This window comes from Lentzea sp. HUAS12, assembly GCF_024125735.1.
GTDB lineage: Bacteria > Actinomycetota > Actinomycetes > Mycobacteriales > Pseudonocardiaceae > Lentzea > Lentzea albida.
The window spans coordinates 116,523-345,174 of sequence record NZ_CP099738.1 but is presented as its reverse complement, the minus strand read 5'-3'; the positions used below and the strand labels follow the sequence as shown (position 1 = coordinate 345,174).

Genomic DNA, 228,652 nt, shown 5'->3' with positions numbered 1-228,652 from the left:
CCTTTTCGCCGATGAGAGCACGAGCCGCGTTCAGAATGTCGTCGCGACTGCTCAAACCGGCGGCAGTCGGCGCGGAGCCGGATTCCCTCACCATGAGGCCATATTAAGTGGACCTTGCCGGAGGTCTGTCAACGGGCGACCGGAGTGTCGGCACCGCCGGCCGGCTGCGGCCTGGGCGCGAACGGAACGCAGCCCGGCCACGACTTCCGCCGGACTCTGGATACGATCTTCCCACCGATGTAGAGTGAGCGTTACATACACACGATGGGACCGCACCATGACGAGCACAGTGGATGTCGGAGACGCGGAGCTGGCCTACACCGACACCGGTACGGGTCATCCGGTCGTGTGGTTGCACGGCTCCGGGCCGGGCGCCACCGGGATGAGCAACTTCGGCGGGAACCTGCCCGCGTTCGGGGACTTCCGCAACATCGTGGTCGACCTGCCCGGCTGGGGCGGTTCCAAGCGGCCGGAGACCGACGAGCCGCTGATCTTCCACGCGGCGGACCGGGTCGTCCGCGCGCTGGAGAGCTTCGGGATCGAGCGGACCCACCTGGTCGGCAACTCCTACGGTGGCGCCGTCGCGATGCGGATCGCCATGCGCTACCCCGAACTCGTGGAGCGGATCGTCCTCATGGCGCCGGGCGGGGTGCTGCCGACCGACGCCCCGCCGTGGCCCGTCGGACTGGAGCACCTCTTCGGGTACATGGCCGCGAAGAACCCGTCGCGCGAGGAAATGGCGAAGTTCGTCCGCCTCATGGTCTACGACGAGACGCTGGCGACCGAGGAGCTCATCGACGAGCGGTACGAGTCGAGCCTGCGCGCCCACCCCGAGCTGCCGATCCCGCCGAACTTCGGCGACCTGACGCCGGACCTCCGCCTCATCAGCGCGCCGACGCTGCTGGTGTGGGGACGCGACGACCAGACCGTTCCGCTGGCGTGGGCGCCCAGGATCCTGCACGGCATCCCGAACGCGGAGCTGCGCGTCCTCCCGAACTGCCGCCACTGGGTCCAGTACGAGCGCGCGCCCGAGTTCAACCACATCGTGCGCGAGTTCCTCGAGGGTGGCGTGGCCGCCGCGGCGAAGGGGTGACCTGGTGGGTATCAGAAAGCTGGGCTACGTCGGCCTGAACGTCACCGAGGTCGACGCGTGGACCGATCTGCTGTGGCGCACGCTGGGTGTCGGGGTCTCCGACGCCAAAGCGGGTACGGAGACGATCGCGCTCGCCGAGATGGACGAGTTCAAGTACCGGGTCGCGCTGTATCCCTCCAGCGTGGACTCTCCGCGTGAGATCGGCTGGGTCGTGGACACCCCCGCCGAACTCGACCGCCTCACCACCCGGCTCACCGACGCCGGCTACACCGTCGCCGACGGCACCGACGACGAACGCGACCTGCGGGGTGCCACGCATCTGCGCTGGTTCACCGACCCCGCCGGGTTCCGCGTCGAGCTGGCCATCGGCGAGACCAAGGTCCGCGTCGCCGCCGACCGCCCCACCGGCGGACCCGGCATCACCGGACTCGGCCACCTCGTCCTCGCCACCCCGCATCTGCCCGAACTGCGCGAGCTGTACGAAACCGTGCTCGAGTTCAAGCTCACCGACTACCGCTCACCCGGCCTGTTCTTCTTCCGCTGCAACACCACCCACCACAGCATCGCCCTCGGCACCGCGGACACCGCGTCGATCCACCACCTCGAGTTCGAGCACGCCACCATCGACGACGTCGGCCGCGCCCACGACCGCGCCCACACCAACAACGTCCCCGTCTCCATCAGCCTCGGCCGCCACATGAACGACAAAGCCCTCTCCTTCTACGTCAAGAACCCCAGCGGCTTCCACCTCGAAATCGGCTGCGGCGGCATCACAGTCGACGACGACTGGGTCCCCCACGACTTCGGCCAAGCCAGCGTCTGGGGACACCACCACACCGACACCAACCCCTTCGCCGTCACCGACTCGTAGTCCTCAACCCCAGACCCGCCGCCGCCACACCGCGTCCAGCGGAGTGGCGAGCGGCGGCACCAACAAGGCGTGGTGACGGGAACATGAACCGTGGTAGGTCCCTGCTGAAGCTCAAACGGAACACGGCTCTCCTGCAGCTCAACGAGATCATGCGGGCGGTGCGGTCGGGCACACCCCGGCTGGTGCTGGTCGAGGACCGGCCAGGTCCCGGCCGATCGACCGTGGTCGAGGACTGGCTCGACGCCAGTTCGCCGCTGCCCCTGGTGTTCGGCGCCCGCTGCCTCGCTCCCGGCGCGCGCAGGACCTTCGCCGCGCTGGGCCTGCTGCTGGCCGGCATGCCCCGCCCGCACCTCGACGGCCTGCCGCTGCTGCGGTCCCTGTCACCGCGGTCGGATCCCGCCGGTGTCGCACGACAGCTGTCCGTGCTCGCGAAGCGGCTGACGTCGGCGGGGCCCGTCGTGCTCGTCGTCGACGACGCCCAGTGGGTCGACGTGGCCTCCCTGCGCGCCTTGGGAGTCCTGGTGCGCGAGCTCGGTACCGCACCGGTGATGACCGCGCTGGTCCTGCGCGCCGCCGGCACCGATCCCGCGGTGACGGCCGAACTCGCCTCGCTGCTCGCGGACGTCGAGGGCGCGAGGCTCGAACTCGCTCCCGCGGACGACCGGCCGGTGCCCGTCCGGCACCAGGGCACGGCACCGCGGTCCGCGTACGGGTCGGAGTCCGGTGTGGACGGTGTCCCGGGTTCGCTGGAACTCATGGTGTACCAGCAACTCCTGCGCCTCCCCGCCGACGCGAGGAACCTGGTCGAGGCCGTGGCCGTCGTCGACCGCCGCAGCCCGCTCGACGTGGTCGCGGCCATCGGCGGGGTCGAGGACCCGGTCCGGGCACTGGCGGACCTCGTCCGGGCCGGCCTGGTGGAGTGGTGGCCCTCCGAGAGGTCGACGCCCGTGGCCGTGCGGCACTCCTCGCAGCGCGACGCGGTCCTCGCGATGACCACCCCGGCCCGGCTCCGGGAGCTGCACGCGGCTGCGGCCGGGGTGACCTGCGGCGAGACGTCGTGGCGCCACCAGATCGCCGTGCGCACGCCGGGACCTTCCGAACGGCTGGCGGACGAGGTCGAGCAGGCCGCGCACGTCCACCGGCGGGCGGGACGCCTCGGCCGGGCGAGCACCCTGCTGCTGTGGGCGTCCAAGATCTCCGAGAACCAGTGGAGCAGGGAACGCCGCCTGCTGACCGCGGCCGCCCACAGCATGTGGATCGACGACTTCGCCAAGGTCACCGCCCTGCTGCCGCAGGTGCGCGACTGCGCGCCGGGCCCGTTGAAGGACCTGGTGCTGGGCGCGCACGGCGCGATGAACGGGACCGCGGGCGACGTGGAGGGCCTGCTGTTCCGGGCGATGGCGACCACCGAGGGCGTCGAGGGCCTGGAGTGGGTGTTCATGATGGCCGGCACGTGGCTCGGCCTGGAACTGCTGAACTCCGACTGCGAGCGCGCCTTCCCGGCGCTCGACCGGGTGGTGTCCGGACCGGCCCCCGACCTCTGGCTCACCGCGCGGGCGCAGGCACTGGCCGCCATCGCGGTGGCGTTCTGCGAGGGGCCGCGGGAGGGTCTCGACGCCCTGGCGGGGATGCGGTCGAAGGCCACCGAGGTGCGGGAAAGTCCTTTCCACGCCTACACCACGACGGCTTCCGGCATGCTGCGCGTGTGGGACGGGGACCTGCGGGCCGGCCGGCGCGAGCTCGACTCCGTCCCCGCCGGCCTCGCGCTCGCGTGTTCCTCCGCCGCCTCGTACCTGCTGGGGGACTGGGACACCGCCGTCGACAGCGCGACCCGGTCCATGGCGGCCCTGACGGCGGAGGACAAGTCGTGGGCCGTCTCCTTCTCCTTCGCGGTCGCCTCCTGGGTTCCCGCGGGCAGGGGTGACCACGAGCAGGCGGAGTCGTTGCTGCAGACCGCCGAACGGGCCCTCACCGGGCTGTCCGCGGGCTTCCTGAGGTTCTCGCTGCCGGTCGTGGCGCTGAGCCGGGCGGTGCTCGCCCAGGCCCAGGGGGACCACCAGAAGATGCTGAGGGCGTTGTCCTCGGTGGCGATGCTGCCCGACCGCGGCATGAAGCGGGCCTCGGCCGCGTGGTGGGCACCGCTGCGCGTCGAGGCGCTGATCGGCACCGGTGACCTGGGCACGGCGGCGCAGGCGCTGGCAGAGCTCGAGGACCTCGCCGGGAGGATCGGTTACCTGCGGCCCGTCCACGCGTGGCTGCAGGGACTTCTCCTGGAGGCGGCCGGGGACCTGCCGAAGGCCGTCCTGGCCTACCGGTCCGGTCTCCGGACCGATCCCGGCGCCGAGGACGTGCCGCTGCACCGGGCCCGTCTGGAACACTCCCTCGCCGTCGCACTGGACGCGGCGGGCGACGACCCCGGCCGGTGGCGGCAGTCCGCCTCGGACCGCCTGGGAGCCCTGGGCGCGAACGCCTTCGTCCAGCGGCTCGCCCTGTCCCCCGCCGCGCCGGCCGCCGACACGCTTCCGTTGCGGGGCCGCGAGCACACCATCGCGCTGCTCGTCGGCCGCGGGCGGACGAACCGGGAGATCGCCGCGGAGTTGTTCGTCAGCACCAAGACCGTCGAGTACCACCTGAGCAACATCTACGCCCGCCTGAACCTGCCCAACCGGCGCCACCTGCGCGACTACGTGCAGGAGCACACGCGGGACGCGAACCGCGGCGGGCGGGACTGACAGCGGTCTCCGCGGAGACCGCAACGCCCTTCGACAGTTCGGGAAGTGTCACGATGTCGCTCGACGAGTTCGCCGCCGGTGCCCCGGCGACCGACTTCGACGCCTTCGCCGCGCACCGGCAGCACCCGCACCTGTTCTACGCGGCGGCCAGGGACAGGCCCGTCTCGTTCAGCCCGACCGTCGGCGCGCACCTCGTCGCCCGCCACGCCGATCATCGTGACGCCCAGCAGCAGCGAGACCAGTCCCCCGGCCAGCAGTGCCGCACCGGCCCAGTCGATCCGCTGCCGGCTCTCGGGCCGCGCGTCGGGCAGCACCAGCACCATCGCCAGTCCGGTGAGGACCAGCACGCCGAGCGGGATCCAGTAGATGAACCGGTAGGACAACGCGGCGAGCAACGGGCCGGCGAGCAGGCCGCCCGCGATGGTGCCGAGTCCGGCCATCGCGATGACGAGTCCGACACCGCCCTTGCCCGATCCCGCGCGGAGCCTGCTCAGCGCGGTGATGGACAGGGGCACGAAACCCACCCCGACGCCCTGCAACGACTGGCCGAGCGCGAGCAGCACGATCGAGTCCGCCAGCGCGGCGCACACGACACCGAGGCTCGTGATCACCAGGACACCGAGCAGGACCCGCTTCGGCCCGTACACGTCGGAAAGACGCCCGACCAGCGGCACGGAGACCGTGCCGGTCAGCAACAGACCGGTGAACACCCAGGCGATCGCGGCGGGGGACGCGCCCACGGCCTGCTGCAGGATCGGCAGCGCGGGCGCGACCATGCCCTCGAGGGTGGCGTAGGTCAGCCCTGCGACGCACAGGACCACGACGGCTGCGAGGTTGTTCCTCGTCGTCGGTGTTCTCTCGATTGCCACTTCTGTCGACATGGACTACCTCCGGGCGGAAGAGGAGGCGCCGTCACCGATGGGGAGTGCGACGGTGCTGGGCCGGGTGCCTTGACCGAGAAGCATCGGTCGCGAAAGGCCGTCGCGCTCCTGACAGTTGTCACTCGCTGGGGCGCCGCGACGCGACAGTTGTCACTCGCCGCGCCGGCACCGCCCGCCTAGGTTTCGGGCAAGGCGTGCCGGTTCGGACCTCCTCGGCGGGAGACCGGCTCCACCGCGGTCGGGAGAGTCATGGAAGACGACGTCCGGTACAACGCGACCTGGCGCAGGGTCAGCGAGTTCTTCACGCTGGCACACTCCCCCGGCAGCATCAGGGCGTCCGACTTCACCGAGGTGTCGGGTCGCGCGTCGCGGCAGGACGTGGTCGCCACGGCCACCGTGTGCGACTCGTTCGACGAGCCGTTGCGCCGTGTCGTCGTCCGAATCCGCAACGGGGAGATCTCCCTTGTGAGCGACGGGAAATCCGACGCGCGGGCGGCGAGCTGGTCCGCGGACGGCGCCTGGATCGCCTACCTGGCCGCGAAAGATCCGGACCGCGGGCACCACGTGCTGCACGTCGAGGGCCTGCACGGCCACCAGCAGATCCTGTTGCCGGGCGTGGCCGAGCAGTACGCCTGGGCGCCGTCCGGGCACTCGATCCTGGTGCAGGTCGCCGATCCCGGCGCCGACAAGGCGGGTGCGGAGGGGTCGGGTCAGCGCCCCGGCGGCGCCGGCTCGGTGCGGTGGCTGCCCGCCGTCGACACCGCCACCAGCAAGGCGCCCGGTCGTTCGCTGTGGCTCGTGAACTCCGCGAAGGGCACCTCGCGCCGCGTGCCGACGGACCGCACGGTCTGGGAGGCGGGCTGGGCCGGTCCGAACCGGGCCGTCGTCGTCGAGTCCGACGGCGCCACCGAAAGCGACTGGTACGTCGCGCACCTCTCGGTCGTCGACCTCGTCACCGGTGCCACCACGGAACTCCACCGCGGCGGGCGTCAGCTCGGGCGCCCCGCGGGATCCCCCAACGGCCGCTGGGTCGCCGTCGTCGAGGCGGACTGCTCCGACCGCGACGTCATCGCGGGCGAACTCCTCCTCTTCGACCGCGCAGGCCGGATGCGCGTGGTCGACACGCTGCAGGTGGAAGTCAGCTCCGTCCGGTGGCTCGACGACCGCCGCATCAGCTTCGCCGGCGTGCGTGGGCTGCACAGCGTCGTCGGGGTGCACAACGTCGTGAGCGGCCGGTCCAAGGAGCTCTGGGCGACCGAGTCCGGTCTCGGCGGGGTGCACCGGGCGGACGCCTACGTCCGCCCGGACGAGACGGTCGTCGCCGCGGTCCAGGGTTACCGGCGGCCGCCGTCGATCGTGCGGCGGTCCGCGAGCGGCAACGACGTGCTGGCGACCGCCGCCGACGGCAGGACCGAGGTCCTGCTGGACCGGATCGGGAACTGCGTCCCGATCTCGTGGGAGGCCCGGGACGGCGAACGGATCGAGGGGCTCTACGTGACCCCCGACGGCCCGGGACCGCACCCGCTGGTCGTGTTCCTGCACGGAGGTCCGGTGTTCGGGTTCCGCCCGCGCTGGCTCGGCCACACCCCGCTCGTCGCCCTGCTCGCGAGCCACGGGTACGCGGTGCTGTGCCCCAACCCGCGCGGGTCTTCCGGCCGCGGCGCGAAGTTCACGGCCGCCGTCTTCGAGGACGTGGGCGGCGTCGGCGGCGGCGACGTGCTGGCGGGGGTCGACCACCTCGTCGGCCTGGGCGTGGTGGACCCGGACCGGATCGGCGTGACGGGGAGCTGTTACGGCGGCTATCTGGCTTCGTGGCTCGTGACGCAGGACGACCGCTTCAAGGCCGCGGCCACGATCTCCCCGGTGACGCACTGGCGGACGATCTACTCCTCCAGCAACATCCCGCGGTTCGTCACCAACGTCCTGCGTGCCAAGCCCGGACCGGCGGGCGATCTCTACGACGCCCGCAGCCCGCTCACCCACGTCGCGAGCGTGCGGACGCCGTGCCTGAACATCGCCGGCGCGCTCGACCTGTGCACGCCTGCCTCCGAGGCCCGGCAGTTCCACCGCGCGCTGCTCGACCACGGCGTCGAGTCGGCGCTCGTCGTGTACCCGGCCGAGGGGCACGGGATCCGCGCGTTCCCCGCCGTGATCGACCAGTGCACGCGGGTGCTCGACTGGTTCGGCCGGTTCATGCCGGCCCGGTGAGCCTCCCTCAGCCCATCACCGTTCCCGTGCTCGCGGCGTTCGTGCTGCGGCGCCGGGAGAACGCGCCGAGGTCGATCTCCAGCCCCGTGCGCGGCGCGAGGAACCGCACGGGTTCCGCGTCGTGGTCGGCGCCGTTCTCGACCCGGCCGATCAGCTCGGCCATCACCTGGCCGACGACCGGGGCGTTCTTGAACTGGTTGCCGCTCGTGCCGATCGCGACGTAGAAGCCGTCGAGACCGGTGCGGTCGTAGATCGGCGTCCAGTCGTCGGCGACGTCGTAGACGCCCACGACGCCCCGCGGCCGGTTCGGCACCGGCAGGTGCGGCAGCCGCCGGGCGGCCCGCGTCACCTGCGCCTCGAACACGGCGGCCGTCGGGTGGACGCCGGCCTCGTCCGGGTCGTCCGTCCACTGCAGGGGGTCGCACTCCGGCTCGGTGCCGCCGACGAGCAGCCCGCCGCCGACCTCACCGCGGAAGTACGTGCCGAGGTCCATGTCGGCGACGGCCGGTCCGTCGTACCCCTGCGGGACCTGCACGTGCGCGACCTCCTGCCGCAGCGGACGCACGCGGACCGCGAAGTCGGACCCCACGCCCGCCAGCCGGTTCAGCGCGCCCGACCACGGACCGGCCGCGTTCACGACCACCGCGCAGCCGAGCCGGCCGCCGTCCGCCAGCCGCACCCCGGTCACCCGCCCGCCGGACTCGTCGACGGCCACGACCGTGCTGCGGAACCGGAACTCCGCGCCGTGCGCGGCGGCCGCGGCCGCGAGGTTGACCGCCGCGAGCGCGGGATCGGAGACGTAGCCCGCGTCCGGTGTGAACACACCCCCGAGCGACTGCTCCGAGTCCGCCCAGAACGCCTCGTCGTCGAGCCGTTTCGGCGGCCAGTGACGGCCCACGTCGATCCCGGGCACCCCTTCGGCCAGCATCGCGCTGTCCCACTCCTCGTAGGGGACGCCGATCTCGTCGAACAAGGGCAGCCAGGCCTTCCGCGGGGCGGCGTCGACGTCCAGCATCACCAGGCCGGTCCGGCGGAACGCCGCCAGGTCCCCCACGTCGTGTCCCAGGTGACCGGCCCAGTCGAGCCAGCACCAGTACGACTCCCAGGCCGCGGCGACACCGGCGTGGGTCGAGAAGTTGAACCGGACGACCGCGCTCGACGCCGACGTCGACCCCTGCCCCGCCCCCGGCGCCCGGTCCAGGACGACCACCCGGTGCCCCGCCCGTGCCAGTTCGAGCGCGATCGACGACCCGATCACGCCGGCGCCGATCACGACCGCGTCGGTCTTCATGCGCGTCTCCCTCCGTCAGGCCGCTCGCTCCAGTCTCGTGACGGGGCACGCCGCGCACAGCAGACCGATGTCGCGCGTCCAGGCCGCGGGGGACGACATGTGTTTCGGGCGGGTCAGCCGTAGAGCACGGCCGGATCACCGCCGAGCGCGGCCTTGACGAAGCGGCTGGCGTCGTCGACGAGCACCTCGACCAGACCGTCCCGCACGCCGTCGAGGCTCGCCCGCGCCACCTCGGCCGGGGCGATCTTGGGCACGTCGCTGCCGGCCATCATGTCGGTGTCGGCCGCCCCCAGGTGCACGCCCTGCACGAGGACCTTCCGGCCGGCGAGTTCCACGCGCACGCCGTTGGTCATGTTCCACTCGGCGGCCTTGGCGACCGAGTAGGAGCCCGAGCCCTGGGGCGTGGCGACCCAGGACAGCACCGACAGCAGGTTCACGACCGCTCCCCCGGTCAGGGACGGGGCGAAGGCGCGGATGACGCGCAACGTGCCGAAGAGGTGGGTCTCCAGGTCCCGCCTGATGTCGTCGAGGTCGGCGGTCAGGAGGTCGGCGCCGGTCGCGATGCCCGCGTTGTTCACCAGCAGCGTCACGTCCGGTGCCGCCGCGGCGGCCGCCGCGATCGACTTCTCGTCGAGGAGGTCGAGGTGCAGCGGCGTGATGCGCGGGTCGGTCACCTCGACGAGTTCCGGGCGGCGGGCCGCGGCGTAGACCTTGGCGGCGCCGCGGGCCAAAAGCTCGTCGGTGAAGGCCCTGCCGATGCCCCGGTTGGCACCCGTGACCAGCGCGATCGATCCAGCGATGTCCATGCCCGTTCCCTTCGTGGTGCGGAAGGAGCAGGTCTCCGTCCGGCGTGGCCTACGCTAAAACTTCACGTTGACGTCAAGGGCAAGCCGGAGAGACGAGGACCACGATGCGGATCGGCGAACTGGCCGGGCGGGCCGACGTCAGCACGCGTGCCCTGCGCTACTACGAGGAGCAGGGTCTGCTGGAGTCCGGCCGCACCGTCAGCGGCCAGCGCGTCTACCCGGAGTCGGCCGTCGACCGCGTGCGGCTCATCCAGGAGCTCTACACGGCCGGGCTCAGCAGCCGGCTCATCGTCACGCTGCTGCCGGCCATCGACGCCCGCCGCATCGATCCCGAACTGCTGCGACGCCTGGTCGGCGAACGCGCCGCCATCGAGGCGAAGCTCGCCGGCCTGCAGGCCGCGGCCCGTCGGCTGGACCTGCTCATCGACCTCGCCACGCACCCGGACACGACCTCGTGCCCGGCTTCGCTGGAGCAGGGCGTGGCTCAGCCGGTCTAGGCGGCGGTGCGCGCTGCTCTCGTCAACTCCTCGAGCGGCGGTTCTGGTGCAGCACGCCGAGGAGTGCGAGCTTCTCCGCCTCCGCGGTGCCGGGCTCGGCCGTGTACACCATCAGCACCGGCCCCGGGCCGCCCGGCAGCGGGTACGTGGCCCAGTCCAGGGTGATCTCGCCGATCTCCCGGTGGCGGAACGTCTTCGTGCCCTGCACGGGCGCGCGCACGTCGTAGCGGTCCCAGAGCCGGCGGAACTCCGTGCTGCGGATGCTGAGCTCGCCGACGATCGCCGTGCCGCGCGGGTGTGACGGGTCGGCGGCGACCGTCGCCCGCAGCATGCCGATGTACTCCACGGCGGTGCTTTCCCAGTGGGCGCAACGGAAACGCACCTCGGGGTCGAGGAACAGCGCCATGAGCATGTTGCGTTGCGGGGGCTGGGCGTCCGAGGGGTCGCCGAGCAACGCCTCCGCCATCGTGTTCCACGCCAGCACGTCCAGGTGCCTGCCCAGGACGTACGCGGGCGTGCTGAGGGAGTGCAGCAGGTGGCGGGTGGCGTCCGGGACGACCTCCTCGTCGCCGCGGACCTCCGGCGCGCCCCGGCGCACGGCGTCGGCGAGGGCGAACAGGTGGCGGCGTTCCTCCTCGTCGAGCTTCAGCGCGGTGGCGAGGGCGTCCAGCAGGTCGTCGGAGGGCCGCACCTCCCTGCCCTGCTCCATGCGCTGGTAGTAGTCGGTGCTCAGGCCGGCGAGCAGGGCCAGTTCCTCGCGGCGCAGCCCGGCGACCTTGCGCCTGCCGCTGGGCTCCAGGCCGACGTCCTGCGGGCGCAGCCTGTTGCGCCGGGCTCGCAGGAAGATGCCGAGCTCGCGGGCGTGCAGGCGGTTGCTGGCCATGTCCGCAGTCTGCCAGCGCCTGGCGCGGCGAAGGTAGGACTGGGATTCCCAGGGAGAGGAGTACGACCGAGGTCCGGCGGAGCGTTCCTAGATTCGTCGTCGAAAGTGGACGACACCCCTGAGGAGCACCGCCGTGAAGGACTGGAACGCCGGCCGAATCCCCGGCCAGGACGGCCGCGTCGCCGTCGTGACCGGCGCGAACTCGGGTCTGGGACTGAGCACCGCCACCGAACTGGCCCGGCACGGCGCACGGGTCGTGCTCGCCGTGCGCGATCTGGACGCGGGTGCGCGAGCCGTCGCGGAGATCCGCACATCGGCGCCCCGCGCCGAACTCGAGGTGCGCCGGCTCGATCTGGCTTCACTCGATTCGGTGAAGGAGTTCGCGGGCGACCTGGTCGCCGACCACCCCGTCGTCGACCTCCTCGTCAACAACGCCGGCGTCGTCCTGCTGGGACAGCGCCGCACGACCACCGACGGGTTCGAGCTCCACTTCGGCACGAACGTGCTGGGCCACTTCGCCCTCACCGGCCTGGTGCTCGACGCGCTGGAGCGGGCGGAGGCCGCCAGGGTGGTGAGCCTGAGCTCCCTGTCGCACCAGAACGCCGTTCTCGACTTCGGCGACCTGATGTCCGAGCGGGACTTCGACGCCAGCCGCGCCTACGGCCGGTCGAAGCTCGGCAACACCGTCTTCGGCCTGGAACTGGACCGCCGCCTGCGCACCTGGGAGTCGTCCGTCATCAGTGCGATCGCCCATCCGGGGCTCACCGGCACCAACCTGACCCCGCGGGCGTGGGAGGACCGCGGTCTGCTCGGTCGCGTCATCGCCAGGACCTACCTGCTGCAGACGCAACCGGTCGAGCGCGGGGTCCTCCCCCAGCTCTACGCGGCCACCGCACCCGGCGTCCGGAGTGGACAGTTCTTCGGCCCGTCCGGCAGAGGCGAGAAGCGCGGCCACGTCGCCGAGGTCCGTCCCAGCGCCGAAGCCGCGAACCCCGCCGTCGGGACCCGCCTGTGGGCCGCGGCCCAGGACCTGACCGGTGTCACCTACCTCTGATTTCCCGAGTTGCGAAGGAGTTCCAGTGCTCACCACTCTGCGGAGAACGTTCAGCGCGGCATTGGTGGTGGCCATGGCCGCCACCACCGCGGTGACCGCTGCCGTCGCGGAACCGGTCACGACGCAGATCACGCGCCCGGACGACGACCCGTTCTACGACGTGCCGCCCCGCCTGGACATCAAGCGGGACGGCACGGTCCTGCGCTTCCGCCCGCTGCCCGCGAAGGCGCTGGCCGTCCCGGCGCCCGCACAGGTCTGGCAGCTGCTGTACAAGACCCGCGACAACGCCGGGAAGGCCACCGCCACGGTCGCCACGCTCCTGGTGCCGACGGCGCGCTGGACGGGCCCCGGCGAACGCCCGCTGCTGTCGTACCAGACGCCCGAGGACGGCCTCGACACCACGTGCGCGCCGTCGTACCTGCTGCGTGAGGGATCCGTGACGTTCGACCAGGTCTCCGAGAACCAGGCCCGGTTCGACCGCGGCCAGGTCGCGGACGCGGTCCGGCGCGGCTGGACGGTCGTGGTGCCCGACTACGAGGGCCCGGAGTCGCAGTTCCTCGGCACCTCGGCCGCTGCCCACGGCGTGCTCGACGGCATCCGCGCCGCGCGGTCGTTCCCGCCCGCCCGCGTGGACCGCGACGCGCCCGTCGGGATGTGGGGCTACTCCGGCGGCGGGCTCGCCACCGCCGCGGCCGCGCAGAAGCAGTCCCGGCACGCACCGGAGTTGAGGATCAGCGCCGTCGTCGAGGGCGGCGTGCCCGCCGACGTGAACGCGGCCCTCGGCGCCGTCAGCGGTCAGGTGTTCTCCGGCTGGATCCCCTTCGGGCTCGCCGCCCTGCGCAACGCCGAGCCGCGGTTCGACGTGTACCGGTACGCCAACGAGTCCGCGCGTGCCGCCGCGGACGAGGTCGCACACGGGTGCGCCGGCGCGGCGATCGTCGCCGGCCCGCACTTCGCGGAGGTGGAGGACTTCGAGGCGTGGCCGGGCTCTCTCACGTCCGGCGCGTTCCGCGACTTCGCGCACGGGCTCAGCCCCGTGGGGATGGGCGGCACCCCGACCGCCCCCACGTTGCTGTACCACGGGACCGCCGACGAGCTCCTCCCCCTCGCGGCGGCGCAGGAACTGTTCCGGCAGTACCGCGCTCGCGGTGCTGACGTCGTGATGGTCGAGCACGTGGGCCAGACGCACGGCGGGGAGCAGACGTTCGGTGTCGGCGAGGCGGTTTCGTTCCTGCAGCGGCACTTCGCGGGAGCGGGCCGGGGTTAGCCCGCATCGAGATGGTTGTGCGAGCGGTTGCACTGCGGGGCCGTTCACACGACCGGCGCAACGCCCTCCCGTTCGTTCCTCCACGCGGAACACCTCGTGGCAGCCCGGGATCCCGGCCCGGTACGACTGGTCACCGACACCAGACGACTGGTCACGGATGGACAGTCCGGACCCCGGGATTCGTGGAGTGACGAGTGCACAGGTCATCGTTGCGCGAACGCGCCGCCCCGCACGGGATCGCCTTCGGTTCCGGCCGCGCCCACGCGAAAGCCATCCTGTTCGGCGAACACGCGGTGCTGCACAGCTCCCCCGCTCTCGCGATCCCGGTGCCGGGCCTCGAGGTGACCGCCCACGCCACGCGGTTCGCCGACACCGGGGGGATCTCCTTCCTGCTGGCGACCCCGTCCGGGCCGGTGCCCCACCCGTGCGAAGGGCTGCGGCACGTCGGTGAGGCGCTCGCGGACCCCGAGGACGACCGGCGCGTCGAAGTCCTGCTGCGGTGCGAGATCCCGGCGGGACGCGGGCTCGGTTCCAGTGCCGCGTGCGCCCGCGCCGCCGTGCTCGCGCTGGCCGACCTGTTCCGCCTGCGGCTCGACGAGCACGAGGTCTACGCGCTGGTGCAGATCGCCGAGAACGTCAACCACGGGCGGGCGAGCGGCGTCGACGCGATGACCACCGGTGCCTCCGTTCCGCTGCTGTTCGACAACGGCGCCGGGCAGGAGGTGCGGCTCGGATTCGACGGCTTCTTCGTGCTCGCGGACAGCGGTGTTCCTGGGCAGACCAAGGACGCCGTGCGGCTCGTGGCCGAGGCCTTCGAGGATCGGCCCGGCTACCGCGAGCGGTTCGTGGGCACGGTCACCGAGCTGATCCGGTCGTCCCCTTCGGACTCGATCGGCGCGGAGTCGTTCGGCCGGTCGATGACCGCGTGCCACGAGGAGTTGCGCGCGCTCGGGTTGAGCACTCCCCGGCTCGACGCGATGGCGCACGCCGCGACGTCGGCCGGTGCGGCCGGGGCGAAGCTCAGCGGAGGCGGGCTCGGCGGGTGCGTCGTCGCTCTGGCCGGTACGGCGGAGCTCGCCTGGGCCGTCAGCCGCGCGTTGTGCGACGCGGGCGCCGTGCAGACCTGGACCGTGCCCGTGGGGAGGTTCGAGAAGCCATGACCGGTGACACTCGGGCGACCGCGGTCGCGCACGTCAACGTCGCCCTGGTCAAGTACTGGGGCAAGCGGGACGCGGACCTCGTGATCCCGTGGACCAGCAGCCTCTCGATGACCCTGGACGCCTTCCGCACCACGACGACGGTCCGCTTCCTGGCGGAGGAGGGCGAAGACGAGGTCGTCCTGGACGGCACCGCGGTGACCGGTGTGGCGCGCCGTCGCGTCACCGCGTTCCTCGACCTGGTCCGCTCGCGGGCGGGCCGCACCGGGAAAGCGCTGGTGCACAGCGAGAACGCGGTGCCGACCGGTGCCGGGCTGGCGTCGTCGTCGAGCGGGTTCGCCGCGCTGGCGCTCGCCGCCTCCTCGGCCTGCGGGCTCGGCCTCGACGCGACGGCGTTGTCCCGGCTCGCCCGGCGCGGCTCCGGGTCGGCCTCGCGCAGCGTCTTCGGCGGGTTCGCGCAGTGGCACGCCGGTCACGACGACGAGAGCTCCTACGCGGAACCGGTGGAGTCGGCCGGGTTCGACCCCGTCATGGTGGTCGCGCTGGTCGACACCGCCCACAAGTCGGTGAACAGCCGGGACGCCATGCGCCGCACGGTCGAGACGTCGCCGCTGTTCCGGCCGTGGGCCGATTCCTCCGCGGCCGACCTGAAGGAGATGCGGGCGGCGGTGGAACGCGCCGACCTCGACGCCGTCGGGGAGGTCGCCGAGCGCAACGCGCTGGGGATGCACGCCACGATGCTGGCGGCGCGTCCGGCCGTGCGGTACTTCGCCCCCGCCACGGTCGCCGCGCTCGACGCCGTCCTCGCGCTGCGGCGGGCCGGGATCTCCGCGTACGCCACGATGGACGCCGGGCCGAACGTCAAGGTCCTGTGCCACCGCGCCGACGCGGCCGCGGTGACCGAGGCCGTCCGCGCGTCGGCGGGCTGCCCCACGGCGGTGTCCGGCGTCGGGCCCGCCGCCCGGCTGGTGACGTCGTGACCGGGGCGACGGTCCGCAGCGCGCCGGGGAAGCTGTTCGTCGCGGGCGAGTACGCCGTGCTGGAGCCGGGTTCTCCCGCCGTGCTGGCCGCGGTCGACCGGCAGGTCACCGTCGCCGTCACGCCCGCGGACGACGACCTGGTCGTCGTGTCGGACCTGACGGACCAGGTGGTGCGCCTGTCCCGCACGGCGGGCGGGTTCCCGCAGGACGCCGAGCCACGTCCCGTCGTGTCCGCGGTCGAGGTGGTCGGCGCGCTGCTGGCCGAGTGGGGCCTGTCCCTGCCGGGGGTCGCGCTGTCCATCCGAAGTGGACTGCACAGCGCCGGGACCAAGTTCGGCCTGGGGTCGAGCGGAGCGGTCGCGGTCGCGACGATCGACGCCCTGCTCGCGCACTGCGGGGTGTCGCTGTGCACCGAGGAGCGCTTCCGCCTGGCACTGCTGGCGGCCGCGCGGATCGACCCGCGCGCGTCCGGAGGGGATCTCGCGGCGAGCACCTGGGGCGGCTGGGTCCTCTACCGAGCACCGGACCGCGCCGCGGTGCTCGACCTCGCCCGCCGCAAGGGGATCCGGCACGCGCTGGAGGCGCCCTGGCCCGGCTTCGAGGTCCGCAGACTGCCGCCGCCGCGCGGGCTCGTGGTGTCGGTGGGCTGGACCGGCCGCCCGGCGTCCACTTCGGACCGCGTCGCCGGCGCCCCGGTGCGGACTTGGCGCGGCGGTGACGCGCACCGCGAGTTCGTGCGGTGCAGCGACGCCTGCGTCACCGCGCTGGCGGACGCACTGGAACGCGGCGACGACCTCACGGTGCTCAAGGAGATCCGCTTCGCCCGCCGGCTCCTCGCCCACGTCGACGCCCGGGAACGGCTGGGCGTCTACACCGACGGCCTGACGGCGCTGAGCGACGCGGCCGAGGAGGCCGGGGGAGCCGGGAAACCGTCGGGCGCGGGCGGTGGCGACTGCGGGATCGCCCTGCTCGGCCCGGACGACGACGCCACCGCCCGCATGCGGGACCGCTGGCTCGCCGCGGGGGTCGTCCCGCTGCCGATCCGCACCGCCGTACCGGAAAGGAGCCACGCAGGTGATCGCTGACCGCAAGAACGACCACGTCCGGCTCGCCGCCGAGCAGCACCGGCCTGGTGACGCCAACGAGTTCGACGACGTGACGTTCCTCCACCACGCCCTGGCCGGGATCGACCGGGCGGACGTCTCGCTCGCCACCCGGTTCGCGGGCATCGAGTGGGACGTCCCCCTCTACGTCAACGCGATGACCGGGGGCAGCGCCAGGACCGGTGACATCAACCGGGATCTGGCGATCGTCGCGCGGGAGACCGGCGTTCCCATCGCGAGCGGGTCGATGAGCGCGTTCCTCAAGGACCCGTCGACGGCGAGCACGTTCCGCGTGCTGCGCGACGAGAACCCGAACGGGTTCGTCATGGCGAACGTCAACGCCAACGCGACGGTCGCGCAGGCCCGGCAGGCCGTCGACCTGCTGGAGGCGGACGCGCTGCAGATCCACCTCAACACCGTCCAGGAGATCGTGATGCCCGAGGGCGACCGGTCGTTCCGGGCGTGGGGGCCGCGGATCGAGGAGATCGCCGCGGACGCCGGCGTGCCCGTCTTCGTGAAGGAGGTCGGGTTCGGGCTCAGCCGGGAGACCGTGCTGCACCTGCGCAAGGCGGGTGTCGCGGTCGCGGACGTCGGTGGACGCGGCGGCACGAACTTCGCCCGGATCGAGAACGGCCGGCGCGAGGGCGGTGACTACGCCTTCGTCGACGGCTGGGGCCAGTCCGCGCCCGCCTGCCTGCTGGACGCGGCCGACGTGGGGCTGCCGCTGTTCGCCTCCGGGGGTGTGCGGCACCCGCTCGACGTCGTGCGCGGGCTGGCACTCGGCGCGAGCGCCGTCGGCGTCGCGGGCACGTTCCTCAGGACCGTGCTCGACGGCGGACCGGATGCTCTGATCGCGCAGGTCGGCACGTGGCTCGACCAGATCACGTCGCTGATGACCGTGCTCGGCGCCCGCACGCCCGCCGACCTCGCGCACTGCGAGCTGCGCATCCGCGGCGAGCTGCGCGAGTTCTGCACCGACCGCGGCATCGACGTCCACCGCTTCGCCCGCCCCTTCCCCACTGTGCCGTAGGAACAGGAGAACCAGCAGATGACCGAAGAGCACGCGATCGCCGGAGTTCCGATGAGGTGGGTGGGGCCTCTGCGCGTCACCGGCAACGTCGCCACCGTCGAGACGCAGGTCCCCCTCGCCACCTACGAGTCACCGCTGTGGCCGTCCGTGCGGCGCGGCGCCCGTCTGTCCACATTGGTCCCCGACGGGATCGTGGCGACGCTGGTCGACGAGCGGATGACCCGGTCCGTCCTCGTCGAGGCCACGGACGCGCAGACCGCGCACACCACCGTCCGGCAGATCGACGCGCGGTTCGCCGAGCTGCGCGACATCGTCCGCACGTGCAGCCGTTTCGCCGAACTTGTGGCCATCCGCCACGAGATCACCGCCAACCTGCTGTTCCTGCGGTTCGAGTTCACCACCGGCGACGCCTCCGGGCACAACATGGCGACGCTGGCGGCCGACCGGCTCCTGACGCACCTGCTGGAGACGTTGCCCGGCATCAGCTACGGGTCGATCTCGGCCAACTACTGCACCGACAAGAAGGCGACCGCGATCAACGGCATCCTCGGCCGCGGCAAGAACGTCGTGACCGAGCTGACGCTGCCGCGCGACGTCGTCCGCGACCAGCTGCACACCACCGCGAAGAAGATCGCGGAGCTCAACGTCCGCAAGAACCTGATCGGCACGCTGCTCGCGGGCGGCATCCGGTCGGCGAACGCCCACTACGCCAACATGTTGCTCGCGTTCTACCTCGCGACCGGCCAGGACGCGGCCAACATCATCGAGGGCTCGCAGGGCGTCACCGTCGCGGAGGACCTCGACGGCGACCTCTACTTCTCCTGCACCCTCCCGAACCTCATCGTCGGCACCGTCGGCAACGGCAAGGACCTCCCGTTCGTGGAGACCAACCTGACCCGGCTCGGCTGCCGCGCCGACCGCGCCCCCGGTGAGAACGCCCGCCGGCTCGCCGTGCTGGCCGCGGCGACCGTGCTGTGCGGTGAGCTCTCGCTCCTCGCGGCGCAGACGAACCCCGGCGAGCTGATGCGCGCCCACGTCCACCTCGAACGCTCGACCGAGAAGATCGGGAGCCACTCGTGAACATCGGGATCCACGACCTCTCCTTCGCCACCACCGAGTTCGTGCTGCCGCACACCGAACTCGCCGCGCACACCGGCACCGACGTCGGCAAGTACCACGTGGGCATCGGCCAGCGGTCGATGAGCATCCCCGCGGCGGACGAGGACGTCGTCACCATGGCCGCCGCGGCCGCCGCACCCGTGGTCGAGCGCTGGGGCGCGGACCGCATCAGGACCGTCGTGCTCGCCACCGAGACGTCGATCGACCAGTCCAAGGCGGCGGGCGTCTACGTCCACTCGCTGCTGAACCTGCCGCCGTCGACGAGGGTCGTCGAGCTGAAGCAGGCCTGCTACTCGGGCACCGCGGCGCTGCAGTTCGCCGTCGGTCTCGTGCACCGCGACCCGTCGCAACAGGTCCTCGTGATCGCCACGGACGTCTCGCGCTACGACCTCGACAGCCCCGGCGAGGCCACCCAGGGCGCCGCGGCGGTCGCCATGCTGGTCGGCGCCGACCCCGCGCTGATCCGCCTGGAGGACCCGTCCGGCCTGCACACCGCGGACGTCATGGACTTCTGGCGCCCCAACTACCGCAGCACCGCGCTCGTGGCCGGCCAGGAGTCCGTCGCCGCCTACCTCCAGGCGCTGGAGGGCACGTGGAAGGACTACACCGAGCAGGGCGGCCGCGAACTGCGCGAGTTCGCCGCGTTCTGCTACCACCAGCCGTTCACGAAGATGGCGTTCAAGGCGCACCGGCACCTGTTCAGCACCACCGGGCGCGACGTCGACGAGGAGCGCATGACCGCGATGCTGCGGCAGACCACCGCGTACAACGAGGTGCTGGGCAACTCCTACACCGCCTCGATGTACGTGGCGCTCGCCTCCCTGCTCGACCACGCGGGCGACCTCACCGACCAGCCGATCGCGTTCATGAGCTACGGCTCCGGCTGCGTCGCGGAGTTCTTCTGCGGCACGGTCGTCCCCGGCTACCTCGAACACGTGCGCACCGACGGCCACCGCGCGGTCGTCGACCGGCGCCGGCAGATCGACCTCGCCACCTACCGGGAGCTGCACGGGAGGTCGCTGCCGCAGGACGGAGGGCACCACCTGACACCGCGGCAGACCACCGGTCCGTTCCGCTTCGCGGGCCTGTCCGGGCACAAGCGCCTCTACGAGCACAGCTGACCCCGCTTCGAGAAAGGGCTTCCATGAGCCACCAGATCGGCGTGATCGGCACCGGCAGCTACCTGCCCGCCTGCTCGATCAGCAACGCCGAGGTAGCCGCGCGGACCGGTGTCACCGACGAGTGGATCGTGCGCAAGACCGGCATCCGCTCCCGGCGGCGGGCGGCCCCGCACGAGGCGACGTCCGACCTCGCCGCCGCGGCCGCCCGTGCCGCGCTGGTGCAGGCGGGCGTCGCACCGGAGCGGGTGTCGTTCATCGTCGTGGCGACGTCCACCCCGGACCACCCGCAACCCGCCACCGCGACGATCGTCCAGCACCTCCTCGGCGCCACCAACGCGGCGGCGTTCGACGTGAACTCCGTCTGCAGCGGTTTCGTCTTCGCCCTCTCCGTCGCGAACGGCCTGCTGCGCGACCGCCCCGACGGCCTCGCGCTCGTCATCGGCGCGGACGTCTACTCGCGCATCCTCGACCACACCCACCGCGGCACGGCGATCCTCTTCGGCGACGGGGCCGGCGCCGTGCTGCTGGGCCCGGTCCCGGCAGGCCAGGGCCTGCTCGGCGCGCGGCTCACCACGCGCGGGGACCAGCACTCGTTGATCAGCGTCCCGGCGGGAGGCAGCAGGCACCCGGCGTCCCCGGACACCCTGGCGAACGGCCAGCACCACTTCACGATGAACGGCCGCGGTGTGCGCGAGTTCGTGTCGGACAGCCTCGGCTCCGAGGTCACCGCACTCCTCCGGGACGTCGCGGTGCCCGCCGACGAAGTCCGGCACTTCGTGCCGCACCAGGCGAACGGCGCCATGCTCGGTGACGTGTGGCCGACACTCGGCCTGCCCGGCGCGACCTGCCACCTCGCGCTGGAGAACTACGGCAACACCGGTGCCGCGTCCATCCCGATCACCCTGGACGTGGTGCACCGCAAGCGGTTGCTGGCCGTGGACGACCTCGTGCTGCTGTGCGGGTTCGGCGGCGGCATGTCGGTGGGGTCGACACTGCTGGCCTGGACGCGCACCCGGTACGCCGTGCACGACTCCCGCCCGGCCAGGGTCCCCGCGCTGGCGCAACGGGGATAGGGGGTCTCAGGTCGCGGTGCCAAGGTCGTTCGTAACGAACGTTCTGTACACCTGGACCAGCGAGAACGGACCTCATGGACGACACTCGCCCCGCAGTGCCGGAGGTTCGCCCGATCTCGTCGCTGCTCCAGGACAACGCGCGCCTGCGCGGCGACCGCGCCGCGTACAGCGACCGGAACCGGACGACCACCTGGGCCGAGCTCGCGGCCACCACCGCACAGCTGGCGGCCGCGATGGAGGTGGAGCGCGGCGCGCGGGTGGCGGTGCTCCCCGACGACGGCGTCGACCTGGTGGAGGCGGTGCTGGCCGTCACCAGGGCGGCGGCGGTCGGGGTGCTGCTGAGCCCGCACGCCACCGGTGCGGAGTTGCGACAGCCGCGACCAGCTGGTCGTGCTGGTCACCGAGGTGCCGGCCGAGGGCATCACGGCTCTCGGCGACGACTCGGCGGCCGGGCGGCGGCTCGACGAGTGCCTCGAGTACTTCCGGTTCGCGGAGGCCGAACTGACCTCGCTGATGCAGCGGTGGAGCGCGCACCGGGAGAAGTGGCTGGCCGGGCGTCGCACCGAGACGCAGTGACCACGTCTAGACCGCCACGGCGTCGATGATGCTCGTGCTCGACGACGCCATCGGCAGTACGCGCCGGACGCGGAACCCGGACGCGTCCAGCAGCGCGTCGAACTGCTCGCGCGTGCGCTCCTGCCCGCCGTTGAGCACGAGCATGACCATGTCGAGGATCTTGCTGGGCGCGGGGTCGTCGCCCGGTTCGATCACCGACTCGACGACGAGCAGGGTGCCACCGGCGGGCATCGCCGCGCGCACGCTCTTCAGGATCTCCACGGACTTCTCGTCGCTCCAGTCGTGCAGCACCCACTTGAGCACGTACACGTCCCCGCCGCGGGGCACCGACTCGAAGAAGTCGCCTCCGACGACCTCGGCCCGGTCGGCGAGGCCCGCCGCCCGCAGCACGTCGCCGGTGACCACGTGCGGCTGGTCGAAGACGACACCGCGCAGGCCGGGGTTCGCGGCGAGCACGCCCGCGACGAGCGCGCCCTCCCCGCCGCCGACGTCGACCACGGTGCCGAACGGGCTGAAGTCGTAGGCGGCCACCAGGTCGCCGGTCATGTTCTCGGACTCGCGCGACATCACCTGGTTGATCAGGTCGTTCGCGGCGGGCCGGGTGCCGTGGTACTGCCAGACGGGTTCGCCGAACGCCTTGGTGAACGCCTCCTCGCCAGTGCGGATCGAGTGCGCCATCTCGCCCCACGCCGGGTAGAGGACGCCGAGGGTGTGCAGCACGAAGGGCCGCAGCGAGCCGTCGACGTCCGAGCGCAGCGCGTTCGCCTTCGGGGTCGTGGCGAAGGTGCGCGGCGCGGTCTCGGTGAACAGCCCGACGCTCGCGAGCAGGCGCAGCAACCGGTACAGCGACGGTTCGTGCGTTCCGGTGATCTCGGCGAGCTTCGCGGTGTCGGCGGGACCGTTGCCGAGGTGGTCCGGGATCCCGAGTTCCACGGCCACGTGCAGGGCTCTGGAGGTGAGCAGTTCCAGTGCCATGTCGAACATTCCGGTGCGGTCGATGGGCAGGTCACTCACGGGGTGGCTCCTGGGTCGGGGTGAACGCGCGTGCCAGTTCGGCGCGCAGGAGTGCCGCGAACGCGTGGACGTGCCGCGGGCCGATCATGGTGTAGTGCTCCCCCGGCACGTCGACGTACCGGACGGGCCGCGCGGTGTGCTCGTCCCAGCGCCGCAGCTCGGTGCTGACCCAGTCCGCGCGGGTGCCGCGCAACGGATCGGCGCAGAACACAGTCATCGTCCGCACCTCGCCCGCCGGGTGGTAGGTGCGGCCGAGGGTGGTCAGGCCGTCCGCGAGGTCCGCCCACGCGGTGAGCCCCGGCAGGTCGAGGTCCAGCTCGGCGAGCCTGCCGGGCGGGGCGAGGTCGAGCAGGGCGGCGATCTGCTCGGTCTTCGGCAACGGTGCCAGCCGGGCAGGCAGCAGCTCCGCCTGAACCGGGTCCACGAGTTCCAGGAACATCGCCAGGTTCACGGCGGTCTCGACGAAGCCGAGCTCGTCCATGCGGTACTTGATGTGCGGCGGGAGGTTGAAGCTGGCGAGGAACTCCACCCGTTCGCCGTCGGCCTCCAGCACCTTGGCGATCTCGAACGCGACGGCGGCGCCGAAGGAGTAACCGGCGAGCGCGTACGGCCCGTGCGGCTGCACGCGTCGGATCGCCTCGACGTAGGTGGCGGTCATCTCGGCGAAGCTGCCGAACGGTGTCTCGCCAGGGCCGAAGCCGCGGGCGCGCAGGGCGTGGAACGGCCGTTCGCCCGCGAAGTGCTTGGCGAGGTTGACGAACACCAGCACCTCACCGACACCGGGGTGCACGCAGAACAGCGGCACGCCGTCGCCGTCGGATTGCAGCGTCACCACGGGGTCGTAGCTTTGTTCCGGCGGTGTCCGCACCACCCGCGCCAGCTCCCGCACGGTCGGTGCGCGCAGCACGTCGAGCACCGACAGGCCGGCGCCGAACCGGTCCCGCACGGCCCTCGTCAGCCGCAGCACGTCGAGTGAAGTCCCGCCCAGGTCGAAGAAGCCGGTCGTGGCACCGACCCGGGGAACGTCGAAGAGCTCGGCGCAGATCGCGGCCAGGGCCATCTCGACGGGGCCTTCGGGAGCAACGTGTCGAACGGCCGGCCCGGCACTCAGCGCCTCGTGTTCCGCGTAGGCACCGGACTCCAGCCGGGCGCGCAGCACACCGCGCCGCACCTTGCCCAGGCTGGTCCTCACGAACTCCTCACGCGGCAGGGCGAGCACGACCGCGGGCCGGAAACCCCAGTGCAGCACCACCCTGTCCCGCACTCTCGCGACCACGCGGTGCAGTTCCTCGCCGGCGGCGGTGGCAGCGAAGAGGACCGCGAGCTGCTCGGTGTCGCTTCCCCGCGGCCTGACCGGGAAGGCGGCCGTGAAGGACGGTGCCACGCCGTCGACCTCCGCGAGAACGGCTTCGAGGTCGTGGCTGTAGTGGTTGACACCGTTGACGATGACGCTGTCCTTGTTGCGCCCGACGAGTGTCAGCCGGCCGTCCTCGACCACCCCGAGGTCGCCGGTGCGCAGCCAGCCGTCGGGCGTGACCGCCGCGGCGGTGGCGACGGGATCGCGGTGGTAGCCGCTCGTGACCATCGGGCCGCGCAACCACACCTCCTGGTCGACGACCCGCACCTCCAGCCCTGTCACGGGACGGCCGACGGACGCGAACTCGGCGCGGGCGTCGGCGCCGGGGAACTCGCGGTTGTAGAGCGATCCGGCGCAGGTCTCGGTCATGCCGAACGCGGGCCACAACGCCGTGCGGGCGAGCCCGTGCGGTGCCAGCAGGTCGAGGAACCGCACCCCGGTCGCGACCGGGTTCGCCTCACCGCCGGAGACGATCCTGTCCACAGTGGACAGGTCGATGTCTTCGATGCTGCCGGAGGCCAGTTCGGCGTTGATCAGCCCCAGCAGGAAGTTCGGCGTGAACGTGGCGGTGACGCAGTGGGCGGCCAGCGCGCGGAGGAACACGAGCGGGTCGGCCAGCACCGGCTCCGGGGTGACGTGCAGCTGCGTCGCACCGCTGGCGACCGGCAGCAGGTGGCCCTCCAGCAGTGCCGCGACGTGGTCGTAGGACACCCAGTTGAACGTCACGTCGTCCGGCGTCGCGCGATGGGCCTCGGCCTTCGCCCGCATGGACGCGACCAGGTTGGCGTGCGTGAGCCGCACGGCCTTCGCCGTTCCTGTCGACCCGGACGTCAGCACCAGCAGCGCCAGGTCCTCCGGCCGTACCTGAACGTCCACAAGGGACTGTTCAGCGCTGTCGAGCCCGGCGACGTCGACGACGTCGAGCCCGGCGACCTCGGGCAGGCGGGCGCGCAGCTCCGCCGTGGTGAGCACGAGCGGGCCGTCGAGCAGTTCGGTGACGTGCCGCAGCTGGGCGCCCCACCGCGACGGGTCCTCGCGCAGCGGCTTCACCGGGCACGCCACGAGCCCGCCGAGCAGGCACGCCCACAGCGCGGGCAAGAAGTCGCGCGGGTGTTCGAGCAGCAGCGCCACCGCCCGTCCGGGGTGCGCTCCCCTGTGCCGCAACGCGTGCAGCATCCTGGTCGCCTCCGCGAGCAGCTCCGGGTACGGCATCAGCGACGGCGCGGCCTCGAGGTCGTCCCCGAGGTAGCCGATGCCGTGCTCGGGATGGTGTTCGGCGGCGCGCACCAGGAGGTCCGCCACCGTGGTCATGCGCCCGCTCCCAGGCCGGGCACCAGCACGATGCGGCGGGTGAGCCGTTCCGCGTCTCGCCACGACCGCGCGATGTCGGACAGCGGCCGGACCTCGGCGTCCACGGCCAGTTCACCGGCGGCGACCGGCACGGCCAGCTCGGCCAGTCCGGCGACGACCTCCCCCGTGCCCAGCGACCCCCTGCCGCTGCCGACGAGTTCGATCCGGCACGACCGCAGCGCGGCCGACGGCACCACGGCGTCCGGGCCCGCGACCGAGCCGATCTCGACCCAGGTGAGGGTGCGGCGCGGATCGGTGCGGCGGGCGGCGATGCCCGTCAGGACGGCGGCCGTCGGCGGCCCCCACACGTAGTCGAGCACGACGTCGACGTCCGCGGCCGTGGCGGCGAGCAGGTCGACGTCGTCCAGCGGCACGACGTCCGTCGCTCCGAGCGCGGGCAGTTCCGCGAGCCGGTCCGGATCACGCCCGGCGGCGACCACCCGCCGCGCTCCGAGCAGCGCCGCGATCCGCACGGCCATGCGCCCCGAGTTGCCCGTGGCACCGAGCACGAGCACGTCCCGGCCGCGTTCCACCCGCGTCCGCACGCGCAGCGCGAGCCACGCGGACATCGCGGGGTTCATGGTGGCCGCCACGGCGACCAGGTCCGCGCCGGAGGGCAGCAGCACGGTGTGCCGGGCGTCCACGACGACCTGCTCGGCCATCGCCCCGCCACCCGCGCCGAGGAGCACGAAGTAACGCAGCCCTCCCGCGGCGTCCCGGCCGACACCGTCGATCCCCGGCACGAACGGCAGGGCGCGGGTGCTGGTGTAGTGCGTTCCGCCCGCTTGCGCGCGCACGACCGGGTGCAGGCCTGCGGCGAGGACGTCGAGCAGCAGGTCGTGGTCGTCCACAACGGACGGACCGGGCAGGTCGACGAGCTCGGGAGGCGAGCCGTGCGAGGTGACGGCGACGGCCTTCATCAGATCTCTAGCCTTCGATTCCACGCGAGTTATGTATGTAACGCTCACTCTACGCGAGAATCGGCGTGCCGATTTGTCGACGGCAGGGCCTACCGCACCGAGCGGAGGAAGGCCTCGACGAGCTCGCGGGAGTCGAGACCTCCGCGTCCGCTCGCCACCCAGAAGAAGACCGGCCCGATGAACGACGCGACGACCTGGTCGTCGACGGCTCCCGGCAGGGCGCGTTCGAGCACGAGACGCGCGGTGTCGCCGAGGACGTCCCGGGAGCGGACCAGCTCCGCCACCGCGGCGTCGCTCTGCGCCTCGGTGAGCAGCACGCGGTAGGCGATCCCGGCGGGCGACCGCGCCAGGAAGGCCGCGAGCGCGTCGAGGTACGCGACGAGGTCGGCGCGCGGATCACCGGAAGCCCCGACCGCCAGCTCCTTCGCGGAGTCGAGCGTGCTGGCCTCGAACAGGACCTCCGCCTTCGTGGACCACCACCGGTACACGGTCGCGCGGGACACCTTCGCCCGGTCGGCGATGCTCTTCATGGTCATGGCCGAGTAGCCGACCTCGAGCAGCAGGTCGTCCACCGCGTGCAACACCGCGAGCCGCGCCTCTTCACTGCGCGGCCGCCCGCCCGTGTTCATGCGACCAGCATAACTGGACACCGTGTTTCGTAACCTGCTACGGTTTCGATACATACTGTCCAGAAACCCGGAGACAGCCATGTCCCGAACCGCTCTCGTCGTCGGCGCCTCGCGCACCCTCGGCCTCGCCCTGGCCGCCGAACTGCTGCGCCGCGACTGGCACGTCATCGGCACGGTGCGCGGCGACCAGCGCACCGGCCTGCACGACCTCGCCGACGTCTCGGAGGGCCGGCTGACCGTCGAACACCTCGACATCACCGCGCCGGACCAGATCACCGCCCTGCGCGACCGCCTCACCGGCCACGACCTCGACCTGCTCTTCGTGAACGCGGGCATCGCCCACGCGAACGTCCCGGTCAGCGAGGTCACCACCGAGTCGTTCACCGAGGTCATGGTCACCAACGCACTGAGCCCCCTGCGCGTCGTCGAGGCGCTCGGCCCGCTCGTGACCGAGACCGGCACGATCGCCGTGATGTCGTCCAGGCAGGGCAGCATCACCATGAACACCAACGGCGGCCACGAGGTCTACCGCGCCAGCAAGTCGGCCCTCAACCAGCTCATGCGCGGGTACGCCGCCCGGCACGCCGACGACAAGCGGACCCTGCTGCTGGTCAACCCGGGCTGGGTGCGCACGGGACTGGGCGGGCCGGGCGCGGTGCTGGAGGTCGAGGAGAGCATCCCCGGCGTGGTGGACACGCTGGAGGCGCGCGCGGGTGAGGGAGGGCTGCACTTCGTGGACTACGAGAACCAGCCGCTGCCCTGGTGAGGGAAGGCGGCAAAGGGGGCGGTGCCCAGCCCGTTCCTCCTCCGTGGCCAGCACCACACTCCGAGGAACTGGCTCCCCCACCCCACTCGTGTGACACTTTGTCCAGCTGCTGACACTTTGTCCACGACAGGAGACGTCGTGCCCCACACCAGCACCGCGGACGCGGTGTTCGCCGCCCTCATCCCCGTCGTCGAAGGCCTGGCCGCCACCTTCGGCCGCAGCTGCGAGGTCGTGCTGCACGACTACCGCGACCAGGAGCGGTCCGTCGTCGCGGTCGCGGGCGGCGTCACGGGCCGGCGGGTCGGGGACGCGATGAGCGAGATCGGCCTGCGCGTGCTCGCCGCCGGGGACGACGCCCGCAACGAGGTCGGCTACGTCACCCGCGCGCAGGACGGGAAGGTCCTCAAGTGCACGACGCTGCCGTTGCGGGACGTCGACGGGTCGTTGATCGGGGCGTTGTGCGTCAACGTCGACGTGTCGGCGATCAACCGCGCGACCGGCGTGCTCTCGGACCTGCTCGGGTTGTCCGCGCTGGAGGAGCCGCCCGCCGCCACGACGAACTTCTCCGGCGACCTGGACCAGGTGGTCGAGTCGCTGGTCGAACGCGCCGAGCGGACGCACGCCGTGCCGGTCACGTCGCTCAGCAGGGACGAGCGGCTGGGTCTCGTCCGGTCCCTGCACGAGGCCGGTGTGTTCGCGTTGCGCGGCGCTCCGGGTCGTGTCGCGCAACGGCTCGGGATCTCCCGCGCCGGTCTCTACAACGACCTCGCCGAGCTGAAGAAGGACACACCATGACCGACAGCCCCGTCTTCGTGAGCGAGTCCGAGTCGGCCGCGCTCGTCGACGACGACCTCGCGCTCGCCGCCGCACGGGAGGCGTTCCTCGCCACCGCGCACGGGTCGACCTTCCCGGTGGTGATCGGGAGCTCGTCCACGCCGGGCACCCGGTTCACGCTCAAGTCGGGGTCCGCGGGCGACCTCGTGGGCGTGAAGATCGGCAGCTTCTGGCCGGACAACACCGACCTGCCCCGGCACAGCTCCACGATCGTGCTGCTCGACCCCGCCACGGGCCGGTTGAAGGCCGTGGTCGAGGCGGCGGCCGCCAACGCCTACCGCACGGCCGCCGCCGACACGCTCGCCGTGCGGACGTTGGCCCGCGACGACTCCCGCACGCTGACCGTGATCGGCACCGGGCACCAGGCGCTGCACGAGGCCCGCGCGGTCAGCCGGGTTCGTCCGATCGACCGGGTCCTCGTCGTCGGCAGGCGTGCCGACGCGGCGAGGAGGTTCGCCGCCGACGTCACCGCCGCGACCGGTCTCCCGGCGGAGGCGGTCGACACGCGCACCGGCGTGGCCGAGGCGGACGTGCTCGTCACGGCGACCACGGCCCGTGAGCCGCTGTTCGACGCGAGCTGGGTCCGGCCGGGCACGCACATCTCCGCCATGGGCGTCGACGGGCCGGGCAAGCAGGAGCTCCCGGCCGGGATTTACGACCGCGCGAAGCTCTTCTGCGACCTGCCCGAGCAGTCCACCACCATCGGCGAGTTCCAGCACGCGCCGTCCGCCGCGCCCGTCGCGCTCGGTGCCGTGCTGGCCGGCGCCGCGCCCGGTCGGACCTCGCCGGAGGACGTGACGGTGTTCGACAGCTCCGGCTTCGCCCTGCAAGACCTCACCCTCGCCGCCGCGCTGCTGCACCGCCGCACCGCGCCAGGAGGCACCGAATGACCACTGTGGACACTCCGGGCACGCCGTTCGCCCTGGTCGACGCCGAGAAGCTCGACCGCAACGCCGCACGGCTGCGCGAGCACCTCGACCGGCTCGGCGTGCCGCTGCGCCTGCACGTCAAGACGGCCAAGTCCGTCGAGGTGGCCGACCGCGTCCACGCGGGCGGGCCCATCACGGTGTCGACGCTGGCCGAGGCCGAGCACTTCGCGGCCGCGGGCTACACCGACGTCCTGTACGCCGTCGGCATCGACCCGCACAAGCTGCCGCGCGTCGCCGCCCTGCTGCGCCGGGGCGTGACCCTCACGGTCCTGCTCGACTCCCTCGCGCAGGCCCAGGCGGTGACCCGGTTCGCGCAGGAGGAGGACCTCCGCGTCCCGGCGCTGGTCGAGATCGACTGCGACGGGCACCGGGGTGGCGTCACGCCCGCCGACCCGTCCCTCACCGAGATCGGCCGGGCGCTCGGCGACAACCTCGCGGGCGTGCTCACCCACGCCGGCGAGTCCTACTTCGCTCACACGCCAGAGGCTTTGCACGCGTCCGCGCAGAACGAGCGGGACGTCGCCGTGGCCGCCGCCGAGGTCCTGCGCGCCGCGGGTCTGCCGTGCCCGGTCGTCAGCGTCGGCTCGACGCCCACCGCGCACGCGGCGACGGACCTGTCCGGCGTCACCGAGGTCCGCGCGGGCAACTACGTCTTCTTCGACCTCGTCATGGCGGGCATCGGCGTGTGCTCCACCGACGACCTCGCGCTGTCCGTCGTCGTGACCGTGATCGGCCATCGGTACGAGAAGAACTGGGTGCTCACCGACGGCGGCTGGATGGCGACCTCGCGGGACCGGGGCACGCAGGCGCAGGCCGTCGACCAGGGCTACGGACTCGTCGCCGACGTGCACGGCACCCTGATCCCCGGACTGCTGATGACCGGGGCGAGCCAGGAGCACGGCGTGCTGAGCACCCGCGACGGCAAGCCCGTTCCCGAACTGCCCATCGGCACGCGTCTGCGGATCCTGCCCAACCACGCGTGCGCCACCGCCGCGCAGCACGAGCGCTACCACGTGGTCAGCGGCACGAACCCGTCCGTCGACGCGACCTGGTCCCGCCTGCGCGGCTGGTGACCTGATCGTCAGGCGGGTGGCCAGTTCCGCAGGGCGACATCGGCCACCCGCTGCAGTTCCTCCTCCGTCGCCCCGCCCGTCGCCTGCACGGAGATCCCGTTCGAGATCGTCATCAGGTAGCGGGCGAGGAGGTCCGGGTCGGCACCGGCCGGCAGGTCGCCCTCGTCCACGGCCCGCTGGAACCGGTCGCGCAGATACTCCTGCCCCAGCGCGCGCCACGCGATGAGGGTGTCGCGCGCGACCACTCCGGTCGCCCCCACGGCCAGCGCGCCCTGCACCCCGAGACACCCCGGCGGGCAGCCCGGCCGCGTGTTGGCCCGCACCGCGCCGTCGAGGAAGCGGGTCGCGACCTCGCCTGCGGTCTCCGCCGCCAACGCCTCCAACACGTAGACGGCCTGGATCTCCGTGTAGCGCTGCAACGCCTTGCGGAAGAGCTCCTCCTTGTTGCCGAAGGCCGCGTACATGCTCTTGCGCGAGATGCCCATGCGCTCGGTCAGGTCGGTGAGGCTCGCTCCGTCGAAGCCCTGCTCCCAGAAGACGCGCATCGCCTTCAGGAGCGCCTGCTCGGCGTCGAACTCCCGCGGCCGGCCCACCTGCGCTTTCTCCACGAGCTTCATCCTACCCTTTGCGCACCGATCGGTGCACAAGTGCTACGGTCGAAATATGCACCGATCGGTGCACAACTTCGTGGAGGTCGTAATGCGCAGGCTGGAAGGCAAGACCGCGGTCATCACCGGCGGCGGCACGCGGGGCATCGGCAGGGCGACCGCCGCCCGGCTGGTGGCGGAGGGCGCGCACGTGTTCATCACCGGCCGCCGCAAGAACGAGCTCGACGAGGCCGTGGAGGTGATCGGGCAGAACGTCACCGCGGTGCCGGGTGACATCACGAACCCGGCCGACCTGGACAACCTCTACGAGGTCGTCGCCGCCCGCGGCCAGGGGCTCGACGTGCTGTTCGCCAACTCGGCCACGGCGTCGTTCGCGACCATCGAGACGATCACCGCCGAAGACTTCGACACCGTCTTCGGCGTCAACGTCAAGGGCACGATGCTCACCGTGCAGAAGGCGCTCCCGCTGCTCAACGAGGGCGCCTCGGTGATCATCAACGCGTCCACCGCCGCCGACAGGGGCACCGCGGGCTTCGGGGCGTACTCGGCGTCCAAAGCCGCGCTGCGCACGTTCACGCGGACGTGGGCGAACGAGCTCAAGGGCCGGGGCATCCGCGTGAACGCGATCTCGCCGGGACCGACCGACACCACCGGGATCACCGAGCTCGTCGGTGAGGAGAACGCGGCGGCGTTCAAGGCGGGCGAGGCGGCGCGCATCGCCATCGGCCGCATGGGACACGTCGACGAGGTGGCCGCCGCGGTGGCGTTCCTGGCCTCGCCGGACAGCAGCTTCATGCTGGGCGCCAACGTCTACGTCGACGGTGGCGAGAACCAGATCTGATCAGTCCGCGAACGCGTCCACATAGGACCGGACGCACGCGTCGGGGGTGGCCCGGGCCGTGACGAGGTGCCCGTCCACGGCCAGGGGCGGGTCGAGCGGCACCGACACGTGCCGCTCGCCCCGGTGCCCGGCGACGAGCTCGGCGGGCATCAGCGTCCACGCGTCCGGGTCGCGGCCGACGTCGAACAGCAGGTTGAGCAGGTCGCCCGCGGGCGGCGCCACCGGGACGACGGGCACGGCGGCGAGGATCGCGTCGTACATCGGCGGGTCGACGTCGCGGGCCAGCAGCCGCAGGCCGCGCGGGTCGAGGTCGAGCAGGCTGATCACGGACTTGCCCGCGGCGGCGTGCTCGGCCGACAGCACCACGTGCAAAGGCTCCGACCAGGCGCGTTCCACGGTCAGCGCCTCGTCGGCGACCGCGCCCCGGACCAGGGCCAGGTCCAGCTCGCCGTCGCGGACGGCGGCCAGTCGCTCGGGCACCGGCAGGCTCACCAACTCGGGCACCGCGGGCCGTTCCCCCTCGCGCAGCCGGAGCAACGCGCGGTCGAGGCGGGGCGTCACGCACGACGCCACCCCGATCCGCAGCACGGCGGCGTGTTCTCCCGCCACCACCCGGACCCGTGCCGCCGCGGCCAGCGTTTCGCGCGCCGCGGCCAGCACCCGTTCGCCCGCGGCCGTGAGCCGCACCGTGCGCGAGGTGCGCTCCAGCAACCGCACGCCCAGCTCCCGTTCGAGACGGGCGACCTGCTGGCTCACGGCCGGCTGCACGATCCGCAGCCGTTCGGCGGCGCGCCCGAAGTGGAGCTCCTCCGCGACCGCGACGAAGTACTGCAACGCCCTCAGTTCCACCCGTCCACATCTATCACGACTTGTGATCGCTGCACGTCGGAGTTGGTCGTTGATGGCGTGCGGCGGCCGGGATGGGATGGCGGTGAACCCCAGGAAACGGAGACATCGCAGTGAACACACCCGTTCTCGGCATCATCGGCACCGGCATGGTGGGCGCGGGCTTCGCCCGGCTCGCCACCGACGCCGGACTCGACGTCGTGCTCGGCAACTCGCGCGGCCCGCAGTCGCTGACCGGACTGGTCGCGGCGCTCGGCCGGCACGCGCGTGCCGCCACCCCGGCCGAGACCGCGCGGGCCGCCGACATCGTCGTCGTGGCAGTTCCTCTCGCCGCACACGAGGAACTGCCGCGCGCCGAGCTCGCCGGCAAGGTCGTGGTCGACCCGACCAACTACGTGCCCACGCCGCAGTGGCACTCCCCCGAGCTGGACTCCGACGAGCTGACGTCCAGCGAGCTCGTGCAGCGCCACCTCGCCGAGTCCGCCGTCGTGAAGGCGTTGCACAACGTCGGTCCGCGCCACCTGCTGGACCTGCACCGCCCGGCAGGTGCACCCGACCGCACGGCGTTGCCGGCGCACGGGGACGACGAGGCCGCGAAGAAGGCGGTGGCCGACCTGTTCGACGTGCTCGGGTTCGACACCGTGGACCTCGGCCCGCTGTCCGGGAGCTGGCGCAGCGAGCCGAACACCCCGCTCTACGCGTTCCCGTACGTCGGTGAGCCGCCCGCCGGTCTGTCCGTGCCCGAGCTGGTCGCGTGGGTGCAGAACGCGCAGGGCGTCACCGTGACCGCCGCCCGCGTCAGCGAGCTCGCCGCGGCGGCCGTGCGCGGGCCCGCCGGGTTCCGGTTCTAGTGGCGTGGCTCAGAACGTGGCCGGTGTATTCGTGCTCAGACGGGTGTATCGCGGTGCCGCCCCCACATCCTCGTACTGGTGGTACGGGGGTGTGGGGGCGGTGCCGCGAGGCGCCCCGCTGAGCGCGAGTACGCCGCCCACGTTCTGAGTCACACCGCTAGATTCGGAACAACGCCGATGCGTTGCCGGACTTGAACTTCTCCCGGTCAGCGTCCGACTCGAACTCGTCGAGGAAGGCGCTGATCTGCTCCCGCGAGGGGTGCTGGAACGGGTAGTCGGTGGAGAAGATCAGCCGGTCGGCGGTGGTCACCGACAGGGCGTGCCGCAGCAGCGCGGGGTTGAGCATGCCGGAGGTCGTGATGTGGAAGTTCGACCTCAGGTAGTCGGACACCGACCGCTCCAGCCCGGCGACGCGGGCGAGGCTGTCCGCGCGGTCCACCCAGAACAGCAGCACCTCGCCCCAGTGGCCGAGCACGACCTGCAGGTCCGGGTGGCGGTCGAACGTGCCGCGCAGGATCAACCGCAGCGCGGCGAGACCGGCGTCGACGTGCCAGCCCCAGCCGAACGTAGCGAGGGCCAGGTCGGTCATCGGGTCGAAGCCGCGGTAGGAGGCGTCGCGCAGGGCGTCCGACGGCAGCTGCGGGTGCAGGAAAACGGGCTGCCGCAACGCTTCCGCGGCGGCGAAGAAGCCGTCGTAGACGGGGTCGTCGAGCAGGAGGTCGCCCGAGCGTCCGTAGACCATGGTGCCCACGTGGCCGAGGTCGGCGGCGCGCCTGAGTTCGTCGGCGACCTCGTGCGGCGCCGACATCGGCAACGTCGACAGCGCGCGGAACCTCGCCGGGTGGCGGGTCACGGCCTGCGCGGCGACGTCGTTCGCGAGGCGGCTGAGCCGGACCGCCTCCCCGGCGGGCAACGCCTGCGTGCCCGGCGGGGTCTGCGCGAGCACCGCGAGGTCGATGCCCTGCTCGTCCATGGTGGCGATGCGGCCTTCACCGAGGTCCCGCAGGCGTTCCTGGTGGTCGCCGAGGTCGTTGAACGCGAGGCTGTCGTCGCGCCCTGCCAGCGCCGCGGTGAGCTCGGGCAGGACCCAGTGCTCCTCGATCCCGATCAGCATCGTGGCCTCCCTCAGTTCGAGCCCGCGAGCGAACCGGCGGGCTCGGGAACGACGACATCGTTGTCCTGCTTCGTGATCAGCCGGGACGCGCAGACCGCGATGGTGGCGAGCACGGCGATGATGACCGCCATCGGCAGCGCGGAGTGCTCGCTGCCGACGCTCACGAGCGGCGAGACCGCCGCGCCCAGCCCGAACTGCGAGGAGCCCAGCACGGCCGATCCCGTTCCGGCGGCGCCGGGAACCGCGTCGAGGGCCAGCGCGGTGGCCGGGCCGAGGACGAAGCCGAGCGACGCGACGGCGAAGAAGATCGGCACGATCAGCCAGGCGGCGCTGATCGGCAGCAGGGCGAGGACCAGCAGGACCACGGCCGCCGTGAACAACCAGGCGGTGCCGATCGCGAGGATCCTGCGCGGCTGGCTCCGGCGCAGCAGCCGCGACGCGAGCGCGTTGCTCGTGACGAGCCCCAGCGCGTTGAACGCGAACAGCAGGCCGTAGCCGACCGGGCTCATGCCGATGACCACCTGGTAGAGGAACGGCGACGCCGAGATGTAGGCCATGAGCACCGCGAACGAGAAGACGAACGTGGCCACGGCGGTGAGGTAGGCACGCCTGCCGAGCGCGCGGAAGCCGGTCGTCCTGCTGGCGCCGCGCCGTTCCCGCGGCAGCGTCTCCGGCACGACGGTGGCCGAGCCCGCGAGCATCGCGACCGCCAGGCCGGCCAGGACCAGCAGCACGCCGCGCCACCCGATCCCGTCGACCACCAGGCTGCCGAGCAGCGGCGCGACCACGGGCGCCACCCCGCCCACGATCATCATGAGGCTGAACGCCCGCGCGGCGGCGCGCCCGGTGGCGAGGTCGGCGATGACGGCCCGGCCGATCACCATGCCGGCCGCCGCGGTCAGCCCCTGGACCAGGCGGGCGGCCAGCAGGACCTCGATCGTGGGCGCGAGAGCGGCGAGCACGCTGACGCCCACGAACACCGCCGAGCCCACGAGCAACGGCCCGCGCCGGCCCCACCGGTCCGAGACCGGGCCGAATACGAGCTGCCCCGCGGCCAGGCCCAGCAGGAACATCGTGAGCGTGAGCTGGATGGCCGTGTCACTGGTCTCGAGCTCGGTGGCCATGCGCGGGAACGCGGGCAGGTAGAGGTCGATGCCGAACGGGGCCACGCTCGCCAGCAGCGCGAGCACGAGCAGCAGCGGCACGGGGATGGTGCTGCGGGACGGCGCGTCCACCGCATCTCCTATCGGACGATAGCTATCATCTGACAGGAAAAGTACCATGGTCGCGTGGACGAGGCCCAGAAGTCGCGGTTGTTCGAGCTAGCCGACCTCATCGCGGCGGTCGGCCGCCAGATCCACGCCTCCAAGGAAGGCATGACCACGGAGTCGTGGACGGCCCTCGACATCGCCGTGATGCGGTACATCGACCGCAACCCCGGCACCTCGGCCCGCGCCGCCGCCGACGCCACGCAGCAGATCTCCAGCAACTTCAGCCGAGCGCTGCGAGGCTTGGAGCGCAAGGGTTTCGTGCACCGCGAGACCGACCAGGAGGACGCCCGCCGCGTCCGCCTCTACCCCACCGCCCGCGCCCAGGAGAACCTGCGCCGGCTGCACGACCTGTGGAGCGACCTGCTCGACGGCGTGGTGTCCGACCAGGACGAGGTCGACGCGACGATCGCGACGCTGCGGCGCATGGAGGCGGGACTCGCCGAAAAGGCGCGGAAGTGGCGCGACTCACCCGAAGCAGCACCGCGAAAGGCTTGAATCTGACGTTGGTGTCAAATTCTAGCTTGGAGGAATGAGACACCTGCTCGTCCTCGTGACCGCCCTGCTGGTCCTCTCCACGTCGGTCGCCTCCGCCTCGCCAGACCCCTACGCCCCGGTGAACCGCCCCGGCCCGCGGCTCTCCGTGCCGATCGCCCAACTCGAAGCCACCGTGAAGTGCACACCGTCCGCGTACGGCTCACACCGCGAGGTCGCCCTCTTCGTCCCGGGCACCGGCGTCGAGCCCGACGAGGCGTTCTCCTGGAACTGGTTCCGCGCCCTCGACGCGATCGGCCACCCCTACTGCTCGGTCGCGCTGCCCGCGAGCTCCGTAGGCGACGTCCAGGTCTCCGCCGAGTACGTGGTGCACGCCATCAGGCACACCCGCGCGATCAGCCGCGGCAAGATCGCCGTGATCGGCCACAGCCAGGGCGGCGTCAGCTCGAGGTTCGCGCTGCGGTTCTGGCCGGACACCCGCGCGATGGTCGCCGACCACGTCGGACTGGCCGCCGTCAACCACGGCAGCGACCAGAACGACGCCCTGTACCCCGACGGCAACGGCCCCGCCTTCGCCCTGCAGCTGAAGAGGTCGGCGAAGTTCGTCGAGGCGGTGAACTCCCGGCAGGAGACCTTCCCCGGCATCGCCTACACGTCCCTGTCCACCGTCAACGACCAGTTCGTCACCCCCAAAGGCACGACAGACCTGCGCGGCGCCACCCACATCTCGCTCCAGGACGTCTGCCCGGAGAACAAGAGCGACCACATCACCATCGGCACCAGCGACAACCTCGCGTTCGCCCTCACCATGAACGCCATCACCCGCCGCGGCCCGGCCACCCCGGCGGACCTCCCGGCCTCCGTCTGCGCCCAGGACCTCATGCCTGGCGCCGACCCGGCCACCGTCACCGCCGACCTGACGGCGTTCCTCGAGACCGCCATGAACCGCATCGCCACAGCCCCGGTCTCGGCGGCGGAACCCGCGCTGAAGCCGTACGTGTTCGCCCGCGGCTAGTCTCGGAGGTCCACGATTCGGGGGCGAGCATGCGCATCGGTGACCTGTCGGCACGCACCGGGGCCAGCACCCGTGCCCTGCGGTACTACGAGGACCAGGGCCTGCTGACCAGCACCCGCAGCGCGGGCGGCCACCGCCGCTACACCGAGGCGGACGTCGACCGCGTGCGGTACCTGCAACGGCTCTACCTCGCGGGGCTGAGCAGCCAGACGATCCGCACCCTGCTCCCCTGGTGCCTGAGCGCCCCCACACCCGACAACACCGATGCGGCCTTTGCGCGCATGAGCGAGGAACGGGAGAAGCTCGACGCGCACATCGCCGAGCTTTCCCGCACCCGCGACTCGCTGGACGAACTGATCGCCGGCAACCGCGCGTTCCGCGAGTCGCACATCTGGTGAGCAGACAGCCGACCGTCGCGCAGCTCAGCCGACGAGCTTCGCCAGCTTCGCCGGCGCCAGTTTGCGGTAGCTCTCGGCCAGCAACTCCGCCACCTCCACCCAGTCGACGTCACCCAGCACCTTCATGCCGACGACGTCGTGGCCCCACGCGGCCCGGAAGAACGGCTCGCCGCTGACCAGGGCCTCCAGCTCTTCGGGCTGGGCGCGGAAGGTCATGATCACCGTGGGCTCGGTGAGCTCGGCCGCGCGGCTGTAGGCGCCGTCCTGGCCGGGGTGGGCCGTGAAGACGTGCACGAAGGTGCGGGCGCGGATCCGCCAGCGCGTGCCGACCCACGCCGGTTCCTCCCGGGTTTCCGGGAGGCCGGCGCAGATCTTGCGGAGCTCGCTCAGCACCTCGTCGGGCACGTCGGCACGATCGGACATGGCACTCCTCTGGTCAGCCGTGGACCGTTCGCGCCCCAGCACGATCACACGAACCGCCCAGCGGAAAATCCTATGCGAGCGTGGAAAAAGGACAACTTCGGGTCAGGTCTTTTCTTGACGTCACAACGCTTTCCCGCGCTGCGACACCACAGGCATGGTCCAACAACGCAGACGTGCCGTCCTCTTGGCGGGGTTGTTCGCCCTCATCGCCGGGCTGCTGTGGCCGACACCAGCACAGGCGCTGGGAAACGACTACCCGTGGCCCAACGCGAACATGAACCAACTGTCACCGCTTCGGTTCAACTACAGGAACTGCACCGACTACGCCGCCTGGACGCTCAACGTCCAACTCGGTGGCTCCACGAGCAACATCCGCTTCGACTGGGGCAGCATCCAGGCGAACAACAGCGGGCACGCCCGCGACTGGCGGCAGGGCGCCCTCAACCGCGGCAAGCCCGTCAACGACACCCCTGCACGCGGCGCCGTCGCGTGGTGGGGCGCGAGCCAGGGCGGCGGGTTCGGGCACGTCGCCATCGTCGCCGAGGTGCTCAACGGCGGCGGCAGCGTCGTCGTCCACGAGTACAACCGAGCCAACACAGGTGTCTTCGGCACCCGCACGCTGAGCCGCTCCGCGGGCTGGCCCGAGGCGTTCCTGCACATCGCAGACATACCGGAACCACAGCCGCAGCCTTCCTCGCGCCGCAGCAGCACGAACGTCGTCTTCGGTCCCAGCGGCTTCCTGGAGGTGTACGGCCGCAGCCCTGCCAACGATCTCGTGCACAAGTGGTACGTCCCCGGCACGGGCTGGCAACCGTCCCCGTACGGTGACTTCGAGCACCTCGGCACCGGCCTCGGCGGCGAACCGACCGCGATCCGCCGCCCCAGTGGCGTCCTGGACGTGTTCGCCCGCAGCACCAACGGCGATCTCCTGCACAAGTGGCTGGCCCCCGGCGCGGGCTGGGGCCCGTCCCCGTACGGCGACTTCGAGCGCCTGGGCACCGGCCTCGGCGGCGATCCGATTGCGATCGTCCGCCCCAACGGTCTTCTGGACGTGTTCGCCCGCGGCACCAACGGCGACCTGCTGCACAAGTGGCTGACTCCGGACACCGGCTGGCAACCTTCGCCGTTCGGCGACTTCGAACGGCTCGGCACCGGTCTGGGCGGTGATCCGGTCGCGGTCGTGCAGGCCAACGGCCAGCTGGACGTCTTCGCCCGCGGCAGCAACGGAGACCTGCTGCACAAGTGGGCCACCCCCACCTCGGGCTGGCAGCCCTCACCGTTCGGCGACTTCGAACGGCTCGGCACCGGCCTCGCGAGCGACGTCGCCGCGATCCCCCTGGCGAACGGTCAGCTGCACGTCTTCGGCCGCGGCCCGACGGGCGACCTCATGCACAAGTGGACGTCGGGCACCGGCTGGCAGCCTTCACCGTTCGGAGACTTCGAACGGCTCGGCGGCGGCCTCGCGAGCGAGCCGGTGGTGCTCCAGCAGGCCAACGGCCAGCTCGACGTGTTCGGCCGCGGCACCACGAACGAGCTCTGGCACAAGTGGCTGAGCCTCAGCTCGGGCTGGCAGCCGTCGCCGTTCGGGGAGGCGGAACGGCTCGGCACCGGTCTCGCCGCCGAGCCGTCGCTGATCCAGCAGCCGAACGGCCAGCTCGACGTGTTCGGCCAAGGCACCGGAGGCGACCTCGTGCACAAGTGGGCACCGCCTGGAGCAGGGTGGCAGCCTTCACCGTTCGGCGACTTCGAACACCTCGGCGCCGGATTCTGACCGAATTCTCCCCAGGGCCGTCCGCAGCGCACCGGGCAACAGTGAGGCGGGGTTCCGCAGCCGCGGAACCCCGCCTCACCGCACCGAACTCGTCGCGAACGGCGAGACCGCCCGTACTCCCTAGTCGCGTTCGACCAGGTGCCCGATCACGGTCGGGCCGGGGTGCGCGTGACCCGAACCGTCCCGGCGCGGGTCCACCTCGGGCAGTTCCACCGGCGAGCCCTTGTCGTCCGCGCCCGCCGGGCGGGAACCGATCCACGCGAGCACCAGGTGCGTCTCCCCCTTGAGGAAGCGCTGCGACCGCACACCACCCGTGGCGCGGCCCTTGGCCGGGTACTCGCTGAACGGCGTGACCTTGACGCTCTGCCCGGACGAGGTGACGACCATCGGCTCGCCGTGCTCGTCGTCGTCCGTGCGGATGGCGGCGAAGAAGACCACGTGCGCGTCGCCGCTCAGGTTGATGCCCGCCATGCCACCGCCCTTGAGGCCCTGGGGCCGCACGAGTTTGGCGTCGTAGCGCAGCAGTGACGAGTCGGAGCTGACGAACGCCAGCGTCTCGCTGCCGTCCGTGAGCCAGGTGCAGCCGACGATCTCGTCGCCGTCCTTGAGCGAGATGACCTCGAACTCGTCCGACCGCACCGGCCACTCCGGCACGCACACCTTGACGGTGCCGAGCTTCGTGCCGAGCGCGATTCCGGGCGAGTCCTTCGGGTCGAGCGGCGCGATGCCCACGACCTTCTCGCCCTTCTGCAACGGCACCAGTTCGCTCGCCGCCATGCCGCCGCGCAGCGAGACCGTGCCGCTCTGCTCGGGCAGCACCGGGAGCGGGAGCACGTCCGTCTTGAAGGCGCGGCCGAGGTTCGTGATGAGGACGACCTGGCCCCGCGCCGTGGAGTGCACGGTGGCCAGCACGGCGTCGTGCTTCACCCGGCCCGCACGCCGCTTGCCCTCGCTCACCTCCTCCGACTCCGCCGCGGTGCGCGCGACCAGACCCGTGGCGCTCAGGATCACCTGGCACGGGTCGTCCGCGACCTCCAGCGGGCCGGCGGGCTTGGACGCCGCCAGCACCTCCTTGAGGTCGCCGTCGATGAGGCTCGTCCTGCGCTCGCCGCCGAGCTCCTTGGCCACCGCGGCCAGCTCGGTCGACACGAGCTTCTTGAGCACGGACTCGTCGTCCAGGATCGCGCTCAGCTCGGCGATCTCCTGGCGCAGCCTGTCCTGCTCGTTCTCGAGCTCGAGCTTGTCGTACTTGGTGAGGCGGCGCAGCGGCGTGTCGAGGATGTAGGAGGACTGGATCTCCGACAGCTTGAACTGCTTCATCAGGCCGTCCTTGGCGGCCTGCGCGTTCTCGCTGCCCCGGATCAGCTTGATGACCTTGTCGATGTCCAGCAGGGCCTTCAGCAGACCCTCGACGAGGTGCAGCCGCTCCTCGCGCTTGCGGCGCCGGAACTTCGTGCGCCGCGTGACGACCTCGTAGCGGTGCTGCAGGAAGACCTCCAGCAGCTGCTTGAGGCCGAGCGTCTGCGGCTGCCCGTTCACCAGCACCAGGTTGTTGATGCCGAACGACTGCTCCATCGGCGTCAGCCGGTAGAGGTCCGCGAGCAACGCCTGCGGGTTCACGCCGACCTTGCACTCGATGACGAGCCGGATGCCGTTCTCGCGGTCCGTGAGGTCCTTGACGTCCGCGATGCCCGTGAGGCGCTTGGACTTGTTGACCTCGTCGGTGATCTTCTCGACGATCCGCTCGGACCCCACGCCGTACGGCAGCTCTGTGACCGTGATGGCCTGACGGCCGCGGGAGCCCTCCAGCGGGCCGATCTCGACCTTCGCGCGCATCCTGACAACACCGCGGCCCGTCTCGTAGGCCTTCCGCACCTCGTCGAGGCCGAGCAGCATGCCGCCGGTCGGCAGGTCCGGCCCCGGCACGAACTCCATCAGCTTGTCGAGGTCGGCGTTCGGGTGCGTGATCAGCCACCGCGCCGCGCCCACGACCTCGCGCAGGTTGTGCGGGATCATGTTCGTGGCCATGCCGACCGCGATGCCGGACGTGCCGTTGACCAGCAGGTTCGGGAACGCCGCCGGCAGCACGCTCGGCTCTTCGAGCGAGCCGTCGTAGTTCGGGCGGAAGTCGACCGTGTCTTCGTTCAACTCGCCGACGAGGTGCATCGCCGCATGCGACATGCGCGCTTCGGTGTTGTGGTTGACGAACCCGCCGGCAAGGAACGAGTGATCCTCCGAGACGACGCGAACCGAGTAGACCTCTGCCGGCTCGGCCGCCTCGACCGCGGTCACCGGCTCGAAGCGGTACCCGGAGTCCATGATCGGCAGGATCGTCGCGAGGACCTCCGGGTCCTTGATCCGGTCGATGATCCTCAGGCGCTCGGTCTCCCATCGTTCGATGCGGTCGAAGTTGTGCTGGACCAGCCACTTCCGGCCGCTGCCACGACGGTCGAAGTCGAGCGCGTTCCGCACGTAGTCCGCGACGAACGGCACCGAGTCCTGGCTGAGCCGGTGCGGCCGCAGTGGCGAGTGCCGAAGCAGATCCTTGAGCTTCGCCTGCTTGGTCTTGAGGAAACCGACCCGCTCGGCGAACGCCGTCACGTTGCGCAGCCCCGAAACCACCAGCCGGTGCTCCACCGAACCACTCGGACGCGTGTAGCGCCGGTGCACGGCGATCACACCGAACTCCGCGAGCAGTTCCTGCATCTCAGCGGTGAGCCGCTCGCTGTACGACGTGTACTGAACCGTAAAGCCGTCCTTCGCGACCCGACAGCCCCCATCGCCTTCGAAGGCCGCCATCAGGAATGCGCGCTTGACACCCCAACCACCGCGCCAGACGCACTCCGGAACGAACTTGTCCCGTGCCTGGTGGCCGATGAGCTCCGCCAGGGGACCCGCCCGGAACGCGTCCATGCCACCTGAGCTCTCCTGGACGTCGAGCTCCCAGATCTTCTTCCGGTCCCGGCGCGTCTCACGCTCACCGACATAGCGCTGGCCGCCGACCACCTGGTCATAGGCGTGCAGAACCTCGCGGAAGTAGTGCTCGTCGGTGTTGTTGAACCCAGCCCTGCTCTCGGATGCCCAACCTTCCGAAACCCACGCACCGGCGAGGACCCCGAGCACGTATTCCCGCGCGGTGGGGACGATCTGCGACCACGCGTTCCGGGCTACCGCGACAACCGCGCCCGGCTTGAGCTCGTCCAGGCGCCGCCACTGGAACAAGGGCACGCCCATTGGCGCCTCGAGACACAGCACCAGGTGGTTTTCGCTGCCGCGGACCGAGAAGCCCGACTTGGTGGTCATCCGGAGCGTGGGATGCACGCCGGAGTTGAAGACCTTGTCTACCTGGACAGCCTTGCCGTCCTTGTCGAGCACCTCGAAGTCGGCGTCCGCCTCGGAGTCCGCCGGCAGGTCGACGAGATCGCCGATGCGCACACTGGAACCGTCAGCAAGCCGGATGCGGGTGTCTCCCACCACGCAGTACCGGCTCGCGGCCGGTCCGTCATCTGGTGACCCGAAGTTGCCGTGCCCGTCGATCAGCGGCTCGTTCAGGCTGAAGTCCTGTGCGAGCCGGACCAGTGCGTCGTAGATCGCGGTGTCACCGTGCGGGTGATAGCGGCCCATCGTGTCACCGACCACGCGCGACGACTTCACGTACGGCGACGTTGGCCGCTGCCCGTTGTCGTGCATCGAGTAGAGAATGCGGCGGTGCACCGGCTTGAGGCCGTCGCGCGCGTCCGGCAGCGCCCGCGAGTGGATGACCGAGTACGCGTACTCCAGGTACGAGTCCTCGATCTCCGTCTTCAGCGAGTTGTCGAGCACCTGGGCGCCGGCTCGGTCGAAGGCGGCGGGGTCGACCTTGGTCGTGGGTCCCTTGCGGCGTGCCATGACTGTGTTCCAGCTCTTTCTGTCTGAAGGCTCAGAGGTCGATGGCCGACTGGTCGACCCGTGCGGCGGACTCGACGAGCCAGTTGCGGCGCGGCTCGACCTTCTCGCCCATCAGCAGTTCCAGTGCCTCTTCGGCCGCCTCGACGTCGGTCATCGTGATGCGGCGGACGGAGCGGGTGGACGGGTTCATCGTGGTCTCCCACAGCTCGTCCGCGTCCATCTCGCCGAGGCCCTTGAACCGCGGCACCGGCGTGACGACCTGCTTGCCGGCCTTCTCGAGCCGCGCGACCGTCTGCTCCATCTGGCGCTGGGTGAAGGTGAAGTGCGTCTCGGGGTTGCGGCCGCGGGTCATGACCTTGTGCAACGGGGGCATGGCCGCGTAGAGGCGGCCGTCCTCGATCACCGGGCGCATGTACTTGGCGAACAACGTGATCAGCAACGTGCGGATGTGGCTGCCGTCGACGTCCGCGTCGGCCATCAGGATGACGCGGCCATACCGCATCTGCGACAGCTCGAAGGTGCGGCCGGTGCCGGCGCCGAGGACCTGGACGATCGAGGCGATCTCGGCGTTGCGGAGCGTGTCGGCCAGGGAGGCCTTCTGGACGTTGAGGATCTTGCCGCGCAAGGGGAGCAGCGCCTGGTACTCGGAGACGCGGGCCATTCTGGCCGAGCCGAGGGCGCTGTCGCCTTCCACGAGAAAAAGCTCGCTACGCGAAACACCCGTGGTGCGGCAGTCGACCAGTTTGGCCGGCATCGCCGCGCCCTCGAGAGCCGTCTTCCGGCGCGCCGCGTCCTTCTGCTGCTTCTGCGTGAGCCGGACGCGGGAGGCGTCGACGACCTTCTGGAGGACGGTCTTGGCCTCCACCTTGGTCTTGCGGTCCTCGGTCCACGCGCGGACCTGCGCGTCGACGATGCCCTGCAGGACCTTGGTGATGCCGGCGGTGGAGAGCTCGTCCTTGGTCTGCGAGGTGAACTGCGGTTCGGGGATGCGGACGTGGATGACGGCCGTCATGCCCTCGAGCACGTCGTCCAGGGTCGGCATCTCCTCCTTGGGCTTCAGGAGCCCCCGGGTCTTGGAGATGGCGTCCTGCACGGCCTTCACGACGGCGCGGTCGAAGCCGCGGCGGTGGGTGCCGCCGTGCATGTTGCGGATGGTGTTGGTGAAGCACTCGACGGTGCGCTCGTAGCCGGTGCCCCAGCGCAGGGCCACCTCGACCTCGGCCTGACGCTCCACTTTGGACCGCATGACGCCGTTCTCGTCGGCGGCGTTCTCGAAGTAGGTGCCGGAGCCGGTGATGACCAGCGTGCCGGAGACGGCGCGGTCGCCCGCGGGGGCCAGGAAGTCGACCATGTCGGTGAGGCCGTTGGGGTAGTGGAAGACCTCTTCGGAGATCGAGTCTTCCAGCGCGGTCCGCAGCACGTAGGTGACGCCGGGGACGAGGAACGCCGTGTTGCGCATCTTCTGGCGGACGGTCTCCACGTCCAGTGCGGCGCCGTTCTCGAAGTAGCGGGCGTCGTACCAGTAGCGGGTGGAGGTGCCGGTCGACTCGTTGCGCTTCATCTTGCCGACGACGTTCAGGCCGGCCTGGCGGGTGAACTTCGCCTTGGGGCCGGGGCCGTCGAAGACGCCGGGGACGCCGTGGGCGAACGACATCGAGTGGACCTTGCCGCCGCGGCGGACCGTGACGTCGTAGCGGTGCGAGAGGGCGTTGACGGCGGAGGCGCCGACGCCGTGCAGGCCGCCGGAGGTCTTGTAGCCGGAGCCGCCGAACTTGCCGCCGGCGTGCAGCTTGGTCAGCACGAGTTCCACACCGGACAGACCGGACTTGGCGTGCACGTCGGTCGGGATGCCGCGGCCGTCGTCGTCGACCTGGACGCTGCCGTCGGCGTGCAGCGTGACGACGATCTTGGTCGCGTGGCCGGCGACGCCCTCGTCGGTGGAGTTGTCGACGATCTCGCTGAAGAGGTGGTTGATGCCCCTGCTGTCGGTCGACCCGATGTACATGCCCGGCCGTTTGCGCACGGCCTCGAGACCTTCCAGGTGGGTGAGGTCGTCGGCCCCGTACAGGGTCTCAGCGGTCACGGGTATTGCTCCCTGATTGTGTGCGGACTGCCAGCAGGGTATCTGCACCGACCGACAATTCTTCGCAGGACGCCCGTCATGGAAGTGCGAATCGCCCTGGTTGGTGCGTCACATCCGGTTCCGCAGCCCTGCTGACCTGCGGAATCGGGTGAGTTCGGCCCAAACGGGACCGCGTGCGCCACATCGCGCGCGCGAGCGGGACTCGAGGGCCGGGTACCCGAGCACGTGCGCGGCCAACCCGCAGGCTCGGATCAGCGCGGTTCGACAGTCCTTTGTGGACTCGACCGCTCCAGCCGGGCTGGTCGGGAGCGCGCACGGCGGAGGTTGCGCGCGAGACCGTTCCGAGACCTTCCCGAAACGGACCCGTGAACCGCTGTGAACGGCGGCACGTATGCCCCGGTGTCGGAAACGGACCGAGGGACGGAGTGATCGCGTGCGGCATGGTGTGGACTCGGGTCTCTTCCAGCAGACCGCGCACAGCCCGTCCTACTTCGAGCTGTCGCGAACGGGTGCGGGCGAGCTCGTGGACTTCTGCATCCCGTGCAACCCGTACTTCCCGACCCCGCAGATGTTCGAGGAGCTGTCGAAGAACCTCGAGGCGGTGCTGAAGTTCTACCCGAGCGACTCGACGAAGATCGCGGCGCAGCTGAGCAGCGTGCTGGGGCTCAACCCGGCGACGATCGCGATGTCGAACGGCAGCACCGAGCTCATCACGTGGATGGACCACATGTGGATCCACGAGAGCGTCGCGATCCCGATCCCGACCTTCGGCCGCTGGACCGACCAGCCGATGGAGAGCAACAAGCGCGTCGACATGTTCCTGCTCCAGGAGAGCAACAACTTCGAGCTGGACGTCGACGAGTACATCAAGTTCATCCGCGCCCGCGGCTCCAAGGTGGCCGTGATCTGCAACCCGAACAACCCCGACGGCGGCTACCTGCCGCGCAGGGAGATCGTCCGGTTCATGGACGAGCTGTCGGACCTGGACCTGGTCGTGATCGACGAGTCGTTCATCGACTTCGTCGAGGTCGAGCGCGTTCCGTCGGTCGCGGCCGAGGCGTCCATCCGGCCCAACGTGGTCGTGCTGAAGAGCCTCGGCAAGAACTTCGGCCTGCACGGCATCCGGTTCGGCTACCTGGTCGCGAACCCCGGTCTGGCCGGGAAGATGCGCCAGATCCTGCCGAAGTGGAACCTGAACTCCCTGGCGGAGACCGTCGTGTTCATGCTGGCCGAGCACGAGGCGGAGTACGCCGAGAGCCTGCGTCTGCTGTCACGGGACCGGTACCGGATGGGCATGGAGCTCTCGCGCATCCCGGACCTGACCGTCTACTCCTCGCAGGCCAACTTCCTGCTGGTCAAGCTCGGCGGTGGCATCGACGGCCGCGAGCTGCGGGACCACCTGCTGTCCCGCCACCAGGTCTTCATCCGCGAGTGCGGCAACAAGCTCGGCATGACCAGCAGGTTCGCGCGCCTGGTCGTGCGGCCGGAACACGACGTGGACCGGCTCGTCGAGGGCATCCGCGACTTCACCCAGGCGAGGTGGACGAACGACCACCCGTCGCATTCGAGCCATTCCAGCGAACCGTCGCTGTTGATGCACAGCGCCTGACGATCAGCGCCACACGAGACAGCGACCGAACCACTTCTCCGAAAGGTTGCCCAGAGATGTCATCACCGCACGCCCTCAGCGGTCGGCGCGGCCAGGTGGCTGCGGCCGCGCTGGTGGCCGCCACACTGCTGAACGCGGCCATGTTCGGCGGTACCGGCGCCACGGCGTCCTCGCACCGGGAGGCGCCCCTCATCGCGGGTGACCCGGCCGTGGACAACACGGACCTGTACGCGTTCGTGAGTCCCGACCACAAGGACACCGTGACGCTGGTCGGCAACTGGTCCGGCTTCCAGGAGCCGAACGGCGGCCCGAACTTCTTCCCGTGGGCCGAGGACGCGCAGTACGACTTCAACGTCGACAGCGACGGGGACGCGAAGCCGGACATCACGCTGCGCTTCACGTTCGAGACCGACGACCGGCGCAAGAACAACACGTTCCTGTACGCGAACGGTGTCGTGGACTCGCTCGACGACGAGAACCTGCTGTTCCGGCAGCGCTACGACCTGGAGGCGATCTACCAGAACGGCCAGAAGGTCAGGCTGGTGGACAACGCCCCGGTCGCGCCGTCGCCGAACGGGCCGGCGTCGATGCCGGACTTCAAGAAGCTGCGCGACCAGGCGGTCACGCAGATCGCCGGTGGCGGCAAGGTCTACGTGGGTCCGTCGGAGGACGCGTTCTTCGCCGACCTGCGGGTGTTCGACCTGCTCTACGGCGGCAACCTGAGCGAGGTCGGCCAGGACACGCTGCGCGGCTACAACGTCAACACGATCGCGATCCAGCTGCCCAAGCACGCGCTGGCGTTGCGCAACGACATGCACCGCAACCCGAACATCGGCGTCTGGAGCACCACGCAGCGCCGCACGTTGAAGCTCTCGCCCGGCAAGGCGGAGGCGGTCGGTGACTTCGTGCAGGTCTCGCGCCTGGGCAACCCGCTGGTCAACGAGGTCGTGGCCCCCGCGGGTCTCAAGGACGCGTTCAACGGCCTGCGCCCCGACCAGGACGCCGGCGTGAAGGAGCTGGTCGACCGGGTGGTGAACCCGGAGCTGCCGAAGCTCGTCGAGGCGATCTACAAGATCCCGGCGCCGCAGGGCCAGCGCGACGACCTGGCGGAGATCTTCCTGACGGGCATCACGAAGAAGCTCGGCGCGCAGATCAACGCGGACCTGAACTCGCAGGTGAACAACCAGGACGCGGACGCGCGGAAGTTCCGGCCGAGCGAGATGCTGCGGCTGAACATGATGATCGACCCCAACCCCAGCCCGAACCGCCTGGGTCTGCTCGCCGGTGACACGCAGGGCTTCCCGAACGGCCGCAGGCTCACCGACGACGTGGTGGACATCGCCGTGCAGGCGATGGAGGGTGCGGCGGCGTCGGGCAAGCTCGTCGACGCGCTCGCCACCGGCGACAAGGTCGACGCGAACGACCAGCCGTTCGAGGCGAACTTCCCGTACGTCGGTCTGCCCCGCAACGGCACGGCGGTCAACGCGAGCGGCACCACGGCCGAGGTCGCGGTCAACCCGGTCGGCAAGATCGGGACCATCGACCCGATGGCCATGACGACGGCGGTCGGCTCGGCGATCGTGTTCGGTGGCGGTTTCCTCCTGTGGCGCAAGCGCCAGCAGCAGATCCGCAAGTACGGGTCGCACTCGAAGTGAAGTACCAGCAGAGGCAGGTCGTCGCGGTGGTTCTCCTGGTCACCGCGGCGGTCGCCCACCTAGCCGCCTCCGGTCCTGCCGACAGCAGGGCCGGGGGCGCGCCCCCTGTTCCGGCCGTGGCGCAGCAGAACCAGATGCACAAGGTGGTGCACCAGCTGCAGCAGCGGTTGCACGAGCTGCCGCAGGACAAGGACTCGTGGGCGAGGCTCGGTGCGTCCTATGTGGAGCTGGCACGGGTCACGGCCGACCCGGCGTACTACGCGAAGGCCGAAGGCGCTTTGAAGAACGCGGGGGACACGGCGCTCGCCGCCATCGGCATGGGCACGCTGGCCAACGCCCGCCACGACTTCCACGCGGCCCGCGACTGGGGCCTGAAGGCCGTCGCCGCCCAGCCCGCCTCCGCGGAGGCGCACGGTGTGCTGGCGGACGCGTTGACGCAGCTCGGCGACGACGCGGGCGCGCAGGACGCGGTGCAGAAGATGCTGGACCTCAAACCGAACACGGCGTCGTTCGCCCGTGCTTCCTTCCACTTCGAGCTCCACGGTGACGTCGACGGCGCGCGCGAGGCGATGCAACGCGCGCTGAAGGCCTCGACGACACCCGAGGAGATCGCGTTCTGCCGTTACCGGCTGGGCGAACTCGCGTTCGACCACAACCAGTTGGACGTTGCCGCTGAGCACTACGAGCAGGGACTGGCGGCGAGAGGAGACGACATGACTCTCACTCAAGGCATGGCCAAGGTCGCGGCGGCACGGGGCGACGTCCCGGTGGCGCTCGACTCGTACCGCAGGCTGGTGGCCCGCGCACCCCTGCCGCAGTACCTGCAGGAGTACGCGGAGCTGCTGGAGGCCGGCGGCCGCGGTGACGAGGCCGCGCAGCAGTACGGCGTGCTCACCGAACAGCAGCGACTGATGGAGTCCCAGGGTGCTTCCGACGATCTGGCCGCGGCCCTCCTCGCCGCCGACCGAGGTGATGGCATGCAGGCACTGCGCCGCGCGGAAGCCGAGTGGAGTCGCCGGCAGAGCGTCTTCGTGGCCGACGCGATGGCCTGGGCCCTGCACGTCAACGGACGCGACGCCGAGGCGTTGAGCTACTCCGACCGCGCCGTCTCGCTGGGCTGGCAGAACGCCACGTTCTCCTACCACCGCGGCATGATCCTGGCCGCGCTCGGCCGGGTCGCCGAGGCGCAGGAGGCGCTGGTGCGGGCGCTCACGCTGAACGCGAACTTCTCGCCGCTGCAGGCGTTGAAGGCGGGCCGCAAGCTCGCGGAGCTCCGAGGCGGCAGGTGAGCCTGTCGTCCTGGGTGGTGCGGCCCGTCCTCGTGGTCGCCCTGCTGCTGGCCGGGATCTTCTTCATCACCGGCGAGGCCTCCGCCCACCCGCTGGGCAACTTCAGCGTCAACCACTACCACGGGCTGCACCTGCACCCGGACCGGATCGACCTGAGGTCCGTGGTCGACGTGGCGGAGATCCCGACGCTGCAGGAGAACCTCAAGGCGCGCGACGCGAGGGTGTGGTGCGACGAGGTGTCCCGCACCGACCGCTCCACCGTGGACGGGCGGCGGATCTCCTGGACGCTCGCCGCCTCCACCAAGACCCACCCCGTCGGCCAGGCCGACCTCCCCACGACGCGGCTGGTCTGCGAGTTCACCGCCAGGGTGGACCTGGACCGGCCCGCCAGGCTCGAGTTCTCGGACGAGTCGAACACCGACCGCGTCGGCTGGCGTGAGATCACCGCCGCCGGCACCGGCATCCGGATCGCCGGCTCTGCCGTGCCGACCGAGAGCATCAGCGACGAGCTGCGGACGTACCCCGAGGACCTGCTCAGCAGCCCGCTGGACGTCCGTTCGGTCACGTTCACCGCCGAACCGGGCACCGGGTCGGAGCCGAAGCAGGCCACCGGCTCCCCCGTCCAGTCGTTCAGCGTCACGGCGGCCAGGCTCAACGACATCCTGGGCAGCGACGACCTCACGCCGTGGCTCGGGTTCCTCGCAGTGCTGCTGTCGTTGGTGCTCGGCGCCTCGCACGCGGCGTTGCCCGGTCACGGCAAGACGCTCATCGCGGCCTATCTGGCCGGACGCCAGGGCACGCCGAAGGACGCGTTCATCGTCGGTGCGTCGGTCACGGCCACGCACACCGGTGGCGTGCTGGTCCTCGGCCTGGTCATCAGCGCCTCCAGCGCTCTCGCCGGTGAAGAGGTGCTGCGCTGGCTCGGGCTGGTCAGCGGGGTGCTGATCGCGGTGATCGGCGTGGTGCTGCTGCGCTCGGCCCTGTCGGCGAACCGCGAACCGGCGCTCGCCGGAGCCCTGACGGGACACGGCCATGGTCACGGGCACGGGCACGGGCACGGGCACGGACATGGGCATGGGCACGGGCACGGCCACGGCTACAGCCGCGCGAGCCTCGTGGGCATGGGCGCGGCCAACGGGCTGGTCCCCTCGCCGTCCGCGCTCGTCGTCCTGCTCGGCGCGATGGCGCTGGGCCGGACGTGGTTCGGCGTGCTGCTCGTGTTCGGCTACGGAATCGGCATGGCCGGCACGCTCACCGCGGTCGGACTGCTGCTCGTGAAGGCGCGGGAACGCGTCGAGAAAATCCTGGACGGGCGTGCCACCCGCCTGCTGTCCCATTACGCACCCGTCGGCACAGCCGCGACCGTCATCGTCGTGGGCGCGTGGCTGACATTGCAGGCGCTCTAATTACACCAATGCAAGTCGAAGGGCCCGGATTCGGTCAGAATCCGGGCCCTTCGACTGTTTCCGCCCTTACAGGTTCGCCACCACGAACGTCTTGCCCTCGGCGTTCTCGACCGCGATCGACTTCACCTTGTCGGGCGAGACGCTGACCATGCCCCGCACCTTGGAGCCCTCGGCCGTCTGCTTGTCGGTCGTGGTCCAGGTGAACGCCTCGGTCTTCGTGCCGTCCGTGCCCACCACGACCAGCTTGCACTTCTGGGCGACGGGCAACCCGTTGATGTCCGCCGACACCAGGTAGCGGTCCTGCGACGACGGCGCGATCTCGGCCACCATCCTGATCCCGCCCGCCGTCGCCTCGCCCGTGCGGGTCGAGGCGACGCTGGTACCCGGCGCCTGGTTCTGCAGGAACACCGCGGCACCCCCGAACGCGACCACCGCGGTTACTGCCGCGGCGGCGAGATAGCCCGGCCAGCGCCGGGGCTTGGCGTGCTGCGGTGGGGGGAGGTCCTCCACCGGCGGCGGACTGGCTCTCAGACGGGGGACGGCCTCCCGCTGCTGCGGGATGACCGACTCCTGCCTGATCTGCCGCAGCGTGCGCTGCAGCAGCAGGTCCGACGGCATGGGCAGGTCGTCCTCGAGCTCGTGCAGAAATGCCTCACGAGGCACGTCGTCAAGTGCTGTTCGGATCCGATGGAAGTCGGCGACCTGCGCACGGCAGGACGGACAGCCCCGGAGGTGCTGCTCCACGCCAAAGCTCTCGTTCGCGTCCAGAACGCCGAGCGCGTAGCAGCCAAGGGTGACCGCGTCGTGCGCGCCAGCTGTCATACGACCTCCTCGTCGTCCCGATTCGACCCCCGCGGCGAAACGGTGTCACAAGTGAAAACGGGCAGATAGGAGTGGTCGGTTCAGCCTTCGAACGAGTTCATTCTGATATCGCATAACAATGGCATTACGTGACCGCGCAACTACGGTTCACACCCTGTCTGAGCTGTGCTTTTCACTCGATCGGACGACTCAAGTCGTCTCATATGACTACAAGCACGTAGATCGACGAACTGCCGGTCGCTCCTCGGCTTCCACGAACGCCACGAGACCGTCCAGAACACGCGCGAGACCGAACTCGAACTCGTCCAGCTGGCGTTCGAAGCCGCCCGTGTTCCAGATGTGGGTCATCATCGGCAGCCGGTCCGGCGTGAAGTGCTCCCAGAGCGAGTCGGTGGTGCTCCACCACTCCTCGTCCGACACCCCGGTCTCGCGCTCGGCCTTCACCCGGTCCGCCATGGTCCGGCCGACGCCGTCGACGAAGTGGCTGACCGCGGTCACGACGGCGACGATCTCCTCGGGCGCCAGACCCAGCTCCGAGACCACGGCGAACGCGGCGTCCTGGCGCGTCATGGCCTGCGGGCCCGGCATCCGCCGCGAGGTCGTGAGCTGCAGCATCCACGGGTGCGCCCGGTACATCGCCCACATCTGCCGCGCGAAGAACTCCAGCCCGTCGCGCCACGGCCCCTTCGGCGTGTGCTCGGTCTCGCCCCACGCCGCGTCGACCATCAGGTCGAGCAGCTCGGACTTGCCGGGGACGTGCCGGTAGAGCGACATCGCGGTGCTGCCCAGCGTCTCGGCGACCCTGCGCATGGTGAGCGCGTCCACGCCGTCGGCGTCGGCCACCTTCATCGCCGCCTCGACCACGCGCGACTGGCTCAGCGCGGCCTTCGGTCCCCTGGTCGGCTCGGCCGGCGGCTCCCACAGCAGCCGCACGCTCCGGTCGCGATCGCTCTTCACCCAGCCCCCTCTTTCACACACTCCTTGCCTGTGAATCCTAGAACCGTGTACAACGTACACCTAGTCTACAACGTAAGCAGTTAAGTCACGGGGGGTGAAGTCGTGGGACACGCGGTGCTCGCGGAAGGCCTGCGCAAGAGGTTCGACGAGAAGTGGGCGCTCGACGGGTTCGACCTGGCCGTGCCCGCGGGAACGGTCTGCGGGCTGCTCGGCCCGAACGGCGCCGGCAAGACCACGGCGGTGCGCATCCTGGCCACGTTGCTGCGCCTGGACGGCGGCCGGGCCGAGGTCGCGGGCCACGACGTGGCGCGGGAGGCGCCCGCCGTACGGCGTCAGGTGGCGCTGAACGGCCAGCAGTCGACGGTCGACGACGTGCTGACCGGCAGGGAGAACCTGGTGATGTGGGGCAGGCTCTACCACCTGTCCAGGAGGGAGGCGTCGGCCAGGGCGGACGAGCTGCTCGAGCAGTTCGGGCTCACCGACGCGGCGGACAAGCGGGCCAAGCACTACTCCGGCGGCATGCGGCGGCGGCTGGACCTGGCGTCGAGCTTCATCACGGCGCCGTCCGTGCTGTTCCTGGACGAGCCGACCACGGGCCTCGACCCGCGCAACCGCGGCGAGGTGTGGCGGGAGGTGAAGCGGGTCGTCGCGGACGGGACGACGGTCCTGCTCACGACGCAGTACCTGGACGAGGCCGACCAGCTCGCCGACCAGATCGTCGTGCTGGACACCGGCAGGGTCGCGGCGCAGGGGACGCCGGACCAGCTCAAGTCCCGGCTCGGCGGCGACCGGATCGAGGTCGTCGTCCGCGACGCGGGCGAGCTGCCGGTCGTCGCGGAGGTGCTCGGCGCCGGCGCCGAGGTGGACCACGACGCGTTCCGGGTGAGCGCGGCGGTGGCGGACAGGGTCGCGGCGCTGACGCGGGTGACGTCGGCACTGGCCGCCCGCGGGGTCGAGGCGGAGGACATCGCGTTGCGACGCCCCACGCTGGACGACGCGTTCCTCGCCATCACCGGGCACAAGGCCGTCCCGGGGGTGCGGGCGTGAACGCGGTGCGGTACGCGGCGGTCGACTCGTGGATCGTCGCCAGGCGAGATCTGATCCACTGGGTGCGCGAACCGGTCAGGGTGTTCGCGAACCTCGCCTACCCGATCATCTCGGTGCTGATCTTCGGCCTGGTGTTCGGCAGCGCGATGAACGTCTTCGGCGGTGGTGACTACATCGAGTTCCTGCTGCCGGGCATGTTCGGCCAGACCATCGCGTTCGGGGTCGGCTCCACGCTGCTGATGGTGTCGATGGACGCCGACCGGGGCGTCACGGACCGGTTCCGCGCCTCGCCGATGTCGCAGACCGGTGTGGTGGCCGGGCGCAGCATCGCGGACCTCGTGAACTCGTCGCTGGAACTGCTGGTGCTCGCGCTGTGCGGCCTGGTGATCGGCTGGTCGTTCCACGACGGGCTGTTCAACGCGCTCGTCGCGTTCGCGCTGTTCCTCTGGCTGCGGTTCGCGCTGGTGTGGATCGGCATCTACCTCGGCCTGCTGGTCAAGCCCGAGGCGGCGCAGGCGTCGTGGATGTTCCTGTTCCCGCTGACGATGTTCGCGAACACGTTCGTCTCGCCGGAGCTGATGCCCGGCTGGCTGCGGGTGGTCGCGGAGTGGAACCCGCTGTCGTCCACGGTGGCGGCGGCGCGGGAGCTCTTCGGCAACCCCGGCGTCGGCGGCGACTCGTGGGCCGCGCAGAACTCGCTGCTACTGGCCGTGCTGTGGCCTGCGGTGTTCGTGGCGATCTTCTGGCCGCTCTCGGTGCTGAAGTACCGCGACCTCAGCCGCTAGGTAGTCGGTCCGGAACTGGTCGGCGAGCCACCGTGCGAGCAGCCGCCGCCAGTTCCGGACCCTCGCCAGCTGCTCCGGCCTCAGCGTCGCGTCGGCCTCCCACTCCCGCCAGTCCTCGCTCGCGAGCCAGCCGATGCAGCCCGCGATCCGGTGCACGCGCAGCAGTTCCGGGTCGGGCTTCGCGCCGTACCCGAGCCAGAACGCCTGTGGCAGAACGGTTCCGTGCAGGTAGAGGTGTTCCTCGAACGCCGCGAGCTCGTCGAGCGGGTTGCCCTGGCCGGGGTTGTCCCAGTCGATCAGCGTCGCCTTCCCGCCGCCCACGATGATGTTGTGGAGGTTCACGTCGTTGTGCAGGAGGCCGACGCGGTGGACCCTGCGGAACGCCAGGCCGATGCTGCGCCAGACCTCTTCGGACACCGGCAGCGCGTCCGCGAGCGTGCGGCCCTCCACGTACTCGACGAGCACGTCGCCGCGGCCGTTGTGGGCGAGGACCTCGGGTGCACCGGGGATCACGAACTTCGGCAGGTCGCGCGCGACCTTCGGCCTGCGCAGCACGGCTTTGCGGCCGTCGGCGAGCGTCACGAGGTGCAGGACGTTGGTGAGCCCCTCTCCCTGCAGGGGTTCGACGTGCACGGCGGTCCGCAACTGCGGGAACAACAACACCCACCTCCAAACGGTGTAACACAGGACACTTCGGTCGAGACATGTCGGGGGATGCATTCGGCGGCGATGTACGCATGGAGGCACATCGATGGTTCAACGTCCTCGACGCCTGGCACTGTTCGCGGTCCTGACACTGGTTCTGCCACTCGCCGTGACCGGACAGGCACTCGCTGATCCCAACAACAACTCTCCCGCCAAGCTCACCAAAGCCGTGACGCTGGACGGGGTCCTGCGGCACCTCGACGCGTTCCAGTCCATCGCGGACGCCAACGGTGACCGCGCCGCCGGACGTCCTGGATACCAGGCGTCGGTGAACTACGTGGTCTCGCAACTGAGTGCGGCGGGTTACTCGCCGACCGTGCAGGCGTTCGACTTCCCTTACGTGGAGGACAACTCGCGGCTCGACCGGGTCTCACCGGCTCCGCGCGCGTTCGTGCGCGACACCGACTTCAACCGCCACGGCTTCGACCAGCCGGTCGAGGGAACGGCGACCGGCGCGATCCAGGCCGTCGACGTGGTGCTCCCGCCGACCCCTGTGCCGAACGGCAACAGCAGCGGGTGCGAGGCCGCGGACTTCGCCGGGTTCACGCCGGGCAAGATCGCGGTGTTGCAGCGCGGCACGTGCGGGTTCGCCGTGAAGGCCCTGAACGCGCAGGCCGCCGGCGCGTCGGCGGTGATCCTGTTCAACGAGGGCCAGCCCGGCCGCACCGGCCTGGTCACGCCGATCGGTGACGCGACGGGCCTCACGATCCCCGTCGTGTTCGCGACGTTCGCCGCCGCACAGGACTTGCTCCTCAACACTCCGGGAGCGATCGTCCGCGTGACGGTCGACTTCACGCAGGAGACGCGGCAGGCGTGGAACGTGTTCGCCGAATCCCGTGACGGCAACGCGAACAACGTCGTGATGGCCGGCGCGCACCTCGACAGCGTGCAGGACGGGCCCGGCATCAACGACAACGGCAGCGGCTCGGCGGCGTTGCTCGAGACCGCGATCCAGATGAGGAAGGTCAAGCCCAACGCGAAGGTCCGCTTCGCGTGGTGGGGCGCCGAGGAGGAGGGCCTGCTCGGGTCCGAGCACTACGTCGCCACGCTGCCGCAGGCCGAGCAGGACAAGATCGCGCTGTACCTGAACTTCGACATGGTCGGCTCGCCGAACCACTTCTACGGCATCTACGACGGTGACGACTCGAGCGGCACCGCGCCCGTGCCGATCCCGCCGGGGTCGGCGCAGATCGAGGACGTGTTCGAGAAGTTCTACGCCGACCGCGGCCTGCCGTCGGAGGACACGGACTTCTCCGGGCGGTCGGACTACGGCCCGTTCATCGCGGTGAACATCCCGGCCGGCGGCCTCTTCACCGGCGCCGAGGGGGTCAAGACGGCGCAGCAGGCGGCGTTGTACGGCGGCACCGCGGGCATCGCGTTCGACCCGTGCTACCACCAGCCGTGCGACACCAGGTCGAACCTGAACCTGACCGCCCTGGACGTCAACGCCGACGCGATCGCCACCGCGGTGATCACGTTCGCGTTCGACACCTCGACGGTGAACGGCGTGCGCGCGCCCGGCAGGTCGCACGGACGCGCACCGCAGGGTTCTTCCAGCTAGGGCGTTTCGTCCGGGCCGGGCGGGGACGCCCGGCCCGCGCGACCGGTCAGACGGCGGCGGTCTTGTCGCGGGACAACAACCGTGCCGCCACCGCCGCCGGCAGGTACATCAGCACACCGTACACGGCGGGCGGGATCGCCATCGTCTCGTCGTTCAGCACGGTCAGCGCCAGCGTGATCGCGATGGTGGCGTTGTGGATGCCGATCTCCATGGCGCTCGCGATCGCCTGCTTGCGGTCGATCTTGAACGCCTTCGGCACGTAGTAGCCGATCAGCAGGCTGAAGACGCTCAGCAGCAACGCCACCGGCCCGAGCGTCCCGATGTTGTCGATCAGCTGCTGGTAGGCCTGCGCGATCGCGGCGATGATGACGAGCACGAGCACCACGACGGACGCGATGCGCACGGTGTCGTTCATGCGCAGCGCCCAGGCCTCGAACCTGCGGCGCACCAGCATGCCGATCGCCACCGGCACCAGCACGATCGCGAACACCTGCACGAACTTCGCCGGCTGCAACCCGACCTCCGCGCTGTCGGCCATGAAGTGCGCCATGGACAGACCCACCACCAGCGGGAGCGTGAACACCGCCAGCACCGAGTTGATGGCCGTCAGCGTGATGTTCAGCGCGACGTCGCCACCCGCGAGGTGGCTGAAGAGGTTCGCCGACGTGCCGCCCGGCGACGCGACGAGCAGCATCATGCCGACCGCGAGCACACCCTTGAGCCCGAACGCGAGCACCAGCCCGAGGCAGACCGCGGGCAGCACGACGACCTGGCAGACGAGCGCGATGACCGCGGCCTTCGGGTACTTCGCGACCCTCGCGAAGTCGTCGGTGGTGAGCGTGAGGCCGAGGCCGAACATGACCAGGCCCAGCGCCAGCGGCAGGAAGATCTGTACGACTAGCACGGCGGCCTCCGCGAATGTCCAGCTTGTGCAGTTTGATCTGTTCGGAAGATCCTGGCGTGACGCCCGCGCCGATGGAATCGGCCAGGTGGCGGCACCGAGCGGCCTCCGCGTACTTGGTGGAGGACACTGAACGCCGTGCAGATCGGCGTGTTCACGGCGGGTGACCTCCCGCCGTCGGAGATGGTCGCCCTGGCGGTCGCCGCCGACGAGGCGGGCCTGGACGTCTTCGCCGTCGGCGAGCACCACAACCCGCCGTACACCTCGTCCTCCCCCACGGTCCTGCTCGCCCACATCGCCGCTCAGACGTCGTTGCGACTGTCCACCGCCACGACGCTGATCACCACGAACGACCCGGCGAAGCTCGCCGCCGAGTACGCCACGCTCGCCCTCCTCGCTCCGGATCGGACGGACCTGGTGCTCGGGCGGGGCAACACCGCGAAGGTGTTCGGCTGGTTCGGCAAGGAGATCGAGTACAGCCTTCCGCTCACGATCGAGCACTACGCGGCGTTCAAGGCCCTGTGGCGCGGCACGTACGTCTGGCACGCCTGCACCCGCTCACCCGAGATCGCCGACCTGGCGGCGGAGCACGACGACGGGTTGTTCGTGTTCGCCGGGCAGACCGAGCATGTGCGGAGATATCGCGACCAGGCCGCGCACCCCAGGGTTGGCGTCCTGGCCGGCGACTTCGAAGAGGGCCTCTCCTACGAGCCCGACCGGCTGCTCGTGGAAGTCAGCAGCCCCTCGCAGGTGGAAAAGCTAGGGTCGGCGGTGTGTTCAGCCTTGCCACACCGCCGCTCTTCGCGCGGCTCCGCGACGCCCGCACCGTCCTGATCGCCGGAGCCGGTGGCGGGTTCGACGTGTTCGCCGGGATCCCGCTCGGCGTCGCGTTGCGCGGTGAGGGCAAGCGCGTGCACTACGCCAGTCTCAGCTTCAGCGACCTCGAACGCCTCGACCTCGACGCGTGGCTGGAGCCCGGTCTCGCCGCCGTCGAACCGGAGACCTCCGGTGAGGACGCGTACTTCCCCGAACGCGAGCTCGCGCGGTTCCTCGGCGACACCGTCTACGCGTTCCCGCGCACGGGCGTGCGGCCGTTGCGCAGCGCGTACCGCACGATCATCCAGAAGCACTCCGTCGACGCGGTGGTGCTCGTCGACGGCGGCACGGACATCCTGCTGCGCGGCGACGAGCAGCACCTCGGCACGCCCACCGAGGACATGACGAGCCTCGCCGCCGTGGCGGGGATCCCCGGCGTGACGAAGATCGTGACCAGCCTCGGGTTCGGCATCGACGCGCACCACGGCGTGTGCCACGCGCACGTGCTGGAGAACCTGGCGGCACTGGACAGGCAGGGCGCCTACCTCGGCGCGTTGTCGATCCCGTCGGACAGCCACGAGGCCCGCGCGTACACGACGGCCGTGCAGCAGGCGCAGGAGGCGACGCCGTTGTCGCCGAGCATCGTGAACGGCCAGATCGCGGCCTCGCTGCGGGGCGAGTTCGGGAACGTGCAGTTCACCACGCGCACCGAGGGCAGCGAGCTGTTCGTGAACCCGTTGATGGGCGTGTACTTCAGCGTCGACCTCGACGCGTTGGCACGTGGCGTGCACTACCTGCCCGCGCTGGAGAAGACGCGGACGGCGTTCGACGTGGCGCTCGCGATCGAGGACTACCGCGAGAGCGTGGACGAACGCCGTCCACGACGGCCGCTTCCTCACTGACGTCGCACCACCACCGCGATGGCCAGGACGAACACACCGATGGCGACGGCCGACCCGAGCACCCACAACCCGTAGATCGCGAACGCCACGAACTCCGACCCGATCGCGGCCACGGACGTGACCGTCGCACGGGCGTCGGAGGAGATCCGGTGCTGCAACTCGGTTTCCACGTGCACCAGCACGAAGCGGTACAGGCCGTAGAACAGTCCCAGCAGGACGATCGCGACCGGCACGGCCAGCAGTGCCGCCACGATCAGCAGCACCCCCGAGGCGAACAGCACCCAGCCGCGGAACGGCAACCGGCTGGCCAGGTGCGCACCCGCCGCGCCCATCAGCGGCACGCCGATCGTCGCCATCGGCACCCAGATCGTCGGCACGTGCCAGTCCTGGGCCAGCAGCGTGAAGTACTCCTCGAACGCGTCGATGGCGTACACCAGGGCCACTGCCAGCACGGCGCGTTTGATCGGCACGGACGCCCGCAGCCCGCTCACCAGGGTCGCGAAGTAGCCGGGTTCGTCGTCGTCCCCGGAACCGCGGTCGGGTTCGGGGAACCGCAACGCGATCACCGACGACGCGAGGCACATCGCGACCGAGATCCAGCCTGCCAGCTGGTAGCCGCCGAGCGAGAACAGCGCGGTGGCCACGACCGCGACCGGCACCTGGGCGATCAGCTCGATGGTGTCGACACGGGCGTTGAGCTGCCCGTACTGCTCCTCGTCGCCGTTGGCCGCCAGGCCGTCGTAGAGCAGGGCCTCGAACGCGCCCGACTGCAGCGTGCCGCCGAGTCCCCAGAGCACGAACCCCGCGGCGAAGCCCCAGAACGACGGGAACAGCACCCAGGCCGCGTAGCCGAGAGCTTGCAGCACACCGGAGGCGACGAGCGAACCGCGCCGCGAGAACCGGTCGGCGATGGCGCCCGAGGGCACCTCGAAGACCACCGCGGTGAGCGACCAGACGGCGAGCAGCACCGAGATCTGGGCGTCCGACAGCCCGCTGTCGGCGAAGAGCAACGCGTACAGCGCGTAGATCGGGATGAGGTGCGAACACCACGCCCACGCCGTCGCGGTTCGGGAGAGATCAGTTGAAGATCAATGTCGTCGACGCATGCGACAAGGGTAAGCCGCCAGCGCCACCGATCAAATGACGCTGACGGCTCGTGGTCGTTCAGGTGCTGCCGGTGATCAGAAGCCGGCGGTGATCTTCGTGAAGGCCAGCTCGGTCTGCCCGATGCCGGAGCAGCTCGCCGACACCTGGCCGTCGCAGCCGCCGCGGTCGCGGTTGACCGACCAGAAGGCCAGTCGCCCGAGGCCGTTGGACTTCGACCAGTCGCGGATCGCGGTCCAGTCGTCGACCGTGGTCAGCTCGCGCTGGTCCGACAGGCCGTTCATGCCCGAGATGCCGACGTGCTTGAACGCCTCGGCGTCGCTCCAGCCGAAGGTCGACTTGAGCTTGTTCTTGAGCCCGGTGGCCGCGCCGATGGTGTCGGTGCGGATGTTCGAGCTGCCGAAGTCGAACGGCATGATCGTGAACACGTCGATGTTCGCGTTCAGAGCCTTGGCCTGGTCGATCAGACGGGCGCCGTAGAAGTTCGGGCCGGTGGTGCCGGTGCCGAACGTGACGATCGTCTGGATGCCCGGGTTGTTCTGCTTGACGATCTTCAGCGCGGTCAGGATCCGGTCCTGGACCGTCGTGTTCTCGAACTCGTCGGAGTTCTCGATGTCGATGTCGATCGCCTTGAGCCCGTAGGCGTTGATGACCTGCTGGTACGCGCCGGCCAGCGCCTCGGGGGTCGAGCAGTTCGGGCCCAGCTTGTTGCCGCTCCAGCCACCGAACGACGGCACGATGTCACCACCGGCCGCGCGGATGGCGTTGATCGTCTGCTGGTCGACGCCACCGGTCAGCGGCCGCGAGCTGTCCCACGAGGGAGTGCAGCCGCCGCCGGACAGCACGAACGCCAGCGTGAACCACTTGACGCCGGTCGCGCTCATGACCTGCGTCGCGCTCTGCGGGTTGCCCCAGCCCAGGTACAGGTAGGGCGCGCCGCGGCCGGTGCCGGGCACCGGCGGGTTCGACGTGGTGGTCGTCGTGGTGGTGGTCGTCGTGGTCGTCGGCGGCTGTCCGTTGCCGTCGCACGAACCGCCGTTGACCTTGCAGTTGGAGGGGTTCGCGCCGGAACCCCTCACGGTGAAGCCGAAACTGACGCTGCCGCCGACCGGAACGCTGCCGTTCCAGGTGTTGCGGACGGTGATGTTCTGGCCGTTGGCGGCGTAGCTGCCGTCCCACAGCGACGCGATCGACTGCCCGCTCGGCAGCGTGAACTCGACGGTCCACGACGAGAGCGCGGACGCGCCGCTGTTGGAGATCGTGTACTTGGCCTCGTAGCCGCTGCCCCAGTCCGACGTCTTCGTGAACGCCGCCGTCACGCCCGACGCGCCACTCGCGGGCGCGGCGAGAACGCCTCCGACCACGGTGGCCATCGCCAGACCTGCGGCCAGGATCTGCCAGCGAAACTTCCTCATGGTGCTCCATTCACGTGCAGGGGGTACGTGATGACGGGCACGTTAACTGGTCTAAACCACTGGTTCAAGAGGATGAAACGGACATCGTAACCGCACGTCAGGGCGTCGTGCGAGAACGCTCTCACGCTCAGTCCACTTGACATTGTTGTCAGTTGACCACCGGCGGAAGCCCTGACGTGGGTGAAACCGGTACCGCGACCGGGACGCGTTCTCCTACGCTGCGGGCATATGGATGCTCACGAAATCGCTCGCCTCATGGCGACTTCCAGTCTTGATCCGGACATTCAGGCAACCCAGACCGCCTATCGTGTCCAATTGGCCCGCACGTGGCAGATCCCCGAGGCCGCACGGGTCCTGGAGATCGGGTGCGGCCAGGGCGACATGACCGCGGTGCTCGCCGACCGGGTAGGTCCACGTGGGACGGTCGTCGGCACGGACGTCGCGCCTCCCGGTTACGGCGCACCGATCACCGTCGGCGACTCCGCCCAGCACCTGCTCGACGGGCCTCTCGGTTCCCGCATCAGCATGCGTTTCGAGACGGACGTGCTCACCGACGACGTCGGCGCCGGGTACGACCTCGTCGTGCTCGCCCACTGCTCCTGGTACTTCGCCTCCGCCGGCCTGCTGGAACAGACGCTCGGGAAGGCGCGGGAGCTGGGCTCCCGGCTGTGCTTCGCCGAGTGGGACCCGCAACCCGCGGACCCGAGCCAGATCCCGCACCTGCTCGCCGTGCTCGCTCAAGACCGGATCACCGGGGACACCGACCTCAACGTGCGAGCGCCGATCACCCGCGCGACGCTGCTGGAGGTGCTCGACCGCACGGGCTGGCAGGTCGAGGGCATCGGCGAGGTGGACACCAGCGCGTTGCAGGACGCCGACTGGGAGATCGCCATCGCGCTGCACGAGGCACCGGACGGTCTGGCCAAGGAGCTGCTGCGCCAGACCGCACAGGCACGGGGCAACGTTCCGCTGCCCGCCTACGCCCTCACAGCACGCTAGGCCGTGGTGCGCTCCGCCCGGTCGCGGTCGCGCTCCTCGAGCAACTGCAACAACGCGTAGGTGGTCTGCCGCTGCTCCTCCAGCAGCTTCGTCAGCCACGATCCGAAGTAGAGGAACCCGCCGACCCCGATCAGCCCGACCCCGAGGATCCCGCCGGACACGACGTACGGGACCTGCTCGAACGTGTACCCGGTGTGCGCGACGCCCCACCAGGCGAAGAGGATCGCCGCGATGCCCGCCGTCATGAGCATCGTGCCCACCAACCCGAGTCCGCCGCGCATCCGGGCGCGGCGCCGGTCCTGGATCGTCACGGGTTCACCCTCAGGTCGGGGACACCGGTCGGGTGCCCGGAGGGACAGGGGGCGCCGCCCAGCAGGAACGTGCCGAACGACTTCATGCCGAACGCTCCCGCCGCCGCGACGCCGAGGCCGGTGAGCACCAGCAGCGCCGGTACGCCGGGGAAGTCGAGCAACGAGCGGGGCCGGGTGCGCGCGGAGGCGACCGGTGTGACGGCCTTGGGAGGCGCGACTCCGGCGACCGGTGGCACGGCTCCCAGTGCGGGCGGTGGCGCGTCGCCCGAGGCCGGTGGCACGGGGGCGAGCGGGGCCGGTGCGTCCGGTGGGGTCAGAGGTGCTGAGGCGGAAGCGTTTGCGACCGCCTCGGTGTCGCCGACGATCACGACCATCTTGCGCAGCGGGTTGAGCAGCGGCGCCAGTTCCTTGGGCAGCAACGGGGCCAGAACGCCGTCCAGGATGCCGCCGATGCCGAGCTTGCTGCGCAACGCCAGCACGTCCACGGTCAGGGTGAGGCCGCGACTGGCCGAGGTGGCCTGCGTGCCTTCGACCTTGGTGGACGACGTCGGCCAGGTGAGCGTGATTCCCAGTGGTTCCAACGCCTTCAGCAGCCCGTCCGGTGGTGCGTCCGGCGCCTTGACCGGGAACTTCTGGTTCAGCACGGTGAACTCGGCGACCGAGAACGTGCTCGTGCCGCTGCCCTTGCTGCCATCGCTCACGGCCACGGACTCGAACTTGACGCCCGACAGCACGACCAACCCGGCCAGCAACGAAATCGTTTGCGCGGACGTCACGGCCGTCGACTTCGCCTCAGCCGCGCCGACCGTGCTGACGCTGCTCGACGACAGGCCGTCAGTGGTCAGCAGAAACGGCACCTCTTGTTTGGCGCCCGCGTAGGACTCGGCCTTGGCGGCGCCCGCGGCGGCGCGCATGCCCGGTTGCGACTGGTCGGCGGGGCCACCGGGGTGCGCGGCGTTGGCCTGAACGGGATACGCGAACCCGAGCAGCTGCGGCAGGCCGGTGCCGACGGCCGCGCCGGGCCAGAGCGAACTGGCGAGCGAGCGGCCGATCGGGCCGGAACCCAGTTCGGTCTGGGTGTAGGACAGGTGCGCTTCGCCCTGCGGTTCGGCGGGCACCGGGATCAGGTCGGTGTGCAGCAGCACGGAGACGGGCGCGGCGCGGGCGGACAGCGTGAAGCCGCCGATGTCCGCGGCCCTCGCCGGCGCCGGGGACAGCAGGAGGAGCAGCAGGACGAGCGCGTACCTCATGACGTCCCTCCGAAGTAGACGGTGGCCAGGTCGCCGTCGGCGGCGATCTCGCCGTGCGTCATCACGACGACCTGGTCGGCGACGGCGGAGGCGGTCTCGGCGAACTGCTCCACGATCAGCATCGTGACGCCGGAGCGCGCCAGCTCCGCCACGACCTCGTACAGCTCGGCGACGATCACCGGCGCGAGCCCCATCGACAGCTCGTCGATCACCAGCACGGCCGGATCGGTGATCAACGCGCGCGAGAACGCCAGCATCTGCTGCTCACCACCGGACATCGAGCCGGCGAGCTGCTTCTGCCGTGCTTTGAGCTTGGGGAACCGCGCGTAGACGACCTCGGCGTCCCCGCGCATCAGCCGGAGGTTCTCCGCGACGGTCAGGTTCGGGAAGATCGCGCGGCCCTCCGGGATCGTGCACAGGCCGGCGCGGGCGAGCTCGTCGGGCGCGGAGTCGTTGACGTGCACTCCGCCCAGGTGGACGTGCCCGGAGGTGGCCCTGATCTGTCCACTGAGGACCTTGACCAGCGTCGACTTGCCCGCGCCGTTCGGGCCGAGCAACGCGGTCACGGTCCCGCGCGGCACGTTCAGCGAGACACCGCGCAGCACCTCGATGCGGCCGTAGCCCGCGTGGACGTCCATCAGGTCGATCATCCGAGGTACGCCTCCCGGACTCCTTCGTCGGCGCGGACGACGTCCGGGGTGCCGGAGACCAGCAGCCGCCCCAGGTTCAGCACGTGCACCTGGTCGCAGTAGCCCATGACGAGGTCCATGTCGTGCTCGACCAGCACGACCGAGCGGCCCTCCGCGCTCAGCTGCCGCAACAGTTCGCCGAACGCGTCGGTCTCCGCGCGGTCGAGCCCGGACGACGGTTCGTCGAGCAGCAGCACCACCGGGTCGGTGGCCAGTGCGCGGGCCAGCTCCAGCAGCCGTGCCGCCCCGGTGGGCACGGTGTCGGCCTGGTTGTCCGCGAACTCGGCGATCCCCACCCGGTCCAGGAACTCACGAGCCAGTTTCGCGGGCCGGCGGCGGCTCTCCAATGCCACCACGACGTTCTCCCAGACCGTCAGCGACCCGAAGACCTCCAGCCGCTGGAACGTCCGCGCGACGCCCATCCTGGACCGCTGGTGCGGGCCCTTGGAGGTGATGTCCTCCTCGTCGAGCAGCACCTGCCCCGCGGACGGCCTGCGCAGTCCGCTGATCACGTCGAACAACGTCGTCTTGCCCGCGCCGTTCGGCCCGATCAGCCCCGTGACACCGGGCTTCACGGTGAGCGTCACGTCGTTCACCGCGGTCACCTCGCCGAAGCGGACCGTCACACCCCGCACCCTGAGCGTGCTCATGCGCGCCGCCAGGACCAGGCCCGGAAACCCCAGCTGACCAGTCCGTTCGGGTCACGCGCCAGCCCGGCCGCCGCCACGCCGAGCAGCACGACCGCCACCCCCGCGAACGCCGGGAAACCGCTCTGCAGCACGGGGAGCAGCATCAGCAACACCCCGCCGAGCAACGCGCCGGACACCGACGTGACACCCGCGATCACCGCGAACAGCAGCAACGGCAGGTTGTTGAACAGCTGGAAGTCGCTCGCCGCCACGGTCTCCCGCAGCTGCGCGAACAACCCGCCCGCGAGCCCCGCGATCGCCGCCGACAGCGAGAACACCCACACCCGGATCCAGCGCACGTTGAGCCCCAGGGTCGCGCACGCCGCCGAGCTGTCCTTGACCGCGATCATGCGCCGCCCGAGCCGTCCGCGCCGGATCGCCAGCACCCCGGCCCCGACGAGGACGAAGGTGCCCGCCGCCAGCAACAGCTGCCCGCTCGCCGACTCGATCAGCTTCGGCACCTGCAGGCTCCCCCGCACCCCGAACGCGATCGGTGACTGGAGCACCAGCTTGTCCATGAGCTGCGCGAACCCCAGCGTCGCCAGCGCCAGGTAGAGCCCGCTGACCCGCAACGCCGTCAACGCGATCAACGCCCCGACCGCCGCCGCGACCCCGGCACCGATCAGCAGGGCCACCGGCGAGGCGCTCCCGAGCCGTGCCACCGTCACCGCGCCGACCCCGACGAACGTGAACTGCCCCAGCGACACCACCCCGCCGTACCCGGTGAGCAGCACCATCGACAGCAGCACGATCCCGAACACCAGTGCCAGCGCGAGCTGCCCCGCCACCACCGGGTCCACCAGCAACGCCAGCACGACCGCCGTCGCACCGAACAACCCGGCGGCCACCCAGGTCGTCAGCGTGCTCGGCGTGGCCATCCCGCGCGTCCCCCGGACACCACCGATCCGCAACGGCGACTGCGGCATCACCAGCAGCACGACGAACAGCGACAAGGCCGGGATCGCGGCCCGGAACGAGATCCAGAACGGCGAGGACGGCAGGTACGCCACCGCGTACGACTGCACCAGCCCGAGCCCCAGCGCCCCCGCGAACGTCCACGGCAGACTCTTGAGCCGTCCCACCAGCGCCGCGGTGTACGCGGTGATCACGAGCAACGTCATCGTCACGTAGTCGAGCTGCACCACCGGCGTCAGCAGGATCCCGCCCAGCGCCGCCAACGCCGATCCGATCGCCCAGCTCAACGCCGACAACCGCGTGGGCCGCGTGCCGTACAGCGAGGCGAGCTCCGGCGCGTCCACGCACGCCCGCATCGCGAGCCCCGTCCGCGTCCGGTTCAGCAGCACGTACAACCCGCCCGCGACCAGCACCGCGCACACCAGCGTCACCAGGTCGTGCCCGCTGACGAACGACTGTCCGATGTGGATGCCCAGCTGGTCGAGGAACGGCCGCACCGGCCTTGCCATCGGCGGCCACACCACCTGCGCCACGCCGATGAGCCCGACCAGCACGCCGACGCCCGCCACCAGCGTGATGCCGACCGGTGCGCCGGCCAGGCGTCGCATGACGAACCGTTCGACGACGAGGCCGAACAGCGGCGCGCACACGCCGACCACGAGCAGCAGGGCGAGCCACTGCGGGAGGCCGCGGTTCTCGGCCAGTTCCCAGTAGAGGAAGGCCATGACCATGCCGATGGCGCCGTGGCCGACGTTGAACACCTTGGAGGTGCTGTAGGTGAGGACGAGACCGCCCGCGACGACGGCGTAGGCGCCGCCGGTGACGAGGCCGAAGACCGTGTAGGCGAGGAGGGCGGTCATCCGCCCACCCCCGTGTCGATCAACGACCCGCACGAGTACCCCGACCCCGGCGCCAGCCGCGACCACGCGCCACCCTTCAGCCGCACCAGCGCCATGCACGCCGACGTCCGCTTCCCCCCGACGTCCTGCGGCGCCACCAGGCCCTCGGCCGTGAAGTCGTGCACCCCGCGCACCGCGTCCAGCATCGCCTTGCGCGTGAGCTGCGGCCCCACCTTCGCCGCCGTCGTGACGAACAGCCGCGCCGCCGCCCAGGCGAACATCCCGAAGTACGACGGCGCCGCGCCGGGCGCGACCCGCCCGAGCCACTGCTTGTACAGCGCCATCTGCGCGTTGGGCTCCTCGAACAGCGCGCCGTTCGTGTAGACGACTGTGCCGTCGACCGCCGCGCCGCCCTGCTTCACGTAGGCCGGGTCGTAGGCCGACGGGTCGGTGATGAACGCCTCCGGCGTGTACCCCTGCTGCCGCATGGCCTGCTGCAACCGCACCGCGTACTGGGCCGAGCCGATCCAGTAGACGATCTTGGTGCCGGTCTCCTTCAGCTTCGCCACGTACGGCGCGTAGTTGACGTCCGTGATGTCGATGGCCTGCGAGTACACGAACTTGATCCCGCGCGCCTCGGCAGCCTTCTGCATGCTCTTGGCGTTCTGCGCGCTCGCGTCGGCGTTCAGGTACAGGTACGCCGCGGCACCGACGGCGCCGGGGAAGCTCGACTTGACCAGGTCCGGGCCCGCGGACGAGACGAGGTTCACGACGTTCGACGCCACGCCGAAGCTCACGGGCGTGCGCTGGCGTTGCGCGGTGACGGTCGAGGCGCGCAGGTCGGGGATGCCGCAGCCGGCGGCGGCCGGTCCGCCGCCCTGGTCGAAGGCCGACATCGAGCCCACCAGGGCGAAGGCCTGGTCACAGGCCTGGGAGGTGGCCTGCTGGTCGCCGCCGCTGTCGGTGCGCGAGTCGAACGAGACGAGCTTGAGCTTGCGGCCGCACACCGAACCCTGGGTGGCGTTGAAGTACTCGACGAACGCCTTGGTGGCCTGTTGCGCCGACTGGAAGATGCCGGGCACCGGGCCGCTGATGTCGGAGATGTTGGCGATGGTGATCTCGCCGGCCGTGACGCCCTTGTCCGTGGCGCCGCCGGTGCCCTGGCACCCGCCCGCGATGCTGCCGGGCGGGACCGGTTTCTTGTCGGCCTCCTGCGGGTTCGCGGCGCCCGGCTGCTCGGCGGCGCCCTCGGGCACGGTGCCGTCCTCGCCGGCCACCGCGCCGTCCTGCACGCCCGCCGAGCCGCCCTGGGGCACGACGAGTGCCGCGCGTTGCTCGTCGGTGAGCCTGCTCCCGCACCCGGCGACCAACGCGCAGATCGTCAGGGCGATCAGTGCGGTCCTGGCTCGCATGCGCACCGACGCTAGGGATCTGCATGCATCCAGACCCAAGCGATATCTAGAACGCGTTCTACATGCAAAGAATCACGGCGAAACCCGTCACCGAAACGCGGAACACTCGTTATGGAGGGCCGCAAGGAACACGTTCTACTTCACGACGGCGGCAGCAGCTCCGGGCGGCGCGGCTGGATCACGTCACCGGACGACTCCCCGCGCACCCGCCGCACCACCCACGGCACGACGTGCTCGCGCGCCCACTTCCAGTCCTCCGCGCGCCGGACGCGGCGGTCGACGAGCGGCGCGACGCCGAGCAGGGTCCGCTCCAGCGCGTGCTCGACGCCGAGGCCCTCCAGCACGGAGATGGCGACCTCGGTGTGGCCCAGCGAGTTCAGGTGCAGCCGGTCGTGGGACCACATGCGACGGTCGCGGAGCTGACGCATGTTCCACATGTCGACGAGCACGCACGAGTGCTCCTGAGCGATCGAGCGCACGTGCTCGTTGTAGATGGCGACGCGTCCGCGCATCTTGCGGAACACCGGGTCGTCCGCGCCGTCGACGCCCGTGAAGAGGATTACGCGCGCGCCCGCGTTGACGAGCCGTGCGACGGCCGCGCGGTAGCGGCGCATCAGCCCGTCGATGTCGACCTTCGGCCGCATGAGGTCGTTGCCGCCCGCGTAGAGCGAGACGAGGTCGGGCTTCATCGCGAGGGCGCGGTCGAGCTGCTCGCCCAGCACCTGCGGCATCAGCCGGCCGCGCACGGCGAGGTTGGCGTAGGCGAACTCGGGGTCCGCCGCGCCCAGGACGTCGGCGACGCGATCCGCCCAGCCGCGCACCCCGTTGGGACGACCGGCGTCCTCGTCGCCCACGCCCTCGGTGAACGAGTCCCCCAACGCCACAAAACGCTTGCTCATGCTCACGACCTTATGTCGGGCATTTGCAGCGGATTCCGCCGGGGTTGCGGCCTCCACGATAACGTTTCGATAACGTAGACGTCTCGAACTGAGGCGGCATCCCACTTCTGGCCGTATCCCCGGTCGTGCGACTCCCCATGGACTTGGCGAAGCCGACGCGACTGATGGTCGCGCTGGCCGGCTGTGCGCTGGCGGTGCTCCTGAACACCGGGGAGGCCGTCGGCCAACCCAGCACGACGCCGTCCACGCCCATCTCCACGCCGCCACCCGACAGCGGTGGCAAGGGCGACGAGGTCGTCCAGACGCAGTGGGGTCCGCTCGGACCGGCCGACCGGGACTTCCTGAACCGGGTCAAGCAGGCCGGGCTGTGGGAGAAGCCCGCGGGCGAGAAGGGCAAGGCCAAGCGCGCCGACCAGCCCAAGATCCAAGAGGCCTGCAAGCACCTCATCGAGGGGCACACGCTCCTGGACAACGTGGTGAACAGGGCGGGCGTGCTGCTCGGCCACACGTTGCCCACCGAGGCGTCGGACGAGCAGAAGGGCTGGCTCGCCGAGATGGACGCGGCGACCGGCGACGAGTTCGACGCCGTCTTCGCCAACCGCCTCCGCGCGGCGCACGGCAAGGTCTACGCCTACGCCGCGCAGATCCGGGCGGGCACCAAGAACGAGCTCGTCCGCATCCTCTCCACCCAAGCGATGATCACCGTCTTCGACCACATGAAGGTGCTCGAGGACACGGGTCGCGTCGACTTCGCCGGACTCGAATCGCCGCAGCCGCTCGCGCCTGCACCACCCGCGGACAACTCCGGAGCACCGGACGCGAGTGGTGACCAGGCGGCCGGGCAGACGGCCAACCCGACCGACGGCGTGATCCCCACCGTGCCGGAGGGCACGCGGTTCACCCGCACCGCCGAGCAAGGCGTGTTCGGTGACAACAACGGCGTCTTCTTCGGCGCCATCGCGGTGCTCGCGCTCGCACTGGTCGGGATGAGAATGGTGTCCCGGTCGAAGAAATCGCGGCGGAAATCCCGTTCGTTCTAACCGAAAAAGCACACCCAGGTTCAACCGAAGATAGCGGCAACATACCGCCGTCAGCTTCGCCATGCCGTTTTATCGGACTACCACGAGGTGGCAAATGGCTATTCACCGGAGGAAATCCACGATCTGGCTCACCGCCGCCGCTGCGGCGATGGCCGTGGTCGCGGGCGGTGCCGCGGTGGTGGCCATCAGTTCTTCTGATGGCTCCGCGCTCGCCGACGGTGCGGACAAGAGCTTGTTCGTCGACATCACCAAGGTGAAGCCGAACGTGAAGAAACCAAGGCAGCAGAACAACGCCACCACAGGCACGTTCACCGTGAACTGCGGGCGGAACGAGAACGGGCACTTCAACCCGGACAACTTCATCGCGCAGCCTGGTGTCCGCAACGGTGCCCAGCACCTGCACGACTACGTCGGCAACCTGTCCACCAACGCGGACTCGAACAACCAGTCGCTCCAGGCGGCGGGCACGACCTGCAAGAACGGCGACAAGTCCGCCTACTTCTGGCCCGTCGTGCGCATCATCGACGAGGAGCCGGAGGAGGCCGCGCCGCCCGCCGAGCAGGCCCCGCCCAAGAAGGACGACAAGGCCCAGCAGGACAAGGACAAGGCCGCCAAGGAAGCGGCGCAGCTCGAGTGCCCCGACGTCGCGTCGCTGCTGCCGGAGAACGTCCCGGACGCGGCCCAGGCGGAGATCGACAAGGAACTCGAGAACCTCGAGAACGTGACCGCCGAGGCCGAGAAGAAGGTCGCCACGACCAAGGCCCAGGACCGTGACAACGTGATCGTCGGCCCGACGCGCGAGAAGCGCGCCGCCATCCTCAACCGGATGATGCTGGCGTTCAGCCGCCAGGGCCAGCAGGCCCCGGACCTCAACCCGGCCGCCGCCTGTGCTGTGAAGGACAAGGCGGCCGGCGAGCAGGGCCTCGACAACGGTGGCCAGAACAGTGACGACGCCCAGGCCGAGGGCACCGAGCAGAAGAAGCAGCAGGCCAACCCCGAAGAGGGCGCCGACAACGAGCTCGAGGGCAACGAGGGCAAGATCCAGCGCCCGGCCGTCGTGGACCTCACCTTCCGCGGCTCGCCCGTCGGCAAGGTCACCGCGATGCCCAAGTTCCTGCGCGTGCTCTACGGCGACGCCAAGGCCGGCCAGAACGGCCCGAAGAACGCCAAGGCGTCCTGGACCTGCACGGGCTTCGAGGACAAGGTCCTGATGGACAAGTACCCGATCTGCCCGCAGGGCTCGAAGGTCAAGCGCGTGCACGACTTCCCGAGCTGCTGGGACGGCAAGAACATCGACTCCGCGAACCACCGCGACCACATCGTGTTCCCCGACGCCAACGGCAAGTGCAAGCAGGGCTTCAAGGCCGTGCCGCAGCTGCGCATCTCGCTGACCTACAACATCCCGCTCGACGTCCAGAAGGACGGGCGCTACCTGGTCGACTCCTTCCCGGAGGAGGAGCACAACCCGCTCACCGACCACGACGACTTCGCGAACGTGATGTCGCAGAAGATCATGAACCGCCTGGTCAACTGCGTGAACTCCGGCAAGAAGTGCCGCGAGTGACGCCCTGACCGCGTTGTTCGGTAGACGAAGGGCCCCGGTGCACCTCCCGCGCACCGGGGCCCTTCACCGTCCAAAGCGGGCGTCAGTCCGAGTTGCACCACACGAGGATTCCGGGTCCGTCCGGCGTGACAACAGGGATCCACGCCTCGTCAGCCTCCCGCATCCGGCGCTCGTCCAGCCGCAGGACGGTCAGCTCCTCCTCCGACCCGTCACATGCCCAACAAGCGATCATCGCGACGCCTTCACGGAGTCTCGCCAGCTCGTCGTCCGACCACTCGTGACTCTGGACGCCCGCACCGCGGAAGTGAGTTTCGAACAACTCGCGCAGTGCGTCCAGTCCGTCAGGACCGAACAGCGGCACGAGGAAACCCTCCACCGCGCCGTGCCGACACGCGGTCCCTCCGTACTGCTGCTGGTAGACGACTCCGGTCTTCGCCTCGATCACCACGTACAACCAGTCCTCGCCCATGCTGCCGTCGGGATCGAGGAAGACGAAGTGCCGGCGACCATGAACCACAGCCTTTCGCGCTGCGACACCAGGTTCAAACGCATTTCGGACCGGCCGGATCGTTCAGAAATGCGAATCGGTTCACCACCGTGAACCCTGTTCCGGAATCATTGACCCGATAGGTATAGACCACTAACACTGGCCGCATGGTCACCCGCTCCTGCACGGTGCTGATCGCACTGCTGGCATCCCTTCTGGTCCCGGTCACCGCCCCAGCCCAAGCGGCACCGGCGACGTTCGTCCACCCGGGAGTCGTGGTCTCCCGGCCACAGCTGGACTTCATGCGCACCAAGGTCCTGGCCGGCGCGCAGCCGTGGAAGCTCGCCTACGACCGCATGCTGGCCTCCAAGTACGCCGACCTCAACCGCACGCCGAAGCCGCGCGCCGTCGTGGAGTGCGGACCCGTCAGCAACCCCAACAACGGCTGCACCGACGAGCGCGAGGACGCCCTCGCCGCCTACACCCTCTCCCTCGCCTGGTACGTCACGCGGGACGCCCGGTACGCGACCAAGGCGATCCAGATCATGGACGCCTGGTCGAACACGATCCGCGACCACACCAACTCCAACGCCCCGCTGCAGACGGCGTGGTCGGCCAGCAGCTGGCCGAAGGCCGCCGAGATCATCAAGCACGTGTACGGCAACTGGCCGAACAGCGCGCGGTTCGGCACGATGCTGCGCACCGTCTACCTGCCCGAGATCCAGAACGGCCGTGCGAACACCAACGGCAACTGGGAGCTCAGCATGATGGAGGCGTCGATCGGCATCGCGGTGTTCCTGGAGGACAGGGCCGCCTACGACAAGGCGATCGGCATCTTCCGGACGCGCATCCAGGCGTTCATCTACCTGACCTCGGACGGCGCGCTGCCGAAGACGCCGCCGGGCAGCGGGATCGACACCAGGGCCGAGATCATCTCGTACTGGCACAACCAGTCCACGTTCGTCGACGGCCTGACTCAGGAGACCTGCCGGGACTTCGCGCACACGGCGTACGGGCTGAGCGCCGCCTCGCACCTCGCCGAGACCGCGCACATCCAGGGCCAGGACATCTGGGGTGAGATCAAGGACCGCATGCGGCACGCGTGGGGCCTGCACACGAAGTACCAGAACGGCGAGCCCGTGCCGTCCTGGCTGTGCGGCGGGAGCTACTCCCGCGAGCTCGGGCCGACGCCGGAGGTCAGCTTCAACGCGCTGAACACCCGCCTCGGCATCGCCATGGCGAACACGAAGATCTACACCGAGTCGAACCGTCCACACGCGACCGACAACCTCTTCATCGCCTGGGAGACGCTGACTCACGCGGCAAACCCCTCGTAGGAGCGACTAGCGTGCTCTCATGACCGAGACACCGGACGTGAAGCCACGCAGCCGCGACGTGACCGACGGCCTGGAGCGCACCGCCGCGCGCGGCATGCTCCGGGCCGTCGGCATGGGTGACGAGGACTGGGAGAAGCCGCAGATCGGCGTCGCCTCGTCCTGGAACGAGATCACGCCGTGCAACCTGTCGCTGGACCGCCTCGCGAAGGCGTCCAAGGACGGTGTGCACGCGGCGGGCGGGTATCCGCTGGAGTTCGGCACGATCTCGGTGTCGGACGGCATCTCCATGGGCCACGAGGGCATGCACTTCTCGCTGGTCTCGCGCGAGGTGATCGCGGACAGCGTCGAGACCGTCATGCAGGCCGAGCGCCTCGACGGGTCGGTGCTGCTCGCGGGGTGCGACAAGTCGTTGCCCGGCATGCTGATGGCGGCGGCTCGGCTCGACCTCGCCAGCGTGTTCCTCTACGCCGGCTCGATTCTGCCCGGCCGGGTGACGCTGTCCGACGGCACCGAGAAGGAAGTCACCATCATCGACGCGTTCGAGGCCGTCGGGGCCTGCGCGCGCGGGCTGATGAGCCGTGAGGACGTCGACCTGATCGAACGCGCGATCTGCCCCGGCGAGGGCGCGTGCGGCGGCATGTACACCGCGAACACCATGGCCAGCGCGGCCGAGGCGCTCGGCATGTCGCTGCCGGGCAGTGCCGCTCCCCCGGCCACCGACCGCCGTCGTGACGGGTTCGCGCGCCGGTCCGGCCAGGCCGTCGTCGAGATGCTGCGCAGGGGCATCACCGCGCGGCAGATCATGACGCGCGAGGCGTTCGAGAACGCGATCGCCGTCGTCATGGCGTTCGGCGGCTCCACCAACGCCGTGCTGCACCTGCTCGCCATCGCGCACGAGGCCGGCGTCGAACTGTCGCTGGACGACTTCAGTCGCATCGGCGCGCGCGTGCCGCACCTGGCGGACGTGAAGCCGTTCGGGCGGCACGTCATGACGGACGTCGACCGCATCGGCGGCGTGCCCGTGGTGATGAAGGCGTTGCTGGACGCGGGTCTGCTGCACGGCGACTGCCTCACCGTCACCGGCCGCACCGTCGCGGAGAACCTCGCCGACATCGCCCCGCCCGACCCGGACGGCCTGGTGCTGCGCGCGCTCGACAAGCCCATCCACCACACCGGCGGCATCACGATCCTCAAGGGCTCGCTCGCCCCGGAGGGCGCCGTGGTCAAGTCCGCGGGCTTCGACTCCGACGTCTTCACCGGCACCGCGCGCGTGTTCGACCGCGAGCGCGCCGCGATGGACGCCCTCGAGGACGGCACCATCACCGCAGGCGACGTCGTGGTGATCCGTTACGAGGGCCCCAAGGGCGGGCCGGGCATGCGGGAGATGCTCGCGATCACCGCGGCGATCAAGGGCGCGGGCCTCGGCAAGGACGTCCTGCTGCTCACCGACGGCCGGTTCTCCGGTGGCACCACCGGACTCTGCGTCGGGCACGTGGCGCCCGAGGCAGTGGACGGCGGACCCATCGCGTTCGTGCGGGACGGCGACCGGATCACGCTGAACGTCGCCGAGGGCACGCTGGACGTCGAGGCAGACCTGGACAGCCGTCGAGAAGGCTGGGCGCCGCTGCCGCCGCGCTACGAACGCGGTGTGCTCGCCAAGTACGCCAAGCTGGTCGGCTCCGCCTCACGCGGAGCCGTCTGCGACTAGGAAGCGACGCCTGGCCGCGCGGACCAGCGGCCCGACCGGTGATCCGGGCGGCCAGGCGAGCACCGTCGTGACGTCCGGCGCGTCGACGACCGGCACCGCGACGTGCTCCGGCCACTGCCAGGCGCGGCTCGACGCCGGGATGACGAGCAGAGTCAGGCCGAGCGCCACCAGCTGGGCCAGCTGCGACTGCGTGCGCACCTCGGGGCCCGGCCCCTCCGGGTAGGTGCCGTCCAGGCGGGGCCAGCGGGCGATCGGCAGGCCCGGCACGTCGCTCACCTCGGCCAGCGCGACGCTCTCGCGCGCCGCGAGCGGGTGCGTCGCCGGGACGATCGCCACCTGGCCCTCGACGTGCAGGTCCTGGGTCTCGAAGCCGGCGAGGTCGTCGTACGGGCGGTGCATGACGGCCACGTCGGCCTGCCCGTCGCGCAGCCGGTGCGCCTGCTCCCCCACCTCGCACAGCAGGACCTCGACCGGGGTCTCGGCCGCGTCGAGCAGGTCGCGCAACAGCTCGTGCGACGCCCCGGCCTTCGTCACGAGCACCAACGGCCGCGACGGGTCCGCGGCACGGCGCGTCCGGCGGGCGGCGGCCGCGACGGCGTCGAGGGCCGTGCGGGCCTCCCGCAGCAGCACCTCGCCCGCGCCGGTCAGCGCCGCGCCCCGGCGGTCCCGGTCGAGGAGCTTCACGCCGAGCCGCCGTTCCAGCTGGAGGATCGCCCGCGAGAGCGGCGGTTGCGCGATGCCGAGCCGTTCGGCGGCGCGTCCGAAGTGGAGCTCCTCCGCGACCGCGACGAAGTAGCGGAGCTCGCGGGTCTCGAGGTCGTCCACGCCCGAAGCCTAATACCCGGCGGGTATCAGGGCTTACTGGATCGATCTTGGACAGTGGTGGGCCCACGCGCCGAGCATGGGTCGCGTGAGTGAGAAGAAGACCGCGCTGGTCACCGGCGCGAACAAGGGAATCGGCTTCGCCATCGCCGAGGGGCTCGGAGCACTCGGCTTCACCGTCGCGGTGGGCGCCCGCGACGACGTCCGCCGCAAGGAGGCCGTCGAGCGCCTGCGCGCCAAGGGGGTCGACGCGTTCGGCGTCGCGCTGGACGTCACCTCCGACGACAGCGCCACCGAGGCGGCGGCCACCCTCGACCGGCTCGACGTGCTCGTCAACAACGCCGGCATCAGCGGCTCGTGGCCGCAGGACCCGACGTCGCTCGACCTCGACGTCGTCCGCACGGTGCTCGACACCAACGTGTTCGGCGTCGTGCGCGTGACGAACGCCGTGCTCCCGCTGCTGCGCCGCTCCCCGTCGCCGCGCATCGTCAACGTGTCGAGCAACATGGGCTCGCTGACGTTGCGGACGGGTCCGGTCATGGCCGCGTACGCGCCGTCGAAGACGATGCTCAACAGCCTCACCGCCCAGTACGCACGGGCGCTCGCCGACACGAACGTCATCGTGAACGCCTGCTGCCCCGGCTACGTCGCGACGGACTTCACCGGTCACGCCCCGGACCGGACCCCCGAGCAGGGCGCCGCGATCGCCGTGCGGCTCGCCACTCTCCCGGACGACGGCCCGCGCGGCGGCTTCTTCGACGACGAGGGCGTCGTGCCGTGGTGAGTCCGTCCCCCACTCGGCTGAACTGACAGGCGGCCACGGTCACCCGGTCGGAGGGCACCCGAGATTGCATTCCCGGCGGCGGGTACTTCGCGTCTGCAAGCGACAGCCAACGCGGAGGGACGACGACCATGATCGATCAGACGCACGTTGAGGCTCTGTACGACTGCGACGTGATCGACAACAAGGGCGAGAAGATCGGGTCGGTCAAGCGGGTCTGGCTCGAGGACGGCACCGGCAAGCCGATGTGGGCCGAGGTCCACACCGGACTGTTCGGGATGAAGGAGAGCTTCGTCCCGATCCAGCAGGGCCAGGTGGCGGGCGGCGCGATCACCGTGCCGGTGAGCAAGCAGCAGGTGAAGGACTCGCCGAGCATGCACACCGCGGACGACCACATGACGGACGAGGAGCAGGACGCCCTCTACCGGCACTACGGGATGATCCCGCAGGCCAAGACCGGTGAGCACGACCGCCTCGACGGCAGGCAGGCGGCCGGGCAGCGCCGTCAGGAGGCGGGCGCGCAGCAGGGCCGGCACGAACGCCGCGCGGCGGACGACTCGGCCGAGGTCACGCTCTCGGAGGAGCGGCTCGACGTGGGCACCCGCAACGTCGAGGCGGGCCGCGTCCGGCTGGTCAAGCACACGGTGACCGAGCAGCGCAACATCACCGTGCCGGTCACGCACGAGGAGGTCCGGGTCGTCCGCGAGCCGGTCCAGGGTGACGCGGCACGCACGGGCAAGGCGTTCGCCGACGAGCAGGCCGAGGTGACGCTGCACCGCGAGGAACCGGTCGTGCAGAAGCGCACGGAGGCCACGGAACGGGTCCGGCTCGAGAAGGAGGCCGTCACCGAGCAGAGGGACGTCAAGGGCGAGGTCCGCAAGGAGCGCGTCGAGGTCGAGCGCGACGACGAGCCGCGCAGCCGCCGCTAGTCGCACCACCCAGCGAGCCGCCCACCACTTCCGCCGGTGGGCGGCTCGCTAGTACAGCCCGTCCAGCACGTCCGCGTACCGCTTCTCGATCTCCCGCCGGCGCGGCTTCAGCGACGCGGTCAGCAACCCGTCCTCCACGCTGAAGTCCTTCTCCAGCACGGCGAAGCGCTTGATCGTCTCGTGTCGCGCCAGCTGCGCGTTGACGGACTTGATCGCACTGTCCACTTCGGACTCCGCGTCGGCCAGGCCGGACGCGGTGTCCGGGTCGAGCGTCACCAGCGCCACGCAGTACTTTCGCTTGTCCCCGTGCACGATCACGTTGCTGATGTACGGCGACGCCGCGTTGATCATGCTCTCGATACGGGTCGGCGCCACGTACTTGCCGCCCGAGGTCTTGATGAGCTCCTTCTTGCGGTCGGTGATCTTCAACCGGCCCGCGTCGTCGACCTCGCCGATGTCGCCGGTGTGCAGCCAGCCGTCGACCAGCGTCTCGGCGGTCGCGTCCGGCCGGTTGTGGTAGCCGCGCATGACACCGGGGCCGCGCAGCAGCACCTCGCCGTCCTCGGCGATCCTGACCTGCATGCCGGGGATCGGCGGGCCGACCGTGCCGATCCTGATCATGCCCGGCCGGTTGAAGAACGTCGCCGCGGACGACTCGGTGAGCCCGTAGCCCTCCAGGATCGTGATGCCGGCGCGCTCGAAGAACTCGGCGATCTCCGGCGCGAGCGGCGCGGAGCCCGAGACGAAGTAGCGGATCCGGCCGCCGACCCGGTCGCGCAGCTTGCGGTACACCAACCGGTCCGCCAGCCAGCGCGTCGTGGGACCGTGGTCGCGGTCGGCCCACCGGAAGATCTTCTCGGTGAGCCCACCCTTCTCCCGCGCCCCCGCGACGATCCGGCCGTGGATCTTCTCGAAGATGCGCGGCGCGGCGGCCACGATGGACGGCCGCAGCTCGCCCAGGTTGTCCACGATCCGCTCGACGCTGCCGTCGACGGCGGTCGGCACGCCCGCGGCGATCATCGCCATCGTCAGCACCTTGCCGAACGCGTGCGACAGCGGCAGCCACAGGAAGTGCAGGTCGCTCGGCCGCAGGATGCCCAGCGACGCGATGGCCTCCGACGTCGTCAGCCAGTTCTCGTGCGTGAGCTCGACGCCCTTGGGCGTGCCGGTCGTGCCCGAGGTGTAGATCAACGTGGCCAGGTCGTCCGGCGCGAGGCCGTCGATCAACGCGTCGTAGTCGCCCTGTCCCTGGGGAATCGCACCGAACCGCAGCACCTCGACGCCGTCCGGCACCATCGCGGCGTGCTCGTCGGTCTCCACGACCACGACGGAGCTGCCGGAGTCGCCGATGATGTGCGCGACCTCCGCGGCGGTGCTGTTCGGGTAGATCGTGGTCGTGGCGCCCCCGGCGGCGAGCACGGCGAGGTCGGTGACGATCCACTCGATGCTCGTGCGGCCCATCAACGCCACGCGGTCGCCCTTGCGCAGCCCCTTCTCCGCCAGCCCGAACGCCTCCGCGGCGACCCGTTCCTGCAGCTGCGCCCAGGTCAGCGACACCCAGCCACCGCCGCCGCGGTACCGCACCGCCTCGGCGTCGGGCGTGCGGGCGACCCGGTCGTGCAGCAGGCCGGGAATCGACAGCGCCATTGCTCGTCCTCCTCTAGAGCGTCGCTCCAGAGCGGTACTCTAACCCCCATGGCCGACCGACGACAGTCTCTCCTCGACGCGGCGCTCCGGCTCGTCGAAGAAGGCGGCCTCGACGCCGTCACGATCGCGGCGCTGACCGAACGCTCCGGCATGTCGAACGGCAGCATCTACCACCACTTCGGCAGCCGCGCCGGCGTGTTCGCGCAGCTCTACGCCGACAGCTACGCCCGCTGCATCGCCGCGATGCTCCCCGCGCTCAGCGCCCCCACGGCCGAGGCCGGCGTCCGCGCGCTGACCGTGAACTACCTGGACTGGGTCATCGCGAACCCCAGCCGCGCCCGCTTCCTCTACGCCGCACCGGACCACGCCGACCCCGAGGCGAAGATGGTGGAGTTCGCGCCGGTGCTGGCGTGGTTCCTCGACCGCATGGCGTCCGGAGAGCTGCGCGCGGTGCCGGCGTGGACGCTGGAGCCGGTGGCGATGGGGCCGGCGCACGAGTCGGTGCGCCGGTTCCTGCTCGGGGTGTTCGACCTGGCGGGGGCGCGGGAGATCGTCGCGGACGCGGTGTGGGCCGTGCTGTCGCCCTAGCAACGTGCGCGTTGCTGAGCGCTGATGCGCCGCGCGACCTCCACCTGTCGCCCTAGAACACGTGTTCGATTATGCTGCCGTCCCATGCGCCAGGGATCCCTCTTCGACCTGGCGGCGGAGCCGGAACTGGCCCCGCTCGCCCCACGCCGCACCGAACTCGCGCACGGCGCGTGGATCGACGTCCAGCCGGGCTGGCTCACGGGTGCCGACGCGGTGTTCGACCAGCTCGTCGCCGAGGTCCCGTGGCGGGCCGAACGCCGTCAGATGTACGACACCGTGGTCGACGTGCCGCGCCTGCTCTGCTTCTACGGCGACGCCCTGCCGTTCGACGTCCTCACCACCGCCCGTGACGCGCTGAGCAGGCACTACCTCGCCGAGCTGAACGAGCCGTTCACGACGGCCGGGCTCTGCTACTACCGCGACGGCCGGGACAGCGTGGCCTGGCACGGCGACACGATCGGCCGCGGGCAGACCGAGGACACGATGGTCGCGATCCTGTCCGTCGGCACGCCGCGCGCCCTGCTGCTGCGGCCGCGCGGGGGCGGTGAGACGCACAGGTACGCGCTGGGGCACGGCGACCTGCTCGTCATGGGCGGCTCGTGCCAGCGCACGTGGGAGCACGCGATCCCGAAGACGTCGAAGGTGGTCGGGCCGCGGATCAGCGTCCAGTTCCGCCCGCACGGAGTCCACTAGCGACCATCTCCTCGGAGACCTCCCACACCCGCCGCGCCTCGTCCTCACCGCGCAGGCGGCTGTAGAGCGCCTGCTCGGCGGGCGGCCCGCTGAGGTGGTTGAAGCGCTGGGGGCCGTAGAAGGCGGCAGGTCGAGGGGTCGTCGCCGCGAGCAGGGCCGGGAGCTGGGCCGACTCGACCGTGCCGAGGACGCCGATGGCCGAGGCGACGCGGATCAGGCGCACGCCGAGGGTGTCGCCGGAGCGGCCGATCTCGGGGCGGGCGGCCAGCAGGTTCGTCGGCGCGACGCCTGGGTGCGACAGGTTGCTCGTGATGCCCCAGCCGCCCGCCTCGCTGCGCCGGGCGAGCTCCAGGCCGAAGAGGCCGAAGGCGATCTTGGACTGGCTGTAGGCCTTGCCGCCGCTGTACGAACGCTCCCAGTTGAGGTCGTCCCAGTTGATGGCGCCCTGGTTGGCCGCGATGCTGACCTGCGACGTCACCCTGGCGCGCCCGGCCCTGAGCAACGGCAACAGGCCCGTCACCAGCGCGAAGTGGCCGAGGTGGTTGGTGCCCCACTGCAGCTCGAACCCGTCCGCGGTCGTCTGGCGCTTGGGCGGGGTCATGACGCCGGCGTTGTTGATCAGGATGTGGATCGGCTCGTCCTCCGCCACCAGCGCCTCGGCCAGCGCGGCGACCGACCGCAGCGACGACAGGTCGAGCGAGCGCAGCGACACCCGCGCGTCCGGGGTCCGCCTGCGGATCTCCGCGATCGCGGCCTCGCCCTTGCGCTGGTTGCGGACGGGCATGACGACCTCGGCCCCCGCCGCCGCGAGCCGTCCCGCGATGCCGAGACCGACGCCGTCGCTGGCGCCCGTCACGACGGCGCGCTTCCCGGACAGGTCCGGGACCTCGATGTCGAACTTCTTCCCGCTCATCACGCACTCCCCTGGTCGTCGTGGTCTTCTCATTCCACCTTGGACACACGGCCCGCGCTGATCCAGGACCTCGGAGTCCGTGGCTACGGCGCGGCGGAGGCGTTAGAAACGAGGTAGTACGAGAGGAGTCCGCCGTGATCGACCGACCAGGACTGGCCGCGTTCCTGCGCAGCCGCAGGGAGGCGCTGCAGCCCGAGGACATCGGGCTCCCCCGCGGCGCCCGGCGCCGGACGAGCGGTCTGCGCCGCGAGGAGGTGGCCGCCCGGTGCAACATGTCCACCGACTACTACGCGCGGCTGGAACAGGAGCGCGGCACCCACCCGTCCGCCCAGATGATCGCCGCGATCGCCCAGGGCCTGCACCTGTCGCTCGACGAGCGCGACCACCTGTTCCGCCTCGCCGGGCACCCGCCACCGTCGCGCGGTTCGGTCAGCGAGCACGTCAACCCCGGTCTCGCGCGGATCTTCGACCGCCTGCACGACACCCCGGCCGAGATCGTCACCGAACTGGGCGAGACGCTGCGCCAGACCGCGCTCGGCATCGCCCTGACGGGGGACGCGTCCCGCTACACCGGCCCCGCGAGGAGCCTCGGCTTCCGCTGGTTCAGCGACCCGGGGTCCCGTGCGCTCTACCACCCCGACGACCACGAGTTCCTGTCCCGCATGTTCGCCTCCGGCCTGCGCGAGGCGATGACCCGGCGCGGCCCGCGCTCCCGCGCCGCCCACTACGCCGACCTGCTGCTCGCCCGCAGCGAGGAGTTCCGGACGGTGTGGGACGCGCAGGAGATCGGGCTGCGGCCCAAGGAGTTCAAGCGCTACGTCCACCCGAGCGTCGGCGCGCTGGAGCTGCAGTGCCAGACGTTGCTCGACCCGGACCAGCACCACTTCCTGCTGGTCTACACGGCCACGCCCGGCACCGAGAGCTACGAGAAGCTGCAGCTGCTCTCGGTCATCGGATCCGCTGCGCCAACGGGCTGAGCAGCATCAGCAGCAGGCCGTAGTAGCCGATCAACGGCACCAGCACGAACGCCAGCAGCAGCAACGCCGGCGGCACGGCCGCCCTCAGCACCACGGGCCGCGACAACCCGCCGGCCTCGCGCCCGATCTCGGGATTCGCGTGCACCAGCAGGGTGATCGCGGTCAGCAACAGGCTGCTGATCGTGCCGACGTAGAACAGCCGCACGAACGTGTCCCCGCTGTAGGTGCCGAGGAGCTCCGTGGGGAACGGCAGCACCACGATCGTGAGCAGCCACGCCATGTTCAGCACCATCAACGGCGTCGTGTACCGCCGCACGTCCTCGAACAGCCGGTGGTGGGTGAACCACAGGTGCGCGATCACGGCGAAGCTCAGCAGGAAGCTGAAGATCTGCGGCCAGTGGTGGGAGACCAGCTCGGCCGGGGGCCCTTCGCCCGGTTCCGAGGTGATCTCCACCAGCGGCAGCACCAGCAGAGTGATCGCGATGGCGACCACGGCGTCGGTGAAGAGGACCAGGCGGTCGGGCTCGCGAGTCACGGACACCCGGCCAACCTGGTGGTGCGTCCCAGAAGGTCGGCGAGGTAATCCACACTCAGCAGGGCGCCTCGCGGCCGTCTGACCGCGAATTCCCCCGGCAACCTTCTGCGCCACACCACTAGTCCTCAAAGGACCGACAGAACTCAGATCACGTCGACGAACACCGGGTTGGCGTAGAACCAGAGGTCCTGCCACGGGTCCGAGTTGGCGATCTCGTCGACCACCGGGTCACCCGACGAGGTGAGCCGGTTGCCGTCACTGCCCCGAAGCCGCAGGTAGAACGACCGCTCGACGTTCTTGAACGTGTGCGCGAACCGGATCTTGCCCGTGCGCGGCACCTCGAACGTCTTCGCGACGGTCGTCTCCGGCGCCACGAACACGTCCCGGTCGGCCGACGGCCCGGTCACCGGCCCGGAGATCAGGTCGACCTTGGCGAGCACCGGCTTCGTGCCGGAGAAGTTCGGGCCGACCGCGCGCTCGACCTCGATCGTCACCTCGACGTCGCCGCCGCGGCGCACGAACGTCCGCCCGCCGAGCGTCACGCCCCGCAGGTCGTCACGCGACCGCACGCGCAGCTCCAGGCCGTCGACGAGGCGGCCGTGCACGGTCAGCACCTTGCCGGACTGCAGGCCGCGCATGACGTCCACATAGGACTTGGACCGCGAGCCGACGATGTTGGCGCCGTACTGGCCGGGGAAGAAGTCGCCGTAGCCCGTCTGTTTCACGCCCGAGTCGATCGGCGCGCCCTTCGAGCCCGTGGTGGCGTAGTCCTGCTTGCCGGGCGTGAACGTGTCGGCGAAGACCTGGTGCACGTCCGAGTTCGCGGTGATCCACCACGGGCGTCCCTCGGCGAGCAGCGAGTCCCACAGGCCGCCGACCTTGGCGGTCATCCAGTCGAACCCGCCGTGGGTGCGGTAGGACTCCGGCGGGTAGGCGGGGAACGACTCCGGCAGCGGGGCCGCGGTGTCGTAGTAGCCGCGCGCCCGGCCGGGACCGCCCGCGGACTTCGGGATGCCGGCGGCCTGGTGGCCGGGCGCGCCCTCCATGCCGACCGCGACACCGGGGGCCGCGTCGCGCCAGCCGCGGATCTCGTGCGGGCTGTCCACGCCGCGCCTCGACGGGTGGTTCGCGAACATCAGCGCGATCTCGGTGCGCCCGGAGAGGACCTGCGCCTCCAGGTAGCGCAGCGCGGCCAGGGCGAGCGGCTCGGTGTTGTTCGCGACGCGGCCGTCGTAGGCGAGTTCGAAGGCCTTCAGGATCTCGACGGTGTGCTTGCCGGGCGGCAGGAAGACGGTCGCGTGCTCCGCGCCGGGGATGTTCCACTCCAGGCCCTGGTAGACCAGCACGTCGCGCTGGGAGTGGCGCACGCGCTCGATGTCCGGCGTGACCTGGTCGATCGAGAACTTCTGGTGCGCCGGGCCGCCGTGGTCGGTGATCACGACCCAGTCGAGGCCGAACTCGTGCGCCTTCGCGACCTGCTGCGCGATCGTGTACTGGCCGTCGTCGGAGTACTGGGTGTGGATGTGGTGGTCGCCAGCGAACCAGCGGTCGCCACCGCCCCACGGGTTGACCGGCACGTGCGCCGCGGCGGTGCCCGTGCCGGCGGCGACGGCTCCGACGGCGCCGGCCGCGATGCCCAGGCCCGCCAGGAACCTGCGGCGCTCGACCGACGACGGGCGGTCGTCCTCGGGGTCGAGCCAGCTGCCCTCGACCGGCGCGACCTCGTGGTGCGTGTGATCACCGTGCGGGTGACCGTGGGAGTGGGACATGCGCCGATCTCAGCCGGTGAAGCTGTCGTGGCAAACGAACGCAGGATGAACGCTTGGACCGGGAAATTCGTTCACAGCGGCCGGATCACACGGCCTGGACCGCCAGCAGCGCCAGGTCGTCGTGGTCGTCGTGGTCGAGCCACTTCAGCACGGCGCGCTCGCAGTGCCGCGCGATCTCCTCGGCCGACCGCCCCTTGCACTCCTTCAGCACCGCCCGCAGCCGCTGCTCGCCGAACAGCTCCGTGCGGTCGGTGTGCGCGCGTGCCTCGGTGAAGCCGTCGGAGTAGAGCACCAGCGTGTCCCCCGGCGCGAGCGTCACCTGCTCGCCGGAGAACCGGACGTCCGCCAGGATTCCGACGATCGCGCCCGTCGTGCTCACCTCGTGCACGCTGCCGTCCGCCCGCAGCACCAGCGGCACGGGGTGGCCGCCGGACGCGAGCGACAGCCGCGCTCCCCCGCCGGACAGGGGTACCAGCTCACCGACGACGAGCGTGGTGAAGAGCTTCGAACCGGTGGCGCGCAACGAGGTGTTGAGCAGGTGCAGCAGCCGCACCGGGTTCGTCTCGACCAGCGACAGCGCCTGCAGCGACTGCCGGACACGTCCACTGTGGACCGCGGCCTCCAGGCCGTGGCCGCAGACGTCGCCCAGCACGAACGTCGCCGAGCCGTCCGTGCGCGGGTGCACGTCGTAGAAGTCGCCGCCGACGAGCGCCCGCTGGTGGGCCGGGATGAAGACCGAGGCCATCGTCACGCCGCGCACCTCGGGCAGCGGCAACGGCAGCAGCGCCGAGCGCAGGATCTCGATGGTCCGCTGCTGCTCCGTCAGCTTCGACGACGATTCCAGCGCCACGGCGGCGTGCTTGCCGAACAGCCGCACGCGCTCCACGTCGTTCGGCGCGAACTCGCCCTTGCGCACCACGACCAGCGCGCCACCGACGCCCAGCGGCACGGCGAGCGCGCAGCCGAAGTCCTCCGGCACGCCCCAGCTGCCCTCACCCAAAGAGGTGATCCTCGTCAGGGTCGACGTGCCGGTCAGCACCTCGGAGATCTCCGAGGCGCGGCGGGGCGTGCGCGTGACCGTGGGCTCACCGCCGCCGCAACGCCACCATTCGAGGCGATCGCGTGTGGCGGGCACCACAGCCACGCAGTGCTCCCCCAGCAGTTCCGCCGCGAGCTGCACGATCGTCTTCAGCGTCACCTCGCGCGAGGTCCCGCCGGCGAGCTGCAGGTGGGCGTGGTCGAGCGCGGAGTCGGTGAAGTACCAGGCGCTCCAGCCGTCGCCCAGGTCGTGCTGGCGGCCCGCGACGTGCACGTCGAACTGCCCTCCGACGCCCAGCCGGGGGAACCGGTCGGCGGCCGCGGCGTTCCGCACGCGCACCACGCCGGCGTCGTCGACGACGAAGACGGCTTCGCGGAGCCCGTCCACCAGGCGCTGCCAGCCGTCGAGGTCGATCCCCACGGCGCTGCTCATCCGCTTCGGTCCAGCGCACTCGGCCGAATCATCACGGCCTCCTGCGGGTAGTTGGCGTGCATCGCGGCATCAAGTTACCTCGCTCCCAACCTAACGTGGCAGGCTTGGCTGCGACCACCGAGGCACGGAGGCTTGGAGTGACCACGGCCAACGAAGAGACGGACGCGACCCTCGAACGGGTTCTCTCCGCCATGAGAGACCTGCGTGACGGCAACTTCCGCCGCAGGCTCGTGGTGCCGGGGAGCGGGCCCGTCTCGGCGCTCGCGGACGTGTTCAACGAGATCGCGGAGCGCAACCAGTGGCTCGCCGGTGAGCTGGGCCGGGTCCGCCAGGCGGTGGGCCAGGAGGGCAGGCTCACCGAACGGGTGGCGCCCGCGGGCACCGCCGGGGGCTGGTCGCTGATCGCCGACTCGGTGAACGGCCTGGTCGAGGACCTGATGAGGCCGACGACGGAGCTGAGCCGCGTGCTCGCCGCCGTCGCCGAGGGCGACCTGACCAAGCGCATGTCGGACCAGACGCTGCGCGGTGAGTTCGCGACGCTCGGCTCGACCGTGAACGGCCTGGTCGACCAGCTGTCGAGCTTCGCCGACGAGGTCACCCGCGTCGCCCGCGAGGTCGGCACCGAGGGCCAGCTGGGCGGTCAGGCGAAGGTCCCCGGCGTCGCCGGCACCTGGCGAGACCTCACCGACAACGTCAACTCGATGGCGAACAACCTGACCAACCAGGTCCGCAACATCGCCTCGGTCGCCACCGCCGTCGCGAACGGCGACCTGACGCAGAAGATCACGGTCGACGTCTCCGGCGAGATGCTGGAGCTGAAGAACACGCTGAACACGATGGTCGACCAGCTCTCGTCGTTCGCGGACGAGGTCACGCGTGTCGCCCGCGAGGTCGGCACGGACGGCAAGCTGGGCGGCCAGGCGAAGGTCCCCGGCGTCGCCGGCACCTGGCGCGACCTCACCGACAACGTGAACTTCATGGCGGAGAACCTGACGACCCAGGTCCGCAACATCGCCCAGGTCACGACCGCGGTCGCGCAGGGCGACCTGACCCAGAAGATCACCGTCGACGCGCGCGGCGAGATCCTGGAGCTCAAGTCGACGATCAACACCATGGTCGACCAGCTCAGCGCGTTCGCCGACGAGGTCACCCGCGTGGCCCGCGAGGTCGGCTCGGACGGCCGCCTCGGCGGTCAGGCGCAGGTCCCGGGCGTCGCGGGCACGTGGCGCGACCTCACCGAGTCGGTGAACGTCATGGCGAACAACCTGACGACCCAGGTCCGCAACATCGCCTCGGTGACCACCGCCATCGCGCGCGGCGACCTGACGCAGAAGATCACCATCGACGCGCGCGGCGAGATCCTCGAGCTCAAGACCACGATCAACACGATGGTCGACCAGCTGTCGAGCTTCGCCGACGAGGCCACCCGCGTCGCCCGCGAGGTCGGCACCGAGGGCCGCCTCGGCGGCCAGGCGACGGTGCCGGGCGTCGCCGGCACGTGGCGCGACCTGACCGACAACGTCAACTTCATGGCGAACAACCTGACCAACCAGGTCCGCAACATCGCCCACGTCGCCACCGCCGTCGCGAACGGCGACCTCTCGCAGAAGATCACCGTCGACGCGCGCGGCGAGATCCTCGAGCTGAAGTCCACCCTGAACACGATGGTGGACCAGCTCAGCTCGTTCGCCGAGGAGGTCACCCGCGTCGCCCGCGAGGTCGGCACCGACGGCCGCCTCGGCGGTCAGGCCCGCGTGCAGGGCGTCGCCGGCACGTGGAAGGACCTGACCGACAACGTCAACCTGATGGCGGACAACCTGACCGACCAGGTCCGCAACATCGCCGCCGTCGCCACCGCCGTCGCGAACGGCGACCTGTCGAAGAAGATCACCGTCGAGGCGAAGGGCGAGGTCGCGACCCTCGCCGACACCCTCAACGGCATGGTCGACACGCTGCGCGCGTTCGGTGACGAGGTCACCCGCGTCGCCCGCGAGGTCGGCACCGAGGGCATCCTGGGCGGCCAGGCGCGCGTGTCCGGTGTGGCCGGCACGTGGAAGGACCTCACCGACTCGGTGAACTTCATGGCGGACAACCTGACCAACCAGGTCCGCAACATCGCCCAGGTCACCACCGCCGTCGCCCAGGGCGACCTGACGAAGAAGATCGACGTGTCGGCCCGCGGCGAGATCCTCGAGCTCAAGACCACGATCAACACGATGGTCGACCAGCTTTCGTCGTTCGCCGACGAGGTCACCCGCGTCGCCCGCGAGGTCGGCACGGAGGGCAAGCTCGGCGGCCAGGCCGAGGTCGACGGCGTGGCCGGCACGTGGTCGAAGCTGACCGACAACGTGAACCAGCTGGCCTCGAACCTCACGACCCAGGTCCGCGCGATCGCCGCGGTCGCCACCGCCGTGACCGCGGGCGACCTGACCAGGCAGATCACCGTCGACGCGTCCGGCGAGCTCGCGGAGCTCAAGGACAACGTCAACCAGATGATCGCGAACCTGAAGGAGACGACCAGGGCCAACCGCGAGCAGTACTGGCTCAAGACGAACCTGGCGCGCCTGTCCGGCCTCATGCAGGGCCACCGCGACCTGCGCGCGCTGGCGTCGTTGATCATGAGCGAGCTGACGCCGCTGGTCAGCGCCCACCACGGCGCGTTCTTCCAGATCGAGGAGGACGACTCCAAGCAGACCCTGGAGCTCACCGCCTCCTACGGCTTCCGCCTGGACGGCGCCCGCACCACCCGCGTGGCGATGGGCGAGTCGCTGGTCGGCCAGTCCGCCCTGGAGAAGAAGACGATCCTGGTCAAGGAGGTGCCGGGCAACTACCTGACGGTCTCCTCGGCCCTGGGCGAGTCGGCCCCGGTCAACCTCGTGATCCTGCCGATCCTGTTCCAGGGCGAGACCCTGGGCGTGATCGAACTGGCCTCCCTGAACGAGTTCTCCGACGTCCACCTCGACCTCCTGGACCAGCTCAAGGAGGCCATCGGCGTCAACGTGAACACGCTGCTGGCCAACTCCCGCACCGACGCCCTCCTCGTCGAGTCCCAGCGCCTCACGACCGAACTGAGGGCCGGTTCCGAGGAACTGGAGGACCGCGCCCGCCAGCTGCAGACGGCGTCGAAGTACAAGTCCGAGTTCATGGCGAACATGTCCCACGAACTCAGGACACCGCTGAACTCGCTGCTGATCCTCGCGAAGCTGCTGGCCGACAACCTCGACGGCAACCTCAACCCGAAGCAGGTCGAGTTCGCCCGCACGATCCACTCGTCGGGCTCCGACCTCCTGCAGCTCATCAACGACATCCTCGACCTCACCAAGGTCGAGGCGGGCCACATGACGCTGCACGAGGACCCGGTCCGCCTGGACGAACTCGTCCGCTACGTCGAGACCCTCTGCCTGCCGCTGACGGCGGAGAAGAACCTGGAGTTCTCCGTCCGCGTCGACCCGAACGTGCCGGAAACCCTCCACACGGACGAGCACAGGCTTCAGCAGATCCTCAGGAACCTGCTCTCGAACGCCGTGAAGTTCACCCACGACGGCGGCATCCGCCTGCACGTCCGCATGGACGACCCGTCCACGGTGGCCTTCGACGTCCACGACACGGGCATCGGCATCCCGGCCGAGAAGCTGGCCGTCATCTTCGAGGCCTTCCAGCAGGCGGACGGCACCACGTCCCGCAAGTACGGCGGCACGGGCCTGGGCCTGTCCATCAGCCGTGAGCTGGCACAACTGCTCAACGGCGCCCTCAGGGTCCGCTCCGAACCGGGCATCGGCTCGACGTTCACCCTCTGCCTGCCCCTCGGCAAGGTCGTCCCGGAGGCGGTGGTCCTCCCCGAACCCACCCCGATCGTCACCCCGGCGCCGGTCGTGGCCCCCTCGGGCTCAATGCGCTTCCACGGCGAGAAGGTCCTGGTCGTCGACGACGACCTGCGCAACGTCTTCGCCCTGACCAGCGTGCTCGAACTCCACGGCCTGGAGGCGATCTTCGCCGACAACGGCATCACGGGCGTACGGGCGCTCGAACAGTACGACGACGTGGCGATCGTCCTGATGGACATCATGATGCCCGAGTTGGACGGCAATGCGACGATTTCGGCCATCCGGGCGATGGAACGGTATGCCGATCTGCCGGTCATCGCCGTGACGGCGAAGGCGATGAAGGGTGACCGCGAGAAATCTCTCGCTTCCGGGGCCACCGATTACGTCACCAAACCGGTGGACACCGAACACCTGATGCGTCTTATCGCCTATTACTTGGGCGTGACGGCAGAGGCGTGACGACGGGAAACGGGTGGCCGCCGGACGCAAGTGCGAAGCCGAAGGCGAGCCACTCGTTCCTTGCTTTGAGCAGCGGCGATGGCCCGACCAAGGCGGCAAGGGAATGGCCCGGCCACCTCCACCGGAAAGCGGCAGGGCAATGCGAGCCGCACCGCAGCCGTCAATCAGCACCGGCCAGGACTCGTCAATCCCAATGCCGCGTTCTCAAAGCGTCAATCCCAATGCGGCGATCTCAATGCGGCGTTTCCACGGCTTCCTGCACCGCCACGTCCACCGACTCGAACAGGCTCAACACCTCAGCCACGTCCGCCAACTCGAACAACCGCCGGACCGGCCCCTGAGCCGCGGCGATCCGCAACTGCCCGCCGGCCTCCAGCAACCGCCGGTGCCAGTCCAGCACCAGGGCGAGCCCGGTCGAGTCCATGAAGTCGAGCTGCGCCAGGTTCAGCACGGCGTGCGACCCGGTGACGTCCGCGTCCAGCCGCGCGGACAGCACGGGCACGGTGTCGATGTCCAGTTCCCCGGCGACGGCGAGCACACGCCATCCCCGCTGGACCTCGCTGCCGACGTTGAGCTCCATCGTCGCCGTTCCTTCCGCCACGCCCGACTCGTGCGACCAAATCGTGCAGCACGACGTCCGAGCATGCGACCACCGGGGGGCTGAAAGATCCGGACGAGGCGCCGGATGTGCGACGATGCGCCTGTGCTGAACGACCCACTGGCAGAGGTGCGGGTGATCCTGACCGCCGAGGGCGGTTCGTGCGCTCGCGCACGTCAGGTGGTGCGCGAGGCCGCGACCTCGTGGGAGTTGTCCGAGGACCTGTCCGACGACGCCCAGCTCGTGGTGACGGAGCTGGTGTCGAACGGCATCGACCACGGTGAGGGCCCCATCACACTGACGGTGAGCCGCAAGGCCGGCGGGATGCTGGTAGAGGTGCACGACGAGTCGTCGCGGATGCCCCAGGTCAGACCCGTCGACCCCAACAGCGCGCGCGGGCGCGGCATGCAGCTGGTGCAGGCCCTGAGCGTGCGCTGGGGCGCGGAGCGGCAGAACGACGGGAAAGTGGTCTGGGCTCAGCTAGAAGGCTGAAAACGGGGTACCTGACCCGGTATGACCGCACTTCCGCCCGACCCCGACCCGAACCGCACGCCCGGCCTGGAACCCGGCGGTGGCGTCCGCCCGGGAGACACCCCGCCGGACTCGGGTTCGACCACCGGGGGTCTCACCCACCACGAGAAGACCCCGCCCACGGCGACCGCCGGGCGCATTGTGATCGCGATCATCGTGCTGTTCGCGGTGCTGGTGGCCGCGATGCTGCTGACCCGCGCTTTCCTGCTCGCCTAGGACGGTTCCGCACCGGCCGGACCGGCGTCGTCCAGGTTGTGGTCGTCGCACGATGGCGCGTACGGTCGGTGCGGACGGGAGTCCTTATGAATCAGCTTCGCCAGAGAACTACCTATGTCCAGTCCATTCCGATCGTCGCGCTGACCGGCGAGATCGACATGATGTCCTCGGCACCGGTGACCAGCAGGCTCGCCGAGTTGCTCGACCGCAAGCCGCCCGCCCTCGTCATCGACCTCCGCGAGGTGCGCTTCTTCGGGTCCGAGGGGATCCGCGCGCTGGTGGAGGCCCAGGCCCAGGCCGACGAGCTCGGCATCAAGTTCGGTGTCGTGAGCGACACCAGGATCGTGTTGCGCCCGTTGCAGATGACGGCCGTCGACCAGTTGTTGCTGTTGTTCGACGACGTCGACGACGCGGTGACGGCGCTGAGCGCCTAGTCCTCAGGCCGCGGACGAGCCCCGTGCGCGGGAGCGTTCGACGAGCGAGAGCAGCAGGCCCTCCTTCGTGGACCACGGTGAGATGTCCACGACGTCGTGCCCCGAGACCCTCATCAACCCCTCCGCCACCACCGCGCCCGCGAGCGACTGCCGGGCCCGGTGGCGGGAGATCCCCGGCAGCGCCGCCCGTTCGCGCACGGACAGCTTCGCGAGACGCGGGATCCACTTCTCCAGGTCCTTGAGCCGCAACTGGCGGGCCGCGTAGGTGCCGCTGCGGGCGCCGGCGAGGCGGGCCAGCTGCTCGAACACCTTCGAGCAGCCGACCGCGCGATCGCTCTCCCCCCAGGGGAACGCGGTCTCGAGCCGGTCGGCCACCTCGGACCGCATGTCGGCGACCGTGAGGCCGGCCCGCGTCAACGTCCTCGCCCCCAGGGGCAACGACACCGCGCGCTCGGGCTCCGCCCCGGAGCCGGCCGCCAGTTCGACCGTGCCGCCACCGACGTCCAGCACCACCATCGAACCCGCGCTCCAGCCGAACCAGTGGCGGGCGGCGGTGTACGACAGACGCGCTTCTTCCTTGCCGGACAACACCTTCAGCTCGACACCGGTGCGTCTGGCGACCTTGCGGATGACCTCGGCCGAGTTCGAGCTGTCCCGGACGGAGGAGGTAGCAAAGGGCAGGAACGGGACGTCGCCTGCCTTCTTGCGAGCGGCCAGGACGGCCGCGCAGAGGGAGTCGACGCCGGCGCCGCTGATCGCCCCGCGGGCGTCGAGCTCGCGGTCGAGCCGCAGCCGGACCTTGTGGGACACCCGCGGACGCATCAGGTCTCGTTCCACGACCACCAGGTGTGCGCTGAAGCACCCGACGTCCAGAACTCCGACCGACATCCGCCACCTTCCCTCTGCCAAGTCTTCTTTACCTCATCGGTGGCCATTGTGCGGAACCGTGGGCCCGATCAGGCGAACTTCGCCCGATGAGATGCGTTACAGTCACCGAATGTCACTGGCGGAGATACCTTCCCGGCTCGAACGCGCCCTCGGCAAGGCACAGTCCGGTGTCATCGTGCTCGCGGTGACAGGTCTCTCCTCGGACGTGGCCAAACAGTCGTGGCTGTCGGCCTCGTCCGTGGTCACGCTCTCCTCGACGGTGCCGTCCACGTCCGCGACGGCGCTGCTGACGGCGGTCACCGGCGTCCCCGCCGACGTCCACCGGGTGCCGGGAACGGTGTACCGCAACGGATCCGGCCTCGTCCACGCGATCAACGGCACGCCCGCGATCCCGGACCTGCCGACCGTGCTGGAACGCCACGGGGCGACCGTGCTGGCCAGGGAACTCGATCTCCTCGAAGGCACCTGGGCCCAGGCGCTGCTGCGGGGCTGCACCCGTGTACCCGCTCCCGCCCGGCACAAACTCTCCGCGCAGGCCGAGGATCCGCCGCTGCTCGTGGCCAACGTCGTCGCCGATCTCGACAAGGCGCAGGAGGACTCCCGGTTCCTCTGGACCTACGTGAACATCGACGACCACGTGCACCGCCACGGGTACGACGAGTCGGTGCACGAGGCCATGCTCCGTCTGGACGCGCACGCTTCCCGTTGGGCCGCAAAGGGTTGGACCGTCGTCGCGCATTCGGACCACGGCATGGTCGCGGTCGACCCGGACCCGGAGCTCGTCGAGGCCTGGGACGCGATCGTGCGCGAGGAGTGCGTGATCCCGTCCGGCGGCGCGGGGCGCACGCGGTGGCTCTACCCGAAGGCGGACCGCCTGGAGGCCGTTTTCGACCGCGTGGCAACGACTCTGGGCGACACGGCGACCGTCCACCACGCCACCGACCTGGGCCTGCCGCAGCCGGAGGCCGGGCCCGTCGTCGCGGTGGCCGCGTCACCGCGGTTCCCGATCCCGGACCCGTCCGCGCGCTACGAGCACGGCGGCCTGACCCGCGACGAGATCGACGTCCCCTTCGCGGTCTGGCAGGCCGTACAGTGAGTGCGTGCACGTCGAATTCTCCAGCAGCATAAGGGAAATCGATCCTGCCGATTGGGACGCGGTGGTCCGCCGAGCGGGCGCACCGGTCTTCTACCAGCACGCGTACGTCAGCGCGTACGAACGGCTGCCGCTCACGGAGGTGGACGCGTTCGCGTACTTCGTGGTGCGCGACGCCGACAGGGCGGTCGCCGTCGCGCCCGCCTACCTCCAGACAGCGGCGAAACCGTTGCGCCGCCTGCACGAGGCGTATCCGGAGGCGGCCGGGCAGCCCGCTCTGCTCAGCCCGTCCTGGCACTGCTACGACGCGCACGTGCCCGCCACCGCGGACGTGCTGCCGAGGCTGCTGGACACGATGAACCGCACGGCGTCGATCCTCGGCGCGCGCTGGTGCGGGTTCATGAACGTCCAGCGCGGCGGCGCCCTGTCGCACGGTCTGCGGGCGGCCGGTCTGCCCGCACGTCACCTCAACGACAGGTGGGTCACCGGGCTCACCACGTACGCGCACTACCTCGCGAGCCTGAGCCCGCGCGCCAGGGCGAACCTCCGGCGCAACGAGCGGAGGGCGCGGGAGGCCGGCGTCACCAGCGAGGTCCTCCCGGTCCACCTCGCCTCGCTCGACGAGATCACGCTGCTCTGCGTCAAGACCGCCAGCCGGTTCGAGAACAACGGCTACCACCCCGGCACCACCTTCCCGAGGTTCGTGACGGCCCTGGACGACCTCGCGCACGTGATCGAGGTGCGCCAGCGCGGCAGGCTCGTCGCGGCCGGCGTCTGCCTCACCGACGCCACCCGGTTCCACACGTGGACGTGCGGCGTCGACTACGCCGTCGAAGGCGGCTACAGCCCGTTCGCCGTGCTGTTCGCCGAGTCGGTGAAGCTCGCGATCCGCCTGGGCAAGTCGATCCTCGAGGACGGCAGGGACAACGCGGCCTTCAAGCGGCGCCACGGGTTGAGGCCGTGCCATTTGGACGCTGTTCTGCACCGCGTCTGGCCCGCCGGCTGTTCACCTCCGTGAACCATTCCGCTTACAACGTCGGAATGCAGCGAGTTCACGTACATGACCGCCTTTGCGCTGTTCAGAGGCCCAGAAGAAGCATTTCCGCGCACCTTTACAGCGCTTGATCAGGTCTGGCACTGTGTCGCCGGGCGCATTACGAGAAAGGGACTGGACGGTCTCGTGAACCTGTCTCGACGCACCCTGCTGGCGTCCGCCGCGGCCACCCCGCTGCTCACCGGAGCGGGAGTCGCCCTGGGCGCGGGAGAAGCAGCCGCTTCGCCCGCCACGCTCCGCGCGGCCCTCGACCACGGCAACTCGAAGCTGAAGGCGGTCGCGCCCGGCATCACGTCGTTCCCGGAGATCACCCGAGCCGAGAAGTGGACCTACGTCGCCGACGGCGGCTGGGTCGGCGGCTTCTGGCCGGGCACGCTGTGGCTCGCACACCTCGACAGCGGCGACGCGCAGTTCCGCGCGCTCGCCGAGGCCGCCTGCGACAGGCTGGCTCCGCGCCGCCTCGACCCCCGCGACCACGACCTGGGGTTCCTCTTCTACCCGTCGTGGATCACGGCCTACCGGCTCACCGGCGCGACCAAGTGGCGTGACGGCGCCGTCGAAGCCGCGAACACGCTGATCCAGCGCTGGAACGCCACCGGGAAGTTCATCCGCGCGTGGGGCAGGATCGGCACGCCGGGCAACGCGGGCCGGGTCATCATCGACACGATGATGAACCTGGACCTGCTCGCGTTCGCCACCGAGCAGACCGGCGACCGGAAGTTCCTCGACATCGCGATCGCCCACGCCAGGACGACGCAGACGCACTTCCTGCGCGCGGACGGCTCGACCCCGCACGTGTTCGACTTCGACCCCGACACCGGCGCGGCCGTCGGCCCGAACACCGTGCAGGGCTACAGCCCCACGTCGTCCTGGTCGCGCGGCCAGGCGTGGGGCATCTACGGCTTCACGACGATGTACCGCCGCACGGGCCTGCGCGAGTTCCGCGACACCGCGCGCCGGATGGCCGACTACGCGCTGTCGGTGCTCACCCCGGACAGCGTGCCGGTGTGGGACTACCGCTCCCCGTTGGGCCCCAACGACGTCAAGGACTCGTCGGCGGGCGCGATCATGGCGTGCGGCCTGCTCGACCTCGCGAAGGCGACCGGCACCGACCGCTACCGCGAGCGGGCGTTGAAGATCCTCGACGGCCTGGTCGGCACCTGCCTGACGACCAGGTCGTCGCGGGCCGAGGCGATCCTGGCCCGCGGCACCCGCAACCGCCCGGCCGAGGACGGCGTGGAGGTCTCGCTGCCGTACGGCGACTACTACCTGTACGAGGCGATCCTGCGGGTGCTCAAGCCCGCGCAGATCGCCAGGGCGATCGGTCTCTAGGACCTACTGCTCGACCACCTTCGCCGTCGGCCCGTTGTTCCAGGTCGCTTCCAGCCTGGACAGCCGGCCGGCGGCGTTGCGGAAGTTCACCACCAGCGGCCCGCCGGGCTGCTCCACCGACACCGAGTACCCGTCCGCGGGGGTCGCAGACAGCGCCTGCACCCCCTGCGGCCGGTACCGCACGACCACGTCGCCGCCGCGCAGGTTGAAGGCGTGCACGTAGGACCCGTCCGCCTGCCACTCCCCCTGCGGCGACGGCGATTGAGCCGAGGTGGGACGCGCATCCGTACTACTGGGAGGAACCGGAACAGTCGTAGTGACCACAGGAGGCCTGGTGGACGAGGTCGTGACGGGCGGCGTGCCCGCGGAGGGACCGGAGTCGGGCGGCGGGACGGTGAGCGAGGTGACCGTCGGCATCGGCAGCACGGCCGACTCCGTGGTGGCCTCCAGGGCGGCGACCGGTGCGGGCTCCATCGCCCACCGGATGCCGAACCAGGAGAGGCCGACGGCGACCGTGGTCACCAGCGCCCAGGCGACCAGGTATCCGACGGACCTTCTCACTGCGGCGATCCTCCCGTAGCGGCTCATGGCATCAGTGCTGCTGGTCGAAGACGACCCGGTGGTGCGGGCGGCGATCACGCGCGCCCTCACCGGCCAGGGCCACATCGTGCACGGTGTCGCGCTCGCGATCGAGGCCTTGCGCGAAGTCACCGCCAACGACTACGACGTCGTGGTGCTCGACCTCGGGCTTCCCGACCTCGACGGCGGTGACGCGTTGAGGATGATCCGAGGCGTCACGAACACCCCGGTGGTCATCGCGACCGCCCGCGACGACGAGGCCGGGATCGTCCGGCTGCTCAACGCGGGCGCCGACGACTACCTCGTCAAACCCTTCTCGAGCGAGATCCTCGAAGCCCGGCTGCAGGCGGTGCTGCGGCGCGCCCGCGACACCAGGCAGCTCGTGATCGGCGGCCTCGAGATCGACGTGAACCTCCGCAGGGCCGCGGTGGACGGTCAGGAGCTCTCCTTGACGCACAAGGAGTTCGAGCTGCTCTCCTACCTCGCGGCACGGCAGGGGGAGGTGGTGCCGCGGGCGGAGATCCTCGCCAACCTCTGGCCGTCCCACCGCGACGACCAGACGCTCGACGTCCACCTGTCGTGGCTGCGCCGCAAGCTCGGTGAACGGGCCGCGCAGCCGCGGTACCTGCACACCGTGCGAGGAGTGGGTGTGCGTCTGGTCGACCCCAGATGAGGCGCTCACTGGTGCTGGTCGCTCTCGCGGCGACCAGCATGGTGGCGCTGGCGTTCCTGATCCCGCTCGCGATCGTCGTGAAGAACGCCGCGTACACCCGCGCCCTGGGCGAGGCCGAGAAGCAGGCGAACGCGATGACGCCCGCGTTGCTGATCACCCGCAGGCCGCAGGAGATCCGCCAGGCGATCAGGAGCACCCGCTACGGCGCCCAGCAGCGGCTGGCCGTGCACCTGAGCTCCCCGGCGGGCACCTACGGCTACTCGCACATCACCGCGGCGGACCTCCAGGAGGCGCAGAACGTCGCGACCGCGTCCACTGTGGAACGGCCCGACGGCGTGGCCTACCTGCAACCGCTCGCCACCAGCGAGAACGGACTCGCGATCGTCGAGGCGTTCGTGCCGCACGAGCAGCTCACCCGCGGCGTGGTCGGCACCTGGTGGGTGCTGGCGGGCGTCGCGGTCGGCCTGGTCGCCGGGTCGGTGCTCGTCGCCGACCGCCTGGGCGCGCGGGCCGTGAGGGCCACCCGCGCGCTGGCCGAGGGCGCGCGGCGGATGGGGCAGGGGGATCTCACGGCCCGCGTGCCGGTCAAGGGGCCTCCCGAACTCCAGGAGGTCGGCAAGGCCTTCAACGCCATGGCCGAACGCGTGCGGCACCTGCTCGCCGCCGAGCGCGAGGTGGTCGCCGACCTGTCGCACCGCCTCAGAACGCCTCTCACGGCCCTCCTCCTGGACGCGGACACCCTTGGGAGTGGTCCGGGCGCGGACCGGGTCCGGGAGGCCGTCCAGGGCCTCGAGAGGGAGGTCGACGAGATCATCAAGGTCGCGCGCTCGGGCCTGCAGCCCGACGAGAGCGGCGCCGACGCGGCGGACGTGGTGCGCGACCGGCTGGTGTTCTGGTCCGCGCTCGCCGACGACCAGGAGCGGCCGTGGACGGTCCGGGGCGCCGACCGGCCCACGCCCGTGCCGATCCCCCGCCCCGACCTGGCCGCCGCGCTGGACGCGTTGCTGGGCAACGTCTTCCGCTACACGCCGGAGGGCACCCGGTTCGCCGTGACGCTGGTGCACCAGGCCGATCTCGTGGCCCTGGTGGTCGAGGACGCCGGTCCGGGCATCGCGGACTCCCGGCAGGCGGTGCGGCGCGGGGCCAGCGGCGGCGGTTCCACCGGCCTGGGGCTCGACATCGCCCGCCGCGCCGCGGAGAGCACGGGAGGGTCTCTCCACGTCGACCGCGGGCCGCTGGGCGGTGCACGCGTGCAATTGAGGCTCCGGAGGTTCTAGGGGGCGGCAGGGGCCGGGAACGAACACCGCCGGCGGCGTGCGGACCGTGGGACGGGTCCGACGCCGCCGGCGGGCACCGGCCGGCCGCGCTGCACCGCTGCCGCACCACCGAGTCCCGAGCAGGAGGAGGGATCCCGATGAGCGGTGCGCGCCTGCCTTCCCACACCGGTGGAACGAGGTGGATCAGCCGGGGCTCTCGGCGCCTGGTGTGGGGGGGGTCCGGCGTATTCAGTGGGGTCTTGGCCGCTCTTTGCGAGCTGACATGAATTTAGCCGAGCACCGATCGGCACCAATCCACCGTTCAGACGATTAATGCATTTTAAATATCCTTAAGCTCGACTCCGCGAGTTAAATCAATTTAAAGGAACACAACTGCCACAAGACGCGACACCGAACGTGAACACCGGACCCGTTCCTTCACGAACTCACCGAACCGCCGGCCTCTTCACCCGTCCGCGGTTCGCCGGGAGACGATGTTGACCCGAGGTATCACAGAGCGGGCCTGACGCTATACTCACAGTGAGCGCCGAGCCCTCTCGTCGTGACCCGGACGTGACTTTTGACGGGTGAGTCAACCAGGGCATTGCTTCCCGCGTATACCCATGTAGATTCCCGCTCACCGTGACGGCCATTCGGGTGACCGCCACGGCTCGCGCGCCGCACGCGAAACGGAGGCAGCATGCAGGCGAACGCCCAGACCGCCCAGGTCGACGACCTGACACTCATCGCGCTTCCCACCGCGGTGAACTGCGCGGATCTGTTCGTGCGCTTCACCCTCGGTGAATGGCGCCTGCGCAACATGACCGCGGAGTGCTCGGCCGTCGCCTGTGCGCTGGTCGAGGCAGCCGTCGACTCGGCCGATCCCAAGACGTCGCGGCTGATCACGCTGCGACTGCGACTGACCGGCGACTACCTGGTCGTCGAGCTGGAGGCGGCCAGGTTCATCATGCCGCCGACCTCGCCGGACCTGCGCACCGGTGAGCTGCAGCTCGCCGGCGGCATCAAGCTGATCTGGTGCGAACTGCCGCTGCCGACGGGCGTGAACGCCAACGCGGTGCCGCTGCCCCGGCGCGAGAAGCGCCGCTCCCCCGCCGCCGAGGCGCTGGGCGACGAGCCGGACGTCGATCCCGAGCTCATCCAGCGCATCCTGTTCGGTCTCGGTGGCTCGATGGGCAACGGTCAGCAGCGCTGACGACTCGTTCCACCCACAAGGGCGCATTCTTCGATGAATGCGCCCTTGTGCTGTGTGCAGAAATTTTGGTGGATTTTTCCGGTGAATCGACAAAAGCACGACAAGGCCGAGCCCAGGAGGCATGGGCTCGGCCTTGCGGTTCTTCCGCGAACTCAGATGTTCTGGTTCGCGAAACCCTTGGTCGCGATCTTCGACAACATGCCCTGCCACACCGACGTGCTGGTGTGCGGGTCGCCGGTCACGCCGAGCGCGGACTTGAGGCCGTTGAACGCGGCCTGCGTGTTGGGACCCCAGATGCCGTCGATCGCGAGGCCTGCCGCGCGGAAGTTGTTGCAGGTGCCCTGGACGAACTTGGTGTCGGCCTCGGAGTCCTTGAGCACGCGCACCGGCATGCCGCCGAAGTCGGCGTGGATGTGGTCGCGGTGGTCGGCGTTGTACCAGCCGTCGAGCACGTAGCGGAACCGGCGGCGGGTCACGGCCTCCGTGGCGAGGTAGCGCTTGCGCAGCGCGGCGGTGCTCGACGCGTGGTGCTGGTCGAGCGGCGAGGTGACGTTGCCGTTGGACCAGCGGACGTGGTCGAGGTCCATCGCGGTGCCCGCGCCGTGCTGACCGGCCTTGTCGACGTAGAAGCCCGCCGAGACGATGTAGCTGATCGAGCCGTAGCTCGACGAGAGCGAACGCAGGTCGCGGATCCAGGCGACGAGCGCGGTGTAGAACGCGTCGGTGGCCTGCCAGTTGCGCGCGGTCGTGTTGCCGCGGTTCGAACGCCAGTAGTAGACGGGAGTGCCGTCGATCTTCTGGAACGTCATCATCGCGAGCGCGCCGACCTCGGCGGCCTCGATCTCGGCCGGCGTGTGCTGGTCGGCGGGCGTGGGCGCGGCACCGGCCAGGCCCGGCGCGATGGTGGACAGGCCGGCGAGACCGGCGACCGCGGCCGCGCCCGTGACGAAGCCGCGCCTGGTGACGTTGTTCTCGAACACCCCAGTACTCCCTCTGCGTCCAAGCCGGCGGCGGCAGGGGTGAAGGGCCTGTCTCACCCACCGGCCCGAGGGAGTCTAGGGATCTCGTCCGAACGGCGGAATCGCGCCTGACCTGCGTTTTTCCTCCGCCTTTACCGCACGGCGCCGAGCACGCGGACGAGGCTCTTCTCGGTGTCGGTGCCGAGCTTCTCGAGCGCGAGCTTCGCGACCGGCGCCCCGAACTTCGCGAGCCCGTTGAACTCGACGTGGGCGTGGTAGGCGATCCGGGTGGTGCCCGGCTCGGGCCCGGCGCTGATCGAGATGTCGTCGGTCGAGGTGGCGGTGTCGTTGCGGCCGACGAACTGCAGGCCGCGCTCGTCGTCGCGGGTCAGCTCGTAGACGAGCTCGGTCTTGCGGCCGAGGAACGACGACACGTTGCGCCAGCGCGAGCCGACCTCGACCGGGCCGTCGTCGAGGCGCGTGCAGGACACGGTGCCCGGATCCCACTGCTCGGCGCGGGAGAAGTCGCGCAGGTACTCCGTCACGCCCTCGGGCGTGGAGGCGACGGTGAACGTGCGCTCGACGTCCACACCGGACACGTGCGGCGAGTCGAACGACTGCGGCGCCAAGCGGAGCCGGTACTCGTCGACGAGCTCGGCCTGGCTCGCGGCGCGGTCCGCCAGCCGCTCGAGCCGCGTCTCGTCGAAGCTCCCGAGCCTGCGCAGCGTCCGCCAGAGCGCGGTCTTGCCCTCGATGCCGACGCGCAGCGCCTCCAGTTCGAGGACGTCGCTGAGCGGCGAGCGCCCGAGCACCCGGCCGTTCAGCTTGAGCCTGCCCGCCTTCTCGGTCAGCCAGCCGAGCGCCTCCTTGTGCGGACGCGACTCCACGCCGACCTCGCGCATGAAGTCGAGCAGTTCCTTGCGGTCGGCCTCGATGTCGTCCGCGAGAACCCGCAGTTCGGGATGCGTGCGGCTGATGCGGCGCGCGAGCTCGGTGCCCGCCGTCGCCCCGGCCAGGTGGTCGTTGAGGTAGATGCCCAGCAGCTCCGTGTTCACGCAGACCGGTTACCCCTGGTCAAACCTGCTTGCGCTCCAGCGCCCGCACGGGTTCGAGGATGATCGGCTGCGCGCGGCGGCCCGTGAGGAGGTTCCACGCCCACTGCGCCAGCACCGCGGCCCGGTTGCGCCACCCGACGAGGAACGCGATGTGCACGCCCGCCCACGCCGCCTTGCCGATCAGTCCCTTGAGCCGCAGCTTCTTGATGTCCGCGACCGCGTCACCGGGCGAGATGGTGGCCATCGTGCCGAGGTCGAGGTACCGGAACGGCTTGGCGCGCCGCCCCTGCAGCCGCGCCTTGATGACGCGCGCGACGTGGTGCCCCTCCTGCAGCGCGGGCTCGGCGATGCCGGGCAGGTCGTTGAGGTTGGCCATGTCACCGATCGCGAAGATCTCGTCGGTGACCGAGCAGTCCACCGGGTTCACCTTGATCCGGCCCTTGCGGTCGGTCTCGGCCCCCGTCTGCTCGGCCAGCTGCCGCGCGAGCGGCGAGGCCTGCACCCCGGCGGCCCAGATGATCGTCTTGGCCTCGACCCGGTCCCCGTCCTTGGTGGTGAGCCCCTCGGAGTCGATCGACTCGACCATCGCCCCGGTCATCACCGTGACGCCGAGACTTTCGAGCTTCGACCGCGCATGATCGCGCAGCGGCGGCGAGAACGGCGGCAACACGTGCGGCACCGCGTCCATCAACGTGATCCGGACGTCCCGCGGGTCGATCTCCCGGAACTGCCCCTTCAACGCCCGCCGGGCGAGGTCCGCGAGCTGCCCGGCCAACTCGACCCCGGTGGGCCCGGCCCCCACGATCGCGAACGACAACCACTGCTTCGGATCGTCCGCCGCGACCGCCGTCTCGAACGCCCGGAGGAGCTTCGAACGCAGGTCCACGGCCTGCTCGAGCGTCTTCATCGGCGGCGCCGCCTCGGCCCACTCGTCGTGCCCGAAGTAGCTGTCCCGAGAGCCCGCCGCCACCACCAGCGTGTCGTACTCGACGTGACTCGACCGCCCGTCCGGCAGATCGACGTGCACCAGCCTGGCGGCCGTGTCGAACCTGGTCACCTCCCCCAGCAACACGTGGGCGTTGCGCTGCTTGCGCAGGATCGCCCGGAACGCCGGCGCGATGTCACCGGCGGGCAGCAACGCCGTCGCCACCTGGTACAGCAACGGCTGGAACAGGTGGTGGTTGGTGCGGTCGATCAACGTGACCTCGGCGTCCGCGCGCTTCAACCCGCGCACCACGCCCAGACCGCCGAACCCACCTCCGACAACGACTACCCGGTGCTTGCTCATGGGGGACGCATACCCGCTGAGGGCGCCACGTATCCGGGCACGCTCCAGTTCGCCCGAAGGAAGCCGGTGGGGAGCCGGGCGGGGAGCCTGGGCGCACGCGCGTCACGGCACGCACGGTGGGCCCCACCACCACGCAGCTCGCGCCACACACACCGCCACGTCACGCGTTCTTACTGCACCTGCGGCCGCCCGCACGCCCGCCGCCACACACGAGGCCACGCACGCACCCACCACCCGCACGTCACGCCATACACGCACCGCATCGCGTCCCCACACCCCTGCTACGCGCGCACGCCCGCCACCACACGTCACCCACGGCCATCTCATCCACGCCCGCTCCGCTTCACCACCCATCCCGCCTCACCACCCGACCGCACCACCCACCCGGCCTCATCACCCGACCGACCCCACGACCCGACCGCCCGCCCCGAACACCCCTCGACCCCACCCCCCAGCCCCGCATACCCACCCCCAACCCGGGTATCCGCCTCCATGACCACCACCGCTGACCAGTCGCTCTGGCTCGCCGCCCTCCCGCCGGCACCCCGCCCCCCGCTGACCGGCGAGCACACCTACGACGTGACCGTGGTCGGCGGCGGCATCACGGGCCTCACCACCGCCCTCCTGCTCAAGCGGCGCGGCCTGCGCGTCGTGGTGCTGGAGGCCGCCCAGGTCGCCTCAGGTGTGTCGGGCAACAACACCGCCAAGGTCACCGCCCTGCAGTCCACCGTGTACTCGCAGATCCGCAGCCGGCACGGGCTGGCCGCCGCCACCGACTACGCCACCGCCTCGCTCGCGGCCGTGGCGCAGGTCGCGACCCTCGCCGAAGGCATCGACTGCGACCTGCGCCAGTCGCCCGCCATCACGTACGCGTTCACCGAGGCCGAGGTGCGCGACGTCGACAACGAGTTGATCGCCGCCCGCCAGGTCGGGTTGCCGGTGCGGGCCACCACGGACGTCGGCCTGCCGTTCGAGGTGCACGCGGCGGTGCGGCTCGACGACCAGCTCAAGCTGCACCCCGTCAAGTACCTGCGGGGGCTGGCCGACCAGATCGACGGTGACGGCAGCCTGGTGTGCGAGAACAGCCGCGTGCTCGACGTCAGCGGCAACCGGGTGTCCACTTCGGATGGTCACGTCGACGCCGAGAAGATCGTGATGGCGACGCACTACCCGACGTTGGACCGCGGTGTGTACTTCGCACGCCTCGAGCTCACGCGCGCCTACTGCATCGCGGCCAGGGTCGGCTCGCCGCCCGAGGCGCTCGCCATCAGCACCGGCAGTCCGTCGTGGTCGATCTCGGCGCACGAGGACAAGCTCATCCTCGCCGGGCAGAGCCACCCGACGGGGAAGACCGTCGTGGAGCCGTTCCGGCGTCTGGAGGACTTCGCCCGCGAGCACTGGCAGGTCGAGGAGGTCACGCACCGCTGGTCGGCGCAGGACCCGACGGCCTACGACCACCTGCCGATGATCGGGAGCTACACGCCCGGCAACACGACCGTGTTCACCGCCACCGGGTACATGAAGTGGGGCCTGACCAGCGGCACGTTCGCGGCGGCGCTGCTCGCGGACCTCGTCACCGGCAAGCCGAACGCGCTCGCCGAGCGCTTCAGCCCGCACCGGGTGTCGCTGAAGTCGGTGCCCACGCTGCTGCGCAAGAACGCCGAGGTCGCCGCGGAGATGGTCGGCGACAGGGTGATGCCCGCCGACGCCACCTCCAGCGAGGACCTGCTGCCCGGTCACGCCCACGTCATCCGCGACGGCCTCGGCAAGACCGGCGTCTACCGCGACGAGAGCGGGAAGCTGCACGGCGTGTCCATGCGCTGCACGCACCTCGGTTGCCTCGTGCGGTTCAACGCCGCCGAACGCAGCTGGGACTGCCCGTGCCACGGCTCGCGGTTCGACGTCGACGGCGAGGTGCTGGAAGGACCCGCGACCAAGCCCTTGCCCCGCAAGGAACCCCGCTAGCTCTTCGCCACGAGCGTCAGCACGTCGTACTTCGCGACCGACTCGCCCTTCTGGTTCGTCACGTCCGCGTCCCACCGGACCTCGCCGTACTCCTGGTCCTCGCGCGGCGTGATCTGCTTGACCGTCAACGTCACCGTCAGCTCGTCGCCGGGGAACGTGGGCGTGACGAACCGCAGGTTCTCCAGGCCGTAGTTCGCGAGCACCGGTCCGGGCTCCGGCGAGACGAAGAGGCCCGCCGCGAACGACACCACGAGGTAGCCGTGCGCGACCCGGCCGCCGAAGAACGGGTTCGCGGCGGCGGCCTCCTCGTCCATGTGCGCGTAGAACGTGTCGCCGGTGAACGACGCGAAGTGCTCGATGTCCTCCAGCGTCACCTCGCGTGGCCCGGCCACGACCGTGTCGCCCACACGGAGTTCGGCCAGCGTCTTGCGGAACGGGTGCACGGCGTCGTCACGACGTGGCGCGCCCGTGACCCAGCGGTTCGTGATGGCACCCAACGCGCGCGGGCTGCCCTGCACGGCCGTGCGCTGCATGTGGTGCAGCACGCCGCGCATGCCTCCCATCTCCTCACCGCCACCGGCCCGGCCGGGACCGCCGTGCACGAGCATCGGCAGCGGTGAGCCGTGCCCGGTCGACTCGGCGGCGTCCTCGCGGTCCAGCACCAGCAACCGCCCGTGCCACGGCGCCACGCCGATCACGACGTCGCGCACGAAGTCCGTGTCGGCGGACACGATCGACCCGACCAGCGACCCGGCACCGCGGGCGGCCAGCGCCACGGCGTCGTCGACCGACGTGTACGGCATCAGCGTCGACACCGGCCCGAACGCCTCGACCTCGTGCGGCTGCACGGCGTCCGCCGCGGCGCGCAACAGCATCGGCGACATGAACGCGCCGCGCTCGGCATCCGCGTCCACAAGAGACAGAGGGCCGTCGCCGTAGACGACAGAAGCGTTCTCCCGCAACGCCTTGAGCGACCGGAGCACCTCCTCGCGCTGCTCCAGGCCGGCCAGCGCACCCATCTTCACCGACTTGTCCGCGGGGTTGCCGATCACGACCTCGGCCAGCTTCGCCGCCGTCGCCTCGGCCACCGCGTCCACCAGTGACCCGGGCACCAGCGCGCGCCGGATCGCCGTGCACTTCTGCCCGGCCTTGGTCGTCATCTCCGCCACGAGCTGCCCGACGAACAGGTCGAACTCGGGTGTGCCCGCGACGGCGTCCGGACCGAGGATCGAGCAGTTCAGCGAGTCGGCCTCGGCGTTGAACCGCACCGACGACCGGATCACGGCCTGGTGCGTGCGCAGGCTCTGCGCCGTGGACGCGGACCCGGTGAAGCCGACGAGGTCCTGCGGTGTCAGGTGGTCCAGCAGGTCGCCCGCCGACCCGCACACGAGCTGCAAAGATCCCTCGGGCAGCAGCCCGGACGCGAGCATCAGCTCGACCATCTTCTCCGTCACGTACGCCGTCTGCGACGCGGGTTTGATGAGCGTCGGCACCCCGGCGATGAACGCGGGCGCGAACTTCTCGAGCGGCCCCCACATGGGGAAGTTGTAGGCGTTGATCTGCACCGCCACCCCGCGCAACGGCGTGCAGATGTGCTGCCCGACGAACGTGCCACCCCGCCCGAGCGGCTCGACGGCGCCCTCGACGTAGACCTTGTCGTTCGGCAGCTCGCGCTTGGCCTTGGACGCGTACCCGAGCAGCACGCCGAAACCGCCGTCGATGTCGATCCACGAGTCGGACTTCGTCGCGCCCGACCGCGCCGACAGCGCGTACAGCTCCGCCTTGTGCTCCTTCAGGTACAGCCCGAGCGCCTTGAGCAGCTGCGCGCGCTGGTGGAAGGTGAGCTCGCGCAACGCGGGCCCACCGACCTCGCGCCCGTACCGCAGCGCCGCGCCCATGTCGACGCCGGCCGACGAGATCCGTGCGATCTCCTCGCCCGTCACGGCGTCGTGCAACGGCGCGCCCTCCGCCGAGGACGTGTGCCACCCGCCCGACACGTAGCTGCGCAGCATGCTCATCGGCGCCACCCTTCCAGCGGTGAGAACTCCCCGGTGCCAGGGAGTTTTCACCGTGGTCAGCACCGTGGCAACCGGCGGTGGCCCGTCCAGGTGATCTGCTCGGCCGGCGACGGCTGCACTGGGAACCACCTCGTCGAACACGTGCGTCCTGGCGGGTCCCGGTCAGGAGTTCCCCGGGTCGAAGGACACCTCGAGGGTGAACCGGGCCTGCCGGGCGCTATGGCGCTCCCAGTCGAAGACGGTGCGCAGCGCCGCGCAGGGGCTGAGCGCGCGCAGGCCGATCGTCGCCTCGAAGCTGACCACCAGCTCGCTGATCAGGCTGAAGTGCTTGGTCATCTCCTGCTGGAAGTCGATGGTCACGTGGTGGGAGGTGAGCTGGTTCCCGGAGATCGCACGCTGCTCGATCAGCGAGAGGACGTCCAGGTCCACCGCGTCTCCGTGAGCGGCCGCCGCCTTCCTGGCCGCCTCGACGTCCGCCGGTCCGCCCCGCCACCTCCCCGAGGCCTCGACCGTCAGGCTCAGCCGGTCGTCGGTCTCCCCGCTGAGATCGGCCGAAAGGCCGCCGCCCTTCTGTGCGTCCTCACCGCCGCCGAGGCCGATGCGCGCGACGAAGTCGTTGTGCCAGCTGGTCTTCGCCGCGCGCGTCTCGGTCTCCTGGAGCACCAGCGACGTCGCGCCCAGGTGCTGGCAGACCGTTCTGAGGAGCCGCAGCCTGCGCTGCGCCGCCCGGTGCGGCGCTTCGGCCACCGGAACGTATCGCCGGGCGTCACCGTGATCGCGGACGAACGCGTCGCCGATGCTGAGGTCGAGCCCGGCCAGTTCGCGGAACCGGGTCCACTCGCCGAGCAGCGGAACGGGAACGAGCGTCACCTGGCTGTTCTCGATCAGCCCAGGGTTGTCGTCGGCCACCTGGACGTAGTCGTCCCGGGCCACGACCACGACCCGGTCTGCCAGCTGCTCCGGAACGTACAAGTCAGTCCCCTGCTCCGAACCGGACCCGGTCCGCGCTCGCCGCGTGCCGGGCAGAAGGGAAGAACCGCCGGACGACCGCGATCACGCGCTGGACGAGAAGCCCGGGAAACCGGCGGGCCGTCGCGGCCCGCCCCCACCTCAGGGCGTCGCCCAGTGCTCCGGGGTCGCACTCGACCGCCGCGGACCGGCGCAGGATCCCGGCGACCTGGCCCGCGATCTCGTCGACCCAGTCGTCGTTCTCCGCGACGTCCCTGAGGACCACGACGACACCTTGGCGATGGCCGCCGGTGTGCCGCAGCCGCCAGGACGTCTCCAGCACCAGCGCGTCCTCGAAGCGGACGGCGTCGCCGAACCGCTGATGCCTCTTGGCCTTCCGCTTGCCGAACAGCGACAGCACCGCGTGCACGTCCCGGTGGTCCCGCGGCTCCGCTCCGTCGCGCCAGGCGAACGGCGGGTCTCCGTTCTCGTACTCGAGGTAGACGAGGAACAGCGCTGTCACAGCAGGTTCTCCACGATGCCCTCGGCGAACTCGGCGGCGCCGGCCTCGGTCAGCATGCTGCCCGCCACCACGGAGGTCCGGCCGGCCTCGCCGATCTTGGCCAGCACCGCGGCCAGTTGCTCGGTGACCTCCGCCAGGTAGGCCGCCGGTCCCAGCGCGGCCCAGCGCGGGTCGAGGTCGGTGTGCGTCACCCCGACGACGACGCGTTCGGCCTTCTCGCAGTGCCGCCTGATCCGGCCGGCGTCGTCCACCACCCGCACCCACTCGGCGGCGTGCGGCCGCTCGGCCTTCCGGGTCGCCTCCTCGTGCAGGTGCACCGCGTTGACCAGGTAGACGACCACGGTCGCCGCCTTGACGTCGTCCAGGAACCCGCGCATCGACTCGTCGAGCCCGGAGATGTCCTTGACCTTGTGGAAGACGAACTTCTTCTCGAAGCTGAGGACCTTGTCCTTGGTCGGCACCTCGAACGTCCCGATCTTGACCGGCCGCGCCGTCCTGAGCGGGTCGTCCTCCCACTCGCCGCGCCAGGAGTTGAGCAGCGTCGTCTTGCCCGTACGGCTCTGGCCGATGACCATCACGTCGAGCGGCTGGCGGAGCTGCCGGAGGGTCACGGCGGCACTCACCACGCTCACCAGCGCGACCACGCCCGCGCCCAATGCGATCAGAGGGAGCGGCATCGGCACCTCTCGACGGAAGACAGTGGTGCGCCTTATGTCGCCGCCCCCTCCGCGGTTGTTACCCGGCGGTGAGCCGTCCTGCCGGGGTCAGGCGACGGTGAGCACGATCTTGCCCCGCAGGTGTCCCCGCGCGGCCCGCTCGTGCGCGGCCTGCGCGTCCTTCAGCGCGAAGGTGCTGTCGACGGCGACGCGGAGGGTGCCGTCGCCGAGGAGGCGGCCGATCTCCTCCAGCTGCGCGCCGTTGGAGCGGACCTGCGCGGACGTCACGGTGACGCCCCGCCGCGCGTTCTCCTCGTCGTCGAACTCGCCGAAGTACAACGGGTAGAGCGAGCCGCCGCGCCGGACCACGTCGAGGAAACGCCTGCTCCCGGGGCCGCCGACGCAGTCCAGCACCAGGTCGGCGTTCCGCACGACCTCCTCGGGGCGCTGCTTCGTGTAGTCGATCACCTCGTCGGCGCCGAGGTCGCGCAGGAACTCCTCGTGCCCGCCGGACGCGACCGCGACGACCCGCGCGCCCTTCCACTTCGCGAGTTGCAGCGCGAGGTGCCCGACGCCGCCCGCGGCGCCGTTGACGAGGACCGTGCTGCCGGGACCGAACGGCATCGGGCGGTGCTGGGCCTCCTGGAACGGCGACGGGACGTCGTGGCCGAGGTCGATCAGGAACTGCCAGGCGGTCAGCCCGGACATCGCCACGGCGGCGGCGTGCTCGTGGCTCACGCCGGCCGGCTTGTGCGCGAAGTCCGCCGCCGAGGCGGTGACGTATTCCGCGTAGGCGTTGCCCTGCAACGAGTTCGGGAAGTTCAGCATGCCGAAGACCTCGTCGCCGACGGCGAAGCCCTCCACACCGGCGCCGATCCCCGCGACCACGCCGGAGACGTCCGTTCCCGGGATGAGCGGCAGCTCCACCTGCGGCTTCAGCTCCTCCGGCACGTCCGGCATGCCCTCCCGCGCGTACCAGTCGGGCGGGTTGACGCCCACCGCGTGCACCCTGACCAGCAGCTGGCCCGGCTCGGCCACGGGCTTCGGCGCCGTCTCGTACCGCAGCACCTCGGGACCGCCGTACTCGTGCAGGCGGATCGCGTTCATGGTCTCGGTCGGCACAGCTCTCTCCCTCTTCCGGGCGGTAAGCTCTAAACGAGTCACAGACCCGCTTTTCCGGGTCACTGACCCGAATATATGGGTCAGTGACCCGTTTACGCAAGGAGCGCAGATGAGGGCGGATGCCAAGGCCAACCACGACCGCCTGCTGGCCGTCGCCGGCACCGTCATCACGGAGCACGGCAGCGAGGCCTCGATGCGCGACATAGCCCGTCGGGCCGGCGTGGGCCTGGCGACGCTGCAACGCCACTTCCCCACCCGCGAGTCGCTGCTCGAAGCCCTGCTGCGCACCAACTTCGACGAGTTGACCGCGCGGGCGGCCCAGGTCGAGGCCGCGAACGCGCCCGACGAGGCATTGCTGCTGTGGCTGCGCGACTTCATCAAGGCGTGCACCAACTACCGCGGCGTCGTCACGGCGATGGTGCACGCGATCGAGGACCCCGAGTCGGCCCTGCACAGCTCGTGCGTGGCGATGCGCGGCTCCGGCGCACGGCTGCTCGCCCGCGCCCAGGAGGCCGGCGAGGCGCGCACCGACCTCGACGGCGCGGACCTGTTCGCGCTGGTGTCGTCGCTGGTGTGGCTCAGCGACCAGCCCGGCCAGGAGACGCGGGCCGAGCACCTGTTCGAGGTCGTGATGAGCGCGGTCGTGACGACGCCGAGCCGCACGTAGGTTCTGCGGCACAACCGATCCGGCCCGGTCCCGCGGAGCTACCATCCGCGGGTGGAGCCTGCCGACGGAGATGCCGGGATCGACCTGGCCGAACTGCTCGCCGCCTTCTCCCTGGCGACGGACCTGGGGCTGGGGCAGCCGATGGAGCACGTGCTCCGGTCGTGGCGGATCGCGGAACGGCTCGCCGAGCGGATGGAGCTGCCGGAGGACGAGCGGCAGGCGCTGTTCCACGTCTCGATGCTCGGCTGGGTCGGGTGCATCGCGGACTCGCCGGAGGTGGCCGCGTCCTTCGGTGACGACATCGCCTTCCGCGCGGACAGCTACGAGGTCGACCTCGCCGGGCCCGCCGGGTTCGGGTTCTTCTTGCGGCGGGCCGGGCGGGGCGGGGCGTTGTGGCACCGGTTCCGGGTGGCGTCGACGCTCCTGGCGAGCGGTGGTCAGCACGTCGTGCAGGGGATGCAGTCCCACTGCGTCACCACGTCGGCGTTGGCGGAGCGGCTCGAACTCGGGCCCGGTGTGGCGCGGGCGTTGCGGCAGTTCTTCACGCGCTGGGACGGGCGCGGGGTGCCGCACGGGGTCGGGGGCGCGGACATCGCCCCCACCATCCGGTTGTTGCACCTGGCCGATGTCGTCGAGGTGCGGTACAGGACCGGCGGGATCGAGGGTGCGGTCGAGGTCGCCCGTGCGCGCCGTGGCCGTCAGTTCGCACCCGACGTGGTCGACGCGTTCGTCGCGCACGCGCCGGAAGTGCTGTCCGGCAACGGGATCGACCTCCCCCGGTTGCGGCCTCTCACCCAGGGCGAGCTGGACTCGGCGCTCGAAGCGCTGGCGGACTTCACCGACCTGCGCTGCGCGACCCGGGCCGGGCACTCGCGCGGGGTGGCGGAGCTCGCCGGTGCGGCGGCCCGGTCGATCGGACTTCCCACCGCCGACGTGATCGCCACCCGGCGGGCGGGGCTGCTGCACGACATCGGGTTGCACGGCGTGCCGGTGACGGTCCTGGAGCAGCCGGGGCCGCTGTCGGCCACCGACTGGGAACGCGTGCGGCTCAGCTCGTACCACACCGAACGCGTGCTGGCCCGGCCGGCGGCGCTGGCCAGGCCGGGGGCGATCGCCGCCATGGCGCACGAGCGGATGGACGGCGGCGGCTACCACCGGGGGCTGTCGGGTGCGGCCCTGCCGATGACCGGGCGGGTGCTCGCCGCCGCGTGCGCCTACCGGGCGATGCTCGAACCGCGGGCGCACCGGGCCGCGTTGAGCGACAAGCAGGCGGTCCTGGCGGTGCGGGAGGCGATCCGGGCCGGAGCGCTCGACGGGGACGCCGCCGAGGCCGTGCTCTCCGCGGCGGGCAACGGCACCCGGCGGCGGGTGTCCGGGCCCGCCGGGCTCACGCCGCGGGAGGTCGAGGTGCTGGTGCTGATCTCCCGCGGCGCGCAGACCGGTGAGGTGGCCGAGCGGCTCGGCATCTCGCGCAAGACGGCCGGGACGCACATCGAGCGGATCTACACCAAGACCGGGGCCTCGTCGCGGTCGACGGCGACGTTGTTCGCACTGCGCAACGGTCTGCTCGACCCGCTCGATCTGTAGGGAGAACGCCCGACGACACGGCCCCTTCCCGCTCCTAACGTCGCGGTACCCGACGAAATGGAGCAGGTCATGCCGAACAAGGCCGTCATCAGTCTGTCGACAGGGCTCGAGGACGCGGAGAAGGTCACCGTCGCGTTCCTCGTCGCGATCGGCGCCGCCGAGACCGGGCGCGAGACACTCATGTTCCTGTCCAAAGAGGCCGTGCGCCTGTCTCTCAACGGCACCGCCGCGGGCGTCGCGTGCGACGGCTGCCCGCCGCTCGCCGAACTGCTCCAGCGCTACGAGGCGGCGGGCGGCCGCTACTTCGTCTGCCCCCTCTGCTTCAACGCGAAGCGGCTCGACGCCGGCGACCTCGTGCCCGGCGCGGAGATCAACGGCACCATCCCGCTGTGGAAGTGGATCGGCGACGAGCCCGCCACCACGTTCAGCTACTGAAGGCGCGCGGCGCGCATCACCGGGCCAAGAGGCCCGCGAGCGCGTCCAGCAGCACCGGTGCCACCTCCGGCCGGCACACCAGCAGGTCCTCCGACCGCGGGTCCGCCGACCGGTACTCCACCGCACTGCCGTCGAGGTGCGAGGTGTGCGCACCGGCGGCACGGGCGACGGCCACCGGAGCCGCGCTGTCCCACTGGTACTGCCCGCCGTCGTGCACGTAGGCGTCGACCCGGCCGGTGCACACCGCCACGGTCTTCACCCCGGCCGACCCCATCGGCACGAGCTCGACGTCCAGCACCCCGGCCAGCTCGTCCACCAACGGCGGACGGTGGCTCCTGCTCACCGCCACCCGCAGGCGCTCCGCACCGGAAGCGGGCAACGGCGTCGGAGTGGCGGTGCCGTGCGTGTCACCCGACGCGAGCGCCACTGCGCCGGCGGTGAGGTCACCACCTTCGACGAGGGCCACGTGCACGGCCCAGTCGTCGGCACGATCGGTGTACTCGCGGGTGCCGTCGAGCGGGTCGATGATCCACAGGCGGCCGGACCGGGCCTCGGCCGGGACCGGGGCGCCCTCCTCGGACAGCACGGCGTCGTCAGGGCGGTGCAGCGCCAGTTCCCGAACGAGGAGTTCGTGCGCCCGGCGGTCGCCGACGTCACCGAGGTCCGATCCGGAGTACTCGGATCGCAGCTGTGACAACAGGTCGCGAGCGGAAGAGGCCACAGTGGACGCGAGGATGTGATCGTCCACCGTGGTCACTCCGCGAGGGTGAGGACGACCCGGTCGCCGTCGACCTCGAACCGCGCGTGCGAGAGGTCGGGCACGACGACGTCGGCGTCCAGGCCGGTGCCGACGCCGAGGGTCGTGCAGCCCGCCGCCCGGCCCGACTCCAGGCCGGACGCGGTGTCCTCCACGGCGAGGCAGCGGCGTGGATCCGCGCCCAGCTGCTCGGCGGCGGACAGGTAGGGCGCGGGTGCGGGTTTGCCGTGGTCGACGTCGTCCGCGGTGACGACGACGTCGGTCACCGGGAGGCCCGCGGCGGCGGTGCGGGCGGCCGTGACGTCACGCGTGCAGGAGGTGACGATGGCCTTCTTCGCACCGGCGGCGCTGGTGGCGTCCAAGGCCCCCGGTAAGACGACGACGCCTTCCAGGTCGTGGGTGGCGATGTGGGAGTAGTGCGCCAGCCCCTCCTCGTGGCGTTCCGGCGGGAGCAGCAGGGCGACGATGTCCTTGGCGGGCTTGCCTTCCGTGCCTTCAAGGCCGGCGGGGTCGACGCCCTCCTCCTCGGCCCAGCGGTGCCAGGCCCTGCGCACCGCGGCGGTGGAGTCGATCAGGGTGCCGTCGAGGTCGAAGAGCACCGCGTCGAATTCCAGTCGCATGGTCATCCTTTCGCTCGGGAGCCAACGGTTTCGCGCTGGGCGACGTAGCGGACGAGCAGGACCACGAAGCCCAGCGCGGCGAGGCCGAGGACACCGCCCAGCACGGCGACGCCCGGCAGTCCGGCCTGGTCGAGCGCGATGCCGCCGAAGCCCGCGCCCGCGACGATGCCGATGTTGAACGCGGACACGGCGAACGACACCGCGAGCTCGCCGCCCTCGCCCGCCGCCTGGAACAGGGCCGCCTGCACGGCCGGGACGAACGACCACGCCGCGAGCTGCCAGACGACCACCAGGGCGATGGTCTGCGGCACGTCGGTCGACAGCGGCAGCACCAGCAGCAGCGCCACGGCGGTGATGGCGGCGGTGATCAGCAACGTCCTGCGGGAGTCGGCGTCCGCGCCCCTGCCGCCGATCACGTTGCCGACGACGGCGCAGACACCCGCGATGAACAGCACGACGATCACCATGGTGCTGCTCATGCCCGCGCGCTGCTCCAGCAACGGCACGAGGTAGGTGTAGACGGTGAAAGTGGCACCCCAGAACAGGGTGATCGCGGCGAGACCGACCAGGACGGGCGCGGTGCGGACCGCCCGCAGGCGCTCGCGCAGCGGAGCGCTGTCGTCGGCGCCGGTCGGCGGCACCGTGGCGGCGATGAAACCCAGTGACAGCAACGCCAGGGCGCCGATCACGAGCATCGGCACCCGCCAGCCCATGTGGTGCCCGAGCAGGGTGCTGATCGGCACGCCGAGCGCGGTGGCGGTGTTGACGCCCGCCTGGATCGTCGCGATGGACGAGGCCCGCTTCTCCTCCCCGCCGAGGCGTGCGGCGGCACCGATCGCGGTGGCCAGGTAGAGGCCCATCATCGCGCCGGACAGGATCCGCGAGCCCAGCAGCACCGGGTAGTTCGGTGCGAGGCCCGCCGTGGCGTGCCCGAGCGCGAACACGATCAGGGCACCGAAGAGGACCTTGCGGCGGTCCATGCGGTGGCAGACGGCGGCGAGCACGGGCGCGCTGATCGCGAACGCCACGGCGTTCAGCGTCACCAGCTGGCCGGCCGCCGCCTCCGACACACCGAGATCGCGCGCGATCTGGGGCAGCAGGCCGACGACGGCGAATTCAGTGCACGCCACCGCGAACGCACCGCTGAACAAAGCCCAAATCCAAGTCCTTCGCATTACCTCTCCATGCGTGCGCGTCGGGTACGCAATTGCAGGAAGGGTTGACGGCTCGTTCCCGGGCTAAGCGGATCCACACCGAAGAATTCGAAACTGCCGGTTCCCCTACGAAGGTGTTCACGTGATCGGAGTAATGCCGTGAACATCCGGTTACCACCCGTATGAGCGGTTCCGGATGATGATGAAGTGGGTAGGCCCCTGGAGTCTGGCGCCTTGGGGGACATGACGCGCCGCGGTCGAAGCGAGGGGAAGGACCGACTGTGCTCGAGGACGACGTGGAGCCGTACGCCACGCCGCGATTACCGGGACAAGCCGACCTCGTCGACGAGGCCCTCGGCGCGCTCGCACGAGGTGAGGGCGGTGTCCTGGTCGCCGAGCAACAGGGGGTCCTGGGGCGCAGAGCGCTCGTCGGCCAGGTCAGGGCCGAGGCGGCGCACACGGGGCTCCGGGTCGTGCACGGCCGTGCGACGCACGTGGACCGGGTCGCGCCGCTGTCGACGCTGAGGGCGGCCCTGAGCTCGAAGGTCACCGGTCCGCACGGGGACTACGACGCCCAGCACCTGACGGCGTTGCGGGAGATCCGGACCCAGCTCGTCGACCTCGCGAACGGCCCCGGCCTGCTGGTGTGCCTGGACGACCTGCACCTCGCCGACGACGTCACCGCGCTGGCGTTGCGCATGCTCGTGCCGGGGCTCGCGAACACCCCGGTGCTGTGGCTGCTGTCGCTGCGCCGGTCGCAGGCCTCCGCGGCGGTGCTCGGGGTGGTGGACGTGCTGCTGGAGTCCGGCGCCCGCAGGCTGCCGGAGTGGCAGCCCACCGAGGAGGAGGTGCGGCTGCTGTGCCACCGGGTGCTCGGCGCGGAACCCGACCCGGCGCTCGTGGCCATCGCGAGCGACGTCGACGGTGACGCCGAACGCGTCGTGCGCGCGTTGCGCGACGCGGGCCACGTCGAGGTCGTGGGCGGGAAGGCCGTGCTCACCTCCGTGGGACGGCCGCTGCCGCACTGGCTCGTCACGGAGGTCCGCTCCGCGCTCGGCGATCTCGCCGGGCCCGCCTCGGAGGTGCTGGACGCGGGCGCGGTGCTCGGCAGGCGGTTCACCGTGCACGAGGCAGCGGAGCTGTTGCGCAGGCCCGTCGCCGAACTGCTGTGGGCCGCCGCCCTGCTGGTCGAGACCGGGGTGCTGGCCGCCGGGACCAACGGCCTGACGTTCCGCAGCGAGCTCGTCCGGCGCGTCGTGTACGCGGGACTGCCCGAGCCCGTGCGGACGGCGTTGCACCGGGAGGCGGCCGAGGTGGTCGCGAAGGAGGGCAGGCCCGCCGAGGAGGTCGTGCACCACGTCGAACGCGGTGGCCGCTGGGCCTCGGAGGAGGTCGCCCGCACGCTGCGCAAGGCCGTGCGGGATCGCACGGGCACCGGTGGCGCGGCGCGGCTGGCGCTGCGGCTGCTGGACCTGGCGGGGCACGACTCGACCGGCACCGGGGACCTGACCGTGGACGCGGTGCGGCTGCTCAGCGCGGACGGCCGGACCTCCCAGGCCTGGGACCTGGCCGTACGCGCGCTGAACGGGACGCCGGACGCGGCCACCGAGACGCGCCTGCTGTGCGCGCTCGCCGAACTGGCGGACTCGCGCGAACCCGGTCACGGCCACATGGTCGTCGAGTACGCGCGCCGGGCGTCGGCGCGGGTGGACCTGGCCGAACGCGACCACGCCGACCTGGCCGCCGTGCAGGCCTACCGGCTCGCGGCCGCCGGGCACACCGCGGCGGCGGAGCACGCCGCGGCCTCGGCGCGATCGGCCGGGGGTGAGGCCGTCGCGCTCGGCTCGGCCGCGCGGTCGCGCATCGCGTTGCACCGCGGTGAGCTCGGCCGGTCGCTCGACCTGGCCAGGGCGGCCGTGCACGAGGCGGACCGGGCCGGGCCGTCGCAGCGCAGGCTGAACTCGCGCTTGTGGCTGTGCGCGCCGCTCGTGGCGCTGGACCGGTTCGACGAGGTGCACTCCACGCTGACGCTCGTCGCGAGGGAGACCGCGCAGCTGGGCGCGGCCTGGCCGGTACCGCACTGGCAGCACCACAAGGCCCGCGCCCACCTGGCGGCCGGCAAGCTGCGTTCCGCCGCCGCGGACGCCGAACTGGCCGTCCTCACCGCGCGTGAAGCACCGTCCTCCCCCCTGCTCGGGCGCGCGTTGCTGCTGCTCTGCGAGATCCGCACGGCCCTGGGCGAGCTGGACGCGGCCGAGGTGAACCTGCGGGAGGCCGAACGGCTCGGCGGGCGCGGCGCCGGAGCGGCCAGGCTCGCGTGGCGGAGGGTGCTGTGGCTGTGCGAGGCCGAGCGCCCCGGCGAGGCGGCCGAGGTGGCGGAAGGTCTGCTGAGCAGCCCTGATCTGGTCGCGATCGCCACCACCGCACCGACGCCGGTGCTGCCGGTCCTCGCGCGTCTGGCCCGGCTCCGCGACGACGAACGCCGTGTCGACCAGGTCGCGCGGATCGCGCACGAGCTGAGCGAACGCAATCCCGGTGTCCTCTGGGTCGCCGCCGCGTCCTCGCACGCCGCGGGCCTGCGCGACGGCGACCTCGGCGCGCTGGTGAGGGCCGCCGAGCTGAACCGGCTGTGCGACAGGCCGGCCGCGGCGGCGTCCGCGCTCACCGACGCCGCCCGGCTCGCGGACGACCAGCGAGCCGCCGACCTGCTCGACCAGGCCCGGCACGAGTGGACGGCCGTCGGCGCCGTGCACGCGGCGGACCGGGCGGGCCGCAGCGTTCCACCACGGCGACGAGACCCCGACGACCCCGTGCCGGCGCCGTCGTCGGAGCTCTGGGCGAGCCTCACGGAGACCGAGGTGCGGGTGGCCAGGCTGGTCGCGCGCGGCCTCACCAACAAGGCAATCGCGGCACGCTTGACGCTCTCCCCCAACACCATTGGCACGCACGTGCGCAACGCGTTCACGAAACTCCAGGTCACCAACCGCGTCGAGCTGGCGTTGCAGGTGATCGCGCAGGACCGCCACCGCACGTGAATCGACTGCCTGCTCACCCATTCACGTGAGGAGGCAGATGCTGATTGACAACTCCTATTGACCAGGTTCATGGATTTACGCGAGCTTGGCCGCCACTCCACTCGGAGAACCCCCTTTGTGCGGGGTGAATTTCAGCTCCCGTCGGGCGAATTCCGAACGGAGTGGCATGGAGATCAGCATCCAGAAGTACGGCGGCAGCTCGCTTGCCGACGACGCGCAGGTCGCCGCGGTGGCACAGCGCGTCGCCCAGGCCCACCGGTCGGGCTCCGCTGTCGTGGTCGTGGTGTCCGCGAGGGGCGCCACCACCGACGAGCTGGTCCGGTCGGCCACGGCGGTCAGCGACGTGCCGGACCCCAGGGAGACCGACAAGCTGCTCGCCACCGGCGAGCTGGCCTCGGCCGCGCTGCTCGCGATCGCCCTGCAGGACCTCGGGGTGCCCGCGGTGTCGTTGTCCGGGCCGGACGCCGGGTTGCGCGCCGTCGGACCGCCCGGCGCCGGCGTGATCGCCTCGATCGACACCGGCACCGTGCGGGAGTGGCTCGGCCGCGGCCACGTCGTGGTCGTCGCCGGTTTCCAGGCGCTCGACGACGACGGCGCCGTCGTGACGCTCGGCCGCGGCGGTTCGGACACGTCCGCGGTCGCCCTGGCCGTCGCCCACGGCGCGGCGGTCTGCGAGATCTACACCGACGTGCGCGGCATCGCACGCGCCGATCCCAGGGTCGTGCCCGGCGCCGGTCTGCTGCCCGAACTGCCCGCCGGCGTGATGGCGGAGATGGCGTTCTCCGGCGCACGGGTGCTGCACCCGCGTTCCGTCGAGCTCGCCGCGGCGCACGGCGTGGACATCGTCGTGCGCGACTCGTCCGGGCTCGGTGACGGAAGCACGATCTTCGGAGGGAGAACGATGCTCGACTCGGACGTCCTCGAAGGACGAGCCGGCGTGGTCGCGGTGACGCACGACGAACAGGTGACGCAGGTGCTCGTCGACGCGGGGTGCGACCTCGTGGAGGGCAGTGCCCGTGTGCTGGAAGCGTTGGCGCGCCTGGAGATCCCCGTCGACTCGGTGCAGTGGTGGTCACATCCCGGCGCACCGCTGCGGATGCGGTTCTGCCTCGCCGACAGCGCGGCGGACGAGGCCGCGGCCGCCGTCCGCGAGGAACTCGCCTGCACGGTCGCGCTGCGCCGCGACTTCGGCCGCGTCTGCGCCGTCGGCACCGGTCTGCTGAGCAGGCCAGGACTCACCGCGCTCGGCCTGAACGCGTTGTCGGCGGCCGGGATCACCGCGGAGTGCGTGGCCTGCAGCCAGGCCAGGACGACGTACCTCGTCGCACGCGACCGCGTCCACGACGCCGTCCGCACGCTCTACGAACGCTTCGGATTGGACCAGCACGACCTCGCTCAGCACGACCTGGAAGGGAGCAGGACCCGGTGAACCAGCCGCACTCCTTCGGCGCGAGGCTGCGCCTCGACCGCATCGACCGCAACGGCGACGGCAGGTTGATGATCGTGCCGCTCGACCACTCGGTCGCCGACGGACCGGTGACCCCCGACGACACCCTCGACGACCTGATCGGCGAGCTCGCCGCGGCCAAGGTGGACGCCGTGGTGCTGCACAAGGGAACCGTCCGCCACCTGAACCCCAAGCGGTTCGTCACCACATCGCTGATCGTGCACCTGAGCGCCAGCACCGCGCACGCCCCCGACCCGGACGCCAAGTACCTCGTCACGAGCGTCGAGGCGGCACTGCGGCTCGGCGCGGACGCCGTCAGCGTGCACGTGAACATGGGCTCGCAGCAGGAAGCCGAGCAGATCGCCGACCTCTCGCGCACCGCGGAGGAGACCGAGCGCTGGGGAATCCCGTTGCTGGCCATGATGTACGCCCGCGGCCCGCAGATCGACAACGCCGCCGACCCCGACCTCGTCACGCACTCCGCGACGCTCGCCGCCGACCTCGGCGCCGACCTCGTGAAGGTGAGCTACCCCGGTTCGGCCGCGGCCATGGCCGACGTCGTCCGCGCGTGCCCCATCCCCGTCGTCGTGGCGGGCGGGCCGCCGGTGGACGACAAGCGCGACCTGCTGCGGCGCGTCGCCTCGACGGTGCGCGCCGGTGCGGCGGGAGTCGCCATGGGCCGCAACATCTTCCAGCACCCGACGCCGGGCCGGCTGGCCCGCGAGATCGGTGACGTCGTGCACGGCCGCATGGCGATCGCCGCCTGAGCCAGCTGAGCCCGAGGAGGCAGCGATGACCACGAGTTCCCCGTTGAAGCAGACCCGCCAGCTGCTGGCGGACCCCGCGATGACCGAGAGCACGCCCGGCTCGGAGTTCGCCCAGGCGGCCGCGCTCGGCAACCCGTCCGAGGACGTGACCGTCAGCTACCGCGCCTACCTGCCCACGGCGTTCCCGCTGTTCGCCGAACGCCCGCGCTTCACCGTGCGGCAACTGATGAAGATGGCGACGATCCGCGATGACGACGCCCCGTACGTGCGGGAGCCGCAGCCCGAACAGGAGCGCGACAGCCGTTCGGGCGTCACGTTCGACACGACCCCGGAGTCGGCGTTCCGGCCGTTGCTCGATGAGGCGCGGCTGACCGACATCGGCGTGTCCGTCGCGGTGCCGCCCGGACTGCTGGAGCACCCGCGGCTGCTGGCCGCGTTCATCGACTACCGGTTGCTCGTCCGGTTCGGCACCACGGAGAACGAGGTGCTGCTGCGCGGCAGCGAGGACGGTGCCGTACCCGGGCTTCTGACGCTGCCCGAGGCGCGGAGGCTCCGCACGGACGGCGCACCGGCCGACCTGCTCACCGAGGCCGCCGCGCTGGTCGAGGAGACCGGTGGTTCGTGCGACGGCATCGTGGCGCACAACGCCGTGTACTGGCAGGCCGTCCAGTCCGGGCTGCTGGGCAAGCTCGCCGAGGCCGGTGTGCGGATCGCGCGGACCAGGATGATCCCCGAGCACCAGGTGCTGCTCGGTGACTTCCGCGCGGCCACCACGTTCCTCGACCCCGGTGTCGGGCACCTGCGGTTGCGCCGCGGTGCCGGCGAGGACGGTGGCGACCTGCTGGAGGCGGGCAGCCGCATGGGGCTCGCCGTGCACCTGCCCCAGCACTTCGTGCTGCTGGAGGGATCGGCGTGACGCGGGTCCTCTACCTCACCGGCATGATGCGGTGCGGCAGCACGATGATCGGCAACGTCCTCGGTGAGACCACGGGCGCGTTGCACGTCGGCGAGCTGCACTACCTGTGGCGCAACGGGGTGCTCGGCCAGGGCACCAACTCGAGCTGCGGCTGCGGCGCCGAGCTGGCCCGGTGTCCACTGTGGTCAGAAGCGCTGGACGACCGCCGGATCGCGACGGCCGTGGAGGCGGTGCAGGCCACCAGGCTGCGCGCCCGCCACACCCCGCGTCGTCTCGCCGAGTCGATCGGCCCGCTGACCGCACCGCCCGACGTGCGGTGGCTGACGGACCTGACCGCGGACGTGTACCGCCGCGCCGCCTCCGTCGCGGGCGCCGAGGTCGTGGTCGACGGGTCGAAGTACCCGGCCGAGGCGGCGGCGCTGCTCGGCGCGGACCTGGACGTCCGCGTGCTGCACGTGGTGCGCGACGCCCGTGCCACCACGCACTCGTACCGCAAGGACAAGAGCTACGTGGAGCGGATGAGCGCGGCCCGCAGCACCGGGTACTGGACGGCGGTCAACGCCGCGTCCGACCTGCTGGCGCTGGCCGGGCGGAAGCGCTACCTGCGCGTGCGGCACGAGGACTTCTCCGCCCGCCCAGCCGAGGTGGTCGACGAGGTGATGGCGTTCGCCGGCCTGAGCGGCCCGAACCCCGTCTCCGCCGACGGCGCGGTCGAGCTCGGAGTCAACCACACGGTCACGGGCAACCCGGACCGGTTCCACCGCGGGCGGGTGCTGATCGGGGACAGCGCGCGGTGGCGGACCGAGCTCGGGTGGAAGCCGCGGGCCCTGACGACGGCGGCGGCCGCTCCGCAGCTGGTGCGCTACGGCTACCCGGTGTTGCCCGCGAGGAGGAACGGCTGATGGACCTCGGACTCGAAGGCAAGGTCGCCCTGATCGCCTGCGCCAGCAGCGGTCTCGGCCTCGGTGTCGCCACCGCTCTCGCCACCGAAGGCGCGCACGTCTCCATCTGCGGCCGCGATCCCGACCGGCTCGCCGTTGCCCACGGCAAGCTCGAAGCGCACGGCGGCCGCGTGCACAGCCAGGTAGCCGACGTCGGCGTCGACGGCGCGGTCCAGCGCTGGGTCGACGGCGCGGTGGCCGAGTTCGGCGGCATCGACGTCGTCGTCAGCCACACCGGCGGTGTCGTGCAGGGCCCGGTCGCCGAGTTCGGACCCGAGGACTACCGCCGGGCCGTCGACACCGCGCTCATCCCGCACGTCGCGCTGGTCACGGCGGCGACACCGCACCTGCGCCGCGACGGCCGCGTCCTGATGATCACCTCGGAGGCGGTGCGGCAACCCATGCCGCACAACGTGTTGTCCGGTGTGGCGCGCCAGGGCGTGCTGTCGTACGCGCGGAACCTCGTGCACGCCTTCGGGGACAGCGGCACGACCGTCAACGTCCTCGCGCCCGGCTACCACGACACGCCGGCGTTGCGCGGGCCGTCCGGCGAGGACACCTCCGCGGCGGCCGCCGAGGTGCCGTTGCGCAGGGTGGGTGACCCGGACGACTTCGGCGCGCTGGCCGCGTTCCTCGCCTCCCGGCAGGCCGCCTTCGTCACGGGCGCGCTGCTGCTGGTCGACGGCGGCAACACGCGTGCGCCGGTGTGACCCCACGAACCCCTTGAGGAGCAGGCAGATGACAGAGGAGTACGTCACCCGAGGGTGGTGGCGCGAGAAGGAGACACTCGTCGACGACCTCCGTCGCGCGGCGCGGGAACACCCCGACCGGCGCGCGGTCGTCGTGTGGCACACCGACGGCCGCGAGACCGAGACGCTGACCTACGCCGAGCTGGAACGCCGGGTCGAACGGATCGCGGCGGGGCTCGCGGGTCTCGGCGTGGAGCACGGCGACGTGGTGACGTTGCAGCTCCCGAACTCGTGGCAGCTGCTCGCGACCACGCTGGCGTGCGCCAGGATCGGCGCGGTCGCCGGCCCGGTGCTGCCGATCATGCGCAAGCGCGAGCTGAAGTTCATGACCGAGCTGACGAAGAGCCCTGTCTACATCGGACCCGTCGAGCACCGCGGCTTCTCCCACGCCGAGCTGAGCGAGGAGGTCGCAGGCGAGGTGGCGTCGATCAGGCATCGGGTCCTGATCGGCGTCGCCGACAAGGGCACCGCTCTGGACTTCGACACCGCGTTGCTCGGTGAACCGGGCACGGAGGGCGCGTACTTCGGTGACACCGACGGACGTGAGGCGAAGCCGGACGACCTGGCGTACGTCATGTTCACCTCGGGCACGACCGGTGAGCCCAAGGGCGTGATGCACAGCCACAACACCTTGCACGCCACCAACCGCATGCAGATCGACGCACTGCACCTGCGTGACGACGAGGTCACCGCGATGGGCTCCCCCACCACCCACAACGCCGGGTGGACGTGGAACTTCACGATGCCGTTGCTGCTCGGCGCGACCTGCGTGCACATCGACAACTGGGACGCGGACCTGATGCTGCGGATCCTCGAGGAGGAGCGGGTCACCTTCTTCATGGGCGCGCCGCCGTTCCTCGTCGACCTGATCGACCGCCAGGAGGAGCAGCAGCGCGACCTGTCCGCGCTGAGGACGTTCGCCACCGGCAGCGCGCCGATCCCGCCCGTGCTGGTGGAGCAGGCCCGCGACGTGCTGGGCTGCCGCCTGTACGCGTTGTGGGGCATGACCGAGAACGGCGCCCCGACGATCACCAGGCCCGAGGACCCGGAGATGCGGGCGGCCGAGAGCGACGGATCCCCGGTGCCCGGCATGGAGGTCCGCATCACCGACGACGAGAGGTTGCAGGTGCGCGGCGCCACGCAGTGCCTCGGCTACTTCGGCCGGCCCGAGGTCTACGCGGACAACGTCACCGACGACGGCTGGTTCGACACGGGCGACCTCGCCCGCCCGGACGGCCACGGCGGCATCCGGATCGCCGGGCGGGACAAGGACGTCATCTCCCGCGGCGGCGAGAAGGTGCCCGTGGTGGAAGTCGAGGCGGCGTTGCGGCGGCACCCGGCGATCAAGGACGTCGCCGTCGTCGCCTACCCCGACGACCGGCTCGGTGAACGGGCCTGCGCGGTGATCGTGCCGCAGGGCGAGGCGCCGGAGCTGCCCGCGTTGCGCGAGCACCTCGACGGGCTCGGCATGGCCAAGCAGTACTGGCCCGAACGCGTCGAGCACGTGGACGCGCTGCCGACGACGCCCAGCGGCAAGGTCCAGAAGTTCCGCCTGCGCGAGCAGCTGGTCTGAGGAGGCTGACGTGGACTTCTCGTTCACCGGGGAACAGCGGGCGCTGTCGGAGAAGGTCAGGGCGTTCGCGGAGGACACCCTCGCCCGGCACGCGGCGCTCGACGACCGCGAGCGCACGTTCTGGTCCGGCTTCTTCGCCGAACTGGGCCGTGCCGGACTCACCGGTCTGATGATCGCCGAGGAGCTCGGCGGCAGCGGGCTCGGCGCGGTCGAGGCGGGCATCGCGGTCGAACAGCTGGCACGGGTGGAGGCGACCGCCTGCTACCCCGTGGTCAACGCGGCGCTGATCGGCGGCATCATCGGCCGCAGCGGCACGACGACCCAGCGGGCCGACTGGCTGCCGGCGGTGGCGGCGGGTGACGCCGTGGTGGCGCTGGTGCTCACCGAACCCGGCCACGGCACGGACGCCGCGGCCATCGAGCTGAGCGCGCGACGCGACGGCGACGGCTGGGTGCTCGACGGCACCAAAACGTCGATCATGCTCGGGATGCACGCCACGCACGGCCTGGTGTTCGCGCGCACCAGCGACGAGGGGGCGCGCGGCGTGACCGCGTTCTACCTGCCGCTCAACCGCGACGGCATCGCGCGGGAACGGCTCGACGACCTCGGTGTGCGCGCCGGCGGCCGGGCCACGCTGCGGTTCACCGGGGTGCGCGCGTCCGACGACGAGATCGTCGGCGGTGTCGGCGAGGGCTTCGGCGGGGTGATGCGCGGGTTCGACCACTCCCGCGCGCTGATCGCCGTGCTCGCCGTCGCCAACGCCCAGGCGGCGCTCGACGACGCGCTCGAGCACGCCCGCGAGCGGGAGTCGTTCGGGCAGGTGATCGGCAGGCACCAGGGCGTCGCGTTCCCGTTGGTGGAACACGCGACCCGCCTGCACGCGGCCCGGCTGCTGGCGTTCGAGGCGTTGTGGCGCGCGGACGCCGGGCTCGACCACCGCACCGAGGCGAACATGGCCAAGTGGTGGGCCTGCCGGATCGGCGTCGAGGCCGCCCACCAGGCGTTGCTGACCCTCGGCCACCGCGGCTGGCACGACGACCACCCGGCCAGCCGCCGCGTCCGCGACGCCATCGGGCAGGAGATCGCGGACGGCACCGAGAACGCCACGAAGCTCGTGGTGGCGAGAAGGCTGCTCGGCCGCGAGTACGCACCCTGAGGACTTTCCGACAGAAGAGGAGGATTTCGTGACCACCACGCTGTGGCTGACCGGGCTGCCCAGCTCCGGCAAGTCGACACTCGGCCGGGAACTGGTCGAGAAGCTGCGCTCCGAGCGCAAGGTGCAGCACCTGGACGGTGATGCCGTCCGCAGGGACTTCTTCCCCGAACTCGGGTTCAGCAAGGAGGACCGCACCGAGAACATCCTGCGCATCGGCCGGCTCGCCGCGATGCTCGCCGCGCACGACGTGCTCGCCGTCGTCTCGGTGATCGCGCCGTTCCGCGAGGTGCGCGACCAGGTCCGCGCCGAGCACGAGGAGGCGGGCCTGACGTTCGTCGAGGTGTACGTGGACGCGCCGGTGGACGTCTGCGCCGAACGCGACGTGAAGGGCCTGTACGCCAAGGCCGAACGCGGCCAGGTGGAGGCGATGACCGGGGTCAGCGACGTCTACGAGGCGCCGGTGTCCCCCGAGGTGCTCGTCGACACGGCCACGCTCAGCGTCGAGCAGGGCACCGAGATGATCGAACGGGCTCTGGAGCGCTGCGAGAGCGAACGACGCGAGCAGGACATCAGGGAGGTGGTGCTGCGATGAGCGCTCCCGCCAAGGAGAGGGCCGTCACGGGCATCGAGCAGCTGGAGGCCGAGGCGATCCACGTGCTGCGCGAGGTCGCGGGCGAGTTCGACAAGCCGGCGCTGTTGTTCTCCGGTGGCAAGGACTCCACCGTTCTGGTGCACCTCGCGGTGCGCGCTTTCGCCCCGGTGGCACCACCTTTCACGCTCGTGCACGTCGACACCGGCCACAACTTCCCGGAGGTGCTGCGGTTCCGCGACGACATCGTGGAGCGGTTCGGGCTGCGGCTGCACGTCGCCGAGGTGCAGGACTGGATCGACCGCGGCGCCGTGAAGGAACGCGAGGACGGGATGCGCAACCCGTTGCAGACGGTGCCGTTGCTGGACACGATCACCGGCCAGAAGTACGACGCGGTGATCGGCGGCGGCCGTCGCGACGAGGAACGGTCGCGCGCCAAGGAACGCATCTTCAGCGTCCGCGACAGCTTCGGCCGCTGGGACCCGCGCCGCCAGCGCGTCGAGCTGTGGAACCTCTACAACGGCATGCACTCCCCCGGTGAGCACGTGCGGGTGTTCCCGATCTCGAACTGGACCGAGCTCGACGTGTGGCGCTATGTGCAGAAGCACGACATCGAGCTGCCTTCGCTGTACTTCGCGCACTCCCGCGAGGTGTTCCAGCGCGACGGCATGTGGCTCACCTCGGGGCAGTGGGGCGGACCGGCCGAGGGTGAGGAGACCGTCGAGAAGACCGTGCGCTACCGCACCGTCGGCGACGGCTCGTGCACCGGCGCGGTCGAGTCGGACGCGGCCACCGTCGACGACATCATCGCCGAGATCAAGGCGAGCCGGCTCACCGAGCGCGGCGCCAGCAGGGCCGACGACCGCATGTCCGAGGCCGCCATGGAGGACCGCAAGCGGGAGGGGTACTTCTGATGACGTCCGACCTGTTGCGACTGGTGACGGCCGGCAGCGTGGACGACGGCAAGTCCACTTTGGTCGGACGGTTGCTCTACGACACCAAGTCCGTGCTCAGCGACCAGATCGACGCGGTGCTGCGCAGCAGCGAGGAGCGCGGGCTCGACAACCCGGACCTCTCGCTCCTCGTGGACGGCCTGCGCGCGGAACGGGAGCAGGGCATCACGATCGACGTGGCCTACCGCTACTTCGCGACGGCGCGGCGCACGTTCGTGCTGGCGGACACCCCAGGCCACGTGCACTACCTGCGCAACACCGTCACCGGCGCCTCGACGGCCGACCACGCGGTGCTGCTGACCGACGCGCGCAAGGGCGTGCTGGAGCAGACCCGCCGGCACCTGGCCGTGATGGCGATGCTCGGCGTTCCCGGCATCACGCTCGCGGTCAACAAGCTCGACCTCGTGGACTTCTCCCAGGAGACCTACGAGTCGGTCCGCGCCGAGTTCGTCGGGCACGCCGAGTCGCTCGGGTTCCGCGCGGACCAGATCACGACCGTGCCGATGTCCGCGCTGGCCGGCGACAACGTCGTGACGCGCTCCGACCGCACCCCGTGGTACGACGGCCCGACGTTGCTCGAGCACCTGGAGACCGTGCGCCCGGACGAGCGCGGCTGCGACGTCGGCCTGCGCGTGCCGGTGCAGTACGTGCTGCGCGACGGCGCGACCGACTACCGCGCCTACGCGGGCCAGGTCGCGGCGGGCGAGGTGCGTCCCGGTGACGAGGTCGTGGTGCTGCCCGCGGGGACGAGGTCCACGGTCACCGTCGTGGGTACCCCGGACGGCCCGGTCGACGAGGCGACCGCGGGCCAACCGGTGGCGCTGACGCTCGCCGACGACCTCCCGATCAGCCGCGGTGACCTGATCGCCGCCGCCGACCGCGTGCCGGAACTGCTCGGTGAGCTGACCGCGACCGTGTGCTGGCTGGCGGAGGAACCCCTGCGCCCCGGTGCCCGCGTGCTGCTCAGGCACGGCACCCGCACCACGAAGTGCCGCGTGCCGAGCCTGGCCACGCGGTTCGACGAGCAGGAGCTGGTGCTCGAACGCGAGCCGGAGTGCCTGGAGCTCAACGACATCGGGCAGGTGCGCCTGGAGGTCGCCGACGCACTGCCGTTCGACACCTACACCGACTGCGTGGCGACGGGCGCGTTCCTGCTCATCGACCCCGACGGCGGCGACACCCTGGCGGCGGGCCAGGTCGGCGACACCCTGTCCGCGGTGACCGGTGATGCCTGACCGCACCCGAGTGGTCGTCGTCGGCGCCGGCGCGAGCGGGACGCTGGCGGCGATCCACCTCCTGCGCGCCGACGTCCCGCTGGAGCTGGTGCTGGTGGACCGCAGCGGCGAGTTCGGGCCGGGCCGCGCCTACCGCACCGGCGATCCCGGGCACCTGCTGAACACGGCCGCCGGGAAGATGAGCGCGCTGGCGGACGACGCGGGCCACTTCGCGCGGTGGGCCGGGGTGGCCGGGGACGAGTTCCTGCCGCGCGGGGAGTACGGCCGGTACCTGGCGGAGACGCTGCGGGGGGCGGAGGCGGACGCGGTGGTGCGGCACCTGCCAAGCGCCTCCGGCAGCGGGCACCTCGCCGGCACGACGGTCGGTTCGCACGGCAGCGCAGCGGTCCGGCACCTCGCCGGCACGGCGGCCGGTTCGCACGACGGCACCGCGGTCCGGCACCTCACCGCCGTCCCCGACTCCGCGTCCCGGGGCAGCACCTCCGTCCGCCACCTCGCCGACACCGCCACCGGCCTCACCTCCCACCCCCGCGGCGTCACCGTCGACCTCGAACGCACCGGCCCCGTCCACGCCGACTTCGCCGTCCTCGCACCAGGTGCCGGCACCACCGACCCGCTGGCCCACCTCATCCCCCACGACTCCGCACGCTACGTCGCCGACCCCTGGGCCGGCCCGCTCCCCGACACCGGCGGCGCGCCCGTGCTCGTCCTCGGCACCGGACTGTCCATGATGGACGTCTCGGTGGCCGTGGCCGAGGACTCCGTGGTGCACGCGATCTCACGGCACGGCCTGCTCCCCCAGCCGCATCGCAACGGTGGCACCCCCAAGCCGTCCCTCCCGGAACCGCCGCGCACCACCAGGCTGGGTGAGCTGATGGCGTTCGTGCGGCGCAACGTGAGGGCCCACCCGGACCGCTGGCGTGACGTCCTCGACCACCTGCGGCCGCACACCCACCACCTGTGGCGGCAGCTCGACGTGCCCGAACGGCGCCGGTTCCTCGACCGCGTCGGCCACTACTGGAACGTGCACCGCCACCGGGCCGCGCCCACCACCCACCGGCGGGTGCGCGAGCTGATCGACGCCGGCCGGGTGAGGCTGCACCAGGGCGAGGTCAAGGCGGTCCGCCCGGCGGGAGAAGGGTTCCACGTCGACCTGTCCGGGCCGCGGGGCGACCGGACGCTGACGGTGGGCTGGCTGGTCAACGCGACCGGGTTCCGCCAGGACGGCGGGCCGCTGGTGCGCGGCCTGGTGGACGAGGGCACCGCGCGTCCCGACCCGATCGGGCTCGGGGTGCGGACCGAACCCGACGGCCGCGTGCTGGACGGGCGGGGGAAGCCGTGCCGCATCTTCGCGCTCGGCGCGTTGCGGCGCGGGGAGTTGTTCGAGAGCACCGCCGTGCCGGAGATCCGCGCCCAGGCGGCCGAGATCGCGGCGACCGTGGCCGCGCACAGGACGAGGTGATGACATGAACGACCTGCTGATGTACCCGGCCTACATCGACGGCAAGGACGTCGAGCATCCGCGGGGGCGGTACGTCCACACCGTCACGGCCCGCGCGGTGCTGGAGGACACGATGCCCGCGCTGGCGCTCAAGCGCGACCTCGACGCGGGCAGGATCGATCCGCGGCAGGCGGGCCCGGACGTAGTGGGCGGGTGCGCGCTGGCCGACGAGCGGATGGCCGTCGACGCACTGGAGGCCGCGGCGCGGGCGGCACCGGAGTGGGCGCGGACGTCGCTGGCCGACCGGCTGGAGATCGGCGCGCGCATCGGCGCGCGGCTGCGCGAGAAGCGCGACGAGATCGTGGACCTGCTGGTGGCCGAGGGACAACCGCGCGATCTGGCCGGGCCGACTCTCGACGAGTACTGGATCGCCGACTTCAGCTCGGAGACGCTGTCGTTCTGCGCTGCGCAGATGCAGGCGAGCAAGCACCGGGGCCGCGGCGGGCACGCCACGGTGCGCCGGGTGCCGGACGGCGTCGTCTGCGTCAACCCGCCGCAGAACGCCTCCACGCCCAACGCCCTGTTCGGCGCGACGGCACTGCTCGCGGGCAACGCCGTGGTGATCCGCGCACCCCGGGGCGTGCCGCTCGCCACCACGCACGCGCTGCGCGAGGTCGTCGTGCCGGTGCTGGAGGAGGCCGGCGCGCCGACGGGTGTGTTGAACATCCTTTGTGGACCTCCGATGACAGAACTGTGGCTGGAGTCCCCGCACGTCAACGACATCGTGTACGTCGGCAGCAGCACGAAGGGCCTGGAGTTCGAACGGGCCGCCGTCGCCGCGGGCAAGAAACCCGTGCTGGAGCTGGCCGGCAACGACTGCGTGGTCGTGTGGGCCGACGCCGATCTGGACGCGGCCGCGGCGGCGATCACCGAGAACTTCCGGATGTCCGGCCAGATCTGCAACATCCCCAACCACGTGATCGCGCACCCGGCCATCGCGGACGCGTTGCTGGACCGCCTCGTCACCGCCGCCGCCGGCACGGTGCCCGGTTACCCGGACGAGCCCGGTGTCGTGCTGACGCCGGTCCTCATGGCGGAGCAGCACTTCGCCGACATAGCGGACGCGGTGCGCCGGGGCGCGCGGCTGCTGCACGGCGGGCGAAGGCTCGAGGTGGACGGAACGCCGTCGGACACCGGGTTCTTCGTGGAGCCGGCGGTGCTGCGGATCGACGGCCTGGATCTCGCCCGCCGCACCCCGGCCGTGTGCGAGGAGACGTTCTCCCCGCTGCTGCCGGTCGTCGTCCCGGAGGAGCACGACGGCCTGTTCGACGAGGTGCTCGAGTTCGTGGGCGCCAACCGCTACGGGCTGCGCAACTCGTTCTGGGTGGAGGACGAACGGCTCGTCGCCGCCATCACGGAGAAGGTGACCACCGGCGGCGTCGTGAACGTCAACGACTCGCACTCGGCGTTCCGGCCGTTCCTGCCGACGCACGGCGGCACCGGCCTGACCGGGGGCGTGTTCGGCGAGGCCAACTACCTGATGCTGCGGACCACCCGCCTGCAGGGACTCAACGTGAAACGGGGAGGAGCCAGGTGATGAAGGAGCACAGCGTCGCACTCAGGACGCCGATGCCCGCCGACGAGGTGTTCGACCGCTTGCTGCACCCCGAGAACTTCGCCGGGACCGACATCGAGTCCGTCGAGCCGACCGCCGACGGGGACCGGTACGCGCTGCGGTTCCGCGGCGGCCTCGCCCGGTGGACCCAGCGCACCGAGGCCGACCACGCGGCGCGGGTGCTGCGGTTCGACCAGGTCGACGGGGACTTCGTGGACTTCGGCGGCAGCTGGGAGGTCACGCCCGACGGCACCGGCAGCCGGGTGGTGCACCGGGTGGCGTTCCGCACGAGCGTCCCGCACCTCGCCGGGGCGATCGACCCGATGATCGCGCGCGTGCTGCTGCGGACCGCCGCGGACGTGGTGTCCGGGCTGGCCGGATCGGCGGAGGTGGTGGAGGGGTCGTTGCACGACGAGGTGCCCGGCGAACGAACGCGGGTCGCCGCCTGCGCCGCCCCGTCCGCCGGCGCCGCGCTCGAACCCACCACCATCGAACGGCGACCGCTCGGCCCTCACGACGTCGCCATCGCGATCCAGTACTGCGGCGTCTGCCACTCCGACGTCCACCAGGTCCACGGCGACTGGGGCGACGGCACGTTCCCGATGGTGCCCGGCCACGAGATCGCCGGTGTCGTCACCGCGATCGGCCCGGACGTCACGAAGCACGCCGTCGGCGACCGCGTGGGTGTCGGCGTCATCGTCGGCTCGTGCCGCGAATGCACGATGTGCGAGCAGGGTTTGGAGCAGTACTGCGCGGGCTCGGTCGAAACCTACGCCGCCACGGACCGCTACCACGGCGGCGGCCCCACCCACGGCGGCTACTCCACGCACATCGTCACCGACGAGCACTTCGTCCTGCGCGTCCCGGACTCGCTGCCGCTCGAAGCCGCGGCACCGTTGCTGTGCGCGGGCATCACCACGTACTCACCTTTGAAGCACTGGAACGCGGGCCCCGGCACGAAGGTCGCGGTCCTCGGTCTGGGAGGCCTCGGCCACCTCGCCGTGAAGATCGCACACGCGATGGGCGCCGAGGTCACCGTGCTGTCCCGCAGCCTGTCCAAAAAGGATGATGGGCTCGGTCTGGGCGCCGACCACTTCCACGCCACCGACGACCCGGCGACGTTCGACCAGCTCGCCGGGACGTTCGACCTCATCTTGTGCACGGTCTCCAGCCGCCTCGACGTCGGTGCCTACCTGGCACTCCTCGCCAACGGCGGCACGATGGTCTACCTCGGCATCACCGACGAGCCGCTGGACGTCAGCGTGTTCTCGCTGCTGCGCGGCCGCGCGTCGCTCGCGGGCTCGCAGATCGGCGGCATGGCCGAGACGCAGGAGATGCTCGACTTCTGCGGGCGTCACGGCATCGGCGCCGATGTCGAGGTCATCGGCGCCGACCGGCTCAACGAAGCGTTCGAGCGCGTGCGGCACGGCGACGTCCGGTACCGGTTCGTCGTGGACGCCTCGACGTTCGAGGCCTGAACCGTCAGCGCGTGCCGAAGTCCTGCGTCCAGTAGTGGCCGTAGGTGGTGCCCTGCCGGTACGCGTGACCGACCCCGATGTCGCGCAGCGCGCAGTTCAGGATGTTGGCGCGGTGCCCGGAGCTGTTCATCCACGAGCGCACGACGGCGGCCGCGTTCTGCTGCCCGGCGGCCACGTTCTCGGCGGCCCTGGTCCAGCGGGTGTAGCCGGCGCGTTCGATCCTGGTGACGAGGTTGCTGCCGTCGGATCCGGTGTGGCCCATGAAGTTCTTCGCGGCCATGTCGGCGGAGTGACGCTGCGCCGCGGTGTTGAGGGCCGCGTTCGACTTCAGGGCCGGGCAGTTCACCTTGGCGCGTTCGGCGTTGGTCAGGGCGATCACGTCTTCCTGCACCGTGGCCGCCGAGGCCTGGGGTGCGAGGGTGGCCGCCAGAGCAAGTGCCGCGGCGGCGAGCAGGGAGGTGCGGAACATCGTTGTTCTCCAGTGCAGGGAGGAGGAGAGGGAGCCGGGAATGCCCGGCTCCCCGGTGGATCAGACGATCTGCCAGGTCACGTTGATGATGCCGACGGAGGTGTTGACGAGACTGGCGAAGGCGGGCCGGCTGAGGTCGATCTTGGTGCTCGCGCAGCTCGGGCACTTGTCCCTGATCGGCACGGTGATGGTCTTGCCGTTGTAGGTGACCCGGATGGACTTGCGGCACAGCGGGTCGTTGTTCGGGTTGGGTGACGTCCACAGCGCGGCGGGGGCCGCGACCAGCAGCTGCGTGTCCGCGTTGATCTGCGTTCCGCAGGCGCCGAAGCCGGCGTCGTTGTACCAGCTGGCGGTGCCGCTGACGGCCGAGGCGGTGCCGGAGAAGACGAACGAGAGGACCGCGGCCGACGCGAGGGCGCCGAGCACCTTGACAGCTGACTTCATGATTTCCCCCTCAGGAGTTGAACGTGACCTTGAACCCCGTGCAGTTGCCGCACTGGTACACGGTCTGGTTGCCCGGCTCGGTGTCCTGTTTGGACCAGGCGTAGGCCTTGGGGCAACGCGACTTGATGGTGTTGCTGTAGTCGGTCGGCGCGTCCCGGTTGGGGTTGACGCAGTTGATGCGCTGGCCGCCGGCGCCGTACTTGACGTAGGCGGGGTTGCAGTAGGGCAGCAGGTTCTCCGGGCACCCGGCGGTGCCGCACGACGTGGAGCCCGGTGGCGGGGACGCGTTCACCGGGGTGATCACCACCGGCACGGAGAAGGCGTTGACGTAGCTGACGTTGTACCAAGGCGCGAGCTGGTCGCGGGAGTCGAAGTTGAACTCCGCGAGGCTCGCCGGCTGCTCACCGGTGACGCAGCGGGCGGCCTGCACACCGCAGTCGCCCACCGCGCACCGGAAGTCCACCCCCGAGGTGCCCGTGCAGCCCGTGCGCGCGAAGAACTTGCCGCGCCAGTGGCCGGGTGAGGCGGTCTCGGGGATCGTGATGGTCGCGGACTGACCGGCGCGCAACGTGGGCATGTTCGTCAGCACCTTCGACCCGTCCGCGTTGACGGTGCTGCCCACCCAGATCGTCTGACCGGTGTTGTTGACGAAGGTGACCGTGTGGTCGATCGCCGCGGTCGCCGTCGGCACGGCGAGACCGGCGACGGCGAACGCCAGCGCGAACACCGCCGCGACCGAACGGCCGAGTAGTCGTGTGAGCATCTGCGGGCTCCCCTCCTGCGAACCGGTGCCGGCGCACCGGATGCCGTCAGGGGTCCACGATCACCCGGAGTAGCCGCCCGTGACTCCACGGTGAGTCCGCAAAGTTCCGGTCCACCTGGTGGCCTGCAGCTCACGCCGGCCCGCCAGGCCGAGCTTGCGGTAGACCCTCGTCAGGTGGAGCTCGACGGTCCGCGTCGCCATCGCGAGCTTCGCCCCGATCTCCCTGGTCGGGAGGCCCTCGCGCACGAGGCGGGCGACCTCCGCCTCGACGGGCGTCAGCACGGGCCCGACCGGCATCCCGTCGCAGCCCACGACCTCGTCGGCCCGCCGCACCAGCACCGCTGCCCCGATGTCGAGGGCCGTGGCCCGCGCCAGCGCGTAGCTCTCGCACGCCGCCACCTGCCTGCCGTGCGCGGCGAGACGGTCGGCGTAGTCGCAGAGCACCTCCGCGAGCTCCATTCTCGCGTTCGCCATCTCCAGCAGGCGGATCGCACGCTCGTACGTCATGAGGTCCTCGCCGGTCGGCGCACTCGCCCGTGCGACCGCCGACAGGCTCCAGCCGAGGACCCTGGGTTCGCCCCAGCGCGCCGCGGCGGCGTGTTCCTCCATCGCCAGCCGCAGGGCTTCATCGGCATCTCCACAGGCCAGAGCCGCACGCGACGCGTGGGAGCGCCATTGCAGGACACCGGGGTTGAGGACGCCGAGCTCGGCGAGGGCCCGGCCGCACGTGAGGTGGGTCTCCAGTGCCTCGCGGGGGCGGTCCGTCGCCATGGCCACCACGGCCTTCGCCGCGAGCGCCAGCGGACGGCCGGGATGCCCGGCCGTGATCATCGCGTCGGCGTCCTGGTCCAGCAGAACGGCTTCGGCGGCTTCCGGTTCGCCCCTGGCGACGAGCAGTTCCACCTCCCACAGCAACGCCACCGAACGGATCTCGTCCGCCATGCCCTTGCGCCACACCGTGACGAGCAGGGAGGAGCACCTCGCAAGGTCGCCCGTGTGGCGCGCGACGCACGCACGGGCAAGCAGCACGCACTCCGCCATCACCCGGTCATCGGCGTGCTGTTCGAGCAGCGCCAGGCTGTGCGTGTCGGCGGCCACGAGCTCCCCCGCGCAGACCAGCGTTCCCAGTGCGCGTGACACGCACAACGGGTCCGCCCGGCAGACCGGAGTCACGAGCGCCCTCTCGGCCGCCTGGACGGCGCCGGCCCAGTCCTGTCCCGCCGCGAGCAGGCCGGACGCGACGACCGCCGCGCAGTCGTGGCCCGGATCGGCCGACCACCGGCTCATGCCGTGGGGACGAACGCCCGGCGGAGTCCCGGCCTGCCCGCCACCCCCATCTTGCGGTAGACGGCGGTGAGGTGGAACTCGACGGTGCGCAGGGTCAGGTGCAGCTCGGCGGCGATCTCGCGGTTCGACCTCCCGGCTCTGGCGAGCAGGGCGATCCTGCGCTCCTGTCTGCTCAGCGCGGACTCGCCGTCGTTGCGCAACAGCCGTGAGGCCAGCACGTCCGCCATCGCGGTCCATTGTGGACAGGAGTCGGCCGCCTCCCGCAGGAGCCGGGTGTGCTTCCTGGCGCGCTCGACCTCACCGCGTCCCAGCAGGAGCTGCGCCAGGTCGTGGCGCGCACGCAACGCCTCGTCGGCGGTCGAGGCCCGGCCGAGGTGGGCGATGGCCTCTTCGAGCAGGACGTCGTCGCCGCGGACCAGGGCGCAGGCGTGCAGGCCGAGCCCGATCCCCCTCGGCGCGCCCCACCGCCTCGCGGCCACCAGGTCCTTGTCGGCGCAGATCCGCGCGAGCACGAGATCACCCGCGTCGAAGGCCGCCAGCGCCGCGGAGGACCGCCACGGCAGCACCGCCGGGTTGACCACGCCCCACGACGCGAGCTGCCTGCCGCACTCGAGGAACTCGTCCAGCGCGCAGCTCCCCCGCCCCTCCGCCAGCAGGAGCCTGCCCCGCGCGAAGTGCAGCTCGGCGCTGTCCGGGTGCTCGGCCAGCGCACCGGCCAGCCCTGCGGACTCCAGCACGGCGCGTGCCCTGCCGAACTCGCCGACCTCGGTGAGCGCCAGCACCAGCCACGCCACCGCGACGGCCCGCTGGCGGGGGCGGACGCGCCTGCCCGCCACGCCTTCGAGCAACCGGACCGCGGCGCGGGGTTCGCCGCGCAGCAGCATGATCCGCCCGCCGAGGAGGTCGTGGACGTCTCCGCAGGCGGCCGAGGTGGCCCAGTTCCGGTGTGCCAGCGCGACTTCGTCCGCGTAGGTCAGGACCATCACCGCCTGCCAGAACGTGCCGGCGTCCTTCGGCTCCGCCGAGGCCAGCACGCGCTGTGCGACGTCGACCGCCTCCTCCCGGCCGGTGCCGAGGTTCGCGGCCTGCACCGCGCGGAACGAGAGCGCTCTCACCGGCCTGGACCGCCTGCCCGTCTTCGGGCTGCCCGGCAGGTAGGCGAGCGTCCCCGGCTCGAGTTCGCCCGCGTCGAGCGCCACCACGTTCCCGGCGAGCCGGTCGGCTTCGTTCCAGCGCCCGCTGCGGACCAGTTCACACCGCTTGCGGCGGATGTCGTCGAGCGGGGCGCTGTTCGTCATGTCGACGGTGTCCTTCCCGGCCGGCCAATTGATACGCGGGACTCCCGCGAATCCGTCTCATATGGACGGTGACCTGGTCTGGACCTTACCGGGAAAAGCATCCCGTTTGAACCTGCACTTTTACCTTCTTCGCCCCTTGGCAAACAGGAATGGGAGGAGTATCAAAGGGAAATCGGCTGCGAACCGAACAGTTCGGCGCAGTGCCCCGCGAACGCCCGCGCCCGGTGCGTCAGCGGACCGCCGGCCGCCCAGCCCAGCACGACGGGTGTCGTGGGCACGGTGTCGCGCAACCGCACCGCCACCACCTCCAGCCCCTCGTACGACGAGCTCACGGCGGGCTGCTGGACGGTCATCGAATAACCGAGGCCGCGGGCCACCAGCGCCCGCGCGAGCTCGAAGCCGCGGGCCCGGTGCGTCACCACCATCTCCACGCCCGCGGAGGCGAACACCGACCGGAAGTAGCGCTCGCTGGGCGGGACGTCCAGCAGCACGAACGGGTCCCCGGCGAGTTCGCGCAACGCCACCGCCCGCCGCCGGCGCAACCGGTGGCCAGCGGGCAACAGCACCTGGGGCGCCTGCTCGTACAACGTCCTCGTCGCGATGCCGGGCACCAGGTCCTGGTCGTAGAGGAACGCGATCTCGCACCGCCCGGCGACCAGGTCCTCGCCGATCTCCGGCAGGCTCCCCTCCACGAACCGGACCGACACGTCCGGGTGCGCGCTCTCGAACGTCGCGATCGCCGCGGGCAGGTGGAACGGCGCGATCGGCGCGTAGCACCCGACCGTCAGCACGCCGCTGACCCGCGAACTGAGCCCGCGCGCCTCGGCGCCGAGGTCGGCCATCGCCCCGACCACCCGGCGGGCGTCCGCGAGCACGCGCGTGCCCGCCGCCGTCAACGCGGCACCCCGGCGCGGTGACCGCACGACCAGCCTCAGGTCCAGCACGCGTTCCATTTCGCTCAACGCCAGCGAGATCGCGCCCTGCGACACGTGACACCGCGCGGCGGCCGCCGTCAGCGAGCCCGTCTCCGCCACCGCGATCAGGTAGTCGAGCTGCCGCAGCGTCACGTTGGGCACATTCATGAGTTCAGCTTATGACTGGCCCAAGAAAATTGAACTGGCCAAAAGAATCGTTCGCGGGAATCGTGCGGACCATGACCCGGCAGCACACCCACCCGTTCCTCCCCTACGCACCGCCCCGCCTGCCGATCGAGGAGGGACTCGACCGCGGCAGGGCCCTGCACCGCCTGCTCGACGCACGCAGGTCCGTGCGCTGGTTCTCGCCCGATCCCGTTCCGGCGGAGGCGGTCGAACTGGCCGTGCGCACCGCGAACACCGCCCCGAGCGGCGCGCACCAGCAGCCGTGGCGGTTCGTCGCCACCCGGGACCCGGACCTCAAGCGCCGCATCCGGCACGCGGCGGAAGAGGAGGAACGCCGCTTCTACCACGAACGCGAACTGCCGGACTGGCACGCGGCCCTGGCACGACTGGAGACCGACGCCACGAAGGAGTTCCTCGAAGTCGCGCCCTGGCTCGTGGTCGCGTTCGCGCAGAAGCAGCAGAACGGCAAGAAGACCTACTACACCAACGAAAGCGTCGGCATCGCGTGCGGGTTCTTCATCGCGGCGCTGCACACGATGGGCCTCGCGACCCTGACGCACACGCCGAACCCCATGACGTTCCTGGCCGACCTGCTCGGACGCCCCGGCGAACGCCCGTACGTCCTGTTCCCGATCGGCTACCCGGCGCCCGACTGCGAGGTGCCGGACCTGCGCCGCAAGCCCCTGGACGAGGCCCTCACCTTCACCGGCGGGCTTGCCTGATCGTCCCACCCGCGAGGAGCATCACCGGCGTGGACGAACTACGCGCGCTGATCACCAAGCACGCCCGCCCGGATCTGACCACCACCATCGACGACGTCCTGGTGTCCAGGACGACGGTCGGAGGCCCGCCCGCCCCGTCGATGACCGGCACGATCCTCGCGTTCGTCGCTCAAGGCCGCAAACGCATCGCCTTGGGCGACCGCGTCTACGACTACCGGGCGGGCCAGTACCTCGTCGCGTCGATCGACATGCCGATCACCGGCAACTACGTCGGCATCAGCCCGTCCGAGCCCGCGCTCGGCCTCGGCCTGGTGCTGCGGCCGGACAAGGTCGCCGAACTGCTCCTGGCCCACGACCTCCCGAAGGCCACGGGCACCCCGGAGGGCCTGGCCGTCAGCGACGCCTCCCCCGAGCTCGTCGACGCCGTGACGAGGCTCGCGCGCCTGCTCGACCAGCCGAAGGACGCGCGTGCGCTGGCACCGTTGATCAAGCAGGAGATCCTGTGGCGGGTCATGACCGGCGAGCAGGGTGCGGCGGTCCGGCAGCTCGGCGCCCAGGACAGCGGCCTCAGCCACATCGCGAGGGCGGTCAGGTGGATCCGGGAGAACTACGCCGAGTCGTTCAAGGTCGAGAACGTCGCGCGCATCGCGGGCATGAGCGAGTCGGCGTTCTACCGCAACTTCCAGGCCGTCACGGCGATGAGCCCGATCCAGTTCCAGAAGCAGATCCGCCTGCAGGAGGCAAGGTTGCTGCTCGCGACGAACTCCGACGTGACGAGCGTGAGCCACCGCGTCGGCTATGACAGCCCGTCGCAGTTCAGCCGCGAGTACCGCCGCCAGTTCGGCACGCCGCCCAGCAGGGACGCGAGGCTCAGGCTCCAGCCCGCTCTCTGACGTCCAGGTACACGGCGCGGACCTCCAGCGTCCGCTCGACCTTCTCGATCACGGGCGCGAAGAACTGGCGCCGGTGCTCGGCGTCGCTCATCGAGATCACCGAGAAGTACATGCTGCCGAACGCCGCGAAGAGCGTGGCGTTGCGCAACATCGCCGCCGGCACGCCGAAGAGCTTCGACGGGGTCGGCCGCTCCCCGATCCACTGCTCGGCGATCTCGGGCGTGACCACGATCAGGCCGAGCACCACGAAGAACGCGAACAGCGCGAGCCCGATCACCGCCGCCTGCACCAGCTGCCGGATCGCGAGCATCACCAGCAGGTTGCGCGACTGGCGGCCGTTCAACCGCCTGGGCGGCAACGGTTCGGCGATCTCGACTCCGGACAGCGGCGTGCCCTTGCACGCCACCCGCAGCACCTCGGGCCGCAGGTCCTGCTCGACCCGGCCGATCTCGTCGCGCAGCCGGGCGGCCGCGGCCAGCACGGTGATGGCGGCGAACATCAGCACCACGAGGCTCACCCGCTGCCAGCTCAGCCGGTTCATCGCCTGCCACAGCTCACCGGTGAAGAACAGGAACAGCGTCACGAACAGCATCGGCGGCAACGCCCTGCCGATCAGGTGCACGCTGTTGCGCAGGTCCGCGATCACGTGCCGGATGGCGGCCTTGAGCAACGACCCCAGCCCGTACGTCGTGGCGAGCATCGTCGCCAGGAAGGCCACGGCGAACACCACGACGAACCAGATCAGGGCGCCCCACACGGGTTCGGGATCCGCGTCCCCGTCCGGTGCGGTGAACCTGATGTCGATCGCGGACTGCACCAACGGCGTGATCACGGGAATCGCCGCGTACACGACCAGCACCAGCACCGTCATGCGCGGCGAGAAGTTCGGCATCCGCCGCACGAACAGCGAGAGCAGCACCCACGCCGACACCATCACCGCGACGATCAGCCCGAGCAGCACCCACCGCGACAGCCCGGCGGACTGCTGCAGCACCAGCCACGCGAGGCTGCCGACGGCCACGAACGTCAACGCCGGCAGCATCCGCGGCAGCACGTGCGACCGGAAGCCGTAGCCCTCGATCATCGTCGGCGCGCCCTGCCGGACGAACCACTGCTCGGTCCGCCGCACCACCGCCGGGGAGATCATGCGGTGGATCATGCCTCACCGCTCGAACAGCCGCGCCATGATGGAGTAGTAGTGCGTAGGCGTGATGCGGGCGAGCGCGTCGAACACGTACGCGTCCGGCCCGACGAGCACGCGCGCCTTCCCGCGTTCGACACCGCGGTGGATGATCTCGGCGGCCTTGTCCGGGGTCGTCAGCGCGATCCGGTCGAAGTCCGTGGCGATCTGCTCCAGCGACCGGCCGTTCTCGTCGAGCTCGGCGTGGATGCGGCCGTTGCGGATGATGTTGGTCTTGATGCCGCCGGGGTGCACCGCGACCGCCGAGACGCCCGTGCCGCGCAACTCCTGGCGCAGCGAGTCGGTGAAACCGCGAACGGCGAACTTCGCGGCGCAGTACGCGCTCTGCTTCGGCATCCCGCAGAGCCCGAACACGCTGGACGTGTTCACCACGACGCCGTAGTTCTGCTTGACCAGCATGGGCAGGAACGCCCGCGTGCCGTTCACGACACCCCAGTAGTTGATGTCGAAGAGCCAGGAGTCGTCCTCCGCCACGGAGTTCAGCACCGTCGTGGAGGTGGCCACGCCCGCGTTGTTGAACACGGCCGCGAGCGGCAGGTCGAGCCACGCGCGCACCTCGTCCGCGAACGCCCGCACGTCCTCGGCGTCGCGCACGTCCAGCACCCGGCTGAGCACCGGGCCCTGCAACGACGCCGCGGTCTTCTCCAGCTCGATCTCGTTGACGTCGGCGATGGCCACCGGCGACCCCTGCCGGGACAACCGCTGCGCGAGACTGCGGCCGATCCCCGAGGCGGCCCCGGTGATCACCGCCGGACGTCCTGAGATCTTGCGGACCATGTCTGCTCCTGTCGTCGAGGGACGGCGGAGCCCCCAACGCTAGAGCCTGTGTCGAATCCGGACCGCGACACAGGCTCTAGCGGCGCAGCTCGGGGAACTGGTCGTCCCGCCACTCCCCCGTGCCGGCGCCGCCTTCCTCCTCGCGCGTGCGCAGGTCGACCCGGCGGATCTTGCCGGACACGGTCTTGGGCAGCTCGTAGAACTCCAGCCGCCGGATCCGCTGGAACGGCGCCAGGTTCTCCCGCGCGTGCTTCAGGATCGCCAGCGCGGTCTCACGGCTGGGCTCCCACCCGGGGCTCAGCGCCACGTACGCCTTGGGCACCGCGAGCCGCACCGGGTCGGGCGCGGGCACGACCGCGGCCTCGGTGACGGCCGGGTGCTCGATCAGCACGCTCTCCAGCTCGAACGGCGAGATCTTGTAGTCCGACGCCTTGAACACGTCGTCCGTGCGCCCGATGTAGAACAGGTAGCCGTCCTCGTCACGGCTCGCGATGTCGCCCGTGTGGTAGTAGCCGCCGGCCATCGCCTCGGCGTTGCGCTCCTCGTCGCCGTGGTAGCCGACCATCAGCGACATCGGCCGCTGCCCGAGGTCGACGCAGATCTCGCCCTCGTCGGCCCGCTCGCCGGTGATCGGGTCGACCAGCACGATCGGCACACCGCGCAACGGCCGTCCCATCGAGCCGAGCTTCACCGGCGCGCCCGGCACGTTGCCGACCGACAGCGTGGTCTCGGTCTGCCCGAACCCGTCGCGGATCGTGAGGCCCCACTGCTTCTGGACCTGCTCGACCACCTCGGGGTTGAGCGGCTCGCCCGCGGCCACGACCTCGCGCAGCCCGCCGGGACCGCCGCTGAGGTCGGCCTTGATCAGCATCCGCCACACGGTCGGCGGCGCGCAGAACGTGGTGACGCCCTTCTCGCGGATCTGGCCGAGCAACGCGGCCGCGTCGAACCGGGCGTAGTTGTAGACGAAGATCGTCGCTTCGGCGATCCACGGCGCGAAGAAGCAGCTCCAGGCGTGCTTGGCCCAGCCGGGCGAGCTGATGTTGAGGTGCACGTCGCCGGGCTTCACGCCGATCCAGTGCATGGTCGTCAGGTGGCCCACCGGGTACGAGACCTGGGTGTGCTCGACCAGCTTGGGGCGGCTGGTCGTGCCGGAGGTGAAGTACAGCAGCAGCCGGTCGTCCGGCGCGGTCCGCGGGTGCGGCAGCGGGTCGTCGGACGCCTGCGAGGTGTCCGCGTAGTCGAGCCAGCCCTCCGCGGTGCCGCCGACGCTGACGAGCACCGGTCCCTCCGCGAACTTGCCCGCGTCCTCGACCCGCGCGACGACGTGCCGCACCGAACCCCGTTCCAGCCGGTCGGCGAGGTCGGCCGGTCCCAGGGCGGTGGTCGTCGGCATGATCACCGCGCCGAGCTTCATCACCGCGAGCATCGACTCCCACAGCTCGGCCTGGTTGCCCAGCATGATCATCACGCTGTCGCCCCTGCCCACACCGTGCCCGGCGAGCCAGCGCGCCACGCGGTTCGACCGGCGGCGCAGCTCGTCGTACGAGTAGGCGCGCTCGGAGCCGTCCTCCTCGACGATGTGCAACGCCGTGGTGGAGTTGCCCTCGGCGACGACGTCGAACCAGTCGTGCGCCCAGTTGAAGCCGCTGCCGAAGCTCGGCCAGGCGAACGCGTCCGGGTCGCTGAGCATCAGGTCGCGGGCCGCGCGGTAGGTGTCGTGACTGGACATGTCGGAGAGGGTGGGAGCGCCGGCGCCGCCGGTATACCCCCGGATGGGGGTGTACCCCTTTTCGAGGGTGTGACGGTCAGCGAAACTTCTGGACGTGCTGCCAGACCGCTTCCAGACGTTGCTCCCGCAGCGCCTGGACATGCTCCGCCGTGCCACCGGGCTGCCCGTCGTGTTCGGCGGTGCGCTGACGACCGGCCGTGACCTGGTGCTCAGCAGCTTCTTCGGCACGCACGGCACGTCGTTGCACGGGCTGCGCATCGGCACCGGCCGGGGCCTCGGCGGCACGGCCATCGCGATGGGCACCGCGGTGCGCGTCAACGACTACGCCACGACCAAGGCGATCACCCACGAGTTCGACCAAATGGTGGTCGTGAACGAACGCCTGACCTCCGTGTTCGCCTACCCGGTGACGGTGCGCGGCACCGTGCACGGCGTCCTCTACGGGGCCGTGCGCGGGCAGACGACCGTCGGCGACCGGGCGATCAGGATGGCCGGCGCCATCGCGCAAGCATTCGCACAGGACCTCGACATGCCTTCGATCCACACCCAGGCCGCGCTGCGCGAACTGGCCGAGGTCACCAAGCTCGTCGGTGATCCCGTGCTGCGCGAACGACTCCGCAAGGTGCACCAGAGCCTCGGCGGCGAGCCTCCCGTCAGCGTCCCCAGCGGCCTCACCCCGCGCGAACTCGATACGCTCCGGCTGGCCGCGGTCGGGGCGTCCAACCGGGAGATCGCCGCCGAGCTCGGGTTGAGCGCCGAGACCGTCAAGGCCTACCTCCGGGGCGCGATGCGCAAGCTGGGGGTGCACAACAGAACCGCCGCGGTCCACGCGGCGAGGTCGACGGGAGCGCTCTGAATGTCGTTGATGGAGAAGGCCGTGATCGGCACCGATCGCCTGCTCTACAAGCTGACCGGCGGCAGGTTCACCCTCGTGTCGCTGTCGAAGCAGACCGGCCTGACCCTGATCACCACCGGCGCGAAGTCCGGTGAGCAGCGCGAAAACCAGGTCCAGTACGTCGCCGACGGCGACTCGATGCTGGTGGTGGGGTCCAACTGGGGCAAGCCGCACCACCCGGCGTGGACGGCGAACCTGCTGAAGAACCCCGACATCCAGGTGAACGTGCGCGGCGAGGTCCGCGACGTGCGGGGCACCCTGCTCGAGGGCGCCGAGCGGGAGGCCGCCTGGACCCGCATGGTGGCGGCCTGGCCCGCGTTCCAGGACTACGTCGAACGCTCAGGCGGCCGCGAGCTGCGGGTGTTCCGCCTGACGACGCGCTGAGTCCCACGCGAGCCACACGCATCCGACGACCATCAACACGCCGTGGGCGATCCGCACCGCGGGCGGCGTGAAGAACTGCGGCAGGAACAACGCGAACCCGGCGGCGAACACGACCGCCGCCGGGGTGCGCAGCTTCAGCGCGACCACCACCGCCGCGACGCCCATGGTGACGAGCCCGAGCGCGAAGGTCGTGACGGCGAACGGGTTGTAGCGCACGGCCTCGGCCAGGTCGAGGACGTTCGACTGCTGTGCGATGGCGTGCAGGCCGAAGTCCTCGGCGCCGTAGTACGGCAGCGTGAGGCCGGCGCCGACCCAGAACGTGATCGCGGCGCCGCGGTGGACCTCCAGCAACGCGATCGGCACGAGGATGAAGCCGATCATCGCGCACAGGTGCGAGAGGACCCACGCGGTCGACCCCATCGAGGCCGCCGCGCCCGCGGCCGTCGTCTCGTCGTGCCAGGGTCTCAGCGCCGGGTACAGCAGGAAGAGCAGGCCCGCGGCGGAAAGCGTCCACTTCACGATTGCCCCCTGAGATCGGTGAGGTACATCCGGACGAGCTGGTCGTAGGTGTCGTCGAGGCCCTCGGGCAGGCCGAAGCCGCCGCTCGACTCGATCGACGCGAAGCCGTGCGCGATCACCCGCAACCGCCGCGTGGCGTGGATGGCGTCGGAGCCCTCCAGGCCGTACTGCCGCAACGTCGCGAGGACGACCTCCATGAACTTGGTGCCCGCCGCCAGCTGCAGGTCGTTGTGCAGCGGATCCATCGGCGCGGCCGCGTAGCGGTTCGGGCGCTCCCGCACGTAGGCGCGGTACGCGTGCAGGAGCGCGCTGACGGCGTCGTCCCCCGCCCGGCCGAGGACCGCGCCGGTGAACCGGTCGGTCATCTCCTCCAGCACCCGCACACCGATGTGGGCGCGCAGTTCGCCGAGGCTCGCGACGTGCTTGTACAGCGAGGGCGTGGCGACACCGGTCCGCGCGGCGACGGCGGACAGCGTCAGGCCGTCGGCGCCCTGCTCGTCGATCAGCTCCAGCGCGGCGTCGACGACCTTGGCGGTGGTGAGACGTGGGCGAGCGGTCATAGCCTCGAAGCTAACGGCATTAGCCTCCAACGTCAAGCGCGGAGGTTTGGTGAAGATCTTGCGGATTTTCGGGCGGGTGCGGCGACCGCACCGCTATGAAGGTCAGGTCATTCGCATCGGCAAGGAGATTCCATTGCGATTAGCCAAGATCCTGGGGGCGGTCGCCGCGAGCGCGCTGTTCGCGGCGACCATCACGGCTGCACCGGCCACCGCCGGTCCGACGTTGCAGAACACGATCGACCCGAGTTCCGTCAAGGAGTCCGTCGACTACCTGGTGCAGACCTACCGGATCAGCGAACGCGAGGCGTTGCGCAGACTCGAACTCCAGAAGGACGCCACCGGGCTCGAGAAGACGCTCAGGACCGAAGCCGCCGGCGAGTACGGCGGCATGTGGCTCGACCAGCAGGCCGGTGAGCTCGTCGTCGCGATGACGAAGCCCGCCGCCGCCCAGCGGCAGATCGCCGCGATGGCCGACCGGACCCGCGTGAAGGTCCGCACGGTCAAGAACTCCCTGGCGTCGCTCGAAGCGGCGCACGACCGGATCAGCAGGCAGGTCGGCGCCGGAGCCGACTCGGTGTACCTGCCGGCCGTCAGCACCACCGAGAACCGGGTCGTCGTCTGGGAACGCGCCTGGCTCAGGGAGAACAAGCCCAACGCCGCCGCACAGGCGGAGGTCCGGACCTTCGACGCCGATCCCGGCGTGGTGTCGGCCCGCGTCCTGCCGAAGCCCGCGCCGTACTCGTCGGTCGACCCGGTCGACTGGGGCTTCTGCCACCCGTTGTACTGCACCGGCTACGGCCCCATGCGCGGCGGCCTCCGCCTGGACATGAGGCGCGACAACGGAACCACGGGCGGCTGCACCGCGGCCTTCAACCTGCGGACGACCGGCGGCGCGTTCCCCGGCGTGCCGTGGGTGCTGACGGCCGGCCACTGCATGGCGACCAAGACGAACAACGTGCCCACCGAGCACAACCGCCAGGCGATCCTGAACCAGCACGGCATCGAGAAGAACGCCTACCCGTACGACTACGCCGCCGTGCGGTACGTGGACGCGACCACCGCGAACACGTGGCTGGAGAGCCAGACCAACCGCAACATCGTGCTGAAGTACTGCCGCAACGGCGGTCTCGACAGCAACGGCGACACCCCCTGCGGCCCGCAGGCGACCTCGCAGAACCAGGAGATCACCTCCGTCACCCCGCTGTCCGGGATCCTGGCCGGTGCCGTCGTGTGCGCCAGCGGTTCGGGGTCCAGCGCGGTGAACTACCCGGACTCCTACGACAGCGGGGCCGGTGAGGGCTACCTCGTCGGCACCCGGTGCGGCCGCGTGCTGTCCACCGACGTCGGCATCAACACCGACATCTGCGCCCGCGCCGGCGACAGCGGCAGCCCGCTGTTCAGCCAGGTCACCAAGGCGGGTCTCGGCATCCTGGAGGGCAGCCAGCAGGCCCGCAGCGGTGCCTGCCAGCTGGGTGAGCTCAACAACTACGCCCCGCTCTCGACGATCCTCGAGGACCTCAGCGCCCGCCAGGCGAGCGGTGGGTCGGTCTTCTCGGTGATCACCACTCCGCAGGGCTGACGTTCACAGTCTCGGAGGGCCTGTTCACAGGCCCTCCGAAACATCTGAAGGCTTAAGCAGCCTTAAATCCGCTGGTATCGAGGAAGATCACTTGAGAGCGCTCTCATCTGACAAATTCGTGAAAACCTTTACACGTTGACCGAGGGTCACGGCGCGACAACACTTCCGAACCACTGGGCGCACAACCAACACCCGGAAAGGTCGGTTCGATGCATCGACGCATCGGGACGGCCCTTGCCGCTGCCTTGATGGTGGCCGCAGGGATCACCGTCGCCACCACCAGCCAAGCTCCCCCTGCCAACGCGGCGGTGACCTGGGCCGACGAGTTCAACGCCCCCGCCGGCACCGGTGTCGACGGCGGCAAGTGGAACATGGAAGTGGGCAACAACAACGGCAACAACAGGGAACACCAGTGGTACCAGGCGGGTACCTCCAACGCGGCGCACGACGGCCAGGGCAACCTCGTCATCACCGCCAAGAAGGAGAACCCCGGCAACTACAACTGCTGGTACGGCCGGTGTCAGTACACGTCCGCGCGCATCAACACCGCGAACAAGTTCACCCAGACCTACGGCAGGTTCGAAGCGCGCATGAAGATGCCGCGCGGCAAGGGGATCTGGCCCGCGTTCTGGATGCTCGGTGCTGACATCAACACCGGCAACCCGTGGCCGGGTTCCGGCGAGATCGACATCATGGAGTTCCTGGGACACCAGACGAACACCGTGTACGGCACGATCCACGGACCGGGCTACTCCGGTTCGGGCGGCAAGTCCCACGCCTACAACGGCCCGAACTTCTCCGACGGCTTCCACAACTTCGCAGTGGACTGGAAGCCCGGCGAGATCACGTGGTCGGTGGACGGCAACGTCTACGCCCGCAACACCCCGACCGACGTCAACGGCAACCCGTGGGTGTTCAACAAGCCCTTCTTCATCATCATCAACCTCGCGGTCGGTGGTGAGTGGCCGGGCTACCCGGACGCCAGCACGACGTTCCCGCAGCAGCTCGTGATCGACTGGGTCCGCGCCTCCTCCGCCGACACCCCGCCTCCCAGCGGCGGTGGCTCGGAGATCCGCGGCATCGGCGGCAAGTGCCTCGACGTGCCCTGGGCGAACAACGCCAACGGCACGCCCATCCAGGTCGTCGGCTGCAACGGCAACGCGGCCCAGAAGTGGAGCCGTCCCGGTGACGGCACGATCCGCGCGCTGGGCAAGTGCCTCGACGTCAACGCCGGCGGCACCGCCAACGGCACAGTGGTCCAGCTCTGGGACTGCAACGGCTCGGCTGCCCAGCAATGGGCCGTCAGCGGGGCACAGGACATCGTGAACCCGCAGGCCGACAAGTGCCTCGACACCATCGGCGGCGGTTCGGCCGACGGCACGAAGACGCACATCTGGCAGTGCCTCGGCGTGGCCAGCCAGAAGTGGCAGGTCTGAGGTCTCTCCCCGCCGGGCCGGGTTCGGCCTGACGAGGAGCAGCACGGGCGCTGGACGTGAACCCCCGCGGCGGACGGGTTCACGTCCAGCGCCTTCTGCTTTCCGGCAGGAGACCTTCCTAGGCCAGAAGCCTTGCCACGGCCCAGTCCTGCACCGCGACGCCGACCGACTTGAACACCGTCCGGCCCTCCCGCAGCGGCGGGTTCCCCAGCGCCGCACCGAGTTCGACGAGCGACTCCAGCCTCAGCACGCCGGACTGCACGGCCCGGATGATCTCCCCGGCCTCGCTCAGCGCCGCCTCGACCTGGTCCACCACCACGACCCCGGCGGTCGCCAGCAACTCCTCGGGCAGCTCCCGCATCACGGGCCGGTACGAACCGATCGCGTTGACGTGCACCCGTTCCTTGAGCGAGCCGCACCGGAACAACGGCACCGTCGACGCCGTCGCGCAGCACACGACGTCCGCGCTCTCGACGGCCTCGTCCGCGTTCGCCGCCGTGTCCATGACCGTGTCCGGCAGCTCGTCGCGCAGGCCCTCCAGCAACGCCTCGGCCTTCTTCGCGTTGCGGTTGAAGACGACGAGCTTCTTCAACGGCCGCACGGCGTGCACGGCCCACACCTGGTCCGCGGCCTGCGCTCCCGCGCCCAGCAGCGCGAGGTGCGACGCGTCCTCGTCGGCCAGCAGATCCGTTGCCACACCGACGACAGCGCCGGTCCGCAACGTCGTGAGCGGCACCGCGTCCGTGACGAACTGACCGTCCGGATGCGAGTACACGACCGTGCCCGTGATCACCGGGTCGCGCTCGACCTCGACACTGATCACCTTGACCGCGGTGGAGCTCGTCGGCCGGTGGTGCACCGCCATGACGAGCGACCGGCTGTCGCTGAACGCCTGCCGCGGCGGCAGGTCGAACTCCTCCGCCGCCAGCCCGACGAACGCTTCTCGCACGGCATCGATCGCAGCGGGCATCGTCATGGCCGGGATCGTAACGACTCAGCGCGAGCGCTTGACGGCCCCCAGGAACGACGACCAGGCGGCCGCGCCCACGGCGAGGTGGACGGCGGGCGCCTTGGTGTCCCGGATCCCGATGCCGGTGGCCACCTCCACGCACTCGCTGGCGTTCGCGCTGTAGGTGCTCTTGCGCCACTCGGCCATCAATGTCTCCTCAACCGATGATGTCTTTGATCAGACTCCTCGATTGTTCCTCGTCCAACGCCGTCCGACCGAGTGATTCGACCACCGCGTCGTAGCTCTTGACCGGTAGCGCCGCCTCGATGATGAGGCTGGCGTTCTCGCTCTCCACGAAGACGACCGGCTCGATCTTGTGGAACCGCATCAGGTTGAAGCCCCCGGCATGCCCCGCGTGGGCCCCGGCCGACGTCGGCACCACCCTGATGACGACGGACGGCCGCAGCGACATCCTCACCAGGTGCTCCAGCTGAGCGCGCATCACCTCTTCACCCCCCACTGGTGTCCTCAGGACGGACTCGTGGAAGAAGAACGTCGCCTTCACGCCGGATCGCAGCGACTCGCTGCGCGCCACCCGAGCCGCGACGCGCTCCTCCACCTCGTCCTCGGGCACGTTGGCGCTCGCCCTGATCACGGCACGCGCGTACTCGGGGATCTGCAGCGTGCCGTGCACCAGCAACGGCAACCAGCTGATCAGCGTCTTGGCGGTGGACTCGTGCTGGAGCAGGGTGCGCGGCAGGATCGGCTCGGCGGCGCCGTGCTCCTGCAACCAGCCCTTCACGTTCGTCGCGTGGAACAGCTTCATCAGGTGTTCCCGCTCGTCCGACGGCGTCCGGCACGCGCCCAGCAACAGCGCGAGGTCCAGCTCCGTCACGCCTCCCTTGCCGTTGACGGCGTCCGACAGCTTGGCCTCCTGCCAGTCGACGATCTCGGCCACGGCCCGCGACGTCATACCCGTGGCCGCGATGGCGGCACGGAGCCCGTCACCGAACTCGCGGCCTCTTGCGGTGGAGAATCTTTTCGGCATGAACGGGGACGCTAGCGCCATTCACGGGCCTTTCAGAACATTCGGCACCAACACAACCCAAAAGGGCGTTAGCTTGGACCAGCTCCAAGTTGCAGAATAATTCCGTGAAGTTCCGATGGTTGCCCCACGACGGGCTGCGACACGCTGTCCAGGACGAGCCGCTCAGGGGGCGGCTCGTCGAGACCCTGTGCGGCGATCCCTTCGAACCGCAGGAGCTTGACCTGTGGTCGAGCAAGAACGTCTGGCCGACGTGCTGGGACTGCGACGGCGTCTGGCGAAAGAGCGAGGGGATCCTGCCATGGCCGCGGAAATCCTGACGGAAGACCTTCTGCGCGTATCTCTTCAACGCCTCTCGCGTGAGGTGGTGAAGACTTATCCACAGTTCGGTGAGTTGCTCGCGCAGAATATGTTGCGCACGTGCGGGTTGATTCCCGATCTCGAGCGCGCGGAGCATTACCGCGAGCTCGGGACGTTGCTCATCGACCTCGGCCGGCTGTACCTGGCGGAGGCCGACGTGCTGTCCACGGTGGAGGCGCCGCAGGACTGAGCGGTCCCCTGGCCGTGTCCCGGAGGTCTCGTCGGGCGGCAGTAGCGGCCGAGGGCCCCGGAGGCGGCACCACCGCGGCGCGCGGATACGCCCGGTATGAGGTCATCGCGGCGGCACCGCCTCCGGGTCTCTCGCCCGCGCCTGCCACCGGACGAACGCTCGTGGTCAATACACCTAGCGCGCGGACACGGCGACCGCGCGCCCGCTCGTGTCGAACTCGTGCGCCAGCACCTCCAGCCCCGCCCCGCCGGCCGCCCACGCCGCCGTCCAGGTGAGGCACTCCGCCGCCCCGTTCCCCGCCCTCTCCACCAGGTCCACCCCGATCGGGTCGAGCCACTCCCACGACGTGCCGGCGATCCCGGCCAGGAAGGCCTCGTCCCACGAGCGCACCAGCTCGCGGACGGTCCCCTCGCGGCGTGCGCGCTCGTTGACGTCCTTGATCCACGCCTGCCGCTCCTGTTCCGAGAGCACCACCCCGGTCTCGGGCTCGCGGAACCCCGGCAGGTCGTGGGCGAGCCCGCCCGACCCGACGTACAGCACCCGGCGGTCGGCGAAGAACTCCCCGACGCGGCGTCCCAGCGACGCCGCGCGGCGGAAGGTGGCGTGGGGCGGCGAGGCGCAGTTGACGAAGACCGGCAGCACGGGCTTGGCGGAGATCGAGCCCAGCAGGTCGCGCGCGGTGTGGCCGAAGGCGTGGTCGAGCGCGGCCTCGTAGGCCGTGGCGACGTCGAACTCCGCGGCCACCAGCCCGGCGACCAGCTCGCGTCCCAGGTCCGAGGGCACGTCGTAGGAACCGACGGGCCCGGCCACGTCGCCCTGGGCGGTGGCGCTCAGGACCACGGCGAAGGTCGGGACCACCGACCGGAAGGCCCGGCGGTGGTCGGTGCCGAAGAAGACCACGAGCTCCGGGTCGAACGCGCGCACCGCCTCCCGCGCGTCCGCGATCGCCGCCCGGACGGGCCCGTCGGGAGCGCCGGGCAGGGTGATCAGGTGCGAGGCGCAGACCGTTAGGCGGTTCTTCACCGGACCAGTCTAGGTTCCGATGCGTGACGAGACGTGCACTTGCGGTGATCATCACCGCCGCCCTCCTGGCGCCCGTTTCCCCCGCTCAGGCCGACGTCACCAGACGCATCGAGACCGACCGCGCCGAGAGACCCGTCGCTCCGGGCGTCACGCTCAGCTCGTTCGACTGGTACGAGCCCGACGGGTGGGTCCGCGGGGACGCGCTGACCGTCGACCTCGCGAAGGCACGGGTCGGGTACGTCGACACCGGCACCGTCGCGCAGGCGGCACCGCTGTCGCAGCAGACGACCGGAGCCGTCGCGGCGATCAACGGCGACTTCTTCGACATCAGCAACTCCAACGCGCCCGAGGGCGTCGGGATCCAGGACGGCCACCTGAGGAAGTCCGGGAACGGACGTGCGGTGGGCATCGACGCGGCCGGCATCGGCAGCGTGATGGAGACCTTCTTCGAGGGCACGCTCAACGGCACGCACGAGCTGACGCAGCTCAACAGCGCGAAGATCGACGTGGACGGCATCGGGGTCTTCAACCCGTTGTGGGGCACGTACAGCCGAGCGCGCGCCACGCAGGGTGCGACCAACACGGCCGAGGTCATCGTCAAGGACGACGTGGTCCAGTCCGTCGGCGCCCCCAGCGCGACGCCCGTCGAGGGGTACGCGCTGGTCGGCCGCGACAAGGGCGCGGACGTGCTCAAAGCGCTCAAGCCCGGCGACAGGGCCGAGGTCGGCTACCGGAGCCGCACCAGCGACGGCAGCCGGCCGGTCACGGCCATCGGCGGACGGCAGCTCCTCGTCCGCGACGGCAGGAACGTCGCACCGGCCGACGCCCTCCACCCGCGCACGGCGGTCGGGTTCTCGCGGGACGGCAAGAAGATGTACGCGCTGACCGTCGACGGACGGCAGAGCGCCCACCTCCAGGGCCTGGACCTCACGGACCTCGCCGACGCCATGATCGAGCTCGGCGCGCACAACGCCCTCAACCTCGACGGCGGCGGCTCGTCGACGATGCTGGCCCGCGAACCCGGCACCACCGAACTGGAGCTCGTCAACACCCCGTCGGACGGCGGCGAGCGCCCGATCCCCAACGGCCTCGCGCTCTACGCGCCCACCGGTACGGGCCGCCTCACCGGTTTCGACGTGCGGACCGCGAGCACCCGCGTGTTCCCCGGCCTGACCCGGCGGATGACCGTGCGCGGCCACGACGAGACGTTCGGCCCGGCCACCGGCACCGGGCACCTCACCCGCGCGACGGGTGGCTGGGCGGTCGGTGACACCTTCCACGCGGGAGCCCGTCCCGGCCCCGCCTCGTTCACCGCCTTCCGCGGCCCCACCGCCAGGACCACGCGGCTCACCGTGCTGGGCGAGCTCGCCAGGATCGCACCGGAGAGCTCCAGGATCAGCCTCGCCGAGGACGAGCAGGGAACTCTGCGCGTCAACGGTTTCGACGCCCAGGGGTTCAGCGCGCCCGTCGAGCGCGCCGACCTCGACCTGAGCTACGACCGCGAGGTCGTCGAGGTCACCCCGGACCTGCGGATCAGGGCGGTGAAGGCCGGTGCCACGACGATCAGGGTCCGGGTCGGGGACAAGACGACCGAAACAGCCGTGACCGTCGGCACGCGCGACCAGACGCTCGCGACCTTCGACGACGCTCCACAGTGGACCTTCGGCTCCGCCCGCGCGACCGGCGGGGTCGAGCCCGCGCCGGACGGCCACACGGGCCAGGGCCTGAAGCTGAGCTACGACTTCACGCAGTCGACCGGCACACGCACCGCCTACGCCATCCCGCCGAAGCCGCTCCAGGTCGACGGGCAGCCCCTCGCGCTCGCCGCGCACGTCCTCGGCAGCGGCAAGGGCGAGTGGACCGCATTCACCGTCACCGACTCGACAGGACAGTCGCGTTCGCTCTACGGCCCCCACATCACCTGGACCGGCTGGCAGCGGATCGAGGTCGCGGTGCCGCCGGAGCTGAAGTTCCCCGTGAGCGTCACGAGGTTCTACACGATCGAGACGAAGGCGGACCGCTCCTACACGGGTGAGGTCGTCGTCGACGACATCACCGCGGAGGTGCCGCCGGAGATCGCGCTCCCACCGGTCCCCGAGCTGCGTGAGGACGTGGTCGGCCGGGCGGAGGGCTGGACGTTCGCGGTCATGTCCGACGCCCAGTTCGTGGCGAGGAACCCGGACAGCGACCTGGTCAGGTCGGCCCGCCGCACGCTCGGGGAGATCAGGGACTCCGGCGCCGAGTTCGTCGTGGTCAACGGCGACCTCGTGGACGAGGCCTCGCCGGAGGACTTCGCGCTCGCCCGCAGGGTCCTCACCGAGGAGCTCGGCGACTTCCCCTGGTACTACGTGCCGGGCAACCACGAGATCATGGGACCGGGCACGATCGACGACTTCCGCCGCGAGTTCGGCGCCACCCACCGCACGTTCGACCACCGGGGCACCAGGTTCGTGCTGCTCGACTCGTCGACCGGCACGCTCCGGGGCGGCGGCTTCGAGCAGGTGGAGATGCTGAGGAACGCGCTGCGGACGACCGAAGGCCAGGCCGTCGTGCTGATGCACCACCCTCCGCGCGATCCCACGCCCGCGCGCACGAGCCAGCTCGACGACCGGCTGGAAGCGTCCTACTTCGAGCGACTGCTGTCCGAACGCGACGCTCCCACCGCGTTCGTCGGCGGCCACGTCGGCGGGTTCTTCGCGTCCACAGTGGACGGTGTGCCGCACGTGGTCAACGGCAACTCCGGCAAGGCACCCGCCGAACCGGGCGGGTTCACCGGCTGGACGCTCCTCGGCGTCACCGGCAAGGGCGTCAAGGCCGAGATCCGTCCCCATGTGGACTCGCTCCACCTCCAGGCGCCGTCCACCCTCCGAGCCGGCTCGGCGGAAACGGTTGCGGCCACGGTGAAACAGGGTTCCCGGTCGGTTCCGGTCCGGTATCCGATGGCTGCGGTGTGGGAAGGGTCACGTGCGGTGCACGTGGGCGCGGAGGGAGGAATTCGGCCGTGGCACGTCGCCCGCCTCGAACCGGACACCGGTGTCCTGACCGGGATCAGGCCTGGTCAGGCGAAGATCTCGGTCACGGTCAACGGCGTGACGGCCGTCGCGGAGGTGCGCGTCGAGGCGGCAGAGGGCGCCTGAGCTGGTCTGAGTGAGTGCGATGTGAGGCGGTGGGGGAAGATACTCCCCATGACCTCCGCCGACAACGGTTTCGCCGACCTGGGGCTGCGCTCCGACATCCTCAACGCACTCACCACGCTGGGCTACGAGGAGCCGACGCCGATCCAGAGCGAAGCGATCCCGCCGCTGCTCGCGGGCAACGACCTGCTGGGCCAGGCGGCCACCGGCACGGGCAAGACGGCGGCGTTCGCGCTGCCGTTGCTCGAACGCATCGCCGACAAGATCGGCAAGGGCGAGAAGCCGCTGGCCCTCGTCCTCGCCCCCACCCGTGAGCTGGCGGTGCAGGTCTCCGAGGCGGTGCACCGCTACGGCCGCCACATGGGCGCCCGCGTGCTGCCCATCTACGGCGGCCAGCCGATCGGCCGCCAGCTGCGCGAGCTGTCGCGCGGCGTCGACGTGGTGGTCGCGACCCCGGGCCGCGCGATCGACCACCTCCAGCGCGGCACCCTGCAGCTGGGCGACCTGCAGGTCGTCGTGCTCGACGAGGCCGACGAGATGCTCGACATGGGCTTCGCGGAGGACATCGACGCGATCCTCACCGAGACCCCGTCCGAGCGGCAGACGGTGCTGTTCTCGGCGACGATGCCGCCGCGCATCGACCGCATGGCGAAGAGCCACCTGCGCAACCCGACGCTGATCCAGATCGAGCGCGAGAAGACCGAGCCGGGCGAGGCCCCGCGCGTGCGGCAGACCGCGTACCTCGTGCGCCGCGAGCACAAGCCCGCCGCCCTCGGCCGCGTGCTCGACGTCGAGTCGCCGACCGCCGCCGTCGTCTTCTGCCGCACCCGCGACGAGGTCGACCAGCTCACCGAGACGCTGAACGGCCGCGGCTACCGCGCCGAGTCGCTGCACGGCGGCATCAGCCAGGAGCAGCGCGACCGCGTCATGTCCCGCCTGCGCTCCGGCACCGCCGACCTGCTGGTCGCCACCGACGTCGCCGCCCGCGGCCTCGACATCGAGCAGCTCACGCACGTCGTGAACTACAACGTGCCGTCCGCCCCCGAGGCGTACACGCACCGCATCGGCCGCGTGGGCCGCGCCGGCCGCGAGGGCGTCGCGATCACGCTGGTCGAGCCGCGCGAGAACTCGATGCTCAAGACGATCGAGCGCGTCACCAAGACCAAGATCCCGATGGAGAAGGTCCCGACGGTCGCCGACCTGCGCGCCCGGCAGCTGGAGCTGACCCGCTCGTCGCTGCAGGAGTCGCTGATGGAGGACGACCTGTCGCGGTTCCGCGTGGTCGTCGAGACGCTGGCCGACGAGTTCGACGTCATGGACATCGCCCTCGCCGCCGTGAAGCTCGCGCACGAGGCCTCCGGTGCCGCCGCCGACGAGGAGGAGATCCCGGAGGTGCGCCCGCGCGAGGACCGTCCGCGCCGCGACGGTGCCCCGGCGGGCCCGCGCAGGGAGCGCCGCGGCCCGTCCGAGGGCATGACGCGCCTGTTCCTCGGTGCGGGCCGCTCGTCGGGCATCCGGCCGCAGGACATCGTCGGCGCCATCACCGGCGAGACGAACCTGAAGGGCCGCGACATCGGCGCGATCGAGATCGCCGACAGGTTCTCGCTGGTCGAGGTGCCCGGCCCGGCCGCGAACGACGTGATCGAGCAGCTGCGCGACGCCACGATCAAGGGCAAGCGCGTGACGATCCGCCGCGAGCGCCAGCCCCGCTAGGATCAACGGACCAGCCCCGGTAGCCGACGAGATCGCTACCGGGGCTGTCTCGATTCCTGGGGGGCCACATGAACATCGACTACCGCTACTTCGCCCGCGTCACGCAGACGCGCCCGTCGACGGACGACCCGGCGATCGTCTGCCGCCAGTGGACCGACCACGACGGCGTCACCCACGAGGAGTGCTACACCGCCGACCTCAGGTGGGAACGCGGCTGCACGGTGCACCACGTCCGCAGCGGCAGGCTGGACGGCGAGATCCACCCGGTCACCGAGGAGGTCGCGCGGCGGTTCGAGGAGATCCAGGCGGCACGGGTCCGCGGCTACGAGCCGGCGGACGGCCGGTACTCGTACTCCGTGGTCGTCACGAACCTCCACCCCGTGGACGGTCCCCGCGCGCTCCTCAGGACGTGGCGCAGCCCGCAGGGCTACTCGATGGAGCAGTCGTGGACGGCTACGGCCGGTTGGCTGATGAGCAACTACAAGTACGAGATCGACTTCGACCACCTCGACGGTGAACTGGTGGGCATCTCGGAGGAGGACGTCGTGCGGTACCAGGACCTCTACCGGTCCTACCTCACCGATTAGGGCGTGTGTCGAAGTCCGGTTCGATGAGAGTCGCGCTTGAGGTGGTTCCTGGTGGTGCGGCCGGAACGGCCGCGTGCCGGTGTTGTACGTGGGCGTTCCGGCCGTGCCGCCAGGGGCCGCCTCGGGCCCGGCTGTCGCGGATCGGACTTCGACACACGCCCTAAGGCTTGCGCGCCTCCACCAGGAACCGGGTCGAGGTGCTGACGAACGCGCCGTGCTCCTGGATGTGCGCGTGCAGGTCCAGGAGCCGGTCCCGATACCTCTCCACGGTGAACCCCGGCACGGTCCACAACACCTTCCGCAGGAAGTGCACCACCGCGCCGACGTCGAAGAACTCCACCCGCAGCCACACGGGCTCCAGCCGCAGCACCTCCAACCCGGCTGCCTCGGCCTCCGCACGGGCGACCTCGACGCTGCGAGCCGGACTCACCGGCTGCGGCCCCATCATGAAGTCCGTCAGCTCCCGGTTCGTCCCGGCCCCGATCTGCTGCGAGAAGTAGGTCCCGCCCGGCCTCAGCACCCGCGCGATCTCACCCCACGGCGTCACGACGGGGTGCCGCGAGATCACGAGATCGAACGACGACGAACGGAACGGCAGCGGCCCCGCGTCGGCCGCCAGCACGACGAGAGGTAGGCGCCGAGAGGCCACCAAGGCGTTCGGCGGCCACGACTCGGTGGCGGCCATCCGCGGTGGCAGGACGGGCGCGGACGCGGTGACCTCTCCCCCGCCGGTCTGCAGGTCCAGCGCCGCGGACACGACCGCGAGCCGTGCGGCGATCAGGCCGGCGTACCCCCACGGCGGGCGTTCCTCGGTGGCGCGGCCCTCGAACCAGGAGAAGTCCCAGCCCTCCAGCGGCACGGCCGCGCCCTCGGCCACCAGTTCCTCGAAAGTCCCCATGGGCCGACATGCCACCACAGGCACGCCGGACCGGCCACCGAGAATGGCGGCACCTGCCCTGGGCGCGGAGACGCCGCGTCCCTGGATCGTCTCGCGCTCGGCGGGGCAGGTGCCGCAGGTGGGTACAACGACCGGACAGCCGCCCGGTTACGCCCGAAGGCGGTACGCGCGCAGGACCGTTTGGTCTACCGAGTTGCCGGCGGCGTCACGGGCCACCACGCGGAGCGACACGTAACCGCCTGCCTTCCCGCCTGGGGGAACGACGGACTTCACCGGCACCCAATTGGCACCGTCGTCGAACGACGCGTAGGCCTCCAGCACTCGGGCGCCGCCCGACGCGGTGAACTTCACCGGCATCGCCAGCCCCGCCTTCCAGCTGTTGCGCAGGTCGACCGGCACCGAGTAGTCGACCTCGACCAGCGGCAGCCGGCCGTCGGAGGCCGCGGAGAACTCCCACGTCGTCCGCACCGAGGTCGACAACGCCAGCCCGTCCCGGGAGGCGTCCAGCAGCAACTTGTACCGGCCGTCGCGGGCGGGGGCGTGGAACGATCCCCGCCGGACGTCCGAATACCCGAGCGTGGCGTCGTCGTGCCGCAGCTCGAGCGTGCCCCAGCCGCCTTGGCGCCAGTTCTCCACCCAGCCGGAGCCGCCGAACGGCGAGATGCGGGCGTTGATGAGGTCGCCCGACCGTTCGACGCCGCCGCCGTCCGCCCACGTGACGACGGACGACCCGCCGAGCCGTGGTGAGGTGATCCCGCGAAGGTGGGTCCGCTCGTACTTCCGGCCCGCCTGGAACGTCACGGGCTCGAGGTCCGCCCACGACGTCGTGCTCGGGTCGTCGCCCGCGCCGGAGCTGCGGCCGTCGAACCCCTCCTGGTACCAGGAGATCCCCGGCGTGAAGTACTCGGTGCGCTGCGCGGGAGCGGAGAGCCGTTCGTCCAGCACCCTGCCGAGCACGCCGTTCACGACCGGTGAGTTCCGCTGCAGGACCGAACCGTCCGGACCGGACGTGTGGTAGCGCGCCTTCACCTCGGCGAGCTCCGAGTGCCGGACCTTCTTCACCCCGACCGGCAGCGCGCCCTTGTCCCGCAGGAACAACGTGTACGACACCGGCGAGCCCGCGACGGCCCGCAACGTCAGCTTCGCCGGCGTCACCGCCACGTGGTGCTCCGCCACCGCGATCACCGGGATCGCCGTCTGCTGCTCCGACCCGAACGGCACCGGTCCCGCCCACAGCACGGCGACCGCCCCGGCGTCCTGCATGGCCCTCGCGACCTCGTACGGGTTCTCACCGGCGTGGCGGACGAGAGCGAGCTTGCCGCGCACGTCGGTGCCGCGCTCGGCCACGTCGAGCTCGTGCTCACCGGGCGGCAGGAACCTGCTGCCGTCGTAGTAGCGCACCGGGAACCCGCCGACGACCGAGACCAGCGGCTGTCCGCCCTTGAGCCCGGAGTCGTAGGTCAGCTCGGGCAGCGGCGGGCCGAAGGACAGCCCGTACAACGGAACCCGGCCGTCGATCGTGCTCGCGATGCTGCTGATCCTGTCCGACTCGAACGGCACGCTCAGCCGGGCGTCGCGGTACCACACCTGTGAGTCGCGCTCGGGGAGCTCGACGCGGATCTCCTTGCCCTGCCGGGCGTCCAGGGTCAGGGACACGTCCGCGCGCACCGACACGCGGCCCGCCACCTCGGTCGCGGAGACCGGGGTGAACCAGGCGTAGTTCGGCGTCAGCTCGTCGATGCGGCCGATCACCGCGTAGTCCGCGACCGGCAACCGCGCCGCGCCCGTGCCGTTCTCGATGGTGACCACCGAGGCTTCCCGCGTGGACAGGTCGACCACGACGACGAACTCGCTCGCGACCGGCTTGCCGTCACGGCCGATCATCGACAGGTTCAGCGTGTGGTGCTCCTCCTCGACGTACGCGCCGACGGCGGTCACCACCGACACACCCGGAGCAGAGGCCTTCAGGTGCCCGAAGAACTTGCCGAGCCCCTTGGCCGGGTCCAGCACCACGTCGACGGAGGCACTGCCCCCGGCGGGCACGGTCACCGACGACGGCACCGCGAAGTCCGCGCCCAGGTCGTGCCGCAACGTCAGTGACACCGGCTCGGCGCCCGCGTTCGTGTAGGTGATCGTCTTCGTGAACGTCCTGGTGTGCGGCCATTCCAGCAGCCCGAAAGACAGGCTGCCGACGGACGCGCGCACCTGCTGCGTCACCGCGCGCTCGACGTCGAGCAGTCCGGTGCCGACGTTCGAGGGCTTGTCCGCGACCGGCTTCACCGTCGCCATCAGGTGGGCCTTCAGCTCGGCGGCCTTCCAGGACGGGTTGCGCTGCGCGAGCACCGCGGCGGCGCCGGCCACGTGCGGCGCGGCCATCGAGGTGCCCGTCAGCCGTGCGTGCAGGTCGTCGACCGCGAAGTCCCACAACGTGTTCTCGGCGCGTGCGGCCACGATGTCCGTGCCCGGCGCCGCGATGTCCGGCTTCACCGCGTGGTCGCCCACCCGCGGACCGCGCGACGACCACTCCTCCAGCACGCCCTGCTTGGTCAGGTTCGCCACGGCCAGCGCGGCGTCCGCCGACGCCGGACCGGAGACCTGCCGCCGGGTGCCGGCGTTGCCCGCCGCCACCACGAACAGCGCGCCGGTCTCGGCGGTGAGCTCGTTGACCTTCAACGACAACGGGTCGGTGCCGTCGGACTGGTCACCGCCCAGCGAGAGGTTGACGACCTTGGCCTTCACCTCGCGCGCCGCCCACTCCATGCCGGCGATCACCGCGCTGTCGAGGCACCACTCGGCCTCGCAGACCCGGCCCACCGCCAGCGACGCGCCCTTCGCGACGCCGACGTGCCGGCTGCCGCGCCCCGCGACCGTGGCCGCGACGTGCGTGCCGTGCCCGATGTCGTCCTGGATCCCGGACGGCGTGAAGTCCTTGGCGACGGACACGACGCCCGCGAGTTCGGGGTGGTTCCGGTCGTACCCGGTGTCCAGCACGGCCACGGTGACGCCGGTGCCGTCGAACCCGGCCTGCCACGCGCCGGGCGCGCCGACCATCGGCACGCTCTCGGTCAGCGAGATCTTCGACTTGCCGTCCAGCCACAGCTTCCCGGCACGCGACGCGCTGGTGCGCCGGGCCGTCCACTGCTGCGCGGCATCCTTCTTCTCCACCGCGGCAGCCGCGCGGAAGCCGTTGGTCAGCAACGGGATCCGGTCGGTCCTCTCGTCGGTGTAGCCGTACGAGTGCAGCGAGGTGACGTCGAAGAAGCGCTGGTCGACGCTGTTCTGCGCCACCGCGTCGACCGCGTCCGCCGGCACCACGTACTGGTGGTCGTCGCGCACGTACTGCGCGAACGACATGCCGGGCCGCCCCTCGACGCGGACGAGACCGCCGCGTTCGTCGACCACGACCTTGTCACCGCTGATCAACGTGATGGTCGAGGTCTTCTGCGTTCTCACCGGTTCCGCCTGCGCCGTCGCCGCCGGACTCAGCAGTCCGGCGGCGAGAGCGGTGATCACCAAACATCGTGCTAAGCGCACGTGTCCTCCCCTAGGTGTGAACCTCTCCAACGGGGAAGACTCGAAACAGCGCGTAAAGGTTGCGTCACGCCCCGCGGTAGGTGCCGAAGCTCCAGCGGTTGCCCTCGGGGTCGGCCATGGTGAAGCCGCGCGAGCCGTAGTCCTCGTCGCGCAGCCCGCGGACCTCGGTGGCGCCCCGTGCGAGCGCCTGCGCGTGCAGCTCGTCGGGCCGGTCGGTCACCACGTAGACGGACCCGGCGCCGGCCTTGGTCGCCTCGACCTCGCCGACCGACCGCACGGCGGAGCCCAGCATGACGCCGCCGCCCTCGGGCCAGACCATCTCGCAGTGCACGACCTCGCCGTCGGCCTCACCCGGAACGACGAGGTGCTCGGAGAAACCGAACGCCTCCACCAGGAAGCGGATCGCGGCGGGAGCGTCCCGATAGGACAAACAGGGCCAGCAGGTGGGTGCAGGTGTGCTCATGGCGCCAACTCTGCGCCCGCACCGCCCTCACCGCCTTGTACGAATGGAAGCTCGGCCGCGATCCACTCGCTCGGGGTCGCCCCGACGAGCGCGCGCCAGTCCCGGTTGAAGTGCGCCTGGTCGGTGTACCCGCAGGCGGCGGCGACCTCGGTGAACGTCGGCCGCCGCTCACCGCGCAGCATCCGGTTCGCCCGCTCGAACCTCATCACCCGCGCCACGACCTTGGGCGTGAGCCCGTACTCCGCCGCGAACCGCGCGCTGAGGTGCTGGCGGCTCCACCCGACCTCGGCGGCGATGTCGGCCACCGCCACCCCCGCCGCGAGCCGCTGCCACGCCCACGCCACCTCGACCTGCTGCCGCACCGGCCGCACGAGCCGCCCGAGCACCAGGTCCAGCAACGCGAAGCGGTCCGTCCACGTCGCCGCGTGCCGCAACCGCTCGCGCAACTCCGCGGCCGGGGCGTCGAGCGAGTCGAGCCCGACCGTCACCCCGGAGAGCTCACCGGCCGGCAGGCCGAAGAACGCCCGCATCCCCAGCGGCGTGAGGTCGCACTGGACGCCGTGCTGGAACCCGTCGTGGGTGATGATCACGGCCTCGTCGTGCAGGCCGCCGCACAGCGTGGCGAATCGGCCATCCGCCAGGTCGACCGTGCCGTCCAGCGTGACCACGAGCGTGAGGGAGCGCGACGGCAGGCCGCGGTGGATGCCGGGCTCGGTGCGCATCCGATACCCGGAGTACCGCGTGACGAACGGCCGCAGCCGCGGGTGCGGCGAACCGACGACGTGCTCGACGTCCACACCCCCGATGCTAAAACAGTTCGCCGAGAACCAGCAGCCCCGCGCCCACCGGCACCAGGTCGGGCCCGTACGAGGTGACGCTCACGTCCACATCGGGCATCGCCCGCAGGTACAGCTCCGGCGACCGCAGCACCTTCCGTCCGCTCAGGACGATCTGGTCGAGGTCCAGCAGCTGCACCAGGTTCGTGACCGCGGCGGCGAGGACCCGTGCCGCCTCGTCGTCCTTGGCGGCCGCGTGCACCGCCTCGACGCACCCGCGCCGTCCGCACACGCACAACGGCCCGTCGAGCTGGATCGTCGTGTGCCCGAACTCGCCCGCCCCCGACCGCGCGCCCCGGTGCACCTCCCCGCCGAGCAGCAACCCGACACCCAGGCCGGTGCCGACGAACACGAGCGCCGCATCCCGCATCGGCCGCCGCCACGCCTCGGCGAGCACGGCCGCGTTGGTGTCCTTGTCGACGACTACCGGCAGGCCCAGCCGTTCCTGCGCCAGCGCCTTCAACGGGATCGAGGACCAGCCCGGCAGGCCGTTCGGCGACACCACGCCTTCGCCGTGCTCCAGCGGACCGGCGATGCCGATGCCGAGCCCGAGCACCTTCTCGTCGACCGAGATCAACGGCTCCAGAGCGTCCAGCACGTCGGCGGGAGTGAACATCGGGGCCAGCGGCGCGACCGCCGACGACACCACCTCGCCGGTGAGGTCGAGCTTCACCACGCGCAGCTCGTCGCGGTCGACGTAGGCGCCGTACGCGTGGGCCCCGTCCGCGGCGAGCCGCAACGACATCCGCGGCTTGCCCCGGCCGCCGTCGCGCACGGCGCCGGTCTCCTCCAGCAGGCCCGCCGAGATGAGCCTCGCCACGATCTTCGAGACCGCCTGCGGGGTCAGTCCGGCCTCCGCGGCGATGGAAGCCCTGCTCACGGCCCCTGAGCGGACGAGCCGGAGCACTGTCCTGTCGTTGTGCGAGCGCAGTGAGGTGAGGTCCACGGTCGCAATTATTCAACAGCGTTGCTTTAATCGGAAGCATGACTCGAGTCGGACTTCTGGGCTACGGCATAGCGGGGCGGGTCTTCCACGGCCCGCTGATCTCCTCCACCGAGGGCATGGACCTCGTCGCGATCGTCACCTCGGACCCGCGGCGGCAGGCGCAGGCCCGTGCCGCGCACCCGGACGCGAAGATCGTGACGGCGGACGAGCTGTTCGAGCTGGACCTCGACCTGGTCGTCGTGGCGACGCCGAACAGGACCCACGTCGAGTACGCGAAGCGCGCCATCGCCCAGGGTGTCGCGGTCGTCGTCGACAAGCCGTTCGCGCCGACGTCCGCGGAGGCCGCCGAACTCCTGGCCGCGGCACGGGCCGCGGGGGTGCCGCTCACCGTCTTCCAGAACCGCCGGTGGGACAGCGACTTCCTCACCGTGCGCAAGGTCCTGGGCGAGCTCGGCGAGGTGCGGCGGTTCGAGTCCCGCTTCGAGCGCTGGATCCCGGAGGTCTGGGACAACTGGCGCGAGTTCGGCGCCCCCGAGGAGGCGGGCGGCCTGCTCTACGACCTCGGCGCGCACCTCGTCGACCAGGCGCTGCAGCTGTTCGGGCCGGTCAGGAGCGTCTACACCGAACTCGACCTGCGCCGCCCCGGTGTGCAGGTCGACGACGACGTGTTCGTCGCGCTGACGCACGAGAACGGTGTCCGCTCCCACCTGTGGGCCAACGCGCACGCGGCACACCACGGGCCGCGGTTCCGCCTGCTCGGCAGCGAGGGCGCGTTCGAGATCAGCGGCCTCGACGAGCAGGAGGACGCGCTCGCGGCCGGGCGCCGCCCGACCGACTCCGGCTGGGGTCACGAGGACCGCACCGGCACGCTCGGCGTTCTCGACCGGGCCACCGAGGTCGCCGTGGAACCCGGTGCCTACCAGCACTTCTACTCCGAACTGCAGGCCGGCCGGATCCCCGTGGACCCGGCCGGAGCCGTGGCCGCCCTGCGGGTGATCGAGGCCGCTTTCATGTCCGCACGCGAGAACCGGGTGGTGCAGCTGTGAACTCCGAGGAACTCCTCGCCCAGGAACGCCGGCTCCAGTTCAGCCGGTTCGGCAACGACGTCGCGATCGAGCTCGGCCTGCACCTGCTCGACGCCGCCCGCGAACAGGGCCTGCCGATCGCGATCTCGGTGCGGCGGGGCGGTCACCGGCTCTTCCACGCCGCGCTGCCCGGCACGTCGCCGAACAACGACAGGTGGCTCGAGCGCAAGGCCCGCGTGGTCGAGCTGTTCGGGCACAGCTCGTTCTACGTCGGCACGGAGTTCCGGGAGAAGGGCACGACGTTCGAGGCGGAGTCGCGCCTCGACCCCGACCTGTACGCCGCACACGGCGGTGTGTTCCCCGTCGTCGTCCGCGGCACCGGCCCGGTCGGCACGGTCGGGGTGTCCGGTCTCCCCCAGGCGGAGGACCACGCGTTCGTCGTCGACCAGTTGGAATCATTCCTGAACTCGCGCGACGCGCAATGACACCAATAGTCGTTGCGGCAATTTGATGCCCACCACTTCGAGTGGATTTCGGTCCGCTCGAAGTGGCATCTCATAACATCACCACCAACCCTGACAATGTGCACGAAAGAGTGATCCTACTGAGCCAAACGAGTGCCCGATTCCATCAGTGAACGAATAGTCGGCGATCACCCGCCTGCCGATACAAGAAAGGTTGCATCCGGCAGCAGTTGTACGCTCCGTAGCCCCACCAGGCGCAAGCCACCCACCCGAATGACGCCTTTTTGGCCCCTTCACAGCTCTCAATTCCGCGAACTAACGTCCTTTCCGGCTTATCGGATTGGTCCATTAGCGCATTGAGATAGGTGGGTACCGGTTGTGACTGTGACGGATTCTGACCTCAATGAGGGCCGTCAGCAGCTGAGTTTGGGCACGGCCGCCGCACGAAATCTGGCCACTACCACCAAGTCCGTCCCGCAGATGCAGGGAATCTCCTCCCGCTGGCTGCTCAAGGTGCTGCCGTGGGTGCAGGCGGCCGGTGGTGCGTACCGAGTGAACCGCCGACTCACCTACACGCTGGGCGATGGCCGCGTCTCGTTCACCAACATCGGCGCGGAGATCCGCGTCGTGCCGCAGGAGCTCACCGAACTCGCGCTGCTCAAGGGCTTCGACGACGAGGAGGTCCTCGCCGCGCTGGCCGGCCGGTTCCGCCAGCAGGAGTTCGGCATCGGCGACGTCATCGTCGAGAAGGGCCGCCCGAAGGACACCGTCGTGCTGATCGCGCACGGCAAGGTCGACAAGGTCGGCACCGGTGAGTACGGCGGCGAGACCGTGCTCGGCAACCTCGCCGACGGCCAGTACTTCGGCGAGACCGTGCTGGCGGGGCCGCAGGGCGAGTGGGAGTTCACCGCCAAGGCCGTCACCCCGGTCACCGTGCTCTCGCTCTCGTGGGAGGACTTCCAGGCGCTCAACGGGGAAGCGGGCGGCCTGCGCGCACACATCCAGCACACCTTCAACAGCCGCAACAAGCCGCAGGACGAGCACGGTGAGGCCGAGATCGACCTGTCCTCCGGCCACGACGGCGAGCCCGTGCTGCCCGGCACGTTCGTGGACTACGAGCTCTCGCCGCGCGAGTACGAGCTGAGCGTCGCCCAGACCGTGCTGCAGGTCCACACCCGCGTCGCGGACCTCTACAACAACCCGATGGACCAGGTCGAGCAGCAGTTGCGGCTCACGATCGAGGCCCTGCGCGAGCGCCAGGAGCACGAGATCGTCAACAACCGGTCGTTCGGCCTGCTGCACAACGCGGACCTCAAGCAGCGCATCCACACCCGTTCCGGCCCGCCCAGCCCGGACGACTTCGACGAGCTGCTGTCGATCGTGTGGAAGGACCCCGGGTACTTCGTCGCGCACCCGCGCACGATCGCCGCGTTCGGCCGCGAGCTCAACAAGCGCGGCCTGTACCCGCAGCACATCGACTTCAACGGCCAGCAGGTGCCCGCGTGGCGCGGCATCCCGATCCTGCCGTGCAACAAGATCCCGGTCTCCGACACCCGCACGTCGTCGGTGATGCTGATCCGCACCGGCGAGCAGAACCAGGGCGTCATCGGCCTGCACCAGACCGGCATCCCGGACGAGTACCAGCCCGGTCTCTCGGTGCGGTTCATGGGCATCAACGACCAGGCGATCATCAACTACCTGGTCAGCGCCTACTACTCGGCCGCTATCATGGTGCCGGACGCCATCGGCGTGCTGGAGCACGTCGAGCTCGGCCGCGAGGGCTGACAGCGTTGGCGTCCTTCACCATGCCGGAGTTCTACGTGCCGCACCCGGCGCGGATGAACCCCCACCTCGAACGCGCCCGCGCCCACTCCACGCAGTGGGCGCGGGACATGGGGATGCTCGACACCGGGGTGTGGACCGACGAGGTCCTCGCGGGCGACGACTACGGGTTCATGTGCGCGTGGACCCACCCGGACGCGCCCGCGGAGGTCCTCGACCTCATCACGGACTGGTACGTCTGGGTCTTCTACTTCGACGACGAGTTCTTCGCGGAGTTCAAGCAGGGCAAGGACGTGGCCGGTGCCAGGGCCTACCTCGACCGGTTGCCGGCGTTCATGCCGCTGAACGGCACGGACCCGTGGCCGGAGCCGCGGAACCCGACCGAACGCGGTCTCGTCGACCTGTGGCAGCGGACGATCCCGCTGATGTCGCAGGACTGGCGGCGCCGGTTCACCACGAGCACCCACAACCTGCTGCTCGAGTGCATGTGGGAGATCAAGAACATCGAGAGCGGCACGGTCGCCAACCCGATCGAGTACATCGAGATGCGCCGCAAGGTCGGCGGCGCGCCGTGGTCGGCGAACCTGGTGGAGGTCTCCGAAGCCGCCGAGGTGCCCGCGTCCGTCGCGGGCACCCGCCCGCTGCGCGTGCTGTCGGACACGTTCTCCGACGCGATCCACCTGCGCAACGACATCTTCTCGTACGAGCGGGAAGTGCTGCGGGAGGGCGAGAACTCCAACGGGGTGCTCGTGTTCGAGAAGTTCTTCGGCCACGACACGCAGACCGCCGTCGAGGCCGTGAACACGCTGCTGACCTCGCGCCTGCACCAGTTCGAGAACACCGTGTTCACCGAGCTGCCGCAGCTGTTCGCCGAGAACTCGCTGGGCCCGGAGGACCAGGCGCGCGTGCTCAAGTACGTGAAGGGGTTGCAGGACTGGCAGTCCGGTGGCCACGAGTGGCACCTGCACGCCGGCCGCTACACCAAGGTCGAGGGCGGAGCCGGGAACTCGGCGTTCTTCCGCACGATCCTGCGGGGGCCGACCGGCCTCGGCACGTCCGCGGCCTGGCCGGGGGTGTCCCGTGGTTGAGGTCCCCTCGTTCGACATGCCCTTCGCGGCAAGGCTCTCCCCGCACGTCGACCGCGTCCGCCGGCACACGAAGAAGTGGGTGCGGGACATGGGCATGCTCGGTGGCGTGCCGTGGACCGAGGCGTTCTACGACGCCGCGGACTACGGCGGCTTCGGTCCGCTGACCCACCCGACGGCGTCGCTGGAGGACCTGAAGCACATCAACGACTGGCACACGTGGGGCTTCTACGTCACCGACGCGTTCCAGGCGTTCCTCCGCTCGCGCGACGTCGCCGGGGGCAAGGCCTTCGTGGCGGGGCTGAAGTCGGTGCTGAGCGGATCGGCGCCGATGAACCCCGCGGAGAAAGGCCTTGCCGACCTCGTCTCGCGGTCCACGCTGGACAGCTTCGACTCCGAGCACCTCGCCGAGTTCCTCGACGCGTTGCTGTGGGAGCTGCACAACACCGCGCAGGGCAGGGTGCCCGACCCGATCGACCTCGTGGAGATGCGCCGCCGGTCGATCGCCACCGAGCTCTCCGCGAAGCTCGCCCGCGGGTCCGTCGGCGCCGAGCTGCCCGAGGAGCTGTTGCGCAACAGCACGATGCGGGCGCTGGTGGACTCGTTCGGCGACGTTCCCGCGCTGCGCCAGGAGATCGTCGGCTTCGACCGCACCTACGCCACCGGTGGCAGCACCACCAGCGCGGTGCTCGCCGTGCAGCAGTTCTTCGGCTGCGAGACGCAGCAGGCCGTGTCGGTCGTCGCCGACCTGATCGCGGCACGGCTGCGGCAGATCGGCGCGATCATCGGCGAGCTGCCGTCGCTCGCCACCGAGTACGGGCTCGACGCGGAGGCGAAGGCCGGTCTGCACCGGTACGCCGAAGCGCTGAAGTCGTGGCTCGCCGGTGAACTGCTCTGGACGCGGAGATCCGGTCGCTTCACCCACTCCCCGGCCCCCACCCGGACGTCGTTCCACCGTCCCACCGGACTCGGCACCGCCGCACTCTCCGTTTCATCCCGCTAAAACAGATTGGCAGGACCTGCAGTGACTGTTACCGATCCGGGCCTCGGGATCGAGGACAAGCAGCTGAGCCTCTCCCGGGCCGCGGCCCGCAACCTCGCCACGACCACCAAGTCCGCGCCGCAGATGCAGGGCATCTCGCCCCGCTGGCTGCTGCGCATGCTGCCGTGGGTCGAGGCGAAGGGTGGCGCGTACCGGGTCAACCGCCGGCTCTCCTACGCCATCGGCGACGGCCGGGTCACCTTCACCGCCGTGGGCTCCGAGGTGCGGATCGTGCCGCAGGAGCTGGCGGAGTTCAAGCTGCTGCGCGGGTTCGAGGACGAAGCGGCGCTGACCGCCGTCGCGAACCGGTTCGAGCAGCGCGAGTACGAGCCGGGCGAGGTGATCGCGCACCGCGGTCAGTCCGTCGACGAGATCATCGTGATCGCGCACGGCAAGGTCACCAAGACCGGCCGCGGCGAGTACGGCGACGACGTGGCGCTGGGGACGATCGCGGACGGCGAGTACCTCGGTGACGAGCCCGTCCTGTCCGGTGCGGACAAGAACTGGAGCTTCACCGCCCGCGCGTTGACGCCGACGACGGCCGTGGTGCTCTCGCGCGCGGCCTTCGCCCAGCTCAACGGGCAGATCGAGCCGATGCGCGAGCACATCGAGCAGCAGCTCGCGAACCCGTCGAAGACGTCCAACAAGCACGGTGAGGCCGAGATCGACATCTCGTCCGGCCACGACGGGGAGCCGACGCTGCCCGGCACGTTCGTCGACTACGAACTGCGGCCGCGGGAGTACGAGCTCTCGGTGGCGCAGACGATCGTGCGCGTCCACACGCGGGTGGCGGACCTCTACAGCCAGCCGATGGACCAGGTCGAGCACCAGTTGCGGCTCACGATCGAGGCCCTGCGCGAGCGCCAGGAGCACGAGCTCGTCAACAACAAGGAGTTCGGCCTGCTCGCCAACGCCGACCTCAAGCAGCGCGTCAGCACGCACTCCGGACCGGTGACGCCGGACGACATGGACGAGCTGATCTCGCGCCGCCGCAACACCAGGCTGATCCTCGCCCACCCCAGGGCGATCGCCGCGTTCGGCCGCCAGCTCAACAAGCGCGGGCTGTACGTGCCGACCGTCGACGTCGAGGGCCAGCAGCTGCAGTCGTGGCGGGGCGTGCCCATCGCGCCGTGCGACAAGATCCCGGTCAACAAGAACGGCACCACGTCGATCATCGCGATGCGGCTCGGCGAGGAGAAGCAGGGCGTCATCGGCCTGCGCCAGACCGGCATCCCGGACGAGTACGAGCCCGGCCTGAACGTGCGGTTCATGGGCATCGACGAGCACGCCATGCTCAAGTACCTGGTGTCGACGTACTACTCGGCCGCGGTGCTGGTGCCGGACGCCCTGGGCGTGCTGGAGAACGTGGAGATCGGTCTCTAGGCGATGACAGCGGAGATGACCGAACCACTGGCCGCCGGACGGCCGTCCGGCGAGCTGCTCGCGTGGAGCCGGAGCCTCGTGCTCCCGGCTCTGCGCAAGGCCGTCGACCAGCTGCCGCCGGCGATGCGCACGATCGCGGAATACCACCACGGGTGGCGCGACGAGTACGGCAACCCGGTGCTCGAGAACGGCGGCAAGGCGATCCGTCCCGCGCTGGTGCTGCTGGCGGCCGAGGCCGTCGGCGGCACCGCCGGCTCCGCCGTGCCCGCCGCGGTCGCGGTGGAGCTGATCCACAACTTCTCGTTGCTGCACGACGACGTGATGGACCGCGACACGACCCGGCGCCACCGGGCCACGGCGTGGACCGTGTTCGGCGTCAACGCGGCGATCCTGGCCGGTGACGCGTTGCAGGCGCTGGCCCTGGACGTGCTCGCGGCGTCGGGCCACCCGCGGACGCTGGAGGCGATCCGGACGCTCAACGACGCCACCGTCGCGCTGCTCGAAGGCCAGGCGTACGACCTGGACTTCGAGACGCGCGACGACGTGCGGGTCTCCGAGGTCGAGCGGATGTCGCGCGGCAAGACGGGAGCGCTGCTGGGCGCCTCGACCTCGCTGGGCGCGCTGTACGGCGGCGGGTCCGACGAGCAGGTCGAGGCGATGCGCGGCTACGGGACCGAGCTGGGACTGGCGTTCCAGCACGTGGACGACCTGCTCGGCATCTGGGGCGACCCGGCGGTGACGGGCAAGGTCGCGCAGATGGACCTGGTGAACCGCAAGAAGTCGCTGCCGGTCGTGCGAGCCCTGAACGCGGGGGTCCCCGCCTCCGCGGAGCTCGCGTCGCTGTACTTCGGCGAGCACGAGATGAACGCGGAAACGCTTGCGCGGGCGGCGGACCTGGTCGACCAGGCCGGCGGTCGCGCGTGGAGCCAGACGCAGGCCGACGAGCTCCACACGCAGGCGTTGGTCCACCTCGGCGAGGCGTCCCCGACCGCACGCGCGGCCGTGGAGCTCGGCACGCTCGCCCAACTGGTCACCCACCGAGATCACTGATCCTGGAAGGCACTGATGACGGAACACCCGCCGCGTTCGGTCCTACTCGCCTCACCCCGGTCGTTCTGCGCCGGGGTGGAGCGCGCCATCGAGATCGTGGAACGACTGCTCGACCAGCGCGGCGGCCCCGTCTACGTGCGCAAGCAGATCGTGCACAACGTCCACGTCGTACGGTCGCTGGAGGCTCGTGGCGCCGTGTTCGTGGAGGAGCTGTCCGAGGTGCCTTTCGGTGCCACGGCGGTGTTCTCCGCGCACGGCGTCTCCCCCGCGGTGCGCGCCGAGGCCCGGCTGCGCGACCTCGACGTGCTGGACGCGACGTGCCCGCTGGTGACGAAGGTGCACTCCGAGGCGCGGCGGTTCGCCGAGCGCGGGGACACCATCGTGCTGATCGGCCACGCCGGGCACGAGGAGGTCGAGGGCACGCTCGGCGAGGCCCCCGACCAGATGGTGCTGGTGGAGACCGTGGAGGACGTCCTCGCGCTGGAGATCACCGGTCCGGTGTCGTACCTGACGCAGACGACGCTGGCCGTCGACGAGACGGCCGAGGTGATCGAGGCGCTGGAGCGGAAGTTCCCGCACGTGCGGGGGCCCGGTTCCGACGACATCTGCTACGCCACCACGAACCGGCAGATCGCGATCCGCGAGGTCGCCGAGCAGTCCGACCTCGTGCTGGTGGTGGGCTCGAAGAACTCGTCGAACTCGGTGCGGATGGTCGAGCTCGCGGCCCGCGGCGGCACGCCGGCGCACCTGATCGACGACGCCTCGGAGATCGACCCGGCGTGGCTCGCCGGCGTGACGTCGGTCGGCCTCTCCGCCGGCGCCTCGGCCCCTCCCGAACTGGTGGACGAGGTCGTGGAGGCGTTGAAGGCCATGGGTTCCGTGTCCGTGTCGACGCACACGACCGCGACGGAGACGATCTCGTTCACGTTGCCGCTGGCGGTGCGCCGTGCTGGCTGACATCACCTCGCCCGCGGACGTGCGGGCGCTCTCGTCCTCCGAGCTCGGTGCGCTGGCGTCGGAGGTCCGGTCGTTCCTGATCTCCAAGGTGCACCGGACCGGTGGTCACCTCGGGCCGAACCTGGGTGCCGTCGAGCTGACGATCGCGGTGCACCGGGTGTTCACCTCGCCGGTCGACGTGGTGCTGTTCGACACCGGGCACCAGTCGTACGTGCACAAGATGCTGACGGGCCGGTGTTCGGACTTCGACTCGTTGCGGCAGGCCGGTGGCATGTCCGGTTACCCGTCCGCGGCCGAGTCCGCGCACGACGTCGTCGAGAACTCGCACGCCTCGACGGCACTGTCCTATGCGGACGGTCTGGCCAAGGCGTTCGAGCTGGGCGGCACCGAGCGCAGGGTGGTCGCGATCGTCGGTGACGGCGCGCTGACCGGCGGGATGTGCTGGGAGGCGCTGAACAACATCGGCGGCTCGTCGCGCCCGGTCGTGGTGCTGCTCAACGACAACGGGCGCTCGTACGACCCGACCGCCGGTGGTTTCGCGGCGTCGTTGCTGGACGGCACCGCGCGGGGGTTGTTCGAGGCGCTGGGTCTCGCCTACATCGGCGAGGTCGACGGGCACGACGTGCACGCCGTCGAGAACGCCCTGTGGGAGGCCAAGTCGCTCGGCCGTCCCGTCGTCGTGCACTGCAAGACCGTGAAGGGCAAGGGGTATCCCGCTGCCGAGTCCGACGAGGCCGACCGCATGCACGCGGTCGGCGCCGCGGGTGCCGCCGGCGGCCGGACGTGGACCGACGCGTTCTCCGACGAGATCGTGGCGATCGGAGCCGAGCGCCCGGACGTCGTCTGCCTCACCGCGGCGATGCTGGAACCGGTGGGGCTGAGGCCTTTCTCCGAACGCTTCCCGTCGCGCGTGTTCGACGTGGGCATCGCCGAGCAGCACGCCGTGACGTCCGCCGCGGGCATGGCCATGGGCGGCCTGCACCCGGTGGTCGCCGTCTACGCGACGTTCCTGTCCCGCGCGTTCGACCAGTTGCTGATGGACGTGGCGCTGCACCGGCTCCCGGTGACGTTCGTGCTGGACCGTGCCGGGGTGACCGGCCCGGACGGCGCGTCGCACCACGGCATGTGGGATGCCTCCGTGCTGCCCGTCGTCCCCGGCCTCCGGCTGGCCGCCCCGCGCGATCCGGCGTCCCTGGCCGCACTGCTGCGCGAGGCCGTCGAGGTGGCGGACGGCCCCACGGTCGTGCGCTACCCGAAAGCCGCGGTGGGACCGGACGTGCCCGCGGTCCGCCGCGTGGGCCACTTCGACGTGCTGCGCGAGGACCCGGACGCCGAGGTGCTCCTCGTCGCCGTGGGCCCGCTGGCGGGTGCGTGTCTGGCCGCGGCGGACGAACTGGCGTCGCACGACGTCCGCGTCACCGTGGTGGACCCGCGCTGGACCGCACCGCTGGACCCGCACCTGGTCAAGTACAGCGGCCGGCACCGCCTCGTCCTGGCCGTCGAGGACACGACGTCGACTGGCGCCCTGGGAGCACGCCTCGGCCAAGCCCTGACCGGCACGTCCGTGTGCGTGGCGACCTTCGCCCTGCCACCGCGTTTCCTGCCCCACGACTCCCGCGCACGCATCCTCCGCGCCCACGGCCTCGACGCCGCGGGCATCACGACGAGCGTGCTGAAGCGCCTCGGCGTGAGGTGACCACCCACCCGATCCCGAACGACAGCACGATCGCCGCCATCCCCACCAACGGCGCCTTCACCTCGGCGGGAAGGTCCAACGGCCGCAACCCCGTGGCGAGCGCGAGCAGGATCGGCCCCTGCACCACGAACGCGACGTAAGCCGACCGCGCCAGCCCGTCCACGAACGGACCCTGGCGCGTCAGCCTGCGCTGAGCCAGCCCGATGAGCCACAAACTCCCGGCCACCACGAGGATCCCCTCGACGAGGGCCAGCACCGCCGCCTGCCACCGAAAGCCGCCGAGGAACGGCTCCGCACTCTTCGCCAGATCCAGCACACCCATCATCGCCGCCGCGACCGGCAGGAGCGCGATCGTGCCGATGACGACGTTGCGCGTCATGCGGTAGATCTCGTCCGGCACCCGCTCAGCGAGCTTGCGCCCCCCGATCGCCCCCAGCAGCACCATGCCGAGGCACTGCGGCCACCACCACAGGTGCAGGTCCCCGACCTGCCCGCTGCGAGCCGGGAACACCAGCCGCGTCAGGAACGTCGTCCCCGCCACCGCCACGGTCATCCCCACGACGGTCCCGCCGGTGATGGCGCGCTCCTTGATCGGCGGCGCCAGCGCGACCCCGACGCTGAAGATGAGCAACACCCCCACGAACCACAACGACCCGCTGTCGAGGAACGGATCCCGATCCGTGAACGCCTGCCACCACGACACATCGCGCCCGGCCCCGTTGTAGGCGATCCACACGAACGTCGGCCACACCACCAGCGCACTCACGACCCACGGCGTCCCCAGCCGGACGAGCCGCTCGGCGATGAACCGCCGCCGCCCTTTGCGCTCGATCGAGCCGGGCGTGAAGATCCCGGCCATGAAGTAGAACGTGCCCATGAAGAACAACCCGGACGGCCCGATCAACGCCGCCAGCACCGTCTCCGCGCCGGGGTGGAACGTGACCTCGTTGACCTCGTCGTACGGCCAGCCACCGATCGCGGCGTAGCCGAGCAGCGCGTGGCCGCCGATGACCCACGCGACGAGGATCACCTTCAGGTTGTCCACTGCGGACAATCTCATGCTTTTCATGGTCCGCTTCTCGCGGCTGTCACGCCAGAGGCCATGCGGGGCCGGCCTCGTCAGCCGGTGAACAGCTGGTCGAGCCGGTAGTCGACGATCTCCGCGGCTCTGGTCGCGTCGTAGGCGTCGACGAGCATCCCGCTGAGCAGCCCGCCGGTCATGATCGCCAGCGCGTCCGCCTCCAGGTGGAGGTCGAGGCCCGGTGCGATCCGGCCGCGTTCTCGCGCGTGTCCGAGCTGGTCCGCGATCAGGCGCACGAGGTGCGGCAGCATGGCCTGCTGGTCCGGTGCCTGGCTGCCGCGCGCGACGTCCACGGCGAAGTAGGCGATCTGCACCGCGCACAGCATGCGGCTGCGTTCGTCCGTCGGCAGGACCCCGAGCACGCACGCGCGGATGACGGCACGTTCGTCGCCCGTCCGCGCCGCTTCCGCGATGCCCCTCCCGGCACGCTCGGCGCCCAGCTCGGTGATCCGCTGCCAGGCGTGGCGCAGCATGTCCTCCTTGGTCGGGAAGTAGTACTGGATCTGGAACATCGACACGCCCGCCTCCGCCGCGACCGCGCGCAACGTCACCGCCTGCAGGCCTCGCGCCGACGCGATCCGGAAGAGCGCCTCCGCGAGGTCGCGCCGCTTCTCGTCGTGGTCAACGCGTTTGGGCATGTGATCACTCTGGCACAGCGACAGGTGTCGACGAGCACTGCGCGCGGCTGTTACATTGCATCTGCATTGCAAAAACATCTGGGGGATGTGATGGTCGGGAAGTTCGTGGACCAGAAGGCGGCGGATCGTTATTTCGCCACGTACGAGGCGATCCGGCGGAAGTGGCCGGTGCCGTCGGAAGAGCTGGACGTGGAGACCCGGTTCGGCGCGACCCGCGTCCGGCGCAGCGGCACCGGCACGCCGATCGTGCTGCTTCCCGGCGCCATGGGCACGTCGTTGTCCTGGTACCCCTTCGTCGCCGACCTGGCGGCGCGGCACACCGTGTACGCCGTCGACGTGATCGGCGAACCGGGGCGCTCGGTCCAGACCCGGCCCATGGAGAGCACCGACGACGAGGCGGACTGGCTCGCAGACGTCCTCGCGGGGCTCGGCCACGAGAAGGTCCACCTGGTCGGGATCTCGCGCGGCGCCGGCCTGGCGCTGAACCTCGCCACTCGGCGTCCTGCGGGGGTCGCCGGCGTCCTCGCCTTCGAACCGGGCGGGTTCGGGATCAACTTCCGGAAGTTCGTCCTCTGGAGCATCGGCGAGCTGTCCCGCTGGTGGCTGCCCGCCGCGATCCTGCGCCGGGTCAGCGGCGGCGATCCCGCCGTGCGTCACACGATGCGCCCGCTTGTGTTCCGCGGCATGAAGTACAAGGTCCAGATGGCTCCGCTGCACGTGTTCACCGACGACGAGCTGCGGTCGATCGACGTGCCCACCTACTTCATCCTGGGCGAGCGCAGCTTGATCAAGGCACCGGAGCTCGCCGCGCGCGTCGAGTCCCTCGTCCCGAACGTGCGCACCGAGATCGTGCCCGGGGCGACCCATGCGCTGAACCTGGAGGAACTCGAGCTGACCAACGCGCGGATCCTCGCCTTCGCCGGGGAGGACCACGCCGGCCTGCCGGACTGACCGGGTTCCGAAGACCAGGCGTCCTGGGAGTCGCCTGGTCGTCACCCGGCTACGGCCGGTCCCCCGTGTACACGCCCATCGCGCGGAACCGCATCCCCGGCTCGCGGTACTCCTCCATCGCGTGCGCGATCCACCCCACGATCCGCGCGATGGCGAAGATGGCCTCGCCCGCGTCCGCCGGCATCTTGAACATCAGCGCGAACTGCGCCAGGGCCAGGTCGACGTTCGGGAACGACTGCGGCTGGGTGCCCATCATCTTGTCCGCCACCAGCTCGCCGTGGCTGCGCAGCAGGGCGAGGAGGTGGTCGGCGCGGGGGTCCCGGGACTGGTAGACGCGGTGGCCGAAGCCCGGGATCGGCTGGCCCGAGCGCAGGTGTTCGGCGAGGGTGCCCATCGGGTCGGACTGCGCCTGGAGCAGGAAGCGGTACGCGATGGTGGTGGCCGCGCCGTGCTTCTGGCCCTCCATGGCGCCCATGCCCGCGGACACGACCGCGTACGGGTTGGCGTGGGCCGAGGCGGCGACCCTCGCGGCCATGGTCGAGATGGCCAGGTCGTGGTCCGCGAGCAGGATGAGGGCGGCGTTGAGCAGGTCTGGCTGCGGGGGCTCCGGGGACAGGCGGGCCCACAGGCGTTCGGCTATGTCGGTGCCCTGGGGCCTGCCGACCATGGGCAGGGACTCGACCACGTCCGCGATGAGGGACTTGGCCGTGGTGACGGCCCTGTCGAGGTCGTAGCGGAGGGGGTCGCCGACGCTGGCGAGGGCGATGGCCACGCGGACCCGGTCGGTGAGGGTGGCGCTCTCGGGGAGGGCCATCCAGATCTCCTGGCCCTCGGGGAACTGCATGCCCTCCGAGTCGATCCCGGTCCACAGCCAGTGCGCCACGTCCTCGAAGCGCTTGGTGCCGGCGAGCGCGGGGACCGATCTGCCGCGATAGTGGAGCTGGTCGTTCTCCAGCAGGGAGATGCGCGTGCGGATGCGATCCGTCACAGCTGCCACCGCTCCGCGCGCGCCGGTGCGCTGCGCGAGGGCTTCCACCTCGGCGACGCCGAACATGCTGGAGCGGTTCACCTTCGTGCTGGTCAGGAGCCCGCGGCTGACGTACGCGTAGACCGTCGCCGGCTTCACGCCGAGGCGACGGGCAGCTTGATTCGTCGTCAACATTGATTCCATCAACGTTGACTGTACAAGACATGTTGACGGAGCCTGTTGTGCATGTTGATTGATGCACCCAAAGGGCTTAAAGACGTTGTCGTCACCACGACGTCGATCGGGGACGTGAACGGTGCCGCGGGCTACTTCCACTACCGCGGGCACGATGCGATCGAACTGGCCGCCACGCGGTCGTTCGAGGACGTGTGGTTCCTCTTCGTCGAGGGCCGGTTGCCGGACGGGGGCGAGGCCGCCGAGTTCGCGCGGCGGACCGCCGGGCTGCGGGAACTGCCCGAGTCGATCCGGGAGGTGCTGCCGGCCATCGCGCGTTCCGGGTGCACGGCGCTGGCCGGGCTCAGGACCGCGCTGTCGATGGTGCCGAGCCGGCCGATGTGGGACGCGCCCATGAGCGACCGCAAGGCGGACGCGCTCGAGGTCAGCGCGATGACGCCGACGATCCTCGCCGCACTGCACCGGATCAAGCATGGACTTGATCCAGTCAACCCCAGGGTTGATTTGTCCACGTCGGCGAACTGGTTGTACATGTTGACTGGACTGGAGCCGTCACCGTGGACGAGCCGTGCAGTCGAGCAGTACTTGATCGCGACGATCGACCACGGCTTCAACGCGTCAACCTTCACGGCACGCGTGGTCGCGAGCGCCGGGGCGGACGTCGTGTCGGCGGTGACGGCGGCGATCGGGACGTTCTCCGGGCCGCTGCACGGCGGCGCGCCGGACCGGGCGCTGGAGGCGCTGGACCTCATCGGGTCGCCGGACAACATCGATGCCTGGGTGCGGGAGCGCATCGAGCAGGGCGACCGGATCATGGGCTTCGGCCACGCCGTCTACAAGACGGAGGATCCGCGGGCACGGCTGCTCAAGGCGATCGCGATGGAGAGGCCGACCGGGCTCACGGACTTCGCGGTCACGGTCGAGCGGCGGGTCACCGAGCTGCTGGCCGAGCTGAAGCCCGGCCGGCAGCTCTACGCGAACGTCGAGTTCTACGCCGGCGTGCTGATGGAGCAGTGCGGTGTCCCGCGCGAGATGTTCACGCCGACGTTCGCGTGCAGCCGGGTGATCGGGTGGTGCGCCAACGCGCTCGAGCAGTCCGAGGACACGAAGATCATCCGCCCGGTCGCCCGCTACACGGGACCGGAACCGGTCATCAGGTGAGGTACCGCAGGTCGTCGCGCACGCGAACGCGGTCGCGGTCGTTGACGTCGGACGAGCCCGCCAAACCGGCGTTGCGGTCGCGGTGCCGGTCGAGCCAGGCGGAGAGAGCTGCCACTGCGAGGACGATCGCTGCAAGAGTCATGTCAGTAAGTTTGCGGCCACCAATATCCCGCCAACAGTGGCAGATCTGACGGTGCGCGCTAAAATCCTGCCATGCTGCGATCGGTGGCGGTTCCCCTCATCGACGGCGTCGCGCCGTTCGAGTTCGGCCTGCTCTGCGAGGTGTTCGGCATCGACCGGACCGAGGAGGGCGTGCCGCTGATCGACTTCCGGGTGTGCGGGGAGATCCCGAACGAGCCGGTGCCGATGGGCGTCCGCGGCGTGAGCATCACGCCGGAGCACGGGTTCGACGCGCTGCAGAGCGTCGACCTCGTCGCACTGCCCGCCGCGCGGGTTCGCGACGAGTACCCGGAGAAGCTCGTCAAGGCGCTCAGGGAGACCGACGCGACGCTGCTCAGCGTGTGCAGCGGGGCGTTCATCCTGGGCGCGGCCGGACTGCTCGACGACCGGCACTGCACGACGCACTGGCGCGAGGCGCGGACGTTCCAGGAGCGCTTCCCGAAGGCCCGGCTCGACGCGGACGTGCTGTTCGTGGACGACGGCAACATCATCACCAGCGCCGGCACGGCGGCGGGCATCGACGCCTGCCTGCACCTCGTGCGCAGGGAACTCGGCACCAAGGTCGCCAACACCATCGCGCGCCGGATGGTCGTGGCGCCGCAGCGCGACGGCGGCCAGCGGCAGTTCGTGGAGCTCCCCATCCCGGAGTGCAGCTCCGACAGCCTGGAGCCGGTGCTGGAACGGGTGCTCGACACGATCGCGGACAACCACACGGTGGCGACGATGGCGAAGCTCGCCGTCATGTCCGAACGGACCTTCGCACGCAAGTTCGCCGCGGAGACCGGCACCACCCCGAACAAGTGGCTGTCACTCCAACGGGTGCTTCACGCGCGCAGGCTGCTCGAAGAGACCGACCTGGACGTCGACGCGGTCGCGACCAGGTCAGGCTTCGGAACAGCCGCTCTCCTGCGGCACCACTTCCATCGCGTCGTCGGCGTCGCACCGAGCGACTACCGCCGCACATTCTCCTGTCGTTAAGCGCGTGAAGATCTTCTCGGAGATGGCCTGCAACGCCGTCACCTCCGAGGCCGTGAGCTGGTCGAACACCAGCTTGTGCACCATCTCGGCGTGCGCCGGCGCGGCGGCCTCGATCGCGGAGCGACCCTGGTCCGTGAGCACGACGAACGACCCACGTCCGTCGCTGCCACAACTCTCTCGCCGCACCAGACCGCGCTTCTCCATCCGTGCGACGTGATGTGAGATGCGGCTCTTCTCCCAGTGCAACGACCGTGCAAGCTCCAACACGCGCACGCGCTCCTCACGCGTGTCGGTGAGCTGCACCAGCACGGCGAAGTCGGCCATCGAGATGTCCGAGTCGACCGACATCTGCCTGCTCAGATGCGCATTGAGCTCCCCCTGCATGCGGACGTAGGCACGCCACGCCTGCTGCTGCTCAGGTTCCAACCATCGTGTCACCGGTTCAGCATACGGGAATAGTTGACACATCATCCACGTTCGGGCAGGGTGAGTGAGACTTCAACCAAATCGAGCAACCGAAGGACTTGACACCATGACCACCGCCACCAACCTCACCGAACTGACCGGCGACTACGTCATCGACGGCTCGCACTCCCGCATCGGCTTCGTCGCTCGCCACGCGATGGTCACCAAGGTTCGTGGTGCGTTCAACGAGTTCGACGGCAAGATCAAGATCGACGGTGACAAGCCGGAGAACACCACCGCCGAGGTCACGATCAAGGCCGCGAGCATCGACACCCGCAACGCCCAGCGCGACGGTCACCTGACGACGAACGAGTTCCTCGACGTCGAGACCTTCCCGGAGATCAAGTTCGTCTCGACCGCCGCCAAGCAGATCGACGACGACAACTTCGAGATCTCCGGTGACCTCACCATCAAAGACGTCACCAAGAACATCACCATCCCGTTCGCCTTCGAGGGCGTGGCCGTCGACCCGTTCGGCAACACCCGCGTGGGCTTCGAGGGCTCGCACACCATCAACCGCAAGGACTACGGCGTCAGCTGGAACGCGGCGCTCGAGGCCGGCGGCGTGCTGGTGAGCGAGAAGGTCGTCCTCGAGTTCGAGATCTCGGCGATCAAGCAGGCCTGACCACGGCCACCGGGCACGGGGCGTGGTAGACCAGGGCCTGCGAGGTCGACCCGAGCAGCATCCCGGCGAAACCGCCACGCCCCCGTGACCCGACGACGAGCAGTCCGGCCCGTTGCCCCTGTTCCAGCAGCAACGGGATCGGCCGCTCCCCCACCACCTGCTCCACCGTGACGTCCGGGTACTTCTCCAGCCACCCGGACATTCGCGTTTCCAGGGACTTCTCGTCCCCTTGCGCCATGGCCGCCACCAACGGCACCCCGGACGCCGCCGCCTCCTCGAACCCGAAGCCGATGGCCGGGTCCGATTCGGGCGAGAGGTCGACCCCCACCACCACGGGCCCGTCGTGCCGGTGGCCGTGTACCACCACCACGGGACACTCACCGTGAATGGACAGCGCGACGGCCGTTGAGCCGATCAACGCTCCGGTGAACCCGCCCAGCCCGTGCGACCCCACCACCACTTCCCGCGCGTGCAGACTCCGCGAGCAACACGGGCGTGGGGTGCTCCATGCGCAGGTCGTGCTCCACAGGCACATCAGGCGCTTCCGCCCGTGCGACGGCCACGGCCTGAGAAAGCCACATTCGCCCTTGGTCGTACATGGCCGAACGCAGGTCACGCGCTGATGAGATGACCTCGGGATAACCGCGCGTAGGCAACGTGTACGCATGTACCAAACGCAACGGCGCGCCGTGTAGCGCGCAGGCTCGCGCAGCCCACGCCACCGCGGCGAGCGCGGACGAGGAACCGTCGACACCGACGACAACGGGAAGACCGCTCATGATCTCAAAATAAGGCCCGATCGGCGCAGCGGGCAGCGTGCGTTGGTCCCCTCATGCCAGGGACTTTGGGCTACCGTGACCCCCATGGCGACGCGTGTTTTCCTCGTCGACGACCACGAGATCGTCCGCCGGGGCATAGCGGACCTGCTCGGCGAGGAGTCCGACCTCGAGGTCGTCGGGGACGCCGCGTCGGTCGCGGAGGCCCTGGCGAAGGCGCCGGGCGCGCAGGCCGACGTGGCGGTGCTCGACATCAGGCTGCCCGACGGCAACGGCATCGAGCTGTGCCGCGAGCTGCGCAGCAGCCTCCCCGGCCTGCAGTGCCTGATGCTCACGAGCTTCGCGGACGACGAGGCCCTGTTCGACGCGATCATGGCGGGCGCCTCCGGTTTCGTGCTGAAGCAGATCCTCGGCGCGGACCTGGTCAACGCCGTGCGCACCGTCGCGGCGGGACAGTCCCTTCTGGACGCCCGCACGACCTCCGCTCTGCTCAACCGGATCCGCCGCGAACGCGAGGAGGGCGACCCGCTGCGCATGCTCAGCGAGCAGGAGCGCACGGTGCTCGACCTCATCGGAGAGGGCCTCACGAACCGCCAGATCGCCGAGCGGATGTTCCTCGCCGAGAAGACGGTCAAGAACTACGTCTCGCACCTGCTGGCGAAGCTCGGCATGCAACGCCGCACGCAGGCGGCCGTGTTCGCCTCGCAGTTCCGCAAGGACGGCGACAAGTCCCGCTGACCCGCCCGCGCGGCTCAGTCCTTCGGCAGCGGCACCCGCCACACCAGGCAAGCACCGCCGCCCTCCGGGGCCTGCACCGCCAGCGTCCCGCCGAACTTCGCCGCGCGGTGAGCGAGGTTGCGCAGGCCGCTGCGCGCCGCGTCGGCCGGGATGCCGGTCCCGTTGTCCTGCACGGTGATCACGACGTCGTCGCCCGCGTCGATGAGCACCGTGAGCTCGGTGGCGGAGGCGTGGCGCACGCAGTTCGTGACGGCCTCGCGGACGACGGCCTCCAGGTGTTCGGCCAGCTCCGGCGGCACGGAGTTGTCGACGGTGCCGGACATCCGCACCGACGGCTTGAGGTGCGTCGCCTCGGTGAGGCCCGCGACGAGGTCGAGCAGGCGGCGGCGCAGCGAGGTGTTGTCGGTCGAGTGCAGGTCGAAGATGGACGTGCGGATCTCGCGGACGGTCTCGTCGAGCTGCTCGACGGCGGTCCGCAGGCGCGCGGCGACCTCGGGTTCGGTGACGCGGCGCATCGTGGCCTGCAGCGTGAGGCCGGTGACGAACAGGCGCTGGATCACGTGGTCGTGCAGGTCGCGGGCGATGCGGTCGCGGTCCTCCAGCACGTCCAGGAGGCGCTGGGAGCGCTGCTGTTCGGCGAACTCCAGGGCCACGGCGGCCTGGTCGGCGAACGACGCGAGCATCGGGACCTGCTCCGGCAGGAACGGCGTCTCGCCGGCCCGCCGCAGCACGACCAGCGCGCCGGTGACGCCCATCTCCGACCGCAGCGGCACGGCCAGGACGGGACCGGACGGGGCGTCGTGGTCCACCAGCAGGGGCACGCCGGACCGGATCGCCTCCGCCACCGCGTGCTCCGCATCGGCGAAGTCGACCTTCGCACCCGCGCCCGCGGCCGGCGACAGCGGCGTGTGGTCGCCGTCGCCGAGGACGACCAGCGCGGAGTCGGCGCCCGCCAGTTCCACGATGCGCTGGGTGATCAGGCGCAGCGCGTACTCGCCGGAGGCGCCGCCGAGCAGTTCGGAGTTGACCTCGCCGATGGCCTCCAGCCAGCGCTCGCGCATGCGGGAGCGTTCGAACAGGCGGGCGTTCTCGATCGCGATGCCGGCAGCAGCGGCCAGCGCCTGCAGCACCGCCTCGTCGTCGGCGGTGAACTCGGCCGCGTCGATCTTCTCGGTCATGTAGAGGTTGCCGAAGACCTCGTCGCGCACGCGGACGGGCACCCCGAGGAAGCTGTGCATCGGCGGGTGGTTGGGCGGGAAGCCGACGGACATCTCGTGCCGCGAGAGGTCGCGCAGGCGCAGCGGTGCCGGGTCCTTGATGAACAGCCCGAGCAGGCCCTTGCCCTCGGGCAGCCGGCCCATCGACGCCCGCGTCTCGTCGTCGATGCCGACGTGCAGGAACTGGGACAGGTCGTCACGGGTCCCGAGCACGCCCAGCGCGCCGTAGCGGGCGCCGACCAGGTCCACGGCGGCCTGGACGATGCGCAGCAACGTCGACTCGAGTTCCAGACCCGACGCGACGGCGAGCACGGCGCCGAGGAGTTCCTGCATGTGGTCGCGGGTGGTCACGATCTCGTCCATGCGGTCACGCACCTCGTCGAGCAGCTCGTCGAGGTCTCGGCGACCGGGCGTGTCAGGCACGCCGCCTAGATTCGCACACTTTCCACCACCCCACGGCCCTGGCAAGTGAGGACCTTCGACCGTGGACGAGCCACGCCGGCGACCGGACAGTGAGCACATGACGATCGCCGTACCCGGCTCACTTGGACTGGCGGACGAGGACGTGCGCGGCGTCCTCGCGCTCGCGAGGGCCTCGGTCTCCGGTGTGCGCTTCGAGGTACGCCCCGAGCAGATCGAACTGCACACGGCCACACCGCACAGCCGCGAAGCGAGACTCGCCTGCGGTGTCGCGCTGCTCAACGTCCGTCTGGCGTTGCAGGGCCACGGCATCCGTCCACTGGTGACGCTGCTGCCGGGCCCGAGCGCGAACGACGCGGCCGCGGCCATCCGGCTCGGCGGGTACCAGGAGCCGAGCCCGGACGTGCTGGCGTTGCTGCACGCCCTGCGCACGAACCGTCGCACGTGGACGACGTTCCCCGAGCCGGCCGCGTGGCGCGGGCTGCTGTCGCGGGCGGCGGAGGTCGAACGCGCGTGGCTGCACGTCAAGAACGGCGCCGAGCTCGTGCTGTGCACGTTCACCCAGGGCGCCTGCGCGGAAATCCGTGCGGGACAGGCGATGCAGCGCGTGATCCTCACCGCGGGCACCGTGGGGTTCTGCGTCTCCCCCGCGCACGACCCGGTGAGCCCGGCGGCGTTGCGCGCGGACCTGCGCCCGCTCCTCGGCAACACGGTGGTGCCGCAGGTGGTTCTGCGTCTGGGGACCGCGACGGACACCGACTAGCGGGCGACCACCGCCTTCCACAACAGCCTGGCGAGCTCCGGGTGGCAGATGTCGTTGTGCGCGCCCGCGATCCCGTCGATGCGGCGGATCACGGACGTGCAGTCGACGTTGTGGACCTGTCCTCGCGACAGCTCGCCGGGAGACCCGATCTGGTGGCCGTGTGCGTACGTGCCCTGCACGCCGTGGGAGCCGATGCCGCCGTACTTCGGGTACGAGTCCAGGTCGACCTGACGGCCCGACCGCGCGGCCAGCGGGTAGAACCTGCCGATCGCGTAGTCGTTCGACGACGTGGTGACGATGATCGGACCGGGCACGCGGCCCAGCACGCCGCGGAAGTAGCCGGAGCCGGGTTCGCCGGGAAGTCTTTCGGCGAACGACCACAACGACATCGCGCCCTGCACCAGCGTCAGCGTCGCGGCGGGCACCACGTTCGCCATCGCGGTGGCGGTGATGCAGCCGAAGCTGTGGCCCATCAGGTGGATGCGCGCGTTCGGCGCGGCCTGGGCGACCTCGCGGGCGATCCGGGAGGCACCGCTCTCCCCGAAGACCTTGGCGCGCCGCTTCATCTTCCAGAACGTCAGGATCCGCAACGGTGACAGGATCCCGCCCAGCGCCGGGTCCTCCAGGCACGCCCGGTAGAGCTGCTCCGGGTCGAACGCCATCCCGTCCTCGCCCGGCAGGTCGGGGACCGAGCTCTCCAGGTAGTCGTAGGCCTGCTTGACCGCGGCCGACATCCGGCACGGGTGCTGCCGCGCGGCCTCGACGATGGTGCGCACGGCGGCCGTGCGCCCGGCTCCTCCGCCGAGGCGCTGGGCCTGGGCCTTGATGAACTCGTCCGACCGCACGTCCTCGTCGCCCCAGGCCTTCGACGGCCAGTGCAGGCCGACGAGGAGGGACTTGAACCCGCCCGGAAGCCGGTGTGCCGCTTCCCGTTCGGCACGGCAGTCGGCCATCGTCGCGACCCACCGCCCGTACTGCTCGCGGGCGGCCGGCACGTCGCCGTTCCACCCGTGGATGAAGAAGAAGACATCGGTGACACCGCGGCGGGCGTCGTACAGGACGTCCGCGCTGTCGCGCCCCCGCTCGTTGCCCGTCTCGTCGAAGCAGACGAGGTGATAGCCGATGTCGTGCCCTGGCACGGTTTCTCGGGACATCGTGGATCACCACCACACACAAACGCGCCCAACTGTTGTCCGGTTAATCGGAACTGGAGCGGCTCATGTTTACCCCTGCCGAGCAGGAAAACCCGTTCGGACCAGGGAATTCACCCCCGGTTGCGCCGGTAGTGGCGTGCCGCGCGGACCCTGTTGCCGCACGACGGCGAGCACCATTCCCGCCGCGGGTGGTCCTTCACGAAGTACAGCACGCAGCCCGGCGCGTGGCAGGCGCGCACCAGCACCGCGTCCTCCCCGGTGAACAGGTCCACCGCCTCCGCGGCGATCAGGGCGCGTTCGCGATCCGCGAGCGATCCCTCGCTTTCGTTGCGCCGCAACAGCTTCCCGTCGTTCACGGCCAGCTGCGGCCACCGCGGCGCCGTGCGCGCCGCACGGTTGACCTCGGCCACGGCCCGCTCCAGGTCGCGGTCCTGCGCGATCGGGCGCGTGTCCTCGGTGAGCACCGCCGCGAGGTCCCGCAGGGCCTGCCGCAACGCGCGAAACGCCTCCAGGTCGGCCTGGTCCGCCGGAACGCCCAGGAACTCGCGGAGCCCACCGACAGTCGTCAGGTCGTCGTGGACCTGCGACCGATTGGCCCAGACGGTGTTCATCAGCAGGACGGGCCGGGGTTCGTCGGGCGTGAGCACACCTAACGGTAACACAGGCTTGCAAACGTTAGATCAACGTTCTAACGTTCAGAGCGTCGCCCAACCGTTGGAAGGACAGCCGTGAAGCTCGTACCCCCGTTCGACGCCGAGACCGCCCGGCTCAAGGTGCAGGCGGCGCAGGACGCCTGGAACTCCAGGGACCCGGTGCGCGTCGCCGCCGCCTACACGCCGGACTCGGTGTGGCGCAACAGGTCCGAGTTCGTCACCGGCACCGACGAGATCGTCGCGTTCCTGACGCGGAAGTGGGAGCGCGAACACGAGTACGTGCTGCGCAAGTCGCTGTGGGCGTTCGGCGGCAACCGCATCGCCGTGCGCTTCCAGTACGAGTGGCACGACGACGAAGGCCAGTGGTGGCGCAGCTACGGCAACGAGAACTGGGAGTTCGCCGAGTCGGGCCTGATGCGCAGGCGCGAGGCGAGCATCAACGACGTGCGGATCGCCGAGTCGGACCGCCGCGTGGACCCGAACTCCACCGACGAGATCCCGGCGGTGTGACGACATGTACGTCAAGGCGTTGTGGCGCTACCCGGTGAAGTCCCTGGGCGGCGAGGAACTGCGGCAGGCGACGTTCACGGACGACGGCGTCGAGGGCGACCGGCTGGTGCACGTGCAGGGCCCGCGCGGCGTGCTGACCGGCCGCACCCGCTACGGACTGCTCACGATCCCCGCCTCCACCGGCCCGGACGGCCCGCTGGTCGACGGGCACCCGTGGGACAGCTGGCAGGCGCACGAGAAGGTGCTCCCGTTCGGCGGCAGGCTGACCCGCTACACCGGCCCGGAGCGGTTCGACGTGCTCAACGTCCTGGTGGCCACGGACGGCCAGGTCGAGGCGGCGGGCGTGGACGTGCGGCGGCTGCGGCCGAACATCCTCATCGGCGGCGTCGAGGCCGGCGAGGAGGACACCTGGCCGGGGCACGCGCTGGTGGTCGGCGACGTGGTGATCGGGATGTACCAGAAGCGCGCCCGGTGCGTGGTCACGACGATCGACCCGGACACCGGCGCGCAGGACCTGGACGTGCACCGGCGGATCCGGCGCGAGTTCGGCGGGGTGCTGTGCCTCGACAGCTGGGTGGTCCGGTCCGGGGTGGTCGAGGTCGGCGACACCGTGGAGCTGGTGCCGACCGACGAGCTGCCCGGCCACGTGGGCGGGTGGATCGTCGGCCGGCCGTACGCCGTTTAGTCGATGTCCTCGGTGTGCACCCAGCCGACCAGGTTCTTGTGCACGTTGTCGTGGTCGATGATCAACGTCCAGCTGTAGCCCTCGGAAGGCTCGGTGGAACCAGACAGGTCCGCGATGTCATGACCGGGTGGCACCACGCCGTACCCGCAGGCCATCGCCGGGCAGCTGTGGGCCCACAGCTCGGTCTGCGACCTCCACAACTGCGTGCCCGCGTTGTCACACGACTGGTACCAGTTGGGCACGGCAACGGCGGTGGCGTCCAGGTGGCCGGCGAGGTTCCCCTCCGTCCTGGCGACGTTCCAAGTGAGGCCCGCGTTGCTGGTGTAGCAGTAGACCCGGACATTGGTGCCTGCGGGAAGGACGTGGTAACCGCAGTTGAAGGTCGCGCACTGGCGCAACCAGACTTCGGTGGTCGTGTACGTCCAGTGGGACGGCGTCGCCAGAGCGGTCTGCTCAGGCGCAGGGACGTCCGGGGTGGCACCAGCCGGTACCGATGTCGTCCCGATCGCGAGGACGATCGCCATCAAGCTGATTAGGCGCAGCACAACAGAACGCATGTGCATGAGAGCCCCCAGGCTGTTCATGAGTGCGTCGGCAGCCCCCGCTGCCAACGCGCTCAAGCCTGCCGGAGCACCGGAACAGGTGTCAACGCGGTCGGCACGCCTAGATGTTGCGCCGGTACTGCCCGCCCACCTCGAAGAACGCCTCCGTGATCTGGCCGAGCGTGCACACGCGCGCCGCGTCCATCAGCACCGCGAACACGTTCTCGTTCGTCTGCGCGACCTCGCGCAGCCGGGCGAGCGCCTTCTGGGCCTCGTCGCGGTGCGCGGCCTGGTAGGCGCGCGTGCGGTCGACCTGCGACTCCTTCTCCTCCTCGGTGGCGCGGGCGAGCTCGATCTTCACGACCTCGCGCGTGCCGTCCTCGGGCAGGAAGGTGTTGACGCCGACCAGCGGCAGCGAGCCGTCGTGCTTGCGCTGTTCGTAGAGCATCGACTCGTCCTGGATGCGGCCGCGCTGGTAGCCGGTCTCCATCGCGCCGAGCACGCCGCCGCGTTCGGAGATGCGGTCGAACTCCATCAGCACGGCCTCTTCGACGAGGTCGGTCAGCTCGTCGATGACGAACGAGCCCTGCAGCGGGTTCTCGTTGGCCGACAGGCCCCATTCCTTGTTGATGATCATCTGGATGGCCATCGCGCGGCGGACGGACGACTCCGTGGGAGTGGTGATCGCCTCGTCGTAGGCGTTGGTGTGCAAGGAGTTGCAGTTGTCGTACAGAGCGCAGAGGGCCTGCAGGGTCGTGCGGATGTCGTTGAAGTCCATCTCCTGCGCGTGCAGCGAACGGCCCGAGGTCTGCACGTGGTACTTGAACTTCTGCGAACGCTCCGCGGCGCCGTAGCGGTCGCGCATGGCCACGGCCCAGATCCTCCGCGCCACGCGGCCGATGACGCTGTACTCGGCGTCCATGCCGTTGGAGAAGAAGAAGCTCAGGTTCGGCGCGAAGTCGTCGATGTTCATGCCGCGCGCGAGGTACGACTCGACGTAGGTGAAGCCGTTGGCGAGCGTGAAGGCGAGCTGGCTGATGGGGTTCGCCCCGGCCTCGGCGATGTGGTAGCCCGAGATCGACACCGAGTAGAAGTTGCGCACCTGCTGCTGGATGAACCACTCCTGGATGTCCGCCATCATGCGCAGCGAGAACTCCGTGGAGAAGATGCAGGTGTTCTGGCCCTGGTCCTCCTTGAGGATGTCGGCCTGCACGGTGCCGCGGACGTTGGCCAGCGCGAACGCCTTGATCTTCGCGTGCTCCTCCGCGGACGGCTCGCGCCCCTCCTTCTCCGTGAAGACGGCGACCTGCTGGTCGATCACGGTGTTGAGGAAGTACGCGAGGATCGTCGGCGCCGGACCGTTGATCGTCATCGACACGGACGTGGTCGGCGCGACGAGGTCGAAGCCGTCGTAGAGGGCCTTCATGTCGTCCAGCGACGCGATGGAGACGCCGGAGGTGCCGATCTTGCCGTAGACGTCCGGCGGGGTGTCGGGGTCGCGGCCGTAGAGCGTCACCGAGTCGAACGCCGTCGACAGGCGGGTGGCCGGGTTGCCCTTCGACAGGTACTTGAAGCGGCGGTTGGTGCGGAAGGCGTCGCCCTCGCCCGCGAACATGCGCGCCGGGTCCTCGCCCTCGCGCTTGAACGGGAACACGCCTGCGGTGTAGGGGAAGAAGCCCGGCAGGTTCTCCTTGCGCAGGAACCGCAGCAGCGAGCCCTCGTCGTCGTAGCGCGGCAGGCTGACCCGGCGGACCTGGTTGCCGGACAACGTCTCCCGCGTCAGACGGGTGCGGATCTCCTTGTCCCGCACCGTGAACACGAGCTCGTCGCCGGAGTACTGCTCGACGGTCGCGGGCCACGACCGCAACAGGTCGGTGGTGTCGCGGTCGAGCCTGCGCTCGGCGCCGGACACGAGCTCGGCGATGTCCGAGACGCCCTTGCCCGCGGCTTCGAGGGCCTTCTGCGCGCCGGAGAGCTGGCCGTGCGCGCGGACGGCGGCGACCTGCTCGTCGGTCTTGCGGTGGTAGCCGCGCACGGTGTCCGCGATGTCGGACAGGTAGCGGGCACGGGACGCCGGCACGACCGTGGACGCCGAAGTCGAAGTCTTGCCCGCGACGACGGCGAGCGAGCCTTCCTCGACCGCGAGACCGTGCTCCACCAGGCCGTCGCGCAGGAACTGGTAGAGCGCCGTCACGCCGTCGTCGTTGAACGTCGCGGCGGACGTGCCGTAGACCGGCATGTCCTCCCACTTGGCGCCGAACGCCTCGCGGTTGCGCACCATCTGCCGTGCGACGTCACGACGTGCGTCCTCGGCGCCGCGGCGCTCGAACTTGTTGATGGCGACGGCGTCGGCGTAGTCGAGCATGTCGATCTTCTCGAGCTGTGACGCGGCACCGAACTCCGGCGTCATCACGTACAGCGAGAAGTCGACGAACGGCACGATGGCCGCGTCTCCCTGACCGATACCGGGCGTCTCGACGATGACCAGGTCCGCACCAGAAGCCTTGCACGCCACGATGGCCTGCTCCAGGCCGTCCGGGATCTCGCTGCCCGCACGGCGCGTGGCCAGCGAACGGAAGAACACGCGGTCGCCGTCGAGGCAGTTCATGCGGATGCGGTCGCCGAGGAGCGCGCCACCACCACGGCGGCGCGTCGGGTCGACGGCGAGCACGGCGATGCGCAGCTTGTCCTGCTGGTCGAGCCGGAACCGGCGCACCAGTTCGTCGGTGAGCGACGACTTGCCCGAGCCACCGGTGCCCGTGATGCCCAGAACGGGCACCTTGCGCGTGGTTTCCAGTGGCTCGGCGGTGCCGGCCTCGATGTGCGTGATCGCGCGCGCCAGGGCCTCGTCGGCTCCCGTCAGCAGCGCGTCGTGGCTGAACGGCTCGGTGAGCGCGTGGTCGCACTCCTCGATCATCAGGTTGATCATGCGGGCGAGGCCGAGCGTCTGCCCGTCCTGCGGCGAGAAGATCCGCGCGACCCCGCGCGAGTGCAGCAGCTCGATCTCCTCGGGCACGATGACGCCGCCACCGCCGCCGTAGACGCGGATGTGCCCGGCGCCGCGCTCGCCCAGCAGCTCGACGAGGTACGAGAAGTACTCGACGTGCCCGCCCTGGTACGCGCTGATCGCGATGCCCTGCGCGTCCTCCTGGATCGCCGCGTCCACGACCTCCGACACCGACCGGTTGTGGCCGAGGTGGATCACCTCCGCACCCTGCGACTGCAGGATGCGCCGCATGATGTTGATGGCCGCGTCGTGCCCGTCGAAGAGGCTGGACGCGGTCACGAAGCGCACCGGGTTCACCGGCTTGTGCAACGCGGGCGCGGAGGACGTCGTCATGAGAATAGTTTGACTTCCTACTATTGGACGTGCAACCGAGGGTGGTCCAGGTCTCTGTATCGAGCAGGAAGGACCAGTCTTCCGCCGCCCGCCACAGGTTCGCTCGCGGAGCGCTGCGCGGGTTCAAGGCAGCGAAAGAGACACGCCGCCGCTCGTCACCGCGTCGCCACGCTCAGGTCTCCGGCACCCCGCGCCGCCACCGGCTCTAGCGCGCCGTCGCGCCCCACTCGTGCGCCAGCGCCGCCGCCTCGCCCCGCGACCCGACGCCCAGCTTCTCCAGGATCTTCGCCACGTGGAACTTCACCGTCGACTCGCTGATGTGCAGGTCACCGGCGATGTCCCGGTTGCGCCGGCCGCGGGCCACCTGCCCCAGCACCTCCAGCTCCCGCGCGCCCAGCACGGTGAGCGGGTCCTCGCGCGGTGTCTCCGGCGGTCCCAGCGGCACCTCGATCGTCACGGTCGCGCCCCAGCCGGGAACGGCGTCCACCTCCACCTTGCCGCCGATCGGGCCGAGGCGTTCCGGGACGCGACGCTGGTCGAGGCTGCCGCAGGACAGGGTGCCGGGGCCGTCGTCGCGCACGGTGGCGCGCAGCACCACCCCGGCGATCTTCCAGCCGATGTGGACGCGGCTGACTCCTCCCTGGTCGTCGAGCATCGCGTGCACGGTCGCGCGGACGACGGCGGCGGCCGTGGAGGTGATCTCGGTCGGCACGACCCGTTCCGCGCCCTCCTCGGCGCCGGGGGTGCCGAGGTCCAGCCGCACGTCGCGGCCTCGCAGGACTCGGCGCAGCGACTCGGCGAGCCGGTCGAACGCGTCGCCCGCACGTTCCTCGGTCTGGGCGCGGTCCAGGTCCGCCCGCGCCCGCAGTTCGACCAGCGCGGTGACGGCCAGGTCGGCGGCGCGCGCACGGGCCACCGAGTCCTCCACGGCCCGGTCGCGCAAGGCGCTGAGCATCGAACTCAGAGAGGCGCCGTAGGCGTCGCTCAGGTCGGAGATGGCCACGGCGCGGGCCGCCGCCGCTGCGCGCGACACGGCGAGAGTGGCGGGCACGGCCTCGTTGCGAAGGCCCTCCATGTGCGCGGTGACGACGTCCCACAGGGCCTTCGCGGAAGTTAGAACCTCTAACGGCACCGGCGTGTCGTCGGTCCTGAGCAGCACGAGCATCGCGCTCGGCGCGGAGACGGCGCTCATCAGCACCACCACGGGGGCCGCACCGCCTGCCAGGCGCGCCCGGCCCTGCCACGTCCCCTCCGCCGGCACCCGGGACCGCAGGGCGGCGAGGTCGGTGATCGTGATCGACGGCGACTCGCCGCGGAACTTGAACGGCGCGAACGAGCAGTTCGAGAGCTCGGCGATCACCCCGTGCGGGATGTCCGGACCGAGGACCGCGGAGAGCTGCGGCAACGTCTCGCTCAGCGGGGCCGAGATCACCTGGGCGGCCTTCTGCAGGTCCATGAAGCCCAGCGTAGTCAGCTCCCCACCTCACCCGCCTGGCCGAAAGGCCAGCCGGAACTAGCCGAAGTGCGGGACACCCCGCCACCGAGCCGACGCTAGAGTTGACATGTCAACCAAACGACGGAGGAGTGAGACATGAAGGCGATCACCTACACCGAGTTCGGCGGACCCGAAGTGCTGCGCCTGAGCGACGTCGAGGAGCCGCACGCCGGCCAGGGACAGGTCCGGTTGAAAGTCGTCGCCGCGGCGGTCAACCCGCTGGACCACAAGATCCGCAACGGCTGGATGCCGCACATGACGCCGCCGTTCCCGATCACGCCCGGCGCGGAGGTGGCGGGCATCGTCGACGAGGTCGGCGAGGGCGTCACCGGTGTCTCGGTCGGTGACGCGGTGCTGGGCTGGCCCGCCACCGGCGGGTACGCCGAGTACGCGCTGTCGAGCAACTTCGCCCTCAAGCCCGCCGACCTCGACTGGGACACCGCCGTCGCGCTGCCGACGGCGGTCGAGACGTCGGTCCGCGTGCTCGACCTGCTGGAGGTCGGCGAGGGCGACACGCTGCTGGTCCACGGCGCGGCGGGGGTCGTCGGCGCCGTCGGCGTCCAGCTCGCGGTGGCCAGGGGTGCCACGGTCATCGGCACCGCCTCCCCCGCCAACCACGACTACCTGCGCTCGCTCGGCGCCACCCCCGTCGCGTACGGCGAGGGCCTCGCCGACCGGGTCCGCGCCGTCGCGCCGCAGGGCGTCAGCGCCGTGTACGACGCGGCGGGCCAGGGCGACCTGCCGGTGTCGATCGAACTGGTCGGCAGCACCGGCCGGATCGTCACCATCGCCGACCCCGCGGCCGCCGACCTCGGCGTCACGTTCTCCGGTGGCGGCGCCCCGTTCGGCTCGCGGCTCGGCGAGTACGCGCAGCAGGTGGTCGACGGCAAGCTCACCGTGCGGATCGCGCAGAGCCTGCCGCTGGCCGACGCGGCCAAGGCTCAGGAACTGGTCGCGACCGGGCACGCGGCGGGCAAGGTCGTGCTGCGGCCCTCGGAGTGAGGCTCCGCGCTCGCCTGGGCGGGCACGACCGGCGCGCGCCTGGCCGTCGTGATCTCCCCGGCGAGCCCGGTCAGCTCCTGTGCCGCCCCCGCCCTCGGACCGCACTGCCGCAGGTGGTTCAGGGCGCGGGCGAGCAGGAGGTCGGCCTGCTGCTCGCACCACTTCCGCCCGCCGGCGACGGTGATGCCGGCGACCATCGCGGCCACCACCGGGAGCGTGCGGCGGCCGGAGTGCGGCGCCAGGGCGTCGTCCACGTGCTTGCGCGCCATGCCGACGTCGTCGCCGAACTGCCGGAGGTGGCCCGCCTGGCTCGCGCTCGCCCCGGCCGCCAGCGCGCCGAGCTCGCACGCCGCCGCGGTGATCGAGCTGTGCTTGGCCGCCGCCACGCCGAGGTACTCGGACATGTCCGCGTCGTCGCGTTCGTCCATCCCGATCTCCTGGACGTAACCGTCCACAACGGACATCAGCGCGACGTTGAGGATCATGACGCCCGGCTTGGTGAGCCGGGCGAAGGCCAGTGAGAGCAGCGCGTCGGCCGCCGAGACGACCCGGTCCGCGCCGAACGCCTGCCGTGCGCTCCCGAGGACCGCGAGGTCCGCGTGCAGCTGTTCGTGCAGGTGCGCGAACTCCATCGCGAGGGCGACGGGAGCCACGTCCGCGTCACCGAACGCCTCGGCGGACAGCAGCACGAACGCGGCCGTCGAGAAGTCCTGGCGCGCGAGACCGTGTTCGACCACTTCGCGCGTTTCGCCCGGAAGCTCCTCCAGCGCGGCCCGCAGCAGCGGTTCGACGGCCGTGCGGGCGCACTTCAGCACGTGCGGCCGTGCGACCAGGTCGGTGCTCGTCATGGCTTTCCTCTCAGACCCCGGGAAAACGACGCTAAACCCGCTGGTCAGGCAATCCCGCCCGCTAGCCACGGTCGTGTTCAACACAGGCACGATCCGGCGAGCCGGACTACGTTGATGTTGAACGGGTTGTCGCCACCATCACCCGACCGTGATGGTCCTTTCCCTGAGAGGCTGACAGTGCGCTACACCAAGCTCGCCGGCATGGACGTCTCCGAGCTCTGTCTCGGCATGATGAGCTACGGCGATCCGAAACGGGGCAACCACTCGTGGTCCCTGCCCGAAGAGGAGTCCCGGCCCTTCATCAAGGCCGCGCTCGACGCCGGGATCAACTTCTTCGACACCGCGAACGTCTACTCCGACGGCTCCTCCGAGGAGATCACCGGCCGGGCGTTGAAGGACTTCGCGCGACGCGACGAGATCGTCCTCGCGACGAAGGTCCACGGCCGCATGCACCAGGGCACCAACGGCGCCGGCCTGTCGCGCAAGGCGATCCTCGCCGAGATCGACGACTCGCTGCGCCGGCTCGGCACCGAGTACGTGGACCTGTACCAGATCCACCGCTTCGACAGCACCGTCCCGCTGGAGGAGACGCTCGAAGCGCTGCACGACGTCGTGAAGTCCGGCAAGGCCCGCTACATCGGCGCGTCGTCCATGTACGCGTGGCAGTTCGCCAAGGCGTTGTTCACTCAGAAGGCCAACGGTTGGACGAAGTTCGTGTCGATGCAGAACCACTACAACCTCCTCTACCGCGAGGAGGAGCGCGAGATGCTGCCGTTCTGCGCGGACCAGGGCGTCGCCGTGATCCCGTGGAGCCCGCTGGCGCGCGGCCGCCTCGTCCGCGACTGGGACGCCACGACCGCACGCACCGAGACCGACGAGTTCGGGTCCACCCTGTACCTGGAGTCCGACCGCGCGATCGTCGAGCAGGTCGCCGCCGTCGCCTCCGCGCGGGGCGTATCACGGGCCCAGGTGGCGCTGGCGTGGTTGCGGCGCAACCCGGTCGTCACGGCGCCGATCATCGGCGTCACCAAGCCCACGCAGCTCGACGACGCCCTGGCCGCGCTCGACTTCGAGCTCACCGACGACGAGGTGCGCCAGCTGGAGTCCGGGTACGAGCCGCACCGCATCGCCGGCCACTCCTGATCCGGCAAAAGCGGAGCTACACTCCCGCTCGTGCCGAACTTGCGGATCAGCGAGGCCGCCGAGCTGCTCGGGGTCAGTGACGACACCCTGCGCCGGTGGATCGACCAGGGCCGCCTCGCGTCCGTCGTCCTCGACAACGGGCGCAAGGGCGTCAGCGGCACCGAGCTCGCCGCGTTCGCGCAGAAGATGACCGACGTGGCCGAGCCCGGCGCGACGGTGGCGGCCTCCGCGCGCAACCGCATGAAGGGCATCGTCACGCGGGTCGTGAAGGACGGCGTCATGGCCCAGGTCGACATGCAGGCCGGGCCCTTCCGCGTCACGTCCCTGATGAGTCGTGAGTCCGCGGACGAGCTCGGCCTGGAGGTCGGCAGCGTCGCCGTGGCCTCGATCAAGTCGACGCACGTGGTCGTCGAGATCCCCGAGGCCTAGAGAGTTCCTAGACGAAGGCGCTCTGCCCGGTGATCGCCTTGCCGACGATCAGCGTGTTCATCTCGCGCGTGCCTTCGAACGAGTAGATCGCCTCGGCGTCGGCGAAGAACCGGGCCACGTCGTACTCCAGCACGATCCCGTTGCCACCGAAGATCTCCCGCGCCCAGGCGACGACCTCGCGCATGCGGGAGGTCACGAACGCCTTCGCGAGCGACGAGTGCTCGTCCTTGAAGATGCCCGCGTCCTGCAGCCGGGCGAGCTGCACGAGCATGCCCCACGACGCGGTGATGTTGCCGAGCGACTGCACCAGCTTGTCCTGCACCATCTGGAAACGGGCGATCGGGCGGCCGAACTGCTCGCGCTCCTTCGCGTAGTCCAGAGCCAGTTCGTAGGCGCCGATCATCACGCCGAGCGCCTGCCACGCGACGCCGCCGCGGGTGGCGCGCAGGATCTCCGCGACGTCGCGGAACGAGTTGATGTTCTGCAGCCGGTTCGCCTCGGGCACGCGGACGTCGGTGAGGGTGATCTCGGCGTTCTCGACGATCCGGAAGGCGATCTTGCCCTCGATCTTCTCGGCGACGAAGCCGGGCATGCCCTTCTCCACGACGAAACCCTTGACCTGGTCGTCGTCGAGGTCGCGCGCCCACACCACCACGTAGTCGGCGAAGGTGGCGTTGCCGATCCACTTCTTGGCGCCGTTGAGCACCCACGCGTCGCCCTCGCGCTTCGCGGTGGTGCGCATGCCGCCCGCCACGTCCGAGCCGCCCAGCGGTTCGGTCATCGCGAACGCGCCGATCTTGTCCATCGCGGCCATGGCGGGCAGCCAGCGGTCGCGCTGCTCCTGCGAGCCGCCCGAGTAGATCGAGTACATCGCGAGTCCGTTGTGGACGCCGAAGAAGGTCGCGACCGACGCGTCGGTGCGGGTCATCTCCATCGCGAGCATGCCGGTGAGCAGGTTGCTGACGGCGGCGGGGTGCTCGCCGTAGCCCTCGTACGACAGCGCGGTGAGGCCGGCGCCGCGGAACTTGCCGATCAGCTCGTGCGGGAACTCGCCCCGGCCCCAGTACTCGTTGACCATCGGCTTGATCTCGGTGGTCATGAACTCGCGGGCACCGAGCAGGATCTTGCGCTCCTCGTCGCTCAGCAGCGCCTCGTAGTCGTAGAAGTCGGCGGTCAGCTGGTCTTCCAGGCGGTCCATGTCAGTTCTCCTCCAATGCCGTCAGAACGGCGAGTTGCCTGCGGTCGCGCGTCTCGGCCAGAGCCGGGTACGTGGAGGAGCCGTAAGCGTCTTCCACGGCCTTGATGAGCCGTTCTGGATCTTGTGACGGGGTGCCCAGGTCCACACCCCGCATGGACTTGCCGATGTGCTCGGCGAGGTGCCGGTAGCCGCCGGGGCCACCGCCCAGGTGCGCGCCGAGGAACGGCCCGACCGTCGCCCAGCGGATGCCGAGCGAGTTCGTGACGACCGCGTCGAGGTCCTGCGGCGTGACGACGCCCTGCTCCACGAGGTAGGCGGCTTCGCGGGAGAGCGCGGCCTGCAGGCGGTTGCCGACGAAGCCGGCGATCTCCTTGCGCTCGACGACCGGCGTGCGGCCGAGCGAGCGGTAGAACTCGACGGCCTTCGTGACGGACTCCTCGCTCGTCTGCTCCCCCGGCACGACCTCGACCAGCGGGATCACGTGCGGCGGGTTGAACGGGTGTCCGATCAGGACGCGCGAGCCGTCGATGCCCTTCGTGAACGCGGTCGACGGGATCGCGGACGACGAGCTGAGCAGCAGGGCGTGCTCCGGTGCCTCCCGGACCAGCTCGGCGAACAGGGTCTTCTTGAACTCCAGGTCCTCCGGGCCGTTCTCCTGCACGAAGTCGGCGTCCCGCACGGCTTCGGCGACGCTGGCGGCGATCTCCACGCCGTCGGGGACCACCAGATCGGGACGGGGGTCCACGACGCGCACGGTCAGGCCGTGCCCGGCGAACAGGCGGGCCCACGACAGGCCGATCACCCCTGCTCCGACGACTGCGACTGTCCTGGACCCGTTCTCGGGGTTCATGCTTCCTCCAAGTAGTTGTGAACCGGCTTGGCGGGAGCGAGCGTCAGGTCGGTGATGACGTGGCTGGCGGAGACGACCTCCAGCACGGGGAGGTCGGCGAGCGGCGCGAGGACGTGCTGGAACAGCTGCAGGCGCGCGGGGCCGGTGTAGGCGGCCTTGACCACGACGTCGGTGATCTCCGTGCGCACGAGCTCCTGCACCCGCGGCGAACCGTCATAGTCTGGGATTGTCTTCAGCATGAAGGTTGGAACCGTGATCTCCGCCTCAGCCTGACGGGTGTCCAGTTCGTACTGCTTGTAACCCATCGTGGCCGTCGCCACCCGAACGGTGCCGTAGTCGAGGGTGCCGACCAGGGCGCCGTTGTCGGCGTAGAGCCTCGGCGAGCCCATGACCTTCGGGTAGGCGCTGACCTCGCGGCCGGACGCCGTGGCGGCGAAGCTGTCCAGGTACATCGCGTGCAGGTACTCGCCGCGTTCGCCGGCGAAGACGACCGGGATCGCCTGGCCGGCCTCGGTGTACGGGCCGTAGCCGGTGACGTCGTTCATCTTCATGACCTCGAACCGGACGAGCGGCTCGTCGATCTCGAGCGGCGCGGGGACGACGGCCCGCAGCGCCTCGGGATCGGTGCGGTAGACGATGTTCAGGTACTCGCGGTCGAAGAACCGCGGTCGCACGGCGGGAAACGCGGGTGCGGTGAGGGGTGTGGTGCCCAGCATGTCACTGTCCTGTCCACTGTGGAGCGCGGCGCTCGGCGAAGGCGGTCATGCCCTCGCGGACGTCAGCGGTGGTCATCAGGCGGGCGCTCTCGGCCCGTTGCGCGGCCCAGGGGTCCTGGGAACGCACGACGGCCTTCACGGCGGCGAGCGCCAGCGGTGCGTTCAGGGCGATCTGCTCCGCGAGCTGCAGCGCGGTCGCGACGGTCTCGCCGTTCGGCACGACCCGGTTGGCGATGCCCAGCGCACCCGCGCGGGCGCCGTCGATCGGCTCGCCGGTCAGCAGAATCTCCATCGCGAGGTGGTGCGGGATGCGCTGCGGCAGGCGGACGACTCCCCCGGCGGCGGCGATCAGGCCGCGCTTCACCTCGGGCAGTCCGAACCTGGCGCCCTCGGCGGCGACGACCAGGTCGCAGGCCAGTGCCAGCTCGAACCCGCCTCCCAGGGCGAAGCCCTCGACGGCGGCGATCAACGGCTTGGTCAGCTCGGCCTCGGTGAGCCCGCCGAGCCCCCGGTCGCCGACCACCGGCGACTCGCCCTTCAGCGCGGCCTTGAGGTCCATGCCGGCGCTGAACGCCCCACCGGCACCGGTGAGCACGCCCACGCGCAGTTCCGGCGTGGCCTCCAGCTCGTCCAGCGCGGCGGAGAGCCGGGTCGCGACGGCCGCGTCGACGGCGTTGCGGGCCTCCGGGCGGTCGATCGTGATCAGCAGCGCCGAACCGGCGCGTTCGGTGCGGACCTCGCTCATGACAGCTCCTCCAGGACCTCGGCGGTGTCGGCGCCGGGCAGCGGGGCCAGGCGGCGGACGGTGGCGGGCGTCGCGGAGAACTTCACCGGGATCCCGATGGAACGGATCGTGCCCTCGGTCGGGTGCCGCACCTCGTCGAGCAGGTGGCCGTCGCGGACGTAGGGGTCCTCGTGCGCCTTGTCCAGCTCCAGCACCGGCCCGAACGGGATGCTGTGCTTCGCGCACACCTCGGCCCAGTCCTCGCTGGTCAGCGCCGGGGCACACGCGTCGACGAGGCCCATCAGGTCGTCGCTGTCGCCGGGATCGATCCGCTCACCGGCGACGCGCGGGTCCTCGACGAGGTCGGGACGGCCCGCCGCGGCGAAGAAGTCGCGGAAGTTCTGCGGGTTGTAGGGCACGACGCACGCGAGCCCGTCCTTGGTGTGCACGGCGTGGTGGCCCTTGGCCATCGACAGGTTGAAGCCCGTCGGCCCCTCCTCCGGCACGAACGCGTGGCCGGAGAGGTGCTCGACCAGGTTGAACGCGATCATCGTGTCCGCCATCGGGATCTCGACGCGCTGGCCCTGCCCGGTGCGGTCGCGGTGCACCAGCGCGGCCAGCACGCTGTAGGCGATGGTCAGCGACGAGACCTTGTCGCCGAGGATCGTCGGGAGGTAGACGGGCCGGCCGAGGGCCCGGTTCGCGATGTCGACCAGACCGGACGCGCCCTGGATCGTCTCGTCGTAGGCGGCGGTGCCGGCGCGGTCGGAGTCGCCGCGGAAGCCCTGGGCGTGGGCGTAGACCAGACCGGGGTTGCGCTCGGCGACGTCGGCGTAGTCCATGCCGAGCCTGCTCAGGGCGCCGGGACGCATGTTGGTGATCAGCACGTCGGCCGTGTCGATCAGTTCGAGGGCCTTCTCGCGGTCGCCCTCGTCCTTGAGGTTGAGGGCGACGCTGCGCTTGTTGCGGTTGACGTTGAGGCTCAACGGGGTCATGCCCGGCGTGGTGCGGTAGCGGCCGTTGCGGACGGTGTCCACAGGCGACTCGATCTTGATCACGTCGGCGCCGAGGTCTCCGAGGATCTGGGCCGCGTACGGGCCCATCACCACGGTCGAGAGGTCGATCACCCGCACGCCGTCCAGCGGACCGGCGGTGATGTCCTTCATCGTTCGTCCTTTCGCACCTGTTCGTTCCTGCACCTCCGAAGTTAGTGAGGAACGGCGAGAAAGGGAACGATCATGTCACGAACAATGGTATGACCACAGCGGTCACACCATTGTTCATTTGACGATCGGTTCGGCGAAGATTTCTTTCGCGGTGTCGACGAGGTCGTCCAGGTCGCCTCCGGAGCCCCGGTCGTGCCGCCACAGCAGTCCGGTGTCGAGTTGCGCACGGAAGTCCTCGAACGGCAGCACCGCCATGTTGTCCAGGCGGTATCCGCTCATCGCGCTGTCCTCGTCGAGCATCGAGACGGAGAACCCGAGGCCGCTCGACACGATCTCCGAGGTGCCCTGGTAGCCGGTGTTGCTCAGCTGGATGCGCTTTTTGATGCCCAGTTCGTGCAGTTGCCGGTCGAGCTGGTCGAAATACGCGGGCATGATTTCTTCCGGCGACTTCGCGTACGCGAGTTCGGTTAGATCAGCCAATTTGACCGAATCACGTCCCGCGAACTGGTCGGCGGGCACGACGGCGCCGAGGCGTTCGGTCATCACGTGCAGGACGTCGAGAGAGGCCTCCTGCACGGGCAGCCGCGCCAACGCGAGTGCGAGCCTGCCGTCCTTCACCGCCGCGACGAGGTCCGAGGTCGTCCCCGGCCACCTCTTGACCTCGAACCGCCCGGCGACGCGCTCGGCCAGCGCGGTCAGCCGCTCCCGCAGCGCCGGGTGGACCCCCGCCGGCATGCCGACCAGCACCGTGACGCGGTCCGGTCCCGTGGCCTGGTCGAGCCGCCACCGGATGGACCCGACCCGGTCGAGCACGTCCCGCGCGATCGGCAGCAGGGCGGCGCCCGCGTCCGTCAGCGCCACGTGGTGGGTGCTGCGGTCGAACAGCCGCCGCCCCAGCTCGTGTTCCAGGTCCTTGACCCGCTGGCTCAACGGCGACGCGGCCATGTGCAGCTTCCGCGCCGCCGCCGAGAAGTTCAGCTCCTCGGCGACCGCCACGAAGTACCTGAGGTGCAGCAGTTCCACGTGATCCAGACTAGGCCGTTCGGATCAGCCGTCCAGCGCGGCCAGTTTCCGCGCCGCCTCCGCCTCGCCCCACCGGAACCCGATGCGCCGCGACAACTCCACCGCCTCGCCGTACGAGGCGCGCGCCTGCTCCGCCCGCCCGGCGAGTTCGTGCACGATGCCCCGGTCGAGCAGCACGCCCGCCTCGATCTGCCGGTCCCCCACCGACCGCGCGAGCCGCAGCGCCTCGTCCGCCAGGTCCAGCGCCTGGTCGAGGGACCCGAGCTGGCGGTGGGCGTCGGCCATGTTCGCGAGCGCGTGCAGCTCGCCCGACCTGTCGCCGCACGCCCGCAGCGTCACGAGCGTCTCCTCGTAGCACGCCAGCGCGGCCGGGAGGTCGCCGAGAGCCGCGTGCACCAGGCCCAGGTTCGTGCGCACGTAGGCCGCGCCCTGCGAGTCGTCCAGTTCCTCGCGCAACGCGAGCGACTCCCGCAACGACCCCAGAGCGGCGGGCAGGTCGCGGCGGCGCCAGTGGGTGATGCCGAGGTTGTTGAGCGTCACGGCTTCCAGCCGGCGGTCGTGCAACTGCCGGGCCAGGGCCAGGGCCGCCGTCCAGTGCCGCTGGGCCTCGGCGAACCTGAAGCCGCGCTCGCAGGCGGCGCCGAGTTCCTTCAACGCCAACGCTTCCGCGCGCACGTCGCCCAAAGACCGCGCGGCCTCCAGCGCCAGCGCGTTCAGCGCGGCCCAGTCCGCCACCTCGGAGCGGCGGCGGAAGTACCACGACAGGCCGGTGGCGAAGGCGATGGCGTCGGCCGGGGAGGCCTGGTGCGCGGCGGCGATCAGGTTGTCGCGCTCCTCGGCGAGCCAGAGGTCGGTCGGGTTGTCCGCCAACGCCTCCAGGTAGTGCTTGTGCAGGCGTTCGAGTGCCAGCGACCGTTCTTCCGGCGACTCGCAGGCGCGGCACCGTTCGCGGGCGAAGAGGCGCAGCAGGTCGTGCAACGCGAACCGGCCGGGCACCGGTTCCTCGACCAGGTGCGCGTCGGCCAGTTCGGCGAGCAGCTCCTCCACGTCCGGCACGTCGGTCAGCGCCCGTGCCGCCGCGACCGCGAAATCGGGGCCGTCGAGGAGCCCCAGCAGGCGGAACACCCTTGCCACGTCGGGAGATCCCAGCTCGGCGTAGCTGACCTCGAAGGCCGAGCGGACCGCGACGTCACCGAGCCTGAGCTCGTCGAGCCGGCGCGTCTCGTCCGCCAGGCGCGCGGCGAGCAGCGGTGCGGTCCACTGTGGACGGGCGGCCAGCCGCGCGCCCGCGATGCGCAACGCCAGCGGCAGGCCGCCGCACCAGCGCACCAGGTCCGCGGCGTCCCGCACCTCGCCGGCGACGCCCTCCAGCAGCCGGGAGGCGTCGTCCAGGGGCAGCGCGCCGAGTTTGACGTACGAGGCACCGGCCAGCTCGGTCAGCGGGCGGCGGGAGGTGATCAGCACGGCCGAGCCGGGACCGGTCGGCAGCAGGCGTTTGACCTGGCCCGCGGTGGCGACGTTGTCCAGCACCACGAGCAGCCGGCGCGACGCGGTGAGCGAGCGGTAGCGCAGGGCCTCCTCGTCACCGGGCCGTTCGCCGAGGGCGCGCAGGAACTGGCTCAGCACCCGCTCGGAGGCGCCGTCGGAGAGGTCGGCGTAGAGCTGGCCGTCCGGGAACCGCGACGCGATCTCGTGCGCGGCCCGCACCGCGAGCGCCGACTTGCCGATGCCCGCCTGCCCGGTGATCACGCACACCGCGACCCTGTCCTGCCGCAGCCGCGCCCGGAGCAGGTTCAGCTCGCGAGCCCGTCCGGCGAAGGTGACGACGTCCGGCGGCAACTGCCGGATCGCCGCCGCGCCAACGGGTTTCGCGCGCAGGACCTCGGCCTGCAGGCGCCGCAACGACTCCCCCGGCTCGACGCCGAGCTCGTCCATCAGCACCCGGCGGCACTCCTGGTAGGCGGCCAGCGCCTCGGCCGGCCTGCCCGCGCGGTGCAGCGCTACCATCTGCTGCTCGCGCAGGCGTTCGTTCAACGGGTGCTCGCGCACCCACTCGCCCAGGTCCGCGACGACCTCTACGTGCCGGCCGAGGTCGAGCTCCGCCTCCGCGCACTCGACCCGCGCGGCCAGCCGCAGTTCCTCCAGCTGGGCCACGACCCCGCGCAACAGCCCGGACGCCGCCAGGTCCGCGAGAGCGGGCCCGCGCCACAACGCGAGCGCCTCCCGGTAGCTCTGCGGCGTGCGTTCCCGGCGGGCGACGGCGAGCAGGTCGGTGAACCGGGTGAGGTCGAGCTCCGCCGGGTCGACCGACATCAGGTACCCCGGTGCCCGCGAGAGCAGTCGCGAGCCGACGACCTTGCGCAGCTGGTAGACGTAGACCTGGAGGTTCTTCAGCGCCGTCTTGGGCGGGGCGTCGTCCCACAGCACGCTGATCAGGCGGTCGACCGACAGCACCCGGCCCGCCTGCGCGAGGAGCAACGCGAGCACCGCTCGTTGTTTGGGCGGCCCAAGGCCCAGCCGCACGCCGTCATCGGCGTAACACTCGACCGGCCCGAGCACCCGGAACTCCACAACTCCCGATCGTAACCACCATCCACATACCGGACACATGCCACGCGCCACGACGTTTGGTCCATGACGAGAACCCCACTGGCACTGGTGGTGGCACTAGGCACCCTGGCTGCCGCCGTGTCCCCCGCCCAGGCAGTCGAGCCCTACTCCTCCAGCCCGTCGCAGTCGCACGCCGTGAAGTCGGCCAACGGCTACGACGTGGTCGTCGGCGGTGTGAAGAGAGCCACCTTCCCCGTCAGCGATCCCGCCTACACCATCAAGTCCACGTCTTCCGCCGATGGCGCGCTGGCCGCCGTGATCTCCGACTTCGACGGCACGAGCGGCGGTGCGCTGCACACCGTCGACCGCTATGGCAAGTCCCGATTCGTGGCCCGCGGAAAGATCACGTCGGCCGTGTTCCACGGCTCCTCGCTGGCCTACGCCGACGGCGAGAACGTCGTGGTCGACGGCGCCTCTGTCGGCACGCTCAAGGGCCGCGCGCCCGAGTTGCTCGGCTTCACCTCCGACGGCACCGGGCTCCTCGCCGTGCAGCACCCGGACGTCGCCGACGACAGCACGTTCGTGGGCTCGCTGGTGCGGTTCGACCTGAAGTCCGGCGCCGCCAAGCCGTTGATCACGTCCGACTCGTCCGCGCTGTACCGCGACTTCAAACTCGTCGACGTCCGGGGCGAGCGGCACGTCAGCTTCGTCAAGCACAACGAGATCTACCGCTGCGGCGGCACCGAGCCGCAGTGGCTGGGCCTCGCGTCGGAACACGGCGAGATCCGCTCGTTGGTCGGCCAGACCCGGCACCACTACCGCGGCGCGGTGTGGAGCAACGACGGCACGCGCGTCGCGTACGAGGTGATGGGATGCGTGACCGACAAGGCGCTCGGCCCCGACCAGTTCGCGGCCTTCAACGGCGTCTACGTCCAGGAACTGGCCTCGGGCAAGGCCTCGCGGGTCGTCGAGGGCCTGTCGTTCACGCACGCGCTGACCGGTTTCGACGGCACCGAGGCCGTGATCGGCAGCCCTGCCCGCGGCTACGTGAAGGCGTCCGGGCTTCGAGCGGCCGCGCTCGACGGTGAGGTCACGACGATGGGCCGGCTGAACCGCGCCGAGTACGTCCACCAGCTGTGGGACACGCGCAACGACTTCAACGGCAACTCGTCCTGCGGCCCGACCAGCGCCGTGATCGACCTCGTCACCTACCAGCTGCCCACCGAGTTCGGCGTGCAGGTCTCCCAACCGTTCTCGCACTACTCGAAGTGGGGCCGCTACATCACCGACGAGTTCTCCAACCGCGGCACCACCTTCAACCGCACGATGGCCGACTGGGGCCGCACCGGCAGCTGGAAGGGCGCGCACGGCTGGATCACCGGCTACTACTGCGGCGGCAACCCGGCCCGCCCCTGCGCCTCGTGGGAGTCGGAGCGCGACTTCCTGGCGCGCAACGGCGCCGCGGTGCAGCAGGGCAACTTCACGCCGGCGCAGGTCCGCGCGTTCCTCGACCAGGGCAAGTTCGTGATCATGAGCGGCACGTGGGGCTCGACGGCCGGGCACCTGTCCGTGGTGATCGGGTACCACGACAACGGACAGTTCTACGTCCACGACACCTATGGCGCGGGCACGGACGGCAGCTACGACGGGGCGAACCAGTTGTACAGCTGGAACTACATCGCGCCGGTGCAGATGTGGGCGGCCTGACGACCTCCTACCGGCGGGCCCCGGGGACCTGGTCGTCGAGCGGATCGCCCGGCGCGGGGGTCTCCGGGGAGCGCTGCGCCTCGGCGTGGACCTCGACGTTCGTCCGGTGGGCGACGGGATCCCAGATCTCCTCGAACGGCGCCATGAGCGACTGACCACTGCCGGTCCGGCGGGCCCGCAGGGCGTACCACGTGAACCCCGCGAGGGTCAGCGGCAGGCTCAGGAACGCGGCCACGCCGAGGAGGAGGTCCATGCGCCCGACTGTGCAGTGACACGACGTTTCCAGAAACACGGTGTTACTGAATGGGCGAGTGATGGCCAGGCTCACGAGGGTCGAACAGCAAGCACGCACGCACGAACACCTGCTGCGCGCCGGGCGGCAGGTGTTCCTGCGCAAGGGTTTCCTCGCAGCGGCGGTCGAGGAGATCGCCGCCGAGGCCGGCTACACCCGAGGCGCCGTCTACAAGCACTTCGGCGGCAAGGAGGGGCTGTGGCTGGCGATCGTCGAGGCCGACGCGGGAACCCACCTCGACGGCCTGCGGCAGGCCCTCGGCCAGACGGGCGACCGCGACGAGCTGATCGCGGTGCTCAGCGGTGTCGCCCACGACGAGGCGGCGAAGTGGACCGCCGTGACGGCCGAGGTGCTCGCCGCCACGGCCCAGCAACCCGGGGTCGCGGCGCAGGTGGCCGCACTCCAGCAGCGGCACGACACCCAGGTCGTCGCCCTGCTCGCCGAGCAGTTCGAGCGACTCGGACTCGACCCGGTGCTGCCCGTCGACCAGATCGTCGTCGTGATCGGAGCGCTGGGGATCGGACTGGCCCTGCGTCAGGCCGTCCTGCGGGAGCCGGGGGCGGACGTTCTCGCCCAGGTATTGGGGACGATGCTCCGAACTACTTGACGCTGACCGTCAAGTACTTGATATCGTCTGTCAAGTGTCGACCCTCTCCGAACACGTGGACCTGCGGAACGACCTGATCCGGCTCGTGACGAGCCGCCTGCTCGACCCGCTGGAGATCCTGCTGCCGCAGGCCAGCCTGGCCGACCTGCGGTCGTCGGTCCGCGCCGACGCCGACATGTGGGCGGCCCAGCTGCTCGGACCGGACGACGCGCTGGCCCGGCAGGTCACCGCCCGCCTGCTGTCCGTGCTCCACCCCGGTGACACGCCGTTCGACCCGCCCGAGAGCTGGTGGGCGACACCGCTCGGGCGGGTCACCGCGCGCCGCGCCGGCCACCCGAGCAAGGACCACGTGTCGCTGGGGGTGGCGGGCGCGATGCTCGGCATCACCCGCCAGGGCGTGCACGACCTCGTGAACCGCGCCAAGTTGCTGCGGCACCCCGAGGGCGGCGTGACCGTCGACTCGATCCGCGCACGACTGAGCCTGAGGAGAGACCAGTGAGGTTGGCGGCGACCGATTTCGGCGGCGACGGACGGCCGTTCCTGCTCCTGCACGGCCTGGGCGGCGACCGGACGGCGTGGGAAACGCTTGCGCCGCAACTGGACGGACGCGCCGTGGCCGTCGACCTGCGCGGGCACGGCGATTCGCCCGACGGCCCCTGGGACTGGGACGCGGTGCTCGACGACCTCGAGGACGCGACCGTCCAGTTCGGACTCGGCAACCCGGTGGTCGTCGGCCACTCGCTGGGCGGCGTGATCGCCGGCCTGTGGGCGTTGCGGCACCCGGACTGCCCAGCGGCCGTCAGCCTGGACGGACACCGTTCCGCCACAACGCATCCAACCAATTACCCGGGTCTGCCCGAAGAGGAGGTGGTCGAGGGCCTGGCCAGGTTGAACGCGATCTTCGACGCGCAGCTGGAGACGATCACCCGTCCGTCCAGCGAGATCCTCTCGGTGCTGCGGACCTCACCGGAGCTCCTCGACGCGCTCCCGGTCTTCACGAAGGTGACCGTGCCGTTCCTGCTGGTGCTCGCCACGCGAAACCTGCCGGTGCCACCGGACCTCGCGCCGCTCTTCGACGCCCACCGCGCCGGTCTGCGCCGCGACCTGCCCCCGAACGTCGAGGTGCACGAGATCGACGCGTCGCACGGCATGGTCGCTGAACGGCCGGCGGAGGTCGCGGCGGCCGTGAATCACTTCGTGAGCAGTCGCTTCAGCGCCTGACGTGCCCGGCGCGGCGCCGCCTCGTCGTGCTCCAGCTGCAGGAAGTGGTTGAGCGCCAGCATGACGCCGAGGATCTCGTAGATCAGCTGCTCGACGTCGGTGTCCGGCTTGAGGTCGCCGTCGCTCACCGCGCGCCGGATGTGGATGCGCAGGTCCCGGCGCCACAACGCGTTCATGCCCGCCAGCGCGTCCCGCACCCGCCCGCTGCGGCCGTCGAACTCGGCCGTGGCGGCGGTGAAGAAGCACCCGCCGGGCAGCACCTCGCGTTCGAGGTAGGACACCCACGCCTCGCAGACGTCGATCAGGCGCGGCAGCCCCGACGGCATCTGCTTCACCTTGCGCGGCACCTCGCGCAGGAAGACCTCCGCAGCCTGGTCGACCACCGCGAGCTGCAGGGCCTCCTTGGTGCCGAAGTGCCCGAGCAACCCGGCCTTGCTCATCCCGAGCTCCGCGGCGAGCCGCCCGATCGTGAGCCCCTCGAGCCCTTCCGCCGAGGCGATGGCGAGGCTGCGGTCGAGGATGCGCTGCCGAGTCTCGAGGGTGTCGGCGACAGATCTGCGCGGGCTCATCCCTGTAGTTTACGTCTCTTTAGCTACCGACCGATCGGTTGCTATATTCACGGCGTCGCAGCCTCGCCGAAGGAGCCCGCCTTGTCCGGATCACGTGTCGTAGCGTTCGGCCACCACCAGCCCGAGCGAGTGCTGACCAACGCCGACCTGGAGAAGATGGTCGACACCAACGACGAGTGGATCCTCCAGCGCACCGGCATCGCGACCCGCCGCATCGCCGCGCCCGAGGAGACCGTGGCGGACATGGCCTCCGAAGCAGGCGCGAAGGCCCTCGCCGCCTCCGGCCTGGCGCCGTCCGACATCGGCCAGGTCATCGTCGCCACCTGCTCGGCCATCGACCGCTCCCCCTCCACCGCGGCGCAGGTGGCGGCACGGCTGGAGATCCCGTCCGCGGTCGTCTTCGACCTCAACAACGCCTGCGCCGGCTTCTGCACCGCCCTCGCCACCGCGGACCACACCATCCGCGCGGGCGCGGCACGCCACGCGCTCGTCATCGGCGCCGAAAAGATGTCCGACCTCGTCGACTGGACCGACCGCTCGTCCTGCATCCTGCTGGGCGACGGCGCCGGCGCGGCCGTGGTCAGCGCCTCCCCCGACGCCCTCATCGGCCCGGCCACGTGGGGCTCGGACCCCACCCGCGCGAACGCCGTCCGCCTGGTCGACGAGTGGCAGCCGCGCTTCGCCCAGGAGGGCCAGTCGGTCTTCCGCTGGGCCACCAGCGAACTCCCGTCGATCGCGGTCGAGGCGTGCGAACGGGCGGGCATCGCCGTCACGGACCTCGCGGCCGTCGTCACGCACCAGGCCAACCTGCGGATCATCGAGGCACTCACGCGCAAGCTCGGCCTGAGCCCCGGCACCGTGATCGGCCGCGACGTGGTGGAGTCCGGCAACACCTCGGCCGCCTCCGTTCCGCTCGCACTGTCCAAAATGGCCGAGCGCGGGGAACTGCCTTCGGGCCAGCCGGTGCTGTTGTTCGCGTTCGGCGGCGGGCTGTCGTGGGCGGGCCAGGTGATCACGGCCCCGTAGGGCGGCGGCCTGCCGCACCACCGGGGCCGCCGGCACGCCGAACACACCTGCTGTCGATCGCGAAGCCGGGGGCGCACCTTGCTGCCCAACGCAATGGCGAAGCCGAGGTGTCCCCAACTCGCTGGCCCGAGCAAGCGGTGGTGACCCAGCCCGCACATAGGCCGGTGTGGCGACTCGGGAGCCCGCCGAGCCGCCACACCGTTGGTGACGCACGAGAAGGAGATCCAAGCTGCCGGCGCGGGAACGAGCGCATCGCCGCGTGACGTCATCGGTCCGCCACCTGGCCACGCGGGCGACGTCGGAGTTCGCCGCTCCCGCTTGCCCTGTACCGGCAACCGCACCTCCTCTACCTGGTTAGGGCCTCGCGCGTCCTCCGCCCGAGCGCACCATCTCCGGCCTCGAGCGCGAGTGCCTCCGCCGCTGCAATGGCGGGGACATCGACGACGAGACGGACGGGGGAACGGATGATGCGTGGGCGGCGACCGGTTCGGGAACCGGGATCATGGTGGTCGGGAGCACCTCCGGTTCCGCAGCCGGCTCGGGCTGCGTCCACACCGGGGTGTTCGTCTCGACCTCGTTCTGCCGGAACAGTTCCGGGGTCTCGGTGATGATCTTGCCCGGCGATTCCAGACCCACGATGCCGACGAGCTTGCCGTTGGCGATGAAGCCGGTGAGTCCGTTCACGTCGGTGGTGTCGGTGCCGAGCACGGGCAGGCCCGCGCCCTGCACGCGCATGCCGTACTGCTCGGTCCAGAAGCGGGGCACCGGCGTGTAGGTCTTGGCGTGGTTGCGGCCCACGAGGAGGTTCTCGGCCGCGGCGCGGCCTCCCTCGACGGCGTTCAGCCAGTGCTCGACGCGGCGGACCACGCCGTTGAAGCGCATGTTGGGCCAGCGGGCCACGTCGCCGCAGGCGACGAGGTTCTCGGCGCCGACCACGTGGTTGGTGGAGTCGCACAGGACGCCGTCGGAGATGTCGAGGCCGGAGCCGCGCAGCCAGTCGACGGCCGGCGAGGCGCCCACGGCCAGCACCACGCACGAGGCGAAGAAGACCTGACCATCGCTCAGGTGGATCCCGATGCCGCCGGGCTGGCGCACCCAGTGCTTGATGCCGACGCCGGTGGCCAGGCGGACGCCGTGCTCGACGTGCGCCTCGGTGATCTTCTTGCCGATGTCGTCGCCGACCACGCCGCCCAGCAACGCGGGCGAACGCACGATCAGTGCGACGTCACGGCCCATGTGACGCACCGAACACGCGAGCTCGCAGCCGATGAAGCCGCCGCCGATGACGGCGACGAGTCCCTGGGACTGGCGGATGTTCTTGCGGATCGCGACCGCGTCGTCCAGCGTCCGCAGCACGTGCACCCGCGGGTCGTGGCGCGGAGCCCCGCCCATCGCGCGGGCGTCGACGCCCGTGGCGATGATCATGCCGTCGTACTTGATCTCCTCACCGCCCGGGACCCAGACCGACTGCTTCTTCGGGTCCAGGTGCAGGGCCGGGGAGTTCAGCCGCCACTCGGCGTCGAGGTCTCCCGAGAACGACAGCAACGCGTCGTCCGGGGTCCACTCCCCGGTGATGATCTGCTTCGACAGGCACGGGCGGTGGTACGGGAGGTGCCGCTCGGCGGACAGGATGGTGATCTGCCCGTCGAAACCCATCTCCCGCAGCCGTTCCGCGGAACGGACTCCACCGAGTCCGCCGCCGACGACCACGATCCGTTCGCTCACTTCACTCGCTCCCTGATCTCGATCGCGCGCATCGGGCACGCGCGCTGTGCCGCCCTGGCCTGAGCGAAGTGCTCCTCCGGCGGCCGGCGGTTGTAGGTCAGGCGGTTGTCCTCGATCAACTGGAAGACGTCGGGGGCCTCCGCCTGGCAGGTGCCGTAGCGGTGGCACTTCTCGTTGTTGACGCTCACGTCCATCGCGTCGCCCTCGCCGACGCCGGGTTCCTTGCCGCGCTCGGAGTCGAGCATGCCGATGCGCACCAGCACCTCGGGAGGCAGGAACCTGGCGAGCGCCAGGGTCGCGGTGGGGACGAGAATGGTGAGGCCGGCCAGCCAGAGAACGGACAGGTTGCCGTTCGCGATGGCGCCGAACCAGGAGTGCACCACGGTGATGCCCACCGCGATGTACGCCGTCTGGTGGAACCTCAACCACTTGCGGTAGAAGACTTTGTGCCTCATCGAGGCGAGGACGGCGATCGCGAGCATGACCTCCAGGCCGAGGATGCCCAGCGCGTGCCGGAAGAGACCGCCGTCGACGAACGGCAGGACGAGCTTGACGAAGCTGAACGTACCGGTCTGGATCAGTGTGAACGCGAACGCGTGGACGCAGCCGAACGCGATCGCCAGCGACGCGAGCACCATGTGCCCGTTCTTCAAACCCTCACGGCCGGTGAGCTTCTCGGCCCACCCGGTCGCGATCAGCACACCCCAGGACAGGGTGGCGCACATCAGGACGTAAGCCAGCCTGGCAGACAGCTGCGCCATCTTCTTGACGCCCGCGTCGAACTCGGACGACTGGGCCACCAGGAGCGGAATCTGGCTCGACAACAACTCTTCCTCCGGAAAAACCACTGGGTGGGACTACCTCGCGGGAACCCGCCCGGTCCTGGGTGCAGGAGTGGACACATCAGAACCGGGCGGGTGGGAACAGGTCCGCGTTGGAGTGCCTCTGACCTTGGGACACCACCTCCGTTTCCCGTTGCCACAACGGGGTCTTGCGAATCACCGCACCGGTCGTCGCGGGCGGAGTACTCGGAGCAGGAGCACCGTGAGGACGGCTCCCGCGGCGGTGACCGTGAGGATCACCCACATGTTCGGCCCCTCGTTCGAGGCCAGGGTCGCGTTGATGATGCCGCCGGCGGGCTGCGGTTCGGCGAACGACGAGTCGCCCGCGAGACCGGTGCTCTCCAGCAACGTCATGTGCTTCATCACCACGTCGATGCCCGCCTGGGCGAACCCGCGGATGACGTCGTTGCGGGTCCCCGAGCGCACCTTCGCGATGAAGGGGAAGATCTGGCCGTGCGCGGCGCGCAACCGGGCGACGAACGCCTGGTCGAACGCGTCGCCCTCGAGCGCGTTGATCTCTTCCATCCACGACTGCTGTGCCGGGTTCGGCACGTCGGGCGTGGTCAGCCCGAACCCCGCGGCCGTCTTCTTCGTCAGCGCGTCCAGCATCATGTGGTCGAGCATGATCATCTTGCCGATCTGCTTGACCCTGGCGTTGGACGCCTTGGTGGCCGTGAGCTCGCCCATGGGCATCTCCCACAGGCCTGCGAGGCGCACCCGGTTGAGCAGTTCGCGGTCGTTCGCGGTCAGCGGTCCGCTCGGGGTGTCCATCACTCCCCCGGTGTCCGCGGGCTGTGCTGCAGCCGTGGCGGTCAGACCGGAGAAGAGGAACAACAGCGCAAAGACGGTGGCGAGGGCTCTGGTCATCGTCTTGTTGTCCTCGTTGTCCAAAGGAAGTCGATAGGGGGCGAATGAATTGCGGCTGAGCAGTGGGCTCAGTAACCGGGCGCTGCCGGAGGTGGCGCGGACTGCGGTGTCTGCGCCGTTCCGGAACCGGGGGACGTGCTCGGCGTACTGCTGCTCTTGCTGTTGTTCTGCGCTTTTCCGCCGGTGATCTTGGCGCCGTTGGGGGCCGTGACCCACCACGTGCCGCCCTTGCCCTGGCCCTTCATGTCGCCGGCGACCTTGTCCTCGGCGTAGGTGTACTGGGGCCAGCCCTGAATGGTGAGCTGCTTGGTGCCGTCCGGCCTGGTCAGGACGCCCATGGAGATCGGATCCACACCGGTCGCCATCGGCGTCTTGTCGGCGAGGACCGGCTTCCAGGCCTTCGCGCACTCCCCTTCGCAGTTGGACTTCGAGGGCTTGGGAACGTCCTTGTCGAACCGGTAGAGCGGGAGCCCCTCGGCGTCGATGACGAACCAGCCCATCTGGTCGTTGTTCGCGATGAAGTAGGTGTTCACACCGCTCAGATCAGCGGGTTTGGCCTGCAGGCCACCGGCGGCGGCCTCCCCGCCGGGAGGGGTCTGGGCGCTGCCGCACGCGGTGAGGGAGAGAGCCAGTGCCGCCAGGGCGGTGATGGCTGGTCCACGTCGCATCGGCAGGTCCTTTCTCGGCGGGGTACCGAGGAGTACGGACACGATCCGGCAACGGTTCACGGACTTCGTGAGGAATATTTGCCTCTCGACTTCGGACGGTTGATGGGGCAAGGATGTCCCCCGTGGCGCGGCATAGACGTCAACGTGAGTTAGACGAACAATCACCAAGACCGGGATCTCTCGAGGAAGAGTTGATCCGTCGGCTGTACGAGGAATTCGGCAGTGCCCTGCTGGGACACTGCATGAGGTTGACGGGCCACGATCGTCAGTGGGCCGAGGACATCGTGCAGGAAACCCTGGTCAGGGCATGGCGCAACGCCGAGAAACTCGAGCGTGATCCCGTGCTCTTGCGGTCGTGGTTGTTCACGGTGGCAAGGCGGTTGGTCATTGACGACAGGCGCAAGAGAAGCGTCCGTCCGCAGGAGTTCGAACTGACCCCTTCGGACGAGTCGCCCTCCGGCAGCGAAGAGGATCGCACCCTCGCGGCGATCGTCGTGGCGGAGGCGATGAACGGTCTCTCGGAGGAACACAGGGAGGCTATTCTCGAAACATATCTGCGGGACCGCACCGTCGGTGAGGCCGCGGCGGCACTGGGCGTGCCACCGGGAACGGTCAAGTCGAGGGTGTACTACGCGCTCCGTGCGTTGCGGCGTGCGTTGCACGATCGGGGAGAGACGCGGTGACAACGGCACCAGATCACCTCGACGTCGCCGCCTACGTGCTCGGCATCCTCGATGCCGATGAGGTGGAGGCGTTCGAGAACCACCTGACCGAGTGTCGGCGGTGCGCGCTCGACCTGCGCGACTTCGCGGTGGTGCCGGACCTCATCGACGAGGCCGACGCCGGCGGGATGTTGCGCGGAACGGCCCCGGAACGCCCCGACGGCAAGTCGGTGCGGGTCATGCTCGACGCCGTCGCCGCGCGCAGGAAGCGCCGACGGTGGTTCGTCGCCCAGGGCGTCGCGGCCGCCGCCGCCGGCGTCGTGGCGGTGACGGCCGTGGTCACGACGCTGGTCGTGCGCGGTGGCGATGACGGTTCGAACCAGGCGGCACCCCAGAACCCCGGCACGTCGACGTCGCAGACGAGGGTGGCGAACAACTCCTCCGACAAGTCGATGGAGCTCAAGCACCAGGACCCGAACAGCGGCGTCGGCACGAAGATCACCGCGTCCGACGAGCCGTCCGGGACGGCGATGGACATCGAGATCTCCGGCATGGCGGGCCCCGGCAGGGGATCGCTCGTCGCCGTCGGACGGGCGGGCCGCGTCGCGCAGGTCACGTCCTGGTACGCCCCGGAACCGGTGGCAGGGGACAAGAAGACCATCAAGCTGGCCGCCAACGTGGCCATGCGGTGGCACGAGATCGCGACGTTCCGGATCGTCGACGAGAACGGCAAGACACTGCTCGAGGTCGTCGCGTCCTGACCTTTCCCGGCACCAGGCCGCTGCCCCCATCGGATCCGTGAGATCCTGTGGGGGCAGTTGTCGTTCTAGGGGAAGGCTGTCTACGTGGCGATTGGCCCGTCAGCGGTCGAGCGCTGGCTCGATCTGTCCACAGAGGAGCTGCGCGCGCAGGTCTCGCGGCTCGTGTCCGCCCGGCTCCCGGGTGATCACGCTGTGTGGCAGGCGATTCGGCGTCATCCAGCACTGGTCCCCCGCATCCGCGGTGTCCTCTCCGGACTCGCGGCCACGGCGGCCGGTTCCAAGGACGAGGCCATGCAGAAGGTCTGGATCTCCAAGGCGCGCGCCGCCCTGGACCAGACCGCGGCCGCGCCGGTGAAGGCGGCGCCGAAGCCGGTGGTTGAAGAGGTGCCCGCCGAGGAACCCGAAGCGGTGATCGAGCTGCGGGAGCCCGAGCCGCAGCAGAGGCAACCGCACAAGGCCGTGCCGACGATGCTCTTCCAGGAGCCCAGCTAGCCGGTGCGACAGGAGGCGTGGGTGGAGCGTTCAGGTGGGGAGGGACGCCCTCGCGGCTCCGGCCCGCACGTCCACCACGACGGCGCGGGAGCGGTGCCACGATCCGTCCGCGAACCCGCCCGCCGCGTTTCGAGTCACTAGGGAGCCCAGCACAGATGGTCGTCCTCGGATCGCTCGTCTCGTTGTCCGGTCTGCTGATCCTACTGCTCCGCGACGCCCCTCTGGGCGGCCTGAGCCCCGCCGTCGCCGGCTGGGTGATGATCCCGCTGGGTCTGGTGTTCGCGGGGCTCGGCGTGCTGCGCAACCGCCGCAAGCGCGCCCAGAACGGTCCCGGCCCGGTCGGCAACCCGATCGCGCGCCTGAAGGCGTTGCCGCGGCTGTTCAGGACGTGGCGGAGCGGGAAGTACCCCGAGCTGCCGCGCAGCCAGGTGCTGATGTGGGCGGTGGCGCTGGTCTACCTCGTGTCGCCGATCGACGTCCTGCCGGAGTTCCTTCCGGTGATCGGCGTGACCGACGACGCGGGTGTCCTCGTGTGGCTGCTCAGCAGCCTTTCGATCGCCTCAGGCTCGTACCTGCGCTGGGAGAAGGGCCATGGCGACACGGGTCGCGGGATCGAGGCCCCGTGAGGCCTCCTCGCGCATGATCTCGGCGAGGCCGGGCGAGACGTCCGCCACGGCCTGGAAGCCGAGGCGTTCGTAGTACGGCGCGTTCCACGGGATGTCGCGGAACGTGGTCAGCGTCACGGCGCGCTCGGCCTGGGTGACGTGCTCGATGAGCGCCGCGCCGATCCCCTGACGTGCGTGCGAGGGGTGCACGCTCACCTGGTGGACGTGCGTGGCGCCGTCGACGTCACCGACGGCGATGAACGCCACGGGCACGCCTTCCGCGCCGATCGCGACCCAGACCTCGTGTTCGGCGAGGTCCTCGAGGGACATCGGGTCGTCGTCGGCGATGTCGGGCATTCCGGCGTCGCGGAACGGTTCTCCGGACGCGATTTCGATCTGCTGGAGGTACGGCAGCTCGGCTGGTTGGGCGAGACGGATCAACACGCCCGTCATCCTGGTAGGTCGGACGCGTACCTTCCAGCCCGATAACGTTAAAGTCCGACTTGATGCGAACCAAGACAGTGCGCGTCCTCCTGGTCGAGGACGACGATGGCGACGCGGTGCTCGTGGAGGCACTGCTGGAAGAGGCGAACGCGCCGTTCGTGCTGTCGCGCGCCGGCACGCTCGCCGAGGCGGAGCAGATGCTCTCCGACGCCGAGTGCGTGCTGCTCGACCTCGGCCTGCCCGACTCCCAGGGACTCGCCGGCCTGCACAGGCTGCTCGCCAAGCAGAACGCGCCGGCGATCCTGGTGCTGACCGGCCTCGACGACGAGCGCGAGGGCATCGACGCGGTCGCCGCGGGTGCCGAGGACTACCTCATCAAGGGCAAGGTCGACGGCGAGCTGCTGCTGCGCGGCGTCCGGTACGCGGTCGAACGCCGCCGCGCCGAGGACGCCCAGCGCAAGCTCCGCGAGGCGGAGCTGATCGCCGCCGAACGGGCCAGGCTCGAACGCGGCCTGCTGCCTCCCCCGCTGCTGCAGAACTCGGACGTCGACCTGGAGGTCCGCTACCAGCCCGGTGGCCAGCGGATGCTGCTCGGCGGCGACTTCTACGACGCGGTCGGCCTGCCGGACGGCACCGTGCACGCGATCATCGGCGACGTCTGCGGCCACGGCCCGGACGAGGCCGCGCTGGGCGTCTGCCTGCGGATCGCGTGGCGTGCGCTGGTCCTGTCGGGTGCGACGGCCGAGAAGGTGCTCAAGACGCTCGACCAGGTCCTCGTCGCCGAACGGCACGGCGAGGGCATCTTCACCACGGCCTGCATGGTCACGGTGTCGCCGGACCGCCGCTCGGCCCGCTACTTCCTCGCGGGGCACCCCGAGCCGCTGATGATGGTCGGCAGGCAGATCGTGGACCTGCCGAAGTCGAAGATCGGCGTGCCGCTGGGCGTGCTGACCGACTACGCGTGGACCGGTGTGGACGTGCCGCTGCCGTCCGGCTGGTCGCTCGCCTGCTACACGGATGGACTGATCGAGGGCCGGGTACCCGACGACGTCGACCGCCTCGGTGTCGAACGCCTGTGCGAGATCCTGGGCAGACACCTGCAGGACGGCCCCAACTGGATGGACTCGGTCATCGCGGAGGTGACGGAGCTCAACGGCGGGGCGCTCGACGACGACGTGGCCATCCTGCTGCTGAAGGACGGAAAGTGAACCTGCCCCAACGGCTGCCGGCGAGCCGGCTGCTGGGCGTCATCGTGGTGGTCCTGCTGGCCATGACCGCGGTGGCGATCTCCTCCACGGTCGTCGCCCTCGACGCGCTCAGCTCCTCGCGGGCGCGGTCGGTCGACCGGATCGAACCCGCCGCACGCCGCACGAAAGACCTGAACCGCGCCCTGCTCGACCAGGAGACCGGCGTCCGCGGTTACACCCTGACCGGGCAGAACGACTTCCTGCAGCCCTACCGGGACGGTCAGACGGCCGAGACCGAGGCAGCCAGGACCGTCGTCGACCTGGTCGGCGACGTGAACGGCCGGGTCGGCCGCATCCAGGAGCTGGCCGGCCGGTGGCGCTCCGAGTACGCCGAGCCGACCGTCACCGCCGTCCAGCAGTCCGGTCCCGCCTCGGGCACCGGGGTGACCATCGAACGCGGCAAGGTGCTGTTCGACGAGATCCGCGCGGAGACGGCGGCGCTGCAGTCCGACATCGGCGGACTCGGCCGGGAGGCGCGCGCCAACCTCGACCGTGCGGCGAAAGTGGTGTTGTGGCTGGTCATCGGCATGGGCGTGCTGCTGGTGGCGGTGATCGGCGGCCTGTCGCTGCTGCTGCACCGCCTGCTGATCGCGCCGCTCGCGAATCTCGCCGACCACACCCGGCAGGTGGCGTCCGGCGACTTCGAGCACGAGATCGACGCGGACGGCCCGCGCGAGACCGTGCAGCTCGGCGAGGACGTCGACGCGATGCGCCGCCGGATCGTGCAGGAGCTCGCGACGCTCGAGACGGCGAAGTCCGAGCTGCAGCGCTCGAACTCGGAGCTGGAGCAGTTCGCCTACGTCGCCTCGCACGACCTGCAGGAACCGCTGCGCAAGGTGGCGTCGTTCTGCCAGCTGCTCCAGCGGCGCTACGGCGGCCAGCTCGACGAGCGCGCCGACCAGTACATCGGCTTCGCGGTGGACGGCGCCAAGCGCATGCAGGTGCTGATCAACGACCTGCTGGCGTTCTCCCGCGTCGGCCGCATGACCCGCGAGCTGATGGTGATCGACCTGAACGACCTCGTGCGCCAGGTCGTCGACAGCTACTCCGACCGCATCGAGGAGACCGGGGCGAGGCTCGACATCGCGGAGCTCCCCTCGGTGCGCGGTGAGGCGTCGCTGCTCAGCGCCGTCTTCCAGAACCTGATCAGCAACGCGCTCAAGTTCAAGGGCGACGAGGCACCGGTGATCAGCATCGCCGTGGAGCAGGACGGCGAGATGTGGAAGTTCACGGTGCGTGACAACGGCATCGGGATCGAGCCGGAGTACGCTGACCGGATCTTCGTCATCTTCCAGCGCCTGCACCCGAAGGACGCGTATCCGGGCACGGGCATCGGACTGGCGATGTGCCGGAAGATCGTCGAGTACCACGGCGGCACCATCTGGCTGAAGACCGATGTGGACTCCGGCACCACTTTTGAGTTCACCCTGCCCGTGGTACCCGAGCTCGTCGCCCAAGCTGAGGAAGTACATGTCTGAGTCACCGCTGAACGTGATCGACGTCCTGCTCGTCGAGGACGACCCGGGCGATGCCCTGATGACGCAGGAGGCGTTCGAGCACCACAAGATCCGCAACCAGCTGCACGTGGTGAAGGACGGCGTGGAGGCGCTGGAGTTCCTGCGCCGCGAGGGCCAGTACGAGAACGCGCCGCGGCCGGGCCTGATCCTGCTCGACCTCAACCTGCCCCGCAAGGACGGCCGCGAGGTGCTGAGCGAGGTCAAGGCGGACGCCGAGCTGCGCTCGATCCCCGTCGTGGTGCTGACGACCTCCGAGGCGGAGGAGGACATCCTGCGCAGCTACAGCCTCTACGCCAACGCTTACGTGACGAAGCCGGTCGACTTCGACAGGTTCATCGAGGTCGTCCGGCAGATCGACGACTTCTTCGTCACCGTAGTGAAGCTGCCCCGCTGATCACGGCGGCGCTGAAGTCCAGGCAGGAGCGGCAGATCTGCGCTTCCGCGCTTGAGAACACAGGCGCGGACTTGCTGCAGAACGAACAGTCGCCCACCTCGGCCACCTGGCCTTCCGAGATGCACAGGTTGCAGATCAACGCGGCCGGCCCGGCCATCATCTTGTCGACGTCGGCGGCGCCACGTCCGCAGAACCAGCAGCGTTCGGTCCTCTTGGACTGTTCCACGATCTGATGAACGCGCTGATGACTCATGCTCAGCGCTTCCGCGATCTCGCGCATCGACCCACCGGCGCGGTGCAGTTTCAGCACGCTGTGGTGGTACACGGCCTTCGCGATGTCGGCCTGGTCTTGGGCAGCGGCGGAGGCGATACCCGCCTTCCGTGCCGCTGCCAGCAGTTCTTCGTCCAGCGTCATGCCGTCTACTCTAACTAGACGCGTCTACCTGACATAGACGCCGTCCAGGTGAAGTAGACGCTCAGTCGACGCTGCGGACGATCACCGGTTCGTCGTCGGCCTGCTCGACCCACTCCTGGGGTTCGCGCGGTTCGGGGAAGACCGGCGCCCAGATCCCCGTCCCGCCCGGGCGACGGCCCTTGCGCAACTCGAACTCTTCTCGCGTGGTCATGCGATCTGGGTACCCGGCTGCTCCAGACGTATGCCGGACAACATGGTCGTGATGGCTTCCATGACCCGGCGGGTGGCCTCGTCCAGCACCTCGGCCGTGAGCTCGCACCCGTACAGGTCGGACAGGTCGACGGGCGCGCCCGCGACGACCTCGATCTTCTTGCGCGGCAACAACCTCGGCAGGAGGCTGCCCTTGGGCAGCAGGTCCTGGGTGCCCCACTCGGCGACCGGCACGACGGGCACGCGAGCCTCCAGCGCCATCCGCGCTACACCCGACTTGCCCTTCATCGGCCAGTTGTCGGGGTCCGTGGTGAACGTGCCCTCGGGAAACGCCATCACGCACTGACCCTCGCGCAACGCCTCCACGGCGGGCCTCAGCGCCTCCGAGGCCTTCACCGTGCCGCGTTCGACCGGGATGTGGCCACCGGACCGCATGATCCAGCCGACGACCGGTGCGCGCCACAGGGAGGCCTTCGCGAGCACGCGCGGCACCCGGTTCGACATGAGCGCGAAGACGACGGCCGCCACCGCGTCCGCGTTGGACAGGTGGTTGAACGCGAGGACCACACCGCCGTTGCCCGGCACGTGGTGCTTGCCGCGCACCCGCAGCCGCACGAACAGCACCACGAAGGGCCACAGCACGTCGATCGCCAGCGAGAACCAGAAGCCACGGCCCCTGCGGGGCATCTTCCAGGTCCAGGCGGCCAGCTCAAGCGGTCTCACGCGGAGTATTCGAGCACGCCGGCGTTCAGAGTTCGGGTCAATTCGCCACGTTCGACCAGAACGTCGAGGTGAGCGGCCGTCTCGCCGATCGCCAGCACCTGGTTGAACATGTCGAGGTCGTCGAAGCGGCGCTGGCGGCGCGTCCACCCGATCTTGCGCGCGGTCTCGAACGCGCTGCCCGCCACGGCCTTGCCGATCTCCTCCAGGCGCTGCTCGTGGAAGTGCAGCAGCTCGTCGACGCGGGCGTGCGAGCTGTCGGTCACCTCGCCGTGCGCGGGCAGCAGCTTGAGGTCCGGCAGCTCACGCGTGAGCCGCAGCGACGTCATGTAGTCGCCCAGCGGCAGTTCGGGCCGCAACGGCTCGAAGCCGATCGACGGCGTGATGTGCGGCAGCACGTGGTCGCCGGAGAACAGCACCTTCGCGGTGTGGTCGACGAACACGACGTGCCCGCGCGTGTGCCCCGGCGTCGGGATCACCTCGAGCCTGCGGTGCTCCAGGTCCACGGTGCTGCGGACGAGCCACTCGTCCGGCTCCTCGTAGTCGCGCAACGCGTCACCGCGGTCGACGTGGTGCATGATCTTGATCCACGTCTCGGCCAGCTCCGCGGCACCCCACTTGCGCAGGTCGGCGACGTGCTGGTCGTCCTGGCCGTGCAGCATGTGGTTCAGCGACGGCTGCTCGCCGAGACCCAGCCCGATCCTGCTGCCGAACGTCCGGCGCAGCGACACGGCCATCGTGAAGTGGTCGCGGTGGACGTGCGTGATGAGGAACCGCCTGATGTCCTCGAAACCCTTGCCGAGCGTGCCGAGGGCCGCTTCGAGCTGGTCGCGCGCCTCGTCCAGCGCCCAGCCGGAGTCGATGAGCACGAGGCCGTCGCCGTCTTCGATCGCGTAGACGTTGACCGCGCGCAGTCCGTCGTTCGGCAACGGCAGCGGAATCCGGTGCACACCTGGTGCTACCTCGAACGCGCCCGGCTCACTCCACACGCTCGCCCACCTCGTCGTTAGCGACAGCAACTAATTCTTACCGGATAGTAACCCGGTATTCGGGGTGCTTGTCGATGTACTTCGCCACGAACGGGCAGAGAGGGGAGATCTTGACGCCCCTGGCCTTCACGTCGTCCAGGGCGAACCGCGCGAGCTTGCCGCCGAGGCCCTGTCCGGCGTACGCGTCGTCGACCTCGGTGTGCACGAGGGCGAGGACTCCCCCGACGTTCCGGTACTCCAGGAAGCCGGCGAGCTCGCCGTCGACGTGGATCTCGTAGCGGCTGGCGGCCTCGTTGTTGGTGACCATCTGGCGTGCTCTCCGTCCTCGTGGGCTCCCACACGGCCGTGCGGTGCTTCCTGCTTCAACAGCCCTGCGGCGAGGATGTTCCGGCTCGCGCGGCCCGGACCCGCGGCCGGTTTGACGATCACCGTAGCGCGCCGCGGCGGGCCCCGTCGGGCGCGAGTTCGATCTCGGTCCGCCACCCCCGGCGCCGACGATGGAAAATGGCGGTCATGGACGTCTACCTCCTGATCCTGGGTGACCACCTGCCCAACCCCTGCACGGGCGAGGAGGTGTCGCAGGCCGACCGGCTGCGCGCGATGGTGGAGCAGGCGGTCGTGGCGGAGCAGGCGGGGTTCGCGGGCGTCGCGATCGGTGAGCACCACTTCACGCGCTACATCGTGTCCGCGCCCGAACTGCTGCTGGCGTCCGTGGCGGCGCGGACGACGACGCTGCGGCTCTCGACGGGCGTGACGCTGCTCGCCCACCGCGATCCGGTGCTGGTGGCCGAGGCGCTGGCGACGCTCGACGTGCTGTCGAACGGGCGCGCGGAGCTCATCGTGGCGCGCGGGGTCGACCAGCAGACCGACGCGGCGTTCGGGGTGCAGCCCGGCGAGCTGCGGGCGCGGTTCGAGGAGCACCTGCGGTTGCTGCTCAAGCTGCTGGAGGAGCCGTCGGTGAGCTGGGACGGGCGGTTCCGGGGGCAGCTCGACGACGTGACGACGACGCCACGGCC

Annotated in this window: 218 protein-coding genes and 4 pseudogenes (2 of these 222 only partly in view); 118 read left to right on the top strand and 104 right to left on the bottom strand. The window is 70.6% G+C overall.

The window, feature by feature from the left end:
• A protein-coding gene (locus ND450_RS01635; protein WP_253324383.1) for a TetR/AcrR family transcriptional regulator crosses the window boundary here: on the bottom strand, positions 1 to 94 show its 5' end (the start). Its footprint begins 542 nt before the window's first position; only the first 94 of its 636 coding nucleotides appear in the window; the start codon lies at positions 92 to 94; the stop codon falls past the left edge of the window.
• Positions 95 to 277: 183 nt separating this feature from the next.
• Between ND450_RS01635 and ND450_RS01630 the strand changes: the two genes are divergently transcribed.
• The 3 genes from ND450_RS01630 to ND450_RS01620 all read left to right on the top strand — a co-directional run bounded on the left by ND450_RS01630 (position 278) and on the right by ND450_RS01620 (position 4,696).
• Entirely contained in the window at positions 278 to 1,093 is an 816-nt protein-coding gene (locus tag ND450_RS01630) for an alpha/beta fold hydrolase (protein ID WP_253324382.1), read from the top strand.
• 4 nt (positions 1,094 to 1,097) lie between these two features.
• On the top strand, positions 1,098 to 1,964 hold the full coding sequence (locus ND450_RS01625; RefSeq protein WP_253324381.1) for a VOC family protein: 867 nt from the start codon (positions 1,098 to 1,100) through the stop codon (positions 1,962 to 1,964).
• Between the two features lie 83 nt (positions 1,965 to 2,047).
• Positions 2,048 to 4,696, top strand: coding sequence for a LuxR family transcriptional regulator (locus ND450_RS01620; protein WP_253324380.1), 2,649 nt, complete (start codon positions 2,048 to 2,050; stop codon positions 4,694 to 4,696).
• Here the strand turns inward: ND450_RS01620 and ND450_RS01615 are convergent.
• Positions 4,648 to 5,577: an MFS transporter gene (locus ND450_RS01615; protein ID WP_253324379.1), complete on the bottom strand. Its 930-nt coding sequence runs from the start codon at positions 5,575 to 5,577 to the stop codon at positions 4,648 to 4,650. The genes ND450_RS01620 and ND450_RS01615 overlap by 49 nt on opposite strands.
• Before the next feature lie 249 nt (positions 5,578 to 5,826).
• Between ND450_RS01615 and ND450_RS01610 the strand changes: the two genes are divergently transcribed.
• Positions 5,827 to 7,785, top strand: coding sequence for a prolyl oligopeptidase family serine peptidase (locus ND450_RS01610; RefSeq protein WP_253324378.1), 1,959 nt, complete (start codon positions 5,827 to 5,829; stop codon positions 7,783 to 7,785).
• 7 nt (positions 7,786 to 7,792) lie between these two features.
• Here the strand turns inward: ND450_RS01610 and ND450_RS01605 are convergent, their stop codons facing one another.
• Together ND450_RS01605 and ND450_RS01600 are read right to left on the bottom strand one after the other, a co-directional pair.
• The gene (locus ND450_RS01605) at positions 7,793 to 9,076 is read right to left on the bottom strand and encodes an FAD-binding oxidoreductase (protein ID WP_253324377.1); all 1,284 of its coding nucleotides are present in this window, start codon (positions 9,074 to 9,076) and stop codon (positions 7,793 to 7,795) included.
• A gap of 113 nt (positions 9,077 to 9,189) precedes the next feature.
• Complete coding sequence (locus ND450_RS01600) at positions 9,190 to 9,882, bottom strand: SDR family oxidoreductase (protein WP_253324376.1); 693 nt, start codon at positions 9,880 to 9,882, stop codon at positions 9,190 to 9,192.
• Between the two features lie 104 nt (positions 9,883 to 9,986).
• On the opposite strand from ND450_RS01600, the gene ND450_RS01595 reads away from it, so the two are divergent.
• A complete protein-coding gene (locus ND450_RS01595; protein WP_253324375.1) occupies positions 9,987 to 10,379 on the top strand; it encodes a MerR family transcriptional regulator in 393 nt (130 codons plus the stop codon).
• A gap of 22 nt (positions 10,380 to 10,401) precedes the next feature.
• Here the strand turns inward: ND450_RS01595 and ND450_RS01590 are convergent, their stop codons facing one another.
• The gene (locus ND450_RS01590) at positions 10,402 to 11,262 is read right to left on the bottom strand and encodes a helix-turn-helix transcriptional regulator (RefSeq protein WP_253324374.1); all 861 of its coding nucleotides are present in this window, start codon (positions 11,260 to 11,262) and stop codon (positions 10,402 to 10,404) included.
• A gap of 133 nt (positions 11,263 to 11,395) precedes the next feature.
• Here ND450_RS01590 and ND450_RS01585 point away from each other — a divergent pair, with 133 nt between their 5' ends.
• The 11 genes and pseudogenes from ND450_RS01585 (at position 11,396) to ND450_RS01540 (ending at position 21,742) form a co-directional block, all read left to right on the top strand.
• The gene (locus ND450_RS01585) at positions 11,396 to 12,316 is read left to right on the top strand and encodes an oxidoreductase (protein WP_253324373.1); all 921 of its coding nucleotides are present in this window, start codon (positions 11,396 to 11,398) and stop codon (positions 12,314 to 12,316) included.
• A 25-nt stretch (positions 12,317 to 12,341) separates the two neighbouring features.
• The gene (locus ND450_RS01580) at positions 12,342 to 13,583 is read left to right on the top strand and encodes a lipase family protein (RefSeq protein ID WP_253324372.1); all 1,242 of its coding nucleotides are present in this window, start codon (positions 12,342 to 12,344) and stop codon (positions 13,581 to 13,583) included.
• 194 nt (positions 13,584 to 13,777) lie between these two features.
• The gene (mvk, locus tag ND450_RS01575; protein ID WP_253324371.1) at positions 13,778 to 14,743 is read left to right on the top strand and encodes a mevalonate kinase; all 966 of its coding nucleotides are present in this window, start codon (positions 13,778 to 13,780) and stop codon (positions 14,741 to 14,743) included.
• Positions 14,740 to 15,720, top strand: coding sequence for a diphosphomevalonate decarboxylase (mvaD, locus tag ND450_RS01570; protein WP_253324370.1), 981 nt, complete (start codon positions 14,740 to 14,742; stop codon positions 15,718 to 15,720). Before mvk ends, mvaD begins: the two co-directional genes overlap by 4 nt.
• The gene (locus tag ND450_RS01565; RefSeq protein WP_253324369.1) at positions 15,717 to 16,805 is read left to right on the top strand and encodes a phosphomevalonate kinase; all 1,089 of its coding nucleotides are present in this window, start codon (positions 15,717 to 15,719) and stop codon (positions 16,803 to 16,805) included. The genes mvaD and ND450_RS01565 overlap by 4 nt, the downstream gene beginning before the upstream one ends.
• A complete protein-coding gene (gene fni / locus ND450_RS01560; RefSeq protein WP_253324368.1) occupies positions 16,795 to 17,853 on the top strand; it encodes a type 2 isopentenyl-diphosphate Delta-isomerase in 1,059 nt (352 codons plus the stop codon). The genes ND450_RS01565 and fni overlap by 11 nt, the downstream gene beginning before the upstream one ends.
• Before the next feature lie 18 nt (positions 17,854 to 17,871).
• Positions 17,872 to 18,933, top strand: coding sequence for a hypothetical protein (locus tag ND450_RS01555; RefSeq protein WP_253324367.1), 1,062 nt, complete (start codon positions 17,872 to 17,874; stop codon positions 18,931 to 18,933).
• A complete protein-coding gene (locus tag ND450_RS01550; protein WP_253324366.1) occupies positions 18,930 to 20,093 on the top strand; it encodes a hydroxymethylglutaryl-CoA synthase in 1,164 nt (387 codons plus the stop codon). The genes ND450_RS01555 and ND450_RS01550 overlap by 4 nt, the downstream gene beginning before the upstream one ends.
• 23 nt (positions 20,094 to 20,116) lie before the next feature.
• Positions 20,117 to 21,166, top strand: coding sequence for a 3-oxoacyl-ACP synthase III family protein (locus ND450_RS01545; RefSeq protein WP_253324365.1), 1,050 nt, complete (start codon positions 20,117 to 20,119; stop codon positions 21,164 to 21,166).
• 74 nt (positions 21,167 to 21,240) lie between these two features.
• A pseudogene (locus tag ND450_RS45935) lies at positions 21,241 to 21,477 on the top strand (hypothetical protein); the annotation flags it as partial.
• 46 nt (positions 21,478 to 21,523) lie between these two features.
• Positions 21,524 to 21,742, top strand: coding sequence for a hypothetical protein (locus ND450_RS01540; protein WP_253324364.1), 219 nt, complete (start codon positions 21,524 to 21,526; stop codon positions 21,740 to 21,742).
• Positions 21,743 to 21,748: 6 nt separating this feature from the next.
• Here the strand turns inward: ND450_RS01540 and ND450_RS01535 are convergent, their stop codons facing one another.
• The 4 genes from ND450_RS01535 to ND450_RS01520 all read right to left on the bottom strand — a co-directional run bounded on the left by ND450_RS01535 (position 21,749) and on the right by ND450_RS01520 (position 27,012).
• Positions 21,749 to 22,756: an acetylserotonin O-methyltransferase gene (locus tag ND450_RS01535; RefSeq protein ID WP_253324363.1), complete on the bottom strand. Its 1,008-nt coding sequence runs from the start codon at positions 22,754 to 22,756 to the stop codon at positions 21,749 to 21,751.
• Positions 22,749 to 25,424 (bottom strand): non-ribosomal peptide synthetase, encoded by a 2,676-nt coding sequence (locus ND450_RS01530; protein ID WP_253324362.1) that lies wholly within the window; start codon positions 25,422 to 25,424, stop codon positions 22,749 to 22,751. Before ND450_RS01530 ends, ND450_RS01535 begins: the two co-directional genes overlap by 8 nt.
• A complete protein-coding gene (locus ND450_RS01525) occupies positions 25,421 to 26,407 on the bottom strand; it encodes a zinc-binding alcohol dehydrogenase family protein (RefSeq protein ID WP_253324361.1) in 987 nt (328 codons plus the stop codon). Before ND450_RS01525 ends, ND450_RS01530 begins: the two co-directional genes overlap by 4 nt.
• Before the next feature lie 65 nt (positions 26,408 to 26,472).
• Entirely contained in the window at positions 26,473 to 27,012 is a 540-nt protein-coding gene (locus ND450_RS01520; RefSeq protein ID WP_253324360.1) for a TetR/AcrR family transcriptional regulator, read from the bottom strand.
• A gap of 79 nt (positions 27,013 to 27,091) precedes the next feature.
• Between ND450_RS01520 and ND450_RS01515 the strand changes: the two genes are divergently transcribed.
• The 4 genes from ND450_RS01515 (at position 27,092) to ND450_RS01500 (ending at position 30,614) form a co-directional block, all read left to right on the top strand.
• Entirely contained in the window at positions 27,092 to 27,778 is a 687-nt protein-coding gene (locus ND450_RS01515; RefSeq protein ID WP_253324359.1) for an SDR family NAD(P)-dependent oxidoreductase, read from the top strand.
• A gap of 138 nt (positions 27,779 to 27,916) precedes the next feature.
• The gene (locus ND450_RS01510; protein ID WP_253324358.1) at positions 27,917 to 28,573 is read left to right on the top strand and encodes a transcriptional regulator; all 657 of its coding nucleotides are present in this window, start codon (positions 27,917 to 27,919) and stop codon (positions 28,571 to 28,573) included.
• Positions 28,570 to 29,502 (top strand): ornithine cyclodeaminase family protein, encoded by a 933-nt coding sequence (locus ND450_RS01505; protein WP_253324357.1) that lies wholly within the window; start codon positions 28,570 to 28,572, stop codon positions 29,500 to 29,502. Before ND450_RS01510 ends, ND450_RS01505 begins: the two co-directional genes overlap by 4 nt.
• The gene (locus ND450_RS01500) at positions 29,499 to 30,614 is read left to right on the top strand and encodes a DSD1 family PLP-dependent enzyme (protein ID WP_253324356.1); all 1,116 of its coding nucleotides are present in this window, start codon (positions 29,499 to 29,501) and stop codon (positions 30,612 to 30,614) included. The genes ND450_RS01505 and ND450_RS01500 overlap by 4 nt, the downstream gene beginning before the upstream one ends.
• Before the next feature lie 8 nt (positions 30,615 to 30,622).
• Here the strand turns inward: ND450_RS01500 and ND450_RS01495 are convergent, their stop codons facing one another.
• Positions 30,623 to 31,231, bottom strand: coding sequence for a TetR/AcrR family transcriptional regulator (locus ND450_RS01495; RefSeq protein ID WP_253324355.1), 609 nt, complete (start codon positions 31,229 to 31,231; stop codon positions 30,623 to 30,625).
• Between the two features lie 82 nt (positions 31,232 to 31,313).
• Here ND450_RS01495 and ND450_RS01490 point away from each other — a divergent pair, with 82 nt between their 5' ends.
• The gene (locus tag ND450_RS01490) at positions 31,314 to 32,063 is read left to right on the top strand and encodes an SDR family NAD(P)-dependent oxidoreductase (RefSeq protein ID WP_253324354.1); all 750 of its coding nucleotides are present in this window, start codon (positions 31,314 to 31,316) and stop codon (positions 32,061 to 32,063) included.
• On the opposite strand, the gene ND450_RS01485 is transcribed toward ND450_RS01490, so the two are convergent.
• Positions 32,064 to 32,912, bottom strand: a complete 849-nt coding sequence (locus tag ND450_RS01485) for a LysR family transcriptional regulator (RefSeq protein WP_305885201.1) — start codon at positions 32,910 to 32,912, stop codon at positions 32,064 to 32,066.
• Positions 32,913 to 33,022: 110 nt separating this feature from the next.
• On the opposite strand from ND450_RS01485, the gene ND450_RS01475 reads away from it, so the two are divergent.
• Positions 33,023 to 33,760, top strand: coding sequence for an NADPH-dependent F420 reductase (locus ND450_RS01475; RefSeq protein WP_253324353.1), 738 nt, complete (start codon positions 33,023 to 33,025; stop codon positions 33,758 to 33,760).
• Between the two features lie 157 nt (positions 33,761 to 33,917).
• Here the strand turns inward: ND450_RS01475 and ND450_RS01470 are convergent, their stop codons facing one another.
• A complete protein-coding gene (locus tag ND450_RS01470) occupies positions 33,918 to 34,874 on the bottom strand; it encodes an amidohydrolase family protein (protein ID WP_253324352.1) in 957 nt (318 codons plus the stop codon).
• Positions 34,875 to 34,885: 11 nt separating this feature from the next.
• Positions 34,886 to 36,109 (bottom strand): multidrug effflux MFS transporter, encoded by a 1,224-nt coding sequence (locus ND450_RS01465; RefSeq protein WP_253324351.1) that lies wholly within the window; start codon positions 36,107 to 36,109, stop codon positions 34,886 to 34,888.
• A 54-nt stretch (positions 36,110 to 36,163) separates the two neighbouring features.
• On the opposite strand from ND450_RS01465, the gene ND450_RS01460 reads away from it, so the two are divergent.
• The 3 genes from ND450_RS01460 to ND450_RS01450 are packed head-to-tail and all read left to right on the top strand — an operon-like array spanning position 36,164 to position 38,050.
• Complete coding sequence (locus ND450_RS01460) at positions 36,164 to 36,640, top strand: MarR family winged helix-turn-helix transcriptional regulator (RefSeq protein ID WP_253324350.1); 477 nt, start codon at positions 36,164 to 36,166, stop codon at positions 36,638 to 36,640.
• A gap of 34 nt (positions 36,641 to 36,674) precedes the next feature.
• On the top strand, positions 36,675 to 37,652 hold the full coding sequence (locus ND450_RS01455; RefSeq protein ID WP_253324349.1) for a triacylglycerol lipase: 978 nt from the start codon (positions 36,675 to 36,677) through the stop codon (positions 37,650 to 37,652).
• A 29-nt stretch (positions 37,653 to 37,681) separates the two neighbouring features.
• Positions 37,682 to 38,050 carry a MerR family transcriptional regulator gene (locus ND450_RS01450; protein ID WP_253324348.1) on the top strand — a complete coding sequence of 123 codons (369 nt, stop codon included), beginning with the start codon at positions 37,682 to 37,684 and terminating at the stop codon, positions 38,048 to 38,050.
• A 24-nt stretch (positions 38,051 to 38,074) separates the two neighbouring features.
• Here the strand turns inward: ND450_RS01450 and ND450_RS01445 are convergent, their stop codons facing one another.
• Complete coding sequence (locus tag ND450_RS01445) at positions 38,075 to 38,473, bottom strand: MmcQ/YjbR family DNA-binding protein (protein WP_253324347.1); 399 nt, start codon at positions 38,471 to 38,473, stop codon at positions 38,075 to 38,077.
• 184 nt (positions 38,474 to 38,657) lie between these two features.
• Between ND450_RS01445 and ND450_RS01440 the strand changes: the two genes are divergently transcribed.
• A complete protein-coding gene (locus ND450_RS01440) occupies positions 38,658 to 40,244 on the top strand; it encodes a CHAP domain-containing protein (RefSeq protein ID WP_253324346.1) in 1,587 nt (528 codons plus the stop codon).
• 120 nt (positions 40,245 to 40,364) lie between these two features.
• Here ND450_RS01440 and ND450_RS01435 read toward each other — a convergent pair whose 3' ends face one another.
• Complete coding sequence (locus ND450_RS01435; protein WP_253324345.1) at positions 40,365 to 44,132, bottom strand: DNA gyrase subunit A; 3,768 nt, start codon at positions 44,130 to 44,132, stop codon at positions 40,365 to 40,367.
• A 31-nt stretch (positions 44,133 to 44,163) separates the two neighbouring features.
• The gene (locus ND450_RS01430; protein ID WP_089916254.1) at positions 44,164 to 46,215 is read right to left on the bottom strand and encodes a type IIA DNA topoisomerase subunit B; all 2,052 of its coding nucleotides are present in this window, start codon (positions 46,213 to 46,215) and stop codon (positions 44,164 to 44,166) included.
• Positions 46,216 to 46,648: 433 nt separating this feature from the next.
• Between ND450_RS01430 and ND450_RS01425 the strand changes: the two genes are divergently transcribed.
• Genes ND450_RS01425 through ND450_RS01410 form a run of 4 tightly spaced genes read left to right on the top strand, consistent with a single transcriptional unit; the run spans position 46,649 to position 52,174 of the window.
• Positions 46,649 to 47,824 carry a histidinol-phosphate transaminase gene (locus ND450_RS01425; RefSeq protein WP_253324344.1) on the top strand — a complete coding sequence of 392 codons (1,176 nt, stop codon included), beginning with the start codon at positions 46,649 to 46,651 and terminating at the stop codon, positions 47,822 to 47,824.
• A 56-nt stretch (positions 47,825 to 47,880) separates the two neighbouring features.
• Positions 47,881 to 49,479: a DUF4331 domain-containing protein gene (locus tag ND450_RS01420; RefSeq protein WP_253324343.1), complete on the top strand. Its 1,599-nt coding sequence runs from the start codon at positions 47,881 to 47,883 to the stop codon at positions 49,477 to 49,479.
• Positions 49,476 to 50,768, top strand: a complete 1,293-nt coding sequence (locus ND450_RS01415; RefSeq protein WP_253324342.1) for a lipopolysaccharide assembly protein LapB — start codon at positions 49,476 to 49,478, stop codon at positions 50,766 to 50,768. The genes ND450_RS01420 and ND450_RS01415 overlap by 4 nt, the downstream gene beginning before the upstream one ends.
• Positions 50,765 to 52,174 (top strand): nickel/cobalt transporter, encoded by a 1,410-nt coding sequence (locus tag ND450_RS01410; protein WP_253324341.1) that lies wholly within the window; start codon positions 50,765 to 50,767, stop codon positions 52,172 to 52,174. Before ND450_RS01415 ends, ND450_RS01410 begins: the two co-directional genes overlap by 4 nt.
• A 66-nt stretch (positions 52,175 to 52,240) precedes the next feature.
• Here ND450_RS01410 and ND450_RS01405 read toward each other — a convergent pair whose 3' ends face one another.
• Entirely contained in the window at positions 52,241 to 52,996 is a 756-nt protein-coding gene (locus tag ND450_RS01405; protein ID WP_253324340.1) for a zf-HC2 domain-containing protein, read from the bottom strand.
• Positions 52,997 to 53,203: 207 nt separating this feature from the next.
• Positions 53,204 to 53,953, bottom strand: a complete 750-nt coding sequence (locus ND450_RS01400) for a TetR/AcrR family transcriptional regulator (protein ID WP_253324339.1) — start codon at positions 53,951 to 53,953, stop codon at positions 53,204 to 53,206.
• A gap of 102 nt (positions 53,954 to 54,055) precedes the next feature.
• Here ND450_RS01400 and ND450_RS01395 point away from each other — a divergent pair, with 102 nt between their 5' ends.
• Both ND450_RS01395 and ND450_RS01390 read left to right on the top strand, forming a co-directional pair.
• Positions 54,056 to 55,000 (top strand): ATP-binding cassette domain-containing protein, encoded by a 945-nt coding sequence (locus tag ND450_RS01395; protein ID WP_253324338.1) that lies wholly within the window; start codon positions 54,056 to 54,058, stop codon positions 54,998 to 55,000.
• On the top strand, positions 54,997 to 55,785 hold the full coding sequence (locus ND450_RS01390) for an ABC transporter permease (RefSeq protein WP_253324337.1): 789 nt from the start codon (positions 54,997 to 54,999) through the stop codon (positions 55,783 to 55,785). The genes ND450_RS01395 and ND450_RS01390 overlap by 4 nt, the downstream gene beginning before the upstream one ends.
• Here ND450_RS01390 and ND450_RS01385 read toward each other — a convergent pair.
• Complete coding sequence (locus ND450_RS01385; RefSeq protein WP_253324336.1) at positions 55,702 to 56,442, bottom strand: lipopolysaccharide kinase InaA family protein; 741 nt, start codon at positions 56,440 to 56,442, stop codon at positions 55,702 to 55,704. The two genes, ND450_RS01390 and ND450_RS01385, sit on opposite strands and share 84 nt — an antisense overlap.
• Before the next feature lie 157 nt (positions 56,443 to 56,599).
• Between ND450_RS01385 and ND450_RS01380 the strand changes: the two genes are divergently transcribed.
• On the top strand, positions 56,600 to 58,051 hold the full coding sequence (locus ND450_RS01380; protein WP_253324335.1) for a M20/M25/M40 family metallo-hydrolase: 1,452 nt from the start codon (positions 56,600 to 56,602) through the stop codon (positions 58,049 to 58,051).
• A gap of 46 nt (positions 58,052 to 58,097) precedes the next feature.
• On the opposite strand, the gene ND450_RS01375 is transcribed toward ND450_RS01380, so the two are convergent.
• Complete coding sequence (locus tag ND450_RS01375) at positions 58,098 to 58,955, bottom strand: bile acid:sodium symporter family protein (protein ID WP_245786144.1); 858 nt, start codon at positions 58,953 to 58,955, stop codon at positions 58,098 to 58,100.
• A 135-nt stretch (positions 58,956 to 59,090) separates the two neighbouring features.
• Here ND450_RS01375 and ND450_RS01370 point away from each other — a divergent pair, with 135 nt between their 5' ends.
• Positions 59,091 to 59,786 carry an LLM class flavin-dependent oxidoreductase gene (locus ND450_RS01370; RefSeq protein WP_253324334.1) on the top strand — a complete coding sequence of 232 codons (696 nt, stop codon included), beginning with the start codon at positions 59,091 to 59,093 and terminating at the stop codon, positions 59,784 to 59,786.
• Positions 59,726 to 60,670, top strand: a complete 945-nt coding sequence (locus tag ND450_RS01365; RefSeq protein ID WP_089916282.1) for a DUF1152 domain-containing protein — start codon at positions 59,726 to 59,728, stop codon at positions 60,668 to 60,670. The genes ND450_RS01370 and ND450_RS01365 overlap by 61 nt, the downstream gene beginning before the upstream one ends.
• On the opposite strand, the gene ND450_RS01360 is transcribed toward ND450_RS01365, so the two are convergent.
• Positions 60,664 to 61,680 (bottom strand): MFS transporter, encoded by a 1,017-nt coding sequence (locus ND450_RS01360; RefSeq protein WP_253324333.1) that lies wholly within the window; start codon positions 61,678 to 61,680, stop codon positions 60,664 to 60,666. The genes ND450_RS01365 and ND450_RS01360 overlap by 7 nt on opposite strands.
• A 171-nt stretch (positions 61,681 to 61,851) precedes the next feature.
• Positions 61,852 to 63,189, bottom strand: coding sequence for a cellulose binding domain-containing protein (locus ND450_RS01355; RefSeq protein WP_253324332.1), 1,338 nt, complete (start codon positions 63,187 to 63,189; stop codon positions 61,852 to 61,854).
• Between the two features lie 315 nt (positions 63,190 to 63,504).
• On the opposite strand from ND450_RS01355, the gene ND450_RS01350 reads away from it, so the two are divergent.
• Positions 63,505 to 64,188: a hypothetical protein gene (locus ND450_RS01350; protein ID WP_253324331.1), complete on the top strand. Its 684-nt coding sequence runs from the start codon at positions 63,505 to 63,507 to the stop codon at positions 64,186 to 64,188.
• Here the strand turns inward: ND450_RS01350 and ND450_RS01345 are convergent.
• The 7 genes from ND450_RS01345 to ND450_RS01315 form a co-directional block, all read right to left on the bottom strand.
• Positions 64,185 to 64,499: a hypothetical protein gene (locus ND450_RS01345; RefSeq protein WP_253324330.1), complete on the bottom strand. Its 315-nt coding sequence runs from the start codon at positions 64,497 to 64,499 to the stop codon at positions 64,185 to 64,187. The genes ND450_RS01350 and ND450_RS01345 overlap by 4 nt on opposite strands.
• The gene (locus ND450_RS01340; RefSeq protein WP_253324329.1) at positions 64,496 to 65,749 is read right to left on the bottom strand and encodes a choice-of-anchor P family protein; all 1,254 of its coding nucleotides are present in this window, start codon (positions 65,747 to 65,749) and stop codon (positions 64,496 to 64,498) included. Before ND450_RS01340 ends, ND450_RS01345 begins: the two co-directional genes overlap by 4 nt.
• Positions 65,746 to 66,399, bottom strand: a complete 654-nt coding sequence (locus ND450_RS01335; RefSeq protein WP_253324328.1) for an ABC transporter ATP-binding protein — start codon at positions 66,397 to 66,399, stop codon at positions 65,746 to 65,748. The genes ND450_RS01340 and ND450_RS01335 overlap by 4 nt, the downstream gene beginning before the upstream one ends.
• Positions 66,396 to 67,088 (bottom strand): ABC transporter ATP-binding protein, encoded by a 693-nt coding sequence (locus tag ND450_RS01330; protein WP_253324327.1) that lies wholly within the window; start codon positions 67,086 to 67,088, stop codon positions 66,396 to 66,398. Before ND450_RS01330 ends, ND450_RS01335 begins: the two co-directional genes overlap by 4 nt.
• A complete protein-coding gene (locus ND450_RS01325; protein ID WP_253324326.1) occupies positions 67,085 to 68,902 on the bottom strand; it encodes an ABC transporter permease in 1,818 nt (605 codons plus the stop codon). Before ND450_RS01325 ends, ND450_RS01330 begins: the two co-directional genes overlap by 4 nt.
• Positions 68,899 to 70,293, bottom strand: coding sequence for an ABC transporter substrate-binding protein (locus tag ND450_RS01320; RefSeq protein ID WP_253324325.1), 1,395 nt, complete (start codon positions 70,291 to 70,293; stop codon positions 68,899 to 68,901). The genes ND450_RS01325 and ND450_RS01320 overlap by 4 nt, the downstream gene beginning before the upstream one ends.
• Positions 70,294 to 70,433: 140 nt before the next feature.
• Positions 70,434 to 71,192: an SGNH/GDSL hydrolase family protein gene (locus tag ND450_RS01315; RefSeq protein ID WP_253324324.1), complete on the bottom strand. Its 759-nt coding sequence runs from the start codon at positions 71,190 to 71,192 to the stop codon at positions 70,434 to 70,436.
• A 137-nt stretch (positions 71,193 to 71,329) separates the two neighbouring features.
• Between ND450_RS01315 and ND450_RS01310 the strand changes: the two genes are divergently transcribed.
• Entirely contained in the window at positions 71,330 to 72,232 is a 903-nt protein-coding gene (locus ND450_RS01310) for a DUF4142 domain-containing protein (RefSeq protein WP_253324323.1), read from the top strand.
• A 94-nt stretch (positions 72,233 to 72,326) separates the two neighbouring features.
• Complete coding sequence (locus ND450_RS01305; protein WP_253324322.1) at positions 72,327 to 73,796, top strand: DUF1996 domain-containing protein; 1,470 nt, start codon at positions 72,327 to 72,329, stop codon at positions 73,794 to 73,796.
• A gap of 82 nt (positions 73,797 to 73,878) precedes the next feature.
• Here the strand turns inward: ND450_RS01305 and ND450_RS01300 are convergent, their stop codons facing one another.
• Positions 73,879 to 74,313 (bottom strand): DUF6210 family protein, encoded by a 435-nt coding sequence (locus ND450_RS01300; protein WP_253324321.1) that lies wholly within the window; start codon positions 74,311 to 74,313, stop codon positions 73,879 to 73,881.
• Between the two features lie 137 nt (positions 74,314 to 74,450).
• On the opposite strand from ND450_RS01300, the gene ND450_RS01295 reads away from it, so the two are divergent.
• Together ND450_RS01295 and ilvD are read left to right on the top strand one after the other, a co-directional pair.
• Positions 74,451 to 75,620 (top strand): alginate lyase family protein, encoded by a 1,170-nt coding sequence (locus ND450_RS01295; RefSeq protein WP_253324320.1) that lies wholly within the window; start codon positions 74,451 to 74,453, stop codon positions 75,618 to 75,620.
• Positions 75,621 to 75,639: 19 nt separating this feature from the next.
• Complete coding sequence (gene ilvD, locus ND450_RS01290; protein ID WP_089916323.1) at positions 75,640 to 77,328, top strand: dihydroxy-acid dehydratase; 1,689 nt, start codon at positions 75,640 to 75,642, stop codon at positions 77,326 to 77,328.
• Here the strand turns inward: ilvD and ND450_RS01285 are convergent.
• Complete coding sequence (locus tag ND450_RS01285; protein ID WP_253324319.1) at positions 77,305 to 78,153, bottom strand: LysR family transcriptional regulator; 849 nt, start codon at positions 78,151 to 78,153, stop codon at positions 77,305 to 77,307. The two genes, ilvD and ND450_RS01285, sit on opposite strands and share 24 nt — an antisense overlap.
• A gap of 76 nt (positions 78,154 to 78,229) precedes the next feature.
• Between ND450_RS01285 and ND450_RS01280 the strand changes: the two genes are divergently transcribed.
• Together ND450_RS01280 and ND450_RS01275 are read left to right on the top strand one after the other, a co-directional pair.
• Complete coding sequence (locus tag ND450_RS01280; protein ID WP_253324318.1) at positions 78,230 to 78,934, top strand: SDR family oxidoreductase; 705 nt, start codon at positions 78,230 to 78,232, stop codon at positions 78,932 to 78,934.
• A 128-nt stretch (positions 78,935 to 79,062) separates the two neighbouring features.
• Entirely contained in the window at positions 79,063 to 79,860 is a 798-nt protein-coding gene (locus tag ND450_RS01275; protein ID WP_253324317.1) for a DUF2382 domain-containing protein, read from the top strand.
• A gap of 48 nt (positions 79,861 to 79,908) precedes the next feature.
• On the opposite strand, the gene ND450_RS01270 is transcribed toward ND450_RS01275, so the two are convergent.
• The gene (locus ND450_RS01270; protein WP_253324316.1) at positions 79,909 to 81,507 is read right to left on the bottom strand and encodes a long-chain fatty acid--CoA ligase; all 1,599 of its coding nucleotides are present in this window, start codon (positions 81,505 to 81,507) and stop codon (positions 79,909 to 79,911) included.
• 48 nt (positions 81,508 to 81,555) lie between these two features.
• Between ND450_RS01270 and ND450_RS01265 the strand changes: the two genes are divergently transcribed.
• Entirely contained in the window at positions 81,556 to 82,095 is a 540-nt protein-coding gene (locus ND450_RS01265) for a TetR/AcrR family transcriptional regulator (protein WP_253324315.1), read from the top strand.
• A gap of 84 nt (positions 82,096 to 82,179) precedes the next feature.
• Entirely contained in the window at positions 82,180 to 82,788 is a 609-nt protein-coding gene (locus ND450_RS01260) for an alpha-ketoglutarate-dependent dioxygenase AlkB (RefSeq protein WP_253324314.1), read from the top strand.
• On the opposite strand, the gene ND450_RS01255 is transcribed toward ND450_RS01260, so the two are convergent.
• The gene (locus ND450_RS01255; RefSeq protein WP_253324313.1) at positions 82,754 to 83,701 is read right to left on the bottom strand and encodes an SDR family oxidoreductase; all 948 of its coding nucleotides are present in this window, start codon (positions 83,699 to 83,701) and stop codon (positions 82,754 to 82,756) included. The two genes, ND450_RS01260 and ND450_RS01255, sit on opposite strands and share 35 nt — an antisense overlap.
• 134 nt (positions 83,702 to 83,835) lie before the next feature.
• On the opposite strand from ND450_RS01255, the gene ND450_RS01250 reads away from it, so the two are divergent.
• A complete protein-coding gene (locus ND450_RS01250; protein ID WP_253324312.1) occupies positions 83,836 to 84,678 on the top strand; it encodes a helix-turn-helix transcriptional regulator in 843 nt (280 codons plus the stop codon).
• Here the strand turns inward: ND450_RS01250 and ND450_RS01245 are convergent.
• From ND450_RS01245 to ND450_RS01235, 3 genes are all read right to left on the bottom strand, one after another.
• Positions 84,650 to 85,219 carry a TMEM175 family protein gene (locus ND450_RS01245; protein WP_253324311.1) on the bottom strand — a complete coding sequence of 190 codons (570 nt, stop codon included), beginning with the start codon at positions 85,217 to 85,219 and terminating at the stop codon, positions 84,650 to 84,652. The two genes, ND450_RS01250 and ND450_RS01245, sit on opposite strands and share 29 nt — an antisense overlap.
• Positions 85,220 to 85,356: 137 nt before the next feature.
• Positions 85,357 to 86,982, bottom strand: coding sequence for a PHP domain-containing protein (locus ND450_RS01240; protein WP_253324310.1), 1,626 nt, complete (start codon positions 86,980 to 86,982; stop codon positions 85,357 to 85,359).
• 85 nt (positions 86,983 to 87,067) lie between these two features.
• Positions 87,068 to 88,453: a PP2C family protein-serine/threonine phosphatase gene (locus tag ND450_RS01235; protein WP_253324309.1), complete on the bottom strand. Its 1,386-nt coding sequence runs from the start codon at positions 88,451 to 88,453 to the stop codon at positions 87,068 to 87,070.
• Between the two features lie 137 nt (positions 88,454 to 88,590).
• Here ND450_RS01235 and ND450_RS01230 point away from each other — a divergent pair, with 137 nt between their 5' ends.
• On the top strand, positions 88,591 to 92,736 hold the full coding sequence (locus tag ND450_RS01230) for a HAMP domain-containing protein (protein WP_253324308.1): 4,146 nt from the start codon (positions 88,591 to 88,593) through the stop codon (positions 92,734 to 92,736).
• A gap of 232 nt (positions 92,737 to 92,968) precedes the next feature.
• Here the strand turns inward: ND450_RS01230 and ND450_RS01225 are convergent, their stop codons facing one another.
• On the bottom strand, positions 92,969 to 93,337 hold the full coding sequence (locus tag ND450_RS01225) for an STAS domain-containing protein (RefSeq protein ID WP_253324307.1): 369 nt from the start codon (positions 93,335 to 93,337) through the stop codon (positions 92,969 to 92,971).
• A 102-nt stretch (positions 93,338 to 93,439) separates the two neighbouring features.
• Between ND450_RS01225 and ND450_RS01220 the strand changes: the two genes are divergently transcribed.
• From ND450_RS01220 to ND450_RS01210, 3 genes are all read left to right on the top strand, one after another.
• Positions 93,440 to 93,826, top strand: coding sequence for an ATP-binding protein (locus ND450_RS01220; RefSeq protein ID WP_253324306.1), 387 nt, complete (start codon positions 93,440 to 93,442; stop codon positions 93,824 to 93,826).
• A gap of 21 nt (positions 93,827 to 93,847) precedes the next feature.
• Positions 93,848 to 94,081, top strand: a complete 234-nt coding sequence (locus ND450_RS01215) for a DUF6480 family protein (protein ID WP_089916364.1) — start codon at positions 93,848 to 93,850, stop codon at positions 94,079 to 94,081.
• Between the two features lie 86 nt (positions 94,082 to 94,167).
• Positions 94,168 to 94,515, top strand: coding sequence for an STAS domain-containing protein (locus tag ND450_RS01210; protein WP_253324305.1), 348 nt, complete (start codon positions 94,168 to 94,170; stop codon positions 94,513 to 94,515).
• A gap of 3 nt (positions 94,516 to 94,518) precedes the next feature.
• Here the strand turns inward: ND450_RS01210 and ND450_RS01205 are convergent, their stop codons facing one another.
• Positions 94,519 to 95,403, bottom strand: coding sequence for a Ppx/GppA phosphatase family protein (locus ND450_RS01205; protein ID WP_253324304.1), 885 nt, complete (start codon positions 95,401 to 95,403; stop codon positions 94,519 to 94,521).
• Positions 95,404 to 95,512: 109 nt separating this feature from the next.
• Here ND450_RS01205 and ND450_RS01200 point away from each other — a divergent pair, with 109 nt between their 5' ends.
• From ND450_RS01200 to ND450_RS01190, 3 genes are all read left to right on the top strand, one after another.
• A complete protein-coding gene (locus ND450_RS01200; protein WP_089916372.1) occupies positions 95,513 to 96,499 on the top strand; it encodes an alkaline phosphatase family protein in 987 nt (328 codons plus the stop codon).
• A gap of 4 nt (positions 96,500 to 96,503) precedes the next feature.
• Positions 96,504 to 97,514 carry a GNAT family N-acetyltransferase gene (locus ND450_RS01195; protein ID WP_253324303.1) on the top strand — a complete coding sequence of 337 codons (1,011 nt, stop codon included), beginning with the start codon at positions 96,504 to 96,506 and terminating at the stop codon, positions 97,512 to 97,514.
• Positions 97,515 to 97,676: 162 nt separating this feature from the next.
• A complete protein-coding gene (locus tag ND450_RS01190) occupies positions 97,677 to 98,882 on the top strand; it encodes a glycoside hydrolase family 88 protein (protein WP_371927621.1) in 1,206 nt (401 codons plus the stop codon).
• A gap of 3 nt (positions 98,883 to 98,885) precedes the next feature.
• Here ND450_RS01190 and ND450_RS01185 read toward each other — a convergent pair whose 3' ends face one another.
• A complete protein-coding gene (locus ND450_RS01185; RefSeq protein ID WP_143091579.1) occupies positions 98,886 to 99,443 on the bottom strand; it encodes a hypothetical protein in 558 nt (185 codons plus the stop codon).
• Between the two features lie 25 nt (positions 99,444 to 99,468).
• Here ND450_RS01185 and ND450_RS01180 point away from each other — a divergent pair, with 25 nt between their 5' ends.
• The 3 genes from ND450_RS01180 to ND450_RS01170 all read left to right on the top strand — a co-directional run bounded on the left by ND450_RS01180 (position 99,469) and on the right by ND450_RS01170 (position 102,603).
• A complete protein-coding gene (locus ND450_RS01180) occupies positions 99,469 to 100,134 on the top strand; it encodes a response regulator transcription factor (protein WP_253324302.1) in 666 nt (221 codons plus the stop codon).
• Positions 100,131 to 101,411, top strand: coding sequence for a HAMP domain-containing sensor histidine kinase (locus ND450_RS01175; RefSeq protein WP_253324301.1), 1,281 nt, complete (start codon positions 100,131 to 100,133; stop codon positions 101,409 to 101,411). The genes ND450_RS01180 and ND450_RS01175 overlap by 4 nt, the downstream gene beginning before the upstream one ends.
• 679 nt (positions 101,412 to 102,090) lie before the next feature.
• Positions 102,091 to 102,603 carry a histidine kinase gene (locus tag ND450_RS01170; RefSeq protein ID WP_089916391.1) on the top strand — a complete coding sequence of 171 codons (513 nt, stop codon included), beginning with the start codon at positions 102,091 to 102,093 and terminating at the stop codon, positions 102,601 to 102,603.
• Between the two features lie 152 nt (positions 102,604 to 102,755).
• Here the strand turns inward: ND450_RS01170 and ND450_RS01165 are convergent, their stop codons facing one another.
• The 3 genes from ND450_RS01165 to ND450_RS01155 all read right to left on the bottom strand — a co-directional run bounded on the left by ND450_RS01165 (position 102,756) and on the right by ND450_RS01155 (position 105,905).
• Positions 102,756 to 103,583, bottom strand: a complete 828-nt coding sequence (locus ND450_RS01165) for an extensin family protein (protein ID WP_253324300.1) — start codon at positions 103,581 to 103,583, stop codon at positions 102,756 to 102,758.
• Positions 103,584 to 103,714: 131 nt separating this feature from the next.
• Entirely contained in the window at positions 103,715 to 104,617 is a 903-nt protein-coding gene (locus ND450_RS01160; RefSeq protein WP_253324299.1) for an SRPBCC family protein, read from the bottom strand.
• Between the two features lie 19 nt (positions 104,618 to 104,636).
• A complete protein-coding gene (locus ND450_RS01155) occupies positions 104,637 to 105,905 on the bottom strand; it encodes an NAD(P)/FAD-dependent oxidoreductase (protein ID WP_253324298.1) in 1,269 nt (422 codons plus the stop codon).
• Between the two features lie 492 nt (positions 105,906 to 106,397).
• On the opposite strand from ND450_RS01155, the gene ND450_RS01150 reads away from it, so the two are divergent.
• Entirely contained in the window at positions 106,398 to 107,870 is a 1,473-nt protein-coding gene (locus tag ND450_RS01150; RefSeq protein WP_253324297.1) for an FAD-dependent oxidoreductase, read from the top strand.
• On the opposite strand, the gene paaZ is transcribed toward ND450_RS01150, so the two are convergent.
• The 5 genes from paaZ to ND450_RS01125 form a co-directional block, all read right to left on the bottom strand.
• Positions 107,867 to 109,888, bottom strand: a complete 2,022-nt coding sequence (gene paaZ / locus ND450_RS01145; RefSeq protein ID WP_253324296.1) for a phenylacetic acid degradation bifunctional protein PaaZ — start codon at positions 109,886 to 109,888, stop codon at positions 107,867 to 107,869. The two genes, ND450_RS01150 and paaZ, sit on opposite strands and share 4 nt — an antisense overlap.
• A gap of 162 nt (positions 109,889 to 110,050) precedes the next feature.
• Positions 110,051 to 110,860 (bottom strand): hypothetical protein, encoded by an 810-nt coding sequence (locus tag ND450_RS01140; RefSeq protein WP_253324295.1) that lies wholly within the window; start codon positions 110,858 to 110,860, stop codon positions 110,051 to 110,053.
• A gap of 1 nt (position 110,861) precedes the next feature.
• Positions 110,862 to 111,359, bottom strand: coding sequence for a hypothetical protein (locus ND450_RS01135; protein WP_253324294.1), 498 nt, complete (start codon positions 111,357 to 111,359; stop codon positions 110,862 to 110,864).
• Complete coding sequence (locus ND450_RS01130; RefSeq protein WP_253324293.1) at positions 111,356 to 112,036, bottom strand: hypothetical protein; 681 nt, start codon at positions 112,034 to 112,036, stop codon at positions 111,356 to 111,358. Before ND450_RS01130 ends, ND450_RS01135 begins: the two co-directional genes overlap by 4 nt.
• 87 nt (positions 112,037 to 112,123) lie before the next feature.
• Entirely contained in the window at positions 112,124 to 113,137 is a 1,014-nt protein-coding gene (locus tag ND450_RS01125) for an NADP-dependent oxidoreductase (protein ID WP_253324292.1), read from the bottom strand.
• A gap of 109 nt (positions 113,138 to 113,246) precedes the next feature.
• Here ND450_RS01125 and ND450_RS01120 point away from each other — a divergent pair, with 109 nt between their 5' ends.
• The 3 genes from ND450_RS01120 (at position 113,247) to ND450_RS01110 (ending at position 115,826) form a co-directional block, all read left to right on the top strand.
• Complete coding sequence (locus ND450_RS01120; protein ID WP_253324291.1) at positions 113,247 to 113,804, top strand: TetR/AcrR family transcriptional regulator; 558 nt, start codon at positions 113,247 to 113,249, stop codon at positions 113,802 to 113,804.
• 51 nt (positions 113,805 to 113,855) lie between these two features.
• A complete protein-coding gene (locus tag ND450_RS01115; protein ID WP_253324290.1) occupies positions 113,856 to 115,391 on the top strand; it encodes an HD domain-containing phosphohydrolase in 1,536 nt (511 codons plus the stop codon).
• Positions 115,392 to 115,460: 69 nt separating this feature from the next.
• The gene (locus ND450_RS01110) at positions 115,461 to 115,826 is read left to right on the top strand and encodes a DsrE family protein (protein WP_089916930.1); all 366 of its coding nucleotides are present in this window, start codon (positions 115,461 to 115,463) and stop codon (positions 115,824 to 115,826) included.
• A 16-nt stretch (positions 115,827 to 115,842) separates the two neighbouring features.
• Here the strand turns inward: ND450_RS01110 and ND450_RS01105 are convergent, their stop codons facing one another.
• From ND450_RS01105 to ND450_RS01095, 3 genes are read right to left on the bottom strand one after another with little or no spacing between them, the layout of a single operon-like run.
• Positions 115,843 to 116,583, bottom strand: coding sequence for an inositol monophosphatase family protein (locus ND450_RS01105; protein ID WP_253324289.1), 741 nt, complete (start codon positions 116,581 to 116,583; stop codon positions 115,843 to 115,845).
• Positions 116,580 to 117,203 (bottom strand): HAD-IA family hydrolase, encoded by a 624-nt coding sequence (locus ND450_RS01100; protein ID WP_253324288.1) that lies wholly within the window; start codon positions 117,201 to 117,203, stop codon positions 116,580 to 116,582. Before ND450_RS01100 ends, ND450_RS01105 begins: the two co-directional genes overlap by 4 nt.
• A gap of 2 nt (positions 117,204 to 117,205) precedes the next feature.
• Positions 117,206 to 118,378, bottom strand: a complete 1,173-nt coding sequence (locus tag ND450_RS01095; protein WP_256557421.1) for an MFS transporter — start codon at positions 118,376 to 118,378, stop codon at positions 117,206 to 117,208.
• Between the two features lie 260 nt (positions 118,379 to 118,638).
• Between ND450_RS01095 and ND450_RS01090 the strand changes: the two genes are divergently transcribed.
• From ND450_RS01090 to ND450_RS01020, 15 genes and pseudogenes are all read left to right on the top strand, one after another.
• On the top strand, positions 118,639 to 121,392 hold the full coding sequence (locus tag ND450_RS01090) for a LuxR family transcriptional regulator (RefSeq protein WP_253324286.1): 2,754 nt from the start codon (positions 118,639 to 118,641) through the stop codon (positions 121,390 to 121,392).
• 166 nt (positions 121,393 to 121,558) lie between these two features.
• Entirely contained in the window at positions 121,559 to 122,821 is a 1,263-nt protein-coding gene (locus tag ND450_RS01085) for an aspartate kinase (RefSeq protein ID WP_253324285.1), read from the top strand.
• A complete protein-coding gene (locus tag ND450_RS01080; RefSeq protein ID WP_253324284.1) occupies positions 122,818 to 123,606 on the top strand; it encodes a 2-amino-3,7-dideoxy-D-threo-hept-6-ulosonate synthase in 789 nt (262 codons plus the stop codon). Before ND450_RS01085 ends, ND450_RS01080 begins: the two co-directional genes overlap by 4 nt.
• A gap of 25 nt (positions 123,607 to 123,631) precedes the next feature.
• Positions 123,632 to 124,522, top strand: coding sequence for a family 3 encapsulin nanocompartment shell protein (locus ND450_RS01075; protein ID WP_253324283.1), 891 nt, complete (start codon positions 123,632 to 123,634; stop codon positions 124,520 to 124,522).
• Positions 124,519 to 125,424: a sulfotransferase gene (locus tag ND450_RS01070; protein ID WP_253324282.1), complete on the top strand. Its 906-nt coding sequence runs from the start codon at positions 124,519 to 124,521 to the stop codon at positions 125,422 to 125,424. The genes ND450_RS01075 and ND450_RS01070 overlap by 4 nt, the downstream gene beginning before the upstream one ends.
• On the top strand, positions 125,424 to 126,173 hold the full coding sequence (locus ND450_RS01065; RefSeq protein ID WP_253324281.1) for an SDR family oxidoreductase: 750 nt from the start codon (positions 125,424 to 125,426) through the stop codon (positions 126,171 to 126,173). The genes ND450_RS01070 and ND450_RS01065 overlap by 1 nt, the downstream gene beginning before the upstream one ends.
• Before the next feature lie 28 nt (positions 126,174 to 126,201).
• Positions 126,202 to 127,785: an AMP-binding protein gene (locus ND450_RS01060; RefSeq protein ID WP_253324280.1), complete on the top strand. Its 1,584-nt coding sequence runs from the start codon at positions 126,202 to 126,204 to the stop codon at positions 127,783 to 127,785.
• A gap of 10 nt (positions 127,786 to 127,795) precedes the next feature.
• Complete coding sequence (locus ND450_RS01055; RefSeq protein WP_253324279.1) at positions 127,796 to 128,941, top strand: acyl-CoA dehydrogenase family protein; 1,146 nt, start codon at positions 127,796 to 127,798, stop codon at positions 128,939 to 128,941.
• 28 nt (positions 128,942 to 128,969) lie between these two features.
• Entirely contained in the window at positions 128,970 to 129,533 is a 564-nt protein-coding gene (gene cysC, locus ND450_RS01050) for an adenylyl-sulfate kinase (protein WP_253324278.1), read from the top strand.
• Complete coding sequence (gene cysD, locus ND450_RS01045; protein WP_253324277.1) at positions 129,530 to 130,444, top strand: sulfate adenylyltransferase subunit CysD; 915 nt, start codon at positions 129,530 to 129,532, stop codon at positions 130,442 to 130,444. The genes cysC and cysD overlap by 4 nt, the downstream gene beginning before the upstream one ends.
• Positions 130,444 to 131,718: a sulfate adenylyltransferase subunit 1 gene (locus tag ND450_RS01040; protein WP_253324276.1), complete on the top strand. Its 1,275-nt coding sequence runs from the start codon at positions 130,444 to 130,446 to the stop codon at positions 131,716 to 131,718. The genes cysD and ND450_RS01040 overlap by 1 nt, the downstream gene beginning before the upstream one ends.
• Positions 131,711 to 133,180, top strand: a complete 1,470-nt coding sequence (locus tag ND450_RS01035) for an FAD/NAD(P)-binding protein (RefSeq protein WP_253324275.1) — start codon at positions 131,711 to 131,713, stop codon at positions 133,178 to 133,180. The genes ND450_RS01040 and ND450_RS01035 overlap by 8 nt, the downstream gene beginning before the upstream one ends.
• A gap of 4 nt (positions 133,181 to 133,184) precedes the next feature.
• Positions 133,185 to 134,756 (top strand): aldehyde dehydrogenase, encoded by a 1,572-nt coding sequence (locus ND450_RS01030; RefSeq protein WP_253324274.1) that lies wholly within the window; start codon positions 133,185 to 133,187, stop codon positions 134,754 to 134,756.
• Positions 134,756 to 135,139: pseudogene (locus ND450_RS01025) on the top strand (SRPBCC family protein); the annotation flags it as partial. The gene ND450_RS01030 and the pseudogene ND450_RS01025, both read left to right, overlap by 1 nt.
• 39 nt (positions 135,140 to 135,178) lie before the next feature.
• Positions 135,179 to 136,252, top strand: coding sequence for an NAD(P)-dependent alcohol dehydrogenase (locus ND450_RS01020; protein ID WP_371927748.1), 1,074 nt, complete (start codon positions 135,179 to 135,181; stop codon positions 136,250 to 136,252).
• Between the two features lie 4 nt (positions 136,253 to 136,256).
• Here ND450_RS01020 and ND450_RS01015 read toward each other — a convergent pair whose 3' ends face one another.
• From ND450_RS01015 to ND450_RS00990, 6 genes are all read right to left on the bottom strand, one after another.
• Positions 136,257 to 136,721 carry a CAP domain-containing protein gene (locus ND450_RS01015; RefSeq protein ID WP_253324273.1) on the bottom strand — a complete coding sequence of 155 codons (465 nt, stop codon included), beginning with the start codon at positions 136,719 to 136,721 and terminating at the stop codon, positions 136,257 to 136,259.
• A gap of 60 nt (positions 136,722 to 136,781) precedes the next feature.
• Positions 136,782 to 137,165, bottom strand: coding sequence for a cysteine/serine endopeptidase inhibitor (locus ND450_RS01010; protein WP_253324272.1), 384 nt, complete (start codon positions 137,163 to 137,165; stop codon positions 136,782 to 136,784).
• 10 nt (positions 137,166 to 137,175) lie between these two features.
• Complete coding sequence (locus ND450_RS01005; RefSeq protein ID WP_253324271.1) at positions 137,176 to 137,928, bottom strand: thaumatin family protein; 753 nt, start codon at positions 137,926 to 137,928, stop codon at positions 137,176 to 137,178.
• 60 nt (positions 137,929 to 137,988) lie between these two features.
• A complete protein-coding gene (locus ND450_RS01000) occupies positions 137,989 to 139,215 on the bottom strand; it encodes a LuxR C-terminal-related transcriptional regulator (RefSeq protein WP_253324270.1) in 1,227 nt (408 codons plus the stop codon).
• Positions 139,212 to 140,513, bottom strand: a complete 1,302-nt coding sequence (locus ND450_RS00995; RefSeq protein ID WP_253324269.1) for a LuxR family transcriptional regulator — start codon at positions 140,511 to 140,513, stop codon at positions 139,212 to 139,214. The genes ND450_RS01000 and ND450_RS00995 overlap by 4 nt, the downstream gene beginning before the upstream one ends.
• A gap of 161 nt (positions 140,514 to 140,674) precedes the next feature.
• Positions 140,675 to 141,595 (bottom strand): LysR family transcriptional regulator, encoded by a 921-nt coding sequence (locus ND450_RS00990; protein WP_253324268.1) that lies wholly within the window; start codon positions 141,593 to 141,595, stop codon positions 140,675 to 140,677.
• Between the two features lie 71 nt (positions 141,596 to 141,666).
• Here ND450_RS00990 and ND450_RS00985 point away from each other — a divergent pair, with 71 nt between their 5' ends.
• Positions 141,667 to 142,335, top strand: a complete 669-nt coding sequence (locus tag ND450_RS00985; protein WP_253324267.1) for a nitroreductase family protein — start codon at positions 141,667 to 141,669, stop codon at positions 142,333 to 142,335.
• Between the two features lie 29 nt (positions 142,336 to 142,364).
• Positions 142,365 to 143,228, top strand: a complete 864-nt coding sequence (locus tag ND450_RS00980; RefSeq protein WP_253324266.1) for an AraC family transcriptional regulator — start codon at positions 142,365 to 142,367, stop codon at positions 143,226 to 143,228.
• Here the strand turns inward: ND450_RS00980 and ND450_RS00975 are convergent.
• From ND450_RS00975 to ND450_RS00965, 3 genes are all read right to left on the bottom strand, one after another.
• Positions 143,206 to 144,375 carry a hypothetical protein gene (locus tag ND450_RS00975; RefSeq protein ID WP_253324265.1) on the bottom strand — a complete coding sequence of 390 codons (1,170 nt, stop codon included), beginning with the start codon at positions 144,373 to 144,375 and terminating at the stop codon, positions 143,206 to 143,208. The two genes, ND450_RS00980 and ND450_RS00975, sit on opposite strands and share 23 nt — an antisense overlap.
• Before the next feature lie 15 nt (positions 144,376 to 144,390).
• The gene (locus tag ND450_RS00970; protein ID WP_253324264.1) at positions 144,391 to 145,206 is read right to left on the bottom strand and encodes an SDR family oxidoreductase; all 816 of its coding nucleotides are present in this window, start codon (positions 145,204 to 145,206) and stop codon (positions 144,391 to 144,393) included.
• A gap of 76 nt (positions 145,207 to 145,282) precedes the next feature.
• Positions 145,283 to 146,938 carry an AMP-binding protein gene (locus ND450_RS00965; protein ID WP_253324263.1) on the bottom strand — a complete coding sequence of 552 codons (1,656 nt, stop codon included), beginning with the start codon at positions 146,936 to 146,938 and terminating at the stop codon, positions 145,283 to 145,285.
• Between the two features lie 94 nt (positions 146,939 to 147,032).
• On the opposite strand from ND450_RS00965, the gene ND450_RS00960 reads away from it, so the two are divergent.
• Entirely contained in the window at positions 147,033 to 147,794 is a 762-nt protein-coding gene (locus ND450_RS00960; RefSeq protein ID WP_089916430.1) for a LuxR C-terminal-related transcriptional regulator, read from the top strand.
• On the top strand, positions 147,795 to 148,217 hold the full coding sequence (locus ND450_RS00955; RefSeq protein ID WP_253324262.1) for a nitroreductase family deazaflavin-dependent oxidoreductase: 423 nt from the start codon (positions 147,795 to 147,797) through the stop codon (positions 148,215 to 148,217).
• Here the strand turns inward: ND450_RS00955 and ND450_RS00950 are convergent.
• Both ND450_RS00950 and ND450_RS00945 read right to left on the bottom strand, forming a co-directional pair.
• On the bottom strand, positions 148,173 to 148,736 hold the full coding sequence (locus ND450_RS00950) for a hypothetical protein (protein WP_253324261.1): 564 nt from the start codon (positions 148,734 to 148,736) through the stop codon (positions 148,173 to 148,175). The genes ND450_RS00955 and ND450_RS00950 overlap by 45 nt on opposite strands.
• Positions 148,733 to 149,296 (bottom strand): TetR/AcrR family transcriptional regulator, encoded by a 564-nt coding sequence (locus tag ND450_RS00945; protein WP_253324260.1) that lies wholly within the window; start codon positions 149,294 to 149,296, stop codon positions 148,733 to 148,735. The genes ND450_RS00950 and ND450_RS00945 overlap by 4 nt, the downstream gene beginning before the upstream one ends.
• Positions 149,297 to 149,429: 133 nt before the next feature.
• Between ND450_RS00945 and ND450_RS00940 the strand changes: the two genes are divergently transcribed.
• Positions 149,430 to 150,875, top strand: a complete 1,446-nt coding sequence (locus tag ND450_RS00940) for a trypsin-like serine protease (RefSeq protein WP_253324259.1) — start codon at positions 149,430 to 149,432, stop codon at positions 150,873 to 150,875.
• A gap of 209 nt (positions 150,876 to 151,084) precedes the next feature.
• Complete coding sequence (locus ND450_RS00935) at positions 151,085 to 152,311, top strand: family 16 glycosylhydrolase (protein WP_371927618.1); 1,227 nt, start codon at positions 151,085 to 151,087, stop codon at positions 152,309 to 152,311.
• 118 nt (positions 152,312 to 152,429) lie between these two features.
• Here the strand turns inward: ND450_RS00935 and ND450_RS00930 are convergent, their stop codons facing one another.
• The 3 genes from ND450_RS00930 to ND450_RS00920 are packed head-to-tail and all read right to left on the bottom strand — an operon-like array spanning position 152,430 to position 154,308.
• Positions 152,430 to 153,287, bottom strand: a complete 858-nt coding sequence (locus ND450_RS00930) for an ornithine cyclodeaminase family protein (RefSeq protein WP_253324258.1) — start codon at positions 153,285 to 153,287, stop codon at positions 152,430 to 152,432.
• A gap of 18 nt (positions 153,288 to 153,305) precedes the next feature.
• Positions 153,306 to 153,467, bottom strand: a complete 162-nt coding sequence (locus ND450_RS00925) for a DUF397 domain-containing protein (protein WP_253324257.1) — start codon at positions 153,465 to 153,467, stop codon at positions 153,306 to 153,308.
• Positions 153,468 to 153,477: 10 nt separating this feature from the next.
• Positions 153,478 to 154,308, bottom strand: a complete 831-nt coding sequence (locus ND450_RS00920) for a helix-turn-helix transcriptional regulator (protein WP_253324256.1) — start codon at positions 154,306 to 154,308, stop codon at positions 153,478 to 153,480.
• 104 nt (positions 154,309 to 154,412) lie between these two features.
• On the opposite strand from ND450_RS00920, the gene ND450_RS00915 reads away from it, so the two are divergent.
• Both ND450_RS00915 and ND450_RS00910 read left to right on the top strand, forming a co-directional pair.
• Positions 154,413 to 154,625, top strand: coding sequence for a zinc finger protein (locus ND450_RS00915; RefSeq protein ID WP_253324255.1), 213 nt, complete (start codon positions 154,413 to 154,415; stop codon positions 154,623 to 154,625).
• Positions 154,532 to 154,855 carry a hypothetical protein gene (locus tag ND450_RS00910; RefSeq protein ID WP_253328168.1) on the top strand — a complete coding sequence of 108 codons (324 nt, stop codon included), beginning with the start codon at positions 154,532 to 154,534 and terminating at the stop codon, positions 154,853 to 154,855. Before ND450_RS00915 ends, ND450_RS00910 begins: the two co-directional genes overlap by 94 nt.
• A 174-nt stretch (positions 154,856 to 155,029) precedes the next feature.
• Here the strand turns inward: ND450_RS00910 and ND450_RS00905 are convergent, their stop codons facing one another.
• A complete protein-coding gene (locus ND450_RS00905; protein WP_253324254.1) occupies positions 155,030 to 155,878 on the bottom strand; it encodes a hypothetical protein in 849 nt (282 codons plus the stop codon).
• A gap of 23 nt (positions 155,879 to 155,901) precedes the next feature.
• Between ND450_RS00905 and ND450_RS00900 the strand changes: the two genes are divergently transcribed.
• The 3 genes from ND450_RS00900 to ND450_RS00890 all read left to right on the top strand — a co-directional run bounded on the left by ND450_RS00900 (position 155,902) and on the right by ND450_RS00890 (position 161,312).
• Complete coding sequence (locus tag ND450_RS00900) at positions 155,902 to 159,015, top strand: phosphodiester glycosidase family protein (RefSeq protein ID WP_253324253.1); 3,114 nt, start codon at positions 155,902 to 155,904, stop codon at positions 159,013 to 159,015.
• A 48-nt stretch (positions 159,016 to 159,063) separates the two neighbouring features.
• A complete protein-coding gene (locus ND450_RS00895) occupies positions 159,064 to 160,725 on the top strand; it encodes a DEAD/DEAH box helicase (protein ID WP_089916461.1) in 1,662 nt (553 codons plus the stop codon).
• A 68-nt stretch (positions 160,726 to 160,793) separates the two neighbouring features.
• Positions 160,794 to 161,312, top strand: a complete 519-nt coding sequence (locus ND450_RS00890; protein WP_253324252.1) for a hypothetical protein — start codon at positions 160,794 to 160,796, stop codon at positions 161,310 to 161,312.
• Positions 161,313 to 161,472: 160 nt separating this feature from the next.
• Here the strand turns inward: ND450_RS00890 and ND450_RS00885 are convergent, their stop codons facing one another.
• From ND450_RS00885 to ND450_RS00865, 5 genes are all read right to left on the bottom strand, one after another.
• Complete coding sequence (locus ND450_RS00885) at positions 161,473 to 162,210, bottom strand: class I SAM-dependent methyltransferase (protein ID WP_253324251.1); 738 nt, start codon at positions 162,208 to 162,210, stop codon at positions 161,473 to 161,475.
• A 147-nt stretch (positions 162,211 to 162,357) separates the two neighbouring features.
• Complete coding sequence (locus tag ND450_RS00880; protein WP_253324250.1) at positions 162,358 to 165,723, bottom strand: S8 family serine peptidase; 3,366 nt, start codon at positions 165,721 to 165,723, stop codon at positions 162,358 to 162,360.
• An 85-nt stretch (positions 165,724 to 165,808) separates the two neighbouring features.
• Positions 165,809 to 166,207, bottom strand: a complete 399-nt coding sequence (locus ND450_RS00875; RefSeq protein WP_253324249.1) for a VOC family protein — start codon at positions 166,205 to 166,207, stop codon at positions 165,809 to 165,811.
• Positions 166,204 to 167,004, bottom strand: a complete 801-nt coding sequence (locus ND450_RS00870) for an AraC family transcriptional regulator (RefSeq protein ID WP_253324248.1) — start codon at positions 167,002 to 167,004, stop codon at positions 166,204 to 166,206. Before ND450_RS00870 ends, ND450_RS00875 begins: the two co-directional genes overlap by 4 nt.
• 10 nt (positions 167,005 to 167,014) lie before the next feature.
• On the bottom strand, positions 167,015 to 167,989 hold the full coding sequence (locus ND450_RS00865; protein ID WP_253324247.1) for an ROK family transcriptional regulator: 975 nt from the start codon (positions 167,987 to 167,989) through the stop codon (positions 167,015 to 167,017).
• A 38-nt stretch (positions 167,990 to 168,027) separates the two neighbouring features.
• Here ND450_RS00865 and ND450_RS00860 point away from each other — a divergent pair, with 38 nt between their 5' ends.
• The 9 genes from ND450_RS00860 to ND450_RS00820 all read left to right on the top strand — a co-directional run bounded on the left by ND450_RS00860 (position 168,028) and on the right by ND450_RS00820 (position 178,473).
• Complete coding sequence (locus ND450_RS00860) at positions 168,028 to 169,035, top strand: Gfo/Idh/MocA family oxidoreductase (protein WP_253324246.1); 1,008 nt, start codon at positions 168,028 to 168,030, stop codon at positions 169,033 to 169,035.
• Positions 169,032 to 169,499 (top strand): heme-degrading domain-containing protein, encoded by a 468-nt coding sequence (locus ND450_RS00855; protein WP_253324245.1) that lies wholly within the window; start codon positions 169,032 to 169,034, stop codon positions 169,497 to 169,499. The genes ND450_RS00860 and ND450_RS00855 overlap by 4 nt, the downstream gene beginning before the upstream one ends.
• Positions 169,500 to 169,856: 357 nt before the next feature.
• Positions 169,857 to 171,263, top strand: coding sequence for a family 2B encapsulin nanocompartment shell protein (locus tag ND450_RS00850; protein ID WP_253324244.1), 1,407 nt, complete (start codon positions 169,857 to 169,859; stop codon positions 171,261 to 171,263).
• A 20-nt stretch (positions 171,264 to 171,283) separates the two neighbouring features.
• Positions 171,284 to 172,348, top strand: a complete 1,065-nt coding sequence (locus ND450_RS00845) for a hypothetical protein (protein WP_253324243.1) — start codon at positions 171,284 to 171,286, stop codon at positions 172,346 to 172,348.
• The gene (locus ND450_RS00840) at positions 172,341 to 173,348 is read left to right on the top strand and encodes a hypothetical protein (protein WP_253324242.1); all 1,008 of its coding nucleotides are present in this window, start codon (positions 172,341 to 172,343) and stop codon (positions 173,346 to 173,348) included. The genes ND450_RS00845 and ND450_RS00840 overlap by 8 nt, the downstream gene beginning before the upstream one ends.
• A gap of 21 nt (positions 173,349 to 173,369) precedes the next feature.
• Entirely contained in the window at positions 173,370 to 174,770 is a 1,401-nt protein-coding gene (locus tag ND450_RS00835; protein WP_253324241.1) for a family 2B encapsulin nanocompartment shell protein, read from the top strand.
• A gap of 15 nt (positions 174,771 to 174,785) precedes the next feature.
• Entirely contained in the window at positions 174,786 to 175,820 is a 1,035-nt protein-coding gene (locus ND450_RS00830) for a family 2 encapsulin nanocompartment cargo protein polyprenyl transferase (protein WP_253324240.1), read from the top strand.
• A 15-nt stretch (positions 175,821 to 175,835) separates the two neighbouring features.
• Entirely contained in the window at positions 175,836 to 176,777 is a 942-nt protein-coding gene (gene ispH / locus ND450_RS00825; protein WP_089916483.1) for a 4-hydroxy-3-methylbut-2-enyl diphosphate reductase, read from the top strand.
• Positions 176,767 to 178,473 carry a 1-deoxy-D-xylulose-5-phosphate synthase gene (locus ND450_RS00820; RefSeq protein ID WP_253324239.1) on the top strand — a complete coding sequence of 569 codons (1,707 nt, stop codon included), beginning with the start codon at positions 176,767 to 176,769 and terminating at the stop codon, positions 178,471 to 178,473. The genes ispH and ND450_RS00820 overlap by 11 nt, the downstream gene beginning before the upstream one ends.
• Here the strand turns inward: ND450_RS00820 and ND450_RS00815 are convergent.
• Positions 178,436 to 179,533, bottom strand: a complete 1,098-nt coding sequence (locus ND450_RS00815) for an acyltransferase (protein WP_253324238.1) — start codon at positions 179,531 to 179,533, stop codon at positions 178,436 to 178,438. The genes ND450_RS00820 and ND450_RS00815 overlap by 38 nt on opposite strands.
• 59 nt (positions 179,534 to 179,592) lie before the next feature.
• Positions 179,593 to 180,192 carry a TetR/AcrR family transcriptional regulator gene (locus ND450_RS00810; RefSeq protein ID WP_253324237.1) on the bottom strand — a complete coding sequence of 200 codons (600 nt, stop codon included), beginning with the start codon at positions 180,190 to 180,192 and terminating at the stop codon, positions 179,593 to 179,595.
• 90 nt (positions 180,193 to 180,282) lie between these two features.
• Between ND450_RS00810 and ND450_RS00805 the strand changes: the two genes are divergently transcribed.
• Positions 180,283 to 181,143, top strand: coding sequence for an alpha/beta fold hydrolase (locus tag ND450_RS00805; protein ID WP_253324236.1), 861 nt, complete (start codon positions 180,283 to 180,285; stop codon positions 181,141 to 181,143).
• Between the two features lie 49 nt (positions 181,144 to 181,192).
• On the opposite strand, the gene ND450_RS00800 is transcribed toward ND450_RS00805, so the two are convergent.
• A complete protein-coding gene (locus ND450_RS00800; RefSeq protein WP_253324235.1) occupies positions 181,193 to 182,314 on the bottom strand; it encodes a citrate synthase in 1,122 nt (373 codons plus the stop codon).
• A gap of 42 nt (positions 182,315 to 182,356) precedes the next feature.
• Here ND450_RS00800 and ND450_RS00795 point away from each other — a divergent pair, with 42 nt between their 5' ends.
• Positions 182,357 to 183,466 (top strand): citrate/2-methylcitrate synthase, encoded by a 1,110-nt coding sequence (locus tag ND450_RS00795; protein ID WP_253324234.1) that lies wholly within the window; start codon positions 182,357 to 182,359, stop codon positions 183,464 to 183,466.
• Here ND450_RS00795 and ND450_RS00790 read toward each other — a convergent pair.
• Positions 183,459 to 183,608, bottom strand: a complete 150-nt coding sequence (locus tag ND450_RS00790) for a hypothetical protein (protein WP_253324233.1) — start codon at positions 183,606 to 183,608, stop codon at positions 183,459 to 183,461. The genes ND450_RS00795 and ND450_RS00790 overlap by 8 nt on opposite strands.
• 71 nt (positions 183,609 to 183,679) lie before the next feature.
• On the opposite strand from ND450_RS00790, the gene ND450_RS00785 reads away from it, so the two are divergent.
• Positions 183,680 to 184,624, top strand: coding sequence for a helix-turn-helix domain-containing protein (locus ND450_RS00785; protein ID WP_253324232.1), 945 nt, complete (start codon positions 183,680 to 183,682; stop codon positions 184,622 to 184,624).
• Here the strand turns inward: ND450_RS00785 and ND450_RS00780 are convergent.
• Positions 184,529 to 185,062 carry a MarR family winged helix-turn-helix transcriptional regulator gene (locus ND450_RS00780; RefSeq protein ID WP_253324231.1) on the bottom strand — a complete coding sequence of 178 codons (534 nt, stop codon included), beginning with the start codon at positions 185,060 to 185,062 and terminating at the stop codon, positions 184,529 to 184,531. The two genes, ND450_RS00785 and ND450_RS00780, sit on opposite strands and share 96 nt — an antisense overlap.
• Before the next feature lie 94 nt (positions 185,063 to 185,156).
• On the opposite strand from ND450_RS00780, the gene ND450_RS00775 reads away from it, so the two are divergent.
• Positions 185,157 to 185,714 (top strand): YceI family protein, encoded by a 558-nt coding sequence (locus tag ND450_RS00775; protein WP_089916505.1) that lies wholly within the window; start codon positions 185,157 to 185,159, stop codon positions 185,712 to 185,714.
• Here ND450_RS00775 and ND450_RS45930 read toward each other — a convergent pair.
• The 3 genes and pseudogenes from ND450_RS45930 to ND450_RS45920 all read right to left on the bottom strand — a co-directional run.
• A complete protein-coding gene (locus ND450_RS45930; protein ID WP_371927747.1) occupies positions 185,701 to 186,084 on the bottom strand; it encodes a universal stress protein in 384 nt (127 codons plus the stop codon). The genes ND450_RS00775 and ND450_RS45930 overlap by 14 nt on opposite strands.
• 42 nt (positions 186,085 to 186,126) lie before the next feature.
• Positions 186,127 to 186,249: pseudogene (locus ND450_RS45925) on the bottom strand (hypothetical protein); the annotation flags it as partial.
• A gap of 1 nt (position 186,250) precedes the next feature.
• Positions 186,251 to 186,493, bottom strand: a pseudogene (locus ND450_RS45920) (universal stress protein); the annotation flags it as partial.
• 84 nt (positions 186,494 to 186,577) lie between these two features.
• Here ND450_RS45920 and ND450_RS00765 point away from each other — a divergent pair.
• Positions 186,578 to 187,228, top strand: coding sequence for a response regulator transcription factor (locus tag ND450_RS00765; protein WP_253324230.1), 651 nt, complete (start codon positions 186,578 to 186,580; stop codon positions 187,226 to 187,228).
• Positions 187,229 to 187,242: 14 nt separating this feature from the next.
• Here the strand turns inward: ND450_RS00765 and ND450_RS00760 are convergent, their stop codons facing one another.
• Positions 187,243 to 188,808: a GAF domain-containing protein gene (locus ND450_RS00760; protein WP_253327833.1), complete on the bottom strand. Its 1,566-nt coding sequence runs from the start codon at positions 188,806 to 188,808 to the stop codon at positions 187,243 to 187,245.
• A gap of 157 nt (positions 188,809 to 188,965) precedes the next feature.
• Between ND450_RS00760 and ND450_RS00755 the strand changes: the two genes are divergently transcribed.
• Positions 188,966 to 189,628, top strand: a complete 663-nt coding sequence (locus tag ND450_RS00755; RefSeq protein WP_253324229.1) for a hypothetical protein — start codon at positions 188,966 to 188,968, stop codon at positions 189,626 to 189,628.
• Here ND450_RS00755 and ND450_RS00750 read toward each other — a convergent pair.
• A complete protein-coding gene (locus tag ND450_RS00750; RefSeq protein WP_253324228.1) occupies positions 189,625 to 190,782 on the bottom strand; it encodes a hypothetical protein in 1,158 nt (385 codons plus the stop codon). The genes ND450_RS00755 and ND450_RS00750 overlap by 4 nt on opposite strands.
• Positions 190,783 to 190,892: 110 nt before the next feature.
• A complete protein-coding gene (locus ND450_RS00745) occupies positions 190,893 to 191,429 on the bottom strand; it encodes an ABATE domain-containing protein (protein ID WP_253324227.1) in 537 nt (178 codons plus the stop codon).
• A gap of 81 nt (positions 191,430 to 191,510) precedes the next feature.
• Between ND450_RS00745 and ND450_RS00740 the strand changes: the two genes are divergently transcribed.
• Positions 191,511 to 191,945: a nuclear transport factor 2 family protein gene (locus ND450_RS00740; RefSeq protein ID WP_089916524.1), complete on the top strand. Its 435-nt coding sequence runs from the start codon at positions 191,511 to 191,513 to the stop codon at positions 191,943 to 191,945.
• Between the two features lie 4 nt (positions 191,946 to 191,949).
• On the top strand, positions 191,950 to 192,630 hold the full coding sequence (locus ND450_RS00735) for an MOSC domain-containing protein (protein ID WP_253324226.1): 681 nt from the start codon (positions 191,950 to 191,952) through the stop codon (positions 192,628 to 192,630).
• Here ND450_RS00735 and ND450_RS00730 read toward each other — a convergent pair.
• The 3 genes from ND450_RS00730 to ND450_RS45835 all read right to left on the bottom strand — a co-directional run bounded on the left by ND450_RS00730 (position 192,627) and on the right by ND450_RS45835 (position 197,968).
• Positions 192,627 to 193,154, bottom strand: coding sequence for a hypothetical protein (locus ND450_RS00730; protein ID WP_253324225.1), 528 nt, complete (start codon positions 193,152 to 193,154; stop codon positions 192,627 to 192,629). The two genes, ND450_RS00735 and ND450_RS00730, sit on opposite strands and share 4 nt — an antisense overlap.
• A 139-nt stretch (positions 193,155 to 193,293) precedes the next feature.
• A complete protein-coding gene (gene icmF / locus ND450_RS00725) occupies positions 193,294 to 196,512 on the bottom strand; it encodes a fused isobutyryl-CoA mutase/GTPase IcmF (RefSeq protein ID WP_253324224.1) in 3,219 nt (1,072 codons plus the stop codon).
• A gap of 205 nt (positions 196,513 to 196,717) precedes the next feature.
• Complete coding sequence (locus ND450_RS45835; RefSeq protein ID WP_305885200.1) at positions 196,718 to 197,968, bottom strand: LuxR C-terminal-related transcriptional regulator; 1,251 nt, start codon at positions 197,966 to 197,968, stop codon at positions 196,718 to 196,720.
• A gap of 135 nt (positions 197,969 to 198,103) precedes the next feature.
• On the opposite strand from ND450_RS45835, the gene ND450_RS00715 reads away from it, so the two are divergent.
• The gene (locus ND450_RS00715) at positions 198,104 to 199,009 is read left to right on the top strand and encodes an NADP-dependent oxidoreductase (RefSeq protein WP_253324223.1); all 906 of its coding nucleotides are present in this window, start codon (positions 198,104 to 198,106) and stop codon (positions 199,007 to 199,009) included.
• Here ND450_RS00715 and ND450_RS00710 read toward each other — a convergent pair.
• Positions 198,949 to 199,857, bottom strand: a complete 909-nt coding sequence (locus ND450_RS00710; RefSeq protein WP_253324222.1) for a class 1 isoprenoid biosynthesis enzyme — start codon at positions 199,855 to 199,857, stop codon at positions 198,949 to 198,951. The two genes, ND450_RS00715 and ND450_RS00710, sit on opposite strands and share 61 nt — an antisense overlap.
• 177 nt (positions 199,858 to 200,034) lie before the next feature.
• On the opposite strand from ND450_RS00710, the gene ND450_RS00705 reads away from it, so the two are divergent.
• Both ND450_RS00705 and ND450_RS00700 read left to right on the top strand, forming a co-directional pair.
• Positions 200,035 to 201,000, top strand: coding sequence for an aldo/keto reductase (locus ND450_RS00705; RefSeq protein ID WP_305885199.1), 966 nt, complete (start codon positions 200,035 to 200,037; stop codon positions 200,998 to 201,000).
• Positions 201,001 to 201,030: 30 nt separating this feature from the next.
• Positions 201,031 to 201,429 carry a molybdopterin-binding protein gene (locus tag ND450_RS00700; protein WP_253324221.1) on the top strand — a complete coding sequence of 133 codons (399 nt, stop codon included), beginning with the start codon at positions 201,031 to 201,033 and terminating at the stop codon, positions 201,427 to 201,429.
• 7 nt (positions 201,430 to 201,436) lie between these two features.
• Here the strand turns inward: ND450_RS00700 and ND450_RS00695 are convergent, their stop codons facing one another.
• The 7 genes from ND450_RS00695 to ND450_RS00665 form a co-directional block, all read right to left on the bottom strand.
• Positions 201,437 to 202,627, bottom strand: coding sequence for an acyl-CoA dehydrogenase family protein (locus ND450_RS00695; protein ID WP_253324220.1), 1,191 nt, complete (start codon positions 202,625 to 202,627; stop codon positions 201,437 to 201,439).
• A gap of 1 nt (position 202,628) precedes the next feature.
• The gene (locus tag ND450_RS00690) at positions 202,629 to 203,477 is read right to left on the bottom strand and encodes a 3-hydroxyacyl-CoA dehydrogenase NAD-binding domain-containing protein (protein WP_253324219.1); all 849 of its coding nucleotides are present in this window, start codon (positions 203,475 to 203,477) and stop codon (positions 202,629 to 202,631) included.
• Positions 203,474 to 204,193: an acetoacetate decarboxylase gene (locus ND450_RS00685; RefSeq protein ID WP_253324218.1), complete on the bottom strand. Its 720-nt coding sequence runs from the start codon at positions 204,191 to 204,193 to the stop codon at positions 203,474 to 203,476. The genes ND450_RS00690 and ND450_RS00685 overlap by 4 nt, the downstream gene beginning before the upstream one ends.
• A 1-nt stretch (position 204,194) precedes the next feature.
• Positions 204,195 to 204,938, bottom strand: a complete 744-nt coding sequence (locus ND450_RS00680) for a crotonase/enoyl-CoA hydratase family protein (RefSeq protein ID WP_253324217.1) — start codon at positions 204,936 to 204,938, stop codon at positions 204,195 to 204,197.
• Complete coding sequence (locus ND450_RS00675) at positions 204,935 to 206,083, bottom strand: CaiB/BaiF CoA-transferase family protein (RefSeq protein WP_253324216.1); 1,149 nt, start codon at positions 206,081 to 206,083, stop codon at positions 204,935 to 204,937. Before ND450_RS00675 ends, ND450_RS00680 begins: the two co-directional genes overlap by 4 nt.
• 114 nt (positions 206,084 to 206,197) lie before the next feature.
• Entirely contained in the window at positions 206,198 to 207,106 is a 909-nt protein-coding gene (locus ND450_RS00670; RefSeq protein WP_253324215.1) for a LysR family transcriptional regulator, read from the bottom strand.
• A gap of 24 nt (positions 207,107 to 207,130) precedes the next feature.
• Positions 207,131 to 209,677 carry a BTAD domain-containing putative transcriptional regulator gene (locus tag ND450_RS00665; protein WP_253324214.1) on the bottom strand — a complete coding sequence of 849 codons (2,547 nt, stop codon included), beginning with the start codon at positions 209,675 to 209,677 and terminating at the stop codon, positions 207,131 to 207,133.
• Between the two features lie 63 nt (positions 209,678 to 209,740).
• Here ND450_RS00665 and ND450_RS00660 point away from each other — a divergent pair, with 63 nt between their 5' ends.
• Positions 209,741 to 211,363: a C39 family peptidase gene (locus tag ND450_RS00660; RefSeq protein ID WP_253324213.1), complete on the top strand. Its 1,623-nt coding sequence runs from the start codon at positions 209,741 to 209,743 to the stop codon at positions 211,361 to 211,363.
• A 7-nt stretch (positions 211,364 to 211,370) separates the two neighbouring features.
• On the opposite strand, the gene ND450_RS00655 is transcribed toward ND450_RS00660, so the two are convergent.
• Positions 211,371 to 211,616, bottom strand: a complete 246-nt coding sequence (locus ND450_RS00655; RefSeq protein ID WP_253324212.1) for a hypothetical protein — start codon at positions 211,614 to 211,616, stop codon at positions 211,371 to 211,373.
• A 61-nt stretch (positions 211,617 to 211,677) separates the two neighbouring features.
• Between ND450_RS00655 and ND450_RS00650 the strand changes: the two genes are divergently transcribed.
• Genes ND450_RS00650 through ND450_RS00640 form a run of 3 tightly spaced genes read left to right on the top strand, consistent with a single transcriptional unit; the run spans position 211,678 to position 213,483 of the window.
• The gene (locus ND450_RS00650; protein ID WP_253324211.1) at positions 211,678 to 212,262 is read left to right on the top strand and encodes a TetR/AcrR family transcriptional regulator; all 585 of its coding nucleotides are present in this window, start codon (positions 211,678 to 211,680) and stop codon (positions 212,260 to 212,262) included.
• A gap of 34 nt (positions 212,263 to 212,296) precedes the next feature.
• Complete coding sequence (locus ND450_RS00645; RefSeq protein WP_253324210.1) at positions 212,297 to 212,761, top strand: hypothetical protein; 465 nt, start codon at positions 212,297 to 212,299, stop codon at positions 212,759 to 212,761.
• Positions 212,758 to 213,483, top strand: a complete 726-nt coding sequence (locus ND450_RS00640; protein WP_253324209.1) for an alpha/beta fold hydrolase — start codon at positions 212,758 to 212,760, stop codon at positions 213,481 to 213,483. Before ND450_RS00645 ends, ND450_RS00640 begins: the two co-directional genes overlap by 4 nt.
• Here the strand turns inward: ND450_RS00640 and ND450_RS00635 are convergent.
• Complete coding sequence (locus ND450_RS00635) at positions 213,453 to 214,052, bottom strand: TetR/AcrR family transcriptional regulator (protein ID WP_253324208.1); 600 nt, start codon at positions 214,050 to 214,052, stop codon at positions 213,453 to 213,455. The genes ND450_RS00640 and ND450_RS00635 overlap by 31 nt on opposite strands.
• An 81-nt stretch (positions 214,053 to 214,133) precedes the next feature.
• On the opposite strand from ND450_RS00635, the gene ND450_RS00630 reads away from it, so the two are divergent.
• On the top strand, positions 214,134 to 215,078 hold the full coding sequence (locus ND450_RS00630; RefSeq protein WP_253324207.1) for a beta-ketoacyl-ACP synthase III: 945 nt from the start codon (positions 214,134 to 214,136) through the stop codon (positions 215,076 to 215,078).
• A 354-nt stretch (positions 215,079 to 215,432) separates the two neighbouring features.
• On the opposite strand, the gene ND450_RS00625 is transcribed toward ND450_RS00630, so the two are convergent.
• From ND450_RS00625 to ND450_RS00610, 4 genes are all read right to left on the bottom strand, one after another.
• The gene (locus ND450_RS00625) at positions 215,433 to 216,803 is read right to left on the bottom strand and encodes an NAD(P)/FAD-dependent oxidoreductase (protein ID WP_177229769.1); all 1,371 of its coding nucleotides are present in this window, start codon (positions 216,801 to 216,803) and stop codon (positions 215,433 to 215,435) included.
• Positions 216,800 to 217,627 carry a 4Fe-4S domain-containing protein gene (locus tag ND450_RS00620; protein WP_253324206.1) on the bottom strand — a complete coding sequence of 276 codons (828 nt, stop codon included), beginning with the start codon at positions 217,625 to 217,627 and terminating at the stop codon, positions 216,800 to 216,802. Before ND450_RS00620 ends, ND450_RS00625 begins: the two co-directional genes overlap by 4 nt.
• A 174-nt stretch (positions 217,628 to 217,801) precedes the next feature.
• Positions 217,802 to 218,536 carry a DUF4142 domain-containing protein gene (locus ND450_RS00615; RefSeq protein WP_089916586.1) on the bottom strand — a complete coding sequence of 245 codons (735 nt, stop codon included), beginning with the start codon at positions 218,534 to 218,536 and terminating at the stop codon, positions 217,802 to 217,804.
• 44 nt (positions 218,537 to 218,580) lie between these two features.
• Positions 218,581 to 219,180, bottom strand: a complete 600-nt coding sequence (locus ND450_RS00610; RefSeq protein WP_253324205.1) for a hypothetical protein — start codon at positions 219,178 to 219,180, stop codon at positions 218,581 to 218,583.
• A gap of 113 nt (positions 219,181 to 219,293) precedes the next feature.
• Here ND450_RS00610 and ND450_RS00605 point away from each other — a divergent pair, with 113 nt between their 5' ends.
• The 4 genes from ND450_RS00605 (at position 219,294) to ND450_RS00590 (ending at position 221,721) form a co-directional block, all read left to right on the top strand.
• A complete protein-coding gene (locus tag ND450_RS00605) occupies positions 219,294 to 219,863 on the top strand; it encodes a sigma-70 family RNA polymerase sigma factor (RefSeq protein WP_045315736.1) in 570 nt (189 codons plus the stop codon).
• A complete protein-coding gene (locus ND450_RS00600; RefSeq protein ID WP_253324204.1) occupies positions 219,860 to 220,603 on the top strand; it encodes an anti-sigma factor in 744 nt (247 codons plus the stop codon). The genes ND450_RS00605 and ND450_RS00600 overlap by 4 nt, the downstream gene beginning before the upstream one ends.
• An 84-nt stretch (positions 220,604 to 220,687) precedes the next feature.
• Positions 220,688 to 221,095: a hypothetical protein gene (locus ND450_RS00595; RefSeq protein ID WP_253324203.1), complete on the top strand. Its 408-nt coding sequence runs from the start codon at positions 220,688 to 220,690 to the stop codon at positions 221,093 to 221,095.
• A 155-nt stretch (positions 221,096 to 221,250) separates the two neighbouring features.
• Positions 221,251 to 221,721 (top strand): YkvA family protein, encoded by a 471-nt coding sequence (locus ND450_RS00590; protein WP_089916598.1) that lies wholly within the window; start codon positions 221,251 to 221,253, stop codon positions 221,719 to 221,721.
• On the opposite strand, the gene ND450_RS00585 is transcribed toward ND450_RS00590, so the two are convergent.
• A complete protein-coding gene (locus ND450_RS00585) occupies positions 221,656 to 222,141 on the bottom strand; it encodes a GNAT family N-acetyltransferase (RefSeq protein ID WP_253327831.1) in 486 nt (161 codons plus the stop codon). The two genes, ND450_RS00590 and ND450_RS00585, sit on opposite strands and share 66 nt — an antisense overlap.
• Positions 222,142 to 222,206: 65 nt before the next feature.
• Between ND450_RS00585 and ND450_RS00580 the strand changes: the two genes are divergently transcribed.
• From ND450_RS00580 to ND450_RS00570, 3 genes are read left to right on the top strand one after another with little or no spacing between them, the layout of a single operon-like run.
• Positions 222,207 to 223,352, top strand: a complete 1,146-nt coding sequence (locus ND450_RS00580; RefSeq protein WP_253324202.1) for a PP2C family protein-serine/threonine phosphatase — start codon at positions 222,207 to 222,209, stop codon at positions 223,350 to 223,352.
• A complete protein-coding gene (locus tag ND450_RS00575) occupies positions 223,349 to 224,869 on the top strand; it encodes an ATP-binding protein (RefSeq protein WP_253324201.1) in 1,521 nt (506 codons plus the stop codon). Before ND450_RS00580 ends, ND450_RS00575 begins: the two co-directional genes overlap by 4 nt.
• Positions 224,862 to 225,302 carry a response regulator gene (locus ND450_RS00570; protein ID WP_089916606.1) on the top strand — a complete coding sequence of 147 codons (441 nt, stop codon included), beginning with the start codon at positions 224,862 to 224,864 and terminating at the stop codon, positions 225,300 to 225,302. Before ND450_RS00575 ends, ND450_RS00570 begins: the two co-directional genes overlap by 8 nt.
• Here ND450_RS00570 and ND450_RS00565 read toward each other — a convergent pair.
• From ND450_RS00565 to ND450_RS00545, 5 genes are all read right to left on the bottom strand, one after another.
• Positions 225,277 to 225,717, bottom strand: coding sequence for a ClpX C4-type zinc finger protein (locus tag ND450_RS00565; protein WP_253324200.1), 441 nt, complete (start codon positions 225,715 to 225,717; stop codon positions 225,277 to 225,279). The genes ND450_RS00570 and ND450_RS00565 overlap by 26 nt on opposite strands.
• A gap of 61 nt (positions 225,718 to 225,778) precedes the next feature.
• Positions 225,779 to 225,928, bottom strand: coding sequence for a hypothetical protein (locus ND450_RS00560; RefSeq protein WP_253324199.1), 150 nt, complete (start codon positions 225,926 to 225,928; stop codon positions 225,779 to 225,781).
• Positions 225,925 to 226,650 carry a 1-acyl-sn-glycerol-3-phosphate acyltransferase gene (locus ND450_RS00555; protein ID WP_253324198.1) on the bottom strand — a complete coding sequence of 242 codons (726 nt, stop codon included), beginning with the start codon at positions 226,648 to 226,650 and terminating at the stop codon, positions 225,925 to 225,927. The genes ND450_RS00560 and ND450_RS00555 overlap by 4 nt, the downstream gene beginning before the upstream one ends.
• On the bottom strand, positions 226,647 to 227,636 hold the full coding sequence (locus ND450_RS00550) for an MBL fold metallo-hydrolase (protein WP_253324197.1): 990 nt from the start codon (positions 227,634 to 227,636) through the stop codon (positions 226,647 to 226,649). Before ND450_RS00550 ends, ND450_RS00555 begins: the two co-directional genes overlap by 4 nt.
• A 37-nt stretch (positions 227,637 to 227,673) precedes the next feature.
• Entirely contained in the window at positions 227,674 to 227,943 is a 270-nt protein-coding gene (locus ND450_RS00545; protein ID WP_253324196.1) for a GNAT family N-acetyltransferase, read from the bottom strand.
• 206 nt (positions 227,944 to 228,149) lie between these two features.
• Here ND450_RS00545 and ND450_RS00540 point away from each other — a divergent pair, with 206 nt between their 5' ends.
• Positions 228,150 to 228,652: the 5' portion of an LLM class flavin-dependent oxidoreductase gene (locus ND450_RS00540; protein WP_253324195.1), read on the top strand. It continues 475 nt past the right edge of the window; the window shows 503 of its 978 coding nt (coding positions 1-503); its start codon is at positions 228,150 to 228,152; the stop codon falls past the right edge of the window.

Coding starts and splice junctions, on each gene's coding strand:
- ND450_RS01200 (WP_089916372.1), top strand. CDS start 95,513: ATGTCACTGGCGGAGATACCTTCCCGGCTCGAACGCGCCCTCGGCAAG.
- ND450_RS01420 (WP_253324343.1), top strand. CDS start 47,881: ATGTCATCACCGCACGCCCTCAGCGGTCGGCGCGGCCAGGTGGCTGCG.
- ND450_RS01595 (WP_253324375.1), top strand. CDS start 9,987: ATGCGGATCGGCGAACTGGCCGGGCGGGCCGACGTCAGCACGCGTGCC.
- ND450_RS00695 (WP_253324220.1), bottom strand. CDS start 202,627: ATGGACCGCCTGGAAGACCAGCTGACCGCCGACTTCTACGACTACGAG.
- ND450_RS01175 (WP_253324301.1), top strand. CDS start 100,131: ATGAGGCGCTCACTGGTGCTGGTCGCTCTCGCGGCGACCAGCATGGTG.
- ND450_RS01095 (WP_256557421.1), bottom strand. CDS start 118,378: ATGCGAAGGACTTGGATTTGGGCTTTGTTCAGCGGTGCGTTCGCGGTG.
- ND450_RS00605 (WP_045315736.1), top strand. CDS start 219,294: ATGTCCCCCGTGGCGCGGCATAGACGTCAACGTGAGTTAGACGAACAA.
- ND450_RS00935 (WP_371927618.1), top strand. CDS start 151,085: ATGCATCGACGCATCGGGACGGCCCTTGCCGCTGCCTTGATGGTGGCC.
- ND450_RS00830 (WP_253324240.1), top strand. CDS start 174,786: ATGACCGAACCACTGGCCGCCGGACGGCCGTCCGGCGAGCTGCTCGCG.
- ND450_RS00810 (WP_253324237.1), bottom strand. CDS start 180,192: ATGCCCAAACGCGTTGACCACGACGAGAAGCGGCGCGACCTCGCGGAG.
- ND450_RS00775 (WP_089916505.1), top strand. CDS start 185,157: ATGACCACCGCCACCAACCTCACCGAACTGACCGGCGACTACGTCATC.
- ND450_RS01315 (WP_253324324.1), bottom strand. CDS start 71,192: ATGAGCAAGCGTTTTGTGGCGTTGGGGGACTCGTTCACCGAGGGCGTG.
- ND450_RS01000 (WP_253324270.1), bottom strand. CDS start 139,215: ATGAGCCGGTGGTCGGCCGATCCGGGCCACGACTGCGCGGCGGTCGTC.
- ND450_RS01035 (WP_253324275.1), top strand. CDS start 131,711: ATGCCTGACCGCACCCGAGTGGTCGTCGTCGGCGCCGGCGCGAGCGGG.
- ND450_RS45835 (WP_305885200.1), bottom strand. CDS start 197,968: ATGGACCTGCAGAAGGCCGCCCAGGTGATCTCGGCCCCGCTGAGCGAG.
- ND450_RS01605 (WP_253324377.1), bottom strand. CDS start 9,076: ATGAAGACCGACGCGGTCGTGATCGGCGCCGGCGTGATCGGGTCGTCG.
- ND450_RS01005 (WP_253324271.1), bottom strand. CDS start 137,928: ATGCTCACACGACTACTCGGCCGTTCGGTCGCGGCGGTGTTCGCGCTG.
- ND450_RS01120 (WP_253324291.1), top strand. CDS start 113,247: ATGAGGGCGGATGCCAAGGCCAACCACGACCGCCTGCTGGCCGTCGCC.
- ND450_RS00785 (WP_253324232.1), top strand. CDS start 183,680: ATGCTGCGATCGGTGGCGGTTCCCCTCATCGACGGCGTCGCGCCGTTC.
- ND450_RS00565 (WP_253324200.1), bottom strand. CDS start 225,717: ATGACGCTGGACGAAGAACTGCTGGCAGCGGCACGGAAGGCGGGTATC.
- ND450_RS01355 (WP_253324332.1), bottom strand. CDS start 63,189: ATGAGGAAGTTTCGCTGGCAGATCCTGGCCGCAGGTCTGGCGATGGCC.
- paaZ (WP_253324296.1), bottom strand. CDS start 109,888: ATGAGCATGCTGCGCAGCTACGTGTCGGGCGGGTGGCACACGTCCTCG.
- ND450_RS01100 (WP_253324288.1), bottom strand. CDS start 117,203: ATGCGACTGGAATTCGACGCGGTGCTCTTCGACCTCGACGGCACCCTG.
- ND450_RS00860 (WP_253324246.1), top strand. CDS start 168,028: ATGACTCGAGTCGGACTTCTGGGCTACGGCATAGCGGGGCGGGTCTTC.
- cysD (WP_253324277.1), top strand. CDS start 129,530: ATGAGCGCTCCCGCCAAGGAGAGGGCCGTCACGGGCATCGAGCAGCTG.
- ND450_RS01520 (WP_253324360.1), bottom strand. CDS start 27,012: ATGAACACGGGCGGGCGGCCGCGCAGTGAAGAGGCGCGGCTCGCGGTG.
- ND450_RS00570 (WP_089916606.1), top strand. CDS start 224,862: ATGTCTGAGTCACCGCTGAACGTGATCGACGTCCTGCTCGTCGAGGAC.
- ND450_RS01255 (WP_253324313.1), bottom strand. CDS start 83,701: ATGAGCGGGAAGAAGTTCGACATCGAGGTCCCGGACCTGTCCGGGAAG.
- ND450_RS00650 (WP_253324211.1), top strand. CDS start 211,678: ATGGCCAGGCTCACGAGGGTCGAACAGCAAGCACGCACGCACGAACAC.
- ND450_RS00975 (WP_253324265.1), bottom strand. CDS start 144,375: ATGATCTCCCCGGCGGTGGTGCGGCGGACCGAGCAGTGGTTCGTCCGG.
- ND450_RS00895 (WP_089916461.1), top strand. CDS start 159,064: ATGACCTCCGCCGACAACGGTTTCGCCGACCTGGGGCTGCGCTCCGAC.
- ND450_RS01325 (WP_253324326.1), bottom strand. CDS start 68,902: ATGACCGCCCTCCTCGCCTACACGGTCTTCGGCCTCGTCACCGGCGGC.
- ND450_RS00965 (WP_253324263.1), bottom strand. CDS start 146,938: ATGTCCAGTCACGACACCTACCGCGCGGCCCGCGACCTGATGCTCAGC.
- ND450_RS00885 (WP_253324251.1), bottom strand. CDS start 162,210: ATGGGGACTTTCGAGGAACTGGTGGCCGAGGGCGCGGCCGTGCCGCTG.
- ND450_RS00750 (WP_253324228.1), bottom strand. CDS start 190,782: ATGTCCCGAGAAACCGTGCCAGGGCACGACATCGGCTATCACCTCGTC.
- ND450_RS00545 (WP_253324196.1), bottom strand. CDS start 227,943: ATGGTCACCAACAACGAGGCCGCCAGCCGCTACGAGATCCACGTCGAC.
- ND450_RS00990 (WP_253324268.1), bottom strand. CDS start 141,595: ATGAATGTGCCCAACGTGACGCTGCGGCAGCTCGACTACCTGATCGCG.
- ND450_RS01010 (WP_253324272.1), bottom strand. CDS start 137,165: ATGAAGTCAGCTGTCAAGGTGCTCGGCGCCCTCGCGTCGGCCGCGGTC.
- ND450_RS01205 (WP_253324304.1), bottom strand. CDS start 95,403: ATGTCGGTCGGAGTTCTGGACGTCGGGTGCTTCAGCGCACACCTGGTG.
- ND450_RS01620 (WP_253324380.1), top strand. CDS start 2,048: ATGAACCGTGGTAGGTCCCTGCTGAAGCTCAAACGGAACACGGCTCTC.
- ND450_RS01320 (WP_253324325.1), bottom strand. CDS start 70,293: ATGCGAGCCAGGACCGCACTGATCGCCCTGACGATCTGCGCGTTGGTC.
- ND450_RS00955 (WP_253324262.1), top strand. CDS start 147,795: ATGTCGTTGATGGAGAAGGCCGTGATCGGCACCGATCGCCTGCTCTAC.
- ND450_RS01545 (WP_253324365.1), top strand. CDS start 20,117: ATGAGCCACCAGATCGGCGTGATCGGCACCGGCAGCTACCTGCCCGCC.
- ND450_RS01060 (WP_253324280.1), top strand. CDS start 126,202: ATGACAGAGGAGTACGTCACCCGAGGGTGGTGGCGCGAGAAGGAGACA.
- ND450_RS01330 (WP_253324327.1), bottom strand. CDS start 67,088: ATGAGCACGCTCAGGGTGCGGGGTGTGACGGTCCGCTTCGGCGAGGTG.
- ND450_RS01555 (WP_253324367.1), top strand. CDS start 17,872: ATGACCGAAGAGCACGCGATCGCCGGAGTTCCGATGAGGTGGGTGGGG.
- ND450_RS01310 (WP_253324323.1), top strand. CDS start 71,330: ATGGACTTGGCGAAGCCGACGCGACTGATGGTCGCGCTGGCCGGCTGT.
- ND450_RS00660 (WP_253324213.1), top strand. CDS start 209,741: ATGACGAGAACCCCACTGGCACTGGTGGTGGCACTAGGCACCCTGGCT.
- ND450_RS01260 (WP_253324314.1), top strand. CDS start 82,180: ATGCGCCAGGGATCCCTCTTCGACCTGGCGGCGGAGCCGGAACTGGCC.
- mvaD (WP_253324370.1), top strand. CDS start 14,740: ATGACCGGTGACACTCGGGCGACCGCGGTCGCGCACGTCAACGTCGCC.
- ND450_RS01065 (WP_253324281.1), top strand. CDS start 125,424: ATGGACCTCGGACTCGAAGGCAAGGTCGCCCTGATCGCCTGCGCCAGC.
- ilvD (WP_089916323.1), top strand. CDS start 75,640: ATGACCGAGACACCGGACGTGAAGCCACGCAGCCGCGACGTGACCGAC.
- ND450_RS01235 (WP_253324309.1), bottom strand. CDS start 88,453: ATGAGCAGCGCCGTGGGGATCGACCTCGACGGCTGGCAGCGCCTGGTG.
- ND450_RS01015 (WP_253324273.1), bottom strand. CDS start 136,721: ATGTTCCGCACCTCCCTGCTCGCCGCCGCGGCACTTGCTCTGGCGGCC.
- ND450_RS01590 (WP_253324374.1), bottom strand. CDS start 11,262: ATGGCCAGCAACCGCCTGCACGCCCGCGAGCTCGGCATCTTCCTGCGA.
- ND450_RS00790 (WP_253324233.1), bottom strand. CDS start 183,608: ATGACTCTTGCAGCGATCGTCCTCGCAGTGGCAGCTCTCTCCGCCTGG.
- ND450_RS01515 (WP_253324359.1), top strand. CDS start 27,092: ATGTCCCGAACCGCTCTCGTCGTCGGCGCCTCGCGCACCCTCGGCCTC.
- ND450_RS00970 (WP_253324264.1), bottom strand. CDS start 145,206: ATGGTCCGCAAGATCTCAGGACGTCCGGCGGTGATCACCGGGGCCGCC.
- ND450_RS01180 (WP_253324302.1), top strand. CDS start 99,469: ATGGCATCAGTGCTGCTGGTCGAAGACGACCCGGTGGTGCGGGCGGCG.
- ND450_RS01405 (WP_253324340.1), bottom strand. CDS start 52,996: ATGACAGCTGGCGCGCACGACGCGGTCACCCTTGGCTGCTACGCGCTC.
- ND450_RS01150 (WP_253324297.1), top strand. CDS start 106,398: ATGACCACCACCGCTGACCAGTCGCTCTGGCTCGCCGCCCTCCCGCCG.
- ND450_RS01610 (WP_253324378.1), top strand. CDS start 5,827: ATGGAAGACGACGTCCGGTACAACGCGACCTGGCGCAGGGTCAGCGAG.
- ND450_RS00755 (WP_253324229.1), top strand. CDS start 188,966: ATGACGATCGCCGTACCCGGCTCACTTGGACTGGCGGACGAGGACGTG.
- ND450_RS01335 (WP_253324328.1), bottom strand. CDS start 66,399: ATGATCGACCTGATGGACGTCCACGCGGGCTACGGCCGCATCGAGGTG.
- ND450_RS01435 (WP_253324345.1), bottom strand. CDS start 44,132: ATGGCACGCCGCAAGGGACCCACGACCAAGGTCGACCCCGCCGCCTTC.
- ND450_RS00685 (WP_253324218.1), bottom strand. CDS start 204,193: ATGCTGGGCACCACACCCCTCACCGCACCCGCGTTTCCCGCCGTGCGA.
- ND450_RS00930 (WP_253324258.1), bottom strand. CDS start 153,287: ATGACGATGCCCGCTGCGATCGATGCCGTGCGAGAAGCGTTCGTCGGG.
- ND450_RS00710 (WP_253324222.1), bottom strand. CDS start 199,857: ATGACGAGCACCGACCTGGTCGCACGGCCGCACGTGCTGAAGTGCGCC.
- ND450_RS00875 (WP_253324249.1), bottom strand. CDS start 166,207: ATGAGCACACCTGCACCCACCTGCTGGCCCTGTTTGTCCTATCGGGAC.
- ND450_RS01155 (WP_253324298.1), bottom strand. CDS start 105,905: ATGAGCAAGCACCGGGTAGTCGTTGTCGGAGGTGGGTTCGGCGGTCTG.
- ND450_RS01495 (WP_253324355.1), bottom strand. CDS start 31,231: ATGAAGCTCGTGGAGAAAGCGCAGGTGGGCCGGCCGCGGGAGTTCGAC.
- ND450_RS00590 (WP_089916598.1), top strand. CDS start 221,251: ATGGTCGTCCTCGGATCGCTCGTCTCGTTGTCCGGTCTGCTGATCCTA.
- ND450_RS00805 (WP_253324236.1), top strand. CDS start 180,283: ATGGTCGGGAAGTTCGTGGACCAGAAGGCGGCGGATCGTTATTTCGCC.
- ND450_RS00845 (WP_253324243.1), top strand. CDS start 171,284: ATGCCGGAGTTCTACGTGCCGCACCCGGCGCGGATGAACCCCCACCTC.
- ND450_RS00610 (WP_253324205.1), bottom strand. CDS start 219,180: ATGCGACGTGGACCAGCCATCACCGCCCTGGCGGCACTGGCTCTCTCC.
- ND450_RS01075 (WP_253324283.1), top strand. CDS start 123,632: ATGACCACGAGTTCCCCGTTGAAGCAGACCCGCCAGCTGCTGGCGGAC.
- ND450_RS00635 (WP_253324208.1), bottom strand. CDS start 214,052: ATGAGCCCGCGCAGATCTGTCGCCGACACCCTCGAGACTCGGCAGCGC.
- ND450_RS01450 (WP_253324348.1), top strand. CDS start 37,682: ATGCGCATCGGTGACCTGTCGGCACGCACCGGGGCCAGCACCCGTGCC.
- ND450_RS00675 (WP_253324216.1), bottom strand. CDS start 206,083: ATGAAGGACATCACCGCCGGTCCGCTGGACGGCGTGCGGGTGATCGAC.
- ND450_RS01085 (WP_253324285.1), top strand. CDS start 121,559: ATGGAGATCAGCATCCAGAAGTACGGCGGCAGCTCGCTTGCCGACGAC.
- ND450_RS00730 (WP_253324225.1), bottom strand. CDS start 193,154: ATGGCGATCGTCCTCGCGATCGGGACGACATCGGTACCGGCTGGTGCC.
- ND450_RS01040 (WP_253324276.1), top strand. CDS start 130,444: ATGACGTCCGACCTGTTGCGACTGGTGACGGCCGGCAGCGTGGACGAC.
- ND450_RS01615 (WP_253324379.1), bottom strand. CDS start 5,577: ATGTCGACAGAAGTGGCAATCGAGAGAACACCGACGACGAGGAACAAC.
- ND450_RS00765 (WP_253324230.1), top strand. CDS start 186,578: ATGGCGACGCGTGTTTTCCTCGTCGACGACCACGAGATCGTCCGCCGG.
- ND450_RS00800 (WP_253324235.1), bottom strand. CDS start 182,314: ATGGAATCAATGTTGACGACGAATCAAGCTGCCCGTCGCCTCGGCGTG.
- ND450_RS01275 (WP_253324317.1), top strand. CDS start 79,063: ATGATCGATCAGACGCACGTTGAGGCTCTGTACGACTGCGACGTGATC.
- ND450_RS01030 (WP_253324274.1), top strand. CDS start 133,185: ATGAACGACCTGCTGATGTACCCGGCCTACATCGACGGCAAGGACGTC.
- ND450_RS01270 (WP_253324316.1), bottom strand. CDS start 81,507: ATGGCGCTGTCGATTCCCGGCCTGCTGCACGACCGGGTCGCCCGCACG.
- ND450_RS01600 (WP_253324376.1), bottom strand. CDS start 9,882: ATGGACATCGCTGGATCGATCGCGCTGGTCACGGGTGCCAACCGGGGC.
- ND450_RS00925 (WP_253324257.1), bottom strand. CDS start 153,467: ATGGCCGAGTGGCGCAAGAGCACCTACAGCGCGAACGCCAGCGAGTGC.
- ND450_RS00735 (WP_253324226.1), top strand. CDS start 191,950: ATGTACGTCAAGGCGTTGTGGCGCTACCCGGTGAAGTCCCTGGGCGGC.
- icmF (WP_253324224.1), bottom strand. CDS start 196,512: ATGACGACGTCCTCCGCGCCCGCGTTGCACAAGCCGGTGAACCCGGTG.
- ND450_RS01295 (WP_253324320.1), top strand. CDS start 74,451: ATGGTCACCCGCTCCTGCACGGTGCTGATCGCACTGCTGGCATCCCTT.
- ND450_RS00920 (WP_253324256.1), bottom strand. CDS start 154,308: ATGCCGAAAAGATTCTCCACCGCAAGAGGCCGCGAGTTCGGTGACGGG.
- ND450_RS01305 (WP_253324322.1), top strand. CDS start 72,327: ATGGCTATTCACCGGAGGAAATCCACGATCTGGCTCACCGCCGCCGCT.
- ND450_RS01445 (WP_253324347.1), bottom strand. CDS start 38,473: ATGTCCGATCGTGCCGACGTGCCCGACGAGGTGCTGAGCGAGCTCCGC.
- ND450_RS00580 (WP_253324202.1), top strand. CDS start 222,207: ATGCGAACCAAGACAGTGCGCGTCCTCCTGGTCGAGGACGACGATGGC.
- ND450_RS00945 (WP_253324260.1), bottom strand. CDS start 149,296: ATGACCGCTCGCCCACGTCTCACCACCGCCAAGGTCGTCGACGCCGCG.
- ND450_RS01280 (WP_253324318.1), top strand. CDS start 78,230: ATGGGTCGCGTGAGTGAGAAGAAGACCGCGCTGGTCACCGGCGCGAAC.
- ND450_RS01170 (WP_089916391.1), top strand. CDS start 102,091: ATGCAGGCGAACGCCCAGACCGCCCAGGTCGACGACCTGACACTCATC.
- ND450_RS01470 (WP_253324352.1), bottom strand. CDS start 34,874: ATGCTGATCGGGATCGAGGAGCACTGGGTCCTGCCCGAGCTCACCGCG.
- ND450_RS00890 (WP_253324252.1), top strand. CDS start 160,794: ATGAACATCGACTACCGCTACTTCGCCCGCGTCACGCAGACGCGCCCG.
- ND450_RS00715 (WP_253324223.1), top strand. CDS start 198,104: ATGAAGGCGATCACCTACACCGAGTTCGGCGGACCCGAAGTGCTGCGC.
- ND450_RS01505 (WP_253324357.1), top strand. CDS start 28,570: ATGACCGACAGCCCCGTCTTCGTGAGCGAGTCCGAGTCGGCCGCGCTC.
- ND450_RS00690 (WP_253324219.1), bottom strand. CDS start 203,477: ATGAACCCCGAGAACGGGTCCAGGACAGTCGCAGTCGTCGGAGCAGGG.
- ND450_RS00655 (WP_253324212.1), bottom strand. CDS start 211,616: ATGGACCTCCTCCTCGGCGTGGCCGCGTTCCTGAGCCTGCCGCTGACC.
- ND450_RS00995 (WP_253324269.1), bottom strand. CDS start 140,513: ATGACGAACAGCGCCCCGCTCGACGACATCCGCCGCAAGCGGTGTGAA.
- ND450_RS01210 (WP_253324305.1), top strand. CDS start 94,168: ATGAATCAGCTTCGCCAGAGAACTACCTATGTCCAGTCCATTCCGATC.
- ND450_RS01630 (WP_253324382.1), top strand. CDS start 278: ATGACGAGCACAGTGGATGTCGGAGACGCGGAGCTGGCCTACACCGAC.
- ND450_RS01530 (WP_253324362.1), bottom strand. CDS start 25,424: ATGACCACGGTGGCGGACCTCCTGGTGCGCGCCGCCGAACACCATCCC.
- ND450_RS01215 (WP_089916364.1), top strand. CDS start 93,848: ATGACCGCACTTCCGCCCGACCCCGACCCGAACCGCACGCCCGGCCTG.
- ND450_RS00560 (WP_253324199.1), bottom strand. CDS start 225,928: ATGACCACGCGAGAAGAGTTCGAGTTGCGCAAGGGCCGTCGCCCGGGC.
- ND450_RS01130 (WP_253324293.1), bottom strand. CDS start 112,036: ATGCCGCTCCCTCTGATCGCATTGGGCGCGGGCGTGGTCGCGCTGGTG.
- ND450_RS00985 (WP_253324267.1), top strand. CDS start 141,667: ATGACCCGGCAGCACACCCACCCGTTCCTCCCCTACGCACCGCCCCGC.
- ND450_RS01500 (WP_253324356.1), top strand. CDS start 29,499: ATGACCACTGTGGACACTCCGGGCACGCCGTTCGCCCTGGTCGACGCC.
- ND450_RS00795 (WP_253324234.1), top strand. CDS start 182,357: ATGTTGATTGATGCACCCAAAGGGCTTAAAGACGTTGTCGTCACCACG.
- ND450_RS00680 (WP_253324217.1), bottom strand. CDS start 204,938: ATGAGCGAGGTCCGCACCGAACGCGCCGGTTCGGCGCTGCTGATCACG.
- ND450_RS01340 (WP_253324329.1), bottom strand. CDS start 65,749: ATGAGGTACGCGCTCGTCCTGCTGCTCCTCCTGCTGTCCCCGGCGCCG.
- ND450_RS01110 (WP_089916930.1), top strand. CDS start 115,461: ATGCCGAACAAGGCCGTCATCAGTCTGTCGACAGGGCTCGAGGACGCG.
- ND450_RS00760 (WP_253327833.1), bottom strand. CDS start 188,808: ATGGACGAGATCGTGACCACCCGCGACCACATGCAGGAACTCCTCGGC.
- ND450_RS01265 (WP_253324315.1), top strand. CDS start 81,556: ATGGCCGACCGACGACAGTCTCTCCTCGACGCGGCGCTCCGGCTCGTC.
- ND450_RS01455 (WP_253324349.1), top strand. CDS start 36,675: ATGAGACACCTGCTCGTCCTCGTGACCGCCCTGCTGGTCCTCTCCACG.
- ND450_RS01490 (WP_253324354.1), top strand. CDS start 31,314: ATGCGCAGGCTGGAAGGCAAGACCGCGGTCATCACCGGCGGCGGCACG.
- ND450_RS01240 (WP_253324310.1), bottom strand. CDS start 86,982: ATGTCCCACTCCCACGGTCACCCGCACGGTGATCACACGCACCACGAG.
- ND450_RS00815 (WP_253324238.1), bottom strand. CDS start 179,533: ATGAGATTGTCCGCAGTGGACAACCTGAAGGTGATCCTCGTCGCGTGG.
- ispH (WP_089916483.1), top strand. CDS start 175,836: ATGACGGAACACCCGCCGCGTTCGGTCCTACTCGCCTCACCCCGGTCG.